This is a genomic window from Nocardia sp. NPDC003963 (assembly GCF_053605105.1).
This window is the reverse complement of sequence record NZ_JBSGIP010000001.1, coordinates 1-230686: the sequence shown is the minus strand read 5'-3', so window position 1 is coordinate 230686 and position 230686 is coordinate 1. Positions and strand designations below refer to the sequence as shown.

Annotated in this window: 213 protein-coding genes and 2 pseudogenes (1 of these 215 cut by a window edge); 117 read left to right on the top strand and 98 right to left on the bottom strand. The window is 67.9% G+C overall.

Going from position 1 to position 230686, the window contains the following annotated elements:
- The 5 genes in view from ACWEWT_RS01075 to dapA are tightly spaced (at most 31 nt apart) and all read right to left on the bottom strand, a layout consistent with a single transcriptional unit that may run on beyond the window.
- Positions 1-223, bottom strand: the 5' portion of a protein-coding gene (locus ACWEWT_RS01075) for an aldehyde dehydrogenase family protein (RefSeq protein WP_452554884.1). 1253 nt of this gene lie to the left of the window's left edge; the window shows 223 of its 1476 coding nt (coding positions 1-223); it begins with the start codon at positions 221-223; its stop codon lies off the left edge, out of view.
- Between the two features lie 14 nt (positions 224-237).
- On the bottom strand, positions 238-1434 hold the full coding sequence (locus tag ACWEWT_RS01070; RefSeq protein ID WP_452554883.1) for an acyl-CoA dehydrogenase family protein: 1197 nt from the start codon (positions 1432-1434) through the stop codon (positions 238-240).
- A gap of 31 nt (positions 1435-1465) precedes the next feature.
- Positions 1466-2083 (bottom strand): flavin reductase family protein, encoded by a 618-nt coding sequence (locus tag ACWEWT_RS01065; protein ID WP_452554881.1) that lies wholly within the window; start codon positions 2081-2083, stop codon positions 1466-1468.
- Positions 2080-2814 (bottom strand): RraA family protein, encoded by a 735-nt coding sequence (locus tag ACWEWT_RS01060; RefSeq protein ID WP_452554879.1) that lies wholly within the window; start codon positions 2812-2814, stop codon positions 2080-2082. The genes ACWEWT_RS01065 and ACWEWT_RS01060 overlap by 4 nt, the downstream gene beginning before the upstream one ends.
- Positions 2811-3719 carry a 4-hydroxy-tetrahydrodipicolinate synthase gene (gene dapA, locus ACWEWT_RS01055; protein WP_452554877.1) on the bottom strand — a complete coding sequence of 303 codons (909 nt, stop codon included), beginning with the start codon at positions 3717-3719 and terminating at the stop codon, positions 2811-2813. The genes ACWEWT_RS01060 and dapA overlap by 4 nt, the downstream gene beginning before the upstream one ends.
- A gap of 101 nt (positions 3720-3820) precedes the next feature.
- Here dapA and ACWEWT_RS01050 point away from each other — a divergent pair, with 101 nt between their 5' ends.
- Complete coding sequence (locus tag ACWEWT_RS01050; protein ID WP_452554875.1) at positions 3821-4723, top strand: LysR family transcriptional regulator; 903 nt, start codon at positions 3821-3823, stop codon at positions 4721-4723.
- A 103-nt stretch (positions 4724-4826) separates the two neighbouring features.
- Here ACWEWT_RS01050 and ACWEWT_RS01045 read toward each other — a convergent pair whose 3' ends face one another.
- The 3 genes from ACWEWT_RS01045 to ACWEWT_RS01035 are packed head-to-tail and all read right to left on the bottom strand — an operon-like array spanning position 4827 to position 7514.
- Positions 4827-6191 (bottom strand): MFS transporter, encoded by a 1365-nt coding sequence (locus ACWEWT_RS01045; protein WP_452554873.1) that lies wholly within the window; start codon positions 6189-6191, stop codon positions 4827-4829.
- Positions 6178-7080, bottom strand: a complete 903-nt coding sequence (locus ACWEWT_RS01040; protein WP_452554872.1) for an amidohydrolase family protein — start codon at positions 7078-7080, stop codon at positions 6178-6180. The genes ACWEWT_RS01045 and ACWEWT_RS01040 overlap by 14 nt, the downstream gene beginning before the upstream one ends.
- 38 nt (positions 7081-7118) lie before the next feature.
- On the bottom strand, positions 7119-7514 hold the full coding sequence (locus tag ACWEWT_RS01035; RefSeq protein ID WP_452554870.1) for a RidA family protein: 396 nt from the start codon (positions 7512-7514) through the stop codon (positions 7119-7121).
- 328 nt (positions 7515-7842) lie between these two features.
- Between ACWEWT_RS01035 and dinB the strand changes: the two genes are divergently transcribed.
- Both dinB and ACWEWT_RS01025 read left to right on the top strand, forming a co-directional pair.
- Positions 7843-9126 (top strand): DNA polymerase IV, encoded by a 1284-nt coding sequence (gene dinB / locus ACWEWT_RS01030; RefSeq protein WP_452554868.1) that lies wholly within the window; start codon positions 7843-7845, stop codon positions 9124-9126.
- Positions 9127-9253: 127 nt separating this feature from the next.
- On the top strand, positions 9254-11368 hold the full coding sequence (locus ACWEWT_RS01025) for a neutral/alkaline ceramidase (RefSeq protein WP_452554866.1): 2115 nt from the start codon (positions 9254-9256) through the stop codon (positions 11366-11368).
- Positions 11369-11380: 12 nt separating this feature from the next.
- Here ACWEWT_RS01025 and ACWEWT_RS01020 read toward each other — a convergent pair whose 3' ends face one another.
- Positions 11381-12175 (bottom strand): SDR family NAD(P)-dependent oxidoreductase, encoded by a 795-nt coding sequence (locus ACWEWT_RS01020; RefSeq protein WP_452554864.1) that lies wholly within the window; start codon positions 12173-12175, stop codon positions 11381-11383.
- A gap of 326 nt (positions 12176-12501) precedes the next feature.
- Between ACWEWT_RS01020 and ACWEWT_RS01015 the strand changes: the two genes are divergently transcribed.
- The 7 genes from ACWEWT_RS01015 to ACWEWT_RS00985 all read left to right on the top strand — a co-directional run bounded on the left by ACWEWT_RS01015 (position 12502) and on the right by ACWEWT_RS00985 (position 20717).
- The gene (locus tag ACWEWT_RS01015) at positions 12502-13368 is read left to right on the top strand and encodes a universal stress protein (protein ID WP_452554862.1); all 867 of its coding nucleotides are present in this window, start codon (positions 12502-12504) and stop codon (positions 13366-13368) included.
- 299 nt (positions 13369-13667) lie between these two features.
- Complete coding sequence (locus ACWEWT_RS01010; RefSeq protein WP_452557619.1) at positions 13668-15401, top strand: GAF domain-containing protein; 1734 nt, start codon at positions 13668-13670, stop codon at positions 15399-15401.
- Positions 15402-15549: 148 nt separating this feature from the next.
- Positions 15550-16533: an alpha/beta hydrolase gene (locus ACWEWT_RS01005; RefSeq protein WP_452554860.1), complete on the top strand. Its 984-nt coding sequence runs from the start codon at positions 15550-15552 to the stop codon at positions 16531-16533.
- Between the two features lies 1 nt (position 16534).
- A complete protein-coding gene (locus tag ACWEWT_RS01000; protein ID WP_452554858.1) occupies positions 16535-17428 on the top strand; it encodes an SDR family NAD(P)-dependent oxidoreductase in 894 nt (297 codons plus the stop codon).
- 1 nt (position 17429) lies between these two features.
- Positions 17430-18353: a ferritin-like domain-containing protein gene (locus ACWEWT_RS00995; protein WP_452554856.1), complete on the top strand. Its 924-nt coding sequence runs from the start codon at positions 17430-17432 to the stop codon at positions 18351-18353.
- 11 nt (positions 18354-18364) lie between these two features.
- The gene (locus ACWEWT_RS00990) at positions 18365-19876 is read left to right on the top strand and encodes a flavin-containing monooxygenase (protein WP_452554854.1); all 1512 of its coding nucleotides are present in this window, start codon (positions 18365-18367) and stop codon (positions 19874-19876) included.
- Positions 19877-19943: 67 nt separating this feature from the next.
- Positions 19944-20717 carry a MerR family transcriptional regulator gene (locus ACWEWT_RS00985; RefSeq protein ID WP_452554852.1) on the top strand — a complete coding sequence of 258 codons (774 nt, stop codon included), beginning with the start codon at positions 19944-19946 and terminating at the stop codon, positions 20715-20717.
- A gap of 38 nt (positions 20718-20755) precedes the next feature.
- On the opposite strand, the gene ACWEWT_RS00980 is transcribed toward ACWEWT_RS00985, so the two are convergent.
- Genes ACWEWT_RS00980 through ACWEWT_RS00970 form a run of 3 tightly spaced genes read right to left on the bottom strand, consistent with a single transcriptional unit; the run spans position 20756 to position 22577 of the window.
- Entirely contained in the window at positions 20756-21775 is a 1020-nt protein-coding gene (locus ACWEWT_RS00980) for a zinc-binding dehydrogenase (protein WP_452554851.1), read from the bottom strand.
- Between the two features lie 47 nt (positions 21776-21822).
- Positions 21823-22200 carry a hypothetical protein gene (locus ACWEWT_RS00975; RefSeq protein WP_452554849.1) on the bottom strand — a complete coding sequence of 126 codons (378 nt, stop codon included), beginning with the start codon at positions 22198-22200 and terminating at the stop codon, positions 21823-21825.
- Positions 22197-22577 (bottom strand): nuclear transport factor 2 family protein, encoded by a 381-nt coding sequence (locus ACWEWT_RS00970; RefSeq protein ID WP_452554847.1) that lies wholly within the window; start codon positions 22575-22577, stop codon positions 22197-22199. The genes ACWEWT_RS00975 and ACWEWT_RS00970 overlap by 4 nt, the downstream gene beginning before the upstream one ends.
- A gap of 93 nt (positions 22578-22670) precedes the next feature.
- Here ACWEWT_RS00970 and ACWEWT_RS00965 point away from each other — a divergent pair, with 93 nt between their 5' ends.
- The 14 genes from ACWEWT_RS00965 to ACWEWT_RS00900 all read left to right on the top strand — a co-directional run bounded on the left by ACWEWT_RS00965 (position 22671) and on the right by ACWEWT_RS00900 (position 35947).
- Positions 22671-23813 carry an acyl-CoA dehydrogenase family protein gene (locus ACWEWT_RS00965; RefSeq protein ID WP_452554845.1) on the top strand — a complete coding sequence of 381 codons (1143 nt, stop codon included), beginning with the start codon at positions 22671-22673 and terminating at the stop codon, positions 23811-23813.
- 100 nt (positions 23814-23913) lie between these two features.
- On the top strand, positions 23914-24702 hold the full coding sequence (locus tag ACWEWT_RS00960) for an enoyl-CoA hydratase/isomerase family protein (RefSeq protein WP_452554843.1): 789 nt from the start codon (positions 23914-23916) through the stop codon (positions 24700-24702).
- Between the two features lie 36 nt (positions 24703-24738).
- Entirely contained in the window at positions 24739-25113 is a 375-nt protein-coding gene (locus ACWEWT_RS00955) for a Zn-ribbon domain-containing OB-fold protein (protein WP_452554841.1), read from the top strand.
- Positions 25110-26261, top strand: a complete 1152-nt coding sequence (locus tag ACWEWT_RS00950; protein ID WP_452554840.1) for a thiolase family protein — start codon at positions 25110-25112, stop codon at positions 26259-26261. Before ACWEWT_RS00955 ends, ACWEWT_RS00950 begins: the two co-directional genes overlap by 4 nt.
- A 14-nt stretch (positions 26262-26275) precedes the next feature.
- On the top strand, positions 26276-27484 hold the full coding sequence (locus tag ACWEWT_RS00945) for an acyl-CoA dehydrogenase family protein (protein WP_452554838.1): 1209 nt from the start codon (positions 26276-26278) through the stop codon (positions 27482-27484).
- A complete protein-coding gene (locus tag ACWEWT_RS00940) occupies positions 27481-28431 on the top strand; it encodes a phosphotransferase family protein (RefSeq protein WP_452554836.1) in 951 nt (316 codons plus the stop codon). Before ACWEWT_RS00945 ends, ACWEWT_RS00940 begins: the two co-directional genes overlap by 4 nt.
- A 30-nt stretch (positions 28432-28461) precedes the next feature.
- Positions 28462-29664, top strand: coding sequence for an acyl-CoA dehydrogenase family protein (locus ACWEWT_RS00935; RefSeq protein WP_452554834.1), 1203 nt, complete (start codon positions 28462-28464; stop codon positions 29662-29664).
- Positions 29661-30416: an SDR family NAD(P)-dependent oxidoreductase gene (locus ACWEWT_RS00930; RefSeq protein ID WP_452554832.1), complete on the top strand. Its 756-nt coding sequence runs from the start codon at positions 29661-29663 to the stop codon at positions 30414-30416. The genes ACWEWT_RS00935 and ACWEWT_RS00930 overlap by 4 nt, the downstream gene beginning before the upstream one ends.
- A 10-nt stretch (positions 30417-30426) precedes the next feature.
- Positions 30427-31209, top strand: coding sequence for an SDR family NAD(P)-dependent oxidoreductase (locus ACWEWT_RS00925; RefSeq protein WP_452557617.1), 783 nt, complete (start codon positions 30427-30429; stop codon positions 31207-31209).
- Positions 31209-32246, top strand: a complete 1038-nt coding sequence (locus tag ACWEWT_RS00920; RefSeq protein WP_452554831.1) for an NAD(P)-dependent alcohol dehydrogenase — start codon at positions 31209-31211, stop codon at positions 32244-32246. The genes ACWEWT_RS00925 and ACWEWT_RS00920 overlap by 1 nt, the downstream gene beginning before the upstream one ends.
- A 70-nt stretch (positions 32247-32316) precedes the next feature.
- Complete coding sequence (locus ACWEWT_RS00915; protein ID WP_452554829.1) at positions 32317-33831, top strand: class I adenylate-forming enzyme family protein; 1515 nt, start codon at positions 32317-32319, stop codon at positions 33829-33831.
- Positions 33832-33874: 43 nt separating this feature from the next.
- A complete protein-coding gene (locus tag ACWEWT_RS00910; RefSeq protein WP_452554827.1) occupies positions 33875-34498 on the top strand; it encodes a TetR/AcrR family transcriptional regulator in 624 nt (207 codons plus the stop codon).
- A gap of 70 nt (positions 34499-34568) precedes the next feature.
- Complete coding sequence (locus ACWEWT_RS00905) at positions 34569-34901, top strand: EthD domain-containing protein (protein WP_452554825.1); 333 nt, start codon at positions 34569-34571, stop codon at positions 34899-34901.
- Entirely contained in the window at positions 34898-35947 is a 1050-nt protein-coding gene (locus ACWEWT_RS00900) for an MBL fold metallo-hydrolase (protein WP_452554823.1), read from the top strand. Before ACWEWT_RS00905 ends, ACWEWT_RS00900 begins: the two co-directional genes overlap by 4 nt.
- A 143-nt stretch (positions 35948-36090) precedes the next feature.
- Here ACWEWT_RS00900 and ACWEWT_RS00895 read toward each other — a convergent pair whose 3' ends face one another.
- From ACWEWT_RS00895 to ACWEWT_RS00870, 6 genes are all read right to left on the bottom strand, one after another.
- A complete protein-coding gene (locus ACWEWT_RS00895; protein WP_452554821.1) occupies positions 36091-36372 on the bottom strand; it encodes a hypothetical protein in 282 nt (93 codons plus the stop codon).
- A 411-nt stretch (positions 36373-36783) separates the two neighbouring features.
- The gene (locus ACWEWT_RS00890; RefSeq protein WP_452554819.1) at positions 36784-37548 is read right to left on the bottom strand and encodes an SDR family NAD(P)-dependent oxidoreductase; all 765 of its coding nucleotides are present in this window, start codon (positions 37546-37548) and stop codon (positions 36784-36786) included.
- 41 nt (positions 37549-37589) lie between these two features.
- A complete protein-coding gene (locus ACWEWT_RS00885; protein ID WP_452554817.1) occupies positions 37590-39287 on the bottom strand; it encodes an ABC transporter permease in 1698 nt (565 codons plus the stop codon).
- Positions 39287-40450 (bottom strand): ABC transporter ATP-binding protein, encoded by a 1164-nt coding sequence (locus tag ACWEWT_RS00880; protein ID WP_452554815.1) that lies wholly within the window; start codon positions 40448-40450, stop codon positions 39287-39289. The genes ACWEWT_RS00885 and ACWEWT_RS00880 overlap by 1 nt, the downstream gene beginning before the upstream one ends.
- Before the next feature lies 1 nt (position 40451).
- The gene (locus ACWEWT_RS00875) at positions 40452-41234 is read right to left on the bottom strand and encodes an SDR family NAD(P)-dependent oxidoreductase (RefSeq protein WP_452554813.1); all 783 of its coding nucleotides are present in this window, start codon (positions 41232-41234) and stop codon (positions 40452-40454) included.
- A gap of 37 nt (positions 41235-41271) precedes the next feature.
- Complete coding sequence (locus ACWEWT_RS00870; RefSeq protein ID WP_452554811.1) at positions 41272-42309, bottom strand: ABC transporter substrate-binding protein; 1038 nt, start codon at positions 42307-42309, stop codon at positions 41272-41274.
- 121 nt (positions 42310-42430) lie between these two features.
- On the opposite strand from ACWEWT_RS00870, the gene ACWEWT_RS00865 reads away from it, so the two are divergent.
- The 4 genes from ACWEWT_RS00865 to ACWEWT_RS00850 all read left to right on the top strand — a co-directional run bounded on the left by ACWEWT_RS00865 (position 42431) and on the right by ACWEWT_RS00850 (position 47736).
- Positions 42431-44377, top strand: coding sequence for an oxidoreductase (locus ACWEWT_RS00865; protein ID WP_452554809.1), 1947 nt, complete (start codon positions 42431-42433; stop codon positions 44375-44377).
- Positions 44378-44485: 108 nt separating this feature from the next.
- Positions 44486-45523, top strand: a complete 1038-nt coding sequence (locus tag ACWEWT_RS00860) for an ABC transporter substrate-binding protein (protein ID WP_452554807.1) — start codon at positions 44486-44488, stop codon at positions 45521-45523.
- A complete protein-coding gene (locus ACWEWT_RS00855; RefSeq protein WP_452554805.1) occupies positions 45520-46350 on the top strand; it encodes an SDR family NAD(P)-dependent oxidoreductase in 831 nt (276 codons plus the stop codon). The genes ACWEWT_RS00860 and ACWEWT_RS00855 overlap by 4 nt, the downstream gene beginning before the upstream one ends.
- Positions 46351-46407: 57 nt before the next feature.
- Positions 46408-47736, top strand: coding sequence for an FAD-dependent oxidoreductase (locus ACWEWT_RS00850; protein WP_452554803.1), 1329 nt, complete (start codon positions 46408-46410; stop codon positions 47734-47736).
- A gap of 103 nt (positions 47737-47839) precedes the next feature.
- Here ACWEWT_RS00850 and ACWEWT_RS00845 read toward each other — a convergent pair whose 3' ends face one another.
- Entirely contained in the window at positions 47840-48487 is a 648-nt protein-coding gene (locus ACWEWT_RS00845) for a nitroreductase family protein (protein WP_452554801.1), read from the bottom strand.
- A 149-nt stretch (positions 48488-48636) separates the two neighbouring features.
- Here ACWEWT_RS00845 and ACWEWT_RS00840 point away from each other — a divergent pair, with 149 nt between their 5' ends.
- Together ACWEWT_RS00840 and ACWEWT_RS00835 are read left to right on the top strand one after the other, a co-directional pair.
- Complete coding sequence (locus tag ACWEWT_RS00840) at positions 48637-49101, top strand: MarR family winged helix-turn-helix transcriptional regulator (RefSeq protein ID WP_452554799.1); 465 nt, start codon at positions 48637-48639, stop codon at positions 49099-49101.
- Positions 49102-49264: 163 nt separating this feature from the next.
- Positions 49265-49714 carry a hypothetical protein gene (locus ACWEWT_RS00835; RefSeq protein WP_452554798.1) on the top strand — a complete coding sequence of 150 codons (450 nt, stop codon included), beginning with the start codon at positions 49265-49267 and terminating at the stop codon, positions 49712-49714.
- Between the two features lie 195 nt (positions 49715-49909).
- On the opposite strand, the gene ACWEWT_RS00830 is transcribed toward ACWEWT_RS00835, so the two are convergent.
- Positions 49910-50956: a YdcF family protein gene (locus tag ACWEWT_RS00830; RefSeq protein ID WP_452554796.1), complete on the bottom strand. Its 1047-nt coding sequence runs from the start codon at positions 50954-50956 to the stop codon at positions 49910-49912.
- Positions 50957-51164: 208 nt separating this feature from the next.
- Between ACWEWT_RS00830 and ACWEWT_RS00825 the strand changes: the two genes are divergently transcribed.
- Entirely contained in the window at positions 51165-52589 is a 1425-nt protein-coding gene (locus ACWEWT_RS00825) for a hypothetical protein (protein WP_452554794.1), read from the top strand.
- Between the two features lie 18 nt (positions 52590-52607).
- On the opposite strand, the gene ACWEWT_RS00820 is transcribed toward ACWEWT_RS00825, so the two are convergent.
- The 4 genes from ACWEWT_RS00820 to ACWEWT_RS00805 all read right to left on the bottom strand — a co-directional run bounded on the left by ACWEWT_RS00820 (position 52608) and on the right by ACWEWT_RS00805 (position 57315).
- Positions 52608-53861 (bottom strand): arginine deiminase, encoded by a 1254-nt coding sequence (locus tag ACWEWT_RS00820; RefSeq protein WP_452554792.1) that lies wholly within the window; start codon positions 53859-53861, stop codon positions 52608-52610.
- Between the two features lie 48 nt (positions 53862-53909).
- Positions 53910-55349, bottom strand: a complete 1440-nt coding sequence (locus ACWEWT_RS00815) for a basic amino acid/polyamine antiporter (protein ID WP_452554791.1) — start codon at positions 55347-55349, stop codon at positions 53910-53912.
- Between the two features lie 174 nt (positions 55350-55523).
- On the bottom strand, positions 55524-56729 hold the full coding sequence (locus tag ACWEWT_RS00810; protein ID WP_452554789.1) for an MFS transporter: 1206 nt from the start codon (positions 56727-56729) through the stop codon (positions 55524-55526).
- Positions 56730-56832: 103 nt separating this feature from the next.
- The gene (locus tag ACWEWT_RS00805; RefSeq protein WP_452554787.1) at positions 56833-57315 is read right to left on the bottom strand and encodes a MarR family transcriptional regulator; all 483 of its coding nucleotides are present in this window, start codon (positions 57313-57315) and stop codon (positions 56833-56835) included.
- Positions 57316-57442: 127 nt separating this feature from the next.
- On the opposite strand from ACWEWT_RS00805, the gene ACWEWT_RS00800 reads away from it, so the two are divergent.
- The 3 genes from ACWEWT_RS00800 to ACWEWT_RS00790 all read left to right on the top strand — a co-directional run bounded on the left by ACWEWT_RS00800 (position 57443) and on the right by ACWEWT_RS00790 (position 59697).
- Complete coding sequence (locus tag ACWEWT_RS00800) at positions 57443-57961, top strand: anthrone oxygenase family protein (protein ID WP_452554785.1); 519 nt, start codon at positions 57443-57445, stop codon at positions 57959-57961.
- Positions 57962-58005: 44 nt separating this feature from the next.
- Complete coding sequence (locus ACWEWT_RS00795; RefSeq protein WP_452554783.1) at positions 58006-58701, top strand: NAD(P)-dependent oxidoreductase; 696 nt, start codon at positions 58006-58008, stop codon at positions 58699-58701.
- Positions 58702-58866: 165 nt separating this feature from the next.
- A complete protein-coding gene (locus tag ACWEWT_RS00790; RefSeq protein WP_452554781.1) occupies positions 58867-59697 on the top strand; it encodes an alpha/beta hydrolase in 831 nt (276 codons plus the stop codon).
- A 45-nt stretch (positions 59698-59742) separates the two neighbouring features.
- Here ACWEWT_RS00790 and ACWEWT_RS00785 read toward each other — a convergent pair whose 3' ends face one another.
- The 9 genes from ACWEWT_RS00785 to ACWEWT_RS00745 all read right to left on the bottom strand — a co-directional run bounded on the left by ACWEWT_RS00785 (position 59743) and on the right by ACWEWT_RS00745 (position 68273).
- On the bottom strand, positions 59743-60795 hold the full coding sequence (locus ACWEWT_RS00785) for an AraC family ligand binding domain-containing protein (protein WP_452554779.1): 1053 nt from the start codon (positions 60793-60795) through the stop codon (positions 59743-59745).
- 126 nt (positions 60796-60921) lie between these two features.
- Positions 60922-61773 carry a crotonase/enoyl-CoA hydratase family protein gene (locus ACWEWT_RS00780; protein WP_452554777.1) on the bottom strand — a complete coding sequence of 284 codons (852 nt, stop codon included), beginning with the start codon at positions 61771-61773 and terminating at the stop codon, positions 60922-60924.
- Between the two features lie 109 nt (positions 61774-61882).
- Complete coding sequence (locus ACWEWT_RS00775; protein ID WP_452554775.1) at positions 61883-62602, bottom strand: alpha/beta fold hydrolase; 720 nt, start codon at positions 62600-62602, stop codon at positions 61883-61885.
- 196 nt (positions 62603-62798) lie between these two features.
- On the bottom strand, positions 62799-63533 hold the full coding sequence (locus ACWEWT_RS00770) for a hypothetical protein (protein WP_452554773.1): 735 nt from the start codon (positions 63531-63533) through the stop codon (positions 62799-62801).
- Between the two features lie 74 nt (positions 63534-63607).
- Positions 63608-64861 carry an ABC transporter substrate-binding protein gene (locus ACWEWT_RS00765; protein ID WP_452554771.1) on the bottom strand — a complete coding sequence of 418 codons (1254 nt, stop codon included), beginning with the start codon at positions 64859-64861 and terminating at the stop codon, positions 63608-63610.
- Positions 64851-65918 (bottom strand): branched-chain amino acid ABC transporter permease, encoded by a 1068-nt coding sequence (locus tag ACWEWT_RS00760; protein WP_452554770.1) that lies wholly within the window; start codon positions 65916-65918, stop codon positions 64851-64853. The genes ACWEWT_RS00765 and ACWEWT_RS00760 overlap by 11 nt, the downstream gene beginning before the upstream one ends.
- A complete protein-coding gene (locus tag ACWEWT_RS00755) occupies positions 65915-66796 on the bottom strand; it encodes a branched-chain amino acid ABC transporter permease (RefSeq protein ID WP_452554768.1) in 882 nt (293 codons plus the stop codon). The genes ACWEWT_RS00760 and ACWEWT_RS00755 overlap by 4 nt, the downstream gene beginning before the upstream one ends.
- Positions 66793-67518, bottom strand: a complete 726-nt coding sequence (locus ACWEWT_RS00750) for an ABC transporter ATP-binding protein (RefSeq protein WP_452554766.1) — start codon at positions 67516-67518, stop codon at positions 66793-66795. The genes ACWEWT_RS00755 and ACWEWT_RS00750 overlap by 4 nt, the downstream gene beginning before the upstream one ends.
- On the bottom strand, positions 67515-68273 hold the full coding sequence (locus ACWEWT_RS00745; RefSeq protein WP_452554765.1) for an ABC transporter ATP-binding protein: 759 nt from the start codon (positions 68271-68273) through the stop codon (positions 67515-67517). The genes ACWEWT_RS00750 and ACWEWT_RS00745 overlap by 4 nt, the downstream gene beginning before the upstream one ends.
- Before the next feature lie 230 nt (positions 68274-68503).
- On the opposite strand from ACWEWT_RS00745, the gene ACWEWT_RS00740 reads away from it, so the two are divergent.
- Entirely contained in the window at positions 68504-69826 is a 1323-nt protein-coding gene (locus ACWEWT_RS00740) for a PucR family transcriptional regulator (protein WP_452554763.1), read from the top strand.
- 291 nt (positions 69827-70117) lie between these two features.
- Positions 70118-71374: a cytochrome P450 gene (locus ACWEWT_RS00735; RefSeq protein ID WP_452554762.1), complete on the top strand. Its 1257-nt coding sequence runs from the start codon at positions 70118-70120 to the stop codon at positions 71372-71374.
- A gap of 16 nt (positions 71375-71390) precedes the next feature.
- Here the strand turns inward: ACWEWT_RS00735 and ACWEWT_RS00730 are convergent, their stop codons facing one another.
- Both ACWEWT_RS00730 and ACWEWT_RS00725 read right to left on the bottom strand, forming a co-directional pair.
- On the bottom strand, positions 71391-72998 hold the full coding sequence (locus tag ACWEWT_RS00730; RefSeq protein ID WP_452554760.1) for an alkaline phosphatase D family protein: 1608 nt from the start codon (positions 72996-72998) through the stop codon (positions 71391-71393).
- A gap of 255 nt (positions 72999-73253) precedes the next feature.
- Positions 73254-73430, bottom strand: coding sequence for a hypothetical protein (locus tag ACWEWT_RS00725; RefSeq protein WP_452554758.1), 177 nt, complete (start codon positions 73428-73430; stop codon positions 73254-73256).
- Positions 73431-73846: 416 nt separating this feature from the next.
- Between ACWEWT_RS00725 and ACWEWT_RS00720 the strand changes: the two genes are divergently transcribed.
- The 3 genes from ACWEWT_RS00720 (at position 73847) to erm (ending at position 78336) form a co-directional block, all read left to right on the top strand.
- Positions 73847-75517, top strand: a complete 1671-nt coding sequence (locus ACWEWT_RS00720) for a hypothetical protein (RefSeq protein ID WP_452554756.1) — start codon at positions 73847-73849, stop codon at positions 75515-75517.
- A 121-nt stretch (positions 75518-75638) separates the two neighbouring features.
- Positions 75639-77129 carry an MFS transporter gene (locus tag ACWEWT_RS00715; RefSeq protein ID WP_452554755.1) on the top strand — a complete coding sequence of 497 codons (1491 nt, stop codon included), beginning with the start codon at positions 75639-75641 and terminating at the stop codon, positions 77127-77129.
- Positions 77130-77499: 370 nt separating this feature from the next.
- Entirely contained in the window at positions 77500-78336 is an 837-nt protein-coding gene (gene erm / locus ACWEWT_RS00710) for a 23S ribosomal RNA methyltransferase Erm (RefSeq protein ID WP_452554753.1), read from the top strand.
- Positions 78337-78403: 67 nt separating this feature from the next.
- Here the strand turns inward: erm and thpD are convergent, their stop codons facing one another.
- The 12 genes from thpD to ACWEWT_RS00650 all read right to left on the bottom strand — a co-directional run bounded on the left by thpD (position 78404) and on the right by ACWEWT_RS00650 (position 90186).
- Positions 78404-79273, bottom strand: a complete 870-nt coding sequence (gene thpD / locus ACWEWT_RS00705) for an ectoine hydroxylase (protein ID WP_452554751.1) — start codon at positions 79271-79273, stop codon at positions 78404-78406.
- 18 nt (positions 79274-79291) lie between these two features.
- Positions 79292-79687, bottom strand: coding sequence for an ectoine synthase (locus ACWEWT_RS00700; protein WP_452554749.1), 396 nt, complete (start codon positions 79685-79687; stop codon positions 79292-79294).
- 13 nt (positions 79688-79700) lie between these two features.
- Entirely contained in the window at positions 79701-80960 is a 1260-nt protein-coding gene (gene ectB / locus ACWEWT_RS00695; protein ID WP_452554747.1) for a diaminobutyrate--2-oxoglutarate transaminase, read from the bottom strand.
- A complete protein-coding gene (gene ectA, locus ACWEWT_RS00690) occupies positions 80957-81472 on the bottom strand; it encodes a diaminobutyrate acetyltransferase (protein ID WP_452554745.1) in 516 nt (171 codons plus the stop codon). The genes ectB and ectA overlap by 4 nt, the downstream gene beginning before the upstream one ends.
- A gap of 206 nt (positions 81473-81678) precedes the next feature.
- Entirely contained in the window at positions 81679-82740 is a 1062-nt protein-coding gene (locus ACWEWT_RS00685; protein ID WP_452554743.1) for a HAMP domain-containing sensor histidine kinase, read from the bottom strand.
- Positions 82741-82743: 3 nt separating this feature from the next.
- On the bottom strand, positions 82744-83454 hold the full coding sequence (locus ACWEWT_RS00680; RefSeq protein ID WP_452554741.1) for a response regulator transcription factor: 711 nt from the start codon (positions 83452-83454) through the stop codon (positions 82744-82746).
- A gap of 161 nt (positions 83455-83615) precedes the next feature.
- Positions 83616-83921 (bottom strand): hypothetical protein, encoded by a 306-nt coding sequence (locus tag ACWEWT_RS00675; RefSeq protein WP_452554739.1) that lies wholly within the window; start codon positions 83919-83921, stop codon positions 83616-83618.
- A gap of 213 nt (positions 83922-84134) precedes the next feature.
- Positions 84135-85244 (bottom strand): PP2C family protein-serine/threonine phosphatase, encoded by a 1110-nt coding sequence (locus tag ACWEWT_RS00670; protein WP_452554737.1) that lies wholly within the window; start codon positions 85242-85244, stop codon positions 84135-84137.
- 142 nt (positions 85245-85386) lie between these two features.
- Positions 85387-86760 carry an FAD-dependent oxidoreductase gene (locus ACWEWT_RS00665; protein ID WP_452554735.1) on the bottom strand — a complete coding sequence of 458 codons (1374 nt, stop codon included), beginning with the start codon at positions 86758-86760 and terminating at the stop codon, positions 85387-85389.
- A 163-nt stretch (positions 86761-86923) separates the two neighbouring features.
- Entirely contained in the window at positions 86924-88465 is a 1542-nt protein-coding gene (locus ACWEWT_RS00660; protein ID WP_452554733.1) for a flavin-containing monooxygenase, read from the bottom strand.
- A 431-nt stretch (positions 88466-88896) separates the two neighbouring features.
- Positions 88897-89097 (bottom strand): hypothetical protein, encoded by a 201-nt coding sequence (locus ACWEWT_RS00655; protein WP_452554731.1) that lies wholly within the window; start codon positions 89095-89097, stop codon positions 88897-88899.
- 9 nt (positions 89098-89106) lie between these two features.
- Positions 89107-90186: an NAD-dependent epimerase/dehydratase family protein gene (locus tag ACWEWT_RS00650; protein ID WP_452554729.1), complete on the bottom strand. Its 1080-nt coding sequence runs from the start codon at positions 90184-90186 to the stop codon at positions 89107-89109.
- 122 nt (positions 90187-90308) lie between these two features.
- Here ACWEWT_RS00650 and ACWEWT_RS00645 point away from each other — a divergent pair, with 122 nt between their 5' ends.
- The 3 genes from ACWEWT_RS00645 to ACWEWT_RS00635 all read left to right on the top strand — a co-directional run bounded on the left by ACWEWT_RS00645 (position 90309) and on the right by ACWEWT_RS00635 (position 92230).
- Positions 90309-90941 (top strand): TetR/AcrR family transcriptional regulator, encoded by a 633-nt coding sequence (locus tag ACWEWT_RS00645; RefSeq protein WP_452554727.1) that lies wholly within the window; start codon positions 90309-90311, stop codon positions 90939-90941.
- A gap of 241 nt (positions 90942-91182) precedes the next feature.
- The gene (locus ACWEWT_RS00640) at positions 91183-91491 is read left to right on the top strand and encodes a hypothetical protein (protein WP_452554725.1); all 309 of its coding nucleotides are present in this window, start codon (positions 91183-91185) and stop codon (positions 91489-91491) included.
- Positions 91492-91813: 322 nt separating this feature from the next.
- The gene (locus ACWEWT_RS00635) at positions 91814-92230 is read left to right on the top strand and encodes a DUF779 domain-containing protein (protein ID WP_452554723.1); all 417 of its coding nucleotides are present in this window, start codon (positions 91814-91816) and stop codon (positions 92228-92230) included.
- Positions 92231-92244: 14 nt separating this feature from the next.
- On the opposite strand, the gene ACWEWT_RS00630 is transcribed toward ACWEWT_RS00635, so the two are convergent.
- Complete coding sequence (locus tag ACWEWT_RS00630; RefSeq protein ID WP_452557615.1) at positions 92245-93798, bottom strand: succinic semialdehyde dehydrogenase; 1554 nt, start codon at positions 93796-93798, stop codon at positions 92245-92247.
- Between the two features lie 166 nt (positions 93799-93964).
- On the opposite strand from ACWEWT_RS00630, the gene ACWEWT_RS00625 reads away from it, so the two are divergent.
- Genes ACWEWT_RS00625 through ACWEWT_RS00610 form a run of 4 tightly spaced genes read left to right on the top strand, consistent with a single transcriptional unit; the run spans position 93965 to position 97784 of the window.
- Positions 93965-96361 carry a nitrate- and nitrite sensing domain-containing protein gene (locus ACWEWT_RS00625; RefSeq protein WP_452554721.1) on the top strand — a complete coding sequence of 799 codons (2397 nt, stop codon included), beginning with the start codon at positions 93965-93967 and terminating at the stop codon, positions 96359-96361.
- Complete coding sequence (locus tag ACWEWT_RS00620; RefSeq protein WP_058855702.1) at positions 96362-96775, top strand: roadblock/LC7 domain-containing protein; 414 nt, start codon at positions 96362-96364, stop codon at positions 96773-96775.
- Positions 96776-96814: 39 nt separating this feature from the next.
- Entirely contained in the window at positions 96815-97189 is a 375-nt protein-coding gene (locus ACWEWT_RS00615; protein WP_452554718.1) for a DUF742 domain-containing protein, read from the top strand.
- Between the two features lie 10 nt (positions 97190-97199).
- Positions 97200-97784, top strand: a complete 585-nt coding sequence (locus ACWEWT_RS00610) for a GTP-binding protein (RefSeq protein WP_036512093.1) — start codon at positions 97200-97202, stop codon at positions 97782-97784.
- Positions 97785-97826: 42 nt separating this feature from the next.
- Here ACWEWT_RS00610 and ACWEWT_RS00605 read toward each other — a convergent pair whose 3' ends face one another.
- Positions 97827-98234 carry an NUDIX hydrolase gene (locus tag ACWEWT_RS00605; protein ID WP_452554716.1) on the bottom strand — a complete coding sequence of 136 codons (408 nt, stop codon included), beginning with the start codon at positions 98232-98234 and terminating at the stop codon, positions 97827-97829.
- A gap of 138 nt (positions 98235-98372) precedes the next feature.
- Between ACWEWT_RS00605 and ACWEWT_RS00600 the strand changes: the two genes are divergently transcribed.
- The 19 genes from ACWEWT_RS00600 (at position 98373) to ACWEWT_RS00510 (ending at position 120222) form a co-directional block, all read left to right on the top strand.
- Positions 98373-98783 (top strand): Rv3143 family two-component system response regulator, encoded by a 411-nt coding sequence (locus tag ACWEWT_RS00600; RefSeq protein ID WP_452554714.1) that lies wholly within the window; start codon positions 98373-98375, stop codon positions 98781-98783.
- Positions 98784-99065: 282 nt separating this feature from the next.
- The gene (locus tag ACWEWT_RS00595; RefSeq protein WP_452554712.1) at positions 99066-99446 is read left to right on the top strand and encodes an NADH-quinone oxidoreductase subunit A; all 381 of its coding nucleotides are present in this window, start codon (positions 99066-99068) and stop codon (positions 99444-99446) included.
- 65 nt (positions 99447-99511) lie between these two features.
- Entirely contained in the window at positions 99512-100066 is a 555-nt protein-coding gene (locus tag ACWEWT_RS00590) for a NuoB/complex I 20 kDa subunit family protein (protein ID WP_058855699.1), read from the top strand.
- Positions 100063-100788, top strand: a complete 726-nt coding sequence (locus ACWEWT_RS00585; RefSeq protein ID WP_452554710.1) for an NADH-quinone oxidoreductase subunit C — start codon at positions 100063-100065, stop codon at positions 100786-100788. Before ACWEWT_RS00590 ends, ACWEWT_RS00585 begins: the two co-directional genes overlap by 4 nt.
- Entirely contained in the window at positions 100788-102173 is a 1386-nt protein-coding gene (locus tag ACWEWT_RS00580; RefSeq protein WP_452554708.1) for an NADH-quinone oxidoreductase subunit D, read from the top strand. Before ACWEWT_RS00585 ends, ACWEWT_RS00580 begins: the two co-directional genes overlap by 1 nt.
- Before the next feature lie 63 nt (positions 102174-102236).
- Positions 102237-102956, top strand: coding sequence for an NADH-quinone oxidoreductase subunit NuoE (gene nuoE / locus ACWEWT_RS00575; RefSeq protein ID WP_452554706.1), 720 nt, complete (start codon positions 102237-102239; stop codon positions 102954-102956).
- Positions 102953-104281: an NADH-quinone oxidoreductase subunit NuoF gene (gene nuoF / locus ACWEWT_RS00570; RefSeq protein WP_452554704.1), complete on the top strand. Its 1329-nt coding sequence runs from the start codon at positions 102953-102955 to the stop codon at positions 104279-104281. The genes nuoE and nuoF overlap by 4 nt, the downstream gene beginning before the upstream one ends.
- On the top strand, positions 104278-106728 hold the full coding sequence (locus ACWEWT_RS00565; RefSeq protein WP_452554702.1) for an NADH-quinone oxidoreductase subunit G: 2451 nt from the start codon (positions 104278-104280) through the stop codon (positions 106726-106728). The genes nuoF and ACWEWT_RS00565 overlap by 4 nt, the downstream gene beginning before the upstream one ends.
- Positions 106721-108538, top strand: a complete 1818-nt coding sequence (gene nuoH / locus ACWEWT_RS00560) for an NADH-quinone oxidoreductase subunit NuoH (protein WP_452554700.1) — start codon at positions 106721-106723, stop codon at positions 108536-108538. The genes ACWEWT_RS00565 and nuoH overlap by 8 nt, the downstream gene beginning before the upstream one ends.
- Positions 108535-109383, top strand: a complete 849-nt coding sequence (locus ACWEWT_RS00555; protein WP_452554698.1) for an NADH-quinone oxidoreductase subunit J — start codon at positions 108535-108537, stop codon at positions 109381-109383. The genes nuoH and ACWEWT_RS00555 overlap by 4 nt, the downstream gene beginning before the upstream one ends.
- Entirely contained in the window at positions 109380-109679 is a 300-nt protein-coding gene (gene nuoK, locus ACWEWT_RS00550; protein ID WP_030519458.1) for an NADH-quinone oxidoreductase subunit NuoK, read from the top strand. The genes ACWEWT_RS00555 and nuoK overlap by 4 nt, the downstream gene beginning before the upstream one ends.
- 77 nt (positions 109680-109756) lie before the next feature.
- Complete coding sequence (gene nuoL, locus ACWEWT_RS00545) at positions 109757-111643, top strand: NADH-quinone oxidoreductase subunit L (protein ID WP_452554696.1); 1887 nt, start codon at positions 109757-109759, stop codon at positions 111641-111643.
- On the top strand, positions 111640-113262 hold the full coding sequence (locus tag ACWEWT_RS00540) for an NADH-quinone oxidoreductase subunit M (protein ID WP_452554694.1): 1623 nt from the start codon (positions 111640-111642) through the stop codon (positions 113260-113262). The genes nuoL and ACWEWT_RS00540 overlap by 4 nt, the downstream gene beginning before the upstream one ends.
- A complete protein-coding gene (gene nuoN, locus ACWEWT_RS00535) occupies positions 113252-114874 on the top strand; it encodes an NADH-quinone oxidoreductase subunit NuoN (RefSeq protein ID WP_452554692.1) in 1623 nt (540 codons plus the stop codon). The genes ACWEWT_RS00540 and nuoN overlap by 11 nt, the downstream gene beginning before the upstream one ends.
- Positions 114875-115402: 528 nt before the next feature.
- The gene (locus ACWEWT_RS00530) at positions 115403-115960 is read left to right on the top strand and encodes a MarR family winged helix-turn-helix transcriptional regulator (RefSeq protein ID WP_452554690.1); all 558 of its coding nucleotides are present in this window, start codon (positions 115403-115405) and stop codon (positions 115958-115960) included.
- A complete protein-coding gene (locus ACWEWT_RS00525; RefSeq protein ID WP_452554689.1) occupies positions 115953-117605 on the top strand; it encodes an MDR family MFS transporter in 1653 nt (550 codons plus the stop codon). Before ACWEWT_RS00530 ends, ACWEWT_RS00525 begins: the two co-directional genes overlap by 8 nt.
- A 143-nt stretch (positions 117606-117748) precedes the next feature.
- A complete protein-coding gene (locus tag ACWEWT_RS00520; RefSeq protein WP_452554687.1) occupies positions 117749-118273 on the top strand; it encodes a hypothetical protein in 525 nt (174 codons plus the stop codon).
- A 214-nt stretch (positions 118274-118487) separates the two neighbouring features.
- Positions 118488-119042: a copper chaperone PCu(A)C gene (locus ACWEWT_RS00515; RefSeq protein ID WP_452554685.1), complete on the top strand. Its 555-nt coding sequence runs from the start codon at positions 118488-118490 to the stop codon at positions 119040-119042.
- On the top strand, positions 119035-120222 hold the full coding sequence (locus ACWEWT_RS00510; RefSeq protein ID WP_452554683.1) for a Dyp-type peroxidase: 1188 nt from the start codon (positions 119035-119037) through the stop codon (positions 120220-120222). The genes ACWEWT_RS00515 and ACWEWT_RS00510 overlap by 8 nt, the downstream gene beginning before the upstream one ends.
- Before the next feature lie 49 nt (positions 120223-120271).
- Here the strand turns inward: ACWEWT_RS00510 and ACWEWT_RS00505 are convergent, their stop codons facing one another.
- Positions 120272-120577 carry a hypothetical protein gene (locus tag ACWEWT_RS00505; protein WP_452557613.1) on the bottom strand — a complete coding sequence of 102 codons (306 nt, stop codon included), beginning with the start codon at positions 120575-120577 and terminating at the stop codon, positions 120272-120274.
- A 251-nt stretch (positions 120578-120828) separates the two neighbouring features.
- On the opposite strand from ACWEWT_RS00505, the gene ACWEWT_RS00500 reads away from it, so the two are divergent.
- Positions 120829-121836, top strand: a complete 1008-nt coding sequence (locus ACWEWT_RS00500) for an SMP-30/gluconolactonase/LRE family protein (RefSeq protein ID WP_452554681.1) — start codon at positions 120829-120831, stop codon at positions 121834-121836.
- A 93-nt stretch (positions 121837-121929) separates the two neighbouring features.
- On the opposite strand, the gene ACWEWT_RS00495 is transcribed toward ACWEWT_RS00500, so the two are convergent.
- Positions 121930-122907, bottom strand: coding sequence for a YdcF family protein (locus ACWEWT_RS00495; RefSeq protein ID WP_452554679.1), 978 nt, complete (start codon positions 122905-122907; stop codon positions 121930-121932).
- Positions 122908-123160: 253 nt separating this feature from the next.
- On the opposite strand from ACWEWT_RS00495, the gene ACWEWT_RS00490 reads away from it, so the two are divergent.
- From ACWEWT_RS00490 to ACWEWT_RS00470, 5 genes are all read left to right on the top strand, one after another.
- Positions 123161-123775: a TetR/AcrR family transcriptional regulator gene (locus tag ACWEWT_RS00490; RefSeq protein WP_452554678.1), complete on the top strand. Its 615-nt coding sequence runs from the start codon at positions 123161-123163 to the stop codon at positions 123773-123775.
- Between the two features lie 62 nt (positions 123776-123837).
- On the top strand, positions 123838-124008 hold the full coding sequence (locus ACWEWT_RS00485; RefSeq protein WP_452554676.1) for a hypothetical protein: 171 nt from the start codon (positions 123838-123840) through the stop codon (positions 124006-124008).
- Complete coding sequence (locus ACWEWT_RS00480; RefSeq protein WP_452554674.1) at positions 124005-125153, top strand: nucleotide disphospho-sugar-binding domain-containing protein; 1149 nt, start codon at positions 124005-124007, stop codon at positions 125151-125153. The genes ACWEWT_RS00485 and ACWEWT_RS00480 overlap by 4 nt, the downstream gene beginning before the upstream one ends.
- A 380-nt stretch (positions 125154-125533) precedes the next feature.
- On the top strand, positions 125534-126292 hold the full coding sequence (locus tag ACWEWT_RS00475; protein ID WP_452554672.1) for an alpha/beta fold hydrolase: 759 nt from the start codon (positions 125534-125536) through the stop codon (positions 126290-126292).
- Positions 126293-126542: 250 nt separating this feature from the next.
- Positions 126543-127586, top strand: a complete 1044-nt coding sequence (locus ACWEWT_RS00470; RefSeq protein WP_452554670.1) for an alpha/beta hydrolase — start codon at positions 126543-126545, stop codon at positions 127584-127586.
- A gap of 186 nt (positions 127587-127772) precedes the next feature.
- On the opposite strand, the gene ACWEWT_RS00465 is transcribed toward ACWEWT_RS00470, so the two are convergent.
- Both ACWEWT_RS00465 and ACWEWT_RS00460 read right to left on the bottom strand, forming a co-directional pair.
- Positions 127773-128702 carry a hypothetical protein gene (locus ACWEWT_RS00465; RefSeq protein WP_452554668.1) on the bottom strand — a complete coding sequence of 310 codons (930 nt, stop codon included), beginning with the start codon at positions 128700-128702 and terminating at the stop codon, positions 127773-127775.
- On the bottom strand, positions 128703-129092 hold the full coding sequence (locus ACWEWT_RS00460; protein ID WP_452554666.1) for a hypothetical protein: 390 nt from the start codon (positions 129090-129092) through the stop codon (positions 128703-128705).
- A 162-nt stretch (positions 129093-129254) separates the two neighbouring features.
- Here ACWEWT_RS00460 and ACWEWT_RS00455 point away from each other — a divergent pair, with 162 nt between their 5' ends.
- From ACWEWT_RS00455 to ACWEWT_RS00435, 5 genes are all read left to right on the top strand, one after another.
- The gene (locus ACWEWT_RS00455; protein WP_452554664.1) at positions 129255-133871 is read left to right on the top strand and encodes a tetratricopeptide repeat protein; all 4617 of its coding nucleotides are present in this window, start codon (positions 129255-129257) and stop codon (positions 133869-133871) included.
- 193 nt (positions 133872-134064) lie between these two features.
- Positions 134065-135114: an ABC transporter substrate-binding protein gene (locus tag ACWEWT_RS00450; RefSeq protein WP_452554662.1), complete on the top strand. Its 1050-nt coding sequence runs from the start codon at positions 134065-134067 to the stop codon at positions 135112-135114.
- Positions 135115-135170: 56 nt separating this feature from the next.
- A complete protein-coding gene (locus ACWEWT_RS00445) occupies positions 135171-136178 on the top strand; it encodes a FecCD family ABC transporter permease (protein WP_452557611.1) in 1008 nt (335 codons plus the stop codon).
- Positions 136175-136960, top strand: coding sequence for an ABC transporter ATP-binding protein (locus tag ACWEWT_RS00440; RefSeq protein ID WP_452554660.1), 786 nt, complete (start codon positions 136175-136177; stop codon positions 136958-136960). Before ACWEWT_RS00445 ends, ACWEWT_RS00440 begins: the two co-directional genes overlap by 4 nt.
- Complete coding sequence (locus tag ACWEWT_RS00435) at positions 136941-138275, top strand: MFS transporter (protein ID WP_452554658.1); 1335 nt, start codon at positions 136941-136943, stop codon at positions 138273-138275. The genes ACWEWT_RS00440 and ACWEWT_RS00435 overlap by 20 nt, the downstream gene beginning before the upstream one ends.
- 170 nt (positions 138276-138445) lie before the next feature.
- On the opposite strand, the gene ACWEWT_RS00430 is transcribed toward ACWEWT_RS00435, so the two are convergent.
- The 3 genes and pseudogenes from ACWEWT_RS00430 to ACWEWT_RS00420 form a co-directional block, all read right to left on the bottom strand.
- Positions 138446-138850: a hypothetical protein gene (locus ACWEWT_RS00430; protein WP_452554656.1), complete on the bottom strand. Its 405-nt coding sequence runs from the start codon at positions 138848-138850 to the stop codon at positions 138446-138448.
- Between the two features lie 441 nt (positions 138851-139291).
- Positions 139292-139417: pseudogene (locus ACWEWT_RS00425) on the bottom strand (nuclear transport factor 2 family protein); the annotation flags it as partial.
- A gap of 48 nt (positions 139418-139465) precedes the next feature.
- Entirely contained in the window at positions 139466-140788 is a 1323-nt protein-coding gene (locus ACWEWT_RS00420; protein WP_452554654.1) for an oxygenase MpaB family protein, read from the bottom strand.
- An 88-nt stretch (positions 140789-140876) separates the two neighbouring features.
- Between ACWEWT_RS00420 and ACWEWT_RS00415 the strand changes: the two genes are divergently transcribed.
- The gene (locus tag ACWEWT_RS00415) at positions 140877-141455 is read left to right on the top strand and encodes a TetR/AcrR family transcriptional regulator (protein ID WP_452554652.1); all 579 of its coding nucleotides are present in this window, start codon (positions 140877-140879) and stop codon (positions 141453-141455) included.
- Positions 141456-141522: 67 nt separating this feature from the next.
- Here the strand turns inward: ACWEWT_RS00415 and ACWEWT_RS00410 are convergent, their stop codons facing one another.
- The gene (locus tag ACWEWT_RS00410; RefSeq protein WP_452554650.1) at positions 141523-141819 is read right to left on the bottom strand and encodes a tyrosine-protein phosphatase; all 297 of its coding nucleotides are present in this window, start codon (positions 141817-141819) and stop codon (positions 141523-141525) included.
- A 90-nt stretch (positions 141820-141909) separates the two neighbouring features.
- Positions 141910-142971, bottom strand: a complete 1062-nt coding sequence (locus ACWEWT_RS00405) for a YeiH family protein (protein ID WP_452554648.1) — start codon at positions 142969-142971, stop codon at positions 141910-141912.
- Positions 142972-143073: 102 nt separating this feature from the next.
- On the opposite strand from ACWEWT_RS00405, the gene ACWEWT_RS00400 reads away from it, so the two are divergent.
- Together ACWEWT_RS00400 and ACWEWT_RS00395 are read left to right on the top strand one after the other, a co-directional pair.
- On the top strand, positions 143074-143994 hold the full coding sequence (locus ACWEWT_RS00400; RefSeq protein WP_452554646.1) for a LysR family transcriptional regulator: 921 nt from the start codon (positions 143074-143076) through the stop codon (positions 143992-143994).
- Positions 143995-144293: 299 nt separating this feature from the next.
- Positions 144294-144566: an amphi-Trp domain-containing protein gene (locus ACWEWT_RS00395; protein ID WP_452557609.1), complete on the top strand. Its 273-nt coding sequence runs from the start codon at positions 144294-144296 to the stop codon at positions 144564-144566.
- Positions 144567-144664: 98 nt separating this feature from the next.
- Here ACWEWT_RS00395 and ACWEWT_RS00390 read toward each other — a convergent pair whose 3' ends face one another.
- From ACWEWT_RS00390 to ACWEWT_RS00380, 3 genes are read right to left on the bottom strand one after another with little or no spacing between them, the layout of a single operon-like run.
- A complete protein-coding gene (locus ACWEWT_RS00390; RefSeq protein ID WP_452554644.1) occupies positions 144665-145459 on the bottom strand; it encodes an ABC transporter ATP-binding protein in 795 nt (264 codons plus the stop codon).
- On the bottom strand, positions 145456-146538 hold the full coding sequence (locus tag ACWEWT_RS00385) for a FecCD family ABC transporter permease (protein WP_452554643.1): 1083 nt from the start codon (positions 146536-146538) through the stop codon (positions 145456-145458). Before ACWEWT_RS00385 ends, ACWEWT_RS00390 begins: the two co-directional genes overlap by 4 nt.
- Positions 146535-147608, bottom strand: a complete 1074-nt coding sequence (locus ACWEWT_RS00380; RefSeq protein ID WP_452554641.1) for a FecCD family ABC transporter permease — start codon at positions 147606-147608, stop codon at positions 146535-146537. The genes ACWEWT_RS00385 and ACWEWT_RS00380 overlap by 4 nt, the downstream gene beginning before the upstream one ends.
- 122 nt (positions 147609-147730) lie before the next feature.
- Here ACWEWT_RS00380 and ACWEWT_RS00375 point away from each other — a divergent pair, with 122 nt between their 5' ends.
- Entirely contained in the window at positions 147731-148753 is a 1023-nt protein-coding gene (locus ACWEWT_RS00375) for an ABC transporter substrate-binding protein (RefSeq protein ID WP_452554639.1), read from the top strand.
- Positions 148754-148817: 64 nt separating this feature from the next.
- Positions 148818-149651: a siderophore-interacting protein gene (locus ACWEWT_RS00370; RefSeq protein WP_452554637.1), complete on the top strand. Its 834-nt coding sequence runs from the start codon at positions 148818-148820 to the stop codon at positions 149649-149651.
- A gap of 6 nt (positions 149652-149657) precedes the next feature.
- On the opposite strand, the gene ACWEWT_RS00365 is transcribed toward ACWEWT_RS00370, so the two are convergent.
- Positions 149658-150488: an alpha/beta fold hydrolase gene (locus ACWEWT_RS00365; RefSeq protein WP_452554635.1), complete on the bottom strand. Its 831-nt coding sequence runs from the start codon at positions 150486-150488 to the stop codon at positions 149658-149660.
- Between the two features lie 78 nt (positions 150489-150566).
- Here ACWEWT_RS00365 and ACWEWT_RS00360 point away from each other — a divergent pair, with 78 nt between their 5' ends.
- The gene (locus tag ACWEWT_RS00360) at positions 150567-151391 is read left to right on the top strand and encodes a helix-turn-helix domain-containing protein (RefSeq protein ID WP_452554633.1); all 825 of its coding nucleotides are present in this window, start codon (positions 150567-150569) and stop codon (positions 151389-151391) included.
- A gap of 17 nt (positions 151392-151408) precedes the next feature.
- Here ACWEWT_RS00360 and ACWEWT_RS00355 read toward each other — a convergent pair whose 3' ends face one another.
- Positions 151409-152737 (bottom strand): MFS transporter, encoded by a 1329-nt coding sequence (locus ACWEWT_RS00355; protein WP_452554631.1) that lies wholly within the window; start codon positions 152735-152737, stop codon positions 151409-151411.
- A 154-nt stretch (positions 152738-152891) separates the two neighbouring features.
- Here ACWEWT_RS00355 and ACWEWT_RS00350 point away from each other — a divergent pair, with 154 nt between their 5' ends.
- From ACWEWT_RS00350 to ACWEWT_RS00290, 13 genes are all read left to right on the top strand, one after another.
- The gene (locus ACWEWT_RS00350; RefSeq protein ID WP_452554629.1) at positions 152892-154838 is read left to right on the top strand and encodes a helix-turn-helix domain-containing protein; all 1947 of its coding nucleotides are present in this window, start codon (positions 152892-152894) and stop codon (positions 154836-154838) included.
- A 134-nt stretch (positions 154839-154972) separates the two neighbouring features.
- A complete protein-coding gene (locus ACWEWT_RS00345) occupies positions 154973-156247 on the top strand; it encodes a hydroxymethylglutaryl-CoA reductase, degradative (protein WP_452554627.1) in 1275 nt (424 codons plus the stop codon).
- Positions 156244-157248, top strand: a complete 1005-nt coding sequence (locus tag ACWEWT_RS00340) for a hydroxymethylglutaryl-CoA lyase (protein WP_452554625.1) — start codon at positions 156244-156246, stop codon at positions 157246-157248. The genes ACWEWT_RS00345 and ACWEWT_RS00340 overlap by 4 nt, the downstream gene beginning before the upstream one ends.
- An 86-nt stretch (positions 157249-157334) precedes the next feature.
- Positions 157335-159389 carry a hydantoinase/oxoprolinase family protein gene (locus tag ACWEWT_RS00335; RefSeq protein WP_452554623.1) on the top strand — a complete coding sequence of 685 codons (2055 nt, stop codon included), beginning with the start codon at positions 157335-157337 and terminating at the stop codon, positions 159387-159389.
- A 26-nt stretch (positions 159390-159415) separates the two neighbouring features.
- Complete coding sequence (locus ACWEWT_RS00330; RefSeq protein ID WP_452554621.1) at positions 159416-161584, top strand: hydantoinase B/oxoprolinase family protein; 2169 nt, start codon at positions 159416-159418, stop codon at positions 161582-161584.
- A complete protein-coding gene (locus ACWEWT_RS00325) occupies positions 161581-162816 on the top strand; it encodes a CaiB/BaiF CoA transferase family protein (RefSeq protein WP_452554619.1) in 1236 nt (411 codons plus the stop codon). Before ACWEWT_RS00330 ends, ACWEWT_RS00325 begins: the two co-directional genes overlap by 4 nt.
- Positions 162816-163592 (top strand): enoyl-CoA hydratase/isomerase family protein, encoded by a 777-nt coding sequence (locus tag ACWEWT_RS00320; RefSeq protein WP_452554617.1) that lies wholly within the window; start codon positions 162816-162818, stop codon positions 163590-163592. The genes ACWEWT_RS00325 and ACWEWT_RS00320 overlap by 1 nt, the downstream gene beginning before the upstream one ends.
- 598 nt (positions 163593-164190) lie before the next feature.
- Complete coding sequence (locus ACWEWT_RS00315) at positions 164191-164796, top strand: TetR/AcrR family transcriptional regulator (RefSeq protein WP_452554615.1); 606 nt, start codon at positions 164191-164193, stop codon at positions 164794-164796.
- Positions 164797-164872: 76 nt separating this feature from the next.
- Positions 164873-165766 (top strand): alpha/beta hydrolase, encoded by an 894-nt coding sequence (locus tag ACWEWT_RS00310; RefSeq protein ID WP_452554613.1) that lies wholly within the window; start codon positions 164873-164875, stop codon positions 165764-165766.
- A 102-nt stretch (positions 165767-165868) separates the two neighbouring features.
- Entirely contained in the window at positions 165869-168688 is a 2820-nt protein-coding gene (locus ACWEWT_RS00305) for an AAA family ATPase (protein WP_452554611.1), read from the top strand.
- A 140-nt stretch (positions 168689-168828) separates the two neighbouring features.
- Positions 168829-169029, top strand: coding sequence for a hypothetical protein (locus ACWEWT_RS00300; protein ID WP_452554609.1), 201 nt, complete (start codon positions 168829-168831; stop codon positions 169027-169029).
- A gap of 75 nt (positions 169030-169104) precedes the next feature.
- Complete coding sequence (locus tag ACWEWT_RS00295; RefSeq protein ID WP_452554607.1) at positions 169105-170340, top strand: FxsB family cyclophane-forming radical SAM/SPASM peptide maturase; 1236 nt, start codon at positions 169105-169107, stop codon at positions 170338-170340.
- Positions 170337-171617 carry an MFS transporter gene (locus ACWEWT_RS00290; protein WP_452554605.1) on the top strand — a complete coding sequence of 427 codons (1281 nt, stop codon included), beginning with the start codon at positions 170337-170339 and terminating at the stop codon, positions 171615-171617. The genes ACWEWT_RS00295 and ACWEWT_RS00290 overlap by 4 nt, the downstream gene beginning before the upstream one ends.
- A gap of 145 nt (positions 171618-171762) precedes the next feature.
- On the opposite strand, the gene ACWEWT_RS00285 is transcribed toward ACWEWT_RS00290, so the two are convergent.
- Entirely contained in the window at positions 171763-172161 is a 399-nt protein-coding gene (locus ACWEWT_RS00285) for a PPOX class F420-dependent oxidoreductase (RefSeq protein WP_452554604.1), read from the bottom strand.
- A 343-nt stretch (positions 172162-172504) separates the two neighbouring features.
- Between ACWEWT_RS00285 and ACWEWT_RS00280 the strand changes: the two genes are divergently transcribed.
- Entirely contained in the window at positions 172505-172954 is a 450-nt protein-coding gene (locus tag ACWEWT_RS00280) for a DUF4158 domain-containing protein (protein ID WP_452554602.1), read from the top strand.
- 73 nt (positions 172955-173027) lie between these two features.
- Here ACWEWT_RS00280 and ACWEWT_RS00275 read toward each other — a convergent pair whose 3' ends face one another.
- The 3 genes from ACWEWT_RS00275 to ACWEWT_RS00265 all read right to left on the bottom strand — a co-directional run bounded on the left by ACWEWT_RS00275 (position 173028) and on the right by ACWEWT_RS00265 (position 177152).
- Positions 173028-173567: a pyridoxamine 5'-phosphate oxidase family protein gene (locus tag ACWEWT_RS00275; RefSeq protein WP_452554600.1), complete on the bottom strand. Its 540-nt coding sequence runs from the start codon at positions 173565-173567 to the stop codon at positions 173028-173030.
- A gap of 298 nt (positions 173568-173865) precedes the next feature.
- Positions 173866-174753 carry a formylglycine-generating enzyme family protein gene (locus ACWEWT_RS00270; protein WP_452557607.1) on the bottom strand — a complete coding sequence of 296 codons (888 nt, stop codon included), beginning with the start codon at positions 174751-174753 and terminating at the stop codon, positions 173866-173868.
- 47 nt (positions 174754-174800) lie between these two features.
- Positions 174801-177152, bottom strand: a complete 2352-nt coding sequence (locus ACWEWT_RS00265) for an arylsulfatase (protein WP_452554598.1) — start codon at positions 177150-177152, stop codon at positions 174801-174803.
- A 633-nt stretch (positions 177153-177785) separates the two neighbouring features.
- Between ACWEWT_RS00265 and ACWEWT_RS00260 the strand changes: the two genes are divergently transcribed.
- Complete coding sequence (locus ACWEWT_RS00260) at positions 177786-178856, top strand: immunity 49 family protein (RefSeq protein ID WP_452554596.1); 1071 nt, start codon at positions 177786-177788, stop codon at positions 178854-178856.
- A gap of 1 nt (position 178857) precedes the next feature.
- Here the strand turns inward: ACWEWT_RS00260 and ACWEWT_RS00255 are convergent, their stop codons facing one another.
- From ACWEWT_RS00255 to ACWEWT_RS00240, 4 genes are all read right to left on the bottom strand, one after another.
- Positions 178858-179235: a hypothetical protein gene (locus ACWEWT_RS00255; RefSeq protein WP_452554594.1), complete on the bottom strand. Its 378-nt coding sequence runs from the start codon at positions 179233-179235 to the stop codon at positions 178858-178860.
- Positions 179236-179417: 182 nt separating this feature from the next.
- Entirely contained in the window at positions 179418-180182 is a 765-nt protein-coding gene (locus ACWEWT_RS00250) for an ABC transporter permease (protein ID WP_452554592.1), read from the bottom strand.
- Positions 180183-180323: 141 nt separating this feature from the next.
- Entirely contained in the window at positions 180324-180482 is a 159-nt protein-coding gene (locus tag ACWEWT_RS00245) for a hypothetical protein (protein WP_452554590.1), read from the bottom strand.
- A 28-nt stretch (positions 180483-180510) separates the two neighbouring features.
- Positions 180511-181185 (bottom strand): response regulator transcription factor, encoded by a 675-nt coding sequence (locus ACWEWT_RS00240; RefSeq protein WP_452554588.1) that lies wholly within the window; start codon positions 181183-181185, stop codon positions 180511-180513.
- 246 nt (positions 181186-181431) lie between these two features.
- Between ACWEWT_RS00240 and ACWEWT_RS00235 the strand changes: the two genes are divergently transcribed.
- From ACWEWT_RS00235 to ACWEWT_RS00225, 3 genes are all read left to right on the top strand, one after another.
- The gene (locus tag ACWEWT_RS00235; protein ID WP_452554586.1) at positions 181432-181722 is read left to right on the top strand and encodes a hypothetical protein; all 291 of its coding nucleotides are present in this window, start codon (positions 181432-181434) and stop codon (positions 181720-181722) included.
- Between the two features lie 66 nt (positions 181723-181788).
- Entirely contained in the window at positions 181789-182103 is a 315-nt protein-coding gene (locus tag ACWEWT_RS00230; RefSeq protein WP_452554584.1) for a hypothetical protein, read from the top strand.
- A gap of 19 nt (positions 182104-182122) precedes the next feature.
- A complete protein-coding gene (locus ACWEWT_RS00225) occupies positions 182123-182590 on the top strand; it encodes a hypothetical protein (RefSeq protein ID WP_452554583.1) in 468 nt (155 codons plus the stop codon).
- On the opposite strand, the gene ACWEWT_RS00220 is transcribed toward ACWEWT_RS00225, so the two are convergent.
- Positions 182568-183368 carry a hypothetical protein gene (locus ACWEWT_RS00220; protein WP_452554581.1) on the bottom strand — a complete coding sequence of 267 codons (801 nt, stop codon included), beginning with the start codon at positions 183366-183368 and terminating at the stop codon, positions 182568-182570. The genes ACWEWT_RS00225 and ACWEWT_RS00220 overlap by 23 nt on opposite strands.
- Before the next feature lie 423 nt (positions 183369-183791).
- Between ACWEWT_RS00220 and ACWEWT_RS00215 the strand changes: the two genes are divergently transcribed.
- Together ACWEWT_RS00215 and ACWEWT_RS00210 are read left to right on the top strand one after the other, a co-directional pair.
- Positions 183792-184391, top strand: coding sequence for a hypothetical protein (locus tag ACWEWT_RS00215; protein WP_452554579.1), 600 nt, complete (start codon positions 183792-183794; stop codon positions 184389-184391).
- Between the two features lie 353 nt (positions 184392-184744).
- Entirely contained in the window at positions 184745-186535 is a 1791-nt protein-coding gene (locus ACWEWT_RS00210) for a thiamine pyrophosphate-requiring protein (protein WP_452554577.1), read from the top strand.
- Positions 186536-186896: 361 nt separating this feature from the next.
- On the opposite strand, the gene ACWEWT_RS00205 is transcribed toward ACWEWT_RS00210, so the two are convergent.
- The 8 genes from ACWEWT_RS00205 to ACWEWT_RS00170 all read right to left on the bottom strand — a co-directional run bounded on the left by ACWEWT_RS00205 (position 186897) and on the right by ACWEWT_RS00170 (position 192576).
- Positions 186897-187286, bottom strand: a complete 390-nt coding sequence (locus ACWEWT_RS00205; protein WP_452554575.1) for a hypothetical protein — start codon at positions 187284-187286, stop codon at positions 186897-186899.
- Positions 187287-187573: 287 nt separating this feature from the next.
- Positions 187574-188245, bottom strand: a complete 672-nt coding sequence (locus tag ACWEWT_RS00200; RefSeq protein WP_452554573.1) for a DsbA family protein — start codon at positions 188243-188245, stop codon at positions 187574-187576.
- Between the two features lie 273 nt (positions 188246-188518).
- On the bottom strand, positions 188519-188869 hold the full coding sequence (locus ACWEWT_RS00195; RefSeq protein ID WP_452554571.1) for a DUF3703 domain-containing protein: 351 nt from the start codon (positions 188867-188869) through the stop codon (positions 188519-188521).
- Positions 188870-189040: 171 nt separating this feature from the next.
- Positions 189041-189769: a cation transporter gene (locus ACWEWT_RS00190; RefSeq protein ID WP_452557605.1), complete on the bottom strand. Its 729-nt coding sequence runs from the start codon at positions 189767-189769 to the stop codon at positions 189041-189043.
- Positions 189766-190095 carry an ArsR/SmtB family transcription factor gene (locus tag ACWEWT_RS00185; RefSeq protein ID WP_452554569.1) on the bottom strand — a complete coding sequence of 110 codons (330 nt, stop codon included), beginning with the start codon at positions 190093-190095 and terminating at the stop codon, positions 189766-189768. The genes ACWEWT_RS00190 and ACWEWT_RS00185 overlap by 4 nt, the downstream gene beginning before the upstream one ends.
- Positions 190096-190214: 119 nt before the next feature.
- On the bottom strand, positions 190215-191486 hold the full coding sequence (locus ACWEWT_RS00180) for an RNA polymerase sigma factor (RefSeq protein ID WP_452554567.1): 1272 nt from the start codon (positions 191484-191486) through the stop codon (positions 190215-190217).
- A complete protein-coding gene (locus ACWEWT_RS00175) occupies positions 191483-191854 on the bottom strand; it encodes a YciI family protein (RefSeq protein WP_452554565.1) in 372 nt (123 codons plus the stop codon). The genes ACWEWT_RS00180 and ACWEWT_RS00175 overlap by 4 nt, the downstream gene beginning before the upstream one ends.
- Positions 191855-191913: 59 nt before the next feature.
- Positions 191914-192576: a DUF998 domain-containing protein gene (locus ACWEWT_RS00170; protein ID WP_452554563.1), complete on the bottom strand. Its 663-nt coding sequence runs from the start codon at positions 192574-192576 to the stop codon at positions 191914-191916.
- Positions 192577-192736: 160 nt separating this feature from the next.
- Between ACWEWT_RS00170 and ACWEWT_RS00165 the strand changes: the two genes are divergently transcribed.
- Positions 192737-193165, top strand: coding sequence for a hypothetical protein (locus tag ACWEWT_RS00165; RefSeq protein WP_452554561.1), 429 nt, complete (start codon positions 192737-192739; stop codon positions 193163-193165).
- A gap of 399 nt (positions 193166-193564) precedes the next feature.
- Here the strand turns inward: ACWEWT_RS00165 and ACWEWT_RS00160 are convergent, their stop codons facing one another.
- The 3 genes from ACWEWT_RS00160 to ACWEWT_RS00150 form a co-directional block, all read right to left on the bottom strand.
- Positions 193565-194041, bottom strand: a complete 477-nt coding sequence (locus ACWEWT_RS00160) for an RNase H family protein (protein ID WP_452554559.1) — start codon at positions 194039-194041, stop codon at positions 193565-193567.
- 61 nt (positions 194042-194102) lie between these two features.
- Complete coding sequence (locus tag ACWEWT_RS00155) at positions 194103-195818, bottom strand: ABC transporter ATP-binding protein (RefSeq protein WP_452554557.1); 1716 nt, start codon at positions 195816-195818, stop codon at positions 194103-194105.
- On the bottom strand, positions 195815-197650 hold the full coding sequence (locus ACWEWT_RS00150; protein ID WP_452554555.1) for an ABC transporter ATP-binding protein: 1836 nt from the start codon (positions 197648-197650) through the stop codon (positions 195815-195817). Before ACWEWT_RS00150 ends, ACWEWT_RS00155 begins: the two co-directional genes overlap by 4 nt.
- A gap of 170 nt (positions 197651-197820) precedes the next feature.
- On the opposite strand from ACWEWT_RS00150, the gene ACWEWT_RS00145 reads away from it, so the two are divergent.
- Positions 197821-198732 (top strand): helix-turn-helix domain-containing protein, encoded by a 912-nt coding sequence (locus ACWEWT_RS00145; RefSeq protein WP_452554553.1) that lies wholly within the window; start codon positions 197821-197823, stop codon positions 198730-198732.
- On the opposite strand, the gene ACWEWT_RS00140 is transcribed toward ACWEWT_RS00145, so the two are convergent.
- The gene (locus ACWEWT_RS00140) at positions 198659-199990 is read right to left on the bottom strand and encodes an alpha/beta hydrolase (protein ID WP_452554551.1); all 1332 of its coding nucleotides are present in this window, start codon (positions 199988-199990) and stop codon (positions 198659-198661) included. The two genes, ACWEWT_RS00145 and ACWEWT_RS00140, sit on opposite strands and share 74 nt — an antisense overlap.
- Before the next feature lie 346 nt (positions 199991-200336).
- On the opposite strand from ACWEWT_RS00140, the gene ACWEWT_RS00135 reads away from it, so the two are divergent.
- A complete protein-coding gene (locus tag ACWEWT_RS00135; protein ID WP_452554549.1) occupies positions 200337-201026 on the top strand; it encodes a rhomboid-like protein in 690 nt (229 codons plus the stop codon).
- A 28-nt stretch (positions 201027-201054) separates the two neighbouring features.
- Here the strand turns inward: ACWEWT_RS00135 and lysX are convergent, their stop codons facing one another.
- Entirely contained in the window at positions 201055-204351 is a 3297-nt protein-coding gene (gene lysX, locus ACWEWT_RS00130; protein ID WP_452554547.1) for a bifunctional lysylphosphatidylglycerol synthetase/lysine--tRNA ligase LysX, read from the bottom strand.
- Between the two features lie 386 nt (positions 204352-204737).
- Positions 204738-205031 (bottom strand): hypothetical protein, encoded by a 294-nt coding sequence (locus tag ACWEWT_RS00125; protein ID WP_452554545.1) that lies wholly within the window; start codon positions 205029-205031, stop codon positions 204738-204740.
- Between the two features lie 575 nt (positions 205032-205606).
- Here ACWEWT_RS00125 and ACWEWT_RS00120 point away from each other — a divergent pair.
- Positions 205607-206800 (top strand): thiolase family protein, encoded by a 1194-nt coding sequence (locus ACWEWT_RS00120; protein ID WP_452554543.1) that lies wholly within the window; start codon positions 205607-205609, stop codon positions 206798-206800.
- A 28-nt stretch (positions 206801-206828) separates the two neighbouring features.
- The gene (locus ACWEWT_RS00115; protein ID WP_452554541.1) at positions 206829-207590 is read left to right on the top strand and encodes a 3-hydroxyacyl-CoA dehydrogenase; all 762 of its coding nucleotides are present in this window, start codon (positions 206829-206831) and stop codon (positions 207588-207590) included.
- A 304-nt stretch (positions 207591-207894) separates the two neighbouring features.
- Here the strand turns inward: ACWEWT_RS00115 and ACWEWT_RS00110 are convergent, their stop codons facing one another.
- From ACWEWT_RS00110 to ACWEWT_RS00085, 6 genes are all read right to left on the bottom strand, one after another.
- Entirely contained in the window at positions 207895-208527 is a 633-nt protein-coding gene (locus ACWEWT_RS00110; RefSeq protein ID WP_452554539.1) for a TetR/AcrR family transcriptional regulator, read from the bottom strand.
- A gap of 70 nt (positions 208528-208597) precedes the next feature.
- Positions 208598-209446, bottom strand: a complete 849-nt coding sequence (locus ACWEWT_RS00105; protein WP_452554537.1) for an enoyl-CoA hydratase-related protein — start codon at positions 209444-209446, stop codon at positions 208598-208600.
- A 5-nt stretch (positions 209447-209451) separates the two neighbouring features.
- On the bottom strand, positions 209452-210969 hold the full coding sequence (locus ACWEWT_RS00100; protein WP_452554536.1) for a class I adenylate-forming enzyme family protein: 1518 nt from the start codon (positions 210967-210969) through the stop codon (positions 209452-209454).
- 42 nt (positions 210970-211011) lie between these two features.
- Entirely contained in the window at positions 211012-211878 is an 867-nt protein-coding gene (locus ACWEWT_RS00095; RefSeq protein ID WP_452554534.1) for an SDR family NAD(P)-dependent oxidoreductase, read from the bottom strand.
- A 202-nt stretch (positions 211879-212080) separates the two neighbouring features.
- Positions 212081-212872 carry an enoyl-CoA hydratase-related protein gene (locus ACWEWT_RS00090; protein WP_452554532.1) on the bottom strand — a complete coding sequence of 264 codons (792 nt, stop codon included), beginning with the start codon at positions 212870-212872 and terminating at the stop codon, positions 212081-212083.
- Between the two features lie 34 nt (positions 212873-212906).
- Positions 212907-213857, bottom strand: coding sequence for a PDR/VanB family oxidoreductase (locus tag ACWEWT_RS00085; RefSeq protein ID WP_452554530.1), 951 nt, complete (start codon positions 213855-213857; stop codon positions 212907-212909).
- 153 nt (positions 213858-214010) lie between these two features.
- On the opposite strand from ACWEWT_RS00085, the gene ACWEWT_RS00080 reads away from it, so the two are divergent.
- Genes ACWEWT_RS00080 through ACWEWT_RS00070 form a run of 3 tightly spaced genes read left to right on the top strand, consistent with a single transcriptional unit; the run spans position 214011 to position 216411 of the window.
- A complete protein-coding gene (locus ACWEWT_RS00080) occupies positions 214011-214796 on the top strand; it encodes an SDR family NAD(P)-dependent oxidoreductase (RefSeq protein WP_452554528.1) in 786 nt (261 codons plus the stop codon).
- A gap of 21 nt (positions 214797-214817) precedes the next feature.
- The gene (locus ACWEWT_RS00075; protein WP_452554526.1) at positions 214818-215729 is read left to right on the top strand and encodes an alpha/beta fold hydrolase; all 912 of its coding nucleotides are present in this window, start codon (positions 214818-214820) and stop codon (positions 215727-215729) included.
- 31 nt (positions 215730-215760) lie between these two features.
- Positions 215761-216411 carry a TetR family transcriptional regulator gene (locus tag ACWEWT_RS00070; protein WP_452554524.1) on the top strand — a complete coding sequence of 217 codons (651 nt, stop codon included), beginning with the start codon at positions 215761-215763 and terminating at the stop codon, positions 216409-216411.
- A gap of 88 nt (positions 216412-216499) precedes the next feature.
- Here ACWEWT_RS00070 and ACWEWT_RS00065 read toward each other — a convergent pair whose 3' ends face one another.
- The 3 genes from ACWEWT_RS00065 to ACWEWT_RS00055 form a co-directional block, all read right to left on the bottom strand.
- Complete coding sequence (locus tag ACWEWT_RS00065) at positions 216500-217993, bottom strand: aldehyde dehydrogenase (RefSeq protein WP_452554522.1); 1494 nt, start codon at positions 217991-217993, stop codon at positions 216500-216502.
- Positions 217994-218007: 14 nt separating this feature from the next.
- Positions 218008-218832, bottom strand: coding sequence for a mycofactocin-coupled SDR family oxidoreductase (locus tag ACWEWT_RS00060; protein ID WP_452554520.1), 825 nt, complete (start codon positions 218830-218832; stop codon positions 218008-218010).
- 183 nt (positions 218833-219015) lie between these two features.
- Positions 219016-219951: a GNAT family N-acetyltransferase gene (locus tag ACWEWT_RS00055; protein ID WP_452554518.1), complete on the bottom strand. Its 936-nt coding sequence runs from the start codon at positions 219949-219951 to the stop codon at positions 219016-219018.
- Positions 219952-220104: 153 nt separating this feature from the next.
- Between ACWEWT_RS00055 and ACWEWT_RS00050 the strand changes: the two genes are divergently transcribed.
- The 3 genes from ACWEWT_RS00050 (at position 220105) to ACWEWT_RS00040 (ending at position 224308) form a co-directional block, all read left to right on the top strand.
- A complete protein-coding gene (locus ACWEWT_RS00050) occupies positions 220105-221274 on the top strand; it encodes an aromatic ring-hydroxylating oxygenase subunit alpha (RefSeq protein WP_452554516.1) in 1170 nt (389 codons plus the stop codon).
- A gap of 27 nt (positions 221275-221301) precedes the next feature.
- Entirely contained in the window at positions 221302-222453 is a 1152-nt protein-coding gene (locus ACWEWT_RS00045; RefSeq protein ID WP_452554514.1) for an acyl-CoA dehydrogenase family protein, read from the top strand.
- Between the two features lie 403 nt (positions 222454-222856).
- Entirely contained in the window at positions 222857-224308 is a 1452-nt protein-coding gene (locus ACWEWT_RS00040; protein ID WP_452554512.1) for an amidase, read from the top strand.
- A 138-nt stretch (positions 224309-224446) separates the two neighbouring features.
- On the opposite strand, the pseudogene ACWEWT_RS00035 reads toward ACWEWT_RS00040, so the two are convergent.
- Positions 224447-224826 (bottom strand): annotated as a pseudogene (locus ACWEWT_RS00035) (L-serine ammonia-lyase, iron-sulfur-dependent, subunit alpha); the annotation flags it as partial.
- Between the two features lie 93 nt (positions 224827-224919).
- On the opposite strand from ACWEWT_RS00035, the gene ACWEWT_RS00030 reads away from it, so the two are divergent.
- The 3 genes from ACWEWT_RS00030 to ACWEWT_RS00020 all read left to right on the top strand — a co-directional run bounded on the left by ACWEWT_RS00030 (position 224920) and on the right by ACWEWT_RS00020 (position 227555).
- Positions 224920-226104, top strand: a complete 1185-nt coding sequence (locus ACWEWT_RS00030) for an NAD(P)/FAD-dependent oxidoreductase (RefSeq protein WP_452554510.1) — start codon at positions 224920-224922, stop codon at positions 226102-226104.
- Positions 226105-226178: 74 nt separating this feature from the next.
- Positions 226179-226562: a DoxX family protein gene (locus ACWEWT_RS00025; RefSeq protein WP_452554508.1), complete on the top strand. Its 384-nt coding sequence runs from the start codon at positions 226179-226181 to the stop codon at positions 226560-226562.
- Between the two features lie 96 nt (positions 226563-226658).
- A complete protein-coding gene (locus tag ACWEWT_RS00020; protein WP_452554507.1) occupies positions 226659-227555 on the top strand; it encodes an RNA polymerase sigma-70 factor in 897 nt (298 codons plus the stop codon).
- A 218-nt stretch (positions 227556-227773) separates the two neighbouring features.
- Here the strand turns inward: ACWEWT_RS00020 and ACWEWT_RS00015 are convergent, their stop codons facing one another.
- Positions 227774-228055, bottom strand: a complete 282-nt coding sequence (locus ACWEWT_RS00015) for a hypothetical protein (RefSeq protein WP_452554505.1) — start codon at positions 228053-228055, stop codon at positions 227774-227776.
- A 297-nt stretch (positions 228056-228352) separates the two neighbouring features.
- Positions 228353-228829 carry a DinB family protein gene (locus ACWEWT_RS00010; protein ID WP_452554503.1) on the bottom strand — a complete coding sequence of 159 codons (477 nt, stop codon included), beginning with the start codon at positions 228827-228829 and terminating at the stop codon, positions 228353-228355.
- 1329 nt (positions 228830-230158) lie between these two features.
- Here ACWEWT_RS00010 and ACWEWT_RS00005 point away from each other — a divergent pair.
- Entirely contained in the window at positions 230159-230584 is a 426-nt protein-coding gene (locus ACWEWT_RS00005) for a DUF6879 family protein (protein ID WP_452554501.1), read from the top strand.
- Positions 230585-230686: the final 102 nt, after the last annotated feature.

Sequence of the window (230686 nt, the reverse complement as noted above, 5' to 3'; positions counted from 1 at the left end):
GTACGGCCCCACGTTCGTGGGCGGGGGTGTGCGCCCAGTCGCGGGCCGCGGTGCGGGCCGCCACTACTGCGGCGTCGAGATCGGTGACCGTTGCGGTGGGGCCCTGGGCGACGATGTCATCCGGGTCGGTGGGGCTGGTGCTCACGCACAGTTCTCCACTGCCGGTGTGCCATCGGCCCGCGATGTGGTTGCGCAGCTCGACCGGTGGTGATGTAGCGGTCATGAATCGGCCCGGCTTCACCGGAATGCGGGTCGGCCGGTGAGTGCGCGGCCGATGGACAGTGCGTGCATTTCGCTGGTGCCTTCGTAGGTGAGCACCGATTCGAGGTTGTTGGCATGGCGCAGCGGTGAGTATTCGAGGGTGATGCCGCTGGCGCCCAGTATGGTGCGGCATTCGCGGGCGATCGCGAGTGCTTCGCGCACATTGTTCAGCTTGCCGAGGCTGACTTGTTCGGGGGCGACTCCGCTCCTGTCCTTGAGGCGGCCCAGGTGCAGGGCCAAGAGGTAGCCTTTGCCGAGTTCGAGGGTCATATCGGCCAGTTTTTGCTGGGTGAGCTGGAAGGACGACAGCGGACGGCCGAATACTTCCCGGGTGGCGGCGTAGTCGAGGGTGGCCTCGAGGCTGTCGCGGGCGGCACCCAGGGCGCCGAAGACGATACCGAACCGGGCTTCGTTCAGGCAGGTCAGCGGCCCGCGCAGGCCCCGTGCCAGCGGGAGTTCAGCGGCGGCGGGCAGGCGGACGTTGTCGAGTACGAGTTCGGAGGTTACCGACGCGCGCAGGGACAGTTTGCGTTCGATTTTGTTGGCGGTGAATCCCGTTGTGTCGGTGGGGACGACGAATCCGCGTATTCCCTCGTCGGTCTGCGCCCAGATGGTGGCGACATCGGCCAGATTGCCGTTGGTGATCCACATCTTGGTGCCGTCGAGGACCCAGTCGGATCCGTCGCGGCGGGCGCGTGTGCGCATCCCGGCCGGATCGGAGCCGAAATCGGGTTCGGTCAGGCCGAAGCAGCCGATCGAGTCGCCGGCGGCCATCCGTGGCAGCCATTCGAGTTTCTGTTCCTCGGAACCGAATCGATGGATCGAGAACATCGCCAGCGATCCCTGCACGGAAACGAAGCTGCGTAGTCCGCTGTCCCCGGCTTCGAGTTCGAGGCAGGCGAGCCCATAACCGACTGCGTTGGTCCCGGCGCAGCCGTAGCCCTCCAGATGCATACCGAACAACCCCAGGGCACCGACCTCGCGGGCGAGCTCACGAGGAAGTGTCGCCGACTCGAACCAGGCCGGCAGTTCCGGACGCAGCCGGGTGTCGACGAATTTCCGCACGGTGGCGGCGATATCCCGTTCGTCGTCGTCGAGCAGTCCGTCGGTGTGGAACAGTTCCAGCGGCCGTTGGCGGCCGCCCTTCGCAGGGGCTGGTGCGGTGGTCGTCATGGTTTCCTCGATATGGTCGATGGGCGGATTGCTACAGAACCGACTTCGGGGTCTGCCCGATCGCTGTCATCCGCGAAATCGTGCCCAGGGCGGCGTAGTTGGGCCCGCCGATGCGGGCAATGGGGCGAAGCGCGGACGTATCGATCTTGCCGTCGAGATACAGGCCGTCGCGGATATGGAAGGCGACGATCTCACCGACCACGAATTCCGCTCCCGTATCGCCGTATTCGGTGATGCTGCGCAGCCGGCATTCCAGTGCGATGGGTGCATCCCGCAACCGCGGCACGCCGACGTGGTCGGAATCGATCGTGGGCAAGCCCAGGATATCGATCTCACTCACCTCGGCCGGGTATTCGACGGCACTGTGGTGTACGGCTTCGATTGCGTCCTCGTCGGGAATGTGCACGACGTATTCGCCGACGTCGAGAATATTGCGGCCGGTGTCCTTACGGTTACCCGCCTTCCGGCCGATGTTGATCCCGATCATCGGTGGCTTGTTCGATACGAATGTGAAACAGCTGAACGGTGCGAGGTTGCCGATACCGTCGGCCGACTCGGTCAGCACCCAGGCGATGGGTCTCGGCACCACCACGCCGGTCATGAGCTTGTAGGTCTGTTCCGGGCTCAGCGCATCGGGAGCGATCTTCACGGCTGCCTTTCGGAAAGTGCTTTGCGGTATTCCTCGCGGGTTGCGGCAGAGGGCGGGTACACGCCGGCCAGCGGCGCCCCGGCACGTACTTTCGCGGCGAGGAACTCCTCGAGTTGTTCCTGCTCGACCGAGTCGGCGGCCACCTCGCCGGCGAGATGGCGCGGGACCACGATCACGCCGTCGCTGTCGCCGACGAGCACATCACCGGGATAGACCGCGGCGCCGCCGCACCCGACCGGGATGTTCTGGTCGATGACACGCAGGTACGCACGGCTGACGTTGGCAGTTGCACCGGCCGAATAGCACGGCAGACCGGCGGCGAGCACACCACTGATATCGCGCAGACAGCCGTCGGTGACCAGGCCGGCGGCGCCCCGGGCCCGCAATCGCTCGACGAGGATGTCACCGCCGGTGGCGGTGCGCGTCTCACCGCGGCCATCGATCACCAGGACGGCGCCGGCCGGCGTGGACTCGATCACGTCGAACAGCGACAGGCCCGCGACCGGGGCCGAGCCGGGCCACAGCCCGTCGAGGTCTTCGCGAGACGGGATCGTCCGCATCGTCCACGCGGCTCCCACGATCCGCTGCCCCGCGGCGAGCGGCGCCACCCCGGCGACGAACTGATCGCGCAGACCTCGTTTGAGAAGCTGACTGGCAACGGTGGCGGTGCTGACAACGCGGTATTTCTCGACGAGGCCGGGATCCAGTGGTTCCCACGTCGGCCCGCTCACTGCGTACCGCCCAGCAGTCCCCACCCGACGGCGGCGGCGCGCACCCGGGTCTGCCCTTGCTCCGACAGCGGCGCGAGCGGCGACCGCAGCGTCGGCGCGCACATGGCCATTTGCCCCATCAGCCATTTCACGGCGGTCGGGTTGGTCTCGGTCAGCACCACGTCGTTGAGATCGAGCAGCCGGTAGTGCAGGTCCCGGGTCGCGTCCCAATCCCCGGCGCGGAACAGTTCGTACATCCGGGCGATCTCGCGCGGGACGAGGTTGGCGGTGACGCTGATGAAACCGGCGCCGCCGATGGCCAGGATCGGGAAGCACAGCGCTTCGAGGCCGGAGAAGAGCCGGAACTCCGGGCCACATTCGTGCAGGACGAAGTTGGCGTGCGCGAAATCCGCGCTGGCCTCTTTCATTCCGATGATGTTCGGCACGTCGCGGTAGAGCCGCCCGACTGTCTCGGGGGCGATCTCGACACCGGTTCGCGACGGGATGTTGTAGATCAGGATCGGAATATCCACCGCGGCCGCCAGCTCGGAATACCAGGCATACAAACCTTCCTGGGTCGGGCGAGCGTAATAGGGCACGATGACGAGCGCGGCGTCGGCGCCGACCTCGGCGGCCTTGCGGGTGATCGCGATCGTTTCGGGCAACTGGTGGGTACCGGTGCCCGGTACGAACGGCAATCGGCCGTCGACCGCGGCCGCGGCCTCTTCGATCATGGTGAGACGCTCGGGCAGGGTCAGCGAACCCGGCTCGCCGGTGGTGCCGGTTACCGAGATCCCGTGGGTTCCGGCGTCGATCTGCTGATCGATCAGCTTGCGCAGGACGGGAAGGTCCAGGGACCCGTCGGGGGCGAACGGGGTGACGAGCGGGGTGATCGAACCGCCCAGCTCCTGTGGTGTGTCGGCCATATGTAGAACTCCCTCGGTTTCCGGACGTGTTACCTCACGACGCTATGAGCGGGTTTCGAGCGGCTCAAGACAAAGCCGACCAGTATTGATAAATTTCAGGCATGAATTTGGACACTGCTCTGCTCCGCTCGTTCACCGTGCTCGCCGAGGAATTGCATTTCGCGCGCGCGGCCGAGCGACTCTTCATAGAGCAGCCCGCCCTCAGTCAGCGGATCAAGCGCTTGGAGCAGCGGATCGGCGTGGAACTGCTGACCCGCGACACCCGCAACGTCCGGCTGACTCCGGCCGGCGCGACCTTCTTGAAGGACGCGGCGGAGATTCTCGACCGAATCGACAACGCCGTCGCACGCGCCCGCGAAGCGCAGAAGGGCTCCCGGGGTCTGGTGCGTATCGCCTACACGCTCAGCGTGGGGTACGAGACGCTGCCGTTGATGTTGTCCGCCGCACACGAGCATGTTCCGGACATCGAGTTGGAGGCCTTGGAAATGTGGGAACGCGATGTTCTCGACGCAGTCCGGCGCCGGACCATGGATATCGGCGCCGTGCGCTGCGACCCGCCCGAGGACGGGCTCGTCTCCATTCTCATCCGGCGGGAACCGCTGATCCTCGCGGTGCCGACCGGGCACCATCTCGCCGGAAGGGAAGGCGTCAGTGTCACCGAACTCGCCGGCGAACGCTTCGTCATCACCCCCGCCACCCTCGCGCCCGGTTACCAGGGACTCATCGACAACATCTTCAGCGCCGCCGGGTTCACCCCGAAAACGGTCGCCAACCCGGTGCCCGGCAGCCGGGTGATGGCGGTACTCAGCCGCAACGAAGCCGTATCGATCCTGCCGGCGTCCGCCGAGCAGATCCACCCCAGCGGCGTCGCGGCCTTCATCCCTATCACCGACGGCTTCGCGCGGTTGCCGGTGCGGCTGGTGTATCGCGAGGACGCCGGCCCGGCAGTCGCCGCCTTAGCCGATACCGCGCAGCAGTACGGGCGCGAAAACGGCTGGTTGTGACGCGGAGCCGGTCCGAGGCGCAGATCGCCTCGGACCGGACGGTGCGCGAACGCTTTCCTGCACGAGACTCGCCGAACGCGGTCTCGCACATCCCGTCAGGAGTTCACGAATCCCGGGACAGCGCACCCCGCGTTTCGTCGGCGCGCACGATCAGCACGAGAAACCCGATCGCGATGATCAGACTGAGGACGATCAGCACCGGTACCAGACTGCCCGCCCCGGCACTGAGCGCCGTCACCACTGTCGGCATCATTCCGCTGAGCCCGTAACCGACGTTCCAGGCGAAGGCCGTCGCGGTGGATCGGAGTTCGGTGGGAAAGCGTTCGTTGAGGAAGATGATCAACGGAGCGCTGATCGCTCCGGACGCCATGACCATGGTGGCACTACAGATCAGCAGAACCGCGAGGTTGTCCGGGATGACGTACCACATGAACGCATACAGGCCCGGAATCAGGACCAGGCACGCGACCCCGGCACCGAGAAACAAGCGCTTACGCCCGATGTGCTGGCTCAGATGACCACAGACGACCGCGACGATCGCCGATCCCACCACATTGATGATGAGGAAACTACTCGTCTCCGACTGCGACAGATGAAATGCGTTCTTGTAGACCGTCGGCAGAATTCCGGTGGTCAGATAATACGGGGCGGACGCCGCGAACACGATTGCCGCGCTGGTGAACACCAGTGTCCGCCACCGCGGAGCGAACAGTTCCCGGCCCGGACGCTTCGCCGTAGCGGCGACCTGTTCGGAGGTCCGCTCGCGCGCGAGCTGGGCTTGCCGCCGCAACCACAGCGGCGATTCCTCGGTTCGCCGCAGCACCAGGTAGTTCACGAACGCCCCCAGCAGCGCCACCACGAACAGGATCCGCCACCCCCAGTCGGCGAAGGCCGCACTGCCCAGCCCTGCGGTCAACACCAGGACCAGCACATTGATAACCACGACCGCCAGACTCGCACCGCCGCCCTTGATCAAGCCCGCGGTCATACCCCGGAACCGCTCCGGAACACTTTCGGTCGCGATGGTGTGGGTGGACGCGGCGATACCCCCGACGAAGATGCCCTGCACGATCCGCAGCACGATGAACAGGATCGGCGCGGCAAGACCGATGGTCGCCACCCCGGGCAGCACCCCCATGGCCGCTGTCGCCGCACCGGCGCCCAGCACACCGATCATCATCGACAACCGGCGCCCGGCACGATCGGACAGCGACCCGAGCAGCAACGCGCCCAGCGGCCGGACCAGCAGACTCACCGCGAACGCGGCATAGGTGGCGGTGAACCCGAGCATCTCGTTCTCCGCCGGGAAGAACGCACGCGACACATGACCGGCGACATGCAGGATAACCAGCAGGTCGAACATATCGATCGTCCAGCCCAGTACGGCCACCCCGATAACCTTGGCATCGGCGCGGCTGAGACGTTCCCGGGAACTGTTCGGGTCACGCACGATGTCACCGGCGACCATCGTCGCTCCGCTCCGCGACCGGGGCGAACCCGAACAGCTCCTGAGGGTTGTCGACCAGAATCCGCTCGCGCGTCCGCTCATCCGGGGCGTAGCGGGCGAGCAGGTCGAGCAGGTCGCCGTCGTTCGGGATCGGCCCGGCGTGCAGCGGGTGCGGCCAATCGGTGGCCCACAGGACACGATCCGGCGCATGCCTGATGTACTCGGCAGCGTAGGCGCGCGCGTCGTCCCAGGGGTAGCCGGCCGCCGAACGCCGGTCCCCGTTGGACAGCATGATCCACCAATTGCCGCGCTCGAGCAGCGTGAGCACATGCCGGAAGTGCGGGTCGTCGGTCCCGTGCTCGTACTGCAGTGGACCCATGTGATCGATGACAACAGGCGCCTCGATCCCGTCGAGCAGCGGGGTCACCGTCCGCGGATCGAGCCCGTTCATATGCAGCTTGAGATGCCACCCCAGCGGCACCACGCGCTCCGCGGTCCGGATGACGTCCTCGGGACCGGGCATCCGGTTCTTCAGCTTGGGATGAAAATTGAACCGGGCACCGCGGACACCCGCATCGTGCATCGCGGCCATTTGGCTATCACTGACCGAATCATCGACGACACCGCACCCCCGATACCCGGGACCCGCGATACCCAATGCCTCGATCAAGGCATCGTGATCCGTCCCGTAGGCGGTGGACTGCACGATCACTCCGCGTTCGATACCGAGCTTCTTGTGCATATCCAGCATCGCCTCGACCGTGGCCCGGTGAACGACATAGGCCGCATCCGGTTTGGTCGGAAAGCGTTGCGGATCCCCGAATATATGGACCTGACTGTCGCAGGCGCCCGGCGGCAGCGGATGCCGCGGAGCACGGGTATCAGGATCGAACAGTGCGTATTCGTGCACGAGAAACTCCTTCGAGAGACACCGACGCGGAACCGCGATCAGGCGTTGGACAGCACACCCACGACCTCGCACTGCACGAGGATGTGAGGCTGGGTGGTCCCGATCGTCACTTGCCGCGCGGGTCTGCTCTCCGGGTCGGGGAAGACGGCACCCCACACCCGGTTCAGTTCCTCCCGAACCGCCGGCGACGCGATACGAACCGATATCTTCACGATGTCCTCGGCGCTACCGCCCGCACCGGACAGGATCCCCAGAACCCGCTCGAACATCCGCTCGCACTGAGTTGCGGCATCCGGCGAGAACTGGTCCGGATCACTTCCCCGACCCCCACCGTGTACCGCACCTGTGAAAAGCAAGTTGTCGATCACACAGGCCGCGGGAACCGGATTCTCATGAGCGAACCCCTCGATATGAATACTGCGTCGCCGCGACATCGCGCCTCCTCGGCCACCTCGTTGTGCTGTGACCACCGACACTACGAACGGCACAAAACCCTGCTCAAGTCATCCTTACCGCTGTTTGATCAACCAAATGCATCAATTGCCGAACGCCGATACGCCCGGCTGTCGACCATTTCCACAACACTGACCGGACCGAGCGCAGCAGCATATCCGCACCCCGGCCGGCTCGGACCCGAGCTATCGATCGGCGACCGCTTTCGGGCCGCGTCACCAGCTGGTTCCGTCCGCCGCTGTCGACCTGTCGCCACATCGGCCGCCCGGCCCGATACCCGGCGGCCAACCAACCTGCTAATGTGAACATATGTTCGAATACGGTCACGAAGAGCCAGTTCATGGCGATATAGAGGGCCGGACGCGACACTCCGCGAGCAGGCAGCGGCGACCGCGGATCGCCGCCCGCGCGCAGGCTTCGATCCTGCACGCCGACCTCGATTCGTTCTACGCGTCGGTCGAACAACGCGACCAGCCGCGATTGCGCGGCAAACCGGTCCTGGTGGGGGGCGGCGTGGTGCTGGCCGCGAGTTACGAGGCCAAGGCACGGAGGGTGCGCACACCGATGAATATCGGGCAGGCGCTGCGCCTGTGCCCGGACGCGATCGTCGTACCGCCGCGGATGCGGGCCTACGCCGAGGCGAGCCGGGCGGTATTCGAGATATTCGCCGATACCACCCCGGTCGTGGAGGGAATCTCCATCGATGAGGCGTTTCTCGATGTCGCCGGCCTGCACCGGATCGTCGGAGAACCGCGATTCGTCGCGACCGAATTGCGGGCCCGGGTGCGTCGTGAGGTCGGATTGCCCATCTCGGTCGGTATCGCGGCCACCAAGTTCCTCGCGAAAGTGGCCAGCGCGGTGTCCAAGCCGGACGGGCTACTACTCGTGGAACCCGAGCACGAGCTGGAATTCCTGCGTCCGCTGCCCGTGCACCGGCTGTGGGGTGTGGGCCCGGTGACCGCGAGCGCGCTGCACGCGCACGGTATCGAGTGGATCGGTCAGCTCGCCGACCACAGCGAGGCCGGTTTGCGCTCGATCGTCGGTCCGGCGGCGGCCCGGCATCTGCACGCGCTGGCGTGGGCACGGGATCCGCGCCGGGTCGAGACGGGACGGCGGCGCCGGTCGATCGGCGCCCAGCGCGCGCTCGGGCGGCGCCCGCATCCGCCGGCGGAGATCGAAGCGTATCTGCACGGCCTGACCGACCGCCTCGCCCGGCGGCTGCGCGCCGCGGACCGGATCTGCCGCACGGTGGTGCTGCGCATGCGATTCGACGATTTCGCCCGGGCCACCCGGTCGCACACCCTGGCCGAGGCCACCGATCACACCGAGACGATCCTGCGCGCGGCGCGCGGCCTGCTCGCCGCGGCGAAACCACTGATCGCCGAACGCGGCCTCACGTTGATCGGGTTATCGCTCACCAACCTCGACAACGCCGGTACCCAGCAGCTCGCGCTGCCCTTCGACCACGAACCCCCACCTGAGCTGGACACGGCACTCGACGATCTGCGCAGCCGGTTCGGTTCGGCCGCGGTGACCCGGGCCGCGCTCCTCGGCCGGGGTGAGGGGTTGTCGGTACCGCTGTTGCCCGACTGAATCACCGTCCACGCGCCCGCCCGTGCGGAGGACGCCGTAGAGCTCGGCGGATCCGACACGTCGCCGGGAAATCTGGACGTATGTTCAACTCTATGGTTCGCTGCCACTCGAACAGGAAGGACTCTCGATGGCAGCAACCCCTGATCCCCGGATATCCGCGACCGGCCGCCGAGCCGTCCCGCGGACAGCGCTGCCACGCCGAACAGTGCTGGCGGGCGCGGCAACCGGGACCCTGGTCCTCGGCGCCGCGACCGCGACGGTGCCCGGACTCGGCGAATCGCTCGGCGCCCGAGCCCGGGCGGTACCGGATTCCGGCGTGTACCGGATCGGCCTCGGCATCTCCGATATCACCGGGCCCGCAGCGGAATGCGGGATGATGGGCTACTCCCAGCAGGACCAGACCACCGCCGGAATCCATCTGCGGCCCCGGGCGCGAGCCTTCGTTTTCGCCGCGGGCGACCACCGGATCGTCTTCGCCGTCGCGGAGAACGCCATGATCTTCCAATCAGTGCACCACGGGGTACTCACCGAACTGGCCCGACGCTTCGGAGACCTCTACACCGAGAACAATGTGCTGCTCACCTCCACGCATTCGCATGCGGGATGCGGCGGAGCCGCCCACGATTACGCCTACAACCTGTCGATCCTGGGTTTCCAGCAGCAGGTCTACGACGCCGAGGTCAACGGCCTGGTCGAGGCAATCAGCGCCGCGCACGCCGATCTCGGGCCGGGGACCCTCACCCTGGGCCGCTCCGAACTCCACGATGCGAGCGTCAATCGGTCCCGGGTCGCCTTCGACCGCAATCCCGCCGAAGACCGGGCCCACTTTCCCGGAGCCGTCGATCCGGCGGTGACCGTCCTCGGGATCACCAAGGGCGGCAGGCAGGTCGGCGCGATCACCTGGTTCGCCACCCACAACACCTCGATGACGAACAAGAACAGGTTGATCAGCGCGGACAACAAGGGGTACGCGTCGTTCACCCACGAACACACCGACCACGGCGTCCGATATCTGGACGGCACACCCGGATTCGTCGCGGCCTTCGCCCAGACCAATGCCGGGGATATGTCGCCGAACCTGAATCTGGCGCCGGGATCGGGACCGACGGAGGACGAGTTCGACAACACCCGGATCATCGGCGAACGGCAGTACGACGCCTCCCGCGCGGCGCTGGCGGACGCCCGGCAGCTCAGCGGCCCCATCGGCTCGGTGTTCTGCTATATCGATCTCTCCGATATCGCCGTCGATACCCGTTTCACGCCGGATGGAGTACCGGGCCGTACCGCACCACCCGCCGCGGGCGTGTCGTTGTTCGCCGGCAGTGTCGAAGACGGGCCGGGCCTACCGGGCGGTCCGATCCGGGAAGGGGTGCGCAACCCGTTCCTCGAATCCCTCGGCGATCCGCATCCGGCGGTGCCGGCCTGGCTCGCCGACGCCCAGGCTCCCAAGGCTGTCGCGGTGCCGTTCACGCTGCTGCCTCCGGCGCCCTGGGTACCCAGTGTGGTTCCGGTGCAGATCGTGCGGATCGGCGATCTGTACCTGGCGGCTGCCGGTGGCGAATTCACCATCGTGGCCGGTCTGCGTATCCGCCGGGCGGTGGCCGAGGCGCTGGGTGTGGCGCTGGACCGGGTACTGATGCAGGGCTACGCCAACGCCTACCACGAATACGTCACCACCCCCGAGGAATACGACGCGCAGCAGTACGAGGGCGCGTCGACCCTGTACGGCCGCAACACCCTGCCCGCGTATCAGCAGGAGTTCACCCGGCTGGCCGCCGCTCTCGCCGCCGGCGCGGCTGTCGACCGCGGCCCGGCGCCGCGCGACCTGTCCCGGCTACAGCCGAATTTCGTCCTCCCCCCGGGCCCCGATACCGCACCACCCGGGCAGGATTTCGGTGCGACGCTCACCCAGCCCGCCGCCGCGTACCCTCGCGGTGCCCGGGCAACGGTCGAATTCGTCTCGGCCCACCCCAAACACGATCCGCGCCGCAACGGCACCTTCCTGGAGGTCCAGCGATTCGTCGACGGCACCTGGGTCCGGGTCGCCAACGAGGGTGAATGGAATATCCGGTTCCACTGGAGCAAACGCCCACCCGCGACCTCGGTGGCCGGCTTCACCTGGGATATCCCCGCCGATGCCGGTACCGGACGGCACCGGTTCGTCCATTACGCGGACCGGCTGGCACCGGACGGGACGCTGCATCCGATCGTCGGCACCAGCAACGAATTCGATATCAGCTGAGTCGCCGGCGGTTCACGGCAGGATCGAATCGATGTAGCCGCCGTCGACGCGGACCGCGCCACCGGTGGTCGCCGACGCGTGCTCCGAACTCAGGTAGACGACCATGTTCCCGATCTCGGCGGGCTCGATCAGCCGCTGCAGCAGCGAATGCGGCCGGTGTTCCAGCATGAACCGGTGCTGGGCCTCGTCCCACGGCAGGTCGGCGCCCACCAGATCGTGGACGAACTCCTCGACACCGGGCGTATGGGTCGGACCGGCCAGCACGGAATTGACGGTGACCCCGGTCCCGGCCGCGGCTTTCGCGTACCCGCGGGTCACCGCGAGCAGCGCCGTTTTCGACATGCCGTAGTGCACCATCTCGAGCGGTGTGACGACCGCCGAATCGCTGGCGATATTCATGACCCGCCCGAAACCGCGTTCCATCATCCCCGGGAGATACACCCGGATGAGCCGCACCGCGGAAAGGACATTCACCTCGAAGTACCGACGCCATTCGTCGTCGTCGATCTCGAAGACCGGTTTCGCTTCGAAGATGCCGAGGTTGTTCACCAGGATATCCAGTTCCGGGACCTTCTCCCCCAGCATCGCGGCCCCGGGCGCCGACGCCAGATCGGCGGCCACCGCGCGCACCGACGCACCCGGTACCTCGGCGATGATCGACTCCCGCGCCTGTTCGGTGCGTTCGGCGCTCCGGCCGTTCACCACTACCATGGCGCCGGCCCGGGCCAGCGCGGCCGCGATGGCCAGCCCGATGCCCTGACTCGAACCCGATACCAGCGCGGTGCATCCGGAGAGGTCGATACGCATGGACCCATCGTGCCGCAATGAGGGTCCGGGACCGGCGATGCCACGCGGGCCCGGGGCATCTCGTACCGCCCCGGAGCATTCGATACCGCGGGGCCCGGCCGCAAGGTCGTCGGGGTCGTGCGATCGGCGGGCAGTCGCCGGTTCCCGCGTATCGGTCCGCCGCGTTCCCGGACCGGAGAGACTTTGGTCCCTCCGAACGAGGACCATCGGCCGCATCCGGGGTGCCGGGCCACTGGCTAGCCTCGGACAACCACCGGTCCGCGGCGGACCCGAGACGTACGGGTCCGCCGCCGGCGCGCCGGGACCGCCGACCGAAAGGCCTCTCCGTGACCGAGCACTCCGGCCCACCGGTGGTCGTCGGAATCGACGGATCGCCCGCCGCGACGGAGGCGCTGCGCTGGGCGGTCCGGACCGCGGCACGCTACCGGGCGCCGCTTCATCTGGTGTACGCGGTCGGCGCGCCTGTCGATTTCGGGCCGGCGCTCGGTGTCGTCGCATTCGACAACAGCGCGCTGCGCGCCGACGGTGACGCCGTCCTGGCCACCGCCGCGGCCACCGCCCGGGAACAGGCCCGGGGCCTGGAGATCACCTGTACGGTCGCCGATCCCGCTCCCGCGACGGTGTTGATCGGCCGTTCGAAGGACGCGCGGATGGTGGTGGCGGGCACGCGCGGTCTCGGGGCGATCGGGCGGGGCCTGCTCGGTTCGGTCTCCGCCGCGCTGGCCCGGCACGCGCACTGCCCGGTCACCGTCGTACCCGACCCCGGGCCGGTCGCGCCCGACCTCACCGGACGACCGATCGTCGTCGGGGTGGACGGATCCGCCTGCAGCGCCGAGGCTGTCGAAATCGCCTTCGAAGAGGCGTATCGGCTCGGCGTGGGCCTGATCGCGGTCACCACCTGGTCGGAGTTCTTCCACGACCGGCCCCGCGCCGAGATGCAGCGACAGGCACGAGAACTGCAGGTGCGGAGCCTGGCGGCCCGCGCCGACTGGTACCCGGATGTACCCGTCACCCATATCGTCGCCGCGGACCGGCCGGCCCGCCGGATTCTCGAGGAGGCCGACCGCGCCCAGCTCGTGATCGTCGGCAGCCACGGCCGGGGCGGTTTCGCGGGTATGACCCTGGGGTCGGTCGGGCAGGCCGTACTGCACGGCGCCCGGGTTCCGGTGATGCTCACCCGTCCCCGCACCTGAACGCCGGCGCTCCCGCGCCTCGGGAAGCCCTCTGCCACAAACCCGCCGTACCCGTGCCGCGCGACGACGCGATTCTCGCGTCCGAACGGGCGTCGCCGGGTTCGGCACCGCCTGTTCCCGGCCGAGCCGATCATGCCGGACCCAGCGAGGACCGGGCGTTGCAGCGCCTCGCGGGCCCTGGTCCACCGTGGATACCGGAAGCAGTCCTGACCAGTGATGCGGTGATTCGCACGGTGATTCCGGGACCGGGACGGCTGATGGCACAATATGGTCATTCGGTCACCAGCGGGGGTGGGGTCATGGGTCATCAGCGGACGGCGGCGGGTAGGACGGAGCGCATCCCGGTGGCCGAGACTCTGTCCCAGTTGCGATTACACGAACTACTCCTCGAGGTACAGGACCGGATCGCCCAGATCATCGACGTTCGGGATCGGATGGACCGGCTCATCGAGGCCATGCTGGTGATCACCGCCGAATTGGACCTGGACGAAACGCTGCGGACCATCGTCCGATCGGCGATCGAACTGGTCGACGCGCGATACGGAGCGCTCGGTGTCCGCGAAACCGAGCCGACCGGTAACGAACTCGCGGAATTCGTCCACGAGGGCATCGACGCCGATACGCGGACTCGGATCGGGCATCTGCCCCGCGGTCACGGCATGCTGGGCCTGCTCTTCCGGCAACCCGAACCCATCCGTCTCACCGATCTGTCCGAGCACCCGTCCTCGGTCGGTTTCCCACGACAGCATCCGCCGATGCGCAGTTTCCTGGGTGTCCCGGTGAAGGTGCGCGACGAGGTGTTCGGCAACCTCTATCTCACCGAGAAATCCGGTGGTTCCCCGTTCACCGAGGACGACGAGGTCGTGGTGCAGGCCCTGGCCGCGGCCGCCGGTATCGCCATCGAGAACGCGCGCCTCTACGAACAGTCGCGGGTACGCCAGCGCTGGCTGGAGGCCACCAAGGATGTGGCCACCGAACTGCTCGAACGCAGTGAGCCGCACGATGTCCTGAACCTCGTCGTCGCTCGCGCGCTGGAACTGACGGAGGCGGCGTTCACCTTCATCGCGCTGCCGACCGATCCCGGGACCCCGGGCGAGCAGGTCGGTGATCTCGTGGTCGTAGCCGCCGCCGGCATCGGGGCCGCCGAACTGACGGGCGAGCCGATCCCCCTGCACGGTTCGGATTCGGGCCGGGCTTTCCGGGAAGGCCGCCCCGTGGCCGCGGAACGGCCGGATCACCCGTCGCCGCCGGATGCGTTCGGTGATCCGGGCCCGACCCTGGTGCTGCCGTTGCGGGCGGGTGGCACCCCGATCGGGGTACTCACCGTGGTCCGGCCGCCCGCGACGCGGCAGCTGGACCATTACGCGCGCACCATGATGCTCGTCATCGCCGATCAGGCCGCGCTGGCACTGCAACTCGCGGCGAATCAGCGCCGGATGCGCGAAATGGATGTACTGGCCGACCGCGACCGGATCGCGCGCGATCTGCACGACCATGTGATCCAGCGGCTGTTCGCGGTGGGGCTGTCCATGCAGAGCACCCGGCAATTGGCCGGTACGGCGGAGGTCCGCGACAGGCTCGACGCCACGATCGACGATATCCAGCACATCGTGCGCGATATCCGCCATTCGATCTTCGACCTGCACGGCTCCGGCGGCGATCTGCGCCGGCATCTGCACCGGTTGTTCGACGAGATGACCGTCGATACGCAGCTGCGCACGAGTCTGCGGATGTCCGGACCGGTGGCCGTACTGGACGCACCGCTGTCCGACGATGTGGAGGCCGTGCTGCGCGAAGCGGTCAGCAATGCCGTCCGGCACGCACACGCGTCGACGCTCTCGGTCGAACTCCGGGTAGACGACGACATCACGCTGGAGGTCGTCGACGACGGAACGGGTATTCCCGCTACGAACCGCAGGAACAGCGGACTGGCCAATATGGCCGCCCGGGCGCAGGCGGCCGGCGGCCGCTGCGAAGTCCTCACGCCACCGGACGGCGGCACCACGATCCGGTGGCGAGTGCCGCTGCCCTGAGCCGGCGGAATCCGGCGACCGCATCCGGTTCCCACCTGCGGCGATATCGCCGCGCGCGTGACCGGAACGACCGTGCTCACCTCACGCCTTCCCGGCGGCGTTTAATTCGCCATTGACAAATGGCACATTGGTGAATGATTCTGGGCGTATGACTGGGTCGACGAGGACCTCACCACCCGGCGTGCCGGGCTCGCCCTCACTGCGTTCGCGCCTGACGGCAACCGCCGCCGAATACGGCCTGCGACCGCTCAACTGCGCCGTGCCGCTGAACCCGCCGGGAATCCTGTTCGCCCGCACCCTGATCGCCACGATCATGGCCGCCGGCGGACCGCCCGTCGCGGGCACCGAGGTCGAACAGGTCCGCGCCGCGGGCGTTCGTGGCGAATGGGTCCGGGCTCCCGGCGTACCGTTCGGCGCACAGGCGATCTACTACGTTCACGGCAGCGGGTATGTGCTGTGCTCCGCACGCACCCATCGCGGGCTGGCCTCGCGCCTGTCGCGGCGGACCGGGCTGCCGGTCTTCGTGGTGGACTACCGGCTCGCACCCGAGCACCGGTTCCCGGCCGCCGCCGACGATATCGCCGCCGGGTACCGCTGGCTGCTCGACCAGGGCGTCGCCGCGCACGATACGGTGATCGCGGCGGATTCCGCAGGCGGACATCTGACGCTGGATCTGCTGCTGGAGAATGCGCGCCGCGGTGCCGCGCAACCGGCCGCGGTCGCCCTGTTCTCCCCACTGATCGATCTGACCTTCACGCTCGCCGCCGAACAGGAACGCCGGCGGCGCGACCCGGTGATCTCGGCCCGGGCGGCCCGCCGACTCCCCCGCACCTACACCCGCGGTCATCCCGACGACGCACCCCGGCTGCGGCTCGGTGTCGCGGCGGGTACGGCGTTACCACCGATCCTCGTACAGGCCGGCGGCGCGGAAATGCTCAGCGCCGACGCCCGTCACCTGCACGAGATGGTCCGCGCCGCCGGGGGCGACTGCACGCTCGAGATTTGGCCGGGACAGGTGCACGTCTTCCAGGCGCTGCCGCGGCTGAGCCCCGAAGCCGACAGCGCGCTGGACCGGAGCGCGCACTTCCTGCGCACGGCCCTGTCCGCACGCGCCCCACAGAAAGTGAGCTGACATGTTCGGACTCGACTCGTTGCTGCCGCTGCGCTCGACTCCACGCAGCCGCGGCGCGCGGGCGGTGGTCACCGGCGCGGGCAGCGGTATCGGCCGCGCGTTCGCCCGGGAGATCGCGGCCCGCGGTGGCCGGGTGGTCTGCGCCGATATCGACGAAGCCCGCGCGGCGGAGACCGTGGCCGCGATCGAACGCGACCATCCCGGTGTCGCGTTCGCGTTCCGCTGCGATGTGGCGCGCCGCGAGGATATGGAGATCCTCGCCCGGTTCGCCGATTCGGTACTCGACGGCCCGGTGAGCCTGGTGATCAACAACGCCGGTGTGGGAATCGGCGGAAAGACCGTGGGCGATATCGGATTCGCCGACTGGGAGTGGGCGCTCGGTATCAACCTGTGGGGCGTGGTGCACGGATGTGAGATCTTCGCACCGCGACTGCGGGCCGCCGGACGTGGCGGCATCATCAATGTGGCCTCGGCGGCGGGTTTCGCGGCCGCACCCTCGATGGCGGTCTACAACACCTCCAAGGCCGGTGTGCTCGCGCTCTCGGAGACGATGGCCGCGGAGTTCAGCGGTACCGATATCGCGGTCACCGTGCTGTGCCCGACCTTCGTCCGGACGAACGTGGCCCGAGACGGGCGGATCACCGCGGGCTCACGTGACCTCGCCGCCGCCCTCATGCGCTGGACCGGGTTCTCCCCGGAACGCGTCGCCCGCCACACGCTCGACGCACACGACCGGGGCCGCCTGCATGTCCTCCCGCAGCCGGACGCGCAGCTGATCTGGCTGCTCAAACGCGCTTTTCCAGGGCCGTACACCACCGCGGCGGGCCTACTCGAACGACTGCTGCCGCACGACGAATCCGCCGCACCGACCACCCCGCAGAGAACAGGAGTCTGAGATGGCGACCATGGACTTCGAGGATATGCTCGACAAGATCAAGGACCGCCAGTGGGCGCTGGCCGATATCGACTGGGACGCACCGGGTGCGGAAACCCTCACCCCCGAACAGCTCGCGCGCCTCAAACCGTTCATGTCGGACCTGATGTGGATCGAGAACGTCGGCGCGCGCGGCTTCGCCGCGATGGCGAAGAAGGCCCCGGACGAAACACTGCGCGAGATCTACCGGTACTTCCACGCCGAGGAGCAGAAGCACGCCAATGCCGAACTGGCACTGATGCGGCGCTGGGGCATGCTCGACGGCGACGAGATCCCGCAGCCGAATATCAATGTCAAACTGGTGATCGACTTCCTGGACAAGTACGCCGACGATATGTCGCTGTCGTTCCTCGGGACCGTGATCCCGATGTTGGAGGTCGCCCTGGACGGGGCCCTGGTCAAGTTCATCATGGACGAGATCGAGGACCCGGTCTGCCAGGAGGCGTTCCGCCGTATCAACGCCGACGAATCCCGCCATCTGGCCGTGGATTTCGCGGTGATGGATGTACTCGGCCATGCGGAGATGCGCAAACTGCTCATCGAATTGGTCGGCGGCTGGGTGAAACCGACGTTCCTCATCGGCGTGCTCAGTTATATGCCGCTGCTGAACAAGATGCGCGACAACATCGTCGCGATGGGTGTGGACGAGAAGAAGCTGTACTCGGCGCTCGAGCGCTACCGCAGAGTCGGCGAGCGCAGCGAATTCGCCCGGCGGCTGCCGATGTACCAGATCGTCAAGATGCACGGCAACTGGGTCGTGGATCGCGGCCACCCCTACCATCTGCTCGCGGACACGCTGGTGAAGATCACCGGGCAGATCCCGCGGCGGCTGTTGCGCAAGGACCCGTCGTGGTCGAAGGAAATCACCTATACCCCCGCCGCGTGACGAGGAAGCCCATGACCACCACCAGCAGCACAGCCCCGCTCGATGTCGCCGTGATCGGTGCGGGATTCGCCGGAATCGGCGCCGCCATCCGGCTGCGGGACCGGGGTATCACGAATTTCGCGGTATTCGAACGCGGTGACGCCGTCGGCGGAACCTGGCGCGACAACACCTATCCCGGCGCCGCCTGCGATATCCCCTCCCGCCTCTACTCGTACAGTTTCGCGCCGAACCCGGACTGGTCGCACACCTATTCCGGCAGTGGCGAGATCCTCGGGTACATCGAATCGATGGTCGCGCGATCCGGGATCGGCCGGCATATCCGGTTCCGGCACACCGTCACCGGGATGGTGTTCGACGAGGACACCGGTACCTGGGAGATCTCCGTCGCGGGCGCCGAGCCGGTTCGCGCCCGGGCGGTGGTACTGGCTTCCGGACCGCTCACCGAACCCGGATACCCGGATATTCCGGGCCTCGACACCTTCACCGGCCACAAGATCCACAGCGCCCGCTGGGACCACGACTACGATTTCACCGGGAAACGGGTCGCGGTGATCGGCACCGGGGCCAGCGCGGTGCAGATCATCCCCGAACTCGTGGCACGAGCCGGTGCGGTGAAAGTCTTCCAGCGCACTCCCGGCTGGGTGCTGCCCCGGGTGAACCGGCGGACCGGCGCGCTGGCCAGGGAGCTCTACCGGTATGTGCCCGGCGCGGAGACACTCGCGCGGCAGGCGTGGTTCTACGGTCACGAATCGGTGGCGCTCGGCGTCGTCTGGAACACCCCGCTGACCCGGGTGGTCGAACTGGTCGGCCGGGCACAGTTGCGCCGCCAGGTCGCCGATCCGTGGCTGCGCCGCCAGCTCACCCCTGATTTCCGGGCGGGCTGTAAACGGCTGCTGATGACCGACGACTACTACCCGGCGCTCCAGCGCGACAACTGCAAGCTGATCACCTGGCCGATCGCCCGGATCGCACCCGACGGGATCCGCACCGCCGAGGGTGTCGAGCATCGCGCCCACTGCATCGTGTTCGCCACCGGATTCGAGGTGTCCAAGACCGGGACGCCGATCCCGATCACCGGCCGCGACGGGCGGGTCCTCGCCGACGAATGGCGGCGCGGCGCATTCGCCTACCGCAGTGTCACCGTCTCCGGCTTTCCGAATCTGTTCCTCACCTTCGGGCCCAATTCCGGACCCGGGCACAATTCGGCACTGGTGTACATGGAATCGCAGATCGACTACCTGGTCCGGGCGATCGGCATCATCCTGGACCGGGATCTGCGCATACTCGATGTGCGCCGGGAGCGCCAGGACCGCTACAACGCGGCCATCCAGCGCCGGCTCGGCGCGACCACCTGGAATTCCGGTTGCCGCAGCTGGTACCTGACCGAGGACGGGTTCAACGCGACCATGTACCCGGGATTCGCCACTCAGTACCGCAATCAGTTGCGCGACGTGGATCTCGACGACTACACGGTGGTGGCCGCGGATCGGCGGATCGCGCCGACGGTCGCATCGGTCTCGTAGCCGGCGGCTAGACTCGGATTCTCGAGCCGGGACCACCGGCGCAGGCGGGCGAGGGAGGTGCGGACTCATGGCGCGATACCGGATCGACGATCTCGCCCGCGCCGCGGGCACCACCTCCCGTAACGTCCGCGCCTATCAGGAACGTGGCCTGCTGCCGCCCCCGGTCGACCGGGACGGCCGGGCCAGTATCTACGACGACTCCCATCTGGAACGGCTGCGGCTGATCGACGCCCTGCTGCAACGCGGTTTCACCACCGCGCATATCGCCGATTTCATCACCAGCTGGGAGACCGGCAAGGATCTCACCGAGGTCCTGGGCCTACAGCACGCCGTCACCGCGAACTGGTCGGAGGAGGAGACCTTCGAGGTGCCCCGCGAACTGCTCGCCACCATCCTCGGTGAGCAGACCGAGGAACTCGTGGCGCAGCTGAGCCGGATGGGACTGGTCCGGGTGGACGGTGAGACGGTGGTGATCACCGATACCCAGTTGCTCACCTCGTTCACCGAACTCCACGAATACGGGGTGGAACTGGGGACGCTCATCTCGGTGTACGCCGAAGTGGCGACGCGGATCGACGATATCAGCGCGCTGCTGATCAACGCGGCGAAGAAACATATCGTCGACGAGCACGGACCGGGCTGGCTCCCCGGTTCCAACGACGAGATCGCCGCGACGACCCGGATGCTGAACACCATGCGTGGGCTCGGTGTCGCGGCGGTGCACACCAGTCTCGCCCGTTCGCTGGACGCGACGCTGCGCCGCGAACTCGGCGACTACCTCGCCACTGCCGCCGAACGCGAGCGCGCCCAGCGCACGGGTGGTGCCCAGCGCGACAGCTGACCGGCCGGACCGCGCCCGGCCGATAGGACACCGCCTTCTCAGGCCAAGCGGCACAACGTCTTTCCGGTCGTGGCGCCCGAAAGCATGGCGACCAGAGCCGCGGCGGCCTGCTCGATACCGTCGAAAACCGTCTCCCGGTGGACCAGCCGCCCTGCCGCGAGATGACCGGCGACTTCCGCGCGCATCGGCTCCGCGAGATGGTTGAAGGAACCGGCCCGGAATCCCCGCATCCGTAATCCCTTGGCCACCATGGTGAACAGATTCGGCGGTCCGGCCGGGGCGGCGCCGTCGTAACCCGAGACCGCACCGCACAGCGCCACCCGGCCCTGCGGGCGCAGCGCGTCGAGCGCGGCCGTCAGATGATCGCCGCCGACATTGTCGAAATACGCGTCGATCCCGTCGGGTGCCAGGGCGGCCAGCGATTCGGCGAGGGCGGGGCGGTGGTAGTCGAAGGCCGCGATACCCAATTCGTCGCGCAGGTAGGCGACTTTGTCCGGATGGCCCGCCGAACCGAGGACCGTGGCGCCGCGCAACGCCGCGAGTTGCACGGCCAGCGCGCCCACCGCACCGGCGGCCGACGATACCCATACGGTATCCGCGGCGGTGAGCTCGAGGATCTCCACCAGACCCACGTAGGCGGTGAGCCCTGCGCTGCCCAGCGGGCCGAGAAACCACTGCGGCGGCATATCAGCGGCATCGATCCGGGTCGGGGCACCGTAGCCGCCGATTGTCTGCGAACTGTCTCCCACTACCGCGAATTCGCGATAGCCGAGCGTATGCGACACCAGATCGCCGACGGCGTAGTCCGGGTTGCGGGTTTCGGCGACGATACCGAGGGCGAGCCCGCCGAGCGCATCACCCGGCCGCAGCGGTGGCAGGTATCCGTCGGGGGTGGTCTCGGCCAGCCGGATGCGGATCGACGGGTCGATGGACAGCCAGGTGTTGCGTACCAGTGCCTCGCCCGGGCCGGGCACCGGCACGGGTTCGTCGATCAGGGCGAGATCGGTGACGCTCAGTTTCCCGGCCGGTCGTCGGGCCAGACAGAGCCGGCGATTCATCGTGGTCCTCCTCGTAGGGTTCGGCCGGCCGCACGCGACCCGGCCCGTTATGCCGGACGGGCGAAGTCGACCTCCGGGGTCCGCGCGATGAGCAGCCGACGTACCGCACCGGTGGCGTCGAGTTGCGCGGTGGCGTTGAACGAGGCCTCGAACGCACCGTCGCGAGTCGTGCGGCCGAGCACGAGTTCGCAATCGCCGACCACCGCGCCCACATCGATGTGATGGACCAGCGTGCTCTTCTCGCGCTGCGCCAGATAGGCCACCAGACCTGCGCGGTCCCCCACGAATTCGGCGCTCTTACCCGCGCCCTGGGAGAACTGCACCGACATGGTGAAATCGTCGGAGATCATCCCGAGCACCCGGTCGGGATCGTCGGAATCCATATAGCCGAACCAGCGGGCGAGTACCGCCACCTCCGTGGTCATCGCTGTTCTCCTTCGTTCTCCGACCGGGGTACGAGCGCGAAATCGGGGCTGAAGGTGACCTGATACCGGTCGACGAGCCCGGATGCGTCCAGATGCATCGCGGCGACGAAATAGCCGGTGGTCACGGCGTCGTTCTCGGTGACCGCGCCGTGGGCGAACTGGATATCGCCGGCGGCGGCCACCCGGGACAGTACGTGTTTGCGGTTCACCGGCGGCCGGCCGTCGAGGTAGTCGAACATGGCCGTGCGGCCTCGAGCGCGTTTGACACCCGCGGGCAGGATCATCGCGAATTCCACATCATCGGCCAGTAACGCCACCGCGTCCCGCAACCTGCCGCTGTCCACGATCGCGTAGTAATCCTCGATCAGGTAACTCATGAAATGAACTTAGTTCAGCAAACCTCTTCTTGTCGAGACCGGAACCCGCTACGCTCCCCATAACCGAATCGAATTCAAGTCAAGCGGAGAATCATGTCCCCGACCTCAGCATCCGTCGCCGAGGCCCCCTGGCCACGGGCGGAACCGGCGGCACTCACCCCCGGACCGGAGCAGGAACAACTGCGCGAAACACTGCGCGCACTACTCGCGAAGTACAGCGGTATCGAGCAGGTGCGCGCATCGGCGGATTCCGAGACCGGATACTCCGAGCCGCTGTGGCGGCGACTCGTCGACGAGATGGCGGTGACCACCCTCGCGATCCCGGAGGAGTTCGGCGGACTGGGCTACAGCACCACGGAACTGGCGATCGTACTCGAGGAATGCGGCCGGGCGCTGGTCTGCGAGCCCGTCCTGGCTTCGGCGGTACTCGGCGCCCGAGCACTACTGACGGCCCCGGCCGAGACCGCCGATCTCCTGCCCGATGTACTCGCCGGCCGATTACTCATCACAGTGAGCGGGCTCGGCCCCGACACCGACGAACTACATGCCCGGCAGCACGGGGACGACTGGCGGATCGACGGATCCATCACGCACCTACCCGGCGGGGCGACCGCCGATCTCGCAGTGACCTCTGCGGATACATCCGACGGCCGACGGCTCTTCGTACTACGCCTCGGGCCGGAGACCACTCGCCGGCCACGCGAGGTCCTCGACCCCACCCGCCGTCAGGCGGATCTCTCCGTACGGAACTGTCCGGCAGTAGCCCTGACCACCCCGGAATCCACCCGGCCGGAGACCGCCCGATTGCACGACCTGGCCACGCTGGCCCTCGCGTGCGAGAACACCGGCATCGTCGACCACCTTCTCGAACTCACCGTCGGCTACGTCGGTACGCGGTATCAGTTCGGCCGGCCGATCGGATCCTTCCAGGCGATCAAACACCGGCTGGCCGATCTTCTCGTCGCGTCGGAACGCGCCAGATCGGCCTCGCGCTACGCCGCCGCGGTCTACGCCGAGGATCCCGAATCGGCCCGCCTCGCCGTCGCGGTGGCCGGCGCCGTATGCACCGACGCGGTCGTACTGGCCGCATCGGAGGCGGTGCAATTACACGGCGGCGTCGGCTTCACCTGGGAGCATCCGGTGCACTCCTATCTCCGCAGAGCATTCGGAAATGAAGCGACACAGGGTGATTCGCGCGCTAATCGCACACGTATCGCCGATCTGATCGGCATCTGACCGACCGGAAACGATGCGGAAATCCGTATTGACGCGCTCCGCACCGTCGAGTACAACTGAAGTGAATCCAGTTCAATAACGGACATGAAAGAGGCCCGAGATGGTTGACACCGACCACATCGTCCTGGAGAAAGACGGCGAGATCGCGCGAGTCTGGCTCAACCGCCCGCACAAGAAGAACGCGGTCACCGTGGAGCTGCTGCACCGGCTCGACGAGATCATCGTGGAGGTCGACAACGACCCGGACCTGAAGGTTCTGGTGCTGCGGGGCCGGGCCAACACCTTCTGCTCGGGGTTCGACCTGGACGAACTGCGGGAGAACTACGTCGGCAAGACCAACGCGATGGATGTCGCGGTGCTCTCGGCGAAGGTCTGCGACCGCCTCTACTCCATGAACACCCCCTCGGTGGCGGTACTGGAGGGTTATGTCACCGCGGGCGGGTTCGAACTGATGATCTCCTGCGATTTCGCGGTCGCCGCCGACGATGCCAAGATCGGCGATTTCCATATCCGCCGCGCGCTGTTCGGTGGCGCGGGCCCGATCTACCGGCTGCCCCGCATGATCGGTATCCGCAAGACCAAGGAGCTGATGCTCACCGGCAAACTGCTCTCGGGCAAGGAAGCCGAGGACTTCGATCTCATCAACGCCTCCGCGCCCGCCGCCGAACTCGACGCCCTGGTGGCCGATTTCATCGCGCCCATCGTCGATAAGAGTCCGTTCGCCATGAAGCTCACCAAGATGACGATCGACCGCGGTCTGGACGCCGATATCCAGTCGCTGATGGTGATGGAACACCTGGCGGTCGGCAACGCCCTGCAGTCCGAGGACGCGCGTGAGGGCGTCAACGCCTTCCTCGAGAAGCGCGAACCCAAATGGGTCGGTCGCTGAATCGTCCACCGGTAGTGAGCTTTCGGAAGGAACGACATGGGTGAGCAGGTGAATCCGGTGCTGGAAGGCAGCAGATGCCGGGTATGCGGAACGGTCGGATTTCCGGCGAGCGCGATCTGCGCGCGCTGCGCCCGGCCGACGGCCGATCCGCTGACGCTGAGCGATGAGGGGGTGGTCTGGGCGCATACCGTCCAGCGGTTCCCACCGAAATCGCCACCGTATGTCGTTCCCGCCGAGGGTTTCGCCCCGTACGCGGTCGGCTATGTGGAACTCCCCGAGGGGATCAAGATCGAGGCGATCCTCGACTGCGACGATTTCGCCGCCCTGGACCGGGCGCCGGTACGACTGGTCGCGGTCGCACCGGTCCCCCGTTTCGCCGTCATCGCGCCCGAGCGGAGCGCGGCCCGGTGACGGATCAGGTTTCGATCATCGGCAGCGGACTGTCGCGCTTCGGCCGCCGGCCCGGGGTCAACGGCCGGCAGATGGCGGTGGAGGCGATCACGGCGGCAGTCGCCGACGCGGGGCTGACCTGGCCCGATATCCAGGTGGCCTACGGCGGCAGCGACGGTTCCGGGCTGGCCGACACCCTGGTCGCCGACCTCGGTTTCACCGGTATCCCGTTCACCAATGTCAAGAACGGCTGCGCCACCGGCGGCAGCGCCCTGTTCGCCGCGGTCAACGCGGTGCGTTCCGGTGCCGCCGAGATCGCGCTGGCGGTCGGCTTCGACAAACATCCGCGCGGCGCGTTCGATCCGGACCCCGCCGACTGGGGCCTGCCCGCGGGTTACGGTTCGGCCGGACTCATGGTGACCACGCAGTACTTCGGCGCCAAGATCGGCCGCTATATGCGCGAGCACGATATCTCCGCCCGAACGCTGGCCGAGGTCGCGGCGAAGGCCTATCGCAACGGCAGCCGCAATCCCAATGCCTGGCGGCGCGAACCGATTCCGGCGGAACAGATCGCCGCGGCGGAGATGGTGAACGATCCGCTCACCAGGTTCATGTTCTGCTCCCCCGGTGAGGGTGGCGCGGCCGTGGTCGTGGCGAGCGCGGCCGCTGTCCGGCGGCTCGGTGGCCGCCCGGTGCGGCTGCGGGCGATCAGCCATCGCACCCGCCGCTTCGGATCGTTCGAGGTGTTCGGTCCCGCGGTACAGGGCACGGGAGAACCGACCAGTGTCAGCGCCGACGCGGCCGCGGCGGCCTTCGAGCAGGCCGGGATCGGGCCGGGTGATATCGACGTCGCCCAACTCCAGGACACCGAGAGCGGCGCGGAGATCATGCATATGGCCGAATGCGGGTTCTGCGAGCACGGCGCGCAGGAGGAGCTGATCGCCGCGGGCGCCACCGAGATCGACGGCCGGCTGCCGATCAATACCGACGGCGGCTGTATCGCCAACGGCGAACCCATCGGCGCCTCGGGACTGCGGCAGGTCCACGAGATCGTCACCCAGTTGCGCGGCGAGGCGGGCGACCGGCAGGTACCCACCCGTCCGCGTACCGGTTTCACCCACGTCTACGGCGCCCCCGGGATCAGCGCCTGCACAGTTCTTTCGATCTGAGTCCGAGGTAGCACATGAGTACACAGACTCTGCCGGATCTCGCGGAGTTCACCGATTCCGCCCGGGTCTGGTTGCGTGGGGTCGCCGCGCCCCGCACCGCGGCCGCATGGGGTCACGGCGACGATTCGGTCGCCGTATTCGAGAACTGGACCGCCGCGGAAGAACGCCGGCACACCGATATCATCCGCGATTACGAACGCGCCAAGTTCGATGCCGGATGGGGCGCGCTCGACTGGTCCGCCGAATACGGCGGACGGGGGCTGCCGATGTCGTATGTGCTCGCGTTCCGCCGGGCCGAAGCGGAATTCGAGGTACCGCGCCGGACCGAGATGTTCTCGGTGACCCAGCAATTGGTCGCTCCCACTCTCGCGAAGTGGGGTACCGCGGAACAACGGGACCGCTATATCCGGGCCATGTTGCGCACCGATCTGATCGCCTGCCAGCTCTTCTCCGAAACCGAAGCGGGCTCGGACCTGGCCGCGGTACGTACCCGGGCCACCCGCAACCCCGACGGGACCTGGACCCTCGACGGTCACAAGGTGTGGACCTCGGGTGCCCGGGTCGCCGACCTGGGGGTGGCCGTCTGCCGGACCGATCCGACGGCCGCCAAACACGCGGGGCTCACCGTATTCCTGGTCCCGATGGACGCGCCGGGTGTCACCGTCCGGCCGATCCGCCAGATGACCGGCGGTAGTGCGTTCAACGAGGTCTATCTCGATGGTGTCGTACTCGCCGACGAGTTGCGTCTCGGACCGGTCGGTAAGGGCTGGCCGGTGGCACTGACAGTGCTCGCCGCCGAACGCCTCGACGGCGCGACGCTCGGCCTGGCCAATGCCGACCGGGCGGTGGCCCTGGCCCGCAATCTGGGACGCGAACTATCGGAACTGGAACGCGACCGGGTCGCCGACCTGGTCACCCGCAGCTATGTACAGCGGGTCGCGGGAATGCGGGTCGCCGCGGCCGTGGTCGCCGGACGGGATCCCGGACCGGAGGCGTCGGCGGGAAAACTACTGGCCACCGACACCATGGCCCGGACCTCGGAGGTCGTGCGGCTGTTGCTGGGCCGCGATCTGGTCGCCGATTCGGGACGCTGGGGGACCTTCGCCTGGACCGAGCACCTCCTCGGCGCACCCGGCTACCGCATCGCCGGCGGTACCGACGAGATCCAGCACAACATTATCGCCGAGCGGGTGCTCGGCCTGCCCAAGGAGCCGCGCCCATGACCCTGGAACACCGTGTCCGCGAATGGTTGTCCGCCGAGTCGGGAGCCGCGCTCACCGGGTTCGAGCGGCTGCCCGGCGGACATTCGGGACTGACCTATCGCGCGGAGACCACCGGCGGGACCCTTGTGGTGAAAGCGGTGCCCGAGGGACGCGCGGCGATCGGCCGCCACGATATGTTGCGTCAGGCCCGGATCATGCGGGCGCTGGCACCGACCGAGGTCCCGGTACCGCGGATCGTGGTGGAGGACGACAGCGAACCCGCTTGGTTCGCCATGGAATTCGTCTCCGGGGAATCGCTGGAACCGGTCCTGGACGATCCGGCGGTGGCACCGGATACCGCCGCGGCCCGGATGCGCCGCGCCGCGGAGGTGCTGCCCCGGCTGCACGCGGTCGCCCTCGATACCGTCCCCGGTATCGACGGTGCCCTGACCCCGGCCGACGAGCTCGCCCGCTGGGCCCGCACGCTGGGTGCGGTACCACCGGAACTGGTCACCGGAGGAGCTCGGCTACTCGAACTGCTCGGCAACCGGATCCCGGAACCACTGGCCCCCACCCTGGTACACGGCGACTACCGGCTGGGCAATATCATCGCCGCCGGTACCGAACCGGTCGCGTTGATCGATTGGGAGATCTGGAGCGCCGGGGATCCCCGGGTGGAACTCGGCTGGTTCCTCGTCTTCGCCGACGGCACCAACTTTCCCGAGGTCGGCCGTATCGTGCCCGGTCTGCCGAGTGCCGCCGAGCTGGTGGACCGCTATCGCGCCGGTGGGCCCGCGCTACCCGATCTCACCTGGTTCGATGCCCTCGGCCGACTGAAAATGGCCGCCATCATGGGGCATAACCTGCGACGGCACCGGGAGGGCCGCCACCTCGACCCGGACCAGGAAAAGCTGCCCGCCACCATCGACCGTCTCATCGAGACCGGAACCGCGCTGCTCGCCGGTTGAGGTCCCCTCCCCCAGTTCAGGAGCCGCACTGTGGATTTCTCCTACTCCGCTCGCACGCAGGGACTGCTCGACGAACTCGAACAGTTCATGAACGACCACGTCTATCCGGCCGAGCCGATCTACGACGAGCAGATCGCGGCCGCGGACAATCCACACGAACAGCCGCAGATCATGCGGGATCTCCAGGCCCGCGCTCGCGAAGCGGGCCTGTGGAACCTCTTCATGACCCACGACGGATTGGGCGCCGGGCTCACCAATCTGGAATATGCCCCGCTCGCCGAAATGGTCGGCCGGTCGATCATCGGGAACGAGGCGATCAACTGTTCGGCACCGGATACCGGCAATATGGAAATCCTGGCCATGTTCGGTACCGACGAGCAGAAAGCGAAATGGTTACGGCCGCTATTGGATTGTGAGATCCGTTCGGCCTTCGCGATGACCGAACCCGCCGTCGCCAGTTCCGATGCCACCAATATCACCTCGACCATCCGGCGCGACGGCGACGATTACGTTCTCAACGGCCGCAAATGGTATATCTCCGGCATTCTCGACCCGGATTGCGAACTCGTGATCTTCATGGGTAAATCCGATCCGGAAGCACCGGCCTACCGGCAGCAGAGCATGATCCTGGTACCCGCGGACGCACCCGGGATCGAAGTACTCCGCGATCTGCCGATGTTCGGATTCCACGATCGGCTCGGTCACGGCGAGGTTCAATTCACCGATGTCCGGGTGCCGGCGGCGAATATGCTCGGCGCCGAAGGTGACGGATTCGCGATCGCGCAGGGCCGATTGGGCCCGGGCCGGATGCATTACGCGATGCGGGCCATCGGAATGGCCGAACGCGCACTGGAACTGATGTGCCGCCGATCGCTGGAACGGGTCGCGTTCGGCGGACCGCTCGCCGACCGCGGGGTGGTGCGGGAGTGGATCGCGCGCAGCCGCATCGAGATCGACCAGATCCGATTGCTCGTCCTGAAATCGTCCTGGTTGATGGATACCGCGGGGAACGCGGCGGCGCGGTCGGAAGTCGCCGCGATCAAAGTGGCCGCCATGGAGGTCGCGCACGCCGTGGTCGACCGCGCGGTGCAGACCTTCGGCGCGGCGGGGGTCAGCAACGACACCGTGCTGGCCCGGATGCACGCGATCACCCGCGCCCTGCAGATCGCCGACGGCCCCAACGAAGTACATCTACGCACCATCGCGCGTCTGGAAGTGAAGAAATACCGATGAGTACAACGGATCTGACCGGAAAAGTCGCGCTGGTGACCGGCGCGAGCCGCGGTCTCGGCCTGGCGATCGCCCGCGGATTACGCGACGCCGGCGCCACGGTGATCGTGTCCAGCCGCAAACTCGCGGCCTGCGAAGCGGCGATCGCCACCCTCGGCGACGGGCCCGGCCGCGCGTATCCACTGGAACTGCATGTCGGCAGATGGGACAGTATCGAACCCGCGGTCGACCGGATAGTGGCCGAATACGGGCGCCTGGACATCCTGGTCAACAATGCCGGGATCGCCCCTCTCGCCGAGAATCTCGTATCGGTGACCGAGGGTCTGTGGGACAAGACCCTGGAGGTCAATCTCAAGGGGCCGTTCCGGTTGATGGCTGTCGCGGGTGCGCGGATGGCCGCCGCCGGGGGCGGATCGATCGTCAACATCTCCAGTATCGGCGCCGTACGGCCGAGCCCACCGGAAGCGATGTACGCCGCGGCCAAGAACGGACTCAATGCGCTGACCATGGCCTTCGCTCAGGAGTACGGGCCTTCGGTACGGGTGAACTGCGTACTACCGGGAGGCTTCGCCACGGATATGGCCGAACACTGGGACGACGAGTTCGTCGGCAAGATCGTCGACCGGCTCCCCGCGGGCCGGCTGGGCCGGCCGGCGGAGATCGCCGGATTGGTGGTCCATCTGGCGGGCGACACCGCCGGTTATACGACCGGGGCGCTCATCCCGGTCGACGGCGGCCGGACCGCGGTGTACTGAGGTGAGTGCGCTGACGGCCGGATCGGATACCGGAACACTGGAACGCCTGTTCGGGCTGAGCGGGCGGGTCGCGGTGGTCACCGGCGCCTCGTCGGGACTGGGCCTGGGCTTCGCCCGCACACTGGCCGGGGCGGGTGCCACCGTGTACGCGGCCGCCCGCCGGGTCGACCGGTTACAGGAACTGGCCCGTACCGATTCCCGGATCGTGCCGGTGCGCTGCGATGTGACCCGCGACGAGGACCGCACCGCCCTGGTGGACCGCTGCTACGCGGAGTCCGGGCGCCTCGACGTCCTGGTCAACAACGCGGGCCGGCCCGGTCCGCCGAACGCCGAACAGGAAACCGATACGGAGTTCCGCGCGATCCTGGAATTGAACCTGCTCGCCGGATTCCACCTCGCCACCTACGCGGCGACCCGGCTGCCCGCGGGCGCAAGCGCCTCCTACATCAACATCTCCTCGGTGATCGGCCTGGTCTCGACCGCACCGATCGGCGGCGCGAGCTATGCCGCGTCCAAGGCCGGGACCCTGGGTCTGACCCGGGAGCTCGCCGGGCAGTGGGGCCGGCGCGGTATCCGGGTGAACGCCGTGGTCCCGGGCTGGTTCGATACAGAGATGACCGACGGGCTGTTCGGCAACGAGAAATCCGCGGGCTGGGTCCGGCGCAACACCGTGCTCGGCCGGGGCGGCCGCGCCGGGGAGGTCGACGGAGCGGTGCTGTTCCTCGCCTCGGATGCCTCCTCGTATATGACCGGGCAGACCGTGGTGGTCGACGGCGGCTGGACGGCCCGCTGATGCTCGCCGTTCAGCTCACCGCGTGGGGTTCCGAGCCCGAGGTCCGCGAGGTCCCCACTCCGCGCCCGCGCGGCGCGGAGTTGCTGGTACGGGTCGAGGCGGCCGGGCTGTGCCGTTCGGATCTGCACGTGATGGACTCGGCCCCCGGCAGCTTCGACTACCCGCTGCCGCTCACCCTCGGACACGAGGTGGCGGGCACCGTGATCGAGGCGGGACCGTCCGCCGACCGTGGCTGGATCGGGGCCGCTGTGGTGGTCCACGGTATCTGGAGTTGCGGCGCGTGCCGCAACTGTGTGCGGGGCCGGGAGAACTACTGTTTCGGCCTGCGATCCACCGGCCGCGGTGTGCCCATCGGCAACGGACTCGGCCACCCGGGCGGTCTGGCCGAGGCCATGATCGTGCCGGCGGCCCGGTTCCTGGTCCGGGCAGCGGGCGTGGATCCGGTGGTCTGCGCACCGCTGGCGGATGCGGGCCTGACCGCCTACCACGCCGTGCGCGAACATCGCGATCTGATCGATTCCGGCAGCGTATGCCTGGTGGTGGGAATCGGCGGACTCGGTCATCTCGCCGTCCAGATTCTTCGTGAGTTCGGCGCCGGCCGCATCGTCGCTGTGGACAACCGGCCAGAGGCGCGCACGCAGGCACACCGGCTGGGTGTCGACGCGGTGTATCCGGATATCGGTTCCGCGCACGGCGATCTGAGCGCGGGCGTGGATCTGATCCTGGATTTCGCGGGCGCTCCCGATACCGTCGGCCCGGCCGGGTCCGTACTCGCCCCTGGCGGGCGGCTGGTGGTGGTCGGCAGCGCGGGCGGACGGCTCGAGGTCGGCAAGGATGTCGGCCTGGCCATGGGGTGGGGTGTCACGGCACCGTTCTGGGGTCCGCGATCGGATCTGGCGGCGGTGGTCGAGCTGGCTCGCCGCGGCGTCCTGCACGTCACGGCGCAGACCTTCCCGCTCACCGAAGCGGTCGAGGTGTACCGCAGGTTGCGCGCGGGCGGGATCACCGGGCGCGCGGTCCTGGTCCCACCGGCGTGACGAGCGCATTCCGGCCCGCGACGGCGGGACGGCGAGTAAACAGAGAGCACAGCGGCACGAGGAACGGGCGATGAGAATACTGGCGGAGGAGATGCGCGAGCGGGCACGGCGCGCACCGGAGCAGACAGCGGTGATCGACGAGTTCGGGCAGCACACCCTGGGTGAGATCGTGGCGACAGCGACCATGCTGGCCGAGCGGATAGCGGCGATCGATGAGCGCGCGCCCACGGTGCTGATCCAGGCCGACAACACCTGGCGCACTCTCGCCACGGCGCTCGCGGTCGGATTGCGCGGCGGTGTGGTCGCCGTGTTCAGCCCGCACGCCACCGAATCGGAGTTCCGGCTGGCGCTCGCGGATATCGACCCGGATCTGGTGATCGGCGAACCGGAGGCAGTGCGCCGCTGGGAAGTTCCCGCGGATATCTTCTCCCGCCGCGTCACCGCCTTCGGCGATCATCTGCTGCTGGCGCGCGCGGCCCGGTTCGGTCCGGTGCGGCGCTGGCACGGCGGCAGCGCCATCGCCATGACCTCCGGTTCCACCGGCCGGCCCAAATGCGTGGTCCAGTCCGAGGACGCCATCCGTTACGCGTGCCGCAGCACCATCGAAACCGTCGGGCTGCGACCCGGCGATACGGTCGGCGCTTTCGTCCCACTGTCCTCGGTGGCGGCCTTCTGCTTCGGTATGTACCTCCCGGCCTTCCTGGGCGGAACCATGGTCACCCTCGGCCGGTGGTCCCCGGCGGCGGCACTGGACGCGATGGCCGGGCACCGGGTCGCGTGGACGATGCTGGTACCGACCATGGCGCTCCAGCTCTCGGTGGTCGAGGGCAGCGCCGGACGACTGACCGCGTTACGGGCCATGACAGTCGGTGGCGGGCCGATGAACCAACGAGCACTCGCCGAAGCCGAGGCGAAACTGGGCACCACGTTCCTCCGGGTGTTCGGTATGTCGGAATGCCTGGGCCACACCACCCCGCGAATCGACGATCCGCCCGCGATCCGGCTGGGTCGCGACGGGCGGCCGTTCCCGGGAACCGTCGTCCGTGCTGTCGACGACAGTGGGACCCCCCTTCCGGCCGGTGAGATCGGTGACGCGCAGGTCAAGGGCCCCTCGCTGTTCGTCGGGTACGCCCGCGGCGGCGTACCGGTACCGCCTGCGCTCACCGGCGACGGTTTTCTGCCGACCGGCGATCTGGTCGAGGTCGCGTCGGACGGTTCCATCCGGGTGATGGGCCGCCAGAAGCAGATCATCATCCGGGGCGGGCGCAATATCGATATCAACGAGATCGAGGCCGCGATCGCGGCGCTACCGGGTGTGGTGCAGGTATGCGTCGTACCGGTGCCCGACGATCTGCTCGGCGAACGGGCCGCGGCGCTGGTCGTGGCCGATACCGGGGAGCTGACCCTGCCCGCGGTCACCGCGCAGCTCGCCGCCGCGGATTTCCCCAAATTCAAATGGCCCGAATACTTGTTCACCGTCGCCGATCTTCCGCAGAATCGGGTCGGGAAATTGTCCCGGCCGGATGCGATCCGGCTCGCCGCGCAGCTGGCGGCAGCCGACTCGAGTTCATATCAGGTGGGGTAGAGTTGAAGCATCCACACAGTCGAATCCTGGGGGCACTTCACTCATGACCGTTGACACCGGAGCTCGGCGGGAAAGCCCGCGGTCCAAGCGGAGCAGCATCCTGGCCGCGGCTATCGAGCAATTCGGACGAATCGGTTACGAGCATACGAAATGGGCGTCGATCGCCGACGAAGTCGGAATCGGCCAGACCGCGCTCTACCACTATTTCGAATCGAAGGCACACTGCCTGCTGACGATCATGCGCTTGGAATTGGCCGATTCCGTCGACCGTTTCGTCGCGGCGACCGAAGGTGCGGAGAATCCGGAAAAGGCGCTTCGCGCGGCCGTGGCCGGGGCATTGCGCGCCGAACCCACCGACGCGTTGCAACGCCGGATCCTGCAGAACCATATGGATCTGCTCGCCGCACCACGCCAATCCGAGAAAGAGGAAGCCGAACGGCTGCGTTCGCGCGAACTGGTCCAGGAGATCGAACAGAACTGGACCGACCTCATCGCCCGCGGTATCGAGTCCGGTGATTTCGCCGATGCGGATCCACGTATCCAGGGCCGTCTGGTCCTGGCAGTGGTGATCAGCGTCTGGCGCTGGTATCGCCCGGACGGCGCACTCACTCTGACCGAGATCACCGAGACCGTCACCGATACCGCGGTGCGGATGGTGCGCGCGTAACTCCGCCGGCCGGAGGTGCGCACTTTCGTATACCCTAGTTAACCGAACAGAATTCAGTTAGGATACCTGGATGTACAACCTCATCGTGCTGGCGTCGCGCCCCAGCGATTGGACCCATGAGCAGTTCATCGAATGGTGGCGCGGCGAACACGCCGAGGTGACCTACCCGCTACCGGGACTGCTGCGCTGGCAGCACACCGAACTGCTCGATACACCCGACGAACGATCCGCGGGCTGGGACGGCCTCTCGGTGCTGAGCTTCGAATCCAGGGCGGCCCTCGACGCCGCGCTCGCCAGCCCGGAATGGAAAGCAGCAGTCCGCCATGTCGGCGCGATGCGCGGCCGCCGGATGATCTGGTATGGCGAGGAACGCACCATGGTGCCGGCGGCCGGTAGCGAATGACCGCGCACTGGGCCGATCCCGGCTGCTACCCGGTCGCTGAGGGTATCCATCGCATTCCACTGCAATTACCCCAGGACGGTCTACGAGCGGTCAATGTCTACGCCCTCGACACCGACGACGGCCTCGTGCTCGTCGACGGCGGCTGGCATCGCCCGGACACCTATCGCGAACTATCCGATGGACTCGCGCGTATCGGCCGGTCCCCCGGCGAGATCCACGATGTGCTCGTCACTCATATCCACCGCGACCACTACACCTTCGCGGTCGAACTGCGCCGCCGGCACGGCTGCCGGGTACATCTCGGCGCGGCGGAATCCGGCGGCCTACAAGCGATTCGGGACCTGGGCAGCAATGTACCGGAGAGTTCACTGCGGGAACTGCGCCGCGCGGGTGCCGCCGGTATCGCGGCACGCGCCTACGCGGAGAGCGTCGACGAGCCCTTCGACCCGGAAGATTGGGCGACCCCGGATAGTTGGCTGACCCCTGGACCGCTGGCCCTCGGCGGCCGCGAACTGGAAGTCCTCGCCACTCCCGGACATACCAAAGGACATCTGGTGTTCCGCGATCCGGCCGGGAACCTGCTGTTCACCGGAGATCATGTGCTGCCCACGATCACTCCGTCGATCGGGTTCGAACTGGGTACCTGGGAGCTGCCGCTCGGCGATTTCCTGCGGTCACTGGAACTGTTGCGCGACAACGACGACCAGACCATGCTGCCGGCGCACGGCCCCGACGGCGGCAGTGTCGGCCGCCGCGCCCGGGAGTTGCTCGACCATCACCTCCTGCGGTTCGCTCAGATCGGCACCGCGGTAACCGAACTCGCACCGTGCACGGGTCTCGAGGTGGCCCGGGCACTGACCTGGACACGCCGGGATCGCCCGTTCTCGACACTGGATACGTTCAACCAGATGGTCGCGACCTGCGAAACCATGGCGCACCTGGATGTCCTGGTGGCACGGGAGGCAGTCGCCGTCGATGATTCCGACGGGGTCCACATCTTCACCGGAACGGGCTCCCGACGGCGCCCGCATCGCACGTCGCCGTAGTATCCGCACGATTCGCGGCGGATACCACGGCGACTCCGCACACGCTCTCAGCACGCGACCCGACAAATCAACGAGGTCGCGCGAAAGCCATGGGCATCAGGGGATTCGGTCGACTCAGCGGATATGTCACGGAACGGCAGCTGTCACCCGTGGCTGCCGTGGCTGCTACCACTGCTGCCGTGACCACTGCCGTGGTGGCTCCCGCTACTACCGTGACCACTGCCGTGGTGGCTCCCGCTGCTGCCGTGGCCGCTGCCGCTACCGCCCGCGGTGTCGGCTTGGACTGCGGGCTCGAGCACCAGTGGCGCGGCGAACGCGGAAGTCGCCACGAACGTCGCCGGTGTGAGTGCGAGTACGGCCGCGACAACGCCGCGAGCCACCATGCGGCGGCGTTCGGCGGGACTACGGCGATTGGTCGAACTCATGGAAATATCCCTTCTTCGCATTGGGGAGGGTCAATACTCACTGGGTAGCCGGAATTGCTTGTGTCGGCGGAAATGCCGATGGGCAGCGATCGCCCCATTAGCACGCACGGGCGGATCCCCACTCGGGAACGACGTCTCACCCGGGAGAGCACAGGTGTGGCGTCAGAGACAGGCCGCCGCGGACTGTTCGGAATCGACGAATCGGATCCCGGACAGCTCGAAATAGTAGTGGGTCCACCCAACAGCAAGTGGACGACACGCAAGTCAGAAACATCGGATGATCACAGTCGGGATACCGGTCCGGTTTCTCCGGCCCGGCCCGAAGACCGCCCCCACTGCGATCTTCCACGGCGCGCCCGCCGGCCCCGGACATCTGCACCCTCATCCGACGAAGATGTCCGGGGCCCGCGGTCAGGCGCAGGTCCAGCCGCCGTCCACATAGAGTTCGGTACCCGTGACGAAGCTCGAATCGTCACCGGCGAGGAACGCGACCGCGGCCGCCACCTCCGGCGCTCGTCCGAGGCGACCCATCGGGGTACCGGCCAGCATCGCGCGGTGGCGCTCGCTGCCCTCGTACCGCGCGAGCAATTGATCGGTCTCGATGAAACCCGGATGGATCGAGTTCACCCGGACCCCTTTCGTGGCCCAGTGCAGTGCGGCGTTCTTGGTCATCGTGCGGACCGCGCCCTTGGCCGCCGCGTAGGCGAGGCTGTTGCCGAGCCCGCCCACGGTGCCCAGGATCGAGCAGAGGTTGACAACCGATCCACCTCCGCTTTCCTCGATCAGGGCTCCGGCGTGCTTCATACCCAGCCAGGTCCCGGTCTGGCTCACCTCGATCACCCGGTTGTAGCGGTCCAGATCCTCGTCGACCACCGAGGCCAGGCTGCCGATGGCGCCGTTGTTGACCAGCGCGTCCAGCCGTCCGTACCGCCGCCGGATCGCGGCGACAGTCTCGGTCCATTCGTCCTCGCGGGAGATATCGAGGGGGCGGGTCAAGTGCCGATCGGGCCGGTCCAGCCCGGCGACCAGATCGGCGCAGGCGGCTTCGCCGAGATCGGTCACCACCACCGCGGCGTCCTCGGCGGCGAGGCGGCGCACGATCTCGACACCGATCCCACCGGTCGCGCCGGTCACCAGTACGACCTTGTCCCGGAGTCTGGAGGCTCCCGTTGCCATTGCGGCCCTTTCTGTTCCGGTGCCGGCGGAATTGTCCCGACTCATAGTTTGTTCAGCACGTTCCGTCCGCCGACCAGCATCGCGACCGCGACACCGGCGGTGGTGACCGCCGTCATCAGCAGCGCCATGGCGGCCACCAGCGGGTAGGACCCGTTCTGCCACAGGTCGAACAGCAGCGTGCCCATCACCTGCGTGGTCGAGGCCCGCACGAGTAGCGACGCCGCGAATTCGTGGGTCAGCAGGATGAACATCAGGGCGACGGCACTGAGGATGGTCGGCCGCATCAGCGGCAGCATGATCCGCAGATTCGTCACCAGCGGGGACGCGCCGCTGGTCGCCGAAGCCTCACTGTAGGTGTTGCCCAGCGAGAGCATCGCCGTCATCTGCATTCTGGTCGCGTAGGGCAGCATCAGCACGATGTAGACCAGGACGATCACCGTCCTGGTCCCGTAGAGGATCAGCGGCGGCTCGGTATAGGTGAGCAGGAATCCGACACCGAAGATGACGGCGGGAATTCCGAGCGGCAGCGCGGTCATCAGATCGGCGAAGAGGGCCAGCACCTTGAACCGGCGGCCGCGCACCAGCAGTGTGGCCATCAGGTATCCGAGCGGTACACAGATCAGCACCGCGGCCAGCGAGGTGGACACACTGGTCAGCACCGATCCCACGATCGCGTTGTCGGCAGCCAGGGTGCGGAAGTTGTCCAGGGTCAGCAGATCCCAGGACAGCGTGCCCGACCAGTACGGCGTCAGAGAGACGATGACCAGTCCGATCATCGGGATCACCAGGGCGAGCAGGGCGTAGCCGACGATCGTCGCGGTGGCCCAGAGGGAGCGCCCGGCCGGCGGGGCGAATGCCTTGCCGCCGTGGGTGACGAACCGGGACTGGTTGCCCAGCAGGCCTTTCTGGATCAGGACCAGCGCGAGGCCGAAGATCACCAGCGGTGAACCGGCGGCCGCGGCCGCGGCGAAATCCGACGGTGATTCCGAGACCCGGCGATACATCTCCGTGGTCAGCACCTTCACACCGTAGTTCTGCCCCAGCAGCAGCGGTCCGGTGAACTGGCCCAGGCCCAGCAGCAGCGCGATACCGCCGCCGTAGATGAGCGACGGGCGCAACAGCGGCAACACCACCCGGAAGAACACACCGACGGTCGAGGATCCGCTGATCTGAGCGGCTTCGAGATGTTCGGCGCTGATGTTCTGCATACCGGCACTGACGAACAGGTACACGAACGAGGTCAGGCCGAAACCGGTGAGGATGATGATCCACGGCACGGTGTAGACATCGATCGGGCCGGTATCCGAACCGCTCCACCACGGCAGTTTCCGCAGCAGCACATTGAGATATCCCGGTCCCGGTGACAGCAGGAACGCCCAGCCGACGATATTGGCGACCGCGGGCATCACGATCGGCAGGATCGGAATGATCCGCAGGAATCCCAGCCGATCCGGCAACCGGCTCGCGGCGAAGGCGAGCAGGGTGCCGAGCACCAGCGCGATCACCAGCGACCCCAGTGCGAGCGCGACGGTGGTCCGGATGGTCTCGCCGATATCGAAACGTGTGTACTGGGCCCGATACCCGCGCGCCCCGTCCGCGAAAGCCAGTGATTGCAGCCGGATCATGGGCAGCACCACCAGGTAGCCGAGGATCGCCAGCAGGGCCAGGTAGCCCAGACGGGTACGCCATTGCGCGGGGAGGGCGAACGACCGGGGCGCGGTCGTGGTCACGGTGGCCATCAGGCGTGTCCTCCCGCGCTCACCGTCGCCGGCTCCGGCGCCGCGGCCGGTGCCCCACCCGGTGCCGCGAAGACGCGCAGCGCGGCCGGGGAGAAACTGACCACCAGCGGCGCACCGGGACTGCTTCCCCGCAGCGCCGCGCTGTGTTGGGCCGCGGGCGCGCGCAGGATCAGCTGTTCCCCACCGGTTTCGACCGTGACGTCGAAATACCGGCCGCCGTATTCGTAGGTCACGAGTTCGGCGTGCAGGGCGACATTACCCAGCGGGACCTCGTCGGCCGTGGCGTGCAGCAGCACATCGTCGGGCCGTAAGCGCGCCACCGCGGTACTGTGCTCGTCGGCCGAATCGCGGACCACCGCATGGGTCAGATCGATGGAATCCCCGGCCGCCGTGGCCCATCCGTCGTGGCCCCGGCGCAGCGACAACCGGTTGCTCATCCCGATGAAGGCGGCCACATAGTCCGATACCGGATTCTCGAACACCCGCTCGGGTTCGTCGTACTGTTCGATCTTCCCGGCTTTCATGATGGCCAGCCGGTCACCGAGGGCGAAGGCCTCGGCCTGATCGTGGGTCACGAATACCGCGGTGAATCCGAGACGCTGATGCAACTGGTGGATCTGGGACCGCACCTGATCGCGCAGGCGCGCGTCCAGATTGCTGAGCGGTTCGTCGAAGAGCACCAGATCGGGCCGCGCCACCAGCCCGCGGGCGACGGCCACCCGCTGCTGCTGCCCGCCGCTCAACTGCGCGGGATAGCGGTCGAGCAGTGCGCCGCAATCGACCATTTCGGCGGCCGCCTCCACCGCGCCCTCCCCCACGGCCGCTTTCATCTTGCGCACTTTCAGCGGATAACGGATGTTGTCGCGCACGGTCATATGCGGCCACAGCGCATAGGACTGGAACACCATGCCGATATTGCGTTTGTGCGCGGGCACGTTCACCCGGCCGGCGGCATCGAAAACGGGACGGTCCTTGAAGGTGATCGAGCCGCCCTGCGGATCCTCCAGCCCCGCCAGACAACGCAGCGTCGTGGTCTTACCGCAACCACTCGGTCCGAGCAGGACCAGGAATTCGCCTTCTTCTATCGTGAGGTCGAGCTGATCGACGACGATATTGGCGCCGTAGGTCTTGGTGAGGCCGGAAACGGTGAATTTCGACGTCATCTCATACCTTCTGGTTCGATAATTTCGGGGTACGGACACCGGCGGCGGTCCCGCCGTCGACCAGGAGGTCGATTCCGGTGACATAGCTGCTGTCCGGGCTCGCCAGGAACGCGATCACCGCCGCCACCTCCGCGGGCGCGCCGCGGCGCTGCATGGGAATGCTGCGGACGTAGGCGGCGGTATCGTCGGCGTCGAAACCCGGAGCCGAGGTGATCTCGGTGGTGATACTGCCCGGGCAGACCGAATTGACCCGGATACCCTGCTCGGCCAATTCCAGCGCCGCGACTCTGGTCAGTGCCCGCACACCGGATTTCGCCGCACCGTAGGCGCCGAGTTCGGCGGTCGCGAGGACACCCCGCAGCGAGGAGATGGTCACGACGGTGCCCCCGTCGGTCATGGTCGCCGCGGCGGCCCGCAGTCCGAGAAAGGTCCCCACGAGGTGCTGGTCGATCATCCGCCGGAACTGGGCGAGGGTGGTCTGCGCCAGGGTCGCCTTCAACGCGGTCCCGGCACAGTTCACCAGCACGTTCATCCGGTGCCCGGCATCCGCCATCGCGGCGGCCGCGGCCTGCCAGTCGGCTTCTTCGGTGACGTCCAGGTGCCGGTAGTGGGCCCGGGGGCCGAGCGTCAGTGCGCGCTTCCGGCCGGCGATATCGTCCACATCGGTGAGGTAGACCGTCGCGCCCCGGGCGGCGAACAGTTCGGCGGTGGCCCCGCCGATACCTCCGGAGGCCCCGGTGACCAGCACGTGGGTACCGTGCAGGGGCTCGGCCCTGTTGTCCATGCCTGTCCTTTGTCGGTCGGTGTGAATCGGAGCCCGATCAGCTCTGGAAACGCCGCGCCCATTCCTGGGAGTACTGGGCGACCTTGTCCGGCGTGAGATCGGCGGTATCCGGCGCCGCGATCTCCTGCGCCTGCACCACCGCCCCGGGGATATCCGGCAACGCGGCCGCGTATCCGTCGTTCAGGGCGGTCTGCCCTTCCCGGGTGGCCATGAAATCGACCAGGACCTGCGCCGCGTTCGGATGCGGCGCGACGCTCACGGCGTGGCTGTACCAGGGGGTGCCCCAGGGCTGCGGGGGTAGCGCCCAGCCGACCGGCGCACCGGCCGCCACTTCGGTGACCAGCGGTTGTACCGAGGGGGTGGCCACGATCTCACCGGAGGTCAGCGCCTGCGCGATCCCGAGCGCGCTCGGATAGATACGCGGTTTCAATTCGGCGATCCGGTCCCAGTAGTCGTCACCGTAGGTCCGGGCGTAGAAGCGATAGAGATCGACGTAGGAAGCGATACCGGTGGGGTTGACGATGCCGATCTTGCCGCGGAACTTCGGATCGAGGAGGTCCTGCGGGGAACGCAATCCGCCCGGTACGGCGCCGGTGTTCCAGCCGAGCGCGAAAACGGCCGCGCTGCTCAGCGCGAAGCGGTTCTCCAGCACGCTGGTCTCCGGCTGATACTCCGGGGCCTGCAGATGCGGGCCGACCAGATCGGCGGAATAGCTGCCGGATCGGGCCGCGTTGGCGATCCAGGTCGCGTCGGTGAGCATATGGACGTCCGCGGTACCGCGCCCGGTGCGGTTCTCGGTTTCCACCCGCGGGTTGATATCCGCGTCGGTGCCCCGGACGAACTCCAGGTCTATCCGCGGATATTTCTTCTCGAACGCGGTCTCGAGCCGTTCCAGATTGGCGGGCTTCTGGCTCGAATAGAGCAGCACGCTGCCTTCTTTGTCGGCGGCGGCTTCGACGTCGGACCAGGCGCCCGTGACCGGGCCTGTGGTGCCCGGGCTCGCGCCGCACGCCGTCAGAACCGAAGTGACAGCGAGAGCCGCCGCGGCCGCCGTGGCCTTGAACAACAACTTCATGGTGCGAATACCCACATCCCACAGAACTGAACTGATGTCAGTTTGAAACTATGCCAAACCCATTGTGGTGTCAATCACTGTGTGTCAATAATATGAAGTGAATCCAGTTCAAGGAGGAACGGTGACCTCGCCTCGTATCTCGTCCCCACTGCGGATCGGGCCGCTGACCCTGCGCAACCGTCTCGTCGCCACCGCACACGGATCCGGCGTGGTCAGCGCGGGTACGGCCCAACCCGGCGACGACGACTACTGGCGACGCTGCGCGGCGGGCGGTGCCGCCATGGTGATCGCCGGTGGCACCGTGGTGAGCGCGGACTCGGGGAACCGGACCGGCAATATCACCGACGCGTCGGATCCGGCGGGCCTCCCGGGCTTGCGCCGCCGGGCCGGCGCGATCGCCGCGGAGGGCGCGATCCCGGTCTGCCAGCTGGTCCATCTGGGACGTGAAACCCTCGGCGCGGAGATCTGGGAGCATCCGGTAGCGCCGTCCGATATCCGCTCACCCCGCGAACCGGTCCGGGCCCGCGTCCTCTCCGACGCCGATATCGAGGAGATCATCGCCGCCTTCGCGCGCAGTTCCCGATATGCCGCCGATGCGGGATTCGCCGCGGTGGAACTGCACGCCGCCCACGGATACCTGCTGGCCCAGTTCCTGTCCGCCGCCTCGAACACCCGGCCGGATGCCACCACCGCGGCCGGGCGGGCCGCGATCCTGCACCGGCTGCACGACGCGATCTCCGCAACCTGCCCGGATCTCCCACTCGGTGTGCGTCTTTCGATCGACGGCGCAGAGGAAGCCGGTCTCGATACCGACGGTCTGTGTGAACTGCTGCCGCTGCTGGGCATGTTCGACTACATCAATGTGACGGTCGGCGTCCGCACCACCTATGTCCGCGATATGGCCACCGCCGCGCCTCCGCTGCTACCGGAGCTGGCCCGGTTACGTGCCGCCACCGACCGGCCGCTGCTCGTCTCCCAGGCGTTCCGGACACGGACCGATATCGAGGCGGCACTCGACGCGGGTGCCGATCTGGTCGGGATGGCGCGCCCATTCGTCGCCGATCCCGATATCGCGGTGAAGCTGCTGCGGGGTGAGGATTCCCGGATCCGGCCGTGTGTCTCCTGTAACGAGGACTGCCGCTCGTTCACCCCGGTACTGCTCTGCTCGGTGAATCCGGTCCTGGCACCACCGGGTCTGCCCGCTCGTCCGGCGCGACCACTGCGGTTCGGCGCGCCGACCGGCCGGACCGGGCGGGTGGCGATCGTCGGCGCCGGGCCGGCCGGACTGGAGGCCGCGTTCCGGCTGGCCCCGACCCACGATGTCACCCTCTTCGAAGCGAGCCGGTGGATCGGCGGGCAGTTGCGCACCGCCGGACAGGCTCCGAACCGGTCCGGCTGGTCGGCGCTGCTGCGGTACTACCAGGACAATCTCGCCGGGGTATCGCTGGAATCGGGATATCGGGTCCGCCCGGCCGATCTCACCGATTTCGACGAGGTGATCGTGGCGACCGGCGCGACCGAATCCGCGACACCGGGCACCACCACGACCACCGCGGCCCTGATCGATCCCTGGCAGATCTGGCCGGGCGACCGGGTGGTGATCGTGGACGACGGTTTCGGATCGTGGCCGGCCCTCGGCGTCGTGGAGGCGGCGCTGGCGGGTGGCGCGAGCCAGGTCACCGTACTGGTGCCGGGACCGGCGGTCGCGGCCGGGATCCCCGCGGAGAGCCGGGTCCAGTTACGTAAGCGGCTGGCCGGTGGCCCGGTGGACTTCGTCGTCGAGGCCGCGGTCTCGGAGGTGCTGCGCGAAGAGACGGAGACCGTGGTGACGTACCGGAATCTGCTGTCCGGCCGCACCACCCGGCTGGCCTGCGATCGGGTTGTCGTCGCGGGTGAACGCCGGGCCTCGGATGTGGAGCCGTTCCGTCGGGAGCTGGCGCACGCCCGGGTCCAGATCATCGGCGACGCAGTGGTGCCCCGGCGGGTATCGCACGCGGTGGCCGAAGGCTACGCGGCCGCCGGGGTAGTGGTCGGCAGCACCGGCCGTGCCCCCGTACAGACCGGTTGAGCGGTACCGGAATCCCGACGAAACCACCGGGTGGCCCGATCGCCCACCCGGAACACCGAACCACGAGGCCGGTCGATATCGGCATCGGATCCAGATGATGAGGTACCCATGCGAAGAATCCGTCGAGCGCCGAGAACAGCGGCGGCGCTCCTCTCACTCGCCCTGGCCCTGGCGGGCTGCGGCAGCACCGGCCAGGTGTCCCGGCCGGTCGCCGGGACCTGGGACGAGGTCGTGGCCGCGGCGAATACCGAAGGCGCGGTGACGATCTACTCCACCCAGGCGCAACCGGTGCTCGCCGACCTGGAAAAGGCATTCGAATCCGCCTACCCCCAGATCGACCTCACCGTGGTCCGCGGCGTGGATGCCGATCTGCTGTCCCGCGTCGACGCCGAATCGCGCACCGGAAAAGGAGTCGGTGATATCGCGGTGATCACCGATGTCTCCTGGATGCAGCAGGCCGAAGACACAGATCTGGCGGTGGAGGTGATCGGACCGTCGTTCGCCGCACCCGAATACCGGAGGGCGGACAGTGTGATCGGCGGCAAATTCTTCCTCGAGGGGGCAGTGATCCTGGGATTCGGCTGGAATACCGACGCCCTTCCCCGGGGCATCCGGACCGCCGAGGACCTTCTCGACCCGGCGCTGAAGGGCAAGGTCGGCATCGTCACCCCCGCCACCTCGCCGACCTATATCGACTACTACGACCATATCGAGGAGAACTACGGCGGACGCGATTTCCTCCGGCGGCTCGCGCAGAACAGCCCGCGTATCTATCCCAGCACCCAACCGCTGGGGCAGGCACTGGCCGCCGGGGAGATCGTGGCCGCGCTCATGTGTAATCCGATGCTGCCCGAACGGGCCGCCGGGGCGCCGGTCGACTGGACCGAGGGCCCGCATGTATGGGGCGCCCGGTGGTACGGGCTGGCACTCGGTTCGGCTCCGCACCCCAACGCGGCACAGGTACTCGCCGATTTCATGGTGAGCCGGCCGGGCCAGCAGGCGACCTCTCCCGGTTACGGTTCGGCACTGCCCGGGATAGACGGCGCGCTGGCCGTCGCCCAGGACGTTCCGGACCAGAACCTCGAGGTCACCGTCGGCGCGGGCGCCGAACGCTACCGCAACGAGTGGGAGGACATCTTCCAGTGACGGACCACGCAGACCCGGCAGCAGCCGAGAACACGGAGTCGACGGCAGCACAGTTCGGCGGCAAGGTGGCGCTGGTGACCGGCGCGGGCTCCGGAATCGGCGCAGCGACAGCGCGGCTGCTCGCCCGCCGGGGCGCCCGGGCGGTCTATCTGTGCGATATCGACCGGCAGGCCGCGACCCGGGTCGCGGCGGATATCGCCGGCGCCACCGCGGTGGGCCTGGATGTGGCCGACTCCGCTCAGGTGGAGAGCGCGTTCGCCACTGTGCTCGCCGAACACGGCCGGGTGGATGTGGTGGTCCACGCGGCCGGCGTCGACGATCCGCGCAGCAAACAGCGGATCTACGAGGCCGCCGAGCAGAACCGTCCCGCGGATATCCTCACCCATCTCGGTGACGACCAGTGGCGGCGCATCATATCGGTCAATCTGGACGGCACCTTCCATGTCCTGCGCGCGGCGGTCCGCGCGATGCAGGACACCGGTGGCGGCGCGATCGTCACTGTGGGTTCGTCCGCGGCATTCGACACCCTCACCGGATATCCGCACTACGCGGCCTCGAAGGCGGGTGTGCATGCGCTGAGCCAGGCCGTGGCCAAAGAGGTCGCGCACTTCGGGATCAGGGTGAACACCGTGGCTCCGGGCCCGGTGGATACGGGGATGGCGGCGCGGACACCGGCTCATCTGCGCGCGGCCATGGCCGAGGGTGCCCCGCGCGGCTATGCGACCGCTACCGAATTGGCCGACAACATCCTGTATCTCGCCTCACCAGGTGCCGCCAATGTGATCGGCGCCGTTCTGCTGAGCAACGGCGGCAGGTTCACGGTGTGAGCGATTCCGGATCCACCGCGGGTGCGGACCCGCGAATCGAGCGATGAGGAGATAACGATGCGCACCATCGAAACAGATGTCCTGGTGATCGGCGCGGGAATGGCCGGCCTCACCGCCGCGGCGCGCGCCCTCGACCACGGCCGCTCGGTCGTGGTGGTGGAGAAGGCGGATGCCGTGGGCGGGTCGGCCCGCTACGCCGGGTACGCCTGGACCGCGCCCACCCGCGCGGTGATGGACGAGGTGAACCCGGACGGTGACCCGGCGCTGCGCCACGCGCTCGTGGACGGGTTCTCCGATGCGGTGGCATGGATTCGCGCCCTCGGCGTGCATTGCGGCGAGCCGGTGCCCGTGCTGCGTTACGGAATCGGCCACCAGTTCGACACCAACCAGTACATCGACGAATGCCGCCGCCGGATCACCGCCGGTGGCCGGTTGTTCACCGGCACCGAAACTGTCGAACTGCTGACCCGCGGTGCTGCCGTCGCGGGGGCGCGGGTCCGCCGCAAGGACGGTACGGATATCGCGATACACAGTGCGGCAGTCGTTCTCGCCACCGGCGGCTTCCAGGCCGACCCCGATCTGGTCGCCGCGCACATACACCCGCAGGCACCGGATATGCCCTTGCGATCCAATCCGGCGAGCACCGGCGACGGGCTACGCCTCGCCGGGAGCGCCGGGGCGGCGACCGGTACCCCGCACTCCGGTTTCTACGGACACCTGGTTCCCACTGGGGTCCCGTTCCGCGATCCCGCCGATTTCGTCGCGCTGTCGCTCTACTACAGCGAGCACGCTCTGCTGTTCAACCTGGACAACCGGCGTTTCACGGACGAGACCATCGGCGATCACCTCACCGCCATGCGACTGCTCGAACAACCGGAGGCACGCGGGCTGCTCGTCGCGGACGAGCGGGTGTACCGGGAACGGGTCCTCGGCAGCTATGTCGAAGGCGCTGTGGCGGTGGACAAATTCGATCTCACCCGGCGCCGCGCCGGCCGCTGCGGAACCGCGGACACCCTGGACGATTTCGCCTACCTCCCGGCGGAATGGGGTTACGACGGGGTCGCGATCGCCGAACAGATCGCAGCCGTCAATTCCGCCGGTGACGCGATACGCCCCACCCGCACCCACGACGCGCAGCCGCTGGACCGGGGCCCGTACTACATCATCGAAACCTGCCCGGCGCTGACCTTTCCGTTCCACGGAATTCGTATCGACCCCGCCGGCCGGGTGCGCTCCGCCGTGGGTGGTCCGGTCGAGGGCCTGTTCGCGGCGGGATCCGATATCGGCGGTCTCTACGATCATGCCTACGCGGGCGGTATCGCTCCGGCACTGGTCTTCGGTCTGGCGGCGGCCGATACCGCGGCCCAGCGGTCGATCCCGGTCTGAGTACCGGACTTTCCGCGCGATCGTACGACGCCTCGCGGCGGCCGTCACCCCGCCCCGCTGCGAGCGGGGTGACGGCCGACGACCCCCGCACCACAACGCACGCTCACCACCGATTCCAGTGCAGTACTCGATCGCGGTCGATCCGCGGCGCGGGACGGAACTCGGTACCGATGGTGAAGGCGAGCGGGATGAGAGCCGCCAGCATCACCTCGTCGTAGGGCACGCCCAGTACCGCGGCCAGTTCGCGTTCCAGCGGGCCCTGCGCCGTGGTCCAGACGGTCCCGAGTCCGCGGTCGCGGGCCGCGAGCATGAAACTCCACACCGCGGGCAGGATGGAGCCCCAGGTCATGGACTGTTCCAGCACAGTCGCGTGATCGGTGCGGCCTTCGACGGCGGGAATCACGAAAACCGGTACCCGGTGGATGTTGTCGTAGAGGTGCCGGAACCCTGCACCGATGCGCTGGAGCGACCCGGGGTGGGCGTTCATGCGGCGTAGATCCTGCGGGGTGAGCGGACTGCCGCCACCGGCCCCGGCCGCCGCGCGGAAAATTGCGGCGACCTCGGCGCGCTGCGCACTGTCGGTCACGACCAGGAAGTGCCAGCGCTGCCGATTCCGGCCGGTGGGCGCCTGCGTCGCGAGGTCGATGCATTCCTCGATGAGGTGGCGCGGGACGGGCCGGGTGAAATCGAGCCGTTTGCGCACCGCCCGGGTGGTGGACAGGACGTGCTCGGCGGACAGGTTCTGTGACATCGGGCGGTCTCCTACTCCGGGGCGAGCGGGCGGAACCGGACCGGATCCATTCCATCTGCCCACAAATAATCTGTACCAAGATTATTTGCGACCGTACGGAAGGAGGTGATCTGCTGTCAAACAATCTGCACCGAGACGACTGTGCTAGTGTGACGGTCGTGCCCGCCAGGATTCCGGCCCCCGAACGGGCCACGTATTTTCCGCAGCTGGCCGCCGAGCGGCCGGATATCGCACTGTGCCGCGCTTCTACGGCGGTGGCCCGGGCGGCCGAGGCAGCGGCCCACGAGCACGGCCTCGGGGTGGGCGGGCATCTGGTCCTGAAAATGCTCGCTGCCGTCGGTCCGCGGTCACAGCAGGTACTCAGCGACGAATTGCGGATCGACCGCAGTGTCATGGTCGGCATCGCCGATGAACTCGAGCAGTCGGGATACGTCCGGCGGGAACGGGATCCCGCGGATCGGCGTGCCTACGCGGTCACCCTCACCACGGCGGGGCGCCGGGCGCTCACGCGGGCGGAGAAGTACGTTCCGGATTTCCTCGATCGCACCTTCGCCGCCCTCACCACCGCCGAACGCGATCAGCTGACCCTACTGCTGGGCAAACTGCTGACCTGACCGGCCGTCCGCATTTCCGTTCCGGATTCGGCCACCGGACGGCGGATCCGCCGCATCGGCCGGGCCTCCGGCGAGGGTGGTTTCGCGATCCACGCCACCCGTACCCGATGCGCCGGGCGCGGGGTACCGGTCCGGGTCCCGGCCGACCGGTACTGTTCGGAGAATGACCGAATCGAGCGGGCTACCCGGTGACGACCAGCCGATCGATGCGCTGCCCGAGGTCGAACGGGTCCACTCACTGCTGGCCACCTGGCTCGGTAGCGCCGCGTCCCCGCAGGTGCTCGACGGGTTCGCCGCCGCCCACCACGACGATTTCTCGATGGTGACGGTGGCGGGCGCGGTACTGCGGAAAACCGAACTGCTCGCGGGTCTGCACCGAGCCCGCAACAGCCGCCCCGGCCTGACGATCGAGGTCTCCGATATCGAAATGCTCTGCGCCACCGTGGATACCATCGTTATGCGATTCGTCGAGCGGCACCACGTCGACGACGAGACCGACTACCGGCGCACGACCGCGGTCCTGCGCGCCGACCCGGAGCAGAACCGGTACCGCTGGCTGACAGTGCACGAAACCACGGTCACCCCGGCCGAGGTGGCCCGCTCCCTCGGTTGAGCTCCGGCTCGGGTACCTCGGATCGAGCATGCCGCACCAGGAGAAGCGGAGACGCCGACGACGGTATTTCTCCGGCACCCGCAGCGCTGCCGGAACGCAGTTCGGAAAGTTCGCACCGTCGGCACACTGACGGGTCACCGATCGGATCCACCGGCCTGTTCACCCGGCCGACGGCGGGTGTGGGCCGAACACGGCTCAGGTGGACAGGTAGATATCGATCGCCGCGGCGGTGAGCGCGATGACCGTGGCGGTGGCGACCGCCAGATGGGACCGGCGGTAATGCGTGGTGAGGACGGCCGCGAACTCACGGAGAAAAGCGGCGGGGATGAAGTAGCGCGCGGTACGGGCGCCGACGACATGGGCGTCGATACCGAGGCGCCGGGTCAGCGCGGCCGTTCGTAGTACATGGAAGTTACTGGTGACGACGGTGATCCGGGACCGAGCCGGGTCCGGTCCACGGCTGCTCAGCAGGTCCACGGTGTTGCGCAGATTCTCCTCGGTATTGCGTGAGCGCGTTTCGCGCACGATCGCGCTGCCGGAGATACCGGACGCGACCAGGTAGTTCGCCATCGCGTCGGCCTCGCTCACCGCCTCGTCGCTGCCCTTCCCACCCGAGGTGACCACGATCGGCGCCCGGCCGGCGGCGATTTCGGCACGGTAGACCCGCAACGCCCGGTTCAAACGTGCCGCGAGCAGCGGGGTGACCCGGTTGCGGTCGAGGCCGCAACCGAGGATCACCACAGCGTCCGCGCCGGTCTCGTCGGCGAGTTTGCCGTAGACGACGGCGTGCCCGGCGAAGGCGAGCAGATGTGCCAGCAGGTAGATACCGACCGCGGTGGCGGTGGCGGCCACCAGCATCAGCCAGTGCGGGACCGCGGGTCCACGCCGCAGTGCGAGTGCCGCGGCGACCGGCAGTACCAGCAGGCCGATCCCCACCAGCACCGGAGTCATGGTGATCGGGCGTACTCCTTCGCGGCGGGCGACGGCGATCCCGTTGGTGAGCAAGCCGAGCCCGGCGATGATCACACCCGGCAGGAACAACGCGCCGAGCAGTATCGAAGCCGAGTCCAGCGCGGACGGATCGGTGAGCCGCGCGACCGCCGTCCCCGCGCCCGCCACCACCAGTGCGACGGCGGCCAGTAACAAGAACCCGGTGGACAACCGGCGCGGTTCCCGGCTCATCCGGGCGCCACCGAATACCGCTGCCGCCCAACCCGCCGCGAACAATATCGCAGGGTCCACGTCGCTCCTCCTGTGTCGATACCGGTGAATCGGTCGCTACTCCGGACGTATACCCACAAAGTTGCCCACCGTTCGCCCCGGCGCGAGCCGACCGGCCACCCGTATGCTGCCCCAGGTGAGGAGTCGAGGACCGTCCACCGGTTTCGGGGGCCGGATCCGCCCTCGCCGAGCAGCTCCGGGCGATCCGGACGATCGAAGGAAGTGGTCGATGCGGTCTTCGTTCAGCGTGATCCGGCACCGGGCGCTCCCCGCGGTGGTATCCGTTCTGCTGCTGATGGGAGCCACCGGGGGCGCCGCCGCGGATCCGCCGGTGCTCGATCTGGGGCCTGCCGGAACATCCCTGATCCACGGCGATCTCGCCTCCACCGACAGCACCGATCTCCCCGGCCCCGGCCCGGACGGCAGGCTCCACGCGTCCTCGGTCCCGGGTGGGGTGTGCAGTGCGATGTTCGTCGCCTCCGACGGAATGCCGCTGGCGTTGTGCACCGGATACGTGGGCCTCACCCCGCCGGACGTGGCCGTGCCGACGGTGAAACTCTTCGACCCCGTATCCGCCACACCGGTCGCTTCGGTGCAGCTGGCCAAGGGGGGTCTGCTGGGTGGGGTGTACGGGTATCTCGACGGCAGCGACCGCGTGGTCGTCGCCGCGAGTGCGGGGGCGATCGACAAGATCGCGCATCGCCGGGACGCGAACGGCCACTGGGAGTTGTTCGTCGACGAGCGGATCGATATCGGCGCGAGTATCCCCACGGGGGACGCGCTCACCGCGGTGGCACCGGATTTCCAGGGCCGTATCTGGTTCGCCACCACCGGTGGGGTGATCGGTTCCGTCGACTCCGCCGGTCGTATCGCGGCGACCCGGCTGCCCACGGGTGAGCGGCTCACGAACGGGCTGAGCGTGCGCCCTGCCGGCATCTCGGTGCTGACCACCCGCGCCCTCTACGAGATGCGCGCCGTGGATTCCGATGCGCCGGAAGTGGTCTGGCGGCAGCCTTACGACGCGGGGACCGTGCGCAAACCCGGTCAGCTCGGACCCGGTTCGGGAACCACACCCACCTATTTCGGACCCGGTGGTGACGAGTGGGTCGCGATCGTGGACGACACCCCGCGGCCGCAGCTGATCGTCTATCGCGCCGACGACGGGTCGCCGGTGTGCCGGACACCGGCCTTCGAGACCTCCGGTCAGGGCACCGAGAATTCTCCGATGGCCTGGGGGAACTCACTGGTGATCCCCAGTACGTACGGGTTCGGCTATCCCCCGGCCGCGACCTCGGGGCCCAGTGATCCACCGAATGCTGTATTCACCGGCGGGATGACCCGCATCGATGTCTCGGAATCCGGCTGCCACCGGATCTGGGAGCGCGACGACCGGATGGCCTCGCTGCCCCGCCTGTCCCGGGCGGACGGCCTGATCTACGGCCTCTCCTATGGGCCGCTCCCGCCCGGCGGCGGAATTCAGCAGGTGGGGCCGGTCTATTACACAGCGGTCGATTTCGGCACCGGTGAGCTGCGGGCGCATCGGGCAGTGGGCGCCGCACCACTGGACGAACCCCTGCAGCTCACCGGGACGATCGGCTCGGATCGTTCGTACTGGCAGGCCACGGCCGGCCGGATACTGCGGGTCGGGCCGTGAGTCCGGGAGCGGCCGGGTTCAGTCGAGCGGATCACGGACGATGGGGCAGGTCATACAGTGGCCGCCACCACGTCCGCGCCCGAGTTCGGCACCGACGATGGTGATCACCTCCACTCCGGCCCGGCGCAGCGCCGCGTTGGTCTGGGTGTTGCGGTCGTAGGTGAACACCACACCCGGTTCCAGCGCGACGGCGTTGTTCCCGGAGTCCCACTGCTGGCGTTCGGAGGCATAGAAGTCACCGGCGGTCTCGACCACCCGCAGTGCCGGAAAACCCATTGCGCGCGCGACCACATCGACGAAAGCGGTGCCCTTTTCATCGGTGATCTCGACACCCGGCGCCCGGTCCGACGGCCGCAGCGTGAACGGATGGATACCGTCGACGATGCCGGGATGGACGGTGACAAGATCGCGGTCGGCGAAGGTGAAGACCGTGTCCAGATGCATGGCGGCCCGCAGTTTCGGCATACCGGCCACGATCACCTGTTCGGCGGCCCGCGCCTCGAACAGGGCCTGCGCCAGCTGCGTGATCGCCTGCCGGGAGGTGCGCTCGCTCATTCCGACCAGGACCGTGCCGTTGCCGACCGGCATCACATCACCACCCTCGAGAAATGCCTGGCCCCACTCCGATTCGGGATCACCCCACCACACGGTCGAACCGGCATAGTCGGGATGGAACCGGTAGATCGCCTTCATCAGCAGTGTTTCGTCGTGCCGGGCCGGCCAGTACAGCGGATTGAGGGTGAGCCCACCGTAGATCCAGCAGGTGGTGTCGCGGGTGTAGAGGGTGTTCGGCAGCGGTGGCATCAGGTACTCGGGGTTGCCCGGTGCCTCCCGAGCCAGCGCGAGGTAGCCGGTGCGGAGATCCGCGGGCAGATCCACAGTGGACAATCCACCGATCAGGAAGCGGGCGAGGTCGCGCGCAGGCAGCGAATCCAGATAGGCCCGGGTGCTCTCGACCAGGCCGAGACCCACCCGGTTCGCGATGATCTTACGATCGAGCAGCCAGGCGCGGGCCGCCGGATCGGCCACGGTCTCGGCCAGTAGGGCGTGCAGTTCGACCACTTCGACGCCGCGATTGGTCAGTTTGTTCACGAAGTCGAGATGATCGCGCTGCGCGGCCTCCACCCACATGACATCGTCGAAGAGCAGTTCGTCGGAATTGGTCGGGGTCAGCCGCTCATGGGCCAGTCCGGGCGAGCAGACGAGTACCCGGCGCAACCGGCCGACCTCGGAATGGACTCCGTACCGGGCTGATTCGGTGTTCGCGGTCATTGCGCTACCTTCCGTCGACTCGGTTCGAAATGCCGGATCGGGCACCGGTCACAGACTGATCCATCCCGCGGCCAGCGCGACGACCCCGAACACCCCGCCGAGCGCGACCAGCACGAACAGCGTTGCTTCGGCGGGTGTGAAGACCCGGCGGCCCTGGTCCCGGCGCGCACGGACGAACAGGAAGGTCACCGGCGCGTAGAAGATGAGGGATACCAGTAGGAACCGCGGCCCCGCGGCGTAGAGCAGGAACGCGGTATAGAGCGTGGCAAGAACGGCGACGGCCAGATCGCCGCGCCGGGTGACCGCCGATTCATCGGTATACGTTTCGCGGGTGAGGCAGAGCTTCAGCGCGTACCCGGCGGCGAGCAGGAACGGGATGAGAGTCAGCGAGGCGGTGAGATCGAGGGCGAAATCGAAGGCGTCCTCGGAGAACATGGTGATCACCAGGACGGTCTGGGAGAGTGCGGTGCTGAGCAGCAGCGCGTTGACGGGTACATCACGGACGGTGGAGCGAGCCAGGAAGCGGGGCATATCGGCATCCTTCGCCGCGACGAAGAGAACCTCGGCGGCCATGAGCGCCCAGGCCAGATACGCACCCAGCACCGAGATGATCAGCCCGGCGCTGACGAACTTCGCGCCCCAGGGCCCGACGGCCACCTCCAGCACTCCGGCCATCGACGGCTGCCGCAACTGGGCGATCTCGGTCATCGGCATGATGCCGTAGGACACCACCGTCACCGAAGCGAAAATGGCCAGCACGCTGAGGAAACCGAGAAGCGTCGCCCGGCCGACGTCCTCCCGCCGCCGGGCGTGGCGGGAGTACACACTCGCGCCCTCGACACCGAGAAACACGAATACGGTGACCAGCATCGTATCGCTGACCTGGTCGAACAGTGAACCCGTGTAGTCGGCGCCGCGGAAGTTGTCCGCGAAAGTCCCCGGATCCAGCAGGAATACGGCCAGCAGTACGAAAACGATGATGGGCACCAATTTCGCCACGGTGACGATTCGGTTGATCGCCGCGGCCTCCTCGGTTCCCCGGCGGATCAGCAGGAAGAACGACCACAGACCCACCGACGACAACACGACCGCGACCAGAGTGTCCCCGGAGCCGAGCGCGGGAATCCACTGACCGAGCGTGGACATGATGAGCACCCAGTAGGTCACGTTCCCGACGCAGGCGCTGGCCCAGTAGCCGGCCGCGGCGAAGAAACCGACGAATTCGCCGAATCCGGCTTTGGCGTAGGCGTAGACACCGGCGTCCAGATCGGGTTTGCGCACCGCCAGCCGCTGGAAGACCAGCGCGAGCATCAGCATTCCCGTACCGGCGATCCCCCAGGCGATCAGCGCGCCGCCGACACCGGTCTCCTGGGCGAACCGCCGCGGCAGCGAGAAAACCCCCGCGCCGACCATCGACCCCACAACCATGGCGGTGAGCGTGAGTACCGTGACCTTCGCCGTGCGCTCCGGCACCTGCTGCTGGGTCATCACCACGACCTCTCTGCTCGCCCGCTACCGAGTACCACCGCAGATCATTCGTCGACGCTCACCCGATGATGCCTCATCGCGACCGGCCACCGGCTCAACCGGAGTGTTCAGCAAGCGGTGTCGGAACGGCGCGAGCCCTCGGTCCCGGCGGGGCCGAGGGCTCGCGGACCCGGATCAGGCGCGGCGGGCGACCCACACGGTCACAGTGAACAGCAGCACACCGACGGCCGCCAGCCCGGCACCGACCAGCGCCGGCGCCGTATAGCCGTAGCCGGCCGCGATGACCAGACCGCCCAGCCACGCCCCCGCCGCATTGGCGATGTTCAGGGCGGCGTGATTGAGCGCGGCGGCCAGAGTCTGGGCATCGGCCGCCACATCCATGAGCCGGGTCTGCAGACCGGGGGCCAGCGCGGCACCGGTGGCACCGACCAGCAACGCGCCGATACCCGCCGTGATCGGGTTGTGGGCCGCGGCCACGAAGCCGAGCAGTACGACCGTCATCGCGCCCATGGCCACGAAGATCGACCGGTCCACACCGCGGTCGGCGAGTATCCCGCCCCCTATATTGCCCAGGACCATGCCGACACCGAAGAGCATGAGTACCAGCGGGACCAGGCCGGCACCCATTCCGGCGACATCGGTGAGTGTGGTGCTCACATAGGTGTAGACGGCGAACATGCCACCGAAGCCGACGGCGCCCACCGCCAGGGTGAGCAGCACCTGGGGCCGGCGCAGCGCACCGAGTTCGGTGAGCGGATCGGTGGTCACGATCGCGGCGAGTGCCGGGACGAACCGCAGCAGCGCGACAACCGTGACCGCACCGATGACGGCGACCACCACGAAGGCGCTGCGCCAGCCGAGGTGCTGGCCCAGCCAGGTCGCGGCGGGCACCCCGACGACATTGGCGGTACTCAATCCCAGCATCACCGCGGCGACGGCCTTGGCACGTTGCCCGGCCGGGGCCAGGGAGGCCGCCGCCAGCGAGGCGACACCGAAATACGCGCCGTGCGGGAGCCCGGAGACGAAACGCGCCGCGATCATCGTCGCGAAGTTCGGCGCGAACGCGGACGCGAGATTGCCGATCGCGAACGCCACCATCAGGAAAACCAGCAGCCGCTTCCGATCGACCTTGGCGCAGGCGGCGGCGATCACCGGCGCGCCCACCACCACCCCGAGCGCGTACGCGGATACCGCGTGCCCGGCGGACGGTTCGCTCACCGAGAAGGCGCGCGCGATATCGGGCAGCAGCCCCATGGTGACGAATTCGGTGGTGCCGATTCCGAAACCGCCGAGCGCGAGGGCCAGCATCGCCGGCACATGCCAGCCGGTGCGGGCCGGGGCGACGGCAGCCGGACTCGCCGTGGTAGCGGTAGAAGTCACGCTCTGGTGTAACAGGCGGCCGCCGGGGAGGTTTCCACACACAGCTGTGAGTTGAGGCACCCGCGGCGGCGCGGCGGTGACCGGTATGTCCGGTGGTAGCCGCCTATTCCGAGGTGAGGCGCTCGGTGGCCGCTTGCCCGGCCGTACCGGTGCGGCGGAGGAAATCGGCGATCACGCCGAGTTCGGCGTCGGTGTAGCGGCCGCAGAGCTCGTCCATGAGCGCGTTCATCCCGGCGTACTGCCGGAAGATCTCGGCATTGCGACCGGGAACGATCCGGACGTTCACCGCACGCCGGTCGCCCGGGGCACGTTCCCGGACGACCCAGCCGCCACGTTCCAGCCGATCGAGTATTCCGGTGATGGTCGCGGGGTGCAGGCCGGCCAGGCGGGCCAGCCCACTGGGGCTGAGCGGCCCCTGCCTGCCGAGGATATCCAGGCAGTCGAGGTCGACGTCCTTGAGTTCCACCCGCGTCCCCACCCGGTGGTTCAGCAGGGCGAGCGCCACACGCACCTCGCGCAGCGAACCCTTCACGCCGGCGATCAGTTGTCTGCGCTGCCGGGTGACTCCCGGATCCGCCTCGGTCATATACCCCTCACATGATCTGGAACTCCGATGGTACGGGTCCCGTACACAGCGGAGCCCCGGAACCTCTTGCGTTTATCATTCTTTTCAGATTATATGGAACTCATATTATATGAATTCAGGAGAACCGATGACCCCGCACCTGGAAGCACCACCGGACTCGACCACCCCAGCCGACACCGGACGCACGAATGCCCTGCGATTCGCCACTCGCCTGTTCGCCGGCTTGTTCGCCGGTTTCCTACTCGGGGTGCTGATACTGGAGTCCTCGCTCCGCTCGGCCGATGCCGCCACCTACCTCCAGGTCAGATCGGTGGAGCTCGATCGTTTGGACCTCCTCGCGACCCTCACCCTCATCCCGGCACTGTGCCTCGGTGCCGCCCTCGCCGTATCGGCATACCGCTCCGGCCGGGCCTGGGTACCGACCTCGTTCGCCGTGGCGCTGCTGGCGGTGGTCGCGTTGATCAGCATCACGGTCAACCTGCCCATCAACGCCCAGCAGACGGAGTGGGCCGGCCACGGGATACCGGCCGACTGGTCCGCTGTCCGCGACCGCTGGCAGGCCGCCCACACGGTCCGCACCGTAGCCGCGGTGATCGCGTTCGGCGTTCTGCTGCGCACCCCGCGCCCGCACACCCGCTCCCACTGAACCAGCCGGCCGGTCACGCCGGTCGCACCCCGGAAGGAAGAAATATGCGAATCGTCATCTTCGGCGCCAACGGACCCACCGGACGGCTGCTCACCGCACAGGGCCTGGACGCGGGGCACGATATCGTCGCCTTCACCCGCCGCCCCGGCGAATTCCCCATCGAACACGATCGCCTCACCACAGTGGGCGGCGACGTATACGACCCGGCAGCCGTGGCGCGAGCGGTCGCCGGGGCCGATACAGTCCTCTCGGCGCTGGGCGTCCCGTTCGGCCGGAAACCGATCACCACCTACTCGGCCGGGGTCGGCAATATCCTCACCGCGATGCGCCGGCACGAGGTACGCCGGATCGCGGTGGTCTCCTCCAGCGCCGTCGAACCCCATCGGTACGCGGACGCCGGATTCGTGTTCGACCGCGTGCTGCAACCGTTCATCACCGGCATCCTGGGCAAAACCCTCTACGACGATATGCGTGCGATGGAAGCCCTGCTCACCGCCTCCGACCTCGACTGGACGATCGTGCGGCCCAGCGGCCTGTTCGATCTGCCGTACATCACCGAGTACACGGTCACCGAACAACGGGCCGCGGGCCGGTTCACCTCCCGCGCGGACCTCGCCGCCTGCTTGTTACGGCTCGCCGAGGGCGACCAGTACCTCCGGACCGTGATCGGCGTCGTCACCACCACCGACAACCCCGGCATGCTCGAGCTGATCCGGGCCGAGGCATTCGGGAAGAATTGATCGCAACCGGCACGGTCGGCGAAGTCCGGGCCGACGCGACGCCCGGCAGGTCCGGCGTTACCATCGCCGGAGCCGGCCGGCGCGCGGTGCGGGACGGCCGAGCGCAGTACGCAGGCCCCGGTACGGACCCGTCCGATGGGGCACGAACCCGATCGAGGACGGTGGATGGGCGACCCGCAGATCCGTGACAGGTACCTTTCCGGCGTCCGGGGCCGGGTACCGATCCGCGAATATCTGCCCGGCACACCGGATCCGGCGGCCCCGCCGCTGCTGTGGCTGCACGGTGGCGCATTCGTCTCGGGTGGGCTCGATCAACTCGAATCGCACGCGGTGGCACTGCGGGTCGCCGCGACCGGGCGCCGGGTCCGCACTGTCGACTATGCGCTGATCCCCCGGTTCCGGGCCTGGGGGCCACCGAAATACCGGCCGTCGGACAACCGCTATCCGGCGCCGCTGGACGATGTCCTCACCGCGATATCCGATCTGCTGGCCGAAGAACCGCGCATCGTGCTCGGAGGCGCCAGCGCGGGCGCCTGCCTCGCCGCCTCGGCGGCCCTGCGGCTGCGCGATTCGAGCGGTCCGGGACCGGCCGGGCTGGTGCTCGCCTATGCCACTCTCCACGCCGAACTCCCCCGGCTGCCACAGCCGGTGCGCGACCGGCTGCGGGGGCCGCGCCGACTCGCCACCTTCACCCCGCAGGTCATCCGCCGGATGAATCTCAACTATGTGGGTTCGGCGGAACTGCTGCGCGACCCGGACGTCTTCCCCGGTGGCGGCAAGCTGACCGGTATACCACCGGTACTACTGCTCGATGCCGCATACGACTCGTTGAGCGCGTCGAGCACCGCTTTCGCCGGGGAACTCGCGGACGCCGGGATCGAGACCGAACATCTGATCGTCCCCGGCACCCGGCACGGGTTCCTCAACCGGCCCCGGTCGGCCGGGTTCCGGGACGGCACCGCCGCTCTGCTGCGCTGGCTCGACCAGCTCACCTAGCGTTCCGGCCGGCCCCTTCATCGGACCGGCCGGAACACGGAGTGCTCAGCGAGCGGCGGCCGCCGTCTGGCCCTCGGCCGGATGGACACCGTACTGATCGGTTTCCATCAGATGCGCGATATCGCGACCGGCCGGGGTCATGACGAGCGTCGACCTGGTCTCCACCAGGAAAGCCCGGTATCCGGGCTGCACATCCTCCTCCGGCCCCTGATGCAGCAGACCCTTGGGCGTCCAGGTGACGGTGCCGGGAGTATCGACCGACCCCCACGGCGACGGACCCATGGCGTAGCAGATGACCTCGTCGAAATCGGCATTGTGGTGTACCGGCGGGCGGGTGCTCTGTCGACTGCCGGTGCCGAAGACGAAATCGTGGCCCGAGGTACTGCTCATCAGCCGGGCCGGCGCGAGTCCGCCCTCGGCCACGCCGAGACCCTGCACATGTTCGAGATTGAAACGGAGTACGAGCGGGGCGCCGAGTACATCCAGGCAGGGGATCGGATCGATATCGTAGAAGTACGAGGTGAAGGTATCGCCGGTCCGGACGACCACCTCGTATTCGTCCTCCACCGGCAGTCCGGGGCGACCGTGCGGTACGGGACGGTCCAGATGCAGGTCGGGATTGAAGGTTCCGGGCGCACCCTCGGGATCGAGGTGGAGTTCACTGGCGGTGACCACGATGAATTCGTTGATCTCCTCGGTGATCTCCCCCCACCGATAGGTGACCGCCCGCGGGATCAGCACGATATCCCCGGCGCGCACCTCGAGGGTGCCCACCTCGGTATCGAGTTCACCGCGGCCGGAGACGATGTAGTGCAGTTCGTCGGCCCAGACGTTGACGTAGCCGAAGGACATGGCAGCCGAACGACGGCTCAGTTCGAAACTGATGCCGTCGCCCTCGAGGATCGGGACGGGTAGCGCTTTCGGTTCGGCGAACACCCCCGCGGGTAGGTCCCAGGTGTGGAAGCGACGCGGCAGGTATTCGCCACGGGCGCGCAGGAAACGGGGCCGGTACTGGGCGCGCACGATCGTCGTGTTGGGGCCGGCGAAACCGTTGCGGGAGAAAAGCTCGATATTGGGCGCCAGGACTTCGTCTGGCATGCAGCACCTCCGAAACTCGTTGTGCCACAGATCCTAGACCCGCGCCGAGACGCGCGCGCACTTTTGCGAACTCACCTTTGCCCAGTTATCTGTCACCGAAAGTACACTCCCAGCAGGGATTCCGGATCACCCGCGGAACGGCGGCACCGGCAGATCCGCGCCGAAGATCTCCGGCAGATCGCGCGCCACACTGTCGGGGTAGCGGGCGGGTCGCTTCTCCAGAAACGACGACACACCTTCCCTGGCATCGGCACTGGCACCCCGGCTGTGGATACCGCGCGATTCCACCCGGTGCGCGACCATCGGATGATCGGCACCCAGTCCGCGCCACAGCATCTGCCGCGACAACGCCACCGAGACCGGCGCGGAATGCTCGGTGATCCGGCGCGCCAGCGCGTACGTTTCGTCCAGCAGGGTCACGGCCGGGTGCAGCCCGTAGAACAGTCCGGCCGCGTACGCTTCGGCCGCGTCGACGAGCCGTCCCGAATACACCCAGTCCAGCGCCTTCTGCATCGAGACCAGTCGCGGCAGGAACCAGCTCGAGCAGGATTCCGGGACGATACCGCGGCGGTTGAAGACGAAGCCGATCCGCGCGTCCTCGACCGCCAGCCGGAAATCGGCGGCCAGTGTCATGGTGATACCCACGCCGACCGCGGGCCCGTTGATCGCGGCGATAACGGGTTTGCGGGATTCGAACATCCGCAGCACGACTTCCCCACCGCCGTCCCGGAACTCCTCGCTCGCCGCCTCCTCGGGAGCGACGAAAGTATCCGCACCGGCGGACAGATCCGCACCGGCGCAGAAGGCGCGACCGGCACCGGTGATCACCACGGCACGGACCGCGTCGTCACGGTCGCAGATATCGAACGCCTCGATCAGCTCGTAACCCATCGCGGTGGTGAAGGCGTTGAGCTTGTCCGGGCGGTCCAGCGTGATGGTGGCGACGGAGTCGGAGACGTCGAGACGAATATCGGCCATACGGGACAGCATGCCATCCGTGTCCCGGATACGGACGAACTCGTGGGTACGCCCTCCGGACGCTCGATCCGCCCGGTCGAGCACCGGGCGGTGCGGCACACCCCGGGCTTCAGGCGGCCGCTACCCGGGCGAGCGCGGCGGCCGTCGCCTCCGGTTCGGTGATCATGAGATCGTGGCCGGTGTCGATATCCCACAGTCGGCCCTGCGCGCGGGCCCGGGCGATCAGGTCCGGGTCGCGGGTCGCCAGCGTTGCGGTACAGACGATGTGGAATTGCGTTATGGCCCAGAGCTTTTCCTCGTCACGCAGGTCGAGGGCATCCTCGAAGCACCGCCACGGATGTTCGCTCAACCGCGAGGCCATCCAGGCGATATCGGCCGGGTCGGTGATGCCGTAGAGCATCCCGGAATTCTCGTCGGGCGCCAGGACGAGTTCCACACCGTCGACGACCCGGCCCAGCGGCCGGACCGCCTCGATGATCGGACCGGCCACATCGCGCAGCGACTGCCCGTTGGCCGGGGTCGCGGCATCCAGATAGACGAGTTTGCCCACCCGGCCGTGCGCACGGTCGGCGGCACCGGTCACGACCATCCCGCCGTAACTGTGCCCGACCAGGATCACTTCGGTCAGATCCTCGTGGTGCAGGAGCGCGGCGATATCCTCGATATGGGTATCGAGCCCGATACCGGGACCGACCAGATGCGCGCGATCGGCCAGGCCCGACAGCGTCGGCGCGTACACCTCGTGCCCGGCGGATCGCAGCAACCGCGCGACCCGCTGATAGCACCAACCACCGTGCCCGCCACCGTGTACCAGCACATATGTCGCCATATCACGCTCCAAAACATCATTTTCGAATTCGGAGAATATCAATTCCATCAGGTCGGCCGGGACGGAACCGCACGAACCGGCGCGCTCCCCGGACGGGCGGGCCGGTCCGCCGTCCGGACCCGAGTGCCGGAGCATTCCGGGACAGCGACCGGCCCGTTCCGGATTCCGGAACGGGCCGGGAAATGCGGCAGCGGACCTACGGCGTGGTCGGTCTGCAGGCCGGGTGCTCCGGCGGGCACGGCGACAGAATGGTCGAGAAGTACTGGAAGGCGGCGAAGACGGCGACCGGGCCACCGATCAGGAAGGCGCCGATGATGCCACCCGCGGCACCCAGCGTCGCGGCGCCCGCCACACAACCGCCGATCGTCGCGCCGACGAACGGCACCAGCAGCAACGCGATCGGGCTGGATACCAGCGCACCGGTCGCGGCGCCCAGCACACAGCCGATACTGCCACCGAGTACGGCGCCGATCGCGCCCGCGATGGCAGCGCTCATGGTCGCGCGCTGGGTGAACACGCCCAGTGCCTGCATATCCCGCGGCGTGAACTGTTCGGCGATCTCCTTCCCCGCCTGTTCCGGGGTGACGACCGGCGCGTGCACCGGCGCCACCGGCACCCCACCGGACCGCTGCGGGGTCAGCACCGCGGTACCGCCCTCGATACGCGCCGCAATGGGGAACGCGAGATCGTCCGTGCGATAGGTCAGCGGCACCGTGGTCAGCGGGGTGTCGTCGACGGCTTTCAGGATGAGCTGGTCACCCGCCACCTGCCAGCTGCCGTTCGTCTCGACCACCGCGGTATCACCTTCCCGGGTGATCTCGTAGGTGAGTTCCCGGGGTGCGGGCGCGGGTTGCGCATCGGCCGGGCCGGCCGCCGCGCCGAGGGACGCCACCGCTATCGCGGCCGTCGCTACGCTGATTCGGATTTTCATGATGTGTCCTCATCACTCGATTCGAGGTGGGCCGCCGACGCCGGATCGCGCGGCGGACATCTGGGAGGTGTCGTTCACCGGCCGGCGGTGTCGACGAGATCACCGGCGAGCACCCAGCGGTCCCCTTCGAACCGCTGGATCCGCATGGCCTCCACGGGGAATCCGTCACCGGGCCCGGTGCTCAGGGTGATACCGGGCAGCAGCAGATCGATCGCGATATCGTCGAGCGAACGCATGGCGTCGCGCAGTCCCTCGCGGGTCTTACAGGACGCGGCGTCGAACGTCTTGTGGAAACTCTGCGCCATCGCCCAGCCCACCAGCGTGTATCCGTCGGTAGGGTCGGCACCGGGCGCGTACCGGGCCACTTTGTCCCGGTACAGCTTCATTCCGGAATCCGCGGCCCACTGCGGATCGGCCGGATCCTTCACGAACACCGAGCTGACGACGTTCTGGACATTGGGCAGGCCGACCGGGGTGAGCACGCTCATGGTGCTGGAGACCTGGGTGAGGATGTGCAGCGGATTCCATTCGGGGTTGCGCGCGTCGGCCGCGAGGGTCTGCGCGGCGAACTTCGGCGTGGCGAAGTTCAGCAGCACATCGGCTTTCGAACCGGCCAGGTTGCGCAGCTGCGGTTCCACGGTGGGATCGGTGACCTCGTAGCTCTGTTCGGCGACCACCCGTACGCCACTGCCGGCTGTTGCCTCGACGAAACTGGCGAGCAGATCCTTGCCGAAATCGTCGTTCTGGTAGAGCACGGCGACGGTCGCGTCCGGCTCCTGCTCCTGCACATACCGGGCGAAGACCCGGCCCTCGGCCCGGTAGCTGGGCTGCCATCCGATGGTCCACGGATGCGCGTCACCCACACCCCATTGCGTGGCACCACCGGCGACGAAGATCTGCGGGACCTCGCGCTGGTTCAGGTAATCCCAGACGGCGGCCGAGGTCGGGGTCCCGAGCGTCGACAGCACCGCGAAGACCTGGTCCTGTTCCACCAGGCGCCGGGTCTCCTCCACTGTCTTCGGTGGTTGGTAACCGTCGTCGCGCAGCAGGTACTCGACCTCGCGCCCGTCGATCCCGCCCTGTTCGGCGTTGACGTAATCGAAGTACGCCCGCATCCCCTTCGGGAGCTCGGCGTAGGCCGACGCCGGCCCGGACAGCGGGAACACTCCGCCGAGTCTCATACCCGTATCGGTGAGCCCCGTGGTCTGCTGCCCCTGGCAATCGCCGGAGGCGACGGCAGCGCCGTGCTCCGTGCGGTTCCCGCAGCCGACGACCGCGAACAGTACCGCGGCCGCGGCGGCCACCGCCCGTATCGCTCTAGTGCGCATGGGTTCTTCCTTTCCTCACTCGGTATCCGAGCCAGTGCGCCGCCCGGCCGACGAGTCCGGCCGCTCCATTCGGCGCGAGGTACATGACCGCGATGATCAGTAGTCCGAAGATCACTCCGGGCGCGGCCTGGTTGACGTCCTGGGCGAAACTCGGGACGTACATGACGAACAGACCCCCCAGCAGCGGCCCCCACTGCCCACCGAGACCGCCGACGACCAGGCCCGCGAGCAGCGTGATGGACAGGGTGAGGGTGAACGAATCCGGTGAGACGTACCCGATCACCCAGATGTGGACGCAGCCCGCGGCCCCGGCGAACATGGCGCCCCAGGCGAAGGCCAGGGTTTTGTAGAACGCGGGCCGTACGCCGGTCACCTCGGCCGCGATCTCGTTGTCCCGCACCGCGTGCAATGCCCGGCCGACCCGGGACCGGAGCAGACCCGCGACCAGCAGGAAGCTCACCGCGGCGACGGCCAGCGCCAGGAAGTACAGCCATTGGTCCTCGGCCAGGCCGGTCCAGGCCGGCGGCCGCGGTTTGTCCAGGGTCAGGCCCATGGACCCCCCGGTCACCGATTCGAATCGTTTGAGCAGGGGTACCAGGAAGATGGCGATCGCCAGCGTGACCAGGGCCAGATACAGGCCCCGCAACCGCAGCGCCGGGATCCCGAGCAAGATACCGAGCACGAAGGACACCGCCGCCGCGACCGGAAGGGTCAGCGGGTAGGGCAGATCCCAGCGATCCATCATGATCGCCGCGGTGTAGGCACCGACCGCGAAGAACGCGCCGTGCCCCAGCGATATCTGGCCGGTATGCCCCACCAGCAGGTTCAGGCCGAGCAACGCGACCGCGTAGACCATGGCGAGCGACAGCTGGAAAGTATGGAAGGGGGCCAGTTCGAAGGGGGCCCAGCACGCGAGGACCAGCAGAACCGCCGCGGCGATCCATGATGCCCCGATCCGCCGCGGCCGGATCCGGCGGGCGCGCGCGGCGGCCCCGTCCGGTGGTGGGAGTGTGTGGTCCGGGGCCACGGTCGAGTTCCGGATTCGCATATCGCTCATACCCTTTCCACCGCCGCGGTGCCGAACAGGCCCTGGGGTCGCAGCAGCAGTACGCCGAGGATGATCACCAGCGGTACGCCGATCTTCAGTTCGGTACCGACCACGTCGAGGTAGGCGCCGGCCAGCGTTTCCGCGACGCCGACGATCAATCCCCCGGCCACGGCGCCACCGGGGCTGTCGAACCCGCCGAGCGTGGCCGCCGCGAAGGCATAGATGAGAACCCCGCCCATCATGTTGGGTTCCAGGAACAGCAGCGGCGCCGACAGGACGCCCGATACCGCGCCGACCGCGGCGGCCAGCCCCCAGCCGAGGGCCAGAATCGTGCCCACGCCGATCCCCACCAGCCGCGCCGATTGCGGATTCGCGGCGACCGCCCGCATGGCCAGGCCGATCCGGGTGTAGCGGAACAGCAGGTACAGCAGGGCCATCACGACCGCGACGACGCCGAGGATCCCGAGGCTGCCGAATCCGGCGGTCACACCGCCCATGCGCAGCGAACCGTCCGGGAAGGGATCGGGAAACGACTTCAGTTGATACGACCAGATCCAACCCGCGGCGGCGTTCACGAAGAAGAAGAGGCCGACGGTGACGATCACGAGGGTGAGTTCCGGGGCTCCCTCGACCGGCCGGACGACGATCCGTTCGATGAGCATCCCGCCCGCGAAGGATATTGCCACGGTGACCGGTAGCGCCGCCCAGAACGGCATACCGCCGGCCATCAGCTGCCAGGCCAGGAACGCCGAGAACATGGCCAGTTCTCCCTGTGCGAAGTTCACGATTCCGGTGAACCGGTAGATGAGAACGAGGGCCATCGCCATTCCCGCGTAGAGGGCGCCGGCACTGAGGCCCTCGATGATCTGCTGCGCGAATCCGGTCACGGTCGCACCCGGTATCCGAGGTAGGACCGGGCGACCTCGTCGTTGGCCGCGATCTCGGCGGCGTTGCCGGACAGGACGATACGGCCGCTTTCCAGTACGCAGGCGCGCTGCGCGGCGCGCAGCGCCAGCTGAGCATTCTGTTCGACGACGATCACGGTGGTACGTTCCGCTGTATTGACGGACTCGACGATGCGGAAGAGCTCCCGGGTCACCAGTGGCGCGAGTCCCAGCGACGGTTCGTCGAGTAGCAGCAGGCGCGGCCGGGACATGAGGGCGCGGCCGATCGCGAGCATCTGCTGCTGTCCACCGGACAGCCGGCCCGCCGGCTCGCGCAGTTTCTCGCGCAGGATCGGGAAGTAGTCGAAGACCCGGCGCAGATCGGCCTCGATGCCGCCGCGCCGGGAGTAGCCGCCCAGGCGCAGGTTCTCCTCGACGGTCAGCGGAGCGAAGGTGCCGCGTCCCTCGGGGACGTGCGCCACCCCCATCCGGGCCAGTTTCTCCGGCGCCCGGCCCGCCACCTCGGTGCCGGCGAAGACCACCGACCCGCGGACCGGGATCATCCCGCTCAGCGCCCGGAGCAGAGTCGTCTTACCGGCGCCGTTCGGGCCGAGGACGGCGCATACCTCTCCTTCGCCCACCGAGAAGCCGATACCGTGCAGCACCCGCGCAGCGCCGTACCCGGCGGTGAGATCGGTGATCGTGAGAAGCGGTCCGGGGTTCATACGGCGGCTCCCAGATATGCCTCGATCACCACGGGATCGCGCTGGACGATCTCGGGGGCCGCGTCGGCGATCACCCGCCCGAATTCCAGGCAGACGACGCGGTCACAGATTCCCATCACGAAACCCATATGGTGTTCGACCACCAGCACGGTGAGGTCGAAGTCGGCGCGCAGACTCGCGAGCAGCTCGGCGAACTCCCCGACTTCACCGTGGCTGAGCCCGTTGACCGGTTCGTCCAGCAGCAGCAGGCGCGGTCCGGCGGCCAGCGCCCGGGCGAGTTCTATCCGTTTGAGCGTGCCGAAGGGCAGACCCGCCGCGGGGTGTCCGGCGACCTCCCGCAAGTCCAGGCGTTCGAGTAGATCGTCGGCCCGGTCCCGCAGCCTGCGCTCCTCGGATCGGACGGACGGCAGGTACAGGCCCGCGCCGAGGAATCCGGCACGAGCCCGGTGATGAGCCCCCACGAGTACGTTGTCCCGCACGGACATACGGGTGAAGAGCCCGAGATTCTGGAAGGTTCGGGCGATACCGAGCCCGGCCATGAGATCGGGACGTACGGTCAGCAGATCGGTCCCCAGATAGTTCAGAGCCCCCGAGGTCGGGACGCATCGTCTGGTGAGGCAGTTGAAGAGGGTGGTCTTGCCGGCCCCGTTGGGGCCGATCAACCCCACCATCTCCCCGGTGTCCACGCTGAATCCGACATCGTCGAGGGCGGTGATGCCACCGAATCGGATGGTCAGACCGGATATGTCGAGCACAGTTCCTCCGGGTGGGTCGGTCGTCGGCGAATCCCTGTGCGACAGAGCACAGTCCGCTGCTCCGGCTATGGGTCAGGCCAGCGTAAGAGTGACCCGAATGAAACACATCAGCCTCTGCGTCCCAATTATCGGGGACGCAACTGTCCGCGAAGGACAAGCGAGCAGCGGGTAATTTGATACAAATAGCCGTGCGTGTTGACTTTCACGGGCTCGGCGTGGACCATCCGACTATGTCAGCCGGATCACAGACGGTGGAAGATCCACTCCCCGAACGGGTACGCGCCGAACGCGCCCGGATCGTCGGCAGCATCTACCACCGCGCGGAGGAGGTCGCCGAATCGGGCAGCTCCGCCATACTCGCGCAGATCCCCGGCTACGCCGGCCGCGACGGCGAGTTCCGCGCCGACGTCCACGAACAGGTCGCCCGATTGTGCCGCACCGGGCTCGGCGCACTCCTGGGCAAACGCCGGGTCACCGCGGCGGATCTCACCGCCACCCGGCGCGCGGCGGTGCGCCGGGCCCAGGCGGGACTACCGCTGACCGATTACATCACCGCGTTCCGACTCGGCCAGCAGTCGTTCTGGAAATCGCTGGTCTCCCATGCCGGTGACTCCCCGGCGGCCCGGGAGGCGACACTGTCGATGGTGCTGCCGCTGACCCGGTACTGCGATCTGGTGAGCACCCAGGCCACCCACGCCTATCTGGAGTATCAACAGCACCAGTCGGCCGAGGCCGGACGCGATGGCCGCGACCTGCTGGAATATCTGCTCGCCGGGACCGTGCCCGACCGCGGACCGCTGTTGGCGACGGCGGCCGCGCACGGTATCGGACCGGCCGGCACCGAACGCCTCGTCGTCGTCACCGGGACAGTGCGCGGCACTCGGGACCCTCACGCCGGCCGGCCCTCCGAAACCGAGGCACCACATCTGGTCTCGGCCGCGCTGGCGCGGACCGCGGTCAACGGATATCGCACGCTGGCGGTCGTGCGCGACCCCGGCGCCCCCGACCCCGAAATCGTCGCCGTCGCCGGGCTCGGCCGCACCGGAACCATCGAGGAACTGTGCGCCCGGCTCCGGCGCACCCACGATTCCCTCGCCGGCGAGGGGATCCCGACCGCCCTCGGTATCAGCACCGTCACCACCGGGATCGGATATCTGCCCCGCGCGTGGCAGGAGGCCCGGACCGCGCTCGAGCTGCTCCCCGGCGACGGCGGCGTACTGGCGCTGCCGGAGCTCAGCCCCTTCCGGTATCTGGTGCTGAGCTCCGGGGAGACTGCGCGCAATCTCGTCGACCCGCGGATCGCCCGGACGCTCACCGACGATCAGGCCAAAGGCGCCGTTCTGGCGAATACGATCCGCGCCTTCGTCGCCGCCGATATGAACCTGCGCGAGGCCGCCGACGCCCTGCGTATCCATCACAACACCGCCAAGTACCGGCTGCGGCGGATCCAGCAGCTCACCGGCCGCAATATCCGCAGTGTCACCGACCTGGTGGAACTGCTGGTCGCCATCGAACTCCGGGCCACCACCCGGCGGGCCGGCCGCGAACTCTGAGACCCGAACCGTCCACGCGGCACCGCGCGTACGGCCGGCACCGCTCGATTCCGGCCCGATGACGGGGTCGGCGACCACCGCCGAGACCGGTCTCCGGGCAGCCCGCACAGCGGCCGGCAGCCGGTCCGGACACGCCCGGCGGTTCGTCCACATCGCACGCGAGCGCCTGGGTATCATCTCTGGCCAGAAGCGAAAGGTGCGCTGGCCGAGCCCTTTCGAGCAGGGAACTCATTATCGTCGGCCGATAGCCGTGCCCATGGAGCGGGCACACGAGCTCAGGGGGTACTCCGAGTGACAGGGCCGACCCGGCTGCAGCAGGTGAACAGACACGGCCGGCACGCCGCCGCCGATTCCAGTGGGTCCCGGATCCCGATCTACACGGCGGAATTCGCCGCCGATCCGCACGGTTTCTATCAGCGGATGCGCGCCCGGTACGGCGCGCTGGCGCCGGTGGACCTGGCGCCGGGTGTGCCGGCGACCCTGGTTCTCGGCTACCGCACCGCCGCGCGCATTCTCGCCGATCCCACCCATTTCCCGGCCGACCCGCGCGCCTGGCAACAGAAGGCACCCGCCGGCCTGCCCATCGTCGCGATGATGCGGTACCGGCCGAACGCGTTGCGGACCACCGACTCCGAACACGAGCGCTACCGTGCCGTCACGGCAACGGCGCTGGCGGGAGTCGATCCGAACTCGTTGCGCTCGGTGATCGCGCGAGCCGCGGTCGGCCTGATCAACGAATTCTGCGCCGACGGTGACGCCGACCTGATCGACCGATACGCCACGCCGCTGGTGTTCCGGGTACTCGGCGAACTGGCCGGCTGCCCACTGCCTCTCGCCGACCGCCTGGTCCCGGCGCTCACCGCCATGTTCGATATGCGCAACGACGAGGACGCCGTCACCGCCGCCGAAACCACGCTGGCCGAACTCGTCGCGACGAAACGCGCCGAACCCGGGGACGACCTCACCTCCCGGCTCATCGGGCACCCGGCGCAATTGTCCGACGAAGAACTCGTCGATCAGCTACTCGCCGTCTACCAGGCCGGAATCGAACCGGCCCGCGATCTCGTCGCCAATACCCTGCTGCTGATACTCACCGACCCGCGGTTCACGGTCAACCAGGTGGGTTTCGCACCGCCGACGCGGGCCGCGTTGGAGGAGGTGCTGGCCACCGATCCACCCCTGGCACATCACAGCATCGTCTATCCCCCGCTCCCGGTGCTCATCGAGGATGTGTGGCTGCCGGCCGATCAACCGGTACTCGTCAGTCCCGCGGCCTGTCACGACGACCCCGAGCGAACCGTGGGCCATCACCCGCCCCACGATACGAACCTGGCCTGGGGTGCGGGACTGCACGCTTGCCCGGCGCAGGCCCGTTCGATCACCTACCTACTCGTCGAAGAGGCCGTGGACCAGCTGCTGGACGCGCTACCGGACCTGCACCCGGAGTTCGGTCCCGACGAACCGGTCTGGCGGCCGAACCCCTTCCGGCGCGCCCTCACCGCACTCCGGGTCACCTTCCCCCCGATCCGGGGCATTCCGGTCTTCTGAGCCGACGCGCCCTGGTTCACCGGGCGTCCCGCTGGTCCGCGCCACTCGACGGGCCGTCCGGAGCCTGCCGAACCGTACGGACCGATACCGGTCGGCGCCGATGGTCCCAGGCCGGACGCACTCCCGGTACCGCATCCTCGACCACGTACGACGCGCGCGTCGATATCGGTGCGCCCGGGCGGCTCACATAGGGCAGCACCCGGAAATCGGTGCGCCACAGCTGTTCGTCCACCTCGACCCGGGCGTATCCGCGTTGCGCGTTGAAGAACTTCAGATCGGGATCGGCCGCGAGCAGTTCGACTCCGCGCCCCCCGATATCGATCCCGTCGCCACCGCTGGTGATCGAGGTACCGGTGAATTCCGCCGCCACCACCGGTGTCCGCGGATCGGCCGGATCGGCCCGCAGATCGGCGGCGTAGTTCTCGTGCCGGTCGCCGGTGATCACCACCAGATTGCGCACCGACCGTGCGGCCGCGGCCAGTACCGCGGCGCGCTCGGCGGGATAGCCGTCCCAGGTGTCCTCGGAGAGCAGGACTCCCGGTGCCGCGGCATGATGGGTGCGGCCGAGCACCACCTGATTACCGAGGATCTGCCAGCGAGCCGGCGATTTCGTGAAACCGCCGACCAGCCACTCCCGTTGAGACGCACCGAGAATCGAGTCGCCGCGCCGGAACTGGCGAGTATCGAGCATGGTGATCTCGGCCAACTCACCGAATCGGTAGCGACGGTGCAACCGGATCCGCGGCCCGGACGGCAACTGGGCCAGGCGCAGCGGCTGATGCTCGTACATCGCCTGGAACGCCGCCGCCCGGCGGGCCCGGAAAATCGGTGCCACGAGATCGCGATCCACGGATGCGCCCGGGGTGTCGCCGGCCCAGTCGTCGGCGAGTTCGTGATCATCCATGGTGATCAGCCACGGAAAGGCGGCATGTGCGCGCCGTAGCGCCGGATCGGATTTGTACCACGCGTAGTGCATTCGATAGCCGTCGAGGTCCCGGGGTTCGTGCCGTGATCCCGGTTCGACGGTGGTGCCGCTGCGGCCGCGGGCGATCGGATACTCGTAGAGGTAATCACCCAGATGCACGACGAGGTCGAGGTCCTCGCGGGCCATATGGTCGTACGCCGTGTAATGACCGTCGTTCCATGCCTGGCAGGACGCGAAAGCGAAGCGCAATCGACGGGGCCGGTGTCCGGGCGCCGGTGCGGTACAGGTCCGGCCGACCGGGGAGAACGCCGATCCGGCCCGGAAACGGTAGTAATACCAGCGCGCGGGTTCCAGACCACCGACTTCCGGATGTACCGAATGCCCCAGCGCGCGATCAGCGAGCACCGAACCGCGGCGCACCACCCGGCGGAACTGCTCATCGTGCGCGACCTCGTAGTCGACGGTCACCGGTTCGCGATTCATCCCGCCCGATCCGTCCGGGGCGCCGGGATCGGGCGCCAACCTCGTCCAGAGGACCACCCCGTCCGGTGTGGGGTCGCCCGAAGCCACACCCAGGGTGAACGGGTCACCGAGTCGCCGCGGCGCCCGGAACCGCGCGCTACCCGCCGCGGTGGTCCCGGCGAACAGCACGGCCGCCGCGGCGCCACCGGCCAGGAAACGCCTGCGCGTGATGTCCATGTTCCATGGATCCCGCACTCGGCTGACCACCCCGTGGCCCCCGGATGACGCCCCGATGACCATCGGACGAGCGTTGCCGGAGCCGCTCGGACAGGGACCGGGCGGCCACCGGAGCGAAGCGACTCGTACGTCGTGTAAGGTGACCGTATTCGCCGGTTCGCGGCATCCTCCACGCAGCTCCGAAACCTCAGAGTTATGTGTAACCGTCGGTTACACATAACTTGCCCGCTCATCCGGCCCGGGCGCAGGCCCGGCTCAGCCCTCGGAGTCCACTCGAACCAGGGCATCCAGCGGCATCGAGAACGGATACCCGCCGTCTGCGGAATCGACGGCTTCGATCACCGCGCGCCCTTCATCGGGTTCGACCTCACGCACAACGAACCGCGACCCACCGGACGCACCGATTCGCACCGTATCGCCGACTTCGATCATCCCCGGATGATAATCGAACGTGCGTGCGAAACCGCTGACCACCGCGCCGCGGCCCGGCCGTGTCGCGCCCACGACCGATCGTCACGAGCGCACGCACCCCGGCGGATATGATGCCGGCCTCCGGATCATCGCCGGGACTACGACCCGGCGGACCGGATTCACGGAGACCTACGTCCTCGATACCCACGCATACCGGACCGAGTAGCGGCATCCGCCCGCCGTCCCCGACCCGGAACGCGATATCGCGACAGCAGAACGCGTTGCCACCCACGGAATCGGCCCACGCACGGCGGATCCGGCTAGTACGGTATAGCCACCGCATTGCTGCGGGGTCAACGGGAGCGGTGGGAAAGGCGGGGCAGGATATGTTCGATCCGGTATCTTCGTCGACCGGAGTTGTTCCGTCGCAGGCTGATATGCCCGCTTCGGCACCGCGTGCCGGACAACTACCGAGGTACCTCCGCCGGCTGCGCCTCGATGCCACGCCGTTGCTGACGAACGGTCCACTCGGCGAGTCGCCCGTCGGCGGCGCTCCGGCGGCGTCGAATGCCGACGCTCCGACGCTGGCGGCCCGCTACCGCAGCGCCGAGCCGATCGACTGGGAAGGGACGCCGGTCCACCCGCTCTACAGCGAACAGTTGCCCACCGCGGCAGCGGCACTCACGATCACGCTGCTGTCGGCCACCCCACCGGCCGGACTGACCGGCGTCGGCATCGGCCTGTCGATGGTCGACGGGTACATCGGTATCGACCAGCGGCGATTGGCCGGTGTCGATATCTGGCGCGACGCCCTGGAGCGCGGAATCACCTTCGATCTGTCCGCGACCGCCCCCGGTGCGCTCTTCGCGCTGACTCCGGTCTGGGCAGACGCCGCGGGTGAACCGCGATCATGGTCCGGGAACTACGGAATCGTCGTCGAACGCACCGATAACGACCGCACCGTGCTGTGGTGCAGTATGGGCGAGGGGCCGCCCCATTTCGCTGATCTGGTGGTGGAAGTCCGCAGCACCGCACTGGATCCGCATCCGCGTCTGTTCACTCCGGGAGCCGTTGTCGTGCCGTCGGTCTCGGTGCCCACCGGCCCATCGGAGGCCGGGCACGCGGCGATTCCGCGTCCGGCCGTCGCGGGCACATCCGCCGCACCGACCGCCGGCCCGCGACGGCACGGGGCGTGGCCCGGCGGGGTCCCCGAAGCTCCGGTGGAAGACGCCGTCGAACCGGAGGGTTATCCGTGCAGTCTCGCGGACCTGGTCCTGCGCACTCGACACGCCGAGGAACCCGATCTCCTCGTCGAATCCCCGGACAGCCCGGACGAATTCCTCGACTACTCGTCCCTCTTCGACGACCCGGTAGCCGATGATCTACCCGAGCTCGAGGACTCCGATCCGGCGACCCTGCTCACCGGTCCGGATCAGTGGTACACCCGGACACTGGAAGAGGTCGCGGACCGAGACCTCGCCGGGGTCCACGGCTGGGCCGCGGCCCCGGACCAGACCGGCCTCGTCCCGGTGATCAGCGGCGAAGACCTGCCGGATTACGGCCCGGAGCCGCCCCGGATATCGCTCACCGGCGACAGCCGGACTGTATTCCCACTGCCCGCCGCCTATTTCGCCGCTCCGCGCGCCGCACGCTACGAACTGCCGGACGAATCCACCACCGCGAGCCTGTCGGTGGCCGATACCGTCGCCGACGGTTCGCTCGCACCGCAACCCACCGTCGGGAGTGAGCCCACCCCGGAGAGCCCGGATCGGCTGCACAGTCGCGGTGCCGCCTGTCACGCGGGCGGCGACGACGAGCAGGCTGCGCGGTTGTGGGCCGAAGCCGCCCACGCCGGACATCTCGGCGCCACCTATGACCTGGGCGAACTCTATTACCGGCACGACGAGCTGGAGGCCGCCGAACGGTGGTGGCGGGTGGCGGCCGGGCGCCGGCAGATCCAGGCCATGGCCGGCCTCGCCGATCTGCTGGAACACCGTGGCGCGATACCCGAGGCGCGGATGTGGCGCACCCAGGCCGTCGCCGAAGAGGTGATCGCCAACGCCGCCCAGACCACGGACTCGTACGCACTACCGACCGCGGAGCTGTGACCAGCGGCTACACAACGTTTTTTCGAACAGCGATCATTTTCGGCGACCTCGGTGGTCAAAGGTGGTGAATCTTCCGGCAGGTCACCCCTTGACCTGAACCATTGTCGAGGTTGTTGAGTTCATGACTATGGAAACCCCCCGGCGAACCGTCGCCGAACCCGCGGACCGTCTCGATCTCAGCGACCGTACGGTCCGGACCTTCGCGCATCTACTGGTGAACGTCCTCCTGGTGTCTTTCGTCAACTACACGGTCTGGTTCGGCATCACATTCTTCGTATACCTGGAGACCCGTTCGGTATTCGCCACCGGAATGATCGCCGGGATCTTCCTGGTCGCCATGGCCGGTACCGGAGTGTGGTTCGGCAGTATCGTCGACCACCACCGCAAGAAGAGCGTGATGCAGGTATCCGCCCTGGTCTCGCTGGGGATCTACACGCTCGCGCTGGCCTGCTACGCGATCACCCCGGCGGAGGTATGGCGAGACCCGGCGAGTGTACGGCTGTGGATGTTCGTAGTCCTCGTGATGACCGGCGTGATCGCCGGAAGTCTGCGCACGATCGCGCTACCCACCATGGTGACCGCCATGTTCGACGAACGGGTCCGCGACCGGGCCAACGGACTGGTCGGAACGACGACCGGTGTCTCCCATCTGATCACCTCGGTGGCCAGCGCCCTGCTGGTGGGGTGGAACGGCATGCTGGGTGTGCTGATCCTGGCCGTTGTCGTACCGGCCGTCGCGGTGGCGCACCTGCGCGGATTGACACTGCCGGAGTCGCTGGCCCAGGCCGCGGCCGCGGGTGAACCCCAGCGCGTCGACCTGCGCGGAACCGTCCGCGTCGTCCGTTCGATACCCGGGATGGTCCCGCTCATCGTCTTCTCCGCGCTGAACAATCTGTTGTTCGGCGGGCTCATGGCACTGATGGATCCCTACGCGTTGTCGATGATGTCGGTACAGATCTGGGGCGTCGTCTGGGGCGTGCTCAGCGGCGTGATGATCATCGGCGGCCTCCTGGTGGCACGCACCGGAACCTCCTCGAACCCGGTGCGCTTGATCCTGCTGATCAATCTCGCGCTGTGGGCGGTGATGCTGGTGTTCCCGATCCAGGACTCCGCGCTGCTGCTGATCGGTGGAATGGCCGTCTTCATGATGCTCATGCCCTTCGCGGAGGCGGCCGAGCAGACGGTACTGCAGAAGGTCGTGCCCTATCAGCGACAGGGCCGGGTCTTCGGATTCGCCCAGAGCGTCGAACAGGCGGCATCGCCGCTGACCGCCTTCCTGCTCAGCCCGCTGACCCAGTTCTTCTTCATCCCGTTCATGACCGACGGGTCCGGCGCGCGCTGGATCGGTGGCTGGTTCGGCACCGGCGAAGCCCGCGGTATGGCGCTGGTATTCGTACTGCTCGGCATTCTGGGTCTGCTGTTCACCGGTTTCGCACTGGGGAGCAGTTACTACCGGCGCTTGAGCCGGAGTTATCGCGAAGGCGGCGCGACGGCCGGGCAAACCGCGGGCAGTGCGCGACCCGTCGGGGAGATCGGGTCCGGGAAAGATTCGGACCCGGCGGCGGCCACCGCGGATCCGAGCACCGAACTGTGCCCCCAGGCGGCGGGATAGGTCCCGGGACGTGGCGAACTCCGTACCGGGCCCGGCGATCGCACCGGCCCGGACACGAAAATCGGTGGACCGGCCGAGACGGCCCGCCTAGAGTGTGCCGATATGGGAACTCTGTGCAACGGGGTGTGCGCGATCGGCGCGTACTACCTCCGGCCGCGCACGGCAGCTCGGACTCTGCCGGTGCACCCCGCACTCCGCTGATCCGGCCGAACCGTCCCCTTCGCGGGACCGTTCGGCCGTGAATCGGCGTCGGCTCCATCGAGCCGGCGCCGTCGCGACCACGCGACGCGTTCGCGCGCCGCCTGCTGCCCCGGCACGGGTCCGGGCGAATCAGCCTCTTTCGATTCGGCCCACTCCTCGGAGGACCCCCATGTCCCGCACTGCCCCGGGTCCGCGTGCCCGCGTATCCGCGACCCGCAAGCGGCTGTCCCAGAATTTCCTCACCGACCCCCGGATCGCCCGCCGTATCGTGCGGGCCTCCGGTATCGGCCGCGACGATCTCGTCCTGGAGATAGGGCCCGGTGACGGTATGCTCACCCGCCATCTCCTGCCCGCGGCCGCGCGCGTGGTCGCCTACGAGAAGGATCCGCACTACGCCCGCCGACTCGCTGTGCGCTATTCCGGCGATCGGCGTATCCAGGTGCGGAACCAGGATTTCCGTACGGTCACCGCACCGCGGGAACCGTTCGCCGTCGTGGCCAACATCCCGTTCGCGGTCAGTACCGATATTCTGCGCTGGTGCCTGGCCGCGCCGCGACTCACCTCGGCCACCCTGCTCACCCAGTACGAGTTCGCGCGTAAACACAGCGGCGACTACGGGCGGTGGACCAAACTCACTGTTACGCACTGGCCGGAATCGGTATTCGCGCTCGGCGCGCGGATCGACCGCCGGGAATTCTTTCCGGTCCCCCGGGTCGACGGCGCGATCCTGCAGATAATCCGGCGTCCCGCTCCGCTGCTGCCGGCCGGCGAACGCGCCCGGTACCGACACACGGTGGAACTGGGTTTCTCCGGACTCGGCGGTTCACTCGCCGCCTCGCTGCGCCGCGCGCACTCCGCACGCCGGGTGAACTCGGCCTGCGCGGCCGCCGGGATAGCGAACGATGTTCCCGTGGGCCTGGTACCGCCGGACGCGTGGCTCGTCCTCTATCGACAGCTGCACGAAACGGATCCGGCCGGCCCCGGAGCCGGTACGCCGGGTCGCTGACCCGGGCACGACGACGGGGACGAACCCGCGCTGGATTCGTCCCCGTCGCCCTGGGCGAATGCCCCGTCTACACCGGCGTGAACTCGCGATCGGCGATATAGACCGGTCGCCGGCCCGGCGCGGCGAAAGGTTCCTCCAGAGTGTTCTCCACACTGTTGAACACCAGGAAGATATTCGACCGCGGGAACGGCGTGATGTTGTTGCCCGACGCGTGCATGATGTTGGAGTCGAACAGCAGCGCCGAACCGGCCGCACCGGTGAACTGGGTTATCCCGTACTTATGAGCCAGATCGGTGATATCGGCCCGGCTCGGCACCCCGACTTCCTGCTCGCGCAACGACTCCCGATAGTTGTCCGCCGGCGTCGCGCCCTGACACGGCACGTACGTCCAGTGCGACCCCGGCATCACCATCAGGCTGCCGTTGTACGGGTAGTTGTCGGTCAACGCGATGGACAGGCTCACCGCCCGAGGCGAAGGCATACCGTCTTCGGCGTGCCACGTCTCGAAATCGGAGTGCCAGTAGAAACCGGTGCCGAATCCGGGCAGGTAATTGACCCGGCTCTGGTGGATGTACACATCCGAGCCCAGTACCTGCCGGGCCAGGTCCACGACCCGGGCGTCCCGCACCAGCTCCGCCACCGCCGGACTCAGTTTGTGCACTTCGAACACCGAGCGCACTCGCTGCGACGATTTCTCCACGATGAGCCGGTTGTCACCCCGCAAATCCGGATCGCTTGCCAGCCGGTCGATCTCGGCGGCGTACTCGGCCACTTCCTCCGGGGCCAGCAAGCGATCCATTATTGCGAAACCGTCGGTATCGAACGCAGCCAGCTCCGCGTTGCCGATCCGGCCCCATACGGTCGCGTCGTGCCGCTCCTGCAGCAGCCGGCGATCCGCGGTTCTGGTCGGATAGCGATCGATCCGATTGTCTACCAACGTCGTTCGTCCTTCCTCTCAGTCGGCCGGAACGGCGATCAACGGATAAACGCCGTTCTCGTCGTGCACCTCCTGCCCCGTGACAGGAGGATTGAACACGCACAGCATCCGCATCCGTGTCCGTGTCCGCACCTCGTGCTTCTCGTGCCCGTTCAGCAGATACATGGTGCCGGGGGCCAATTCGTAGGTGCGGTCGTTCGTCAGGTCGGTGAGGGTGCCTTCACCCTCGACCAGCCAGACCGCTTCCACATGGTTCTGATAGTGGAAGACGTGGGTGGTACCGGCCTTGATGGTGGTCTCGTGGAACGAGAACCCCACACCATCACCGCCCAGCACGATCCGTTTGCTACGCCAATCCTCGGCACCCACGTCCCTGTCGGTGCCGGTGATTTCTTCGGTGGTGCGCACGATCATCTGATGTTCCCTTTCAGCTGCAAACGGTTTCGACGGCGTCGCTCAGAATGTGCAGACCCTGATCGAGTTCGTCATCGGCGATGGTCAGCGGCGGCAGCAGTTTGACGACCTCGTCGGACGCGCCCGAAGTCTCGGTCAGCAGCCCACGGTCGAACGCGACCTGGCACACCTTCCCGGCCTGCGAGGCGTCGTCGAAGACCAACCCGTGCACAAGGCCGCGGCCCCGAGTGGACACGCCCGGAACGGCCACGGCGATCTCGTCGAGTGCCGTGGCCACCCGCTTCCCCTTGGTGAGGGTGGACTTCTCCAGTACATCATCGGACCAATAGTGCTCGAGCGCCACCTGCGCGGTCACAAAAGACGGATTGTTACCGCGGAAAGTGCCGTTGTGCTCACCGGGTGACCACACGTCGTGCTCGGGCTTGAACAGCACCAGCGCCATCGGCAGGCCGTAACCGCCGATCGACTTGGACAGGGTCACGATATCGGGGGTGATACCGGCCGATTCGAAGGAGAAGAACGGGCCGGTACGGCCACAACCCATCTGGACATCGTCGACGATGAGCAGAATGCCGCGGGCCGCGCACAGCGAGGCCAGATGCCGCAACCATTCGTCACGGGCCAGGTTCACCCCGCCCTCGCCCTGCACGGTTTCCACGATGACGGCGGCCGGGCGGTCCAGGCCGGACGACGAATCGTCGAGCACCCGCTCCATCCACAGGAAGTCGGTGGTGGTGCCGTCGAAGTAGCCGTCGTAGGGCATCGGGGTGGCATGGTTGAGCGGGACACCGGCGCCCGCGCGCTTCATGGCGTTACCCGTCACCGATAGTGCGCCCAGCGTCATCCCGTGGAATGCGTTGGTGAAGCTCAGGATGGTCTGGCGACCGGTCACTTTACGCGCCAGTTTGAGCGCGGCCTCGACCGCGTTGGCACCGGTCGGACCGGGGAACTGCACCTTGTAATTCAAACCGCGGGGAGCCAGCAGGGTATCGCGGACGGTTTCCAGCAGCTTGCGCTTCGCCACCGTCGACATATCCAGGCCGTGCGTGATTCCGTCGCCCGCGATGTAGTCGATCAATGCGGATTTCAGGATCGGGTTGTTGTGGCCGTAGTTCAGCGCGCCCGCCCCCGCGAAGAAATCGAGAAAATCCCGACCGGACTCATCACGCAACCATGCACCCTGCGCGGTCTCGAAGACCGTCGGCCAGGAACGGCAGTAGCCGCGGACATTCGATTCGATTTCGTCGAAGATCGTCGGTTCGGCGGCAATCATGAGTGATCCCTTTCGGTTTTACGGGCGATCGGGGAAATATGGTAAAGGTCCTCGGCTGCGTGACTGTCCGGGAAAACATCCGGTTCGAACAGTTCGCTGCGCACCATTTCGGCGCCACGGCGGCGAGCCAGTGAGGCGAACATGGCGATCGAGGCAGGATTGTCGGGGGAAACGGTGGTTTCCAGCGCCTCGACGGCGCCGCCGGCCGGATGGCCGGGCGCGGTGACGGTGGAAACCAGCCAGTCCAGCATGGCGACCCCCAGGCCGCGGCCACGCTGGTCGGCGTCCACGGCGACCTGCCATACGAACAGGGTGCCGGGCGCTTCGGGTCTCGAATAGCCGGTCACGAATCCGACGACTCGGCCTTCGCTCTCGACGACCACCGATGTGGCGGCGAAATCGCGGCACCACAGCAGGTAGGCATAGCTCGAATTGACATCCAGAACCTGCGACTCGTCGGCGATCTGCCACAGTCGCGAGGCGTCGGTGATCCGCGGTGCCCGAAAGAGCACGCCGGTACTGGCGGGCTCCGCATCGGTAGCGGCGGACGAAGTGGTCGAGCCGGTGCCGGCGGCACCGGCGGTCTGCGTTGACTCAGTGTGTAAAGGCATACATCTCCGATGTGTGCTTGCAGTACTTTTCCAGGCTCGCGAATCGACATTGAGCTGGCCTGGTCGAGTTCTTTACGATCGTGTTACAGGCTTGTTAAGTGACCCTCCTATTGAATAACCGGAAGCCGGATGATGAAACGTGCTCCCCCACCGGGACGCTCGTCACATTCCACCCGGCCGTGGTGAGTGGCTACTGTTTCGGCGACCAGCGCCAAGCCGATACCCGTTCCGCCGGCGGCGGCGCGACGGCCGGTACGCGACGTGGCGAAACGCTCGAAAATACGCTCGCGATCCGCCGGCGCGACACCGGGCCCCGCGTCGTCCACCTCCACGACGGCGTCGCCGCCGTCACGGCGCACCGTCACCGCGACCGCGCCCCCGCCGTGCCGGTCGGCGTTCTTCAACAGGTTCACCACCGCACGTTCGAGTTCGAGCTTGCGGCCCCGCACGGTGGCGTCCTCCCGGACCTCCAGCAGTTCCGCCGGACGGCGGCTGTCGTGCAGCGTGTGCGCGACCAGGTCACCCACCGACACCGGGTCGGCGTCACCATGGTGCATACCGGCCTCCACTCTGGCCAGGGCCAGTAGATCGTCGAGCAGCCGCCGTAGGTGGTCGACCTCCGCACTCACGAGATCCAGTGCGCGGCGCGAACGCGACGGCATGTCCTCGCGGTACCGATTCAGTACATCCACCGCTGTGGTCAGCGTGGTGAGGGGGGTGCGCAATTCGTGACTGACATCACCGAAGAGCCGGTGTTCCCGGTCGATCCGCCGCTGGAGCGATTCGACCATTCGATTGAACGAATCCACCGTGCTGGCGAGATCCTGGTCGTTGCTGTGCGGCAGGCGTGTGTCCAGCTCACCGGCGGCGATCAGCGCCGCTGCCGCAGCGACATCGTGGAGCGGTTTGAGCATCCTACGACTCACCCATACACCGACGGCGGCACCGACCAGAGCCGCGACCATCGCGCATCCCAGCAACAGCACGGGCCGGTGCTGGATCCGATCGCTGAAGGTGCGGCTCTCATCGCTGATGACGGCGAACACCCCGAGGACCAGGGCCAGCGCCATCAGACCGGAGGACACCGCGAATGCGGTAGTCACCCGGCTGCGCAGGCTCCAGCCACCCGAATCGAGGCCGATCCGGGTGGCGCTCGTCGCGCTGCCCATGACTTAGCGCTGCACGTCCAGCCGGTAACCGAGGCCACGGACGGTGACCACGATCCGCGGGTCGGACGGATCCCGCTCGATTTTGGTGCGCAACCTGCGCATATGGACATCGACGATACGTTCGTCGCCGAAGAATCCGCGGTCCCAGACCCGCTCGAGCAGGACGTCCCGGCTGAGGACGCGACCGGGCACCTCGGCGAGTTCGCACAGCAGCCGGAACTCGGTGATGGTGAGGTTGATCGCCTCGTCGCCGCGGCGCACCGCGCCGCCATCGGGTGACAGGATCAGTGGCGAATCGGGATCGGCGTCGAGCACCACCTCGATGGGCATATCCCGCTCCACCGAGAGCCGGGCCCGCCGGCGCAGCGCCCGCATCCGGGCGGTGATCTCCTTGATCTCGAAGGGTTTGGTGACGAAATCGTCGGCGCCGGCCTCGAGGGCGGCCACCACATCGTGGGTATCGTCACGGGCGCTCACCACGATGATCGGGACGTCGTGATCGCGACGGATCTCGCGGATACAGGTGAACCCGTCCATACCGCCGAGCATGAGGTCGACGATCATCACATCGGGCACGCCGATCGTGCGGAGATGAGTGAGCGCGGCCTCGGCTTCCTCGGCCTCCGCGACGTCGTAGCCCTCGTCCTCCATGGCCAGGCGCAAAGCGCCCCGGACCCGGTCGTCGTCTTCCACGATCATCAGGTTCGCGCTCAATATTCAATCCCTTGCAGACGCACGTGGCGTGCCGCGGTGCGGGTTTTCGCATCCCCGTACCGACGCGACAGCCCGCTACTCAGTTTACTCGAGCAACCTTTCGGTTATACGAGTAGCCGGAAGGCCTGCCGGATAAACCCCCAGAGTGAAATGCCTCACATTCAGATTGCGTCCGCGGGCTCCAAGCGGAAGAAGTTGCTGGGCATTCCGTCGGAGCGCATCTCCTGGTATCGGAAGAGCAATTTCCGCGCGTCGAAGGTGGCGAACCAGTCGGCCCAGCTGACCGGCTGCAGGACGGCGCCACCGTAGTGCGGGAAGTCCAGACGTAGGACGCCCACTTCCCCGTCGTACTGACTGCCGGGTGTCGTCGCCGGATTGGCACCACGCCGCTGGGCCCACTGGCGGATGACCTCGTGGTTCGTGGTGACCATGCTTGTTCCGGGAGCGGCGGACAGGCCACCCTTCATGACGAACCTCCTTGCGGTAGGTGCGTGCGTGCTCGCCCCGGTACGACCTTCGGTATCCGCACCGGCTTTTCCGTCTTGTACCCGCCTTCGCACTTTTGCAAACACAGCGGATACCGAGAATTCGCCGAGTTCGCTACCGGAGCCGACGCAGCCCGTGTGACGGGACGGGACGATCAGCCTGTTGCCCAGAAGTTGCCGAGACGGTTCAGCGGGTCATCCGCCGCCGGAAATCGGTGTCAGCGCGACCGTGATGTTATCGCTGCCACCACAGACGACGGCGTAGTCCACGAGCGCCCGCGCCCCTTCCGTGATCGGCACACCGAGCGCACGCCGAGCCAGATCGGGCGCACCGGGCAGATAGTTCCACAGCCCATCGGTGCACAGCAGCAGCACGCCGGGAGTATCCGTGTAGTAGGTACGGATACTGTCCGCGGACCAGGGCTGCTGACCGGCGTCGGCGCCCAGCCAGCGCATCAGGGTGTGCGCCCGGGGGTCGGCCATCGCCGCCTTCTCGTCCATGGCCCCGGCCTCGACCAGGGTCTGCGCCCAGGAGTCGTCCACGGTGAGCTTCTGCGCGCCGGCGAGCAGTCCCGGATGACCGGGCCGGGCCGGCTGTTCGGGGGGCCGTTCACCGGTCGCCAGCCAGTAGGCGCGACTATCGCCGATATTCGACACGGTGATCGAGATCCGGCCGCCGGGTTCGGTCTGCACGATGGCCGAGACGTAGGTGCACGACGGCGCGTCCCCGTCCGGCCCGACCAGATTACGGACCGCCTCCGACGCCGCGGCCATACCCGCGGCCGTGGCTTCCTCGGCGGTGCGATCTCCGGCCAGCGCCGACAGACACGCGTCCACCCCGGTCCGTACCGCGGTCCCCGAGGCGGCCTGCGGATCCGGCGAGGAAGAGACTCCGTCACAGACCACCAGCACAATGGTCTCGGGCTGCCCGCTGTCGTCCGGCACGACCGCGGCCGCCACGGCGTCCTCGTTGCGCGCGTGCAGGATTCCGCGATCGGTCACCAGGCCCACGACACCCAGATCGGCCTCGAACCGATCCTGGACACGATGCGGGTGTTCGCAGGTGGGGCATCGGGGGCCCCGGCTCTGCGTTCCGCAGTTCACACAGACCACTTCGGCGAACTCGTCGTCCGGCAGCGCGACACGATGGATACCGGACGCCAGCAGTTGCCGGGGGACGGTGGCCTCCGCGGCCGCGGCGCGGCGACGGGTATCGAGCGTTTCCCGGACGCGCGGCACCGGTTCGGTCACCGCGTCGAGAAGTTCCGCCGGGTCGGCGCCTCCGGCGTTCGCGTCAGGGTTCATCCGGCCGCCATATTCATGAGTAGTTTCCGGTGCTCGCGAATCCGGATATTCCGGATATCTCGGGTCCGCACACCGCCCCCCTTCGTTCGACCCGTTCCGTGCTGACGATGGACGATAGTACGCGGTACACCGACGGGCGAGTTCACCCGCGCTCCCCCACCGCGCGCACCGCTTTGCGCGCCGCCACCAGCACCGGATCCCATACCGGCGAGAAAGGTGGCGCGTAGCCCAGATCGAGTGTCGTCATCTGCACCACCGTCATTCGCGCGGTCAGGGCCACCGCCGCGATATCGACCCGTTTACCGGCACCCTCGCGGCCGACGATCTGCACGCCCAGCAATCGGCCGGTCAGGCGTTCGGCCAGCATCTTCACCGTCATCGGTGGTGCGTCCGGGAGGTATCCGGCGCGGCTGGTGGATTCGATGGTGGCCGTGACGTACTGCAGGCCCGCGGCACGGGCATCCTTCTCCCGCAACCCTGTTCGCGCCACCTCGAGGTCGCAGACCTTGCTGACCGCGGTACCGACCGCGCCCGGGAACGTCGCGTACCCACCGCCGATATTGGCGCCGATGATCTGACCGTGTTTGTTCGCGTGGGTACCGAGCGCGATATGCCTGCGCATCCCGGACACCAGGTCCAGCACTTCCACACAATCCCCGCCCGCCCAGATGTTCTCGTGCCCGGTCACCCGCATGGCCGAATCCGTGAGCAATCCGCCGTGGTCCCCGAGCGGCAACCCGGCGGCGGCGGCGAGCGCCGTCTCCGGGACCACGCCCGTCCCCAGGACCACCACATCCGCGGGATACTCGCGTCCGGCGGCCACCACGGCGCGGGCGCGGCCGTCGTCCCCGGTACGGATCTCGGCGACCGCGCTGTCGCCGATCACGGTGACACCCATACCGCACAGGGCGTCGCGCACCAGCGCACCCATATCCGGATCCAGTGTCGACATCGGCTGCGCGCCGCTGTGCACGATGGTGACTTCGTATCCGCGGCGGATCAATGCCTCGGCCATTTCCACGCCGATATACCCGGCCCCGACGACCACCGCCCGCCGGCCGGTACCGGCCGCGAGCGCGGCGATGAGCGCCTCGCCGTCGTCCAGGGTCTGCACGCCGTGCACTCCGGGCGCGTCGATACCGGGCACCGCCGGCCGGATGGGCCGGGCCCCGGTCGCGAGGACGAGGTCGTCGTAACCGGTCCAGGTTTCCATGCCCGTGGCCAGGTCCCGGCTGCGCAGCCGGCCTGCGGCCACATCGAGTTCGACCACCTCGTTGCGTAGGCGCACATCGATTCCGCGGGCCCGGTGTTCCGCGGGGGTGCGCGCGATCAGGTGATCGCGCTCCCGCACGTGCCCGCCCACCCAGTACGGGATTCCGCAGGCGGAGTAGGAGGTGAAATGTCCGCGTTCGAACACCACGATCTCCAGCTCCGACGCCTCCCGGAAACGCCGCGCCTGCGCGGCCGCGGACATTCCGGTCGCGTCACCGCCGACGATCACCAACCGCTCGGTCATGAGATCAAACTACCCAGCCGGGGCAGCGGAGCAGCCGTGCCGGCACCCCCGCCGGTTCTGCCCGCCGTCGGAACACCCGGGGACCGGCGAGGCCGCCACCGAGCCGGACCGGTTGTCCGGTGTCACGACCGAGCCCCGGCCACCGGCGATCGGCCGCTGTGGATCAGGCGGATCGGGCACCGATCAGCGGAAGCCGGCCCACCGCCCCACGGGCGCGGCGCCCGGGACCGGGGATCTCGGCGCCGGAGTGGTCGGTGAAGGTCAGGATGCCGTCCTCGATCGGGCTCTTGCGCAGGTAGGCGCGGTCGCGGAAATAGCTGTTGACCACCTTCCACGGGCCGCCGGTGCCCTGCCGCGGCATCACTGCGTCCCCGCGCTGGATATAACCGGAACTCAGCGCGCCGCCCATCACCGAAGCCTCGGAACGATCGGAGTCCGCGGCGCGGACCACGAATCGCGTATACCCCTTGTCGCGCATCCGGTTGAGCACCCGGGTGAAGTATTCGGCGGCCAGATCGGCTTTGAGGGTCCAGGACGCATTGGTGTACCCGAGCACCATCAGCGCGTTGGGGATCCCGTCGAGCAACGAACCCTTGTACATGACCAGGTCCCGGGTGACGACCGGTTCGCCGTCGACCTCCAGGGCGACACCGCCCAGGATCTGGATGGTCAGTCCGGTGGCAGTGACGACGATATCGGCCTCTATCTCCGCACCCGAGGACACCCGGATCCCCTTCTCGGTGAAGGTTTCCACAGTATCGGTGACCACCGAGGCGTCGCCGCGGCGTAGCGCCTTGAACAGATCTCCGTCGGGGACAACGCACAGACGCTGGTCCCACGGCGCGTAGTCGGGGGTGAAATGACGCATGTCCACCCCGGGACCGACCGCCATTCGCACCCATTTCAGGAACATCTGCCGGGCCAGCTTCGGCCGTCGGCGCGACAATTGGTAGCTGGCCTGCTGCACCGCGATATTGCGGGCCCGCCCGATCTGGTAGGTGAGCCCGGCGGGCGAGCCGACCTTCGTCATACCCAGCGCTACCGGGTCCTCGCCGGGGATCGAGGCGATATAGGTGGGTGAACGCTGCAGCATGGTGACGTGCGCGGCCTCGCCGACCATCGACGGCACCAGGGTGATCGCGGTGGCGCCGCTGCCGATCACGACGACCTTCTTGTCGCGGTAGTCCAGATCCCCGGGCCAGTGCTGCGGATGCACGATCCGGCCGGTGAAGGAGTCCTCACCGGGGAACGAAGGCCGGTGGCCGTTGTCGTAGTCGTAGTAGCCGGTGGCGCCGACCAGGAAGGTGCTGGTCCAGACCTCCTCGGCACCGGTCGCCTCGTCGACCACCCGCACGGTCCAGCGATTGTCCGAACCGGCCCAGCTCGCCGAGACGACTCTGCGGCCGAACCGGATATTCGGAGTCACACCGTATTCGTCGGCGGTTTCGCCGATATAGCGGCGGATACCGGCACCGTCGGCGAGCATCCGGGTACCGCGCCACGGCCGGAAACCGTAGCCGAAGGAGTACATATCGGAGTCGGAACGGATACCCGGGTAGCGGAACAGATCCCAGGTGCCACCGACCGCGCTGCGGCGCTCCAGGATCACGTAGCTGCGCCCGGTGTTCTCTTTCTCCAGGTGGCAGGCCACATCGATACCGGACAGACCGGCTCCGATGATCAGTACGTCGACATGCCGCGTCATTGCGTTCCTCGTCTGCTCGTGCCGGGGTCGTCGCCGATCACGGCAGACACACCCTTTAGGTGTTACCGAGAGTACTCAATACTTCGCCCGACCACCTCTCGTGACATTCCGAACCATCACCTCCGGCCGCGCGGCTCCGACCGTACCCGCACGACGAGCGGGCCGACCCGGCACGAACACACAACGCCGACCCGCTTCGTCACCCACTCCGCCGGACACCGGGAAGTCGACCCATCCGGTAGAGCCGCGGCCGGAGTGCAGCACCCCGCACACGCCGGCGCGTTACCCACCCGGCTGTGATTCGAAACATATTCACCCGCCAGTCAGAATCACTGTCCGTCCACTTCAGCACCCGAACAGCCCGATACGACCGGCCACTCGGCGGTCGATACGGCACCGCACCGGGTTTGCGCCACGCCCCCGCCCGGATCTCAACAACAGACGACCGCGGCGGCCGCCACGCCACCGAGGGAGACGACCGCGGCCGACAGGGCCACCGGAACACCCCGCCACCCGGCCCCGCCCACCGCCCGGTCACACACCGGGCGCGGTTCTCCGTCGCGCGACCGGCGGCCGTCCCAGAGCCGCCGTCCCAGCGCGCCGAGGGTGATCAGCACTGTCGCGATCAGCATCCCGAGCCCTCACATTCCGGCCACGGGGACGGAGCGACCGTCCGCAACGGAAGAGGGCCGCCGAGACGGGCGCACGATCCGCTGCCGGATCAGGCTCTCCGCCGTATCACGGACGGTCTCGTCCACCGGCCGCATGGTCCAGCCCAGCTCGTCCCGGGCCCGGGCGGCACTCATCCGCTCGACTTTTCCCAGCGTGGGCACGGTGAGCCGTAATCCGCGGTCGAATACCGCCGCCAGGCGCACCAGCCGGTCGGGCAGGCCACGAGTGGCGATACGGAAGCCGCGCGGCCCGTACTCCGCGGCCAGCAAGCGCGCCATATCCCGCATCCATACGTGTTCACCGGCGCAGATATAGCGCCTCCCGGCCGCCTGCGCCGTCTCCAGCGCCAGCCGGTGCGCCACCGCGAGATCCCGGACGTCCACGACCGACCACCCGACCCTCGGCAGGCCCGGTACGGCACCGGCCAGCAGCCGCCGCACCGGCTCGTGCGAGGTACTCGTCCCCGGCGACAGCAGCGGCCCGAGGACCATACCCGGGTTCACCACGACCAGTTCGAGATCCCTTGCCGCGGGGAGGGATTCGGCGAACTCCCAGGCAGCACGCTCGGCGAGCGTCTTACTCCGCTGATAGGCGGGACTGCGTTCGACGACGGTCCAATCCGCCTCGGTCCGCATCGCATCGTCGTGGTGCCCGTGGGCGATCGCGGCGATGGAAGAGGTCAGGACCACCCGTCGTACCGCGGGCGCGGCCGCGGCGGCCCGCAATACCCGCAGCGTGCCGTCCACCGCGGTCCGGATCAGTTCACCGTCGTCAGCGGGCGGAGCCGAGGGGAACGGCGAGGCCACATGCAGCACGTACGTGCAGCCCGCGACGGCTTCGGCCCAGCCGTCGTCGTGGTTCAGATCCGCCGCGGCGAATTCGAGTACGCCGCCCACCCGAGCGGCGTACTCGGCCAGATGCGCGCGTTTGCCGGTATCGGCGAGGTCGCGCACGGTGCCACGGACCGCGTAGCCGTGATCGAGTAGTTCGACGATGACGTGTCCGGCGACGAAACCCGTCGCGCCGGTGACGAGTACCTGTGTGCTCATTTCCACCTGCCCCGATATCGGTCGGCGTCCATCTGAACGCCGCTCAGATAATCTAAGCACCGCATAGATGCGCTGTCCAGACCCGGCCCGGACATCGAACTCGATTCGCTTACCCTCAGAAGGTGACCCGGACCTCCTACCACCACGGCGCCCTCCGCGATGCCCTGCTGGCCGCCTGTCTGCGGCTCATCGAAACCGAGGGCATCGCGGCGGTGAGCCTGCGGCGGGTCGCCCGGGAAGCCGGGGTGAGCTCCGGCGCCCCCTATCACCACTTCGCCGATCGCGCGGCGCTGTTGGCGGACCTCGCCACCCGGGGCTTCCGGCTGCTCACCGAACAACTGACCGCCGCGCGTGCGACAGCGGATTCCCCCATCGCCGCACTCGTCGCGCTGGAACACTGCTACGTCCGTTTCGCCGGCGAGCAGCCCGGCTACTTCCGGCTGATGTTCCGTCCGGAGTTGTCGCAACCGGAGAAACATCCCGAGACCCGCGCCGCCGGTGAGGCCGCCTTCGGCGTACTGGCCGATGCGGTCGCGGCCTGCGTGGCCGCCGGCGAGCTGGCGCCCGAGCGCGCCGAGCCGACCACCGTCACCCTCTGGGCGCTCGCACACGGCCTGGCCTCGCTGTGGCTGGACGGTCAGCTCGAGAAGCGCAGCATCCTGTTCGGCACGACGGCGACAGATCTGGTCGATTCGGTCCTCGACGGCATCACCGGTTTCGTCGGCACCGAGACCGGACGAATACCGCCCCGGTAGCCACCGCTCGTCGAGGCGACGGACCCGGACAGCCGGCCGGTTGCCGGTGCCGCGATCCGCCGGACCACTCCACCAGAGCCACAACCGGAATCTGTGGGTGAATTCACGCCCCCATACACCGGTGCGCCGAACGGATGCCCGGTCCGGTACCGGCCCATGCGACGGGGTATGCCCGGAATAGAGTGGACCGGACCCGGGTCCGCGTGCTGCCGCCCGAGCCGACCAGGAGGATTTGTTGTCGATGAACGCCACGAAAGCCCGCGCGGGCCTGATGATCGCGGCCGCCGTGTTCGCACTGACCGGCTGTACCGAGATCGAGCGGGCGATGAACAAGGGCGGCGATACGCCGTGCCGCGAATACGTGCAGCAGGACCAGAAGACCCAGCGCGTCACCATCACCAAGTTCCTGGAGGAGCAGCAGGGCGGGGAGCCGACCGGTACGAACGTGGATCTGTCCATCGCGGCGGTGAACGCGTTGTGCAGCGTTCAGGCCAATGCCGACACTCCGATCGAACGAGCCGACGTCGCCGGTATCTTCATCCGGAAATAGGCTCTCGCGCAGCAGCTTCGGAAATCGACGGCGGGGCGGGCGGGTAATCCGGCCGCACCACCGCCGCAGACCGGACGTCGCACTGCCCTATACCACAGTCGTTTTCGGCGAACCATGGACACCCTCTCGCTCCGGCGCTCGCGATACGCAAGAATGTGTTCGCAAAAGTGCCGGCCGTAGTGCGCCGGTATCTCGGACAGCGGCCGACCGGATCACCGGGCCCTGTTCGATTCGGGGCCGGAGACGATGTGCAAGGGAGCGATATGTTTCATCGGATCTATTCGGTAGCGCCGTCGCGGCGCCGTGGCACACGGAGCTGTTGATGGCATATCGCAGCGACCGGGTCGCGGTAACCGATCGGGCCCGTAACGCGTTACGCGAGCTGATCGAACAGCACGGACCGATCCTGCTGTACCTTCCGCACAGCGATACCGCCGACCCGCAGCCGGACTGGCTGCCGATACGCGATTTCCGTGCCGCCGAGGGCGATATGCTCTTCGGCCGCCTGGCCTGGCATACCGAACTGTGGATGAGCGCGCAGGCGTACACGCGATTCGAACGCGAACACCTCACCGTGGACGTCCCCGCCGACGGTGGGCCCGTACCGGGTAGTGACTCCGACGGCGGTACGGACCCCGCGGAATCCGCGATCTTCCTGCTCCGCGCCCGTCGGCTCAGTGCCGCGGAAGCCGCCGCCCTCGACGCGCGCAAACGCGGTGGCCGCGGCGCCACGAACTGAGCCGGCCGCCCGCCTCAACGGCCGGGCAGCAACCGCAGCGAACGGGCGACGGTCATCAGCACCCGCTGCCACAGATCTCGCGGAATCAGTGGCGGCGGGTCCAGATTCAGTACACGAGTCGACACCACCGTCTGCGGTTCGGTGAATTTCAGCAACCCTTCGGGTCCGTGCCGACGGCCCACACCGGAGATCCCGGTCCCGCCCATGGGCGCCCCGGTCGTCCCCCAGGCCGGCGCGTACCCCTCGTTCACACACACTGTGCCCGTGTTCAGCTGACGCGCGATCCGCTCACCCTCGGTACGACTGCCCGCCCACACACTCGCGTGCAACCCGTATTCGGTGTCCACGGCCGCCGCGACCGCTTCGGCGACGGTATCCACCGGGTAGACCGAGACCAACGGGCCGAAAGTTTCCGCACGTGCGCAGACCATCTCGTCGGTGACACCGGTGAGCACGGTCGGCTCGAAGAACAGCGGGCCGATATCGGACCGCGGCTTCCCACCGGTGCGCACCTCGGCTCCCCCGGCGACGGCATCGGCGAGATGTTCGGTGACAGTGCGCAGCTGCGCCGCGGAGATGAGCGAACCGATATCCATCGAGTTGTCGTATGCGGCACCGAGTCTCGCGGCCTCGACGGCGGCGGTGAACTTCTCGATGAACTCGCCGGCCACCGCTCGATGGACGTAGATCCGTTCGATGGAGATACACAACTGACCGGCGTTGGAGAAGCAGGCGCGCACCGCCGCCCGGGCCGCCCGGCCGATATCGGCGTCCGCGGTGACGATCATCGGATTCTTTCCGCCCAGTTCGGCGGAGAACCCGATGAGCCGCGCTCCGCATCGCTGGGCCAGACTGCGCCCGGTATCCGACGAACCGGTGAACATCAGATAGTCACAGGAATCCACCATCGCCGTACCGACCACCGGACCCGGGCCGGTCACGACCGCGAGCAGATCCTTGGGCAGGCCCGCCCGGTAGAGCAGTTCGGCGCCCGCGAGGGCCGAGAACGGTGTACGACTGTCCGGTTTGAGGATCACGGCGTTACCCGCCAGCAGTGCGGGGATCGCATCGCCCAGCGACAGCACCAGCGGATAGTTCCAGGGCGAGATCACCGCCACGACCCCCTTGGGCCGCGCCCCGACGAACGCGCGGTTGAGTATCGGGAAGGCGCCGGGCACGGATCGCTCGTCCAGCAGTGCGGGGGCCACCCGCGCGAAATAACGCGCGGCGAACATCAACCCCATGACCTCCTCCTGCGCCGCCCAGCGCGCTTTACCGGTCTCGGCCTGAATCACATCCATCGACGCCGCGCGATGCGCCACGACCAGCGACCGGTAGCGGTGCAGCACCCGGGCGCGCTCGCGCACCGGACGTGCCGCCCAATGGGCCTGTGCCGTACGCGCGCGGGCGACAGCAGCGGCGACGTCCTCGGCCGTACCGACGGGCACCGAACCCAGCGGTCGTCCGGTGAAAACCTCCTCGATGACGCGCGCCGGACGCGCAGCGGGATCGTCGATCGCGACCAGGGAGCGCAACCGGTCGAAGACTTCGGTATCGGGAACGGGCATCATGCCTCCTACCAGTCGATATCCGCGAGGTGAGGACGAATCTACCCAGCCGAGACCGGCCCGCGGGGTAGCCGCCACGCCGCATATGCCGGATTCGGTGTCAAAGTGAGTCCTGTTCAATGGGATTCGATGTGCAGGAAACCCGGTGAACGGCTACTTTGTGGCGATGTTCAGAGCGAGGCTCGGTGTCCGCGCCCGGATCCTGGCCATCGCACTCATCCCGAGTCTGACCCTGTTGGTGGCCGGTGTGGGTGCGACGGGCTACCTGATCGACCAGGGACAGCACAACCGCCAGGTGACCGAAGCATTACGCGACGTATCGGGCCCCACTCGCACTGTGTACGAGGTGGTGCAGAACGAACGCAGGCTCACCCTGGCGCATCTGGCCGGTGATCCCACCGCGGCCGCGGCGCTCGCCGCGGTACGGCCCAACACCGAACAGGCACTCCGTGACCTGGTCTCGGGAGCGGAGCGGATCCGGGAACTACAGCCCGCGGAGATCACCGACGATGTCGGCTCCTTCACCACGCTCACCCAGCAGCTCGGTAATATCCGCAGCGCCGTCGACGCACGCGCGGTGCCGACCGGTGACGCCTACACCTTCTACGTCCGCGTCCTCGACGCCTTCAGTACCGGCGCCCAGCTCTCGCACACCTTCGAACAGAATCCGGAAGCGGTCAGCCAGCTGAGCCTGGTCTCCCGCATCATGCACGCGCTGGAGGCCGCCTCACGCAGCCACGCCCTGGCCGGCGCGGCCCTGCGCACCGGTAATCCGGTGGCGCTGCCCGAGGAATACATCCAGCAGACGGGCTTCTACCACACCGAAACCGCCCTCCTGGCCACCCAGCTGGAACCGGAGATCGGCGAGCGGCTGCGTGCCCTCGTCGAGAGCGCGGAGTGGCGGCTGCTGGACCGCACCGAGAACACTCTCATCGCGCGCAGCGTCCCGGGTGCCACTTCCGACGCCGGCGCCGCCGGGCTCTCCCCCGGCCAGCTGACGGCCTGGCAGGCAGCGGCCGATCACGTCAACCAGGAGATGCTGAACCTCTGGGACGACCAGAACCAGCTCATGCAGGAGCTATCGCTCGACGCGGCGGCCCGTACCACCAATCAGTCGCTGCTGATCGGTCTCGCGGTACTGGTGGTCTCCGCGGCGGTGTTCGGGGTTTCGCTGGTGCTGGCGAACCGGTTCATCCACCGCCTTGTCCGGTTGCGTGACCATACGCTGGCCCTGGCCGACGAACGACTTCCCGATATGCTCGAACGCCTGCGTGCCGGCGAGGACATCGACGAAACCGCCGCTGCCGCCACACTCGATTTCGGCCGCGACGAACTCGGCGCGGTGGCCACCGCCTTCGAACACGCCCACGCGGTCGCCGTCAACGCCGCGATCACCGAGGCGCGCACTCAGGAGGGCGTCAAGGCGATCTTCCTGAACATCGCCCACCGCAGCCAGATCGTGGTCCACAAACAGCTCGAGATCCTCGACGACGCCGAACGGCGCGAAGAGGACCCGGCCATGCTGGACATCCTGTTCAAACTCGACCATCTCGCCACCCGCGAACGCCGCAACGCCGAGAACCTCACCATCCTCGGCGGCGGGAAACCCGGCCGGCAGTGGCGGGCCCCGGTACCGCTGGTCGACCTCGTACGAAGCGCCGTCGGCGAAACACAGGACTACACCCGGGTGCGGCTGGCCCGGCTCCCCGAACTCCGGATCGCCGGGAACGCGGTCGGCGACCTCATCCACCTGCTCGCCGAATTGGTCGACAACGCGACCTCCTTCTCCCCGCCGCAGTCCCGCGTCCAGGTCACCGGTTCGATCATCGGCAAGGGGGTGGCCGTCGAGATCACCGATCAGGGCATGGGCATCCCGGAGGACAACCGCGACCGGCTCAACGAGCTCCTGGAGAACCCGCCGAATTTCGAGGTCGCCTCGCTGCAGAAGGATTCGCGGCTGGGTATCTTCGTCGTCGCGCAACTGGCGGCCCGCCACGGTGTCTCGGTACGCCTGTGGGAATCGGAGTACGGCGGCGTCCGGGCCGTGGTCATCGTACCGGGCACCCTGCTGACCGATCCCGCCGAGGAGACGACACCGCTGGCCGGGCTGCCCCGACCGGCGCCGTCCGGTAGCGACAGCGGGCCGGAGAACCATACCGAACCGCTCCCCGAGACCTCCGCCATCGCGACCCTGCTCGCGGACCGGCCCCGGGAATCCACGGCCACCGGAGCACCGGCGGACACCGCATCGGCCGGGGTGCCCGACACCGTACCGGTCACCCGTCCGGAAGCCGCGGAGACTACCGCCGAACCGACCCTGCTGCCCGACGGTCGTCCGGCTTTACCCCGCCGTAGCAGGCAGGCTAAAGTCGCACCGCGACCAGAAGTTTCGGACGCCGCCGGAGCCTCGACGATGCGGCCCCGCTCGGCCGAACAGGCCCGAGATCTGATGGCGTCGATCGAGAACGGCACCCGGCAGGGCCGCAAGCCATTGCCCGCCGCCGAATCCGACGCCGGGAACCCGGAGTCGGTCGGCGCATCCCCGGATGAACAGGAAGGCTAAGTGTCCACTTCCACACAAGGTGACCTGAACTGGCTGCTCGACGATCTCGTCGAGCGTCTCGCCGGCGTCCGCCTCGCGGTTGTACTGTCCACCGACGGAATGCTGCTGGGCCACTCTTCGAAAATGGACCGCACCGAGGCCGAGCATTTCGCCGCGATGTCGTCCACCCTGCACGGGCTGGCCCGCAGTGCGGGTGCCCGGTTCGAAGGTGGCGCGGTACGGCAGGCGGTGATCGAACTCGACCGTGCCGTCCTGTTCGTCACCTCGGCCGGTGACAATGCCTGCATCGCCGTCCAAGCCGCCGCGGACGCCAATCTCGGAATGGTGGCCTACGAGATGAATCTCACCGTTCAGCGGGTCGGCAGCCATCTGTCGACCGGCTCCCGCGGTGGGGCCGGGGCCGAACCCCAGTAAGCGCGGGAACAGCAACGACGCTATGACGGGTATGCGGGCATGACCGGGCAGCGGGAACCCTGGTTCGACGACGACGCCGGACCTCTGGTGCGGCCGTACGCCATCACCAAGGGTCGTACTGTCGGCGCGGGACACGACCTGGATATGCTCACGGTCGTGGTCAGAGCTCGAGGTGCCCCGACATTGCGCCGGATCGAACCCGAGTACACCGAAATCGTGCACCTGTGCACGGAAGCACAAACCGTGGCGGAGGTGGCAGCCGTCTTGAAACTGCCGCTGGCGGTGACCAAGATTCTCGTCGGAGATCTGATCGGTGACGGCCAACTGATCTTCCGGGCTCCCGTGCACATGGAGTCCGGTCCCGGCGACTTCAACATATTGCGAGCGGTACTGGATGGAATCCGAAAAATTTGACCCTGCCCGGATGGACCCCGGGGCTCCGGCTCTTGCTGCGTCGGTGAAGGTCCTCATCGCCGGTGGTTTCGGCGTCGGCAAGACCACCATGGTGGCCTCGATCAGCGAGATCCCGCCGTTACGTACCGAGGAGATGATCACCGAACTCAGTACCGGGATCGATGATCTGTCCGGTGTCGAATCCAAGACCACCACCACGGTGGCACTGGACTTCGGCCGGATCACCATCGACAAGGATCTGGTGCTGTACCTGTTCGGTACTCCCGGCCAGGATCGCTTCTGGTTCCTGTGGGACGAGCTCGCCCGGGGCGCGCTCGGTGCGGTGGTGCTGGCCGATACCCGGCGGCTGGGCAATTCCTTCGCCGCCATCGACTATTTCGAGCGGCGCGGCCTGCCGTTCCTGATCGCGGTGAACTGTTTCGACGGCGCGCCGCGGTACACGATCGACGAGGTCCGCGACGCGCTCGATCTGGATCCGTCCATCCCGGTGATGCTGTGCGACGCACGCGACCGGGTCTCGGCGAAGAATGTGCTGCTCAGTCTGATCGAGCATCTCATCGAACGGGCCACTCGCCCGAACCTCACGACCAAGTAGCCCGGTACGGCGGAGCCCTCGCCCGGCTCCGCCCGCCGGCGGTCAGTGGGCCAGCTGCCCCGCCGTGTGGAGCTCGTCGAAGAGCAGTTGATCCACCGGCGGCACCCGGGGCCGGTCGCGGTAGCCGAACCAGTCGAGTTCGGCGATCTCGCTGCTCGCAACCAGCGTTCCGTGATAATCCGCGCGGTAACAGCTCATCCGGACACGTACCGCGCCGTCGATCGCTTCGTATATCCCGACCGGTACCACGGTGTCGGCGACCAGTGCGACCGTCAGCTCCTCGGTGATCTCGCGCAGCAGCGTCTGCTCGTCGGATTCGCCGGCTTCACGTTTCCCGCCCGGAATGTAGAACACATCCTTGCCGCGCGGGCGCGCGCACAGAATCCGCCCGTCCTCGATGAGGACCCAGGCGACCGTATCGATGAGTTCCCCGAGCAGCTCTTCTGTCACACGGGCAGCCTAGAGGTACCGCTGCGCGCGACTTTCCGCCGCATCCCGGCACACCGGCGGTCTCGTCGCCGGCCCGCTCACGGGGCGATCTCGGCCAAGCTGCCACGGACCACGTGGTCGTGGACGTACCATGCGGACGTGGCCGATGCGAATCCCCCCGCCGCGCTGCGGGTCCTGGTCTACAGCAACGACGCCGACACCCGGAGCCAGGTGATGCTGGCACTCGGGCGTCGTCCGCATCCCGATCTACCACCGCTGGAATACCTCGAGGTGGCCACGGCCCCGGTGGTATCGGAGCGTATGGACGCCGGCGCCGCCGAACTGGCGATACTGGACGGTGAATCCGCTCCGGTGGGCGGAATGGGCCTGGCCAAACAGCTCAAGGACGAGATCCGCGACTGCCCGCCGCTCATCGTGCTCACCGGCCGCGCCGACGATGCCTGGCTGGCGAACTGGTCCCGGGCCGAAGCAGTCGCCGCGCACCCGATCGACCCGCTGCGGCTCACCGAGATCGTGGTCGATCTGCTCCGCCGGCGCTCCGCGGCCTGACGGTCGATTACGTTCTTTCGCTCATAAATCTCAGTCGCGAATTCGATCAAACCGGTCGATGAATCCGCGTTCGTACTGCCGCGACGGTTGTAGGCTGTGCTGTAGCTCACATGAGCGCGGGAGATGACATATGACCCGCGTCGACTGATCGGTCCCCCAGCCCACTCTCGAAATCGGGGACGATCCGGCGGCGCGGGCCCACCCATCGACCGCCCGACCCCGTTCGCGGAACCCGGTGGCACCACCGCGGGGTTCCAGTTCGCAAGGAGGGGAAGCGCAGTCGTGAACACCGAACTGCCGATACTGGTCCTCGGCGCGGTCGCCGCCGCCTTCGCGGTGATCTCGATCCTGATCGCGGGACTGATCGGCCCCAAACGCTACAACCGCGCCAAACTACAGGCCTACGAATGCGGTATCGAACCGACACCGCATGCGACCGCGGGTGGCGCGGAAAGTATCACCGGACAACGCTTTCCGGTGAAGTACTACCTGACCGCGATGCTGTTCATCATCTTCGATATCGAGATCGTGTTCCTCTACCCGTGGGCGGTCCATATCGATGCGCTCGGGGTGTTCGGCCTGGCCGCGATGGCGTTGTTCATCGTCAATGTCTCGGTCGCCTACGCCTACGAATGGCGGCGCGGCGGCCTCAGCTGGGACTGAGCCGCGAACCTCCGATCAGCCGCACCGCGCCCCGGCGCGGACAGATACCCAGGGAGTAGTCGGACATGGGTTTGGAAGAGAAACTGCCCAGTGGTTTCGTGCTCAGCACGGTCGAAGCCATGGCGGGGTACATGCGTAAGGGGTCGGTCTGGCCGGCCACCTTCGGCCTGGCCTGCTGCGCTATCGAGATGATGGCCACCGGCGGTGGCAGATTCGATTCGGCACGATTCGGGATGGAGGTCTTCCGCGCTTCGCCGCGGCAGGCGGATCTGATGATCGTGGCCGGCCGGGTCAGCCAGAAGATGGCGCCGGTCCTCCGTCAGGTCTACGACCAGATGACCGAACCGAAATGGGTACTGGCGATGGGGGTGTGCGCCTCCTCCGGCGGGATGTTCAACAACTACGCCATCGTGCAGGGCGTGGATCACGTGGTTCCCGTCGATATCTACCTACCGGGTTGCCCGCCCCGCCCGGAGATGCTGCTCAACGCCATCCTGGCACTGCACGAGAAGATCCAGGCGACCCCGATGGGCGTGAACCGCACCGAGGCGATCCGCGCCGCGGAGCAGGCGGCCCTGGCCGCCACACCGACCATTCGGATGGAAGGTCTGCTGCGATGAGCACCGACCGCCCCGAATCCACCGACAGCCGCGCCGTCGAACCCGAACAGCCGATCGATCCCACCGACGAGGTCATCGGAGTGCGCCGGGGTATGTTCGGGATCTCCGGCAGCGGTGACACCTCCGGATACGGCCGCCTGGTGCACCGGGTCGCGCTACCCGGCGGCAGCGCCCCGCCCTACGGGAGCTATTTCGATACAGTGGTCGACCTGCTGCGCGCGGCGCTGGCCGCGGACGCCGGGTTCGACGCCGCCGTCCGGAAGGTCGTGGTGGATCGCGACGAACTCACCCTGCACATCGACCGCGACCATCTCGTGGCGGTGGCGCGGGCGCTACGCGACGATCCGGCGCTGCGCTTCGAACTGTGCCTGGGGGTCAGCGGGGTGCACTACCCGGACGAATCCGGTCGTGAACTGCGCGCGGTGTACCACCTGAACTCGATCACCCACGGCCGGCGGATACGTCTCGAGGTCTCCGCCCCGGATTCCGATCCGCATATCCCGTCGCTGTACCGCGTGTACCCGACCTGCGACTGGCACGAACGCGAGACCTACGACTTCTTCGGTATCCGATTCGACGGGCATCCGTCCCTGACCCGCATCACCATGCCCGACGACTGGCGCGGCCATCCGCAGCGCAAGGACTACCCGCTGGGCGGGATACCGGTCGAGTACAAGGGCGCGCGGATACCGCCGCCCGATGAGCGGAGGGCGTACAGCTGATGAGCGAAACCGATTACCGGCCCGGAGTCTCCGGCGGGCCGGACAACGACGATTCCCGGACCGACCGGCCCGCGGCGGACCCGACCGGCGAGAACACCACCGAGCAGGTGCTGACGGTCGCCGGACAGGACTGGGACGAGGTCGCCGACGCCCTGCGCGGTGCGGGTGAGGAACGCATCGTCGTCAATATGGGCCCGCAGCATCCGTCCACCCACGGTGTGCTGCGGCTGATCCTGGAGATCGAGGGCGAAACGGTGGTCGAAGCCCGCTGCGGTATCGGCTACCTGCACACCGGTATCGAGAAGAATCTCGAATTCCGGGCCTGGGCCCAGGGCGTCACCTTCGTCACCCGGATGGACTACCTGTCCCCGTTCTTCAACGAGACCGCGTTCTGCCTCGGAGTCGAGCGGCTGCTCGGCATCACCGACGATATTCCCGAGCGCGCCACCGTGATCCGAGTGCTGCTCATGGAGCTCAACCGGATCTCCTCCCATCTGGTGGCGCTGGCGACCGGAGGGATGGAACTGGGTGCGCTCACCCCGATGCTGTTCGGCTTCCGGGAACGTGAACTGATCCTCGATGTCTTCGAGAACATCACCGGCCTGCGGATGAACCACGCGTACATCCGGCCCGGCGGTATCGCCCAGGACCTACCCGGCGACGCGGTGGCCAAGGTGCGCGATCTGCTGGCGCTGATGCCGAAACGCCTGCGCGATATGGAGCATCTGCTCACCCACAACCCGATCTTCAAGGCGCGCACCCAGGATATCGGCTACCTCGATCTGACCGGCTGTATCGCCCTCGGCGTCACCGGACCGGTGCTGCGATCCACCGGGCTGCCGCACGATCTGCGCAAGGCGATGCCCTACTGCGGTTACGACACTTACGAATTCACCGTTCCCACGACCGATACCTGCGATTGCTACGGCCGCTACCTCATCCGGATCGAGGAGATGAAACAGTCCCTCGCGATCGTGGAACAGTGCCTGGACCGGCTGCGGCCGGGCCCGGTCATGGTGGGAGACAAGAAGATCGCCTGGCCCGCCGATCTGGAACTGGGCCCCGACGGCCTGGGTAATTCCCCGCAGCACATCGGCAAGATCATGGGGACCTCGATGGAGGGGCTCATCCACCACTTCAAACTCGTCACCGAGGGCATCCGGGTACCCCCGGGACAGGTGTACACGGCGGTGGAATCCCCCCGCGGGGAACTCGGGGTGCATATGGTCAGCGACGGCGGCACCCGGCCCTACCGCGTGCACTACCGCGATCCCTCCTTCACCAATCTGCAGGCCGTGGCCGCGATGTGCGAAGGCGGCATGGTCGCCGATGTGATCGCGGCCGTCGCCAGTATCGATCCCGTGATGGGCGGGGTGGACCGCTGATGCGATACCGCCACCCGCCCTGCGGCCTCCGCGGACCACATGTACCGAATCCGAGGAGGATTCATGAGTGAGATCCTGTTGCGGTTGACCAGCCGTCCGCAGCCCTACTCCGCTGATGTGCGCGCCCGGCTGGAACCGGATGCGAAGGAGATCATCACGCGGTACCCGCAGCCGCGTTCGGCGCTGCTCCCACTGCTGCACCTCGTCCAGTCGGAGGAGGGTTTCGTCAGCAGCACCGGGATCGAGTTCTGCGCGGACCTGCTCGGACTCACCGGCGCCGAGGTGACCGCGGTCGCCACCTTCTACTCCATGTACCGGCGCACCCCCACCGGGGATTACCACGTCGGAGTGTGCACCAACACCCTCTGCGCGGTCCTCGGGGGCGATGCCATCCTGGCCGCACTGCGTGCGCATCTGGGGATCACGCACGGTGAGACCACCGCGGACGGCGCCGTCACGCTCGAACACATCGAATGCAACGCGGCCTGCGACTACGCGCCGGTGATCATGGTGAACTGGGAGTTCTTCGACAACCAGACCCCGGAATCGGCCCGCGCACTCGTGGACGCGCTCCGCGACGGACGAACGGTCACCCCGACCCGGGGAGCACCCCTGTGCACCTTCCGGGAAACCGCGCGGGTACTGGCCGGTTTCCCGGACACCCGGCCCGGGGTCCTCGACGGCGACCCGGGCGCTCCGACTCTCACCGGCCTCGACACCGCGCGGGAACAGGGTATGCGCGCCCCCGAGATACCGGATGACCTCGAGGGCGGTACCCGATGACCCTGACTCCGGTCCTCAGCAAATACTGGAACCTCCCGAATTCCTGGACCCTGGACACCTACCGGGCCCACCAGGGCTACGAGGCACTGTCACTCGCGCTCGCCATGACCCCCGACCAGGTGATCACCACCGTCAAGGACGCCGGGTTGCGCGGCCGCGGCGGCGCGGGTTTCCCGACCGGGATGAAATGGGGTTTCATCCCGCAGGACCCCGAACCCGACGGCTCGATGAAACCGCACTATCTGGTGGTCAACGCCGACGAGTCCGAACCCGGTACCTGCAAGGACATTCCGCTCATGCTGGCGGCCCCGCATTCGCTGATCGAGGGGGTGATCATCGCCGCCTACGCCATCCGCGCCGAGCACGCCTTCATCTATCTGCGTGGTGAAGTGGTCCCGGTGCTGCGCCGGCTGCAGGCCGCGGTCGCGGATGCCTACGCGGCCGGACTGCTGGGCCGGAACATCCTCGGCTCGGGCTACGATCTCGAGCTCACCGTGCACGCCGGCGCCGGCGCCTATATCTGCGGTGAGGAGACCGCACTGCTGGATTCGCTCGAGGGCCGGCGCGGACAGCCACGGTTACGTCCGCCGTTTCCCGCGGTCGCGGGCCTCTACGCCAGCCCCACCGTGGTGAACAATGTCGAATCCATCGCGAGTGTGCCGCCCATCATCCGCAACGGCCCGGCCTGGTTCCGTTCCATGGGCAGCGAGAAATCCCCCGGCTTCACGCTGTATTCGCTCTCCGGGCATATCGCTCGGCCGGGCCAGTACGAGGCACCGCTCGGTGTCACCCTGCGCGAACTGCTCGGTTACGCGGGCGGCGTGCGCGCGGGCCGGACGCTGAAGTTCTGGACCCCCGGCGGGTCCTCCACCCCGCTGTTCACCGCCGAACATCTCGATGTCCCACTGGACTACGAGAACGTGATGGCACAGGGGTCGATGCTGGGTACCAAGGCCCTGCAGATCTTCGACGATACGACCTGTGTGGTGCGTGCCGTCCTGCGCTGGACCGAGTTCTACGCCCACGAATCCTGCGGTAAGTGCACACCCTGCCGGGAGGGCACCTACTGGCTGGTGCAGCTGCTCACCCGCCTCGAATCGGGTCTGGGCACGCCCGCCGATCTCGACAAACTCCTGGATATCGCCGACAACATCAACGGCAAGTCCTTCTGCGCGCTGGGCGACGGCGCGGCCAGCCCCATCGTGTCCTCGCTGAAGTACTTCCGCGACGAATACCTCACGCATATGACGCTGGGCGGCTGCCCGTTCGATCCGGCCCGCGCGACCGCCTGGGCCGGATCCGCGCCCGGAGAGGGGATCCGATGACCGCCACCGTCCGTTCCGATTCCGCCGATCTGCAACCGGCCGACCTGGTCACCGTGACGATCGACGGCACCACGGTCAGCGTTCCCGCCGGAACACTGCTCATCCGCGCCGCCGAATTGATCGGTATCCAGATCCCGCGGTTCTGTGATCATCCACTGCTCGCTCCGGTCGGCGCCTGCCGGCAGTGCCTGGTGGAGGTCGAGGGACAACGCAAACCCGTGGCCTCCTGCACCATAACGGTCACCGAGGGTATGGTCGCGCACACCCAGCTCGATTCCGCCGTCGCCGAGAAGGCGCAGCAGGGCGTGATGGAGCTGCTGCTGATCAATCATCCGCTGGACTGTCCGGTCTGCGATAAGGGCGGGGAGTGCCCGCTACAGAACCAGGCCATGTCCACCGGGCGCGCGGAGACCCGTTTCGACGGGGTGAAACGCAAATACCCGAAACCGATTCCGCTGTCGACCGCGGTCCTGCTGGATCGCGAGCGGTGCGTACTGTGCGCCCGCTGCACCCGCTTCTCCCAGGAGATCGCCGGCGACCCGTTCATCGAACTGCTCGACCGCGGGGCGCTGCAGCAGGTCGGTACCGCCGAGCACGAACCCCTGGATTCGTACTTCTCCGGCAACACCGTGCAGATCTGCCCGGTCGGCGCGCTCACCGGCACCAGCTACCGGTTCCGGGCCCGCCCGTTCGATCTGGTGTCCAGCCCGAACGTCTGTGAGCACTGCGCGTCGGGATGCGCCCAGCGCACCGACCACCGCCGCGGCAAGGTGCTGCGCCGCCTCGCCGGCGACGATCCGGAGGTCAACGAGGAATGGAACTGCGACAAGGGCCGCTGGGCGTTCGCCTATGCCGGCGAACGGGACCGGATCACCGGCCCGCTGCTGCGCGGCGCGGACGGGACACTGGCACCGTGTTCGTGGTCGGAGGCGCTCGCGGCCGCCGCCCGCGGGCTGCGTGCCGGAGTCGGTAACGCGGCGGTGCTCACCGGCGGCCGGGTCACCGAGGAGGAGGCGTACGCGTACGCCAAATTCGCGCGAACGGTATTGGGCACCAACGATATCGATTTCCGGGCCCGGGCTCATTCGGCCGAGGAGGCGGAATTCCTGGGGGCCTGGGTAGCCGGGCACACCGGCTCCGTCACCTATGACAGTCTGGCCGCGGCACCGGTCGTGTTGCTGGCGGGATTCGAACCGGAAGAGGAATCGCCGATCGTCTATCTGCGGCTGCGCAAGGCAGCACGGACCCGAAGCGTACCGATCTTCTCGCTCGCCGCCTACGCATCACGCGGCCTGCAACGGATGTCGGGCAGTCTCCTCGCGACGGTCCCCGGCGCCGAGGCCCGGACCCTCGCCGAACTGGCCTCCTCCGGCGCCGGCCCGGCCCGGCTGCTGCGCGAACCCGGCGCGGTGATCCTGGTCGGCGAACGGCTGGCGGCCGCGCCCGGCGCGCTGTCGGCGGCGATCCGCCTGGCGGCCGATACCGGCGCCGCACTCGCCTGGGTCCCCCGGCGGGCCGGGGAACGCGGCGCGGTGGAGGCCGGCGCCCTGCCGGCACTGCTACCGGGCGGCCGCCCGGTGACCGACCCCGAGGCGCGCCGGCAGGTCGGCGATATCTGGGGTGTCACCGATCTTCCCGATACACCCGGTCGCGATATCGGTTCGACCCTCGACGGCACCGCCACCGTGAGCACCCTGGTGATCGGCGGTATCGAACTCGCCGATCTCCCCGACCCCGCCGCCGCCCGGGCCACACTGCGGGCCGCCGATTTCGTCATCTCCCTGGAACAGCGGCACAGCGAGGTCACCGACCACGCGGATGTCGTGTTCCCGGTGGCCACGGCGATGGAGAAATCCGGCACCTTCCGCACCTGGGAGGGCCGCCCACGACCGTTCGCGGCAGCTCTCACCGACAGCACGGTGCGCCGGACCGCCGCGCCGATGTCCGATCTACGGGTACTGCACAGTCTCGCGGCGGAACTCGGCGTATCGCTCGGGCTACCCGATACCGCGGCCGCACGCGCCGAACTCGACCGGCTCGGCGGCTGGACCGGCGCCACCGTCACGTCGCCCGCGTATCCGGCGGGTCCGCCCGCCCGCACCGAACCGGGCACCGCGGTGCTGGCGAGCTGGCGCCTGCTGCTGGACCTGGGCCGGATGCAGGACGGTGAACCGAATCTGGCCGGTATCGCGCGACCGCCCGTGGTCAGATTGTCGGCGGCCACCGCCGCGGAGGCCGGTGCCGCCGACGGTGATCCGGTCGTCGTCGCCACCGCGCACGGCGCGGTGACGCTCCCACTGGCCGTCACCGAGATGCCGGACCGCGTGGTGTGGGTGCCGATGAACTCACCCGGCTGCTCGATCCACACCGATCTCGGCGCCCGACCGGGCGATGTCGTACACCTACGGCACGCCGACCAGCGGACGGAGGCATCCGACCATGACTGATCTGTCCCTCTTCGGTCACGACCCGCTGTGGCTGGTCGCCGCCAAAGCCGTCGCCATATTCGTATTCCTGCTGCTGACCGTGCTGTTCGGGGTGTTGATCGAACGTAAGGTCGTGGCCTGGATGCAGATGCGGGTCGGGCCCGACCGGGTCGGGCCCAAGGGCCTGCTGCAGAGCGCCGCCGACGGCGTGAAGATGGCGTTCAAGGAAGATATCGTCCCCGCGATCGTCGATAAGCCGATCTTCGTGCTCGCACCGATCATCTCGGTGGTCTCGGCCGTGCTGGCCTTCGCCGTGATCCCGTTCGGGCCGGAGGTCTCCGTCTTCGGCCAGCGGACCGCGCTGCAACTCACCGATCTGCATGTGGGCGTTCTGTACATCCTGGCCGTCACCTCCATCGGTGTGTACGGAATCGTTCTGGCCGGTTGGGCGTCGGGTTCGACCTATCCACTGCTGGGCGGTCTGCGCTCCACCGCACAGGTGATCTCCTACGAGATCTCCATGGCCCTCTGTTTCGCGGCGGTGTTCCTGCTCGGCGGCACCATGGCGACCTCCGGCATCATCGCCGCCCAGCAGCCCACCTGGTACGTCTTCCTGCTGCTGCCCTCGTTCCTCATCTACTGCATCTCGATGGTCGGTGAGACCAACCGGGCGCCGTTCGATCTGCCCGAAGCCGAGGGCGAACTCGTCGGCGGGTTCCACACCGAGTATTCCTCGCTGAAATTCGCCATGTTCATGCTCGCCGAATACGTGAACATGGCGACCGTCTCCGCGCTGGCGACCACGATGTTCCTGGGCGGCTGGCGCGCCCCGTTCCCGATCAACCTCTGGGAGGGCGCGAATTCGGGATGGTGGCCGCTCCTGTGGTTCACCGCCAAGGTGTGGATGTTCCTGTTCGTGTTCATCTGGTTGCGCGGGACCCTGCCCCGACTGCGTTACGACCAGTTCATGAACCTGGGCTGGAAGCTGCTGATCCCGACCTCCCTCGCGTGGGTGATGGTGGTGGCCACCGCCCGGGTTCTCGATCTGGAGGGCTACCCGGTACGGACGCCGATTCTCGTGATCGGTGGTCTGTTGCTCACCGGACTGCTGGTCGGACTGTTCCTGCGGGCCGGTAACGCCCCGGCCGTCGCGCCGGAGTTCGGCCCCGAGGACGATCTACCGACCGGGAACGCCCCACCCGGCGCATCCGGGGGCACCCAGGTCTTCCTGGGATTCCCGACCCCGCCACTACCGGAACAGACCTCGACCATCACCTCCTCCCCCGGCCTGCTCGAACCACTGGCGGGTTTCGCGGTGACCGCGCTCACCATGTTCAAGAAACCCAATACCGAGTTCTATCCCGAGGAGAAGGTGCCCACCGCACCCCGGTACCACGGCCGCCATCAGCTCAATCGGCACCCCGACGGGCTGGAGAAGTGCATCGGCTGTGAACTGTGTGCCTGGGCCTGCCCCGCCGACGCGATCTTCGTCGAAGGAGCCGACAACACCGACGAGGAGCGCTTCTCCCCCGGCGAACGGTACGGGCGCGTGTACCAGATCAACTATCTGCGCTGTATCGGCTGCGGGCTGTGCATCGAAGCCTGCCCGACCCGGGCGCTGACGATGACCAACGAGTACGAGCTCACCGACGACAATCGCGCCGATCTCATCTACGAGAAGGACCGGCTGCTCGCACCGCTCGCCCCGGAGATGGAGGCCCCGCCCCACGCCATGCAGCCGGGCACCACCGAGGCCGACTACTACCTCGGGCGGGTGGATGCCGCACCGGCCCGACCCACCGCCGAGACCGCGCAGGGAGGTTCCCGATGATCGGCCTCGAATCGTCCGTCCTCGCCGCCCCGCCGCTGACGGACGCCGGCACCGGCGAAACGGTGCAGTTCTGGATACTCGCTCCGCTGGCGGTGATCGGCGCGCTCGGTATGGTGTTCGCGGCCAAGGCCGTTCATTCGGCGATCTGCCTGGCCGCCACGATGATCACGCTCGCGGTGTTCTACATCGCCCAGGACGCGCTGTTCCTCGGGGTGGTGCAGATCGTGGTGTACACCGGCGCGGTCATGATGCTGTTCCTGTTCGTACTCATGCTGGTCGGCGTCGATTCGGCGGAATCCCTGCGGGAGACGCTGCGCGGGCAGCGGATCGCCGCGGCGGTGGTCGGTATCGGCTTCGGAGTGTTGCTGTGCTCGGGTATCGCGCACGGTATCCGCAATTCCGGAATCGAGTTCCCGGCCACCGGTTTCCCGGGTCGTGATGTGATCGGATCGCTGGCCGAGCTGATCTTCGTCCGGTACGTGTGGGCGTTCGAGCTCACCGGCGCGCTGCTGATCGCCGCCACCATCGGCGCCATGCTGCTGGCGCATCGCGAGCAGTTCGGCCCGAAGCTCGGCCAGCGGGAACTGTCGCGCCGGCGCTTCCGGGACGCCGGGCACCGGCCGACCCCGCTGCCCACCCCGGGGGTCTACGCCCGGCACAACGCCGTGGACATACCGGCCCGGCTCCCGGACGGATCCTTCGAGGAACTCTCGGTCTCGACCATTCTGCGCCACCGCCGTACCCAGGCGCTCACCGATGCGGCCGTGCTCTCGGTCGGTTCCCCGGCAGACCCCGGACCCGGTACCGGCACCGCGAATCCCGCCGACGAGGAAGGTATCCGGTGAATCCCGAGAACTATCTCTTCCTGTCCGCGCTACTGTTCACGATCGGCGCCGCGGGAGTCCTGCTACGACGTAACGCGATCATCGTCTTCATGTGCATCGAGCTCATGCTCAACGCGGTGAATCTCGCGTTTGTGACCTTCGCCAGGATGCACGCGAATCTGGACGGCCAGGTTTTCGCCTTCTTCACCATGGTGGTCGCGGCGGCCGAGGTCGTGGTCGGTCTGGCCATCATCGTCACCATCTTCCGCGCCCGCCGCTCGACCTCGGTCGACGACGCCAACCTGCTGAAGTTCTGACGTGCTCGGGTCGAACGCGAAGGCGGTAGCGCAGCGTGACCACGCAGCGCTTCCGGGCATGTCGAAAGGACACTGACGTGGATACCGCAACGCTGTGGCTGCTGCCCGCCCTGCCCCTGGCCGGCGCCGCCGTACTGCTGCTCACCGGGCGTCGCTCCGACGCATGGGGTCATCTGCTCGCCACCGTCACCGCGCTGGCCTCGTTCGTCGTGGCGGTGATCGCGTTCTTCGGGATGCTCGGCCGTTCGGGCGTCGATCGCGCGGTGAGCCTGGATCTGTTCAGCTGGGTTCCGGTGGCCGGGCTCCAGGTCGATTTCGGGCTGGCCCTGGATCAGTTGTCGATCTGCTTCGCGCTGCTCATCACCGGCGTCGGATCGCTCATCCACATCTACTCCGTCGGCTATATGCGCGACGATCCCGGCCGCCGCCGGTTCTTCGCCTACCTGAACCTGTTCCTGGCCGCCATGCTGCTGCTGGTGCTGGCGAACAACTACCTGGTGTTGTATCTGGGCTGGGAAGGGGTCGGGCTGGCCTCGTATCTGCTGATCGGTTTCTGGTACCACAAACCCACGGCGGCCACGGCGGCGAAGAAGGCGTTCGTGGTCAACCGGGTCGGCGATATGGGCCTGGCGATCGCCATGATGATCATGTTCACCACCTTCGGATCCCTCGATTTCACCGCGGTTTTCGCCGCGGCACCGGGTGCGAGCGATGCCACCCTCACGGCGGTGGGCCTGTTCCTGCTGCTGGCGGCGTGCGGTAAATCCGCTCAGGTCCCGCTGCAATCGTGGCTCGGTGACGCCATGGAAGGTCCCACCCCGGTTTCGGCACTCATCCACGCGGCCACCATGGTCACCGCCGGTGTGTACCTGATCGCCCGCTCCGGCCCGATCTACGATCTCACGCCCACGGCTCGGGTCGCGGTGGTGGTGGTCGGCGCGGTCACCCTGCTCTTCGGTGCGATCATCGGCTGCGCCAAGGACGACATCAAGAAGGCGCTCGCGGCCTCCACCATGAGCCAGATCGGCTATATGGTCCTGGCCGTCGGCCTCGGGCCCGCCGGTTATGCCGTGGCCATCATGCATCTGCTGACCCACGGCTTCTTCAAGGCGGGACTGTTCCTCGGCGCGGGTTCGGTCATGCACGCCATGGACGACGAAACCGATATGCGGCGCTACGGTGGATTGCGCACCCTGTTACCGATCACCTATGTGACCTTCGGACTCGGCTATCTCGCGATCATCGGGGTCCCACCGTTCGCCGGGTTCTTCTCCAAGGACCGCATCATCGAAGCCGCGTTCGCCGCCGAGGGTGCCGCCGGTCCGATCCTGGGCACCGTCACGCTGCTGGGCGCCGGTCTCACCGCGTTCTATATGACCCGGGTGATGCTGCTGACCTTCTTCGGCGAACGGCGCTGGAAACCCGATACCCACCCGCACGAATCCCCGGCCGTGATGACCGGCCCGATGATCCTGCTGGCACTCGGTTCGGTCGGCGCCGGAGCGGTTTTCGTCTGGGGTTCGTCACTGCAGAACTGGCTGGCGCCGGTCGTCGGCGAACATCACGGCGAACCGATCCTGCCGGTCCCGGTGATCACCGGGCTGGCGCTGGCGGTGGTCGCGGTGGGTGTCGCGGTCGCCTACCGGCAGTACGGGCGCAGCGCGGTACCCGACAGCGCACCGCAGGAGGTGACCGCGCTGACGGTGGCCGCCCGGCGCGATCTCTACGGTGACGCCGTCAACGAGGCCGCCTTCATGCGGCCCGGACGCCATCTGACCCGGGCTCTGGTCTTCCTCGACAACCGCGGGATCGACGGTCTCGTCAACGGCACCGCCGCGGTCATCGGCGGTGTGTCCGCACGCGCCCGCCGGATCCAGACCGGTTTCGTCCGTTCCTATGCCCTGTCCATGTTCACCGGCGCGGCCCTGGTGGCCGCAGCCCTGCTGGCCGTGAGGATCTGGTGAGCGCCGTGCCCTGGTTGTCCGTGCTCTGGCTGTTGCCCGTGGTGGGCGCGGCGGTCGTACTCCTATTGCCGGCCGCGCAGCGGCTACTGGCCCGCTGGGTCGGTCTGATGGTCGCCGTCGCGACCTTCGGAGTGGCGCTCGGCGTGGCCGCGGCGTTCCAGCCCGGCGGCGAACAGTTCCAGTTCGTCGAATCCCATACCTGGATCCCGGCGTTCGGGGCCGGTTACACCCTCGGGGTGGACGGGATCGCCCTGGTCCTGGTGCTGCTCACCGCCGGTCTGGTGCCGCTGCTCATCGTCGCCGGCTGGCACGACGATCGTGAGGTGGGGACCGGAAAGCGGGTGGCGCACACCTATATCGCGCTGACCCTGCTGGTCGAGGCCATGGTGCTGGTGTCCTTCCTGTCGCTGGACATCCTGCTGTTCTATGTGTTCTTCGAGGCCATGCTCATCCCGATGTACTTCCTCATCGGCGGTTTCGGTCCCCGCACCGACGATGCGCAGGTCCGGCAGCAGCGTTCCCGCGCCGCGGTGAAGTTCCTGCTGTACAACCTCTTCGGCGGATTGATCATGCTCGCCGCGGTGATCGGACTCTACGTACTCACCGTCCAGCAGGACCTCGGTGTCGACGGCGCCGGCACCTTCGACCTGCGCACCGTGGTGGCGGCAGCCAATTCCGGACAGCTCGGCGCCGGACCCGCGGTGCTCAACGCCCTGTTCCTCGGGTTCATGTTCGCGTTCGCGGTGAAGGCGCCGCTGTGGCCGCTGCACACCTGGCTACCGGACGCCGCGGTATCGGCGACCCCGGCGAGTGCGGTGCTGATGATGGCGGTGGTGGACAAGGTCGGCACCTTCGGCATGTTGCGCTACTGCCTGCTGCTGTTCCCGTCGGCGGTCGACACCTACGCACCGCTGGTGATCACCCTGGCCGTGATCGGCATCATCTACGGCGCACTGCTCGCCATCGGCCAGACCGACGTGATGCGGCTCATCGCCTATACCTCGATCTCGCATTTCGGGTTCATCGTGCTCGGTATCTTCGCCATGACCAGTCAGGGCCAGACGGGCGCGACGCTGTACATGGTCAACCACGGCCTGTCCACGGCGGCACTGTTCCTGGTGGCCGGATTCCTGGTCTCCCGGCGCGGCAGCCGGCTCATCGCCGACTACGGTGGAGTCCAGAAGGTGGCGCCGGTCCTGGCCGGGTCCTTCTTCATCGCGGGCCTGGCCACCCTGTCACTGCCCGGGCTGGCGCCGTTCGTCAGCGAATTCCTTGTGCTGATCGGCACTTTCAGCAGGTATCAGGTGGCCGCGGTGATCGCCGCCGGTGCGCTGGTACTCGCCGCCATCTATGTGCTCTGGCTGTACCAGCGGATGATGACAGGGCCGGTCGCCGAGGGCAGCGAACGTATCCGTGATCTGGTGCCCCGCGAACTCGTGGTCGTGGTGCCGCTTCTCGGCGCCCTGATCTTCTTCGGGGTGTATCCGAAGCCGGTGCTCGACTTCATCGATCCCGCGGTGACCCAGACCCTCACCACCGTCGGCAGTGTCGATCCATCACCGCCGGTCCCGGCTCGGCCGGAGGCGGCGAATTCCGGAGGTGTGCATCATGAGCGCTGACTTGCCCACCGGCGTGGTACTGGCAGCGTCGGTACCCGCGCCGAGTATCGAATACCACGTGCTGGCACCGATTCTCATCGTGTTCGGGGCAGCAGTGGCCGGGGTCCTGGTGGACGCGTTCTTCCCGCGCCGGTGGCGGTATCGAGCACAGCTGATCCTCACGCTGGGCGCTCTGGTGGCCGCTCTGGTGGCCGTACTGCTGCTCACGGGAACGGCCACCACCGCGGCGGTCGGCGCGGTCGCCGTGGACGGGGTCACCCTTTTCCTGCAGGGCACACTGCTGATCGTCGGGATCCTCTCGGTACTGTTCGTCGCCGAGCGCGGTCCACTCCCCCGCCCACGGTCGGGGCCGGGGACCTGGAGCCGCGCCGCCGCGACCGCCGACTACGGTATGGACGCCTTCACACCGCAGGCCTCCGCCGTCCCGGGCAGCGGCGCCGAGCGCTCCGCGGCCACCGCGGGTATCACGCCCACCGAGGTGTTCCCGCTACTGCTGCTGGCGCTGGGCGGACTGCTGCTCTTCCCCGCCGCCAACGATCTGCTCACCATGTTCGTCGCGCTGGAAGTTCTCTCGCTGCCGCTGTACCTGCTGTGCGGCCTCGCCCGCCGGCGCCGGCTGCTCTCCCAGGAAGCGGCCCTGAAGTACTTCCTGCTCGGCGCGTTCTCCTCGGCCTTCTTCCTGTACGGGGTCGCGTTGCTGTACGGCCAGACCGGCACCGTCCGCCTCGCCGGTATCGCCGACGCGCTCGCCGCCGACACCGGCGCACCCACCCTGGCACTGCTGGGCGTGGCCATGCTGGCCGTGGGGCTGCTGTTCAAGGTCGGCGCGGTACCGTTCCAGGCCTGGGTACCCGATGTGTACCAGGGCGCCCCCACGCCGATCACCGCGTTCATGGCGGCCGCGACCAAGATCGCCGCCATCGGCGCGCTGCTGCGGGTACTGGCGGTGGGAGTACCGGGAATCGCCGACGACTGGCGTCCGGTACTCGCGGCCGTCGCCGTCGCCACCATGGTGGTCGGGGCGATTCTCGCGATCACGCAGACCGATATGAAGCGAATGCTCGCGTATTCGTCCATCGCCCATACCGGATTCCTGCTCACCGCTCTGGTCGCCGCCGACGATCGCGGAATCGCCGCGACCCTGTTCTACCTGTTCGTCTACGGGCTCGGCACACTCGGCGCCTTCGCGATCGTGAGCACGGTCCGCGAAACGGACGGTACCGAGGCGACCGCTCTGTCGCGCTGGGCCGGGCTGGGCCGCCGGTCCCCGTGGCTCGCCACCATGTTCGCACTGCTGCTGCTGTCGTTCGCCGGTATCCCCATCACCGCCGGTTTCGTCGCCAAATTCGCGGTCTTCCAGGCGGCTGCCGGTAGCGATGCCGGACTGCTGGTGATCGTCGGTGTGCTGGCCAGCGCGGTCGCCGCGTTCTTCTACATCCGGGTGATCGTGCTGATGTTCTTCACCGACCCGCCGGCCGATCCGCCCGAGGTGGTCCGCCCACCCGCCGCGACCGCGATCGCCGGGGTGGCGGCACTGGCGACCCTGGCCCTCGGCATCGCCCCGCAACCGCTCCTGGAGCTGGCCGATCGCGCCGGCGAATTCGTGCGCTGACCCGGCGGCGCGCTCGCCCGGTTCGCCGAGCGGGCATGCCGAAACGACTACGACGGGTACCGTGCCGGTCGCATACCGGTCTGTGGTCCGGGTCTCGGTGACCGAGGATCCGGCGACCACGGACCGATCCTGGACGAACCGGCATCGATGCACAGCCGGGCGGGCGCCGGCTCCGCCCAGGCATGAGCAGGTAAACCGGACGTGCGGTCCCGGCCTGCGCCGGACCGCTCCGGCTCCGAGCGAGTTGCCATCGGCGATGGTGGACGAAGCGGCGCAACGGAATCGAGCAGCCCCGGCACGCTGATGGACGGGTCCCGGCCGCGGATTGCGGCGGAGAGCCGCGCGTTCGGCGAAGCCGTTCGGGCCCGTGCGGTCACGCTCCGGACCGCCCGGAGAACAGATCCGGCAGACCTGGAGTGTCTTCCCAGCTCAGCTGTGGGAATACCCACACTTCACTTTTGTTGATTAGCGAAAGCAACAAATTTATAGTTGATTACTGCAAGCAACTGAACGAGGTCTGGAGCACGTATGGGAGTTCCCCCCGACACAGCACAGGGCATTCTCGACGAACTGTTTCTCATCAGTCGAGCGCTCCGCCGATCCCTCGCTCAACCCGAAGAGGGCAGCCTGCTGCCGGGCGGAATCAGTGTCCTGGTCAATCTGGAATCGGCCGGTCCGTGCCGGCAGGTCGATCTCGCCACTCAAATAGGTATCAGCGCCTCGGCCATGAGTCGCCACATCACCGAACTGGTCGCCGACGGCTATGTCCTGCGCAATACCGACCCCAGCGACGGCCGCGCCATCCGCGTCGAGGTATCCCCCGCCGGTCACGAACTGCTCGGCCGGATCCGGGAATCGCGGATCCGGGGCCTGCAGGAGGTACTGGCCGACTGGAACGTGTCCGACGCCCGGCACGCCCACCAGATCCTGAACGCCCTCCGGTGTCGTCTCATCGCCCGGGACGGTCGCAGTGCCGCGACCGAGAACCACAAGCATCCGCACAGCTCATCGTCCGCGGACACGCAGCGCAGCGCCACAGAAGGACCCGAGCAGCAACCGAAAGAGAGTCAGGAAACAGATGTCTAGTTCAGTCGAGGCGGTGACACGGCGAGACCCCTACGCGATGAGTCACCGCGAGGTCCTCGAATCGCTCACCGGATTGCTGGCCGCGCTGTTCACCGCGCTGCTCAGCACCACGATCGTGGCCACCGCGCTGCCCACGATCATCGGCGATCTGCAGGCATCGCAGACCGCCTACGCCTGGGTGATCACGACCGCGCTGCTGGCCAATGCGGCCTCCACCCCGATCTGGGGCAAACTCGCCGATCTGTTCAACAAGAAGCTGCTGGTCCAGACCTCCATCGTCATCTTCGTGGCGGGTTCGGTCATGGCGGGTTTCGCACACAATGTGACCCTGCTGCTGTCTGCCCGCGTCGTCCAGGGCATCGGTATGGGTGGGCTGACCGCACTCGTCGTCGCCATCATCGGCAGTATCGTCGCGCCGCGTGAGCGCGGCCGGTACTCCGGCTATATGGGCGCGGTGATGGCGGTCTCCATGTCGGGCGGACCCATTCTCGGCGGTGTGATCGTCGACAGTCCGCTCGGCTGGCGCTGGTGCTTCTTCGTCTGTGTCCCGCTCGCGCTGATCGCGCTGTTCCTGTTGCAGCGCACCCTGCGCCTGCCCACCGACCGCAAGGACGATGTATCCATCGACTGGTTCGGCGCCCTGACGATGACCGCGGGTGTGTCCATCCTGCTGATCTGGGTCTCCTTCGCCGGTAAGGCGGGGTACTACGCATGGTTCTCCCGCGAATCGCTGCTCTACGTGCTGGCGGGTCTCGCACTGCTCGCGGTGACCGTCTGGGTGGAATCGCGCGCGAAGTCGCCGATCGTGCCGCTGCGAATCGTCACCGAACGCACCACCGGACTCGCGATCATCGCCTCCGTCGCGGTCGGTATCGGGATGTTCGGCGCGACCACATTCCTCGGCCAGTACTTCCAGACCGCACGCGGTTACTCGCCGACCGTCGCCGGGATCCTGACGATCCCGATGGTCGCCGGAATGCTCGTCGCCTCGGTGGGTTCCGGGCAGCTGATCACCCGATTCGGCACCTGGAAGCCGTTCGTCGTCGGCGGCGCGGGTCTGCTGGTGGCCGGCTTCGGCCTGCTCAGCACGATCGACCACGCGACGAACCTGTGGCTGGTCGGGGCGTATATCGCGGTGGTCGGCCTGGGCGTGGGCATGATGATGCAGAACCTGGTGCTGGCCGTCCAGAACACCGTGAGCGTGCACGATATCGGCGCGGCATCCAGCAATGTCGCCTTCTTCCGCACCTTCGGTGGCGCCATCGGGGTCTCGGTCCTGGGCTCGGTCCTGGCGACCCGGGTGGGCGAACTGTCCGCCCAGGGTTTCGCCCGGCTCGGGATCCAGGCATCCGGGAGCGGCGGTAGCAACCTGGATCTGGACAGCCTGCCCGCACCGATCGCCACGATCGTGCGCGCGTCCTACGGCGACGCGACCGGCCGGATCTTCCTGATCGCCGCGGCCGCCGCGGTGGTCGCGCTCCTGGCGACCACGCTGCTGCCCAACCGGCCGCTGCGTCGGACCATCGATATCGAGCCTGAGCTCGACCCGATGCGCACCGAACACGGCGACCGGGCCGGACAGCCCGAAGCAGCGGACTCCGGTGAATACACCCCCGATCGCCGGGAACCCGTACTGCAGAACTGATCGCACGGCGCAGACCCCGAGTACCTCCGAAGGTACTCGGGGTCTTCCGTATCCGCCGGGCGCCCGGTATCGGCACTGCCACTAAGGATTTCCGGCGGCGGACCATCTGGCCGAATGACTACGACCAGACGTAGTATCAACGTGTGGCCATCCCTGGACCGACTTCCACACGCATACGCGGCGTGTTCGTCGGCTCGGCGGTGGGGGCGGTGAGTATCGCCGCCCACGCATTCGGTGGCGGGACATTCGCCGCCGGCTCTGCCGCGATCGCGCTGCTGCTCGCGGGTTGTGCGATCGCCGGTGCCCTGGCGACCGTCGCTCGCCCGGGCGGGCCGATAGCCCTGATGGCATCGCTGGCCCTCGGCCAGGCGTTCGGGCACACCGCACTCGCCGCTGCCCCGGGTCACGAACACGGCGGATCGTCGACCGCCCCGATGCTGTCGGCACATCTCGTCGCGATCCCGGTGGGCGCACTGCTGATCCGTATCGCCGAACGTGCGATCCGATACGCGGTATCGCGGCTGACGATCGCGCTGCGACAACCGATCTGCCACGAGCTCCCCACTCCCCGGCCGGTGGTCGCCCCGGAAGCAGAACGCGGGCCACACCGCCTCCTGCTCCTGGCTTCGGGCCCCGGCACCCGCGGTCCACCGCTCCGGCACATCTAGTTCCTCTCGCCGCAACGCGCGCCGGCCCGCATATCGCCGGTGCTGCGCGTTCCGGATCTGATCGCCCGTCGCCGGCACCGAGCACCGGCAGCCCGCACTGCTGCGGTCCACCCACGGGATCGCCGTGGGAATCGCGAACAGCGGAAATTCGCCCCCCCGGCACCGGATCTCGGCCGCGACGGCACACCACATCCTTTCGGATCGGAGCATATCTGTGTCACTTCATACTTCGGCGTCCCGTACCGGCGCCGGCACCGGAATCAGGCGCGTGATCGCCCTCGCGGCCGCCGCCCCGTTACTCGCCGTAGCCTGTTCCGGCCAGGACGGTTCACCCGCCACCGCGGCCGATTCGGTGACGATCACCGACCAGTGGGCGAAGGCCGCCGCGGGCGGGATGTCGGCCGCATTCGGCGAACTGCGCAACACCGGCGACCGCGAGGTCACGGTCGTTTCGGCGAGCAGCCCGGTCTCCGCCACCGTCGAATTGCACGAAGTCGCCACCGACGGCGGTGGCGCGAGCTTCATGCGGCCCAAGGCGGGTGGCTTCGTCATTCCCGCCGGCGGCGAATTGAGTCTGACTCCGGGCGGGGAGCACATCATGTTCATCGATCTGCGTGGTGCCCTGCGGACGGGGACCGATGCTCCCGTCACCTTGACCTTCGCGGACGGCTCCACCACCACTTTCACTGCGCAGGTACGCGATTTCGCCGGTAACCAGGAGGACTACCGGCCCGACGGCGGGGCGCAACAGCCCGCACCCGGTGCCTGAGCACAGCCGGTCCCGCTTCGACCGGCGGCGCTTCCTGGGTGGTGGCGCCGCCGGTGCGGTGGGGATAGGAGTCGGCGCGTCCGCATTCGCGGTGCTGGGTGGCAACGATTCCGGTGAACCGGTGACCGAACCGTTCCACGGCCGCCACCAGCCCGGAATCGCGACATCGCCGCAGGCCCGCGCGACGTTCGTGGCCCTGGACCTGCGCCCCGGTACGACCCGGGCCGATATCGTCGGCGCCCTCCGGATCTGGACCGGCGACGCCGCCCGCCTGACCCAGGGGCTCCCCGCGCTCGCCGATACCGAACCGGATCTGGCCCGCCGGCCCGCCCGGCTCACGATCACCCTCGGTCTGGGCGCCGGAGTTTTCGCACGCTGCGAACTCGACGACGCGCGGCCGGCCTGGCTGGCACCGTTGCCACCGTTCGCGATCGACCGGCTCGATCCCGGCTTCTGCGGCGGCGATCTGCTGTTACAAGTGTGCGCCGAGGAATCCACGACGGTCTCGCACGCGGTGCGGGTGCTGTGCCGGAGCGTGCGCTCCCTGATGTCGGTGCGCTGGGTTCAGACCGGATTCCGGGACGCGCACCCGGGAACCACACCCAGGAACCTGATGGGCCAACTCGACGGCACCGTCGATATCGCCACCACCGATTTCGACAGGCTGGTCTGGGATGACGGATCGGCGCAACCCTGGCTGGCCGGTGGTACGTCCATGGTGCTGCGCCGGATCGCGATGACCCTGGACACCTGGGACGAAATCGATCCGGCGGCCCGGGAACTCACCGTGGGCCGCACCCTGGCCACCGGTGCGCCACTGACCGGCACCCGGGAGTTCGACGAACCGGATTTCGCCGCGGTGGACACCGCCGGGATCCCGGTGATCCCGCCGTCGTCGCATATCGCTCGGGCCCATCACCGGCACGACGATGAACGATTCCACCGGCGGGGCTACAACTACGACGACTCCCCGTCCCCGGGCACGATCTCGAACTCCGGCCTGCTCTTCACCGCCTACCAGCGCGATGTGCGGACCCAGTTCCTTCCGGTTCAGCGGCGGCTGGCCGAGTTCGACGCGCTGAATGTCTGGACGACGCCGGTGGGCTCCGCGGTTTTCGCGATCCCGCCGGGAGTCCAGGGGCCCGGCGGGTATATCGGTGAGACTCTGTTCGGATCCTGACCGCGTGGCCGATGCCGATGCCGGTGCCGGGCACCGGCATCGGCCCGGCTCAGGTCCAGAGTACGGCGATCAGCACGTTAACGATGGCCAGCCCACCCGCGGCATCCGGCATCCACGCGGGATCCTTCCCGCGTTTGGCATCGGCCCGGCTCATCTCCGCGAAGGCGGCGACCAACACCGAGATGACCAGTTTCACGCCGATCTTCACCATGTTCAGGTCTTTGTCCAGGGAAGTGAGCGATTCGGCCAGGCCCACCAGGACCACACCGGTGATGATCTGCGCGCGGGCACCCCAGACCATGACCGCGTTGACGGTGGGCCGCCCGGCGGCATATCCGCCGACCACCGCCGCCATACCGAGCAGATGAGTGACGACCACGACGTTGTAGACGAATTCTGACACGTTCACAGTGCAAGATCCTGCCATTCGCGGTGTACGTGGCGCAGTCGGGCGCTGGACCGACTCGCTCGAGCTGCCGGTGTCGTCGCCGGCGGTCTACGGAACGTAGCTCGCCGCCGCCGCCACGGCCTCGAAGCGGTTGCGGTGGCGGCACTGTCGCTGTCCTCATCGAGTGGATACGGGCCCGAGCGGCGATAGTGAATACCGTGAACGCGCAACGCATGGAACCGGTCCGCTGGGCCGCGCCGACCGCCCCACCCCGGGCCCGGCAGAAGAGCAGCAATCCCCCGTTGCCGCCGGTGCGCCGGATCGAGTTGGCCGGTTACGGCCCCGAAGACGTGGTATTCGCGGGCCCAGGCACGGTGTACACGGGCACCGCCGAGGGGGATATCGTGCGGGTCGATCTGGACAGTGGGCATACCCGCACCGTGGTCACCACCGGCGGGCGACCGCTGGGACTGCACGCCGATCCGGACGGCTCCCTGCTGATCTGCGACGCCCACCGTGGGCTGTTGCGCTGGGACGGGACCTCTCCGACGGTCGAGGTCCTGGTCGACACCGTGGACGGGCGGGCGCTGAACTTCGCCAGCAATGTGGTGCGCGATCCACGCGACGGGACAATATATTTCACCGAATCCTCCCGCCGCTGGAGCCTGGAACAGTGGCGCGGCGACCTGTTCGAACATTCCGGGACGGGCAGCCTGTTCGCCCTGACGGCCGACGGCAGGGTGACCACTCTGCTGACCGACCTGCAGTTCGCGAACGGCGTGACCATGGCTCCCGACGGCCGTTCGCTGATCATCGCCGAGACCGCCGCCTATCGCCTGAACCGTTACCGGCTGCGGGGACCACGCGCCGGAACGCGGGAAGTACTGGCGGACAACCTGCCCGGGTTTCCCGACAACCTCGGCCCGGGAACCGATGGGCTGATCTGGGTGGGCATGGTATCCCCACGCAACCGGATGCTCGATGCGCTGCTGGCCCGACCGGGCCGGTTGCGCTCCCTGTTGTGGCGAGTACCCGAGCGGATCCAGCCCGCTCCCGAACACACGGTTTGGGTTCTCGGCGTGGACGCCGACGGAACGATCGTGCACGATCTGCAGCGGCCGGCCGGGGACTACTCGATGGTCACCGCCGTGGCGGAGCAAGGGGGAACACTGGTGCTGGGCAGTCTGCAGGAATCGGCTGTCGCGGTGACCCGGGTGAATGCCTGACCGCCGGATCCCGGGCGGAACCGGTCGCACCACCTGCACTGGACCGGAGGCTGCCGGCGATCCGCGCGACCCGGACAGGCCGCGGATCGGCGGTCAGTAGCGGCGTTCGGCGGGGCGGAAGGTTTCGCTGAGCCTGTTGTAGGCGCCGCGAACGTCTGCCGGGATGTCCTGACGGAGGATATGGCCGTCGGCGGGATACTCGTCGAGGCGTTTGATCTCGCCCATGGTGACCGCGACGATCGATTTCGGATGTGGTGCCGTATCCGCATCCGGCCGGTTGCCGTACTTCATATAGTTCTCCAGCGAGACATCGGCGGGCGACATGGCCACGTGCTGGACGGACACACGTCTGCCGTTCACTTCGGCAACACCTTGTTTCATGAGGGTCGCCTCTATCCGTCGGGTGTGGAACGGAGTGCCGACTCCGACCAGCGAGGAGATATCGCGGCCGAGCTCGGCGAGCATCTGGACCGAGAACGCGGCGTTCTGCCCGGTGTTGGCCGCCTTTGTCTCCTCGATGATCTGCCGCTGGTCGAGATTCATCTTCTCCGCGGCCAGCCGGAATTTGGCGGCTTCCCCGTTACTTCCGGAGAACACCACCGGCACATCACCGAATCCGCGGTCGCGGACCATATTCGCGATCACCGCGGCGCCGCCGATATCTTTGCTGCCGAAGAAGATGATTCCCCCGTAGCTCCGTGTCGGGTCGATCTCCCATTTGGGATCGTGGCGTAGGTAATCCCACAGTTTGCCCAGATCCGCCATCGCCCGGTCGGTGTCCACTCCGCGATCGCGGAGTTCACGGAACCATTGGGTGTAGGCATCTTCCCGGCGACCTCCGAAGACCTGGTTGTCTCTGATCAGAGCTCGCCCGGACGCACCGACCGGTATCGCACCGTCGTGTTCCGCACGGACGAACATGCCGGCCGACGCCCGAGTACCGCTGATCAGTCTCCGCTCTTTGCCGACCGCGTCCGAGATACCGGTGGTCAACGCACGTACTACCCGCCCGGCCGCATCTCGGGCGATCTCCACCGGGGTGTTCGCGCCCGGCAGATCTGGGCCGCTCATCCGTCCTCTCGAAACTCGTGCACCGAAGCAATACGCAGGATCGGGGGTCCTGTCGGCTTGCCGAGGCTAGTACCGCTCCTCGTTCCCGGCATCTCGTGGTGTTCCCGGCTCTGAACACCTTCCGTATCCGCTTCATCCCGAGCACCCGTCCCGGTTCTCGCGCATTTCGGATGGGCAGGCACACGCGCGGACAGGTACTCGATACCCATCGGTATCGTAGGGGGATGACTCTGGTGAACCGGTGGAGAACACCGTGACGGGCCCGACCCCGCGCGTGCGCCGCGAAGAAGTGCGCCGGCGGCTGCTCGAAGCGGCGGCGGAGGTATTCGGCAGCCGGGGCTACGAGGCCGCCCGGCTGGACGATATCGCCTACACCGCCGGGTTCACCAAGGGCGCGGTGTATTCCAACTTCGCCGGTAAACCCGCCCTGCTCGCCGAGTTGATCGAACAGTACGTCCGCGGCCGGTTCGCCGCGCGGGCGGTGGAGATACGCGCGGAGAACCGCCCGGAGCGGGCGCTGGAGGATATCGCGGCTGCTTTCGCCCGCGAGATCCTGGAAGAGCGCAGCTGGAGCCGGCTGCTGGTCGAGATCGCGCAGCAGGCCGGCCGCGATCCCGAAGTCGCCGCGATGTACGCAGAGGTCCGCCGCGCGCTGCGCGAGACGCTGGCGACGGCACTCACCACCGGATGCGACGAACTGGGTATCGAACTCACCGTGCCCGCCGATCAGCTGGCGCTCACCCTCCAAGCGCTCCTTCTCGGCCTCGGCCTCGAACACGGTACGGACCCGGAGCGGGTCGACGCGGCGGCTGTGACGGCCGTTTTCACCGATACGCTGCGCAGCCTCGCGGGCGGGCCGGTCGGCTGAGTCCGGCGGCCGCCGATCCGCTCGGCCGCTGGCTCGCGCCCGGCGGTGCGCATGCCGCGCTGGTGCGCCCGGATGCGACCGTCCTGGCCGCGGGCGATACGGTCCGCCAGGTGCTGTCGATCCTGCTCGAATCGGTGCCCACCGTCATCCCAGCCGAGCTGCCCACGGTGGACCGTGACACCGAAATCGACAGCAGCGCAATCGAATCGACCCGCGACTCGGAGGACTCGTGAAACTCCTGTTCAGTGCCACCCCCGCTTTCGGCCATATCCTGCCCCTGGTACCGCTCATGCAGGCGGCGGTGGCGGCCGGTCATACCGTCGGTCTGCTGTCCAGTGCCGGATTCCGCACCACCGTCGGCGCGGAACTGCCCTCGGCAGTCGACTATCTCGAGGCGGGGGCGATGCCCGATGTGTTCTCCGCGGAAGCGGCCCGCCGCACCGGTACCGATATGTATCGGCCGACGCCCGCGATGATCGGTGAGATCTTCGGGGGTGCCCGCGTCGACCTCGGCCTCGCGGAAAGCCTCGACCGGGCCGCCGCGTGGGGGGCGGAGCTGGTGATCGCGGAACCGTTCGACGCGATCGGCCCGATCGTCGCCGCCCGGCTCGGCATCGGCCTGCACCGAGCCGGGATCGGTCCCGCGCTACCCGCGGTGATCACGGCGGAAATCGATCACGCGGCCGCCGTCCGGTACGAGCGGGCGAATCTGCGGCGCGTGTCGGCGTCGACCTATATCGACCCGTGCCCACCGCAACTACAGGACCCGGACTGGTCCCCCGAGACCCGGGTGCTTCCGGTCCGGTCACAGGCGCACCGCCGCCCGCAGGACGCCCCGCTCGACCTGTCCGGCCGCGGCGGTCGCGGGGCGCCCACAGTGCTGGTCACCCTGGGCACGATCTTCTCCGACCCGGACGTGCTCAGCGCGGTCGTGGCGGCGGTCGCGGATACCGGCGCCGAGGTGATCGCCACCCTCGGCTCGTCCCTGCGGCATCCCGAGTCGAACGGGTCCGTACCGGCGCACAGCGACCGCGCCGATCGGGCGACGGTGCGGTATGTGCCCTTCGTACCGCTGGACCAGTTGCTGGAGCAGGCCGATCTGGTGGTCGGCGCGGGCGGTGTCGGTACCGTTCTCGGCGCCCTGGCACACGGTCTGCCGATGGTCCTCTGGCCCCAGGGCGCCGACCAGCCCATCAACGCGGCGCGTGCCGCCACCGCGGGAGCGTCGATCACGGTCGAGTCGGCAGCCGAGATCGCCGCCGCGGTGGCGAAGGTGCAGGAGGACGATTCGTACCGTCGCCGGGCCCGGGAGGTCGCGGCCGAGATCGCCGCCCGCCCGCACCCGGCCACGGTGATCGAGGAGCTCACGAAACCATAGGGGACGGACGGTGATGCGCCGCCGGCTGCCGCGGATATCGATCGACAGCCGGCGTCTGCGATATCGCCGAGTCTCGGACCACCGGACCGCACGAGCGTATCGGGATCCGCCGGATCGCGGAGGTGAGGTCCTCGATCGACACGGTGTTCAGCGGTGTTCATATGCCCGTGGCGGTAGATACTTCATCACGGGCCGGACGCACCGCCGACAGCGGCGGTGCTCGTCATCGATCCGGCCCGCGACCACGGAACCGCAGGCCCGATCCCACCGGCATCGACGGAGAGCGCGCGACGGCCGCCGCCCTGCCGGCGCGAATACCGATGAGTTCGTCTCGCCGGGCCCGTCGGATATCGGGAACGCTTCGACAGGAAGGGACTCGAGTGTCCGGCTACGTCATCGTCAACAACGCCCGCACCTGGTACGACGTCGCGGGTGCGGGTGAACCCCTGCTGCTTCTGCACGGCGGCTTCTCCGATTCCGGCGACTTCGACGAAAATCTCCGGACCCTCGCCGGACAGTTCCGGGTTTTCGTATTCGACCGGCGTGCGCACGGACGCACCCCGGACGTCGACGGCACCGTCGATATCACGGTCCTGGCCGACGATGTCATCGCGTTCCTCGAACACGTTGCCGGTGCGCCCGCGCATCTCGCCGGTTACAGTTCCGGCGGATTCGTCGCGCTCGCCGTGGCACTGCGGCGGCCGGATCTGGTGCGACGGCTCGTCCTGGTGAACGCCGCGTGCGACGAAGACGGATGGACCGTATTGCCGGAACCCGACGCCGAATTCCCCGCCGAGGTGGTCGACCGGTACGCCGAACTCTCCCCGGACGGTCGCGACCATTTCCGGACCGTGGTACGGAAATTCGCCTCCGTGGAGCGTACGAGCCTGGACGCCACCGGGGTCGGCTGCCCGACCCTGATCCTCGGCGCGGACGACGATATCGTGCCCCTGTCGCACACGGTCGAGATGTACCGGGCCGTACCGAACGCCGCGCTGGCGATTCTGCCCGGAACCCATCTGCTGCTCTGGGAGCGGCCGCGGCAGTGCGCAGCCCTCGTCGCCGAGTTCCTGACCGCGGACCCGGTGCGTCTCATGCCGATCCGCCACGGGGGCGGCACCCCCGAATTCGGCTCGTAGCAGCGCCGGCGGCGGAGTGCAGCCGACATCAGAGCGAGCACGGACCCGGCCGGACAGCGTTGCCCGGCGTTCGGCGTCACCCGTGCGGGCGGTCGCCACCGCTCCGACCGTGTACATCGGGTCGGGGCACACCCGTAGTGGATATTCGAGCCGGGGCGGGAGGACAACCAGCCGACCCACCAGGATCTCCGGGTGCGAATCCGGATCCACCCGGATGCAGCGGACGGCCGGTACCCCATAGCGTCGGTTCATGTTCTATCCGAAGCGCGGCGGCCGGTTCACGATGATGGTGGCGGTGCTGTTGTCGACAGCGATAACGGTAGCCGGGTGCGCCTCCGGATCCGGAAGTGAGACCTCCTCCCGCACAACCGGTCCCGGCGATATCGCGGTGGTCGAGGAACAGGGGGCCGGCTCTCGCATCGTCGACTTCACCGTTCGTTCACCGGCACTCGGCGGCGCCGCCTCGGTCCGGCTGATCACCCCGGACGGTTGGGAGGGGCGACAGTCCGGACGCACCTGGCCGGTCTTGTATCTGCTGCCCGGTGGCGACGGCGACCATCTGAGTTGGACCACCGACAGCGATGTAGCGGTGCTACCGCAATTGCGCGATGTACTCGTCGTGGTCCCGGGGATGCCGATGTTCGGGTTCTACAGCGACTGGCACAACCGCGGATACGACGGCGCGCCCGCGGTCCGCAGTTTTCACCTCGACGAGCTGATTCCACTGCTCGAACGCGACTACGGCGCGGGATCCGAACGAGTGATCGCCGGAGTTTCGCAGGGTGGATACGGGGCACTGAGCTACGCGGCACTACGGCCGGGGATGTTCCGGGCAGCGGCGAGTTACAGCGGATGGTTGTCCCCACTGCGGCGCGCCGAGGTCGTACGGGCGGCGGCGCGATTCGTCGGCGCCGACGACGTCGCGCTGTGGGGCGATCAGGTCGGCGACCGTGCGGTGTGGGAGGCAGGCGACCCCTACCATCTGGCCGGCGAACTGACGGAGCTACCGGTGTACCTGTCCAGTGGTGACGGCACCCTCGGGGAACTCGATCCGCCCGATACCGTCCAGGAGTCACTGTTTCCCGAGATCGACCGGCTGGCCGGCGAATTCGCGCCGGGAACTGTCGACCTGACGGAGGCGGTGATGCACGAGAGCAGCCGCGCGGTCGCCGATCGGCTGCGCGAGCTCGGCGCCGAGCCGATCACCCATTTCACGCCCGGTACACACAGCCCGCCGTACTGGGCCCGGGAACTGCACCGTTCGCTGCCGATGCTGCTGGCGGCGTTGCGATAGGAAAACTGAGCGGTGGCGAAAGATGTTGCGGCCGAACGATGCACAGGACAGCACACCACACACCTACCCGGTTCGCCCCGCCGCTCCGGCGGTCACCCGGCGGTCGAGGCCAATGGCCCTGCCCGAACCTCGGCCGCCCACCTCGGCCGCTGGTCCGGGCGCCGCAGCACCGGGCGGGGCCGGGTATCAGGTATCCGGTGCGGGGCGGCTGCGGAGCCGGTGGGTGAGGGTGTGGCCGAGCTGGGCCGTGAGCGGGCCGGTGTGGTCGATGCCGAGCTGGGCGGCGAGGGCCGTGGCGTGTAGGCGGGTGGCGGTTTCGAGGAGGGTGGCGTAGGTATCGGTGGTGGTGCGGATCCGGTGATGTGCCGTGACGGCGAGGACGACGGCGAGCGGTGCGGCGGGCCACCACAGGATGCCGACCGGCAGGTAGAGCACCGCCCAGGCGGCGAGGACCGTCGCTCGTGACAGGGCGAGGCGCGCCGCGGTGAGTTCGTCGCGGGTGGTGTCGGGAAGGGTGAGCCACAGGGCGGGCCACACAGTGGCCAGGTCGAGATGGTGGTCGTGGTCCAGGCGCAGGGCGGCGGCATGGATGCGGTCGCCGCTCCACGTGGGACGGTCGGGGCGTTCGACGGCGATCCGGTTCCGGATGCGGGCGGCGCGTTGCCGGCGGGCCGGGTCGGGGCGGTCGGCCGGGTCGGGCGCCAGAGCTCTCCGGTATTCGGCCCGGTGGACGGCGTCGGCGGCGTCCCAGCGGCGGCGGCGGGCGAGAACACACCAGCGGGCCGGTCGGCGTAGCGGTAGCGGCCAGCTCTGCCATCTCGTGGCCAGGCAGAGGTATTCGACGACGGCGCCGAGGAATTGGGCGATCAGGCCGACGACCGCGGCGCCGGCGAGTACCGCGATCAACAGCAGGATCTGCCCACCCACAGTGGTGACGGCCGGATCTCGGGCGTAGGCGGTGATCCGGTCGCCGAGATAGCGGATATCGAAGACATGGGTGTGGCCGAGAATACGAGCGGCGGCGAGCACGGCCAGATAGAGGGCGCCGGGTAGCGCCAACAGCGAAAACCATTGCTCGGCGAGCTTTTTGGTTATCTCGCTCCACAGGCCGCTCATTCAGGCCAGCCGTTCGCGGCGCAACGGCTCTCCGCTGACGGCACACCGTGGCGGATCGAGCGCGGCGCCGGTGTCGCCGCGGCCGTTACAGACCCGAAGGGGGCAGCGGTAGACGATCTCGAAACTCTGTACGCCGACAGCTGCCGGGCCCCGGGTGTGTCCGAAGATCCCCGGCGCGTCACCGGCTACCCGCAGCGCGGTGTGGACCGCGTTCAGCGCCGGCCCGATATCCTCGGACCTGCCCGCCTGCAGCGCCACCAGCAGGCGCTGCAGCGGTGTGGAGGTATCCGTGCCGGCATCGTCGAGTGTGTCGCGTATCTCGGCGAGGTGTTCGCAGAGATACGCCGACGCCGCTGCGGCACGGGCAGGGTCGGGTGGCAGCGCAGGCAAATCGGACCCCCGGAACATCGGCGAATGTGGTGGCACCGCTGTCCGAAGTGCCCGGCCCGGGACTTGGCGGTGCGCTCGCAGGATCCTATCCTCGATAGCCGGTGAGCGAAACGGTCGCGGCGCCAGGCACAGTGACCGTCGAGAATTCGAGGCAACGCACGTATGCGGACCGCAGTGCTGGACGGACCCGGCTCCGACGACGAGCGCCGGGCAATCCTGCGGGCCGCGGTGGCCCGCAGGCTGGCACGTGCCGACGACGAGGCGGCGCCCGGGCTGGTGCTGGAACCCGAGGCTGCCGCGGAGGCCGGCCGGTTGGCCGTGGATCTGCGGCCCGGCGACGGTGATCCGGATGCCCGGTTGCTGCTGGCGCGGTTCCACGGATACCGCTTCCTGGCACTGCGACCCGGCGGGGGCGCGCGGGAGTGGCCGGCCGCGATCGAACTGCTCGTCTCGGTCTTCGACGCACCGGCGCCTTCCGCCGAGCTGCCCGAACAACGCGTCGCCGTCGCCGACGAGGTGTTCGCGGTGGCCGGCAGCATCACAGTCCTCTACGACCTGCCCGCCTTCGATGCCGAATCCCTCACCGCCGCAATCGTCCTCTGGCGGCGGATACTCGCGGCCACGCCCGCCGATCATCTCGACCGAGCGCTCCGGCTGGGCACCTTCGGGCTCGTCCTCGGGGCCCGATACGAGCGCACAGGTGCGCCGGCCGACCTCGACGAGGCCGTGGATATGTGCCGCCGAGCAGTGCAGCTCACGGCCTCCGGCCACGCGGATCGGGCGGTATGGCTGAAGGACTCCCCGGCCGAATACGCCGAACGGGCGATCTGGCGCAACGCCCTGGGGAATCTCCTCCGGATCCGATCCCAGCGGACGGCTGCGCGGGCCGATCTCGACGAGGCCGTGGATATGTGCCGCCGGGCCGTTCAGGACACGGTGCACGACGACCCGAGCCGGGGCGCCTGCCTGACCACTCTCGGGGCGGTACTGCAGGCCCGGTTCGCCCGCACGGATACACCGCTGGACCTGTACGAAGCGATCGAGGTGGGACGCCGTGCTGTGCGAACCACACCGGTCGAAGATCCGGAATACGCGGTGTCCCTCAACAATCTCGGGCATGCCCTCCGGATCCGATTCGAGCGGACGGGTGCGCCCGCGGACCTCGACGAGGCGGTGGAAATCGGCCGCCGAGCCGTGCACGCGGCCCCGGCCGGCCATCACTACCGCGTGATGTGCCTGACGAATCTCGGAATCGCGCTCCGGATCCGGTTCGCGCGGAACGGGTCCGTGCCGGACTTCGACGAAGCGATGGAGGCGGACCGTCACGTAGTCGAGGCCCTCCCCGCCGACCACCCCGGCCGGGCGATGCTCCTGCACAATCTCGCAGCCGCCTGCTACGAGCGGTTCACGCGAACCGGTGCGCCGGCGGCTCTCGACGAAGCGGTGGCGACGAGCCGCGCGGCGGTTCGTGCCGCCCCGCACGGCCATCCTGATCAAGCGATGTACCTGGACTCCCTCGGGAACAACCTCCGAACCAGATTCGAGAGCACCGGTACCCCGGCCGATCTGGACGAGGCACTGGCGAGCGGCCGCCGAGCGTTACTGGTCGCTCCCCCGGCCGCGCTCGTGCGGGTGACGATCATGAACAACCTGGGGGTCACACTGCAGCACCTGTTCCGGCGGACCGGCACGCTGACCTACCTCGACGAAGCCGTGGAAATCGGCCGCGCCGCACTACAGGCCACCGCGGCCGACGACCCGGCCCGGGCGATGCGCCTGAACAATCTCGGGAGTGCGCTCATGCTCCGGTTCGACCGGACAGGGCGTCCGGCCGACCTCGACGAGGCGGTGGATCTGGGACGCAGGGCCATGCAGCTTTCTCCCGCCGCCGACGCCGAACAGCCGATATTCCTGACCGGTCTCGGGCTGGCGCTCCGCGCCCGTTTCAAATGGACGGGTGCGCCGACGGACGTGTACGAGGCAGTCGAGGTCGGCCGCCGCGCACTACAGGCCACCCCGGCCCATCATCCCGCCCGACTGGGGCGCCTGGTCGCGCTCGGGACATCCCTGCAGAACGTGGCCCGGCAGACGGGTACGAAGACCTACTTCGACGAGGCGGTGGAGGTGTGCCGGCAAGCGGTGCAGGCCGCCCCGACCGGTCACTCAGAGCGCGCACTGTGCCTGAACACGCTCGGGAATGCGCTGTTGCTCCGGTTCGACCGAACAGGTGCGCCCGCGGATCTGGACGAGGCGGTGGAGGTGTGCCGTGCGGCGGTACAGGCCACTCCGGCGGACAGTCCGAGCCGGAGCCTGCGGTCGAACAATCTCGCGAGCGCTCTGCTGGGTCGGTTCGAGTGGACCGGCGCACGGGCGGACGTGGACGAGGCGGTCACCCTGCGTCGACTGGTGCTGCGGACAACCCCCGCCGACGATCCCAAGCTGGCCATGTGCCTGAACAATCTCGGCGGAGCCCTGTGGTACCGGTTCACCCGGACGGGCGCACCGGACGACGCGGACGAGGCCGTAGCCGTATGCAGGCAGGCGGTGCAGGCGACTCCGGCGGGCAACAGCGGATCGGCCGATCGCCTGTCCAATCTCGGCGCGATGCTGGGCAGCCGATTCCAACGGACGGGCGCGATAACGGACCTGGACGAGGCCGTGGGCGTATGCCGGGAAGCGCTCCGGGTCACCGCACCCGACGCGTCCGACCGTGCCGCGCGACTGGCCGCGCTCGGGACAACCCTCATCACCCGGTTCGAGCGGACGGGCGTGACAGCGTATGCGGACGAGGGCGTCGCACTGTGCCGCGCAGCGGTACAGGCCAGACCTCTCGATCACCCTGGACGTGCGCGGGTGCTGACCCAGCTCGGTCGTGCCCTCGTGGTGCGGGCGGCCGGCGACGGCGCGGCAGAACGTGTACAGCAGGTCGTCGCACCGATGGAGGATCTGGACGAGGCCGCCGTAGCCTGGTGCGAGGCGGCATACTCGCCGGTAGCGCAGCCGTCGATCCGGATCGAGTCGGCGCGGGCAGCTGCCGCGCTGCTCTGGTCGGGTGGGCAGATCCGGGTGATGATGCTGGCCCTCAGCGTGGTCGGCTTGTCGCGGAGCCCGACCGGTTTACGCGACCGGCGCCGGCGTGCGGTGGAGTTGATGCACGCCGCCGTCCGGCTGTTGCCCGAGGTGGCGCCGCGTCGGCTGCAACGAACGGATCAGCAGTACGCCCTGGGCGGCTACGCCGAGCTGGCCGCCGACGCGGCCGCTTTCACACTCCGGGATACCTCGACACCCGCTGCCGAGCGGGCCGCGCTGGCTGTGCAGATGCTGGAGGCCGGCCGCGGGGTGCTCCTGGGACAGGCCTTGCAGATCCGTGGCGATACGAGCGAGCTGGCGAGCCGTCATCCCGAATTGGCCGTCGAGTTCGACCGGTTGCGCGGACTTCTCGACCACTCCCCCGTATCCCCCGCGGGCACCGACGCGGAGCCCGCGACAGATATGCGGCAGCGCCTGGCGCGGGACTTCGACGAGGTGCTGGCCCGCATCCGCGCCCAGCCGGGATTCGAGATGTTCGCGCTCCCACCGGCAATCGGACAGCTGCTCGAACAGGCCGCCGAAGGACCGATCGTGATGTTCAACATCAGTGAATTCGGCAGCGATGCCCTGCTCCTCACCGTCTCCGGCGTCGAGGTGCTGCGGATGCCCGGGCTGGCTCGCGATAATGTCGTCGAACGGGTCGCCACCTTCCGCGAAGCCTTGGCCGGTGCCGACCGCGGGGCGACCGCCGCGGATCGGCGAGCCGCGCAAGGACGCCTGAACGGGGTCCTGGAATGGCTGTGGGACAACGCCGCCGGTCCCGTTCTCGACGCACTCGGTCTGCGGCGTCCGATGCCCGCGGGTCGCCCGGGTCCACGGGTGTGGTGGGTACCGGGCGGGCTGCTGGGCCAGCTGCCGATTCATGCCGCCGGCTATCACACCGGCCCACCACGCAGGCGCGGCGCTGTCCGGACGGTGCTGGATCGAGTGGTCTCGTCCTACACCCCGACCGTCGCCGCCCTACGACACGCGCGGCGACGCATCACCGGCCCCGATCCCGATACGGGTCGACCGGCCCTGATCGTGGCGATGCCCACCACCCCCGGCGTTGCCGGCCGATTGCACTATGTACCGGACGAGGCCGGAATCCTCACCACGCGGCTGCCCGGTGCGATCACACTGACCGAACCCGAACCGGCGCCCGACCTCACCACCACGCCGACGGTGAACCCGACGGCTGCGGCGCCGAACGGGCACGAGGTCGACTTGCCCACCCGGGACAGGGTCCTGCAGTTACTGCGCGAATGCTCGATCGTCCATTTCGCCTGCCACGGTGTCAGCGATACCGCCGACCCCTCGCGCAGCCGGTTGCTCCTGCACGACCACACCTCGGCCCCGTTCACGGTCGCCACCCTGGCCCCGCTCGACCTGGGCCACGCCCGCCTGGCCTACCTCTCCGCGTGCGAAACCGCCACCGCCGGTGCCGAACTCATCGATGAGGCGATCCACCTCGCCTCGGCCTTCCAGCTCGCCGGATACCCACAGGTGATCGGTACTCTCTGGACCGTCGACGACGAGACAGCCACCCATATCGCCGACAGTTTCTACGCCGCCCTCACCACCGCCGGCGACGCGGCACCCGATACGAACCGGGCGGCCCACGCTCTGCACGATGCCGTCCGCGCCGTGCGCGACACCTTCCGCGCCACTCCGTCCCTCTGGGCCGCCCATCTCCACACCGGGGCCTGAGCACCGTCACGCCGTCGCTGTTCGTCGCCGGCGCAACCGACCGACTCCGACCAGCGGCGATACCGCATCATTTAGGTTAGGTTTACTTGTGCTAGCGTTCACCTGCTTCCCTCGGCACAGGTTGTGGTCGTACGCCTCACCGTGAGCACTCGGGGCGCCAACCGACCTCGACAAGCAGAAAGCCGAGACGAACGTGAAGATTTCCGTGGGCCGGATCGGTCTCGTGGCCGTCACCGCCGTGCTGGCGAGCGCACTCGTCGCCTGTGGGCAATCCGAGCAGGTCGACGACGTCGACGCAGTATCCGCCGGAGAAGGTGGCACCACCTACCCCCTCGTCCTCGACAACTGCGGTGAGACGGTCACCGTCGACGCCGCGCCGCAGCGAGTGGTCTCGCTGGATCAGGGTTCGACCGAGATCCTGCTGTCGCTCGGTCTCGGCGACCGCCTGGTGGGAACCGCGTCCTGGACGGATCCCGTCCGCGAGAATCTGGCGGCAGCCAACGAATCGGTTCCCCGACTGGCGGAGAACGCGCCGACCTACGAGGTCGTCCTCGGTGCCGATCCCGATTTCGTGACCGCGTCGTTCGGCCGGCATTTCGAGCAGGGCGGGGTCGCGGAGCGAGCCCGGTTCGCGGAGACCGGGATCGGGTCGTATCTGTCGCCGACCGACTGCGACAACGGAGTGAGCGTCAACGGGGGTGGGAAGCGCACCACACCGCTGACGATGGACGCGCTGTATCAGGAGATCGGTGAGCTCGCCGCCGTCTTCGATGTGAACGAGCGGGGCGCGCAACTCGTCGACGAGCTGCGGGGCCGCGAGACCGCGGCCCTCGCCGGTATCGAGAAGTCGAATGTGTCGATGGCGTTCTGGTTCGCCGATACCAAGAGCCCCTACGTGGCCGGCGGCCTGGGATCGGCCGACTTGCTCGCCACCTCGGTCGGTGCCACCAATGTCTTCGCCGATCTGACCGACGACTGGCCCGCCGTCGGCTGGGAGACCGTCGTGGAACGCAACCCCGATGTCCTCGTCCTCGGTGACCTCCTGCGCGCCCGTTTCCCCGGCGACCTGCTGGCCGACAAGATCGCCTTCCTCGAATCCGATCCGGTGACGCGCACTCTCGACGCCGTACGCGGCAAGCGCTACATCGCGCTGCACGGTGCGGAGATGAACCCCTCCATCCGCGCCGTCGACGGACTCGAGAAGATCGCCGCCGGCCTTCGCGACGTCCGGGATCCCAACTGACCGCCACCCGCGACCGCGCCGCCGCCCTCGTCCCCGGACCGATTCGGGGGCGATGGATCGTCGGGTCGCTGATCGCGGTCGGCGGGATCGTCGCGCTCACGCTGTCGGTACTCGTCGCCGTCACTCTGGGGCCGGCCGATATCTCGCTGGTCAATGTTCGTGACGTCCTGCTCAATCATCTCGGTCTCGCCGATATCCCGGTGCGGGCGGCGAAGAACGCGATCGTCTGGGAGGAGCGGCTTCCGCGTGCGCTGGTGGCCGCCGCCTGCGGCGCCGGACTCGGGATCTGCGGCGTGATCATGCAGTCGTTGCTCCGCAACCCGCTCGCGGACCCGTTCGTCCTGGGCATCTCGTCCGGCGCGTCGACCGGTGCCGTGATCGTGGGTGTACTCGGTGTCGGCGGTGCCGCGATCGGTCTGTCCGGCGGTGCGTTCATCGGGGCGCTGGTCGCATTCGGGCTGGTGCTGCTGCTCGCCCGCCTGTCCGGCGGCAGCAACGACCGCGTCATTCTCGCGGGTGTCGCCAGTACCCAGCTGTTCTCGGCGCTGACCTCGTTCGTCATCTTCGCGTTCGCGGACTCCGACGAGACCCGCGGTGTGATGTTCTGGCTGCTCGGATCGCTCGAGGGCGTCCGCTGGGACGATGTGCGGCTGTGCGCGGTGGTGGTGCTCCTCGGGACGGCGGTATGCCTGTATTTCGCGCATGTCCTGGACGCATTCTCCTTCGGTGACGCGGTCGCGGCATCGCTCGGCATCTCCGTCGGGAAGTTCCGGCTCGTGCTCCTGGTGGTCACGGCGGTCATCACCGCGACCCTGGTCAGCGTCGCCGGGGCGATCGGATTCGTCGGGCTCGTGCTCCCGCACGCGGCGCGGTTCCTGCTGGGGCCGCGACACAGCCGGCTGGTCCCCGCGACGGCATTGCTGGGGGCGGTCTTCATGGTGTGGGTGGATGCCGTCTCCCGCGTCGCCTTCGCACCCACCCCGCTGCCGGTGGGTGTGGGCACGGCGCTGGTCGGGGTGCCCGCGTTCATCGTGATCCTGTCGCGCCGGAGGAGAGCACAGTGACCCTGCACGCGGATACCGTCACCTGGAACCGCGGCGGTGCGCTGGTTGTCGACGGCGTCACCGTGACACCGGCACCCGGCGAGACGGTGGGCCTGCTCGGTCCGAACGGTTCCGGGAAATCGTCGCTGCTCCATCTCCTCAACGGTGTGGTGCGTCCGACCGCGGGTGTCGTAACCCTCGACGGCGACGATCTGTCCACCATGCGGCGCAAGGAAATCGCCCGCGCGGTGGCTGTGGTGAGCCAGCACGCCGATACCGACCTCGACATCACGGTCGGCGATGTCGTACGCCTCGGGCGCATTCCGCATCGCACGACGTTCGGCGGCGATCCACTCGCCGACGAGGCCGCGGTAACGGCCGCGCTCGAGCACACCGGCCTCGCGTCGAAAGCGAACCGGCTCTGGCACCGGCTCTCCGGCGGGGAGAAACAACGTGTCCAGATCGCCCGCGCCCTGGCGCAGGAGCCGCGCGAACTCCTGCTGGACGAGCCGACCAATCATCTGGACATCCATCACCAACTGGAGTTGCTGGCACTGGTCAGCCGGCTGCCCGTCACCAGTGTGATCGCCCTGCACGATCTCAATCTCGCCGCCATGTTCTGCGATATGGTCATCGTCCTGCGGGAAGGCCGGGTCGTGGCCGGCGGGAAACCCGCCGAGGTCCTGACCTCCGAACTGATCGCCCGGGTGTACAACGTCCGGGCCGAGGTGCTCGTCGACGAGTCGAAGGGGCGACTGTCGATCCTGTTCGAACCGGGTCCCGTTGCCGTCGCCGCGCGCTGACGACCGGCCGGCCTCGCCGACGCCGGACGCGGCGGCAGGAGCCCGCCGGTCACTCGGCCGCCGGTGGTCGCTGCTCACCGGTCTCACGGCCGCGACCCCGATCGTCCGGCTGCTGGTCCTCACCCAACTCGCGTTCAACGTCGGCTTCTTCATGGTGTTGCCGTACCTGTCGGTGCATCTGACGGAGGATCTCGGTCTGCGGGTGGCGTTCGTCGGGATGGTGCTCGGGCTCCGCACGTTCTCCCAGCAGGGCCTGTTCTTCATCGGGGGCTCGCTCGCGGACCGGTGGGGGGTGAAGCCGGTGGTCGTCGCCGGATGTGTGTGCCGGATCCTCGGCTTCGCCGGATTGGCCTTCGCCGCGTCGGTGCCCGGAATCGTGGTGGCCACCGTCCTGACCGGGTTCGCCGGCGCGCTGTTCTCCCCGGCCGTCGAATCCGCCCTCGCTACCGCCGCGGGCAGCACCGAGGACGGCGCGCAGTCCCGAAAGGATGTTTTCGCGCTCTTCGCCGTCTGCGGTCAGATCGGCACGTTCACCGGCCCACTGCTCGGATCCTTGCTGCTGGCGGCCGATTTCTCCCTCGCCTGCCTGGTCGCGGCGGGCATCTTCGTCGTCATCCTGCTGGTCCATCTGCGTCTGCTCCCCGCACAGCCCGGCGCCCACGCCGCCGACGGCTGGCTCGACGGCTGGCGGGAAGTGGTGGCGAACAGGACCTTCCTCCTCTTCGCCGTGGCCATGAGTTCCCAGCTGGTGGGGTACAACCAGCTGTACCTGCTGCTACCGCTCGAGCTCGACCGCGCCTGGGGATCGCAGGCCCCGCTGGGCTGGTACTTCGCCCTGGCGGCGTTATTCGTCGTCATCGCCCAACTGCCCCTCACCCGGCGGGTGCGTACGGCCGCGGCCCTGCCCGCGGGCCTGATCGTGACGGCCACCGCCTTCGTCGTGATGGCGCTGCTCGCGCCATTGCGACTCCATGGCGTGCCCGCACTGGTCCCGCCCGCCGCATTCGCCCTCCTGCTGGCACTCGGCCAGATGATCACCATGCCCGTCGCCCGGGATCTGGTGCCGCGCATCGCCGCCGAACGCCGTCTCGGTTCGTACTACGGTCTCCTCGCCTCCATCGGCGGGCTCGGGGTACTGGCCGGCTCGGCGGTCACCGGGGCCTTGATAGACGTGCTGCCGGCCACCACCGGCTGGGGACTCGCCGCGCCGTGGTGCGCCGTCGCCCTCGCCCTGCTCGCGAGTGCCCTCGTTCTGACACTGCTACTACGCGCGCAGGGTCCGGTGCGGGCAGTCCCGTCGCGCGGTGCCGGATAGTGCGTGAGCGTACGGAATCCGCGCTCGCCACGAGCGCAGTCCACCGGGCACAGCCGCGGCGGCCGATCCGGAGACGGTCCGACGCGGCGGGACCTCTCGGCCCGCGCGAGTGTCCGGATGATCGGATCCGGGCCGGTTCGGCCGCCGGAGCGGCACGAAGGCGGAGCCGCTCACAGGCAACCGGTGACCACGCGGTACGGATCGCCGCCGACCACGTTGTCGGGCTTCTTGTCCCCGTCCCCGATCATCGGCCACACCGTCATCATCTCGCCGGCCGTATCGGCGGACATGATCGTGACCGGCCGCTCGAGTTCGTCGATCACCCACACCCCGGTTCGTTCACCGTCGGTATGCGTGACACGTAGCGCGACCCAGTAATTGCCCGTTTCGGCGTGATAGGCCGCCGACTCGCGGACGACGAGCGGGACCGGTTCCCCACCGTCGGCGATCGCGGTAACCGTCTCGGTGGGGACCGCGAGGCATTCGGCCGCGTCGGTACCGCAGGCGGGCAGCGCCGGGACGGCCATCGTGGCCGCGACGAGCGCGGGCAGGGTGACTCGCGTGGTGGCGGGCATGCCCTCAGCGTGCACCGTCGCGGCTCCGCACCGAGGCAGACGCGCCGAGCCGGGCCGAGGTCCGGTGCCGCGGGCCCGGCCCGGGCCGAGGTCGCGCGACCGCAGGTTTTCGGAAGCGGACCGGCACGTCCCCGACCAGTATTTCCTCGATTCCGACAACGAGGAGACTCATGCGCATCCCTACTCCGGGCCACCTCTTGCTGGTGGGATCCGCGGTACTGAATCTTTCGTATCCCGAGCCCGGATTCGGAACGCTGTCCGGCTACCGGACCGGCGCATCACCGGTCCGGTTCAGTCCAGGCGAGCCTCGTGCGCGTCCCGGTCGAACACCGGCAACGGACTCCCGGTGCGAATGGTCCGCGCCGAGGCCGGGTCGGCGAGGTGGAGCCGGCCGCGACGGCCACGAGATCGAACTCCTGGATACCGGTGCGGAGAGCGGGTTCACAGCGGTTCGACGAAGTCGAAGAAACCGGGCGTCACGTCCTCGCGCAGGCGCGTGAGCTTGCGATAGCTGATGAGCCACCGGTCCGCCACCAGTCGGTATTCCTCGTGACAGTGACCGTAACCGCCGAAGCACGAACGGCACACGGGTGCATCGGAGACCGGGCCGTCGAATCAGCTCGCGACCGGTGTGTAGGTCCGTACATCGCTGACGAACTCGGGATTCCCGTAATCCGCCAATCGACGTTCGACCGATCCGGTGAGATAACGGTCGACGGCCGGCCGCAACCACCAGACGCGATGGGCGCGCGCGACGATCAGCAGCCGTCCGACGATGAACGGCGCCGTCGCCGCGATCCGCGCGATATCGGCCGCGCCGAGATGCACACCCATTCGCCGGGCGGTACGCCGGTCACCGCGGCAGAATGCCGCGATGAAACCCGCCTTGCTGTAACTACGTTCGACCGCGTCGGCGATCCTGTCGAACAGGGTGCGGTGCGTCCGGAGGTAGGCCGCCATCGTCGACCGGATCAGTTCGCCGCAGGTGGCATCGTCGAAACCGTCGCGCAGCAGGGCCGCGCGGGCATGGAAGGCGTGGATGATCGCCGCGGGCGAGGTCGGTAGCAACTCCTCGGGCAGCCCGAGCAGAAAGCACCGGTAGCGACCGAATTCCACTACGGCGCGCTCACTTTCGGTGAACTCCGCACGTCCCTGACGCCGGACGCGGACAGCCAGCAGATAGAGGTTGATCATTCCGGCCGGCATCTGATCCACCTGCGGCACCGGCACCCCGTACACCTCCGGATCCCAGCGGTCCGACCGGGTGAGCGCGTTGTATCGGACCATCGAATGCATCAACCGCACCATGGCCGCGGCTTCGAACCCGGGGCCGTGGCGTTCCAGCGCCCCGGGCAGTGTGGTCACCGCGAAGAAGTTGGCCGTCTCGTTGACGCGACGGGCCGCGCGCCGCCCCGACAGTGCACCGGTCAGTGCCATCGGCAGCGCCGCATAGGTGTTGGTGAACGTGGCGATGAACGCACCCCGGGTCACGAAGGGTGCCAGCAGCGCGGCATCGACCCGGGCCTGCGCGGCTCCTTCGCGTACCAGGTCCATATCCAGCCATTCGGGGGTCGCTTCCATCGAAGCGACGAACGCCACGAGTTCCGCCGGTGCTCCGGTCACCGACTCGACCCCCGCGCGGCAGGCCTGCCGGACCATGCTGACCAGTTCGGTCACGCTGTATTCGGTACTCAGCGCGGCGAGCGGGTCGGCGACCGTATCGCCCAGCAGCGTCGCTGTCGCGATCAACTCGGTGATCCGCGCGTCGGCCAGGATCACTTCGCGGCGCGCGACCCATCCCGGCAGCGACGAGGACTCGTCCGGCCCGGTGGCGAGCCGGTACGGCTGTTTGTCGAAATCGAAATCACCGTAGAGACCGGGCTGCAACTCACGCTGACTGCGCACCCGCCGCGCCAGCTCCGGGTAGTACGTCGGCATCGCTCCTCCATCAACTAACAGATAGTGAGTTAATACTCACGGAGTGTTAGTTATGCTGTCAAGCATGGGTCCGCAGTACCGACGACGCATGACCGCCGAGGCGAGACGCGAGCAGATACTCGACGTCGCGCATACGATCGTCACCGCCGAAGGCTTCCACGCGGCGACCCCGAATCGCATCGCGGACGCGGCCGGGGTCAATCGCTCACTGCTCTACCAGCAGTTCGGCGACCTACCCGGCCTGTTCGTCGCGCTGATCGACCGGGAGACCGAGCGCGCGGCCTTCCAGTTCGCCGACGCGGTATCCGCGGGCGAGGACAGCGATACCGGTGACAGCCCGGCACTGCGCGCGTTCGACAGCCTCCTGCGGGCCGTCGACGCCCATCCCGCGACCTGGCGGCTGTTCCTCTTCCCACCCCAGGGCGCGCCACCGGAACTCTACGAACGCCTGGCCCAGTCCCAGGACGTGGTCCGCGAGTACTTCGTCGGCCGGCTGCTGACCATCGCCCCGGAGCTGGAGGACCCGGACTACACCGCCCGGGTCCTGCACGCGGCCGGCCGGGAACTGCTGCAACTACGCCTCACCGATCCCGCGTCGGCATCACACGAACGCCTGCGCGCGCTGGTGCGCCGGCTCAGTTCCGAACTGCTGCAGCGAATTCGCTGAGCCCGCCCGGCCGGGAACGAGGGAGCCCGGGAGCCGCTACCGGTGGTCGGCCCGAACCTGTCCGAGCTCAGCCCGCCAGTTTTGTCCGCAGCGCGTCGAGAGTGGCGTCGTCGACACCCGGCCCGGCGCGGAGAAAATTGTCCATCGAGTCGAACGACTGCCGCGCCTGATCGAACGCGGCGTCCAGGAAGCCGCGTGGTACACCGAGGACCGGTTCCCACAGCGCCGGATCCTCGACCAGCGCGCCCCGCCATGGCCGAGGGCAGCGGTGCCACGCACACCGTAGGAACACCCCGTATGCCCCGATTCCGGTTTTCCCGATCAGCGGGAGCGAACCGGTAACGACCCGGCCGGACGACAGCACGCCGGCTCCGGCACTCGAAAGTTCCCGGGACTCGGCTGTGAGTCGCCCGCTGCGCCGGGCCGACTTCTCCACCTCGCCGGGAGACGGTTCTCAGGTCACCAGGAGGGTGCCCACCAGCGCGACCGACGCCACCCACACCGTGGACAGCGTCGCCAGCACGATCGGACGCGGCCCCACCGAGCGCAGCAGCGATACCCGTACGCCGGTCCCCAACGCGAACATCGCCGCGGCGAGCAGGGCGGTCTGCACGAGCTGGGCCGTATCGATCAGGGCCCGGGGCAGCAGCCCCGAAGAGCGCAGTGCGACGCAGCCGAGGAAACCGATCACGAACAGCGGTACCAGCGGCGGTCGCGCCGTATCGGCCCCCTCGCTCATCCGGCGCCGGCGCGCACCCAGACAGGCCAGCACCGGCGCCAACATCAGTACGCGGGCCAGCTTGACCAGCGTGGCGACGGCGAGCGCGCCGCCACCGATCATGCCGCCGGCGGCGACCGCCTGTGCCACCTCGTGAATCGAGCCGCCGGCCCATATTCCCGCCTGCCGCTCGGACAGACCCAGCGCATTCGCCAGCAGCGGCACAGCAGGGATCATCAGTGTCCCGAAGACGACCACCAGCGCGACCGCGGTGAGCAGTTCCTCCTCCTCGGCATCGACCACGCCGCCGGTGGCCGCGACCGCCGCGGCGCCGCAGATCGAGAATCCGCAGGCGATCAGCACCCGCTGCGTCCACGACAGCCCCAGCAGTTTGCCCGCGTAGAAGGTGCCCGCGATACCGAGGACGACGATCGCCACGACGACGGCGATCACACCCCAGCCGAGGCCGATGACATCACTGAACAGCAGTCGCAGTCCGAGCAACGCCACTCCCACGCGGAGCAGCCGCTTGGCCGAGAAGTCCAGCCCCGGCCGGATCCAGCCGGGCACGGCGCCGAGGTTCGCGGGCACGGCGCCGAGCGCGATGGCGATCAGAAGCGGGCTCACCGCCGGCACGAGGTGCCCGATTCCCATGGACGCTGCCGCGCCGGCCCCGCACAATGCGATACCGGCCGCCGTACCCGGGCCCCGGAAGCGGGCACGAGCACCCGTCCGATCGCGGGATTCCGGATCCACCGCCCGTTGCGGATCGACGGCCGGGTGAACAGAACTGGACATACCGAGAACTCTGCTGTGCCCGCCCCACCCGCGGTAGTCGTCAATCCGCTATCACTACATATCATTCTGATATGCCTTTACCTCTGGACATATAATCCGAGCATGCTCAGCGGATGGCCCGACCTGGGTGTTCTGGAATTACTCGTCGGAGTCGACGATCACGGAAGTCTGGGTGCGGCAAGCAGAGTCGCCGGTATCGCCCAACCGAACGCCAGCCGCGCGATCAAACGGCTCGAGGCCCAGGTGGGCACCCCGCTGCTGCAACGCAAACCCACCGGCTCCATCCTGACCCCGGAGGGCACGGTGCTGGCCCACTGGTCCAGGAAGGTTCTCGACGACGCCCGGCAACTGCTCGATATCGCCGCCGGTATGCGCGAGAAACGCGCCGCCGAGCTCACCGTGAGCGCGAGTATGACCGTCGCCGAACATCTGATGCCCGCGTGGCTGGGCCAGTTCCGGCGGACGGCTCCCGGCGTCACGATTCATCTCCAGGTACGGAATTCCGTGCAGGTGTGCGATGACGTCACCGCGGGGAATTGCGATGTGGGGTTCGTCGAGTCCCCGACTGTGCCCCCGGCACTACACAGCGTCGCGGTCGCCCGCGACCGGCTCGTGGTCGTGGTCGATCCGCGCCATCCGTGGACGCGCCGCAGACGCCCGTTGTCGGTCGCCGAGCTCGCCCGGACGCCGCTCGTGGTCCGCGAGCCCGGTTCGGGCACGCGGACCACATTGGACCTGGCCCTCCACGAATACGACCGAGCGGCACCGCTGCTCGAACTCGGCAGCGGTGCCGCCATCAGGACGAGTGTGCTGGGCGGAGTCGGGCCGGCGGTCCTGAGTACCCTCGCGGTCTCGGCCCAGGTGGAATCGGGCGAGCTGAAGGTCGTCGAAGTGGAGGGCCTCGAACTCGACCGCACCCTGCGCGCCGTCTGGCGCCCGCCACGTCAGCTGGAGGGGCCCGCCGGCGATCTGGTCGGACTCGTACGGCGAGGTCCGGCCTCAGGCCCGCACCGGTCACGATGATCGGTACAACGATGGTGAACACGAGGAGCGGGGATATCCGTAACCGGCGATCCGGTCCCGGCACCGCTGCGATCGGATCGGTCGTGCCGGTCCGGGCGACGCCCTCCGGCACACGATCGCGGTATCGACAACGCGATGCGATCTCACCCGCGACGGATGAGATCGCCGCACCGCGGAGATTCTAGAATCTGGATACACGAGCCGGACGGGTGCTCGGCGAAAGCCCGGAGCCGACTCCCCCGCGAGCGCGCTGCCCTTCGAATCAGGAGTCGTCGTGCCCGAGCTGGAGATGAAAGACGATCCGACTCTCCCGGCACGAGGTATCGGAGTGGCTCATCGCCCTCGGCCACGCCCTCGCGAACGGTTCGGAGACCGAACTCGGCTCGGACGGTGATTCGCTCTCGATAACCGTCGCCGACCGGGTTCGATGGGAGTTCGAGATAGAGGTCGACGGCGACGAGATCGAACTGGAAATAGAGATCAGCTGGCATCCGCCCACCGAACCCGATGAACTGGGTGCGACTCGTGAGCTGGCGTTCTCCTCGGCAGGCCGGTCGTCCGGCCGACGGTGACCTGACCACGACCGGCCGGACCGCAGCCTCATCGGGCGAAACCCTGACCGATGGACAGGGCTTGGCGGATCACACGAATGGGCGGACCTGTACAGCGGTCACAGCGATCCCAAGGGGATGACATGTGGCCGTCCTTCGGACGGTTCGGTCACCACATGCGCGGCGAGTCCGAAGACATCACGCAGTACATCCGGGCGCACCACCTGATCGGGTGCGCCCTGGATCACGATGGCACCGTTCTTCATCGCGACGAGATGGTCGCTGTATCGCGCGGCCAACGAGATATCGTGCAGCACCATCACGATGGTCCGGTGATGCTCCCGGTTCAGCCGGACGATCAGTTCCAGCAGTTCCACTTGATGGGCCAGGTCCAGATAGGTGGTCGGCTCGTCCAGCAGCATGATGTCGGTCTCCTGGGCGAGCGTCATGGAGATCCAGGCTCGTTGGCGTTGACCGCCGGAGAGCTCTTCGAGTCGGGCGCCGGCCAGATCCAGGATGCCGGTGCTGCTCAGCGAATGCCGCAGCGAAGCCTCGTCGAGGACGGAGAACTGCTCGTACCAGCGTTGTCTGGGGTGGCGCCCGCGGGAGACCAGATCGGCGACCGTGAGACCGGGCGGCGCGGCGGGTGATTGGGGCAGGATACTGATGCGCTGGGCGACCTTCCGGGTGGGCTGGGCGCCGATGGGTACGCCATCGAGCAGGACTCGGCCGGACTTCGGCGCGAGCAATCGGCCGAGGCCGCGCAGCAGCGTCGATTTCCCGCATCCGTTCGGGCCGATGATCGAGGTCACCGATCCGGTGGGGATATCGAGGGTCATATCGGTGACGACATCGGCGGCGCCGTAGCCGAGGGTGAGGTTCTCCGCGCGCAGCACGGACGCCGGACGACTCACGTAAGCCTCCTCTGGTTCCGCAGAACGAGAAATATCAGATACGGTCCGCCCAGGACGGCGGTCGCCACACCGACCGGCAGCGATACCGGCAGCACATTCGTGGCGACGGTATCGGCGACCAGAACGAATACCGCGCCCACCAGCCCCGAGACGAAGATCGGTGGCACCGCTGATCCGGTGAGCAGCCGGGCGATCTGCGGACTCGCCAGGGCGACGAATACGAGCGGACCCGCGACGACGACTCCGGTGGAGGCCAGCAGCGTCGCCGCGGCCAGCGCGTACAGCCGGAGGCGGCCGATCCGCACACCGAGGCCGGTCGCCACATCGTCGTCCATGGTGAACAGCACCAGCCGCTGTCCGAGCAGCAGCGCCGCCACCATCAGGGCCAGGGCGAGCAGACCCATCGGTTCGACCAGTTTCCACTCTTTGCCGTTGAGCGAACCCGACATCCAGGTCAGTGCCTGGGCGGCATTGGTGACATCACCGAGGGTCAACATCCAGGTCGTCAGGCTGACCGCGAGTCCGTTGATACCCAGGCCGACGAGCACCAGGCGGTAACTGTCGAGAGTCCCGGATACGGCCAGCAGATACACCAGGATCCCGGCACACACCCCACCGGCGAATGCGGCGACCGGCAGACCGACCTCGCCCGCGAATCCACTCAGACCGGCCGCGCCACCGCCAGCAAGTACGAGCACCGAGACGGCGCCGAGTGAGGCTCCCGCTGTCACGCCCAGGATGTCGGGGCTGGCAAGCGGATTGCGGGCGACAGTCTGGGTGAACGCGCCCGCCATTGCCAGACAGGCACCCGCGACCACGGCGCCGGCGGTGCGCGGCGCCCGGAATTCCGTCACCGCGAGATGCACCCGGGCATTCGAATCGTCACCGAACAGCGCCCGCACGACAGCGTCCAGTGGTAGCGCGGAGCCGCCGTTCGCCAGGTGGACCGCGGCGGCCACCAGGGTCAGCAGGAGCAGTACCAGGCCGACCGACAGCGCGCGCGGCGCGACGCGCACGGAGACCGGCCCGCACCGCACCACCCGAGTGGGGGCGAGCAGATTCTGGTCCGGGCCGCTCATACGGTCACCAGCCGGCGGCGGCGGGCGAGGAGTACGAAGAACGGCGCTCCGATGACCGCGAGCACCACCCCGACCGACAACTCGCCCGGCCGGGCGACGACCCGCCCCACGGTATCGGCGAGGAGCACCAGGGCGATACCGAACGCGGCGGCGGCCGGTACCGAGCGACGGTAGTCGGCACCGACCAGTGCCCGGGCGATATGGGGAACCAGCAAGCCGGCGAACGCGATCGGCCCGGCCATGGTGACAGCCGATCCGGCGAGCAGGGTGATGGCGGCGATACCGGCACATCGCGCGACCGGTATCGAGGTTCCCAGCGATCGCGCCGTGTCCTCGCCCAGCGCCAGCGTATTGAGTGCGCCGATATTGAGCAGGGCGAGCAGCAGGCCGGCGGCGACGAAAGGCCAGATCGCACCCACCGTGTAGGGTCGCGCCGCCAGGGAACCGACCTGCCAGAACCGCAGCGTGTCCAGGGAGGCGCTGTCGAGCAGCACCAGTCCGGTGACCAGGCCGCCGCAGAGCGCGGTGACCGCCGCGCCGGACAACACCAAGGTGACGGGGGTGGCTCCGTTGCGGGCGGCGGTCCCGACCGCGAACACCAGCACGCTGGCCGCCAGTGCCCCGGCGAAAGCCAGACCGGCCTGGGTATGCACCGACAAGCCGCCGAAGAGGAATGTCGCGGTGACGATCGCGAGAGCGGCACCCTGGTTGATGCCGAGCAGACCCGGTTCGGCGACCGCGTTGCGGGTGTGGCCCTGGGTGAGGATTCCGGCCACACCCAGGCACGCTCCGGCGGCGATACCGACGAGGGTGCGGGGCCAACGGAGTTCGCGGATCGTCACATCCATATCGGTCCCGGCGGGCGTGGCGATCGCATGCCACACCTCGGCCAGGGTCGAGGGACTGCTGCCGACGCAGATGCTGAGCAGGACCGCCGCGAGCACCGCGGCGACCGGCACGCCGGCCATGACCAGTGGTGAGCGTCCCGTGCGGGTCGCGGCACTTTTCCGGGGCTCGGCCGGAGCGTCGATCGCGGCTGCCGGCGGATCGGGGTCGCTATCGCTGATCACCGATTCGCTCGTGCTGGTGTCGCCATCTCGGTTCTCCTTGCTAAGGTCAGCCCCATGTTGGGCAGCCTATCCTTATTGTCCGGATGGTTCACGGCGGCCCGGCCCCGAGGAAAGGCCATTTCATGAGCGGAACATCCACCCGATCGATCGCGCGCCGATCACTGATTCCGCTCATGGCATGCGGGCTGGCGTTCGCCACCGCCTGTGGCGGTTCCGGCGAGGCGAGCCCGGACGTCGCCGGGGGCGGCAACGGCTCCCCGATCACGATCGAGCACGCCATGGGCGTCACCACCCTCGAGGCCGCACCGGAAAGCGTTGTCGCACTGGATCCCAGCTTCACCGACGCCGCCCTGCTGCTCGATACCCGCCTCGCCGGCTATATCCAGTACCGCGCGGACCCCGACCACCCGTTCCCGGAGTATCTCGGTGATATCGACGCCGCGGTCGCCGATTCCGTGAACGTCGGCACAACGGCCGAGCCCGATCTGGAGAAGATCCTGGAACTCGAGCCCGACCTCATCATCTCCGCCAAGGTGCGGCACGAACCGCTCTACGATCAGCTGTCCAAGATCGCGCCGACCGTATTCTCGGAGACCACCGGACCGACCTGGAAACAGAACATCGTGCTGCTCGGCGAAGCATTGGGCAAGAAGAGCCGGGCCCAAGAGGTGGTCACGTCCTACGAGGAACGGGCGGCCGCGGTGGGTGAGCAGATCCGGGCCGCACATCCCGGACTGACGTACTCGCTGGTCCGTTTCGCCGGCGAGGACACCGCCCGGCTGTACTCCAGCAACTCCTTCATCGGCGACATCATGACGGATATGGGCATCCCACGTCCCGCCGGCGCACCCGATAACAACGACGGCATCTTCACCCCGCTGTCGGTGGAACAGATCCTGCGAGCCGACGCGGGCCTGGTCATGGTCTCCGCCTACACCCCGCCGGGGGCCGAAGGCGACTCCAGCCGCGATCAGCAGAAATCCTTCGAAGCCAACCCGCTGTGGAAACGCCTGTCCGGTGAGGTGATCCAGGTCGACGACGAGCCCTTCGTCCTGTCGGTGAGCATTCAGGGCGCGCATGCCTCGATCACCACCCTGGCCGAGCATTTCGGCGTCGATCCGAGGACGGACCTGATTCCGGCGTGAACCGGCACGCCGGCCTGCCTCGCGGCCGAGGGTGTATTGGTTAGGTTTTGCTACCCTAATTTTTATGGCGACGCGCACCAAACACCGCAAGCCGCGGGAGCGACGGATCTGCACCGCGGAAACTCTCGCCACCGAGCGGATCGGTACCGGCTTCATCCGGGTGACGATCGGCGGACCCGATCTCCACGATTTCGCCCCGATGGGCTACGACCAGTGGTTCCGTCTCTTCCTGCCGAGGCCGCAGCAGCCCGGTCTGCGCCTGCCGACCGCGGCCGAGGAAAACCGCTGGTACACCCAGTATCTGGAAATGAGCAGCGAGACCCGGCCGTTCATCCGCAACTACACCGTCCGCGCTTTCCGGCCGGCGGGTACCGGAAGATTCGGCGCGCACGCCGAGATCGATATCGATTTCGTCGCGCACGCGGATACCGGCCCCGCCGCCAGCTGGGCGGACCGCGCACGGCCCGGCACACCGATCGGGTTGCTCGACGAAGGAACCATGTACGAGGCCCCGCCGCATACGAATTGGTCTCTGCTGGCCGGGGACGAGAGCGCACTGCCCGCGATCGCGGGTGTCCTCCGCTCCGCACCGCGAGATCTGCGTGGCGCGGCGTATATCGAAGTGCCGCGCCGCGAGGACATCCAGGAGCTGGGCGAACCCGCCGGAGTTCGGGTGCACTGGTTACCCCGCGAATCCCCCACCCGCCGGATCGGCACCCTGGCCACCGAAGCCGTTCGTGAAGCTCGGCTCCCCGGCGAGAACGTCTACGCCTTCGTCGCGGGCGAGCAGCAGCTCGCCGCCGGACTACGCCGGCATCTGGTGCGCGACCGGGGAATCGACAAGTCCGATATCACGTTCACCGGCTACTGGCGGATGGGCCGGGCCGCGTCGAACTGAGCAGTGTCACGATCGTTCGTGACGCGCGTAGCCGAGAATCGCACGGGCGAGTGCGTCGCGGTCCTCGAGCATCGCGATATGCCCGACTCCGCGAAGGTACTCGAGTTCGGCGCCCGGCACCGTCTCGTACCGGTGCAGCGAGGCCGGGTCCCAGCGCGGGTCGGCATCCCCGAAGATCGCGAGAAGGGGCTTACCGGCCTCGGCGAGGCGCTCGGGCACGGTGCGCGCGGCGATGTAGTCGCCGTTGGCGGCGAGAATCGCGCGGAAGGTTCGATACGACGTCCGCCGCAGATCGGCCACGACCCCGTCGGGCACGGTGATCGGGGCCGCCGCCATCGCCGCCAGGCCGCGACGGGTCATCGCGTCGGTACGGATCGCCCACACGAGCGGACCGAAGGGCGGCGCGGTGAGTACCCGGAGGATCGCCGGCTCGGGGAGAAGCGCCGCGTGGCTCGGCCCCGTACTGACCAGGACCAGCTCACCGACCAGGTCCGGACGGCGCTCGACCAGGGCGGTAGCGACGTATCCCCCGCTGGAGTGACCGACCACCTTCGGATTTCGGACGCCGAGCTCGTCCAGCACCGCCGCCGTGCGATCCGCCTGCTGCGCAACCGCGTACGTCGGCGCCGGGGCGGACCGGCCGCAACCGGGCAGGTCGATGGTGACGACTCGGTACTCTGTGGCGAGCGACGGCACCATCGGTGCCCATATCGAGCCGGTCGCGCCCGAGCCGTGGATGAGCAACAGCGGCGGTGCCGCCGGGTTCCCGTCGATGACGACGTGCAACCCGCGGACCGTTGTGTCGTCGTGTGTCCGGCCGGGACTCGATTCGCTCATATCGCCAGCTTCGTCGCGGCCTCGTCCCGCCGTATTGAACGAATGTCACGCTGTGCCGCTCCGGCTAGCCTGGGATCCATGACCACACCGGGAGCATTGGACTGGAGCCGGGTCGACGTCACCGTCCCGGCCCGGCCACCGATTCCGGGCGTCCGGATGGCGGGTTTCCGATACCACGATATGGCGCCCGTGGACATCACGATGATCCCGCATCCGTCGGTCACACTCCTGCTCGACCTCAGCGAGCACGGAGTCGTCTACGACCCGTCCGGGCGCCCGGCCACAGGGAACGTACTCGTCGGCCTCCGCGCCGGCGCCCTACGCATGACCAGTGCGGGGATGGGCGATGTCCTGGAGATCCGCCTATCTCCTGTCGTAGCCGCGGGGATCTTCCGGGACACCGGCATCAGCGGCGGCACACTGATACCGCTGCCGGAACTGTGGGGCGGCGACGCCGCCCTCCTGACCGAGCGACTCCGTTCGACGCCGTCGTGGGACGACCGGTTCACCCGCGCGGCCGCGTTCCTCCGGAGCAGGGCGTCGCAGGGATTCGAGGTGGCACCCGAGATCGCCTACGCCTGGGACCGGACCGTCCATACCAGGGGCCGGCTCCGCATCGAGACCCTGGCCGCCGAGACCGGCTGGACCCGCCAGCGACTCTGGTCTCGTTTCCGGACCCATATCGGAGTTTCACCCAAACACGCGTCCGAACTCGTCCGTTTCGATCATGCCGCCCATCTTCTGGCCGCGGGCCGCGCGCCCGCGGATACCGCGGTCGAGGCCGGCTATGCCGACCAGTCCCATCTGCACCGTCGCACCAGGGCGATCACCGAGATGACCCCCACCGTCGTCGCGCGGGCACCGTGGCTCGCGATCGACGATATCGCCTGGCCCACAGCCTGATCCCGCGACCGCGGGAATCATTGCGGCCGGCGCTGTAGCCCGCGGACCGCGGCCACGGAGATCAGGCCGGTCACCACGATATAGAGGCTGATTCCCGCCGAGCTGCCGAATATATCCAGCAGCTCCAGGTAGATCATCGGCACGAACGCCGAACCCACCACGGTTCCCAGGCCCAGCGCCAGTGACATACCGGTGTACCGGATGCGGGCCGAGAACGCCTCGGCGTAGAGGATGCCCAGCGTGCCGTACGACGCGCAGAATCCGACGGTGGCGAGCAGGTAGCCGATCGTCATCAGCGTGAGCTGCGCGCTGTCGATGAGCCAGAACATCGGGTAGGCCAGCAACGAGGTCAGCACGATCCCGGCGGTGAAGACCGGGGCGCGGCCGTACTTGTCCGACAGCCGGCCGGCCAGGGGAAGACCGGCGATCGCCAGCGCCGAACACAGCACCGAGACCATCAGCATCGACGTCCGCGACATACCGAGATGCGTGGTGCCGTAGGTGATGCTGAAGGTGAACAGGGCGTAGAAGATCGCGCCCACATTGGCGAAGGCCAGCGCGGCCAGCAGCACCGTACGCCAGCGCGTCGCCAACGTCTCCATGATCGGCACGCGTGACCGGGTGCCGCTGTTCTGCAGCCGGGCGAACTCCGGGGTTTCGGAGATACGCAGGCGGATCAACATACCCACCAGCACCAGCGACGCGCTGAGCAGGAATGGCACACGCCAGCCCCATGATTCGAACGCCGCGGCGGGTAACAGGTCCAGCAGCAGGAAGGTCACCGTGGACAGCAGCAGGCCGAGCGCCAGCCCCACCTGCGGCGCCGACGCCATCAGTCCGCGACGCCGGGGCTCGGCGTGCTCCACGACGATCAGGACCGCGCCGCCCCATTCGCCACCGAGGGCGAAACCTTGGACGAATCGCAGCACCATCAACAGCACGGGAGCGGCCACGCCGATCGCCGAATAGGTGGGCAACAGGCCGATCGCGAACGTCGCTCCGCCCATCATGAGCAGCGAGACGACCAGCATGGTCTTACGCCCGAGCCGATCGCCGTAGTGCCCGAAGACCACGGAGCCCAGGGGCCGGCCGAAATAGCCGACCGCGATTCCGCCGAAAGCCAGAATCGTGCCGACGAGCGGATCGTAGGACGGGAAGAACAGGGTGTTGAGCACCAGGGCCGCGGCCGTCGAATACGCGAAGAAGTCGAACCATTCGATCGTGGTTCCGATAATGCTCGACGAGACGACGGTGCGCATCGAGGTGACCGCACCGTCCTGAGCTCGCGGGGATGGTGATTCGGCGCCTGCGCTCGAAGCCGTCGCGCTGGGTGATGGATCCGTCATAACTCTCCTCGACGTGCGCTGCCGGAAGATCGACACGACAGCCTGAACTGCATCGACGGAACGGTATCGCGAACGATGTGACTCAGGACATGGGGCAACGGCCCATGGGAAGACGGTATTGATGTGACAGTTCCACATGGGGGAAGCTGTGGTCATGCCCGACAGCACCACACCGATCACCGGTATCGCCCGGCTGCTCACCGATATGGTCGGCGGTGAGCTCCCCATCGACGCCATCGCGGTGGGGATCGAACAGCTCGAGGCCGCCGACGGGGACCGGTCGGAGCTGCGCAAGGTACTCGGTCGCCTGCACAGCGAACTGTCGCGGCTGCGGCGGCGCGAGCACGAGCTGACCGTGCTGTTCTCGAGCGCACGTGAGCTCGCGCAATCGCGCGAGCTGGACACCTTGCTGGCCCGGCTGGTGACCCGCGCGCACGAGATGATGGGCACGGATGTCACCTATCTGTCCGAATTCGATCCGAATACGCGGGAACTCCGCGTCCGTAAGACCGTCGGAGCGGTCACCCCACAGTTCCGGAATCTGCGGGTGCCGCCCGGAAAAGGCCTGGCCTCGGGGATCGCCGCGGCCCGGACCGCGCAGTGGACGCAGCGCTACAGCGATTACGCCGGTGATCCGCACGACCGCGATATCGACGACGCGGTGGCGGCCGAGGGGATCGTCTCCATTCTCGGCGTGCCGATGCTGGCCGAAGGCACGGTGCTGGGTGTCATCTTCGGCGCCACCCGGCACGAGCATGTGTTCACGGCCGAGGAGACCGCGATGCTGTCGGCACTGGCCGACCACGCCTCGGTGGTGATCCAGACCGCCGGAATCCTGGAGCGGCTGCGCGATTCCGAGGAACACTCGCGGGAGGCGTTCGCGCGGTTGAGCGAACACGTCCGGGAACGGGACCGGGCGAATATCGTGCACCAGCAGCTGATCCAGACCGTACTGACCGGCGAGGGTTTTCCCATGGTGGCCACCACGGTGGCGCAGGCGCTGGGGCGCACGGTGACCATCGTCGATGCCGACGGGAACATCACGGCACGGTCCGGGACCGTGGGCGACCCGGGCGCGGCAGCGACGCAGTCGGCGGCGGTCCGGCGGGCGCTGGAGCGCAGCCGGGCCACCGGGCACTGCTGTGTCGTCGACGGCGAACAGTCCCCGGTGGCGGCCGTCGCGGCCATCACGGCCGGCCCCGACTACTACGGGGCGCTGCTGCTCAGCCATGGTGAGCTCGCGCTGGGCCCGGTCGACGAACGGACCGTCGAGCGGGCGGCTCAGGTGTGCTCGCTGCTGACGTTGCAGCACAACGCCGCCGACGACGCCGACCGGCGCACCCGCACGGAACTGGTGGCCGATGTGCTCGACGCCGCTCCCGAACGGCGGCGCGATCTCGACCGGCGGTTACGCGGCCACGGTATCGCTCTCGCGGATCTGAACACCGTCGTGACGCTGGTGCTGGAACCGGATCTGCGCGGTACCGCCGTACGTCATATCGCGGGCAGATATCCGGACGGCACCCTCGTCGCCGAGATGGCGGGGGTGATCGCCGTGGTGACCGGTTCCCGCGATCCGGTGGCCGCGGCCGCGCGGATCCGCGAATCGGTGGCCACTACGGTGCGGACGCCGATTCTCGCGATCGCCCCACCGGTATCGCCGACCGCGGACGACCTTCCCGCGGCTTTCACCACATCCCTGCGTACGGCCCGGCTGCTCGCCACCCTGCAGATCGACGACACCACGGTGGATACCTCGGAGTACGAGATCTTCTCGATCCTGTTCGCGCACGATCCGCGGGGTCTGCACCGGTTCGTCACCGCGACGATCGGGCCGGTGGTGGACTACGACGCCGCGCACGGCACCGATCTGACCGCGACCCTGCGGGCCTTCGTCCGCAGCAATGCCAGCCCGACCCAGACCGCACGAGTCCTGAACTACCACCCCAACACCATCCTGCAGCGCCTCGACCGCATCAAGACATTGCTCGGCGAGGACTGGCGCAGCGACCAGCACCTGTACCGCATTTCCACGGCGGTGCGGCTGGAGGAACTGCGCCGGGCCGGAGCGGGTGACCGCGCCGCCCAGGATGGGCTGTGAACCCATGAATCGATCGATTGTGTGGGTGTTCAACACATAGTCCTATCCGCGGGCGCACCCTAGCGTCGGTTGGTGACACGTCACTCGAGGAGCTGCTCCGGCGGCAACCTCACCGAACTCGTTGTGGAGGACACGTGAGCACCAACAGCCGGATCTCGGGGTTCAAGGACGCGAGCGTCACCGAGCGACGTCACCTCGTCGCCGAACGCACCGGGGTGTCCGTCGACGATCTGTCGGTTTTCGACCCCGCGGCCGGACTCGGTGTCGAGGCGGCCGGTCACCTGGTGGAGAACGTGATCGGCACGCTCGGTGTCCCGGTGGGTATCGCCACCAATTTCACCGTGAACGGGACCGACCGGCTGGTGCCGATGGCCACCGAAGAGCCGTCGGTGATCGCGGCGGCGAGCAATGCCGCGCGGATGGCCCGGGCGCACGGCGGGTTCCACACCTCCCACACCGGTCCGGTGATGCAGGCCCAGATCCAGCTCGTCGAGGTGACCGATCCCGAGGGCGCCCGGCTGCGAATCCTCGAAGCCGCCGACGAGATCATCGCCGCCGCCGACGCGCTCGACCCGATGCTCGTGGAATTCGGCGGTGGAGTCCGCGCGCTGGAGGCCCGCATTCTGCCGACCCGCACCGGTACGCACGTGATCACCCATCTGGTGGTCGATGTCCGGGACGCGATGGGCGCCAACGCGGTCAATACGATGGCCGAGGCCGTCGCCCCGCGCCTGGCCGAGATCGCCGGCGGGCGCCCGCTGCTGCGCATCCTGACGAACAAGGCGGATCGGCGGCTGGTGCGCGCCCGTGCCGTCTTCGACCGGGATCTACTGGGCGGCGCGGAGATCGTCGACAACATCGTGCACGCCTCCGCGTTCGCCGAAGCCGACCCGTACCGGGCCGCCACCCACAACAAAGGGATCATGAACGGCATCACCGCGGCGGTACTCGCCACGGGTAACGACACCCGGGCGGTGGAGGCCGGCTGCCATTCGCATGCGGTCGGGCCGGACGGCCGGTACACGGCGCTCTCGCATTTCGAACGCACCGCCGACGGGCATCTGGCGGGCACCTTGGAGACTCCGATGGCGGTGGGCCTCGTCGGCGGCGCCACCAAGGCGCATCCGGTCGCCCGCGCGGCGGTGCGGATTCTGGGCGTCGACACCGCCATCGAACTGGCCGAGATCATCGTGGCCGTCGGCCTGGCACAGAACCTCGGTGCCTGCCGGGCACTGGCGGCCGAGGGGATCCAACGCGGTCATATGAGTCTGCACGCCCGGACGGTCGCAGTCACCGCCGGGGCGGACTCGGCCGAACTCGATTCGGTGGTCGAACGACTCATCGCCGACCGCGCCATCCGGGTGGACCACGCGCAGCGGGTGCTCGCCGAACTCCGGGCAGCACGGTGACCGCCGCGCCGGCCCGTGCGCTGCCCGATCCGCATCCGCGCCCCGGACTTCCGGCCCGGGTCCGGGTGTACGAAGTCGGCCCACGCGATGGGCTACAGGCGGAGGCGGCGCGGATTCCGGTCGAGGTGAAGGCGGAGTTCTGCCGACGGTTGATCGGGGCCGGGGTCCACGCACTCGAGGTCACCAGCTTCGTCTCGCCGAAATGGGTACCGCAGCTCGCCGATGCGGCCGAACTGATGGAGGTGCTGGCCACGGCGGGCACCCTCGACGGTCGTGGCATCCGGTCGGTGGTGCTGACCCCGAACCTGCGTGGCTTCGAACGTGCCGTCGGCGCCGGAGCGAAGGAGGTCGCGGTATTCGTCTCGGCCACCGAAACTTTCGCGCAGCGCAATCTCAACACGACAGTGGAGGGAGCCGTCGCCGCCGCTGCCCCGGTGGTCGCCGCCGCGACGACGGCCGGGATGCCGGTACGCGCGTATATCTCGATGTGTTTCGGCGACCCGTGGGCGGGGCGGGTCGCGGTCTCGGAGGTCGCGACGGTCGCCCGGCGACTGCTGGATATCGGCTGCGAGACGCTCTCGCTGGGCGACACGATCGGCGTCGCGACTCCGGGACACGTGATCGGCCTGCTCGACGCCGTACTCGACACCGGCGTGAGCGCCGACCGGCTGGCGATGCACTTCCACGACACCTACGGACAGGCGCTGGCCAATGTGTACGCCGCCCTGCGCTACGGGATCACGGAATTCGACAGCTCGGCGGGCGGACTCGGGCGCTGCCCGTACGCCGCGGGAGCCACCGGCAATCTGGCGACCGAGGATCTGCTGTGGATGCTCCGGGGTCTGGGCATCGATACCGGTATCGATCTCGAGGCGCTCGCCGCCACCTCGCTCTGGATGGCCGGGCATACCGGTCATCCGCCGGCTTCGGCGACCGTCGCGGCACTCGCGGCACAGCAGTCGCCCGGCGACGTGGAGGAAGAGCACACCGAAGCGCGATAGGAGGGTGTTATCGCCCCATAGCCGTCGCGCACAGCCGCCCATAAGTTGAGACCCAGATCACGGCCATCGAAAACAAGGGAGTTCTCATGTCCATTCATATCGGCATCGACGTCGGCGGAACGTTCACCGATGCCGTGGCGATCGCAGATGGCCGCGCGGTGCGTGGAAAAGCGTTTTCGACCAAGGACGTGACCACCGGTATCAATGCGGCCCTCGAGGTGCTGCGGACCAGGCTCGCGCTCGACGCAGCGGAATTCTTCCCGAGTATCAATCGCTTCGTGCTCGGGAACACGATCGTCACCAATGCCGTCGACGAACGTAAATTCGCGCCGATCGGGCTGCTCACGACCGCGGGGTTCCGCGACTGCCTGCGGATCAGCCGCTCGGCCCGCGGTAATGCCCGCGACCCGCACGATCTGCTGCCCCGCGCCGATATCCTGCCGCGCAGCGCCATCCGGGAGATCCCCGAACGGATCGACGCGAACGGCACCGTCCTGGTCCCGATCAAAGAGGACGATATCCGCGCGACCGTCGAGGAGCTGCTCGCCGCCGGCGCCGAAGCGATCGCGGTATGCCTGCTGTGGAGCTTCCGCAACCCCGTGCACGAACAGGCCGTCGCCGATTTCCTCGATAAGCACTATCCGGATCTGCCGTACTCGACCTCGTCGACCCTGACTCCGGTGTACCGCGAGTACGAACGGATGGTGACCACCGCCCTGGATGCCGCGGTCAAACCGATCGTGAGCAGCCACTTCGGTCATCTCGCCGCCGATCTGCGGGACCGCGGCCTGCGCTGCCCGGTGCAGATCATGCAGGTCCACGGTGGATTCCTCTCCGTGGAAGAGACCGCCAAGGCACCGATCGCCATGTTCAACTCGGGTCCGGTCGGCGGTGTCACCGGCGCCCGCCTGGTGGGCAACAGCCTGGGCTGGAACAAGGTGCTGACCGCCGATATGGGCGGCACCAGTCTCGACGCGGCTGCGATCGTGGACGGGGAGTTCCGGGTATCCCCGCGGGCGCTGGTGGGCGAATGGCCGACCAGCCTGACCGCGGTCGATATCGAATCGATCGGTGCCGGTGGCGGTTCGATCGCCTGGGTGGACGAGCGCGGAGTGCTGCGGGTGGGACCACACAGCGCGGGTTCGGTACCCGGGCCGGTGTGCTACGGACGCGGCGGGGACCGGCCCACCGTCACCGACGCGACGCTGACCATGGGCCTGCTCAACCCCGACTACTACCTGGGTGGCACGGTCGAACTCGACCCCGCGGGGGCCGCCGCGGCGATCACGCGCACGGTCGGTGAACCGCTCGGCCTGACCACCGATCGCGCCGCCCAGGGCATCTATCGGCTCACCGTGGCGCAGATGGCCAATGCGCTGCGCAAGATCACCGTGAACCGCGGGCACGACCCGCGCGAATTCGCGCTGGTCGCCTTCGGTGGCGCCTGCGGGCTCTTCGCGGCCGCCATCGCCGAGCACGCCGGCGTGCGGAACGTGGTGATCCCGCGTAATGCCGCTGTGTTCTCCGCCTACGGACTGATGCACGCCGACAGCATCTACTCCATCGTCCAGACCAGCCCGTGGGACTTCGGTTCCCCCGCGGCCGAACTGGAACAGACCTTCGGCCGGTTACAGCAGCGAGCCACCGACTGGTTCGACGCCGAGGCCGTCCCCGCCGACCGGCGCGAACTGATCCGCGAAGCCGATATGAAGTTCGCCGGTCAGATCTTCGAGGTCACCACCCGGCTGCCCGATACCGCGTTCACCGAGGCCGACAAGGACGCACTGCGCCGGCGTTTCATCGAGGACTACGAAGCGGAGTTCGGGCTCGGCACCGCCTGGACCGAGGCCGAGATCCTGCTCATCAACGCCCGGGTCCGGGCGATCGGGATCAGTGAGGTGCAGGAGGTGACCCGGTCGGGTGACGAGGCCGCGACTGTGACGACGACGCGGCGCGAAATCATCGATCCGACCACCGCCGAACGGCTGGAGGTCGATGTGCACCGCAATATCTTCCATGCCGCCGAACCCGTTCCGGGCCCCTGTGTGCTGGAGGAACCCGATACCACCATCTTCGTTCCGCGCGGCGCCACACTCCGGGTCGGTGCCGATCACCTGCTCATCGAGCTCGCCTCGCACTGACCCGACCTGCCGACAGGAGACACACCATGACCGCCACCGACGCCAGCCATGATCCGGTCACCCTCGAGGTCATCCGGATGCGCCTCGACGCCATCGTCGAGGAGATGGGCATCGCGATGATCCGCTCGAGCGGCTCCCCCGTGATCACCGAAGCCGGTGATTTCAACACCGCGCTGTTCACCCCGGACGGACGGATCTACAGCTACTCCGACTACGTCCAGTTCCATATCGGCTCCGGCGGGGTCGCCGTCCGCAATCTGATCGAAACGCTCGCGGGCGAGCAGGTGCGGCCCGGCGACGCCTTCATCTGCAACGACCCGCACACCTCCGGGTCGAGCCATCCGCCGGACACCACCGTCATCTCGCCGGTGTTCTTCGCCGGTGAACTCATCGCCTGGGCCCAATCCCAGGCCCATCTCGTCGATGTCGGCGGGATGACACCGGGCGGGTTCGCCCCGGCCGCCCTGGACTGCTACAGCGAGGCTGTGCGTATCCCACCGGGGGTCAAGGTCTTCGAGCAGGGCAAACCGGTGGAATCGACCAAACGGCTGCTGCTGAACAATGTGCGGCAGCCGGTGCTGTACTGGAACGATGTGCGCAGCCTCGTCGCCAGCAACAACACCGGCGCGGCCCGCCTGCTGGAAGCGGTCGAGGAGTTCGGTCTCGACAATTTCCGCAGCTACTCCGAACTCAGTTTCCGCCTCGCCGAACAGGTGGTCCGGGACCGGGTGCGGCTGCTGCCCGACGGGATCCGGGATGCCGAGGAATGGACCGAACACAACGGTCACGAGAACGGCCTCTATCGCGTGCACTGCACGCTCACCAAGGCCGGCGACGACATCACCTTCGATTTCTCCGAGTCCAGCGACCAGACCGCCGGATTCGTGAACTGTTCCTACGGTGCCCTGCTCGGCAGCGTCGCCAGCGCGCTGGTCCCCATCCTGGCCTGGGATGTTCCGTTCAACGAGGGTGTGGTCACCGCCTTCGGGGTCCGCACCCGCCGCGGCAGTATCGTCGATCCGGTACCACCGGCCCCGATCAGCAACGGACATCTCACCACCGGCGCACGCGTCAGCCGGGTGGTCACCAAACTGCTCAACGAACTGTGCCGCACCAGTGACGACGAGCAGCTCCGCACCCGCACCCAGGGTCTGTGGGCGGATTCGTGGACCGGCGGGATCTCGGCCGGGGTCACCGACAAGGGTGATTACACCGTGCTGTTCAACATGGACGGTGGCGCGGTCGGCGCCGGCGCCCAGCCCGATAACGACGGTCTGGACTGCGCCGGAATGATGACCCAGGTCAACAACATGCTGCCGGATGTGGAGATGAACGAAATGCTCTATCCGGTGTTGTACCTGTGGAAACGGCTGTCGCTGTCCAGCGCCGGTCACGGGCGCACCCGGGGCGGTCTCGGCGTGGAGTTCGCCTGGACACTGCACGGGGCGCAATCGGTCGTCCAGACCGTTTTCGCACCCACCGCCCAGGTGCCCGCGGAGGGATTCGGCGGTGGGCTGCCCGGCGGCGGCAGCGGCCACGAGATCTGGCGCGACAGCAATATCGGCACCCTGCTCGGCGAGGGGATCCCGCCGAGCGAACAGCAGCTCGAAGCCGGCCACCGCCAGCTGCTCGATATCAACCACACCGGCCTGACCGTCGATGCCGGCGATGTGTTCGTCCAGTGGTGTGCCGGCGGTGGTGGTTACGGTGATCCGCTGCTGCGGTCCGCCGACACTGTCGCCCGGGATGTCCGCGACGCCTACATCACCGCCGAAGCCGCCACCGCGGTCTACGGGGTGGCGCTCACCGCGGACGGCGCGGTCGATACCGCCGCCACCGGCGAGCTGCGCGCGCGCCGGCGCGCGGCCCGGTTGCAGGCCGAGCCGACCCGGCAGGCCGGCTCCGATTCCGCGGTGTTCCTGTCGCCGGCGCGCGGAAACGACGGCAACTGGCGGTGCCCGGCCTGCGCGGGCGATCTCGGCGACGGGTCCGGATGGGCCGAGCGCTGCCGCACGGTCACCGATATCGCCTCCGATACCCTGGCCCGGCTGGGCGTCCGGATCCGCCCGCGCACCGAGGACGGCAGCGTGTATCTGGACCAGTACTACTGCCCGCACTGCGGAACGCAGCTCGATGCCCGGGTCCGCGTCGACGGTGTCGCGACCACGGTGAGCACGAAGGAGAACGCGAAATGACCACCTTGCACGAGTTGACGGGCGCCGGGGCCGGCGCGCTGCGGGGCGTCGTCGTCCTCGATATCTCCCGGGTGGTCGCCGGACCCTACTGTTCGCAGATCCTCGCCGATCTCGGAGCGACCGTGATCAAGGTGGAGAACCCCCGCGACCCCGACTACACCAGGGATTTCCCGCCGTATCTGGAGCACGGGGACAACAAATTCAGCGCCTTCTACGGTCAATACAATCGCGGCAAACTGGGGATCACCATCGACCTCGCCACCGACGACGGCAAACGGGTGCTCCGCGATCTCGTCGCCGAAGCCGATATCCTGGTGGAGAACTTCCGTCCCGGAACCATGGACAAGCTCGGCGTGGGATACGAAACCTTGCGCGCGGTCAATCCCCGGCTGGTGTACACCGCGATCTCGGGATACGGGCAGACCGGACCGCTCAGCCGCCGCCCCGCCTACGACAACACCGCACAGGCCTCCGGCGGCCTGTGGTCGATGAACGGCTACCCCGACCAGCCCGCGGTACGGGTCGGCACGATCATCGGCGATCTGTCCGCGACCCTGTTCGGCGTCATCGGCACCCTCGCCGCGCTCCGGCATGCCGAGAGCACCGGCCGCGGGCAACTCGTCGACGTCGCCCAGACCGATTCCGTGGTCGCGATGACCGAATCGGCCGTGATCGACTACACCGTGACCGGGAAGGTCGCGGGCCGGTTGGGCAACCAGCATCCGTTCGTCCGTCCCTACGAACTGTTCCCCTGTAAGGACGGACATGTGTTCTTCGGCGGGTACACCGACAAGTTCTGGCGGATCACCTGCGGGATCTTCAACGACCCCGACGCCGCGACCGACCCCGATCTCGCCACCATGGAGCAGCGCTTCGACAACGATATCTACGAGAAGAAGGTCCGGCCGCTGCTGCACAAATGGTTCGCCGGGTACACCAGGGAGCAGCTCGAGGAGATGGCCGGCGACCGGATACCGATGACCGCGGTCAAGGATATCGGTGAGGTCGTGGAGGCCGAACAGACGAAGGCCCGCGAGATGGTGGTGCACGCCGACTACGGCGACCTCGGCACCCTGGGCATGTTCGGTCAGCCCATCAAGCTCAGCGAAACCCCCGCGGACCCGGGGCGCCGGGCGAACGAGGTCGGCCAGCACACCGATATCGTGCTACGGACGCTCGCCGGGTACTCCGGCGACGAGATCGCCGGGCTCCGCGAAAAAGGTGCCATCTGATGACGGTTCGCTACGAGAAACAGGGAACCACGGCACTCATCACCCTCGACCGGCCCGGCAAGCTCAACGCCCTGACCTTGTCCATGTACGACGAACTCGCGGCGGCCTTCGATACCGCCCGCGACGACGACGCGATCGCCGCCGTCGTACTCACCGGCGCCGGCCGGGCCTTCTGCGTCGGCGCCGATCTCACCGAATCGATTCCCGCCCTGGCCGAGGGACGTTTCGATATCTCCCGCTGGGACGGCGCGCACCAGAAGCACACCCGGCTGTTCAAACCCGTGATCTGCGCGATCAACGGCCTCGCGCTCGGTGGCGGCTTCGAGATCATGCTCTCGACGGATCTGCGGATCGCCGCCGCCGACGCCCGCTTCGGACTGCCCGAACCCCGCGTCGGCGTGGTACCCGCCGGCGGAACACTGGCCCGGCTCACCCGGCAGATCTCCTACGCCCGCGCGATGGAACTGCTGCTACGCGCCGAACAGATCGATGCCGGTACCGCCCTCGAATTCGGGTTGATCAACCGGGTGGTCCCGCCGGAGCAGGTGGTGGAACTGGCCCTGGAATGGGCCGAGGGGCTGGCCGCACTGTCCGGTAACGCGCTGGCGGTCATCAAACAATCGGTTCAGCAGCTGGCGGATATGCCCCTCGATGCCGCGTTCCACGCCGAAGCCCTGTACGGCCAGAAGGCGTTCGCCGCGCCCGACGGCCACGAAGGCCTGCGGGCGTTCGCGGCCCGGGAAACCCCCGCGTTCCCGAGTCGCGGTCACCGCTGACTGTGCGGACCACGGGCACGAGCGGTGCATCGATATCGGCGCACCGCATCGGCACCAGCTCGCTCGGCCGCTCGGCCATCGCCACGATGGTCGAGTGGTCGAAACAGTTCGGCCGCGAAAGTCCCTCGAGACCATAGTCGCAGGGGCAGAGTCGAATTCCGAAGACCAGCCGGACGCGGCGCGACCGCTCCGGTGCCCACGGTCCCGTCCGGATCACCGAACCCGGCTCCCCGGCGCTGTCTCAGCAGCCAGGACGTGGGAAGGGCGGCCGGATCTCCCCTCATTCGAAATCCGGCCGTCCTGTTCCTCCCCGGCTCGATATCCGCCGGTCACCGTCGCTCCGGCACCCGGGCTGTTCGTTGCGACAACCGCGGCGCCGCGCGGCTATCGGCGGACCCCGCCGTCAGGCACTCCGCAACTCCCGGCGCAGCAGCTTGCCGCTCGCGTTCTCGGGCAGGTCGTCCGACTCGTAGTGCGGTGCGTCGCGTACCCCGGCCACCACCGGCTCGTACAGGGAATCCAGGCAGACCAACGCGCGGGCGCCGCCGTTCGCGGCTGTTGCCGCGGTATCGCTGATCGGGCTCGGTACGGTGAGCGCATGCCGGATATCTCCGCCGGGTCCCGCACCGGCCGTCCGCGCGACAGCCGAGTGGACACCGCGCTGCTCGAAGCCGCCGCGCACCTGATCGCCGAACGGGGATACGGCGCACTGACCTTTCAGGCCGTCGCCGACGCGGCGGGGACGAGCCGGCCCGCGCTGTACCGGCGGTACAGCTGCCGTGCCGACCTCGTCGTCGCGGTACTGATCGATCGGTACGGATTACAGCCCGGCGCCGAGGATCTGGGCGGGATCGAGGCGGAGTTGCTCGCGATCCAGCAACATCAGTGTGAACTGTTCAACGACCCGGTGCTGCGCCGGGCAGTGCCCGGTCTGCTGGAGGAGCTCGGCCGTACCCCGGAGATCGCGCACCGGTTCGAAGAGCAGTTCCTGCGACCGCGCCGGCGCTCGACAGCGACGATCCTGGAACGCGCGGCGGCCCGTGGCGAGATCGCTTCCGGAGTCGACCCCGAATGGGTGTGTGACCTCATCACCGGACCGATGCTCATGCGCGCGCTGGTACCCGGCCTCGGACCGATCGACGAAGAGTTCGTGCGATACACGGTGCAGTCCGCGCTCGACGCCGTGAGTCGTCCCCGGCACTGAGAACTCGATGCTTGACCTTATATTGCCCGCTCGTCAATTATCATTACAACGCGAAATGTAATGAAAGGCGTGGTCCATGCGGGACGATGTGGAATTCCTCAGTGGTGGAGTCGCCCTGCGCGGCTGGCTGTATCGACCGGAAGGCCGCACCGGCTCCGTGCCGCTGGTGGTGATGACCCACGGGTTCGCCGGCGTGAAGGAGTGGGTCGCACCGTTCGCCGAGGTCTTCCGCGCGGCCGGACTCGCCTGCCTGGTCTACGACCATCCCGGATTCGGCACCTCCGACGGCGAACCGCGCTTCGAGGTCGACCCCGCCGCACAGATCGAGGGTTATCGCGACGCGGTCACCTACGCGCAGACACTCGACGGAATCGACGGCGATCGGATCGGTATCTGGGGCACCAGTTACGCCGGTGCCCACGTCCTGGTCGTCGCGGCCACCGACCGCCGCGTCCGGGCCGTGGTCTCCCAGGTCCCGCTGACCGACGGCTGGGCGACCTTCGGGCGCCTCGTACCGTCGATCATGCTGCCGGCCGTGCACCAGGCCATCGCCGCGGATCGGCTGGCCCGCGCCGCGGGCGAACCGCACCAGACGATCAAGGCGGCCTCCGACGACCCCACCGAACTGGTCGCCATGCCGGGTACCGAGGTCTACGAATGGCTGATGGCCAACGGCCCGCAGATACCGACCTGGCGCAACGAGGTCACTCTGTCCAGCGTGGACAAGTTCCAGAGTTACGCACCGGAAGCTTTCCTGCGCCGCGTCTCCCCCACCCCGCTCCTGATGGTCATCGCTGCGGGAGACACCCTCACACCCAGCGATATCGCCCTGCGGAGCTATGCCGACGCGCTGGAGCCCAAACAGCTCGAGCTGGTACCCGGCGGTCATTTCGCCGTCTACGGTGACCGATTCGACCAGGCATCGTCGGCCGCCCGCGACTTCTTACTGACGAAACTCGCCGGACAGTGACGGACCGGCACCCACGGCGGTCGAATCGAGGCAGCCGCTCGCGTCGACCGATCACCGTGGAGGAGCCGGCGACCTCTCGCAAGGGAAGGACCCGCTGGCCGCGTGCTGCACGGTCGAGATGAGGTAATCGAACGGATCATCACGCTCGTCGAAGCCGGCCGGACCGGCCGGGGCGGCGCCCTGCTGATCACCGGCGACTCCGGCCAGGGCAAGACCGCACTGCTGGACAGCGCGGCGAACCTGGTGGATCAGAGCTGGATCGTGCTGCGCTGCTGCGGAACCGAGCCGGAAGCCACCTTGCGCTACGCGGGTCTGCACCAGTTGCTGGCGCCGATACCGGACGCCGGTAGGAAAGTACCCGAACCGGTCCGCGAGAACCCCGCTCCGGCCACCGGCGCCGAATCGGTACACCCGGACGACCACAGCCACCGGGTAGGTCTCGAGCTGCTCGCACTCTGCGCGGAGCTCGCTGCCGAACGCCCGATGCTGTGTCTGATCGACGACGCCCAGTGGTGGGATCAGCCCTCGATCGATGCGCTGTCGTTCGCGCTGCGCCGGCTCACCACACATCGGGTAGCCGTCCTGATGACAGCGTGCGGACGCCACCGCGTCTACGGCATGCCCGAGCTGGAGTTGCGGCCGCTGGACCGGGACGACTCGAGAGCGCTGCTGACCGAGCGGTTCCCGCATCTACCGGCCGACACCCGCGAACGAGTCCTCGACACCGCGGCCGGGAATCCGCTGGCACTACTCGAACTGCCCAGCGCGAACAGTGATCTCCCGACGCTGGGGCCGTTGACGCTCACCGACCGTCTCCAACGCGCGTACGAACGCGATATCGTCGCGCTGCCCGAGGACACTCGGCTAGCACTACTGGTGGCGGCGGCCGATTGCAGCGGAAACCTGATCGTCGTCCTGCGCGTCCTCGCCGAATTCGGGTCGGCCGCGGCGGCGCTGGATCCCGCCGAACGCATCGGTGTGGTGGGTATCTCGGGGTATTCGATCGCTTTCCGGCATCCACTCGAACGAGCGGCCGCCTACCGAACAGCCCCCTACAGCAAGCGGCTGTTCGTCCACGCCACGATAGCGGCGAATATCGAGGATCCGGAGCTACGGGCCTGGCACCTGGCAGCCGCCGCTACCGCGCCCGACGAAACCGCGGCAGCCGCCCTGGAAACGATAGCGAGGTGCCCCCAGCACACTGCCGACTTCCGGCGCACTGCCGTCGCGGCCGAGCGCGCGGGCCGCCTGTCCCCCGACCCGGCGGAGCGGCACCGCCGGCTCCTGGTCGCCCTGGAGGCGAATATCGAGGCCGGACAGGCGCATCGTGCGCTCGCTCTGGCCGATGAAATCGCCTCGTATGCGGCCGCCCCCACGGATCTCGCCCGACTGTCCGCGGCGCGCGGCCGCCTCCTGTCGACACAGGGTGATCCGCGGGGCGCCTATGACGCGTTCACCGCCGCGGCAGCGCATCTGACTCCGGTGGCACCGAACACGGCGGCACGGATGCACGCCTACGCAGCGGCCGCGGTGTGGCCGGACCCGGACCCGTCCCGGACGCTCAGCGCCCGAGCCGCGGTCGCCACTGCGGACGTCGGCGCCGAACGTGACGGATATCTGGCGGTGCTGGACGGGCAGATCGCGGTCGAGGAGAATTCCGCGGACCGTGCTCGGACAGTTCGCGCAGTGCGCAGCGCCCTCCGCGTCGGCCGAGATCGGTTCCAGCAGGACCACACGATCCGGTTCCTACTCGCCGTACAGGCGCTCACCGCCGGTGACATCGATTACGCCCGTGGCGATCTCATGGACCTGGACACCCTGTGCCGCGAACACGGGATGGTGGGACGTCTCCCCGAGATCGGCTGCGCCCTGGGCACTGCCGAAATACTGCTCGGCCACTTCCGGCGCGCCGAGTCCGTACTCGCGGACAGTGTGCGGACCGCCCGCGAGATCGATCAACCCGACCGCGCCGCCCGCGCCCGCGCCGCCCAGGCAGTCCTCGCCGCGGTGCGCGGGGAACGGGAGCGCTGCCGGAAGCTGGCCGAGGAGAATCTGCCCGGCGCGGCTTCCCGCTTCGATACGACCCGCTCGGTGCACGCCCAGTGGGCACTGGGCCTCCTCGACCTGGGTTTCGGACACCACGAAGCCGCGACGGCCCACTTCGCGGCGGCGGCCGTGCATCGAGACCGTGCTATCGGCTGCTGGATTCCCCTGATCAGCGATCATATCGAAGCGGCCGCCCGGTGCGATCCGGCGCTGGCCGAAGAACCGATGTCACTGTTGGAGCAGTGGTATTCCGCGAACCCCGCGGCCTGGATCGAAGGGCAACTGCTGCGTTGCCGCGGGCTACTCGACCAGGACGAGGCGTCTTTCGTCCGTGCGCTGACCCTGCAGGCCGGCGCACACCGCTGGTTCGACCACGCCCGCACCGGACTGCTCTACGGCGAATGGCTGCGCCGGGAACGCTCCACGCTGAAAGCACGCACGATATTGCAAGCGGCGAAGCATACTTTCGAACGTCTGGGGGCCGTACCGTGGGCCGAGAGAACACGCGCGGAACTACGCGCCGCGGGTGAAGGAACGGATTCGGCGCCGGCCGCCGGCACCGCACAGCTGACTCCGCAAGAGCTGGAAGTCGTGCGCCTGGCGGCGGCCGGGGCGACCAATCGGGAAATCGGTGCCCGGTTGCGGATCAGCCCCAAAACGGTTTCGTACCATCTGTACCGCGCTTTCCCCAAGCTGGGCGTGAGCAACAGACGGGCATTGTCCCGGGCCGCGCTCGACCTCGACGATCCGTCGGATGTCCGGGGGCCCGCCGGTCGACTGTCCGATGCGCCCGGCCCGACGACCGGGCGAAAGACGGATACCGCTGTCCCGGACACGGCCGTAGCGTTACCGACGGAGGCCACCACAGACGGGTGATCACCGAAGAAAAATCCCGTCGCCCGGGGCCCCATCCGATTCACGGGCAATGCCGATCGACAACCGTGTCGTCGCGCCCGGGTCGCACGTTGTGTGGCCCGGCAGCGGCCTGCCCGGCCGTACCAACAGAAAGGTGCATCATGCGCATCCACACCTTACCTGGAGGCAGCACAGCCGGAGCCGGCCTCGCCGAGCTCGCCGCGCGCCGGGCCGAATCAGCCTCCGTACCGGCCACTCTGCGGGCGCATCTGGTCGCCTCGGAGGGGCGCAAACGAGGCAACTTCAATTCCTTCATCGAGAACAAGGGCAACTTCAATTCCTTCATTCAGCCGGGCGTCTGACCCTGCTCGCAACCTGTCCCGGCGCTTGTCCGGCGCGCCGGGGCACCGGGATCCGGGAACGGTAGTGACCTCCCTATGACATCGAGTTCGGAATCCACACAACAGTCGGCAGCGGAGGAATGGCCGTCGGGCGAGCGGAACGCGCGAGAACTGCGCGAGGCCCACCGGCAGGCTCTTCCGTTCACTCAGTTCGTCGTGAAGATCCACAGCCGCTGCAACCTGGCCTGCGACTACTGCTACGTCTACGAAATGTCGGACCAGAGCTGGCAGAACCAGCCCAAGACCATGGCGGAACCGATCTTCGACTACGCCTGCCGGATGATCCGTGACCATGCCGCGCGATTCGCGCTCCCCACAGTGGGTCTCGTATTCCACGGCGGGGAGCCGCTGTTGGTCGGACACGCGGCGCTGGAACACTTCGCGCGTCGCGCCCGCGAGATCCTCGAACCGACCACCCGGGTCCGGCTCGGCATGCAGACCAACGGTGTCCTGATCGATACCGAATTCCTCGATATCTGCGCCCGCCACAATGTGGAGATCGGCGTGAGCGTCGACGGCGACGAGCGCGGACACGACCGGCACCGGAAATACCGGCGGGGTGCCGGAAGCTACGTCGATGTCAGCGCGGGACTGCGGCTACTGACCAGCCCGGCCTATCGGCACCTGTACTCGGGGCTGCTCTGCACCATCGATATCGACAACGATCCACTCGACACCTACGAGGCGCTGCTCGGTTTCGGCCCCCCGGCTCTCGACCTGCTGCTACCGCACGGCAACTGGACCACCCCGCCACCGGCGCGGACTGCCGACCGGACCGTCACACCGTACGCCGATTGGCTCATCACGATCTTCGACCGCTGGTACGGCGCTCCCGTCGCGGAGACCCGCATCCGGCTCTTCGACGAGATCATCGAACTACTGCTGGGCGGAACCGGAGCGTCGGAATCGGTGGGACTGGCGCCGATCCAGCTCGCGGTGGTCGAAACCGACGGCAGCCTGGAACAAGTCGATGCGCTGAAGTCGGCGTTCGCGGGCGCTGCCCGGATCGAAGGCGGAACCGGCGGCAACGCCCTCGACCGGGCGACCGGTGAACCCGCCGTGATCGCCCGGCAGATCGGCGTCGAGGCGCTCGGTGCGAGCTGCCGCAGCTGCCCGGTCCATCGGGTATGCGGCGCAGGACATTACGCGCACCGCTACCGGGCCGGAAGCGGGTTCCGGAACCCCTCGGTGTACTGCGCCGATCTCGAGAAACTGATCCGGCATATCGAATCCCGGGTACGGGCCGATCTACAAGCCGCGACGGGCCGATGAGTGGTTCCGGCATCCTCGGGAACCGGAACTTCCTACTGCTGTGGTCCGGTAACGCGATATCGCTGATCGGGTTCCACGGAGTCCGTATCGCCTACCCGTTGCTCGCGTTGACGCTCACCGGTTCGGCGGCGCTCGCCGGGTGGGTCGGATTCGCTGTCTCGCTACCGGCCCTGATCTTCCAGATCCCGGCCGGTATCGCCGCCGACCGATGGGATCGACGGACGATCATGATCGTCTGCCAGCTGGCCGGACTCGGCGCGGCCGGTGCGGCCTGTCTGATCCTCGCACTCGACCCGCCACAGCCGGGTCCGCTGCTCATGATCGCCGCCTTCGTCGAGGGCACCGCGTTCGTATTCTTCGGAATCAGCGAACTGGCCGTGATCCGGGATGTCGTGGACACCGCGCAACGGCCGGCGGCCTTCTCGCTGTTCGAGGCCGAACAACCGATCGCGCTGATCATCGGCCGCGCCGCCGGCGCGACGGTCTACGGCATCGCCCGGTGGATACCGTTCGTCGCCGACGCGGTCACCTATCTGATCTGCCTGTGCACCCTGTTGTCGATCCGGATCGACCCGGCACGCCGGACCACCGGCACATCGACGGAAGCCACGCCCCCGACCCTGCGGTCCGGGGTGAAACTGGTTGTCGCTGAACCGTTTCTACGTAGCTCGACGGTGATCAGCGGACTGTCGAATATGGTCATCCAGGTCGTCATTCTGCTGATCATCGTGGATATCGAACGATCCGACCGGCCGATCTGGACGGTCGGCGTCGTCCTGGGTGCCGCCGGCGTGGGCGGAATCATCGGATCCGCTGTCGCGGCAACGCTTGCCACCCGGTTCGGCGCACAGCAGCTGTATCGCGCGGCCCTGTGGTGCTGGACCGCGCTGCTTGTTCCCATCGCCCTGTTCTCCCAGCCCTTGGTGGTCGGCACGGCTTGGTTCGGTGTCGGCGCGGTCGGCGCCGTGGTGAACGTCGCGCTGACCCTGTTCCGGGTGGAACGAATTCCCGAGGAGGTGCTGGGCCGTGCGGTCGGCACGGTCTCGATGGTGACCGACGGCGCGGTAGCCCTCGGCGCGATCACCGCCGGCTACCTGCTCAGCGCGCTGGGCACGACGACCACCGGATGGGTACTGGTCGCCACCATGTCCGGTCTCGCAGTGGTCGGCTGTTGGACAGGCCGGTCTCCTGACGCGCCGCCGGTACCCGTCGTCGGGACCGATCAGCCGACGCTCGGCGACCGGGCCCCGGCCGCGAACCCGCTCCCGCCGAGGTGACCGCCGGCCGAGGTTCGGGTGTACCCCACGCACCGAATCGGTCACCCCCGCGCCTGCCCGAGCCGAGATCCGCCCGACGCCCAACTGATCCGGACAACTTTCCGGCAGTGATCGTCGTGGTCCGGCGATGATCACCCGCTCCGCATCACTCGACTCCGCGACTGGTGAAGTCGAAGGATCCGCCGTCGATACCCCAGGAGATGATCCGGTCGGGACGAATCCGGACGACCGCGCGTTCCTGCGGCTGGAACGGCGGCTCCTCGTCATCGAGCGCTTCGGCCGTACCGCGCACCTCGATACCGCGAATCACGTACGGCTCCAGGGAAACCTGCTGGTCGATGACGAACGCCACCCGGCTGCCCGCCTCCACGTTGCGATACTTCCGGCTGGTACGCATCCGCATACCACCGATATCGATCGTGCCGTCGGCGTTCACCCGATAGCTGGTCGGGTTGTTCTGCACGATGCCGTCGGGCGACACCGTGGCCAGCCGGCCGATCCCGGCCTCCGCGAGGAACCGCTGTTCGTTGCTGGTGAAGGACATATCGTTTACTCCTCGGTGATTTTCGATATCAGGTATGGCCCGGCCGTCGGCCGGAAGTCGTCGGTGAGGGAACGCGACCGCGCACCGTCGCCGCGCTGAGTCTGTGTTCCTACTTGTGCGCTGATCACCTGCTTCGTGCCCGAATATCTAGCGTCGCTAGAAACTGGAGCAACGGTAACATCCCCTCGCGACCTTGTCTAGCAACGCTAGAATTCGGATCGCCACCGCGCGACCGGGCGCGAATCAGGGGTTGAGGGCTCGTCCAGGAGAAGAGTCACGCTGAGCGGACGGGCTGAATGTGTTGTCGAGCTGGCGATTCCGAGTCGGCGTGATCGATGCGGGTGTGCCCGGGTATCGGCGTTTCGGTGTGTCGTCCCGGGTGGAGTCGGAGCGGTTCTGCTATCTGGATGATGAGGATCGGCGGTTGGTCGCGGCGCGGCGCCGGGATGACAACCGGCTCGGGTTCGCGGTGCAGGCGGTGACGGTCCGCTACCTGGTAGTGCTCCTGTCCGATCCGATCGATATGCCGACGGGGCTGGTGGCATATCTCGCCGAGCAGTTGGAGATCGGGGACCCGTCGTGCCTGGGTGAGTTCATGGTGCGGCGTTCGACACGGTCCGAGCATCGGGCCGAGATCGCAGCCGAATACGGGCTGGTGCCGTTCCCGGAGTCCGCGGCAGAGTTGGCGGCGCGGATCGCCGATCAGGCGTGGATCACCGGGATGGCCCGAAAGCGATCTTCGAGGGCGCGGTGGCGTGGTGCCGGGCCCGGCGGGTGCGGCTGCCAGGTGTGACGACGCTGGAGAAACCGGTCGCCGCGGGTCGGGAGGCGGCCGAACAGCGGTTGTGGACCCCGTCGAACGATCTTCAGACTGACGGTTGTCGGTCGAGCAGCCCGACGGGGTCGGTGCTGTAGGCGACCATCCAGGTGGGGTCGATGCGGTACCAGACGTTCTCGTCCCAGAACGGGTCCTCGCTGTCGCCGTCGTAGTGGTCGACGAGGTAGTCACGGATTCTCGGCCAGGTCGGGTCGCTGCTCGTCCCCTCGGGGTTCAGCGGGATGGCGTGTCCGTGCGTGAAGATGCCGAGCTGCTCGCCGCGCATGAAGGTCGCGCTGATGCCGGGCCGCGCCGCGAGATGACGGGCTTTAGCGGCCTGACGGTGGGTGCCGACGATCCAGCGGCCGTGCAGGAGATGCCCGTCGGCGCCGCTGATGCGAGGCTCACCGCGCCGGGTGACCGTGGCGATCGCCAGGGTGCACATGCCTTGGCAGACTCGGACGAGCTGCTCAGCGTCCAAGGTGCTTTCACCTGGCCGGATGATCGACTTGAGATGGCTGCTGGAGTCTGCCAAAGATGTGTCGAGCAGGACTTGGAGGCCGTGGAGTTCGTCGGGAGTTTCGAACATCCGATCAGGGTAATCAGTACCACCGACAGTGCCGCCTCAGCGCGCAGGCGCCGACCGGGCGTTGGCAAGTCGGTAGCGGGTGCCAGCCGTCGCGAGGATGTTCCCGGCGAAGGTGAGGCGGTCGATGAGACGGGGTACCCGAGTGACGCTACTTCTCGTCTGCATCGAACACCCTCGGAGCACCCCTGTGACGCTCGAATTCACCTGGAATCGACGCCAGAATCCACGTACCTGCCCAGCCGACACCGCGCAGCAGATCACCGGCAACCGAACGCCGCCGGATTCCCGAACCGCGGTATCAGGCGACACAGCGGAAGCCGAGGTGGCAGGTGGCCGTGTCCACCGTCTGGCCCTGCCGGGCAGCGGGCCGGTAGCGTAGACAATAGTTGGCGGCGCACAGATACGAGCCGCCTTTGACCACCAGGCTCGGAAACTGCTGCGCTGTATCAGATTCCGGCTCCTCGATGAGCGCGCCCGGGGAGCAGCAGGTCGCGGCCGGGCGGTGTGAACGGAAAGTGTCGGCGGTCCACTCCCACACATTGCCGGTCGTATCGAACAGACCGTAGCCGTTGGGTGAGTAGGTGCCCACCGCCGTGGTGCCGGGGGTACCCACCTGCCCCCGGCCGGGGTGGAATTGCCAGGGGAAGGCACCGACCCACACATTGGCCATGCGCCGGCCGGTGGGCTCGAACTCGTCACCCCAGGTGTAGGTGGCCGAGTCCAGACCACCGCGCGCCGCGTACTCCCATTCGGCCTCCGTCGGTAGCCGCTTACCGGCCCACACCGCGTATGCCGCGGCGTCGTCGTAGGCGATCTGCGTGACCGGGTGACGGTCGCGCCCGTCCAGGGTGCTGCCGGGCCCGCGGGGGTGGCGCCAGCACGCCCCCGGGACATATCGCCACCACCGGCGCCAATCGTCGAGCGGCACCGGTCCCCGGGTGGGCCGGAACACCAGCCCACCGGGGGTCAGGCGCTGCGGATCCGCGTCCGGATAATCCGCGGCCGCCGGAGTCCGTTCGGCGACGGTGACATATCCGGTCTGCTTCACGAAGCGACGGAACGCGGCGTTGGTCACCGGATGCGCGTCGATCCAGAAGGAATCCACACGGACCCGGCGCACCGGCTGTTCCTCGGGAAAGAAATCGTTCGATCCCATCGTGAAATCCCCGCCGGGAATCCGAACCATCCCACGGCGCGGCGCGACCTCTGTTCCGGTGGCCACAGGCGGCCGCCTCAATCGCGCGAGAATGCCGCGGCCGCAGCCATTTCCAGGTCCTGGTACGGCTTTCCCGTCACATCCTCGATGACCTGGTGCACAGTTCCACCGATGAACGGGAACGGCGACCGGTACCGACCGGTCACCGATTGCCCGCTGTCCCGGCCCACGCGAACTCCCTCTCCCACACCGGAGAACACGGTGGGCTGGATCCGCATATCGTCGAGGGAACCCACCGGGCTCTCGTCGATATAGAGCGTGGCCGCACCGGTCGGCGTGAAATTATCGGGCCGGTTTCCACGCCGTTCGTATCGGATCCCGAAGATATGGTCACCGAGTGGTACCGGGCAATCGGAGACAATCGTCTGTTGCTCCTCTCCGAGGAAGTTGTAGACGTACTGCAGGCGACCGTCCTGGACGAACAAGGTATGCCCACCGAGCCGCCCGCCGTGCGCGAACAGCACCCCTTGCACGTCGTCGGTCGTGACGGTCGTCTCCGCGAGCAGCGCGAACGACCGGCCGCGGATCTCGAGAGCCGCGCCCGGCCCGACCTCCGCGAGGCCGGGGTAATAGACAGCTCGGTCCCGGCTCTTGGCGAACGACGGCCGGTCACGCATCATCGCGGCGACGATGTCGAGATCGTTGAGTGGCATTCCGCCGTACTTCCGCGCCTCCGCGAACCACAGCGCCTTCATCTCCTCCAGCTTCTCCGGCTGGGCCTCGGCCAGATCGTGGATCTGGCTGCGGTCCTCCTCGATATGGAACAACTCCCAGCGGTCGGTATCGAAATGTCCCCAACCGGAGGGGCAGGCCGCGTGTACCGCGTCGGCGAACCACCCGCGGTGCCAGATGCCGCGCGTACCGAGCATCGAATAGAACTGGGTGTGCTTGCCGGCATCGGCGTCCGCGTTATCGAGCACCTCCCGGAAACCGACCCCTTCCAGCGGCCGCTGCTCCACATGCTTCACCGTATCCGGAGGCGTGATGCCCAGTAGCTCGTAGACGGTGGGGGTGATATCGCAGACATTGATGTACTGGTGACGCAATTCGCCGCGGGCCGCTATCCCGGCCGGCCACGACACGAGGCAGGAGTCGGCGATACCGCCCTCGTGCGAGGCGTACCGTTTGTACAGCTTGTACGGAGTATTGAAGGCCATGGCCCACCCGATGCTGTAATGGTTGTAGGTGGTCGGCGAACCCAGCTCGTCGAGCGCGGCGAGACTGTCCTCGATCGTATCGATATAGCCGTTGAAGAATTTCATCTCGTTGACCGACCCGTTCGGGCCGCCCTCGCCGCTGGCGCCGTTGTCCGAGAGCGCGACGATGATCGTATTGTCCAACTGACCGCTCTCCTCCAGATAATCGAGGAGCCGTCCGATCTGTGCATCGGTGTAGGACAGGTATCCCGCGAACACTTCCGCCTGCCGGGCGAACAGCCGCTTCTCCTCCGCCGACAGCGAATCCCATTCCCGCACCGTGTCCTGTGCGGGCCACGGTTTGCCGTCGGCACTCGTCGCGGTCGAATACGGGTTCATGGGCGACAGCTCGGTGTTCTCCGGGACCAGGTTCATACGTTTCTGGTTCTCCAGCACGATTTCGCGATACTTTTCGTAGCCCATATCGAATCGTCCGCTGTATCTGTCGGCCCATTCCCGGGCCACATGATGCGGCGCGTGACCGGCGCCCGGGCACAGATAGGTGAACCACGGTTTAGCGGGCGCGATCACCTTCGATTCACGAATGAATTCGATCGCTCGGTCGGCCAGATCCCTGGACAGGTGATAGCCGTCCTCCGGGGCGTAGGGCGGCGCGACCGGGTGATTGTCGTAGACCAGATTCGGATACCACTGATCGGCTTCACCACCCAGGAAACCGTAGAACCGCTCGAACCCGCGCCCCAGCGGCCAATGCCGCTTCGCCGCCGCGAGGTTTCCCTCCTCGAGCGGGGTCATATGCCATTTCCCGACCGCATAGGTGTTCCACCCGCGCTCGGCGAGCACCTCCGAGCACAACGCGGTGTCGTCCGGTATCCGGCCGCACATACTCGGGAACCCGTCGGTGAATTCCTCGATGGTCGCCATCCCGACCGAGGTGGCGTTCCGCCCGGTCAGCAACGAGGCGCGGCTGGGTGAACACAGCGCGGTGGTGTGGAACTGCGTGAACTGGACGCCGCGGTCGGCGATACGTTTCATAGTCGGCATCTCGACCAGGCCGCCGTAGCAGTCCCAGGTGCCGATTCCGATATCGTCCCACACGAGATACAGCACGTTCGGCGCGTCCGGTGGCGCCTCGGGCTCGACGAAGGGCGCCCAATCGGCGACCGAATCACGAATATCGAGCGAGATACGCCCGTCGAACCTGCTGGTCATGATCAACCTCCGAAACGGAGTGCTGTCGGTTCGCCGTCTATGACAGGCCGGGCCCACTTCTTCACCGCGCGCCCCGCGCATAAGGCGATCGCGGGGCCTCGACACCTGCACGGGCACTCCCAGCTCCGGCGACACCACTGAGAGTCAGGCTTGCTCGAGGCGCGTCACCGCGCCTCCTCCCGAATTCGATATCCGGGTATTCGCTGATCAACACCTTCCCTACCATGAAAGCGCACCGACCGGGCACGATTCAAGTGCCGGATCTGCCCCAGAGGTATCCGGACCGTCCTCGCCGCGTCGATCAGCAGCAGCAGTCGGAGCCGAGGGCGGTTTACAGAGCGGTGAGGGCAGCCCGGCCGGCCGGGAGTCGAGCACGCTCGTACCATCGTGTTCGGGCTCGACGCGCGGCCTCGCTGCGTGGGGTGCAGTACTGGAAGACCATCGAGGGTCATCACCCATCTGGTCGATCACCCCACCACGTACGCGCGGGGAGACAACCGCCGGCACGCAACGCAGTAGCAAGTACCCCGGCGCCGGTCTTCGGGACCGTGCTCACACCGTGCCCGGCTCTCCGATCATCGGCCGATTCCACCGGAGCGCCGCAGTGTCGGACCGGCGTGCGAACCTGGTCCGGTGACATCCGAGATCCATACCACGGCGTACGAACATATCCAGCGGCACGACCTTCACCCGGCCCCCGATGTGTCGGACGACATCACCACGCTCTTGCACGAACGAGCCACTGCCGCGCAGGGGGCGGTCCGCGCCGGCGTGGCCGAATACGCCGACCCGAAAGGAGTTTCGACCGTCGAAGATCTCCCGGACGATCCGCTCACCGGTCTCCGGCGAGCTGCGACCGGGTTCCTCTCGCTGGCAGGGTATTTCAGCCTCGCGGATTTCGGCGACGATTCGGCGGGTATTCGCGAGCACACCGAGGACGCCGCCAACGCACTCGTCGCGCGACTGCAGTCGTCCCGTCAGGCCGACAACCGGTTCGTATTCGCGACAATCGAAGGCACCGCGCACCCCGTTCCCGCCACCGGTGGCATACAGCCGCCTCCGCCTGCGCCCGATTTTCTCGAATCCCTGTGGCTCGCCACCGTCACCCGCCACCCCAGGCTGTTGAACTTCCTGCTCGGGATCGAGCAGGATCACGCCTACCCGCTCTCGGTGGCCGATGACGACTACACGAGCCTGTGGGGGCTGGCATGGCAACAGCTCCACCACCACGACCCGGCCGGCCACGACACACTGCGCGCAGCGCGGACCGCCGCCGATGCCAGTGGCGAGGACTACGCCGTCCTCATCGCGTCACCGGCGATCGAAGCGCTGCGGCACGCTACCCCCGGTACGGCAGCAGAATTCAATCGGGCGCTCGCCGTAGCCCTCGATCGCCACCGCACTTACCGGGGAGCGGAATCGCGCCGGCTCGATATGACGGGATTCATCGCCTGGCCCCTGCTCGCGCTCGCCTGCTACGCCGTCGATCAAGGTATCGAACTCACCGTCACATCGGACTATCTGCCGCCCGCCCTCGTCGATCGCGCATGGACACTCCCCTTCGCCGAGGACCATGTGATCGTTCCCAAGACATCACACGACGAAGACGGTCTGCCCCTGTATCCGATGCGCCTCGGTATCGCCGGAAACTGGGAGCTGCTGCCGGATCGGCCCGGGCCCGGTCGGGTCGATCCGGCCGGGTGATCTACTCGGCGGGCAGGTAGCAGCGGTCATTGGGCAGTGCCTCCACCGTTGCCGCGGGTACGTTCACCTTGGCGCACGCCAGGGTCGGGTACGAACTCGGAGTATCGGAGCCGGCCGGAAAGTCCGCGCAGTAGGTGACGGCGAGATGGTCGCCGGTGGACACATCGCGACGCAGCGTGAAGTCGGCCGGCGCGAGTTCCCGCGCGGACAACGAATTCTGTTGCGGATCGCCGTCGATCAGCAGTGTGCACTGCACAGTACCGCCGGCGAGATCGGTGCTGATCCGGCTCAACGACGCGGTCACGGTCGGACCCGAGACTGTGAGGGTCGCGGCGCTCGGTGGAATGACGGCGGCACCGGCCGAGCCGGAAACTACCATGGCGGCTACCGTGGACAAGACCACGACAACAAGACTTCGGAACACGCTGCCGGCAATCATGCGCACAATCTATAACTCGGAGATGTTCGGCCGCAGCATAATCCACCCAGATCCCCGCTGCGACACGCCGTATGCCCCGCAGGACGACCGCGAAGAGCACCGGCGGTACGCCCGGGCGGCCTTCAGCGCGATTCGGTCGCACCTCGGGCCCGGCGCACCCGGCCACGCGCTACGAGTTCCATCGTGGCGGCCACCGCGCACGATTGCGCGAGTAGCAGGCCGAGCAGCACCACGACCTGAACCGCCGCGGCCTGAACCGCGGAACCACTGGCAACGAGGACACCGACAAAGGCTCCCGGAAGGGTGACCAGTCCGGCGGTGCGCGCCTGATCGACGCCGGGCAGCAGCGCGTCGGCGGCAGCGGATCGGATGATCTCGAGGCGTGCGTCGCGCGGAGTGAATCCCAAACCGAGAGCCGCTTCGACCTCGCCCGCACGGTCGATCAGGCCGTCCAGCGAGCGACGCGCGGCCAGCGAAGTGGCGGTCATGGTCCCGCCGAGGACGATGCCACCGATCGGCACAATCGCCACTCCCGCGAGCGGAACGACGCCGCTGACGATCATCGCGGGAAGGACGGCGGCGACCCCTGACCCCACAGCCACCGACAACCACGCTCCCGACCACCCGGCCCGAGCCCGGCCGGCGGCCGTGAAGACCGCGGCCACATACATGACCAGCAGCACCCCGATCCAGCTCCACACGTGCAGAAACGCTGCCGCCAGAACCAGCGCGACGGCCGACAACTGAAGCACCGCACGCAGCGCCGCCGCCGGCACGATCACCGCTGACCCCAGCCGCGCCCACCGGTACACCGCCGCCGCGGCGGCGACCAGCACTACACACAGCAAGGCGAACCCGACCCCCGGGGTGGCTACGGCATTCACCACGCCACCCGCCCGCCACGCTCGATACAGAATGTTTCGGACACGGACTCACCGCGCAATCCAGGATCAACAATTCGACGACCGTCGACCGCCCGCACGACAGGGTACCCGCCCGATCCCGGGCACAGGACCGGCACGAGTCGATCACCCGACCTTCGTCGGCGACGAGGGGCGGGCATCCTCGATCCCGGAAACGCAGCTCGGTGGACCCTGTTCGGCCTCGAATTCGTCGGATGCCTCGTAGTCGCGACGACAGCCGGCCGGATCATCGGCTACGCGCTCGGCTTCCGATGGCTCGACCACCTCGGTGCCGTGTTCCCGGCCGTGCTGATCACGTCTCGTCCCGTAGCCGATAGCCCACCCCGCGAACGGTCTCGATACTGTCGGTGCCGAACGGAGCGTCGATTTTTCGTCGCAGATAGCCGACGTAGACCTCGACGACGTTGTCGTCGCCCTCGTAGTTGCTGTCCCATACCGACCGGAGTATCTCGGCTTTGGTCATCACATCACCTTTGTGACGCATGAGGTACTCGAGCAGACCGTATTCGCGTGGGGTCAACTCCAGTTGCCGCCCCGCCCGCATGACGTAACGCCGCGCCGGATCCAGCGACAGGCTGCCGGCGACGAGCACCACCGGACGCGCCGGCGCGCCGCGCCGGACCAGGGCGCGCAGGCGGGCGACGAGTACCACGAAAGAGAACGGTTTCGTCAGATAGTCGTCGGCGCCCAGGTCGAAAGCGTCGGCCTGATCGTATTCACCGTCTTTGGCCGAGAGCATCAACACCGGCGTCCAGACCTGCGCGGCCCGCAGTTCGCGCACGATCTGATAGCCGTGTTTACCCGGCAACATGATGTCGAGCACCAGGACGTCGTAGTCCCCGGTGAGCGCCGAGTGGTAGCCGTCGGTGCCGTCGTGGACTACCTCGACCACGAATCCTTCGGTGGTGAGCCCACGTCTGAGTGTCTCGGCCAGATGCACTTCGTCGTCGACCACCAGAACCCGCACCCGCTCGCCTTTCTCTCGGCTGACCCAGTCAGCCCTGTTATTACCTGCACAGACGCTGGGAACGGGTATTGCTCTCAGCGTTCTCACAGCGCGGCCGAGCAACACCCGCCGACGTGCCGCCTCGGTGGCGATTCCATCTCCTTCTCGACCACGGGCGAACCCGGTCACCGGCTCGCCCGGAAGCACGCCCCGCTGATCACCGACCTTCCGACTCCGGATACCGCGCACCACGGTGCGCGATCAGCTGTGGACGAGATCGAGGAGACGATCGAACTCGTCGGCATCCTCGTAGGCATAGGTGCGCCTTTTATCGTGGCGCTCGTTGATTCGCGATCACCGCTGCGCGAGACCCCGGTACCCGGAGTCGATGGACGGATACCGTTCCCACCGATGATGCGGTCGCTGTGGCTGTTCCCGGAACGTACGTCGCCAGGCCGTCATTTCGCGGTATTTCCGAAACTCACCTACAGACGGCTCCTCGCGCAGCTCACCCCTGCGATGGACCCCACTGCAAGTCTGGGGTCAGCCGGCTCGTGAGAAGGGTTGGAGAAAGCGAGCGAATTCATGGCCGAAAGCTGGCCGACGGTGGTTGCTGTATACGAGTTGGTCGCGACCGAGTACGAACGTGTCGCCGAGTTCCGGCTCGCTGCCTCGGGAGCGGTGGAATTGATCCTGGGCGAGCCGGATGGCTGTCCCCTGGCGCGGCAGTGGTTCGAGCAAGGTATACGTATTCCCGGCCGAGTGGAACCGGCCATCGCGGCGGATGGGTCTGCCTTCCTCGAAGCAGCGCTGCGACCACGCCGCATGAGCTACTGCCGGGTGGTGGACGAAAGCCCGGGCACTGCACACACCCCGAGCATCGATCCCACGGCGGGCATGCGGCACTACGGCGAGCACCAGCCGATCGACCATGAGTAGCCAGCAACCCTGGCAGACCATGGACGCTGCCACACTTCGCCTGCTACGCGCGATCTCGGACGCAGCACGGCATCAAACGGGACGGCGGCGCGACGCCATCAGCGAGATCTGGGATGGGGTGCGCATCCTCGAAGACAGAGACGTACTCAGATCCCGGCTCACGCCGAAAGGGAACGATTTCGTCTTTCGATCCACTGCGCGACCGGGCGCACGCGGCGCGATCCCGCCCAGTGGACGCTTTCCGCCATATACACCGAGCCGAGCCGAGCTGCATGTACGCTCGCGGCAACTCACCATCGACCACGAGTTCTCGAGAGGGCTGCCCGAAACCGGCAATGGTGTCTATGTCACACGCGATGCCGGCGGCGCCTTCTACATCTACAAGCCGGCCGCCGAGGAAGTCTTCGTGGAAGACAACTGGCTCCCTTATATCCCGGCCAGCTGGCCATCGGAGAAGTGGCAGGTTATCGCGTCTTCGAACTTCTGAAGGCGCCTCGTATGCCACCGACCGCACTCGTCGCCGACGGACCGCGTGGTCCAGGGATGGCGCAGCTGTTCGTCCCGATGAAACGTAGCAAGGACCGATCCTTGTACCCCGAGGAGCAACAAGCGCAAGTCGCGATGGGCCACTTCCTGGCCGGCGAAACCGACGGCGGCGGCAGCACAACCCGGCCGAAACACGACGGCAACCCCGAACACGATCCGTCCAGGATCAGCGTCGCCGCGTTGCGGCCTGCTGTGTTCGCCTGACCGAATTCCGTTTCCGATGCGGCGAGTTCGACGTTGATCGACCGTAACCGGTCCTGCCGGACGGTATCCAGGCCGGCTCCGGCTCGGACGAATCGGAGGTGGTACAGCTCGAGCAGTCGCAGTTGCTCCTCGTCCAGACCGAGTTCATCGCGCCGCCCGTACAGCGAGTCGAGCAGACCGAAGAGCTTCGGATCGAGATGGATGGCGTCCCGGTGCGCGGCGAGCCGCGGCGAGATCTCGGCCTCGATCGCGTCGGACTGCGCACTGGAATCCGCGCCGGCGATATTGCCGAACACATTCGACACCCGCGTCAGCAGCGCACCCGAACGCTCCAACGCCACGACGACATTGTCGAAGGTGGGCACCTCGACCTCGGAGGTAATCGCATCGATCTCGGCCAACTGCTCGGCCATCCCCCGCTCGAACGCGGGCAGATAGTGCTCGGCACCGATCTTTGCGAAATCCGGAAGTTCGTACGGAAGCGGGCTCCGGGCGAAGAACGGGTTGCTCGTCATGGTGGAAACCTATTCCGCCGCGCCGGAGCTGTCACCTGACCGAGTGACGGTGACCGGGATGGCCTGCGAGCCCACCGACCAGGGTCGGCACACCACGAGCGCCGCAATCGCGAGGCTCCCCGTGGAGAACCCCGACAGCCGCAGGCTCGCGAGGGCCGATTGATCACCCACGGCACCGAAGGCCGCAACGCCCCAGGTGTCCGCCGTAGCCATCAGGGCCGGCGCTCGGCCATCGGCCGGAACTTCGGCGGATCGGCGAAATATCCCCTCGACCAGGGCGCGTGCCGAATCCGGATCAGCGCGACTTCCCTCGCTCGGCAGGTAGTCGCGTATGCTCGCCCGGACGGGCCATGAAATCACCTTGAGAGTCCAGGGTCGGCCCGAATCGACGCCGCACCGCGTCCCGACCCGTTCAGGTGTCCCATGTCTTCCTCTGCACACGCTCGTCCGTTTCCGCATACCGCCGGGTGCCCCGCCCGCCGATCGCCCGAGGACCGGCTGACCTTCCGGGTCCAGCGCCGCGGTGACGTCATCCTGCTCGGTGTCCGCGGTGAAGCGGACGCGTTCACCCTGCCACTGTGGCGGCAGCGTGTCGGCGATGCCGCCGATGCCGCGGCCGACGCGAATGCGGCGTTGATCATCGACGCCGCCCGGCTCGATTTCCTCTCGCTACGTACCTTGGCGGCGCTGGCCGAGGACAGCGCCGGGCATCGGCGCAACGGTGTCCGGATCTGCCTGGTCATCGAGAATGCTCGCCTGGCCCGGCTCGCCGACACCGATCCGCGGACCGCCGGTCTGCCCATCCGCTCCACCGTGGTCGGCGCGCTCACCACGCTCCAGCTGGCCGAGCGGACTGCGAATACGAGGCCGAGCCTGCCCGATTCCCGGACGCCGTGGATCACCCGGGAAGAGCCCGCGCGTACCGCGGAGCGGGCGGCGCATTATCGGGCCGGACAGGTCATCGCCGGCCACGGCGATTTCGCCGACGCAGTAGCCGCCGCCACAATGCCGCGACAGCACTGAGAGCGGCGCCCGGCCGGCAGCGCGGCATCTCTGCGAACAAGGAGAACCAGCCCGGTAAGGCCGCTGTGCACCATCCCGTACATCGGCCCGGCCGCCCCCGCTGTACTCGATTTCCGCCCATCGGCACCGACCGTTCCGCCGGCGGACCAGGGCCGGACCACTGGCGACGGACCGGGCGCGCTCGCCACCCGTCGTATACAACGCTCGAATTGCCTGCGTTGCCGGTCGAGGACCGGTGCGGTGGCGGTGAAGTCGCGCCTGCCCACGATATCGGCGCTGTTCACCCGATTGGTCGTCCCCGGGGCGGGTAGCACGCCCGCCGAAGACACCCACACGACGACAGGAGAGGAACAATGACTGACCAGGTCGGCGACTACATCCTGCAGAGATTGCGCGAATGGGGCGTCCAGCACGTCTTCGGGTATCCGGGCGACGGGATCAACGGCTTGATCGCCGCCTTCGGCCGAGCCGGCAACGATCCCGCCTTCGTCCAGGCCCGGCACGAGGAGATGGCCGCATTCCAAGCGGTCGGCTACGCCAAGTTCAGCGGCGAGGTGGCAGTCTGCACCGCCACGTCCGGACCCGGCGCGGTCCACCTGCTCAACGGTCTCTACGACGCCAAACTCGACCACGTCCCCGTGGTGGCCATCGTGGGGCAGACGGCACGCAGCGCGATGGGCGGCAGCTACCAGCAGGAGATCGACCTGCAGAGCCTCTACAAAGATGTGGCCTCGGACTACCTGGTCGAGGTCAATGTCGCCGATCAGCTGCCCAATGCCCTCGATCGCGCCTTCCGCACCGCCCGCACCCGGCGCGCACCCACGGCCGTGATCATCCCGGCCGACCTGCAGGAGGAGGAATACCGCCCGCCCGAACACGCCTTCAAAGAGGTTCCCTCCAGCCCACCCGGCCGGCTGCACAGCACGGTCGTCGCCGACCGCGCGGATATCCGGCGGGCGGCCGAGATCATCGAGGCGGGCTCGCGGGTGGCGATCCTGGTCGGGCAGGGCGCACGCGCTGCGGCCGATCAGGTCGCCGAACTCGCCGAACTCACCGGCGCCGGTGTGGCCAAGGCGCTGCTCGGCAAGGATGTCCTGCCCGACGACATGAGCTATGTCACCGGCTCCATCGGCCTGCTCGGCACCCGCCCGAGCTACGAACTGATGCGCGATTGCGACACGTTGCTGATCATCGGCTCGAATTTCCCCTACTCCCAGTTCCTCCCGGAGTTCGGGCAGGCCCGCGCGATCCAGATCGATATCGACGGCACCATGATCGGCATGCGCTACCCGACCGAGATCAACCTGGTCGGCGACGCGGCCGGCACGCTCACCGAACTACTCCCCCTGCTCACCCGGAAAACCGACCGGAAGTGGCGCGAGACCGTCGAAGGCAACGTCGCCCGCTGGTGGGACACCGTCGAACGGCAGTCCTTGCTGGAGGCTGAGCCGGTCAACCCGATGCGGATCGTCTGGGAACTGTCCCAGCTGGCTCCCGAGAACACGATCTTCACCGCCGACTCCGGATCGTCGACCAACTGGTACGCCCGCTGCCTACGCATGCGCGCGGGGATGCGCGGTTCGCTCTCCGGCACCCTCGCCACCATGGGCCCCGGCGTCCCGTATGCGATCGGCGCCAAATTCGCCCACCCGGACCGGCCGGTGATCGCGCTGGTCGGCGACGGCGCCATGCAGATGAACGGGACCGCCGAACTGCTGACCATCCACCGCTATTACCAGCAATGGAGCGACCCCCGGCTGGTGATCTGTGTATTCCACAACAACGACCTCAACCAGGTGACCTGGGAGCTCCGTTCGATGGGCGGGTCTCCCAAATTCGAGGAGTCGCAATCGCTTCCCGATGTCTCCTACGCCGACCTCGCCCGCGCATCCGGTCTGGACGCGATCACGGTCGACGATCCCGCCGAGCTCGCTCCGGCCTGGCGCCGAGCGCTCGCCGCGGACCGGCCGACCGTCCTCGATGTCCGCTGCGACCCCGAGGTCCCGCCCATCCCTCCCCATGCCACCTGGGAACAGATGAAATCCACCGCCGAGGCGATACTGCGCGGCGATCCGGACGGCTGGCACCTGATGGCACAGGGGCTGAAAACCAAATCCCAAGAGCTGGTATCCGGGCGGCACTGACCACGGATACGCGGTATGCCGGCCGGGCCGGTCGATCCGGCTCGGCACCGGCATCCGACCGGGTGGGACGCGTGCCGTAGCCCGAGACGGGTAGCGCCGGGTCACTGGTGTGTGAAGGCGAGCCCGCCCGCGACGGCGAGCATGGTGGCACCGGTGCAGTCCCACCGCGGTGGCGCGGACCAGGAGCAGGAAAGCCGACAGCCGGCCGACCACAGCCACCAGCGCGTCCCCGGTCCCCTGCTGCACCGCTCGAGACGACCGGATGCATCCTGTCCGGCCCGGCACTCGAAGGGGACCACGGGACCGGCCTCGTCCGCTTCCGGCCCGACCAGGCGCAGTCCGGGAGAGACGGTTGGCGTCCTCAGTACGCGTAATACGCCCGCGCGGAGGGCGTCCAGAGGGGGCCGGCGATCGCGGCGGCGAGGATCAGTGCCGCAACACCTACGCCGACCGATCCCGGGTCCGAATCCAGCATCACTGCGACGGCGTTCGCGCAGATGAGCGCGGCCACACCGGATGCCGCGTTGCGACCCTCGGGTTTTCCGGACCAGACCAGGGTCGCGATCACTGCGCAGACGATCGACAGTGCGATGGCGACGAAGCCGAAGACCTGGGCCAACCCGCGGGGTACCTCATCGTCTTCGGCGTATCCGAACAGGAGAAGGACCGCGCAGATCGCGCAGCCGACCGCCGCGACGAACATGATCACAGCCGCCCCACGCACGGTGCTGGGTGGACGTGGTGGAGTCATGCGAGCTCCCGGAGGCCGATACTCGAACGGGTGCGGTGATGCTAACAGTCCGCGGCATCGGGTGCCCCCTTTCCGCCGAACCGAGATGACGGGCGTGCTGGGCGGTGCGCTGTGAGTCGTACAGCCCGGCGATCACCGAAGAGGCTGCGGCCGAATGCCACTCGATCACACTCCGATACCGCGATCAGCGGGAGTCCGATCCGCGAGGTGCCCGTCGAACCCGTTTATCGACACCCTTTCGCAGGCCGGGCCGACAGATGTGGCGCTCCGGATCTGCCGGTGCCGGGTCAGCCGAGCGCAGTATCGAGGGCGCCGGCGAGGTCGTCGTAGCTGTCGGCGTCGATCATTTCGTCGTTGACGAAGAAGGTGGGAGTGCCCCGGACACCGAGGGCGATGCCGTCGTCGAAGTCGGCGTGCACGCGGTCGAGGGTGGCGGCGCTGTCGTAGGCGGTGTCATAGGCGGCGAGGTCGAGGCCGAGGTCTGCGGCGAAGTCGCGGAAAACACTGTCGAGGGGGATGCGTTGTTCGCCCCACCCGGTCTGGGTTTCGTACATGCGCTGATACATCTGCTCGAAGCGGCCCTGCTGGGCCGCGGCTTCCACGGCTCGCGCCGCACGTTCGGCATTGAAATGGGACGGGATGGGGAAGTAGCGCACGACGAACGTGACCCGGTCGCGGTATTCCTCGCGCAGTTTCTCGACGAGGGGGTAGGCGGCGCGGCAGGCTTCGCATTCGAAGTCGAGGAATTCGACGAAGGTGACCCGGCTCCCGGGGGCGGTGGAGAGTCGGTGGCTGTCGGGCTGTACAGCCGAGACCGGTGCGGCACCGGCTTCCCGGCCGGTTTCGTCGTCGCGGTTGCGGGCTGCGGTGATCGCCGCGGCGGTCACCAGTACCGCGAGCACAGCAGCCAGGGTGATCAGGGTTCGCAGTCTGCGCGATGATCGCGCCGGGCCGGTCATCGAAGCACGAACCCGGCGAAAAGGGATAAATCGGATAGCACGCCGCATACGGTACCGACCCTGCCCCGATTGTCCGATTTCGGGTGAACGAAGATCCAGGTGCGCGCAACCGGGTCGGGTAGAAGCCTGCTTTTATCGTGGCCTCTCCGGTTGTACGAGGATGACCGGACCAGCGGGGGCGGGTACACGCCCGGGGCACCGCCCGTAGTGGATCGGACCGGCCGCGGCGGAGTCGCGTTCCGGGTTCCGGCGCGCAAACCCGGACAGTGGCGGTCAGGTTACAGTCGGCGCCAGTAGTGCCGCCAGATCGGCGGGCACCGGCATCGGCCGGCGCAGGCCGACGCGAGCGCGGCCGGTGTTGCCCGCGGGATAGCGACCGGCCAGCGAGCCGGGAGCGGCGACGACGATCCGCACGACCTGGCCGAGCGCTTCACGACGATCGCGACACCGCACCGCGAGGGCGAGCATGGCGACATGGTTGCGGGTGTGCAACCACGGATCCGGTTGGGACAGGATGTGCGCACGTTCGAGATGCCTCCAGCGCCGGCCGATATCGGCACTGGTGGCGGCAGCGCGCATTTCCTCGTAGTAGCGGGTGCGGGCGCCTTCGGGAAGCCGGGGCATCGAGGATTCCTCTCGCGAGTGTGATGACGAACGGACCGGACACGGCCGAGAGTCGGCCGAGGAAGAGCACCCCCGATCGCAGCGCCCGCCACGACGGCGCCGATACCGAGCGCGGCGGCCGACCGGGTTGCGGTGAGCAGGCGTTCGCGGCGCAGCCGGGTGAACATCGTTTCAGCCCTGACAGCAGTCGCACTCGTGCCCGCCGCGACCGGCCGCACCGCGACCGGTCGGCGCAACGGCCGGTGCGGGGCAGCAGGTATCGCCCTTCCAGGCATTGCGGCCTTCCTTCACCGCGATCGCGGCGATGGCCAGGGCGGCGATCGGATCGGCCCACGACCACCCGAACAGACTGTTGAGCAGCAGCCCCACCAGCAGGACCGCCGAAAGATAGGTACACAGCAGGGTCTGCTTCGAATCGGCCACCGCCGAGGCGGATCCGAGTTCGCGACCGGCGCGGCGTTGCGCGACCGAGAGCACCGGCATGATCACCAGGCTCGCCACCGCCAGCGCGATCCCGACCGTGGAATGCCGCGCTTCGCCGAACCCGGACAGGGCCCGGATCGCATCGACGGTGACGTAGAGGGCGAGCGCGAAGAAGGAGAACGCGATGACCCGCAGGGCGACCCGCTCCCGGGCTTCGGGATCGCGGCCGGCGAACTGCCACGCGACCGCGGCGGCGGAGGACACCTCGATCACCGAGTCCAGGCCGAACCCGATCAACGCGGTCGAGGACACCCGGGCGCCTTCGGACAGCGCGATGATCGCCTCGAGCACGTTGTAGGTGATGGTCGCGGCGACGAACCAGCGGATACGCCGCGCCAGCACGGCTTTCCGATCCGGATCCGCCCGGGAGGCGGTCACCGCGGACGGCAGCGAGGGCAGGCCGAGCGAGGCCATCAGCAGCAGCCTTCGGCCTCGGCGTCCGGGCAGCACGCCGGATCCACCGCCAGCACCAGCCCGAGCAGATCATCCAGTGCCGCGGCGATCCGGGTGTCGGCGAGTTCGTAGCGGCTGCGCCGCCCTTCGGGCACGGCGACCACCAGGCCGCAGCCGCGCAGGCAGGCCAGATGATTGGACAGGATCTGCCGGGTCACCCCGATCTGCTCGGCCAATTCCGAGGGATATCCGGGCACCTGCCGCAGGCTCAACAGGATCCGGGTACGCGTCGGATCGGACAGCGCGTGGCCGAAACGGGCCAGGGCATCGGTGTGCACGGCGGTCTCCATACCCATGACTGTACATAAAATTATGTATTCAGAAAATAGTGAACTTTCGGCCGGTCATTGCCGGAACCGGCATTCTTCGATCCCGGGCCCGATCGGTCGACGCATCGCTGCGTGGATGATCATGTCGGCGTAACGGGTTCGGTGCGGGGCGGCTGTGGGCGATCGAGTCGGTCGGCCTTGTCGCGCAGGTAACGCTGTTCGACCGCATTGCCGGTCAGCGCGGCAGCTCGACGGAAGAGTTCGGCGGCAGCGGAACGGTCGCCGGTTTGCTCCAGCAGATGGGCGCGGACGGCATGTTCGCGTTGCCGGGTGAGGGGGTTGCGGTCGAGGTGGTGATGCCGGTCGAGATCGTCGAGCAGGGCCAGACCCCGAGCCGGGCCGTGGGCGTGGGCGACGGCCACGACGCGGGCGAGTTGGACGGGCGGTGTGGGAGTGAGGCGCTCGAGCCACAGGTAGAGCACGGCGATCTGGGACCAGTCGGTCCGGCCCGGCCCGGCAGCGGCGTGTACCGCGGCGATCGCGGCTTGGAGCTGGTACGGGCCGGCCGGGCCGCGGTTCCAGACACCGTCGATGAGTGCGGTTCCCTCATGGATCATTTCGCGATTCCATCGAGCGGGGTCCTGATGGGCGAGAGGTATCAGTTCGCCTGCCTCGGTGCGGGCCGGGCGGCGTGATTCGGTGAGCAGCATCAGCGCGAGCAGACCGGTCACCTCGGCCTCGCCGGGCACGGTGGTGTGCAGCATTCTGGTCAGCCGAATGGCCTCGCCGGTGAGATCGACGCGGGTGAGTTCGGTTCCGGCGGTTGCGGTGTAGCCCTCGTTGAAGACGAGGTACAGCACCTCCAGGACCGCGGCTGTCCGGCTGTCACGGTCGGTGCCGGTGGGGAGGGTGAAGCGGGCACCGGCCTTCGCGAGTTGCTGTTTGGCACGGCTGATCCGGGTGCCCATGGTGGCCTCGGTCGTACCGTAGGCGTGCGCGATCTCGGCAGTGGTCAGACCACCGACCGCACGCAGGGTGAGCGCTACCCGGGAGGTGTGGCCGAGCGCGGGGTGGCAGCAGAGCAACAGCAGGGTGAGACTGTCGTCCATCCCGCCGACCCGCCTCGCCCGCGCGGGTTCGGTCATGGCCAGCTCGGCGGCACCGGTCTCCAGCTCACGGCGCCGGCGGGCCTGATCGGAACGCAGCAGGTCGACCATTCGCCGGTAGGCGACGCGGATGAGCCAACTGCGCGGGTTGTCCGGGACGCCCTCGACCGGCCACGTGCCCGCGGCGGCCAGCAACGCCTCCTGCACGGCGTCCTCCGCGGTGTCGAAGCGGCCGAAGCGGCGGACCAGCGCACCGAGGACCTGCGGCGCCTCGGCGCGCAGCAGGTCCTCGATCTCGCGGGTCACGCGGTGAAGTCCGCGCCCATGATCGGGCGGATCTCGATCGGTTCGCCGAGCGCTTCGACGATGCGGGCGGTGATCTGCACGGCCCGTTCGTGTCCGGCGACGTCGATCACGGCGAAGCTGGCCAGGACCTCCTTCAACTCCGCGAACGGCCCGTCGGTCGCGACCACGCCGTCGGCGGACTTGCGAACAGTGGTGCTGACGGCCGGGTGGCCGAGCCCCTCGGTGCTGACGAGCTCGCCGGAGGCGATCAGATCCTTTTCCAGCTGCTGATAGGTGGCGAAGGCGGCCATCGCCTCCGCCGAGGGGGTGTCGGCAGTCGCGGCGTCCCACGCGGTGGCCGGGGTGTAGCCGAGAAGCAGATACTTCACAGGGTCCTCCTATGTGGTGGGATCGTCGTCACGGTAACCGGTGCGCAAGCGTCCTCCGCTCAGGAGACGTAGCGTCGCCGGGACAGTGCCACCACGGTGGTCCAGGTGAAAGCGACCGCGCCGTTGATCGCGATCTGGACGCTCATGTACTCCGGTGACATGGGCACCAGCAGGACCAGTCCGGCCAGGGCGCTCGCCACGGCGGGCGGCACCTGACGCCGGCGAGCGCACCGCACACTCAGCGTCAGTGCCGCGATCGCGAGTGCGGTGAAGGCCCCCGCGGCGGCTGCCGAATGCGCGATGCTGTGCCAGGACATCTGCGCGACCGGCTCGTCGGGGGTACCGGCCGGGAACCCGTTCTCCGGGTCCATGGTGAACATCCCCGCCGCGACGAGCCCGATTCCGAAGATGCCCACCAGGATCGGCAGCACTCGTCGCCCGGTTCCTTCGGTGAGCGTGCGGCGCAGGCCGATGGCCAGGGCCAGCGCGCCCGTTCCCGCGGTGCTGAAGGTGAGGATCTGGATCCAGCCGAGATCGCCGGTCGCGAGCTGGCTGATCGGATGCCGGGTGATGTCGAAACCCTCGCGGGTGAACATCTGAGTGATCGACGAGGCGAAGAACAGCGGACCGGCGGCAGCACCGGCGAGCAACAAGCCCTCGGATATCCGGCTCCGGGTACGGACAGTGGCGGAGGCGGTCGGGGTGGTGGCTGGGGAGGTCATCGGTATTTCCTTCCTCGGTAGTGAGTTGTCGCTGCTACCTCGGAGCCACCGCGCAGATCCCGACACGGGACGAAGTGAGACGGATCACAGTCGATCGATGTCGAAGCCCGTATGACAGCACCGAGGTAGCAGCGAGCAACCCCTACACAGGAGGACGAAAATGATCGAGACCCGGCCACAGCCCACCCCCGAACTGCGGGCACTGGACCGCCTCGTCGGCACGTGGAAGGTCAGCGGTGGTGCGGAGGGAACCGTGCGCTACGAATGGATGCCGGGCCGGTTCTTCCTGCTCCAGCATGTGGAGCTCACCCAGTACGGCGAACCCGTCACCGGCATGGAAGTGATCGGCAACCTGCACCCGTTCGGCGAACCGACCGGACCCGACGTGGCCTCGCGGTACTACGACTCGGCCGGCAACACCTTCGACTACGTCTACGAACTGGCCGGAGACACACTCACCATCTGGGCCGGCGCCAAAGACGGCCCCGCCTACTACCGGGGCACCTTCGACACCGACGGCACGACCGTCACCGGCGAATGGGTCTACCCCGGCGGGGGCGGATACACCTCGGCCATGACCCGGATCTGAACCGGCGGTTCGCGTCGATCGCCGCCCGTCACAGTCGGTCCCGGCCTGTGACGGGTGGCCGATGGCCACCGGCCGGCGCAGACGGGACCGCGCGACCGGATGATCCGCGCGCGATGCCGACGGGATCGCCGGCAGAGACCCGGTCACCGCGATGATCAGTGCCGGTGGTCCACTGTTGTCGTGCGCATATTCACGGGACTGTCGGCCTTTCCGCTGACCCCCACCACGGATTCGCGGATCGACGAAGAGAGCTTCGCCGGGCTGGGCCTGGGCGATCAGCGGAAGAACAGCCCGTATATCCAATCGGCCGCAGTAAGCCACGAATCGGAACGGCGCGACCGACCCGAACCCGATTCTTCCCCTTCGAATTCGGCATCCGTCGCTCTTCGGGCTCCTGGCTCACTCGGCGGCAACCCGGTCTGATCCATCGCCGCCCCCCCTCCCCGCACCCCGCACCGCGAGCCGCTCCACACGCTCGAACTCGACCGCACCACCTGAACCGCGCCCTCGCACCCATTCGACCCGGTGTTCCCGAAGCAGATCATCCAGCCGCCGCCACAGATCGATATCCGCGACCACTTGTCCGCCACCGGTCGACGAACTGCCCACGCGCGACGGCAGCCGATCGCGCGCCCCCGCGATCACGTACTCACTGTCCGACCACAACCGGACGACAGCCGGACGCATCAACGACTCCAACCCGCGGACCACCGCCGTCAACTGCATGCGGTCGCCGGTCGTGGACGGATCGCCTCCGAAGACCTCACGTTCGCCTTGTCCCGAGCGCAGCAATACGCCCCATCCGCCCGGTCCTCGGTCGCCCCAGCACGCACCGCGAGTGAAGATATCGACGACTTCCTCCCCGTCATTCGTCATGTCGCAACGTTACTCTCGTTCACACCTCGGAGAGCCACGTTGAGGTATCAGCTGCCGTCTGTCATTCGCCTCCTGCCGGCGACAAGGACAGCTTCCAGAAGTCGGCATACCGGCCGGCACGGCTCAGCAGGTCGTCGTGGCTGCCCTGCTCGGCGATCCGGCCGCGGTCGAGGAAGACGATATGGTCGGCCGATCGGACGGTCCGCAGGCGGTGCGCCACGATCACTACGGTGCGGCCGGTCATGAGGCGTTCGATGCCCGCGTGAACAGCGGCCTCGTTCACCGGGTCGAGTGCCGAGGTCACCTCGTCCAGCAGCACGATGCGCGCGTTCTTCAGCAGGGCTCGGGCGATTGCGACACGCTGGCGTTCGCCCCCGGAGAGCAGTGCGCCGCCCTCGCCGACCTGCGCCGCCCAGCCGCCGGGGAGACGCTCGATCACCTCGTCCAACCGGGCCGCGGCCGCCGCCGCCCGAACCTCGGCGTCGCTCGCGCCGGACCGGCCCAGGCGGACGTTCTCCTCGATGGTGCCGTCGAAGAGGTAGACGTCCTGGAAGACGATGGCGATCTGCCCGCTCAACACCTCGGTGCCGATCTCGCGCACGTCCACCCCGCCTACGCGCACGGCACCCGCGTCCACATCGTAGAAACGCGCGAGCAGTTGTAGCAGTGTGCTCTTGCCCGCGCCGGACGGCCCGACCAGGGCGACCCGCTGTCCCGCTGGTACGGAGAACGAGACATCATCGATCACGGTCCGGCCGTCGTGCCCGAATGTGACGCGGTCGAACGCGAGGTCGTGGTGCCGCGGCCGGATCGGCTCGTGCGGTTCCGGGAGCGGCTCGGTGCGCAGGAGGGCGTCCAGTCGCACCAGTACCGAACGCGCGCCGCGTAGTTTGCCGCCGATATCGGCCAGCGACAGCAGCGGATCCGCGCAGCGCGCCGCGAGCACCAGGATCGCCAGCACCTCTGCCGCGCCGATGTTTCCGCCGAGTGCCAGGTAGGTGGCCAGAACCAGTAGCCCGGTGAACATCGCCTGCACCGTGAGTGCCGAGGCCACCACCCCGGGCAGTGTGGCGAGGGTCGAACGCCGGGACGCGCGCTCGAGCTCCCGGAGCGAATCGTCGAGCAATCGGAAGCGTTCCGTGGTCCGGCCGCCGGCGCGCAGCACCGGCTGCGCCCGGAGGAACTCGATGACCCGATCGGTGGCCTCCCGGGCGCGTCCGGAGCGCTCCGTATCGCCGGCGGACGCCGACCGTCCCATCCAGATCTGGACCACCGCGACGACCGGGACCGCGAGCATCGCGGCAGAACCCAGCTGTCGATCGAACGCGAATACAACGGCCACGATTGTCAGCGGAGTCACCGCGGCGGCGACGAACGGTGCCAGCAGATGCGCGATCACGCTCATCGCTTCCAGGACGCCGCGACTGGCGAGCACCGAGGTCTCCCCGATGCGGTTCGTGCTGTGCCAGCCCAGGGGCAAGCGGGCCAGATGATCCCCGAGGCGGTGGTACATGCCCCGGAGCAGCGTGGACCCGACCCGGAAACCGGACAGGTCGGTGAGATAGCGCAGCACCGCGAAGGCCGCGACCGCGGCCCCGAACGCGATCAGCCAGGGCCGGGCATCCGCGGGCGTGCTGCCGAACAGCGCGCGCAGGACGGGGACCAGCAAGGCATAGGACAATCCCTCGGCGGCCGCGGTCGCCGTCATCAGCGCCACCGTGCGGCGCACGGGTCGTGCGTACTCGGGCCCGAGCACCCGCAACAACATTCGGATCATCGGTACTCTTCTCCTCGCACTGCGCCGGAACCGATTTCGGCGGCATCGGTGATCGCCGCCCGGTGGACTCGCCAGAACTCGGCGAACTTTCCGTCCCGCGCGAGTAGTTCGGTGGGGTGGCCGCGTTCGGCGATCGATCCGTTCTCCAGCGTCACGACGATATCGGCGTCGGCGACGGTCTCCAGGCGGTGGGCGATGACCAGGATCGTGCGATCGCCTTTCCGGCTCGTCAAGGCGCGGCGCACGGCCTGTTCGGTCCGCGCGTCGGCGAACGCGGTCGCCTCGTCGAGCACCAGAACGGGCGTATCGGCCAGCAACGCGCGGGCGATCGAGATCCGTTGCGCCTCACCACCGGACAATCCGACGCCGGCGCCGATGACGGTGTCGTAGCCGTTCGGCAGCTGCAGGATCCGGCCGTGGATATCGGCCAGCTCGGCCGCGCGCACCACCTCTTCGAGGCCGGCGTCGGGCACCGCCAGCGCGATATTGTCCGCGATCGACGCGCGCACCAGCCGCACATCCTGGAACACGAACGACACCATCCGGAAGAGCTGCCCGTCGGCGAGGTCGCGCAGGTCGACGCCGCCGATCCGCACCGAACCGTGTGTGGGGTCGAAGAACCGGGGCAACAGCTGCACCAGGGTGGATTTCCCGCCGCCCGAGGGCCCGACGAGCGCGGTGACCGTCCCCGGTTCCAGGACCAGGTCGACCCCGCGCAGTACTTCGCGGTCGGCGGTGTAGCCGAAGCGGACGTCGCGCAGTTCCACCCGGTGCCCCCGCGGCGTCAGCGGGCGCGCGGGTTGCGGCAGCGGCTCCACCGCCAGCACATCCCGGATCCGGCCGACCGCGCGGCGGGCGGCTTGCAGATCGTCGAAACCGTGCCCCAGCGCCGCCACCGGGGCTGTCAGTCCCAGCCCCAGCAGCAGGAACGGCAACAGATCCGCCGGTGCCAGTGAACCGTCTTCGATCAGGACGGCCCCACCGATCAGCACGACCAGCAGCACGAACGGCGGCGACAGCACCAGCTGCATTCCCGCGGCGATCGGGGCCAGACCGCGCACCCACCGCAAGAAGGTGCCGACGAAGTCGTCCACCGCCGTGCGGAACGCGCGGTGGGCGCGCCCGGATCCGCCGAACGCCTTGACGACCGCGATGCCCTGCACGAACTCCACGACCGAACTCGCGACCCGACTCATCCCCGCATCGAAATCCTCCTGCTCACGCAGCCGGGACGGGGTCATCATCAACGGCACCAGCCCGACGGCCAGCACTACCGGGATCAGCGTGATCGACGTCAGCCGCCAGTCGATGGTGAACAGATAGACCAGCGAAACCAGCGGCACCACGAACGCCGACACCAGCTCGCCGGGAGCGTGCGCGATGAACGGGTGCACCGCGCTCACATCGTCACCCACCAACTGGGCCAGCTCACCGGTCCGGCGGCGGGCGAACCAGCCCATCGGCACCCGACCCAGCCGGGCCGCCAGCTGCCGCCGCAACGATAGTTGTACCCGGCTGTCGAGCAGATGTCCGATACCCGACGATGCCGCCGTACACAGCAATCGGATGAACAGACCGGCCGCACCCGCGACCACGACGGTCCAGGCACGCCCGTGGTCGACGGGACCGGCCGACAACAGAATCCGGCCCAGTTCGACGACAGCCAGCAGCGGAGCCAGGCCGGCGACACCCCCGACCACCTGAAGGGCCACCACGGCGGTGAATCCGCCCAGATACGGGCGCAGCAGCCGGGTGGCACCGGGTCCCGTAGCGGAATGGATATCCGCGGGCGGCGGGGACGGCTTCGCCGTGTCGGCACCAGCGGTGGTCATCGGCGCCCGTCTTCGTCTTCGCCGCGGCCGGGGAGGACAGCATCCCGGTGCGTATCGGTCGAGAGGGTGGCCGGTAGCCGCGCCCCCAGGGGAACTCTGCCTCGCATAACTGGTCTCCAGGAAATCGTCGACCGCCGTAGGTCCGGCGGCGTAGCGATACTCTGACAACTGTGAGCACCGACGCGCTTTCGGAAACCTGCGGTCCGGTCCGGGCGCCGGTCGCCTGGGTGCGCCCCGGGCACGTCGGCTATATCGGGCCGGATCTCGGTGTCGACCCGCATTCGCCCGCGGTCGCGATGCTCAGCGTCGGCCTGGACGCGCCGCTCGTCCTGCATACGGCACACGGGCCGGTACGCACCGGCAGTTCCTTCGCTCCCGCCCGCACGACGCAGCGCATCATCGCGACCGAGGGATGGATCCTGGCACTGTTCGTCGACCCCGCGGGTGCGACCGCGACCGCGATCTCCGACGAAATGATCTATGCCGCTGCCCCTTTCGGACTCGCTCACCGACGCGAGCGTGAACTCGTCGACCTGTGCCGCGCGCCGGTCGTGGATCCGGACCGCATCTACGCGCGAGCTCTCGCCGGCCCCACACCGGTCACCGATCCACGCATCGAGCGGATCGCGGCCGCCATCCGCAGCGATCCGGCCCGCACTTTCCGCGCCGACCGCATCGCCGCGAACCTGGGCTTGTCCACCACCCATTTCCTGCGCCTGTTCACCCAGCAGTGCGGCACCACATTCCGTGGGTATCAGCGGTGGAACCGCACGATCCACACCGTCCGCGGCGCCGTGGCAGGCCACGATCTCACCCGATCCGCCCTCGACGCCGGGTTCGCGACCCCTTCCCACTTCAGTGAGACCTTCCGCGACATGATCGGCCTGCCGGCCAGCCGGATGCTGCGCGCCGGTATCCGCTTCGATCTCGGAGGTTCAGCGGACGCCGGTGGCGACTTCATCGATACCGCCTCGGCGGCACATGGTGTCTCTGCGGCCCCACGTACCGTCACGACACGTCGAGCCCGAGTCGGTGGCCGAGCCACGGCAACTCTTTCTCCAGTCCCACAGACCACACCGTGAAGTTGTGCCTGCCCGGCACCTCGGTGAGATGGACATCCATTCCCGCGGCCCGCGCCGCGGCGGCGAGTCGCTCGACCGCCTCACGGTTCTCCGTGTCCTGGAGACCTACCACGAACGCGCCGGCCGAGTCGGGGTATCTGTTCCGGGCCAGCAGTTCGGTGGGGTCGTTACGGGCGAATGCCTGCGCGTCGCCGCCGAAGATCTCCCGGATCGTGGTGTCCCGATCGCCGAGGAACGGCTCGGCCTGCCCGGACATGTCCAGAAATGTGGGGTAAGTGCCGGGACGGGTAGTCGCCAGCTGTACGGCGCAGGTCCCCCCGGCCGACAGACCACCGACCGCCCACGCCCGTGGATCCGGGTCCACCTGCAGATGGGTACGCACCCACTGCGGTACATCGACGCTCAGGTATGTCGCGGCGTTTCCGAGCCGCGAATCGACGCAGAGCGGATTGCGGAACTGACCGCCGGTGCCGTCGGCGAGGACGACGATCGGGGAAAGCCCCCGGTGCCCGGCCGCGTAGGCGTCCATGGTCCTGGTCAACCGGCCACCGACCAGCCAGTCCTGAGTACCGCCGGGTTCACCCGCCAGGAGAACGAGTACCGGCAGGTCGGGCCGCGGAGTGGCGAAGTAGGCGGGCGGTAGATAGATCCGCGCCGCACGGGCGGAAAACCCGGACGCCGCCCCCGGGATCGCGGTCTCCGTCACCGCACCGGACGCCGGCAGATCGGTGGGGGGTGTCCAGCTCGCGAGCGGAGGCCCCGCGCCGGCGCCCGGCGGGCGGGCCAGCGAGTCGTCGAACGGGACGGTGCGATAGTCGCTGATACCGAGGACGGTGCGCATGGTCGGATACGCCTCGTAGACCGCGTTGATTCCGCCGGCGGCGCAGAGCACCACCACCGCTGCCACACCGAGGAGCCCGGCGGCGACCAAGGGCCGTGACCGATCCCGGCGGCGAACGACAAACCGGCCGACGATCAGTGCTACGGCGAGAACCGCTACACCCGACCAGACATAGACGACCCCGGGTAGACGGTCCGGGAACGGCTGCCACACTTTCTCGACCAGTACCGCGGCGAGCACCACGGATACGACGGCCGCCACCGCCACCGTCGCGAGCCCGACGAGCAGCCAGGAACGCCGTAGCCGGGTAGCCAGCGTGGCCAGACCCACTGCCGTGACGGCGACGAACACGAAAACCGCGCCCGTCTCGGTCACCCGTAGGTCGAGCACCGCTCCGAGGAGCTCGCTCCACGACATAAGGTCCAGTATGCGAGCACCGCGCCACGAGGTGAACCGGCCGGCGCAGACACCGACAGGACCGCGACCCGACCCGGTCGGTATCGCGAGGTGGTCCGGCCGGACAGCCTGATGAACGGAACCGGTACAGCCGCGATCCGGGCGTCGGAACTCTGGTCCTCGGCCGCGCGGAATCCGATCGTTTGCCTGCGGTGACGCGCGAAGGCGAGGGGTAGTCTCGTACGCGAAGGCTGCACCGCAGCGGTCGTATCGCCACCCGGCAGGAGTGGGAAGCGGATCTCCCGGTTCCGGCCGGGCCGGATCGTGCGCGGCCTTCCGGCGAAGGACTCCACTGGGAGGGCCGCCCATGAGCGACACTGCTGATAAAGGCCACACGCTGTACCGTGGCAGGGTTTTCCTGTGGCACTACGTGCGCAGCGCCCCGTGGACATTCTCCTGGTTGACATTCCTGTTGGCGACGACGGTCGTCCAGCATCTGGTATCCCCCGACGAGTTGCAGCGTCTACTGGGTGAACGGTCGACCAATCTCCACCATCTCGAATCCGACCCGGTGCATGTCCTCGTGGTCAGTCTGCTGTGGATCGACGGCGCGGCCTGGCTGCCCTACCTGCTGTTCTTCTGTGTCTTCCATGCCCCGGCCGAACGGTGGCTCGGCTCGCTGCGCTGGGCTGTCGTCGGTCTCTCCGCCCATATCGGGGCCACCTATCTCAGCGAGGGCATACTCGCCCTGGCCATTCGCCACGGTTACGCCGATCCCGGAATGATCGACGTACGCGATATCGGTGTGAGCTATTTCCTCGCCGGCGTCGTCGGGGTCCTCACCTATCACGTGGCCCGACCGTGGCGGTGGCCGTACCTCGGCGCGATCCTCGGCTGGTTCGCCGTTCCGCTGTTGCTCGATCCCACATTCACCGCGCTCGGGCATTTCTCGGCGCTGTTGCTCGGGCTGGCCGCCTATCCGCTCACGCGTGGCCGGACCGCGCCGGAGTGGAACCCGGCCACGGCGTGGCAGCGGCGACGAGTCAGTTCCCACTGACTTCGGAGCCGGGGCCGGACGGCCGCGGCTATCCGCGCGGTTTCGCCAGCGGGAACGCGAGTGATTCCCGGATGCTGCCGCCGGTGATGAGCATGACGACACGGTCGACACCGAGGCCGAGGCCGCCCGTCGGTGGCATGGCATGCTCGAGCGCCTGGAGGAAGTCCTCGTCCACCTCCATGGCCTCCTCGTCACCGGCGGCATTCAGCAGCGACTGCGCGGTGAGGCGGCGCCGCTGGTCTATCGGATCGGTCAGTTCGCTGTAGGCCGTACCGAGTTCCACGCCCCACGCGACCAGATCCCATTTCGCCGCGACACCGGGGATGGTCGGATGCGGCCGGGTCAGCGGTGACATCGAGGTCGGGAAATTCGTATAGAACGTGGGGAACTCGGTACGGCCCTCGACCAGGTGTTCGTACATCTTCTGCGCCAGCGCGCCCGCGTCCCGATTCGGCTGATACGGGATCCCCCGCTCGTCGCACAACTGCTGTAGCACCAGGGCCGGAGTCTGCGGAGTGAGATGGTATCCGATCGCCTCGCCGACCGCGTCGTGCATCGTCCGCACCGGCCACGGCCCGGAGATATCGACCTCGACCAGCGTGCCGTCCGGTCCCGGGCGTTGGACGATCTGCCTGCCGTGCGCGGCGACCGCGGCCGTCTGGATGAGGCTGCGGCACAGTTCCATCATCTTCTCGTAATCGCTGTAGGCCTCGTACGCCTCCAGGATCGTGAACTCGGGATTGTGCGCGAAGTCGGCCCCCTCGTTCCGGAACACCCGGCCGAGTTCGAAAACCCTGGGGATACCGGCGACGCACAGGCGCTTGAGATACAGCTCCGGAGCGATCCGCAGGTACAGATCGAGGTCGTAGGCGTTGATATGAGTGCGAAACGGTGCCGCGTTCGCGCCGCCGTGCACTTGCTGGAGGATCGGGGTCTCGACTTCGAGGTAGCCGCGGGCGCCGAGCGTATCGCGCATCGACCGGATGATGGCACTGCGCCGCTCCAGTACCCCGCGGGCAGGTAGGTCGATCGCCAAGTCGACATAGCGCTGCCGGACCCGGGCTTCGGGATCCACCAGCCCGCGCCATTTGTCGGGTAGCGGGTGCAGACATTTCCCGTCCAGCCGCCAATCATCGGCGAGGACGGAAATCGTTCCGTTCCGGCTGGCCCCGACCGTGCCGCGGACACCGGCCAGATCGCCGAGATCGAAGTCGGCGAACTCGCGCACCCGGCAGCGGCTCACCCGCTCGGCGTCGACGAGCACCTGGATATCACCGGACCAGTCGCGCAGCACCACGAACACCACGCCGCCGAAATCGCGCAGCCGCAGAATCCGGCCCGCGATGTTCACCGTGGTGCCCGGTGCCGCATGCGCCGCCTCGCCGATCGTATGGGTCGGCGCCACAGCGACCGGATACGGGTCGATACCGGCGGCACCGAGCGCAGCGAGTCGGTCCAGCCGGACCCGGACTTGTTCGGGCCTGCGGCGGCGGTGCGCGGCCGGAGCGTGCTCGGCGATCAGGGGCGGGCTGCCGTCGGCGTGCAGTACACCGGACTCGAGTACCGCGGCGGGTACCGCGGTCCGGATTCCGGTGTGTTCGCGCGCGGTGTCACCGCGATCGTCGCGCCACGGCATCGTGACGAAGCCCTCCGCCATCGCGGCGGCCCAGCCGACCCGCGGCAGCGAGCGCTTGTCCTGGAAGCAGACGAACCGGGGTACCCATTGCGGCTGATATTTCGCGTTGGCGCGATACAGGGTCTCCAACTGCCACCACCGGGACGAGAACACCAGCACCGATCGCCACAGCCGCAGGATCGGTCCGGCGCCGATGCGCGCGCCCTCCTCGAAAGCCGATCGCATCACCGCGAAATTCAACGACAGCCGCCGCAGACCGAACCCGTCGGCGACCGCCGCGAGTTCGGTCACCATCAGCTCCACGCAGCCGTTCGGCGCGTGCGCGGCGCGTCTCATCAGATCCAGTGACGCGCCCGTGGCACCCCATGGCACGAAGGACAGCAAGCCGACGCGCTCCCCGGCGGCGGTCAGCGCCTCGACGAGTACACAATCGCCGTCGAGACGATCCCCGAGCCGGCCGAGCGCCATCGAGAAACCGCGTTCGGTCTCGGTATCGCGCCACAGATCGGCCAGCCGCACGATTTCGCCCATTTCGCCGGGTGGGATATCACGATGCCGGCGGGCCCGGACCCGGAGGCCGTGGCTGCGGGCCCGGGTGGCGGCCTGCCGCACGGCACGCATCTCCTGACCGCCGAGCGTGCGCAACGCCCGGGTCGACACGACGGCCTCGTCACCCAGATGAAGTACCGCCGCCCCGGCCGCCGCGTGTGCGCGGGCACCCGCTTCGCTCGCGCCCATCACCGCGGGTTCCCAGCCGTATCGCGCACACAATTCGCGCCATTCGGCGATCACCTGTGGCCAGTGCACGGCCGAGCCGAGCGGGTCACCACCCGCCAGGCAGACGCCGGCTTCGACCCGGTAGGTGATGGCCGCGGTGGCGTCGGGTGCGAAAACCACCGACTTGTCACGGCGGGTGGCGAAGTAGTCCAGCGAATCAGGGTTGGCGGAGGTGGCGAGCAGGCCGCGCAGGGCGGATTCGTCGAGGCCGGCCATCGCGTTGTCGGCACGCTGGGACCGGAAGAGCACGAAGACCGCTGCCAGCACGGCGACCACGCCGAAGAGTCCGAGCAGCGTGTTGAGCCCGGGTCCGGGACGGCCGTCGAATACCTCGGATTCGCGGCTGATCGCCGCGGCGAGCGCGGTCACCCGCGCGAACGACCAGAGGAACCGTTGCCCGGGGGCGAGGGTCCCGGGAAAGAATTCGACCAGCCCCCAGCCGAGCATCGTCCCGACCGACAGCAGGCCGACGAGCACGAGCAGAGCGCGTCGGCCCGCACCGCGCCGGACCCGGGTGCCGAATTCCCGGTGGGCGGCGATCAGGATCGCGAGCGCCACGAGGTGCACACCGAGAGCCACCGCGGCGTGCGCACTGTGGTGCGCGATCACCTCGATCAGGTTGAGCACGGTGAACGCGGCCAGGTACACCGTCAGCAGCCACCAGGCGACTCGTTTACGCCGTGCCAGGGCGGCGGCCAGCAGGCCGAGTACCAGCGCCCAGGTGACGCTCGTATCCGGTGCCCCGAAGTAGTAGTGGTCTATGTACGCGCGGGGGACGTGCAACACCTTCCGCAGCGTCGACGACAGGCTCCAGACGGCGACGGCGGCCGCGAACACACCGACCGTGACCGCGGCGAAGTGCGGCACTTCGCCACGGCGATCCACCCAGCCCCGGCGGAGACGCAAAAGCATGGCTAACGCTTTCCCGGCCATGGCTTCCCTCTCTCGCGATCGGCCTCCGACAGCACTTCCGAGCCACTGTTCTCATCGCGATCCCCACCGCCGATCAGCCGCACCATGAGCAAGAGCGGGCGGAGACCGAATCGTGTGCCGCGGCCGCCGGCGACGGCCGGCGCGTCGCGCGAACACCGGCCCCGGGAGCCGGGCGGGCACATCACATACCGATTGCCGTTACTTCGCACATCCGACGCGCTTCGACGACTCACTGTCGCGAGGTAGCGAGACCGACCCGCCGCGCTGTGCCCGGCAATAACGTCCGGACCTCGACTCTGCGCCGACGGCCACACCGGCCGGCCACCCGCTCTCGATTCCGGCGGCCACAGCAATAAGTTGAAGCTTCAACTCGATGACCGCAGGATGGCCAACGTCAGCACCAACCCGGTAGCGATTCCCACGACCGCCGTGATCACCCATACCGCCGAATGAGAGATATCGGCGACGCCCGCGCCGAGCAACACACAGGCCAGCAACGCCAGCGCTATGGAGCCGATATCCGTACCGGCGAACCGGCGACGACCGCCGGCCGGCCCGGCCGAGGCCCGGCGCCGATTCACCCGCATGCCGATCGAAGCAGCCCGGGCACGACCGCGCCCGGAACGGCTCGGAACCGCGTTATCCTTACGTCGGGCCACGGCCGACCTCCGGATCATGTCGTATCCACCGAACAACTGCCGGCCCGCTCTGCGGGCGAGATGCGATCTGCCATTTCGGATGGTAACCCCACCCGAGCGCGGCGCGCTGTCACTGTTCGATAACCATCCGACCAGGTGCGGACGGGTGGAGCAGGTGGTGTCGCACGACCCGTCCCGGGAACACGCACACGGCATGTTTCCGTGACCTCGACTCGGGACCGGCGCCCGGGAGTATCGCCCAGCGCAATCCTCCGCCGTATCCACACCTCGCGCCACCGCGAGGACAGCGGACGCCGCGACCGGCGACAGCCGACTGCCTGCCCACACCGACCCGGCCGGCACCGGACCCCACTTGTCGAACCGCGCGGCCGGGCTCACGCAGCATGTGTACGCCGAGCACCCCGGCAGGCGACCCACCCTGTCGCCGGCTCGGCCCGCGATTGACCAGAAAACCTAATGATGATAGATATCTAGAGGTTCGCCCGGCCGCCGGACCAGGGATATCCCGCCCAGTCCGGCAGGTTCGCCGGGCGCGCGGGCCGACTCCCGGGCCGCAGTCGACGAAAGGAATCGATATGCCGAACGCGGTCATCGTGGACGCCGTCCGTCTCGCCTCCGGTAAGGGGAAGGCGGGCGGAGCATTGTCCGCGACGCATCCGGTGGAATTGCTGGCGCATGTACTGCGCCGCCTGATCGACCGCACCGGAATCGATCCCGCCCAGGTCGACGACGTGATCGGTGGATGCGTACAGCAGGTCGGCGAGCAGGCACTCAATATCTCGCGCACGGCACTGCTCTCGGCCGGCTTTCCCGACTCGGTACCGGCCACGACCATCGACCGCCAATGCGGTTCCAGCCAGCAGGCCGCGCATTTCGCCGCCCAGGGCGTGCTCGCCGGGGCCTACGATATCGCCATCGCCTGCGGTGTCGAGTCGATGAGCCGGATTCCGATGGGCACCTCCCCGATCGGCCGGGACGCCGCCGGGCCCGGTATCGCCGCCCGCTACCCGGACGGTCTGGTGCACCAGGGCATCTCCGCCGAACTCATCGCGGCGAAATGGAAACTGGACCGGGAAACCCTCGACCGGTATTCCGCGCAATCCCACCAGCGCGCCGCGCACGCGAGCGCCGAGGGATGGTTCGACCGGGAGATCGTACCGATCGACGTGGTGAACACCGCCGGCGCCACCGTCTCGCACACCGTGGACGAGACCGTCCGCGCCGCGACCAGCACCGCGGGCCTCGCCGGTCTCGCCCCTTCGTTCCGCACCGACGAATTCGCGGCGCGCTTCCCGGAGGCGCGGTGGCAGATCACTCCCGGCAACTCCTCACCGCTCACCGACGGCGCGTCCGCTGTGCTGATCATGAGCGAAGAGGCAGCATCCCGGCTGGGGCTGCGCCCGCGAGCGCGTTTCCATTCCTTCGCGGTGGCCGGCGACGATCCGGTGTTCATGCTCACCGCGCCCATCCCCGCCACCCGGAAGGCGCTGGCCAAGGGCGGGCTCGGAATCGACGATATCGACGCCTACGAAGTGAACGAAGCGTTCGCGCCGGTGCCGCTGGCCTGGGCACACGAATTGGGCGCGGACCCGGCCCGGCTCAACCCGGTCGGTGGTGCCATCGCACTCGGGCATGCGCTCGGCTCGTCCGGGACGCGCCTGCTCACGACTCTGCTGAATCACCTGGAGCGGACGGGCGGCCGCTACGGCCTGCAAACGATGTGCGAAGGGGCCGGGATGGCCAATGCCACTGTGATCGAACGACTCTGAACTCGACTCCATCCGGATAGGAAGAACCATGCGTATCGAAGATACTGTCGCCGTCGTCACCGGCGGCGCCTCGGGACTCGGTCTGGCGACGACGAAGGCGCTGCTCACCGAAGGTGCTCGGATCGTCGTAGTCGATCTGCCCGCCTCCGCCGGCGCGAGTGTCGCCGCGGAACTCGGCGACCGGGTCCGTTTCGCCCCCGCCGATGTCACCGACGAAGCGGCGATCGCCGCGGCGCTCGATACCGCGGAGACCCTGGGACCGTTGCGGATCGCGGTGAACTGCGCCGGGATCGGCAATGCGATCAAGACCGTGAGCAAGCGCGGCGCGTTCCCGCTGGCCGAATTCACCAAGGTGATCAATGTGAACCTGGTGGGCAGCTTCAATGTGCTGCGGCTGGCCGCCGAACGTATCGCGAGGAACGAACCGGTCGGGGAGGAACGCGGTGTCATCGTCAATACCGCGTCGGTCGCCGCGTTCGAGGGGCAGATCGGACAGGCCGCCTACTCCGCCTCCAAGGGCGGCGTCGTCGGGATGACCCTGCCCATCGCCCGTGATCTGGCCTCGCTGCTGATCCGGGTCAACACCATCGCACCCGGGCTCTTCCGGACGCCGCTGCTCGGTTCGCTGCCCGAGGAAGCTCAGCAGTCTCTCGGGACGCAGGTTCCGCACCCGTCCCGGCTGGGCGATCCCGCCGAATACGGCGCGCTGGTCGCGCATATCGTGACGAACCCGATGATCAACGGTGAGACCATCCGCCTCGACGGGGCGATTCGGATGGCACCACGCTGATCGAGTCGGGCAAGTACCTGGGCGGTCTCCGAACGCGGGGGCCGCCCGGTTCGCTCGCATGATGACCGGGGAGTGGCTTGCCGCGGTCCGGTGACCGGCTACGGATATCCGCACGTTCCCGCGACCCCGACCGAATCCAGATCGGTTTCGAGACGATATGCGTCACTGATCGTATCGCCGACGAGCCCACCGAGGAGGGCCGACTCTGTCGGCAAGAGCCGGTCGAGCTGTGCTCGGATCCATTGCCGCCGTTCGGGACGACGCGAAGTCCGGCGCGGGAACGGCAGGAACCGGCCGCCGGGCGTCAGATACCCGCGCGGGCCGCGGCGTCGGGCGTGACGATTCCCGGCAACAAGAATTTCGTCAGCATTCGCCGGTGGTCGGGGTCGGAATCGGAACCGAAATCCATCCGGCCCACCAGGATCAGTTCCACCAGCGCGATCCACTGGCAGATCTCGGTATCGGTCCGGTCCTCGCGCACCTCACCGCGGGCGCGCGCCTCCTGGAGTACCGGCGCCCACATCTCTTCGGTGAGCCGGGCGGCGAGACCGGAACTGCCGACCAGTGCGGTGGCCAGATCCATATGCTCGGGGCTCACGATCAACCGCACCACCGGATCCTTGCGGCCGATGTTCACCAGATAGATCAGGCCGTCGACGACCTGTTCGGCGAAGGTTTCGCGTTTGCGCAGGAAAGTCCGGGCGCGGGTGAACATGGCCCGCGCCCGGACTTCGATCAACGCGGTGATCAGGCTGTCGCGGTCGCCGAAGTAGCGGTAGACGGTGGGCCGGGAGACATTGGCTTCCTTGGCGATATCGTCCATGGTCGTCTTGGCGACGCCCCAGCGCTCGAAAACCACCTCGGCGGCCGTGAGGATCTGGCGGCGCGCTTCCTCGGGGTCCTCGCTGAGGACGCTTCCGGTCCGCCGTCGAGCCATGTCCGCACCCCTCCTGTCCTGCACCCGGCAGGATGCCGAGACCGGTGAATGTTAGCAATCGGGATTTCGGTTACACGTCACCGAACAGATCGGGTAGACCCGCGGAGACCAGGTCGGGGAATCGAGGGGCACGTTTGTCCAGGAACGATTCGACGCCCTCCCGGACATCGCCGGACACTCCCCGCAGATAGATACCGAGCGAATCCGCGCGGTGGGCCACCTCGGGATCGCTCGCGCCCAGCATCCGCCACATCAGCCTGCGGGTCAGTGCGACGGAGACCGGCGAGGTCCCGTCGACGAGCTCACGGGCGAGTTCGAGCGCACGCTCGAGCACTCGGTCGACCGGCACGATCTCGCGCACCAGACCACGGCCCCGGGCTTCGTCCGCGCCGACCATGCGCCCGCTCAGGGTCCACTCCAGCGCGGTGGAGATACCGACGATCCGCGGGAGAAACCACGAGGAGCAAGCCTCGGGCACAAGGCCCCGCCGGGTGAAGACGAAGCCGAATTTCGCGGTTTCCGAGGCGATCCGGATATCGGCCGGCAGTGTCATGGTGACACCGACGCCGGCCGCCGGGCCGTTGATCGCCGCGATGATCGGTTTGGTGGACCGGTAGAAACGCAGTGCCACGAGCCCGCCCTGATCCGCCGGCGCGTCTCCGGTGGCGGGGTCCGCACCGAGCGCAAAGGTGTCACTGCCTGCGGCCAGATCCGCACCGGCACAGAACGCCCGGCCGGAACCGGTGAGCACCACCGCACGCACCGAATCGTCGGCGTCGATCTCGTCCATGGCGGTGAGCAACCGCTCGCACATCCGGTCGGTGAAGGCGTTGAGCCGATCCGGCCGGTGCAACCGCAGGATCGCGATCTCACCGTCCCGCTCGAGCATTACCGGGGAACTGTCCGGGGAATCGGTCATCGGGTTCAGCGCACCTTCTCGAATCGGTCCGCCACGTCACGGTATTCGTCGCGTACCGCGGTTTTGGACAGTTTGCCGTTGGGCAGCCGGGGCAGCGGTTCGGACCGGATCACCACATACCGGGGCACCTTGTAGTCGGCCATCAGCCGTTCGCAGTGCGCCACCACCGCCGCGGCGTCGATATCGGCGCCGGCGGTGACGATGGCGGCCGGTGTCTCGCCGAAGCGCTCGTCGGGCGCGGCGATCACCGCGACCTCCGCCACGCCGGCGAGTTCGCCGATCACCCGTTCGATCTCGACCGGCGAGATATTGATACCGCCGGTGATGATCAGATCCTTCATCCGATCGACGAACTTGATCCGGCCGTTCTCGTCGCGGGTGCCCAGATCGCCGCTGTGCAGCCAGCCGTCCCGCAATGCCTGCGCGGTGGACTGCGGATCGTTCCAATAGCCGGGGGTGACACCGGGTCCGCGGAGCACGATCTCACCCTCCTCGGCGGGGTCGGCTTCGGTACCGTCCGGGCGGATCACCTTCAACTCGCTGAAGATCGAGCCGGCACCACAGGTATCGGGATGGGTGAACGTCTCGGCGCGTTTGGTCGCGGTGGCGACGCCGCCCGCTTCGGTCATACCGTAGATCTGGCGCAGCTCGACCCCCTTGTCCGCCCAGGTCTTCAGCAGTGCCGGCGCGACGGCCGCGCCGCCGACGATGGCGGTGCGCAACGACGAGACATCGGTTTCGGCGAAGGCGGGAGTGCGCGCGATCGCCTCGAAGACCAATGGCACGCCGAACAGGGTGTTCACCCGGTGCTCGCCGATCAGCGCGACCGCCCGCTCGGGCCGCAATTCCTTCTCGACCACCAGCGTGTTACCCAGCACCACGGCCATGACCAGCCCCCACACCACGCCCGGCGTGAACACCAGCGGAAGCAGCAGCAGGGATGTCGATCCGGGGCGCAGGCCCTCCTCGGTGAGCGTGGCCTCGAAGACGATATCCAGCAGTGTCCGGTTGGTACAGATGACGCCCTTCGACAGACCGGTCGAACCGCTGGTGAACAACAGCGCGACCGGATCGTCCCGGTCGACGTCGATGCGGAAATCGTCGCGTTCCCCGGCCCGCAGGGCGGTGAACTCGTCGAAGAACCGCGCCGCGAAATCACGGCCCAGCTCCCGGGTCTGCGCGATCGGCTCGGCGAATTCGGCCGGCGCGACAGCCAGTACGGCACCGGAATCGTCGAGCACTTTGCGCAATTCGGCCGGTTTGAGCCGGGGGTTCAACGGCACCAGCACCGCGCCCGCCTTGAGCACCCCGAGCGCCAGTACCGGCCAGATCAGCGAGTTCGGGCCGAGTACGCCCACCCGCTCACCTGGGGAGATCCCGATATCGGCCAGCCGGCGGGCCACTCGACTCGACCAGTCCTGCAACTCCCGGTAGGTCAGTGCCTCGTCTTCGACGATCAGCGCCCGCTGGTCTCCTTTGGTCTCGGCCCACCAGCGCAGGGCCGATCCGATTGTCGCAGCCATCGTTGTCCTTCTTCTGTGAACGGCGTCGGGATGGTCCGCGGCTCAGGAAACCTCGGTGAAACCGCGGTCCTCGTCGAACCACATCGCGACCCGGGACAGGGTGCCGCCGTCCGTGGTGGGCAGGGTGACCCCGGAGATGTAGGCGGAATCGTCGGATACCAGGAACAGGGCGGCGCGGGCGTTGTCCAGCAGCGAGGGCGGGCGGTTCAGCTTCAGCGGAATCGGGGAAACCGCCGGTTCCCACGGTCCGGCGACCTCCTCGTAGGACTTGCCGACCACCGGGGTGCCGGCCGGGGCCAGGAAGTTCGGCGACATCCCGTGCGTGGGGGCGATGGCATTGACCCGAATACCGCGTTTGCCGAGGTCGAGGCTCAAACCGCGCACCAGGCCGTTGACACCGGCTTTGGTCGCCGAGTACATCGCGATGCTGTGATAGGCGGCGATCGAGGCGGCCGAGGAGGTCGCGAGGATGACCCCGCCGCCGTTGGCCTCGAGCGCCGGCACCGCCGCCTGTGCCGCGTACACAACGCCGCTGAGGTTGACGCCGAGGACATGGTGCCAGTCCGCTTCGGTGAGATCTTCGAAGGCGACCTGCTCGCCACCGGCCACCGACGGGACGCCGCCGCGGGAGACGACGCCCGCGTTGGCGAACATGATGTCGAGTTTTCCGAACTCGGCGACGGTCCGGGTCACCGCCTCGGTGATCTCGGCCTTCTTGCTGACATCGGCGACCAGGGCGATGGCTTCGCCGCCCTGTTCCCGCACCAGTTCGACGGTCCCCTTCGCGCGTTCCGGGTCGATATCGACCACCCCGATGCGCGCGCCCTCGGACGCGAACAGCTGGGCGGACTGCCGGCCGAGGCCGGAGCCGCCGCCCGTGATGATCGCGACCTTGTCCTGGAGTTTCATCTGCGAGCTCCTTTGCCCACGAAGTGACGGCCGGATCTCCGGCGTCGGTGATTCTGGATGATTCGAGTCGAGTGCACCGGTAGGGAGTCACGGTGCGAGCCGAGGCGTCCGGGGGACCGGTCGCCGTGTGACTCACGCTACAGAGCGAGCTGTGATACGTCAATCACGATTTGTAATTTGATAAGCATGCCCATCCGGGCACTCAGTTACCTGTCCACCGTGGCTCCCGTTTCGCCGCGAACGCACGCGGCCCTTCCTGGGCATCCGCACTGGACATGACCACTTTCGCGGCCGCGCGGTTCACCTCCCATTCCGCCGCCGACCAACCGGTGTCCGAGGCGGCACTCTCGTACAGCACCCTCTTGCTCTGCTGGACCGATAGCGGCGCGTTCGCGGCGATCACGCCCGCCAGCTCGAGGGCGACCGCCGGGGCGGTACCGGCCGGCGCGATCCTGTTGACCAGGCCCAGTTCGTATGCCCGAGCCGCCGAGATCGGCTCCCCGGTGAACGCGATCTCGGCGGCGACCTTGGCGGGCACCTGGCGGTGGATCCGGAGCAGGCCGCCCGCGGCGGCGAGCAGTCCCCGCCGGACCTCGGGCAATCCCAGCGTGGCGCTCTCGTCGATCACGGCGAGATCCGCGGCGAGCACGATCTCGGTACCGCCGCCGAGCGCGAACCCGTTGACCGCGGCGATCACCGGTTTATCGATCCGATGCCGCACGATTCCGGCGAAGTCCCATTCCCGATGATCCGGGTCGTAGATGCTCCGACCGGCGGCGATCTCCTTGAGATCCGCCCCCGCGCAGAATCCCCGTCCGGCGCCGGTGATCACCACGACCCGGACCTGCGGGTCGGTGGCGGCCCGCTCCAGCGCGGCTCCGGCCGCCGCCGACAGCGCCGCGTTCACGGCATTGAGGGCATCGGGGCGGTTCAGAGTGACAAGGGCGGTATGGTCGCGCACTTCGTACAGCGCCGAGGGCTGGGGTAAGGACACGGTTCCTCCTGAACGGACAACGCGGGGGCGTGGGTCAGAGATCGAGCACGAGACGAGGCGTCCGACTGCGGGAAACGCAGATCATCATGGCGTCGTTCGCCGCCTGCTCATCCTCGGTGAGTACGGAATCACGGTGTTCCGGGCGGCCGGCCAGGACGGCGACCTCACAGGTTCCGCAGGTGCCCTCCCGGCAGGAGAAGTCGACCTCGGCACCGCTGCGCTGCAGGGCGTCGAGCACCGACTCCGATTCCGCGACGGCCACCACCGTGCCGCTGCGTGCCAGTTCGACCTCGAAGGCGCCGGTGGCCGCCCCGGCGACTTCTTTGGGAGCGAACCGTTCGATATGCAGGGCGAGGTGATCGCGTTCCCGGCAACCGGCTTCGATCGCCTGGAGCAGCGGCTCCGGACCACAGCAGTACACCGCGGTACCCGGCTCGGCGCCGTCCAGCGCGGTCGCCAGATCGAGCAGGCCGTATTCGTCCTGCGGATTCACCCGGACCTGTTCGGGATACGCGCTCGCCAGATCGGCGGCGAAGGCCATACTCCCCCGCGACCGACCGCCGTACAGTAATCGCCACGACCGTCCTCGTCCGGCAAGCGAACGCAGCATCGGCAGCAACGGAGTGATGCCGATCCCGCCGGCGACGAACAGGTACGACGGGGCCTCCACCAGTGTGAAGTTGTTGCGAGGTCCACCGACTTCGAGCAGATCGCCGACTTCCAGCTTGTCGTGGACGTAGACCGATCCGCCTCGCCCGTCGGATTCCCGGAGCACCGCGACACACAGCGACGACCGGTCCCCGGGATCGCCACACAGCGAATACTGCCGGGTGATGTCACCCAGGACGAGATCGATATGAGCGCCGGGCTCCCACTCCGGCACCGTGGTGCCGTCCGGTTCGGCGAGCGTCACGGTGACGACACCGTCCGCGGCCGATTCCTTACCGACCACACACATCCGGCGGGTCGCCCGACTATCGCTCATCACCGCTCCCGTCCACTGATTTCCGCTTCATTAAATCTTATGGCTTTAGATTATCCGATAGCAAGGGCCATGTGATCGGATTGCCCACCGGAGCCCTTGCGATAGTAAAACTAATGTTGTTAGCTAAACAACGAGACGAAAGGAGCCGCGTGGATGGATACGACCGCGCCGCCGAGCGGATCGGTACTGGACCTCTTCTCCCTGACCGGACGCGTAGCCGTGGTCACCGGGGCGGGCAGCGGGCTCGGTGCCGGATTCGCCCACGCGCTGGCCGAGGCGGGCGCCGATATCGTGGTCGCGGGACGGCGGCGTGACAACCTCGAGCAGGTGGCCGCCGGCGTCACCGCCCGGGGGCGCCGCTGCCTGGTGGTACCGACCGATATCACCGACCCCGGCCAGTGCGAGGCATTGGCGCACGCCGCCGTCGCGGAGTTCGGCCGGCTCGATGCGCTGGTCAACAATGCGGGTGTCACGCATACCGCACCGGCCACCCGGGAGAATCCCGGCGACTACCGGAATGTGCTCGAGGTCAACCTGTTCGGCGCGTATTGGATGGCGCGGGCATGTGCGCGGGTGATGGCGCCGGGATCGAGCATCGTCAATATCGCGAGCATGCTCGGGTTGATCAAATCGGTCCTGCCGCAGGCCGCCTACGCGTCCAGCAAGGCGGGACTCATCGGGCTCACGCGCGATCTCTCGAACCAGTGGGCCGGGCGAAAAGGGATCCGGGTCAATGCGATAGCGCCGGGATTCGTCGATACCGACATGATCGGCGAGATGTCCCGCGACACCCTCGACGCATTCCTCCGGGACTGCCCACTCGGCCGCACCGCCACCCAGCGCGAGATCGATACCGCGGTGGTATTTCTCGTCGGCCCGGCTTCCGGCTACATCACCGGATCCACCCTTGCCGTCGACGGCGGCACCTCCGGTCACTGAGCAGCAGAGGAGCTCTCGCATATGACCTCGACCAGCACTGTTGTCCGCCTGCGGGGCGCGGGCGTCGGACTCGTCGCCGAACGCTTCGATCCCGCGGCGGACGCGGGCCGCGGCACCGTGCTGCTCCTGCACGGCGGCGGGCAGACCCGGCATTCCTGGCGGCGCACCGGCCTCCATCTCGCTAACGACGGCTGGTGCGCGCTGACCCTGGACGCCCGCGGCCACGGTGACAGCGACTGGGCCGCGGACGGCGACTATTCCCTGGCCGCCCATGCCCGGGACCTGGTCTCCGTGGTCGCGGATCTCGGGCAGTCGCCCGTCGTGGTCGGCGCCTCGATGGGCGGGATGGCCGGACTCCTCGCCCAGGGCGCGCATCCGGACCTGGCCCGCGCGCTCGTGCTGGTCGACATCACCCCGGTTGCCGAAACGAACGGCGTGGACCGGGTCACCACCTTCATGCGTAACGGCCTGTCCGGTTTCGATTCGCTCGACGCGGCCGCCGCGGCCGTCGCCGCGTACAACCCGCACCGGCCACGCCCGCCACGTCCGGACGGACTGCGCAAGAATCTGCGGCTGCGGGACGGCCGCTGGTACTGGCACTGGGACCCGCGGGTGATCAGCCATCGCGACAACGGTCCCGACCGGGCCGAGCTCCGGGAACAGCGGGCGCGTGCGGCGGCGCGGCGGATCACGGTGCCCACCCTGCTGATCCAGGGACGGCAGTCGGATGTGGTGGGGCCCGAGGGTGTCCGGGATCTGCTGGAGTCGATTCCGCACGCCCGCCATATCGGCGTCGACGGGGCCGGACATATGGTCGGCGGTGACGACAACGATGTGCTGACCGAGGGACTGCTCGCCTTCCTCGACGAGTCGGTGGCACCTCCCCGGCTCCGACCGTCCGCACGATACGATCAACCTCACGACGCTAGGTAAATCGCCTGGCGACCCGAGCGGAAAGCCACCTATGCCTCGCCCGTCGCAACCGCTGATCAGCCGCTCCTCGGTGGTGGCGGCCTCCATCGAGATCATCGACACCGAGGGCCTGGACGCGTTCAGTCTGCCACGGCTGGCCAAACACCTGGGTGTACGCGCCCCCTCGCTGTACCACCATTTCGCGGACAAATCGGAGATCCTGGCCGCCGTCGCCCGCCAGATCGCCGGGGCGGGCAGTATTCCGCGCCGCAAGCCCGGGCCGGATTGGCCGGAGTTCTTCGTCGCGCTGGCGATGAATCTGCGCCGCTCGATTCTGCGTCATCGCAATGCCGCGCCGATCCTGCTGCAGTACCTGCCCCGGGACCTGCTCATCAGCACCTACGAGGAAACGGCGCGTTTCCTCGCGGATTCGGGGGTACCGGCCCATCTGCACGTCCAGATCCTCGACGGGATGGAGCGGATCACCGTGGGTGCCGCACTCACCGAGGCGATGCGCGGGCCCAGTACCCGGACCACGATCTTCCCGAATGTCGACGCGGCATCCCAGCCGGTGCTGGCCGACGCGCTGGCGGAGAACACCAAGACCTCGAAGCAGTTGTTCGAGGAAATGGTGCGCAGCTTCCTGCACGGCGTGATGCGCGACGCGGAGATCGCGGTGCCGGCCAACGCCGCGTCCGCCTGATCCCGAAACGAACTCGGCCGGTACGAGAGAGGATTCCTCGTACCGGCCGATCCGGCGCAGTGTCGGCTCCCGCGCGGGTACGCGGTCGCTATTGCGCGGGCGCCGGCATATGAACCGTTTTCGTCTCGAAGAACTCCGCCAGCCCCTCGACGCCGCCTTCCCGGCCCATACCGGACTGCTTGTAGCCACCGAACGGCAGGGTGAAATCGATGACCGATCCGTTGACACTCACGGTCCCGGTCCGAATCCGCTGGGCCAGTGCGTAACCGCGTTCCAGATCCTCGGTGTACACCGCACCGGACAGGCCGTAGATCGAATCGTTGGCGAGCGCCACCGCATCGTCCTCGTCCTCATAGGTGATGAGCGAGATGACCGGTCCGAACACTTCTTCCTGAGCGATCCGCATATCGTTGCGCACCCCGTCGATCAGTGTGGGGGCGACGAAGTAGCCCTGATCCAGCCCCTCCGGACGCCCGCCGCCGGTGAGAACGGTGGCGCCGTCCCGTACCGCGGCATCGATGTAGTCCTGCACGCGTTCCCGGTGACGCGCTCCGGCGAGCGGGCCGAGGAAATTCTCCGGTGCCCACGGATTGCCCATCGGCAGTGCGGAATAGGCCGCCGACAGCGCCGCGGCGACCTCGTCGTGGCGCTTTCGCGATACCAGTACGCGGGTCAGCGCGATACACGCCTGCCCCGACTGCATACAGCCACCCATCGGCAGCGACTGCAGGACGTGGTCCAGATCCGCGTCGTCCAGGATGACGGCCGCGGATTTACCACCCAGTTCCAGCGAGACCCGGGCGATCCGCTCCCCGGCCAGTGCGGCGATCCGCCGCCCGGCCACGGTCGAGCCGGTGAAGGTGATGTGGTCGACGCCGGGGTTGGTGACCAGGGTCTCCGACACCTCGCGGTCGGCGATGAGTACGCTCACCACCCCTTCCGGAATCCGGCCCTCGGCCACGAGTTCGGCGATCACATCGGCGAACACCGCCGGAGACAGCGGTGCGTCCGGGGCACCCTTGAGGATCACCGAGCACCCCGCCGCGAGCGCGGGCGCGACCTTGAACGCGATCGTCCCGATGGGACCGTTCCACGGGATGATCGCCGCGACGACACCCGTGGGTTCGGACAGGATGCGCGAGATCCCACCGTCGGCGCGCGGCCGGTCCTCGCGTACCGCGAAGGTACGGGCTTCTTCTGCGACGGCGCGGAACAGCGCCGCGGTCATCTGCTGGGTACCGGCACTGACCGTCACCGGTATCCCCACCTCGAGAACGCCGATGGTGGTGAGTTCGTCCTGCCGCTGTGCGAGCCGGTTCGCGATCTCGTCGATCACCTCGGCTCGTTCGGCCATGGACTTTCCGGCCCAGACCCCGGAGTCGAACGATCGCCGGGCCGCGTCCACCGCGTCCCGGACATCGCGCTCGGTGGCGCTGCGGATACGGGCGGCGGTCTGCTCACTCCACGGATCGACCAGTTCGATCCATTCGTCGCCGGCGGAATCGGTCCAGCGGCCGCCAATGAAGACCTGCTCGCGGTCGGCTACCGGCGGTGCGGAAAGAGTGGTGTCGGTGGTTGTCACGGCAAAGGCCTTTCTCAGCGGTTGTTGTAGCCGGCGTCGACGGGCAGGGTGACGCCGGTGATGTAGCGGGCTTCGTCGGAGGCGAGAAAGACCAGCGCATTGGAGATATCGATCGCCTCGACCAGCTCGACCGGCATCGGGTTCTTGTACGCATCGTCGTTGGCCACATCGGGGTTCGCGTTGACGAACGCGCCGTACTCGGCATTGGCGACCATCGGCGTATTCACCCCGGTCGGATGGATGGTGTTGACGCGGATGAAGTGTTTCGCGAGTTGTTTCGAATACAGCCGCATGAGCCCGACGACCCCATGTTTGGCGGCCGAGTAACCGGCCTGCCCCGGGAATGTGCTCAAGCCGATACTGCGCAGCCCGGCGGCGGAGCTGGTGATCGCGATGGAACCGCCTTCGCCACGCTCGATCATGGCCGGCACGGTGACTTCCAAGGTATGCCAGACGCCGGTGAGCATGGTGTCGACGGCGTCGTGCCAGGCCTGCGGCTCACTCCCCTTGTCCAGGACCGGCATGATGCCGGCATTGGCGACCACGGTGTCGACATGGCCGAACTGCGCGAGACCGGCATCGTAGGCACGCTGGATATCCGCTCGATCCCGGACGTCGCCGATATTGGTGACGATCCGGCCACCCGCCTTCTCGACGAGGCGCACGGTTTCGGCGAGATCCTCTTCGGTGGCCATCGGGTAGAACACCGAGGGGATCTGCGCGCAGATATCCATCCCGATGATCGCGGCCCCTTCTTCGGCCAGCCGGACGGCGTGCGATCGCCCTTGGCCGCGCGCCACACCGGTGATGAACGCGACCTTGCCGTCGAGACGATTCATGAATTTCTCTTTCTCGCTGAGTTTTCGAAGTGCTCGGTGCCGGGGGCGGAATTTCCCCGGCCGAACCGGCCGCTCGCTGCAGTCGCGGACGGGGCGCCGATGCCGAGAGGCTGTGAGTGGCGTCACAACAAAGTACTGCGGGAGATCGCTTCGGTCAACACCGAACAGAAAACGTTTTTTATCTCATGTACCAGAGATGCCGAACAGCGTATGCGTTTCCTCCTGCTCGAAGGACAGCAGCCGCAACATCCGGACAGCGCGCTCCCGCGCGGGGTCCACCCGGATAAGCGCCACCTGCGCCCCGGCGGCGCGCATCTCACCAAGGGCACGCACCAGTAGCGCCGAGCCGAGTCCACGCCCACGTGCCCGCGGCGCAACGGCGGCGACCCGGATCCGGATACCACGGAATTCGGCGTAGGGCACCGTCCGCTCGTCGAACCGGACCAGCCCGGCCGGACCGTCCGCGTCCCGTACGGCGATGACCCGACCCGCCCCGGATACCGATGCCGCGCCGGGCGAATCCGGCAGTACCGACGCCGCGAACTCCGCGGCGTCGGCCCACCCCTCGGCAGAGTGCGATTCCGGTATGCCGAGCCCGGCGTCGACCTCGTCGAGCGGCACGGCCCAGGGCCCGGACAGATGCCGCACCAGCGTCCACTGCCGGTCGACCGCGGCGATACCGAATCGCGCGGCGAGCCGTTCGGTGGCGGGATGGGTGCCGTAGGCCCAGGCGCGCAATATCCGCGCACCCGTCCCGCACCAGCCGCCCGCAGCGGCGGTGTCCAGACCCAGCTCTTCGACGAGCAGGGTGGCGATACCGCGCGACCGGTAGTCCGGATGCACCACGAATCGCACAGTGCCCCGCCCGTCCGGATCCACCCGCAGGTTCAGATAGGCCACGGTCACCCACGGGGCGTCGGCGTGCACACTCGAGTCGCGCCGGGCCCGAACGGGCAGGTGAGCGATGTGGACGCCCTCGCGCGCACGTTCGGCCGGGACGCTCGCGCCGACGGTGGAGAAACCCGCCTCGGCATCGCATTCGGCCGCGGTGCCGACCAGCGCGGTTACCTGCGCGAGTTCCTCGGCGTCCAGTTCGGGGCGCCACCGGTAAGAGATCATCCGTACTCCTCGACGAGCGGAATATGCCAATAAATCTAACGGTAGTCGGTTTCCGGGGCAATGCCCGAGCTTTACAGCTAAAACTAACTAGTTTAGATTTAAGCAAGGATCGGCGGCGGTCACGCCGTCGCGCACCAGATTGGAGGTAACCCGATGACCGAGGTCGGAGCACCCCGCGAGGAGCGCATTCGCCGCACCCTCGACCACCTGCGTAACGACACCACCGACGAGTTCGAACACACCACCTGGTTCGAACCGGAGGAGTTCACCGATACCGCGGTCGCCAAGCGCGAACGCGATCTGGTCTTCGGCCGGGTGCCCAGCATCGTCGCGCACGGTTCCGAAATTCCGCGCGCCGGCGATTTCTTCACCCTGCAACTGCCCCGGAACAACGTGATCGTGGTCCGGCAGCGCGACGGCAGCGTCAAAACCCTGGTCAACCTGTGCCGCCACCGCGGAGCGATGGTCGAGAAGGAGGAGAAGGGCCGGTGCCGGTTGTTCTCCTGCCCCTACCACCGCTGGTCCTACGACACCGACGGCAGTCTGCGCACCATCACCCGCGACAACACCTTCGGTGAGGCCGAACGGGCGGAGATGGGCCTCGTCGCACTACCCACCGAGGAACGCCACGGCTTCGTCTGGGTGATCGACGACGCCGACGCCGAGATCGACGTCGCCGCCTGGCTCGGGCCCGCGATGGACGCGGTCCTGGCGTCCTACAACCTCGAATCGCTGGTCACAGTGCAAGGAGAGGGTTTCGACGAGCCGGTGAACTGGAAGATCATGCAGGACGCGTTCCTGGACGGGTATCACATCCAGTACGCGCACCCCAATACCGCCGCCAAGCATATCCACACCAATGTGCTGGCCTTCGACGATTTCGGCCGGCACTGCCGCTTCATCGCCCCGCGCAAATCGATCGATCGCTGGATCGAGGAGGATCCCGGCGACCGCAGCCTCGCGAACCACGTCACCGAGACCCACTTCCTGCTGCCCAACAGCACCCTGTTGCGCCAGCCCGACCACTTCCAGCTGCTCACCTTCCGACCCCACCCGACCGACCCGCAGCGCAGCCGGATGGAGATGCGGCTGATCGTGCCCAAGGTGGAGGACACCGAGATGACCGAGGAGCGCTGGACCCGGCTGTGGGACAAGAACTGGGAGATCCTGCTGGCCGTCCTGCACGCCGAGGATTTTCCGCTGCTGCGCGATTCCCAGGTGAGTATGGCCAGCGCGAACGCCGGACGAATGATATTGGGCCGCAACGAAGTCGCCAATCAGGTGTTCCGCCGCGGCGTACAGCAACTGCTCACCCAGCCCTGAGACCTCGAGAACCAAGGAGACCCGACCGTGGAGAGCGATCTCTTCGACGACGACCACGAGCTCTTCCGCGCCGCCGTACGCGGATTCGTCGACAAATACGTCGTGCCGAATATGGAGAAGTGGGACGCGCAGCGTCTCATCGACCGCGATACCTGGCTCGCCGCCGGCCGCCAGGGCATCCTCGGCCTGTCCGTACCGGAGGAATTCGGCGGCCCCGCCGAAACCGACTACCGCTACCGCGTGATCATCCAGGAGGAGATCGCCCGCGCCGGCGCCTCGGCGCTACAGTCCGGTTTCTCCACCAACGACGATATCGTCCTCAACTATCTGCTCCGCCACGCCACCGACGAACAGCGCCGCCGCTGGCTCCCGGGTTTCGTCAGCGGGCAGACCATCGGCGCCATCGCGATGAGCGAGCCCGGCGCGGGCAGCGATCTGCGCGCCGCCACCACCACCGCGGTCCCCGACGGCGACGAATGGATCATCAACGGCGCCAAAACCTTTATCACCAGCGGTATCCTCGCCGATCTGGTGATCGTATTCGCCAAAACCGACCCCGATGCCGGGTCCAAGGGGTTCAGCCTGTTCGTGGTCGAGGACGGTACCGCCGGTTTCACCCGCGGCCGCAAACTCGACAAGGTCGGCCTGCACGCCCAGGACACCGCGGAACTGTTCTTCGACAAGGTCGGGGTACCGGCCGCGAACCTGCTCGGCGAGCGGGGCGCCGGATTCGCCTACCTCATGCAGTCGCTGCCCCTGGAACGCCTCGGTATAGCTATCGCGGGCCAGGTTTCGGCCGAAGCGGTATTCGGCTGGACCATGGACTACGTGCAGGAGCGCCGGGCGTTCGGCAAACGGATCGGCGAATTCCAGGGCATGGGGTTCGATCTCGCGGAACTGCGCACCGCCGTGGAGGTCTCCCGCGCCTACCTCGACCGCTGCGTCCGGGAACACAACCGCGGCACGCTCACCGCGGTCGACGCGGCGAAGGCCAAGCTCTGGGCGACGGAACTGCAGAGCCGGGTCATCGACGCGGGCGTCCAGTATCACGGCGGCTACGGCTACATGATGGAGTACCCGGTCGCGCGGGCGTATCTCGATCACCGGATCCAGCGGATCTACGGCGGTACGAACGAGATCATGAAGGAGATCATCCACCGCGACCTGATGAAGGGCTGACCGATCCGCGGCCTTCACCCACACCGACGGCCGTGCCGTACCGATGTGCCCGCTGTCCGGCCGCCGGTACGGCCGCCCGCGTCTCGGCCCACGACGCTGTCCGATGAAGGTGTCCTGACTACTGGTCCAGCGCCGCTCCACCGCGTGCCGTCTCGGCCGGACAGCCTGTCGCCGGGGCAGGTACACAGCTGAGTGGTGAGACATACGTCCCGTTGCACGGCGCGGCGTCCATATGCCCTGCGCTCAGCGAACCTGCCAGCTGTCGATGCTGTGACCTGCGCCGGGACTTCCTCGAGGGCAGAACGAGCCGGGTGACTTCACCGGCGTGGGTGGTCCGTTCGACTTTCTGTTGTGTGACGTGGCATTTTATGCCCTCTCCGGCGGACCAATAGCGTCGGATTCCATGAATTGGAGTTTTCATTCGGCGGAAGAACTCACGGCCGCCCTGCATTCCGGTGACGTCACCTCGGTGGAACTGACCGACGAGGCGATCGCTCGCATCGAGCGCGACGACGAGGCGATCAACGCGATCTGTGTACCGGATTTCGACCGTGCGCGGACCGCCGCACGCGCTGCCGACCAGGCGCGCGCCCGCGGCGAGAATCGGCCGCTGCTCGGCATTCCGGTGACGGTGAAGGAGTCCTACGACATCGCCGGGCTACCCACGACCTGGGGCATACCGCAGCACGCGAACTACGTACCGGCCGAAGACGCGGTCCAGGTATCGCGGTTGAAGGCCGCCGGCGCGGTGATCCTCGGGAAGACCAACGTGCCGGAGATCCTGCGAGATATCCAGAGCTTCAACGAGATCTACGGCACCACCAACAATCCGTGGGATCACAGCCGCACATCTGGTGGATCCTCCGGCGGTTCGGCGGCGGCCCTGGCGACCGGATTCGGCGCGCTGTCCATCGGCTCCGACCTCGCCGGTTCGCTGCGCACCCCCGCGCATTTCTGCGGAATCTACGCGCACAAGCCGACCCTGGGGCTGGCGGCGACCCGGGGTATGGTCGCGCCGCCCGGCCCGGCCCGGCCGGTCGACCTCGACCTCGCCGTCGTCGGCCCGATGGCGCGCACCGCCCGCGACCTCACGCTGCTGCTCGACGTGATGGCCGGACCGGACCCGCTGACCCACGGCCTCGCCTACGACATCGCGCTGCCGCCCGCGCGCCACGAGCAGCTGTCGGACTTCCGGGTCCTGGTCATCGAGGACCATCCGCTCATTCCGACCGGATCGGCGGTGCGGGCCGGCGTGAACCGGGTCGTCGAGGCACTCGTCGACGAGGGCGTCCGCGTCGAACGCCACAGCCCACTGCTGCCCGATCTGACCGAAGCGGCGACGCTCTACATGCTGCTGATGCTGTCGAACGCCGCCGCGGGTCTTCCCGTCGACGTGTACGAACAGCTGCGGACCCGAGCCGCCGCCCTGAGCACGGACGACCGGAGTCTCGATGCGGCGCGGCTGCGCGGCATGGTGCTCAGCCACCGCGGCTGGGTCGAGGCGAACAGCCGTCGCGAACTCCACCGCCACAGCTGGCGGCAGCTCTTCGCCGAGTTCGATGTCGTGGTCTGCCCCATCACGCCCACTCCCGCCTTCCCACACAACCACGACGGAGGTCTGGAGGACCGGCACATCGATATCGACGGCGTCGAGTATCCGTACTTCGACCAGCTCGTCTGGGCCGGTGTGGCCACCATGCCCGGCCTGCCCGCCACCGCCGTCCCGGCGGGCCGCTCGCCCGAGGGGCTCCCGGTAGGAGTGCAGCTCATCGGTCCGATGTTCGAGGACCGCACCCCGCTGCGGCTGGCCGAACTGCTCGAACAGAAGATCGGCGGCTTCCGGGCACCGGAATAGAGCGTATTACCCGAAGGTGCGATGGGACGAGGCGCGGAGGTTCCCTTCCTCCGGTGGTCGAAAGGGCTTCGCGGCCCGGCAGAGTCGTCGGACAACCGCGTCGTGCGCCGGACCGTTTCGGGCACATCGACCAGCGGCTCAGCACATGACGACGTTGAGCGCGAGACCGCCGGTCGAGGTTTCCTTGTACTTGTCGGACATATCGAGTCCGGTCTGGCGCATGGTCTCGATGACCGTATCGAGGGAGACGACATGCTTTCCGTCGCCGTTGAGCGCCATCCTGGCCGCGCTCAGGGCGGTCACCGCGGCGATCCCGTTCCGTTCGATACACGGGATCTGCACGAGGCCCCCGACCGGATCACAGGTCGAGCCGAGATGGTGCTCCATCGCGATCTCGGCGGCGTACTCGACCTGGGCGGGCGTGCCGCCCAGGACAGCGCACAGACCCCCGCCGCCATGGCGCACGCCGAGCCGACCTCGCCCTGGCAACCGGCCTCGGCGCCGGAGATCGAGGCCGGTCGCCTTGATATGAAGTGATCCGCCTCACATGTTGTCAGAATCTCCGGTCGCGCGGTGTCTTGTGCCCGAACCCCTCGAACGAAGGAGACAGCATGACCGGGCACATCGATGTGGTCGTGATCGGCGGCGGATACGCCGGTGTCATGGCGGCCAATCGCCTGACACAGCGCGACGACGTGGCAGTGACGCTGATCAACCCGCGCGCGGGTTTCGTCGAGCGGGTCCGCCTGCACCAGGTCGTGGGCGGGTCGCACCAGGCGGTCGTCGACTACCGGAAGATCCTGGGCGAGCGCGTCCGGCTGGTGGTGGACACCGCGGAACGGATCGACGCGGCGGGGCAGAGAGTGACGTTGGCGGGCGGGGGCACGGTCGGCTACGACTATCTGATCTACGCGGTGGGCAGTGGCAGCGCCCACGCGACGGTGTCCGGGGCGACCGAGTTCGCCTACCCGGTCGGCGGCCTGGAGGAGGCGCAGCGGCTGCGGCCGGTCCTCGAGGCCGCACCCGCCACGGCCGCGGTGACAGTCGTCGGAGCCGGTTCGACCGGTATCGAGGTCGCCGCCGAGCTGGCCGAGCAGGGCCGCGTCGTGACGCTGGTGTGCGGCGGGATACTCGGCCCGTATCTGCACCCACGCGTTCGGCGCTCGGTGGCCGGGCGGCTGACCGATCTCGGCGTGACCGTGCTCGAAGGCGGCGAGGCCAGGGTGACGGCGGTGACCCGCGCTACCGTCGAACTCAGCGGCGGGAGCACACTGCCGAGCGCGGTGACCATCTGGACGGCGGGGTTCAGTGTGCCGGACCTGGCCACCCGGAGCGGGTTGAGCACCGACGCCGTGGGTCGCCTCCGCACCGACGAGACGTTGACCAGCGTGGACGATATGCGCATCGTCGCGGCCGGGGATTCGGCGGCACCGTCGGACCTGCCGCTGCGGATGAGCTGCCAGACCGCGCGTCCACTGGGTGCGCACGCCGCCGACACGGTGCTGGCCCGGATCGCGGGTGCCCGGCCCGCGGACATCAACATAGGGTTCTTCGGCCAGTGCATCGCCCTGGGCCGCCGCGCCGCGGCTCTGCAATTCGCCGCCGAGGACGACACCGCGAACAGGTTCTCCCTCGGCGGTCGCCTCGCTGCCGGTATCAAGGAACGCGCCTGCCGTAGCACGGTCAAGGAATTGATCGATGAGGCCGCCGAGCCCGGCTCGTTCACCTGGGGGTTCAAGGACGACAAGCGTCGGCAGCTGCTGCGGGCACAGCGCAGCGCGGCCGTCCACCACTGAACCCACAGTTCAGCCGAGCATTCGCGGTCGGTGGGTTCGGCACCGAACCCACCGACCTGAGCAAGGAGAAACCCATGAACCTCACCCTGTGGATTGCGACCGGACTGCTGGCCGCGGTCGCCCTGGGCGGCGGCATCAGCAAAACGTTCGTCCCCAAGGAGAAATTGGCCGCGCACGACGGCGGAAAATGGACCCGAGACGCCGGCGTCGGTTTCGTCAGAACACTCGGAGTCCTGGAGCTCCTGGCCGCGATAGGCCTGATCCTGCCCGCGGTACTCGATATCGCACCGGTCATGGTGCCGGTCACCGCCGTCTGCTGGGCTGTGCTCATGGTCGGCGCCATGATCACCCACGGTCGCCTCGGTCAATACAAACTCGTGGCCCTGAACTCGGTCTATCTCGTGCTGGCGGTATTCATCGCCTGGGGCCGCTTCGTCATCGAACCTTTCACCGGCTGACCGAAGACATTACCGACGAACGAGACACATTCCTGTGCCTACACAATTGACCAACATCGACAACCGGCGCATGCCGCGAAAGGGTGGAGCCGAGCAATGAGCGACCACGCGACCAACCCGGCAACGGAAGCTTTTCTCGCCCACCGCAACCTGCTCTTCACCGTCGCCTACGAGATGCTCGGATCGGCGGCCGATGCCGAAGACGTCCTCCAGGAAACCTGGCTGCGCTGGGTGAAGGTCGAGCTGGGACAAGTGAGCGAACCGCGTGCCTACCTGGTCCGGATCACTACCCGGCAAGCGCTCAACCGGCTGCGCACCATGAAGCGTCGCAGGGAGTCCTACGTCGGACCCTGGCTCCCCGAACCGCTGCTCACCGCCCCGGATACGACCCAGGACGTCGAGCTCGCCGAGAGCATGTCGATGGCGCTCATGCTCGTCCTCGAAACACTGTCGCCGACCGAGCGCGCCATCTTCGTACTGCGCGAGGCATTCGGAATCGACTACGACGAGATCGCGGCCGCCGTCGGTAAGACTCCCGCAGCCGTCCACCAGATCGCCCACCGAGCCCGCCGCCACGTCGAGGCCCGCCGCCCACGCCGAGCGGTCACCCCGAACCAGACCCGCGCAGTGCTGGAGGCGTTCCAGCGCGCGCTGGAAACCCAGGACCTGCAGAGCCTGCTCGACGTGCTCGCCCCCGATGTCGTCGTCCTCAGCGACGGCGGGGGCATCAAGCAGGCCGCGCTGCGGCCGATCATCGGCGCCGACAAGGTGATCCGCTTCTTCGTCGGTGGTCTCGCGAAAACCGATGCCGCCCTCACCGTCGGCCCGACAGTCGTCAACGGGAACCCGGCACTGGCCTTCCACCTGGACGGCGAGCTCGACGGCGTCATGGCGGCCAGTATCGAGGACGGCCGCATCACGGGCCTCTACTTCGTTCGCAACCCGGAGAAACTGACCCACGTCGAATCCGAGACCCCGCTCACCCTGCGATGAATGACCACGGCCGCGTACCGTCTCGGGCTGCGCGGTCGCGCCTATGCGCCGGATCCCCCGTCGATCCGAATCACTGTGCCGCGCTCGCGAAGGAGGTCGCTGTAATAGCGGCGTCGTTCCGCAAGAAGCGCGGTGACATCGTCGTCGGTCACCGCGGGAGGTCCCAGCGCTCGGGGTCCGCTGTCCACCAGGGGGACCGAGAGGATCGTTCTCGAGCACTATTCCGGATCCCCGAGCCGCTTGGCATCCTCGGGATGGGCTCGGGCCCACGAGCGCTTGGCTCTGACCATGGAGCGCACCCACTCGTCATCGCCGCGTAGCTCTTCGAGGATGTTCAGGGGCACTGTCTTGTTATGGGCAACCCGGACTCGCATCTCGGGGAACCGCGCGATCACCTCTCGCCACGTCTGCTCGGACGCCTCTTCATGAGCCGCTCGATTGTACTCGGCAGGGTCTTCGCTGCAGCGAAGCCGAACGAACTCCTCGGCCGACTCGATCATGACGGTATCTTCGCACGACAGTCGACCGCACCGACCAGATCGCCCGGCGCGCTGATCGGTGACCGCGCCGCCCGCGCCGACGCGAGGGTGACCTGCCGGACCGGAGCAGATCCGAGCGCACCGGCGACCTGACCGCCTGGCTGCTTCCATGGATAGAGACAACGGTGTTTCTCGATTCCGCCGGCAGTGGGTGCCGGTTTCAAGATCGAGCGACCGTGAATTCCGGCGGCACGGTGGCGGCCAGGTCTCCGGTCCGGCAGGGCGAGACCTTTCGGTCCGGGCAGTCAGGATTTCTTGTCAGCCCAGTCCCGAATCGCCTTCCGCGGCGAGGATCTGCTCGACCAGGATGTCGGCATGCCCTGCGTGGCGGGCGAGTTCTTCGATCATGTGTGCGCAGATCCAGGAGAAGCTGACCGTGCCGCGACGATAATGCACGAAGACCTCGTCATCGGTCACGGTCCGCGCGATCGCCCGGGACCGTGCCGCAGCGGCCTCGTACTCGGCGATGACTTGGGCCAGTGTTTGTCCCTGTGGGACAGTCCAGCCATTGTCGTCACCGCGTGCGTAGCCGTCGCACTGGGATTCGTCGAGTCTGCCGATGGTGCGCTGGAACCATACGCGCTCGGCAGCGGCGCAATGCTTGATCAGCCCGATCGGAGTCGTCAGTGACGGGACCATCCGTCGGCGACTCTGTTCGTCGGTGAGAGGTTCTACTGCGCGGATCAGTGCTTGCCGGTTGGAGTCGAGGACCTTCTCCCAGTCTCTGCGCGCCACACGGTCAGGATAAATGGCCGAGCCACATGGTGACCGGATGCCCACGTCGGAGCGGTCGGAATTCGCGGACAACAACCGTGTTCGATTTCAGGGTGCCGCCGAAATTCGTGACAATCCCCATCGGGATCGATGGACCCGGCCAACCGCCGAGGAGTGATCACAGAGGCTGCCGATCAGGAGATGCCCAGCAGCCCAGCATGGCCGACTGCGGGCGTGTTCGGTGAGCCGGATCGGTTCGTGGGCGGCGCATTCGACGGCGAAATCGGATCGGCGGCAGTGGTTTCCGCTGCGGAGTGTGATGTACCGAGGTGCAGGACTGGCCGATTCGATCTCCCGATGTAGCTGCGCGGCCGATTTCACCGCGGCGATCACCGGTCGACCAGCAAGGCACCCGACCACGGACACCGGTCCTCCACCGAGCGTGGACCGTCCGGTCCGTCCACTATGCGCAACCCGCAGATGTGTTCGGCGATACGGCCCCGCGTCAACGGGATCAGCACTGACTCTCGGCGCGTATGAAAGCCGGGACAGAACACCGCCGTGAGCTCGAAACTGCAGAAACGGGGAGGCCCGAGCATGCAACGGCGGGGTATTCGCGGTCGGCCACCGCACACGCACAAGTCTTCGTCCAGGACGCGGATGCCGGTCCACGGGCACGGTGTGGGGAGGTTGCGCCGATGCTCGGCAAGTACACCGTGGCGGACGGGTGCGGAGTGTAGGCAGTGTTGCCGTCGGCACATTTCACCAGCCGGTCCCCGCGGGGTCCACAGTTGCAGCGTCGCGGCCATCGCCTGATTCCCGGTACGGCGCGGCAATGGTGGTTTCTCGCTGTGCGTCGTCGATGTCTCCCTGGTGTAATCCCGTTGAGGAGCGACCGGCGCCGGGGCCGTTCATCGGCCGATCGTGTGCGACATCCGACTCCGCTGATTTCTGTTTCACCCGGCGCCGGTGCTGAATCGAAGCTATGACCCTGCAACCTCCGGAGACCAGGAAGTTGCGAATAGTTGCGATAATTCTGTGCTGCGCAATCACGCTTGTTGCGCGCTCTGGCGCAGCTTGACACCTCCACAACCTCTGGAGAAGATGGTCAGCCGTATCAGGCGCAATAGGATGGCAGGGGACCCGCAATGCGGATTACCTTCGTAGCCAAAGATCCCACTTCGAATCCGACGGGATCACCGACCCTCTACCGAACCGACCGCGGTTCCTGGGTCGTGCAAGGTTGGGTGGTCGACGATCCCGAAGTGATTGCCCGAATGGGTATCCCTGCGGGTGAGTCGTGTGTCGAGATCCCGGACAGGTTGGTTCCATTCTTCGGGCAGGGAGACAGTGACATCGATCAGTGACGGCGAGTTCGAACGGCTACTGACCGCGTTCGATACATCGTCGGTCCACCTCGAAACGCGAGACGCCTACGGAACAGCAGTCGAATTGCCGCATATGGCGCAGTGGGCCGCCGGCGAGCCGGATGACCTGGAATGGCTACAGGACTGGTGTTCGACAGTGCGTGCGCATGTATCGGCAGGCCGGACCGTGCGGCGGGCACGGATCGTGTCGGAGCCGTTGAGCGACTATCAGCGATGGTCACGCAGCATTGCACACCCGATGGTCGACGCTGGTGAGGATATCCGCTGGGTGCCGCGACGGACTGCGTCGTCGACACTGCTACCGGGAAACGACTTCTACCTGTTCGATGACAGGCTGGTCGTTTTCCTACACTACGCGGGTAACGGTCTCGGTCCCCTCCCCCGGTAACCGGCTCGACCGGGGGAATACCGATCGAAAACCGCAATGCTGTGACAACCGTTGCGGCGCATTTCCACCGGGAACCACCCGTCGCCGCACAACCCCCTGGTG

What these genes read in the sequence shown, in the direction of transcription:
- ACWEWT_RS00060 (WP_452554520.1), bottom strand. Translation starts at nt 218,832, where the DNA reads ATGAATCGTCTCGACGGCAAGGTCGCGTTCATCACCGGTGTGGCGCGC.
- ACWEWT_RS00495 (WP_452554679.1), bottom strand. Translation starts at nt 122,907, where the DNA reads ATGAGCGGCCCAGATCTGCCGGGCGCGAACACCCCGGTGGAGATCGCC.
- ACWEWT_RS00155 (WP_452554557.1), bottom strand. Translation starts at nt 195,818, where the DNA reads ATGATCCGAATGTTGTTGCGGGTGCTCGGGCCCGAGTACGCACGACCC.
- ACWEWT_RS00375 (WP_452554639.1), top strand. Translation starts at nt 147,731, where the DNA reads ATGAGCGGAACATCCACCCGATCGATCGCGCGCCGATCACTGATTCCG.
- ACWEWT_RS00725 (WP_452554758.1), bottom strand. Translation starts at nt 73,430, where the DNA reads ATGATCGAAGTCGGCGATACGGTGCGAATCGGTGCGTCCGGTGGGTCG.
- nuoH (WP_452554700.1), top strand. Translation starts at nt 106,721, where the DNA reads ATGACTGATCTGTCCCTCTTCGGTCACGACCCGCTGTGGCTGGTCGCC.
- nuoE (WP_452554706.1), top strand. Translation starts at nt 102,237, where the DNA reads ATGAGTGAGATCCTGTTGCGGTTGACCAGCCGTCCGCAGCCCTACTCC.
- ACWEWT_RS00945 (WP_452554838.1), top strand. Translation starts at nt 26,276, where the DNA reads ATGAGTACACAGACTCTGCCGGATCTCGCGGAGTTCACCGATTCCGCC.
- ACWEWT_RS01050 (WP_452554875.1), top strand. Translation starts at nt 3,821, where the DNA reads ATGAATTTGGACACTGCTCTGCTCCGCTCGTTCACCGTGCTCGCCGAG.
- ACWEWT_RS00185 (WP_452554569.1), bottom strand. Translation starts at nt 190,095, where the DNA reads ATGGAGACCGCCGTGCACACCGATGCCCTGGCCCGTTTCGGCCACGCG.
- ACWEWT_RS00135 (WP_452554549.1), top strand. Translation starts at nt 200,337, where the DNA reads ATGAGCGACACTGCTGATAAAGGCCACACGCTGTACCGTGGCAGGGTT.
- ACWEWT_RS00110 (WP_452554539.1), bottom strand. Translation starts at nt 208,527, where the DNA reads ATGGCTCGACGGCGGACCGGAAGCGTCCTCAGCGAGGACCCCGAGGAA.
- ACWEWT_RS00325 (WP_452554619.1), top strand. Translation starts at nt 161,581, where the DNA reads ATGACCACCTTGCACGAGTTGACGGGCGCCGGGGCCGGCGCGCTGCGG.
- ACWEWT_RS00300 (WP_452554609.1), top strand. Translation starts at nt 168,829, where the DNA reads ATGCGCATCCACACCTTACCTGGAGGCAGCACAGCCGGAGCCGGCCTC.
- ACWEWT_RS00905 (WP_452554825.1), top strand. Translation starts at nt 34,569, where the DNA reads ATGTACAACCTCATCGTGCTGGCGTCGCGCCCCAGCGATTGGACCCAT.
- ACWEWT_RS00195 (WP_452554571.1), bottom strand. Translation starts at nt 188,869, where the DNA reads ATGCCCCGGCTTCCCGAAGGCGCCCGCACCCGCTACTACGAGGAAATG.
- ACWEWT_RS00750 (WP_452554766.1), bottom strand. Translation starts at nt 67,518, where the DNA reads ATGAACCCCGGACCGCTTCTCACGATCACCGATCTCACCGCCGGGTAC.
- ACWEWT_RS00165 (WP_452554561.1), top strand. Translation starts at nt 192,737, where the DNA reads ATGATCGAGACCCGGCCACAGCCCACCCCCGAACTGCGGGCACTGGAC.
- ACWEWT_RS00525 (WP_452554689.1), top strand. Translation starts at nt 115,953, where the DNA reads ATGTCTAGTTCAGTCGAGGCGGTGACACGGCGAGACCCCTACGCGATG.
- ACWEWT_RS00675 (WP_452554739.1), bottom strand. Translation starts at nt 83,921, where the DNA reads ATGAAGGGTGGCCTGTCCGCCGCTCCCGGAACAAGCATGGTCACCACG.
- ACWEWT_RS00770 (WP_452554773.1), bottom strand. Translation starts at nt 63,533, where the DNA reads ATGAAAATCCGAATCAGCGTAGCGACGGCCGCGATAGCGGTGGCGTCC.
- ACWEWT_RS00355 (WP_452554631.1), bottom strand. Translation starts at nt 152,737, where the DNA reads ATGACGGATCCATCACCCAGCGCGACGGCTTCGAGCGCAGGCGCCGAA.
- ACWEWT_RS00940 (WP_452554836.1), top strand. Translation starts at nt 27,481, where the DNA reads ATGACCCTGGAACACCGTGTCCGCGAATGGTTGTCCGCCGAGTCGGGA.
- ACWEWT_RS01020 (WP_452554864.1), bottom strand. Translation starts at nt 12,175, where the DNA reads ATGCGTATCGACCTCTCCGGATGCACCGCGCTGGTATCGGGTTCGAGT.
- ACWEWT_RS00635 (WP_452554723.1), top strand. Translation starts at nt 91,814, where the DNA reads ATGGCATATCGCAGCGACCGGGTCGCGGTAACCGATCGGGCCCGTAAC.
- ACWEWT_RS01005 (WP_452554860.1), top strand. Translation starts at nt 15,550, where the DNA reads ATGACTGGGTCGACGAGGACCTCACCACCCGGCGTGCCGGGCTCGCCC.
- ACWEWT_RS00055 (WP_452554518.1), bottom strand. Translation starts at nt 219,951, where the DNA reads ATGATCTCTTACCGGTGGCGCCCCGAACTGGACGCCGAGGAACTCGCG.
- ACWEWT_RS00990 (WP_452554854.1), top strand. Translation starts at nt 18,365, where the DNA reads ATGACCACCACCAGCAGCACAGCCCCGCTCGATGTCGCCGTGATCGGT.
- ACWEWT_RS00720 (WP_452554756.1), top strand. Translation starts at nt 73,847, where the DNA reads ATGCCCGCTTCGGCACCGCGTGCCGGACAACTACCGAGGTACCTCCGC.
- ACWEWT_RS00400 (WP_452554646.1), top strand. Translation starts at nt 143,074, where the DNA reads ATGCTCAGCGGATGGCCCGACCTGGGTGTTCTGGAATTACTCGTCGGA.
- ACWEWT_RS00565 (WP_452554702.1), top strand. Translation starts at nt 104,278, where the DNA reads ATGACCGCCACCGTCCGTTCCGATTCCGCCGATCTGCAACCGGCCGAC.
- dapA (WP_452554877.1), bottom strand. Translation starts at nt 3,719, where the DNA reads ATGGCCGACACACCACAGGAGCTGGGCGGTTCGATCACCCCGCTCGTC.
- ACWEWT_RS00835 (WP_452554798.1), top strand. Translation starts at nt 49,265, where the DNA reads ATGACCGAATCGAGCGGGCTACCCGGTGACGACCAGCCGATCGATGCG.
- ACWEWT_RS00150 (WP_452554555.1), bottom strand. Translation starts at nt 197,650, where the DNA reads ATGACCACCGCTGGTGCCGACACGGCGAAGCCGTCCCCGCCGCCCGCG.
- ACWEWT_RS00730 (WP_452554760.1), bottom strand. Translation starts at nt 72,998, where the DNA reads ATGGACATCACGCGCAGGCGTTTCCTGGCCGGTGGCGCCGCGGCGGCC.
- ACWEWT_RS00360 (WP_452554633.1), top strand. Translation starts at nt 150,567, where the DNA reads ATGACCACACCGGGAGCATTGGACTGGAGCCGGGTCGACGTCACCGTC.
- ACWEWT_RS00430 (WP_452554656.1), bottom strand. Translation starts at nt 138,850, where the DNA reads ATGCCCGCCACCACGCGAGTCACCCTGCCCGCGCTCGTCGCGGCCACG.
- ACWEWT_RS00415 (WP_452554652.1), top strand. Translation starts at nt 140,877, where the DNA reads ATGACCGCCGAGGCGAGACGCGAGCAGATACTCGACGTCGCGCATACG.
- ACWEWT_RS00095 (WP_452554534.1), bottom strand. Translation starts at nt 211,878, where the DNA reads ATGAAACTCCAGGACAAGGTCGCGATCATCACGGGCGGCGGCTCCGGC.
- ACWEWT_RS00900 (WP_452554823.1), top strand. Translation starts at nt 34,898, where the DNA reads ATGACCGCGCACTGGGCCGATCCCGGCTGCTACCCGGTCGCTGAGGGT.
- ACWEWT_RS00470 (WP_452554670.1), top strand. Translation starts at nt 126,543, where the DNA reads ATGTTCTATCCGAAGCGCGGCGGCCGGTTCACGATGATGGTGGCGGTG.
- ACWEWT_RS00015 (WP_452554505.1), bottom strand. Translation starts at nt 228,055, where the DNA reads ATGATCGAGTCGGCCGAGGAGTTCGTTCGGCTTCGCTGCAGCGAAGAC.
- ACWEWT_RS00700 (WP_452554749.1), bottom strand. Translation starts at nt 79,687, where the DNA reads ATGATCGTGCGCACCACCGAAGAAATCACCGGCACCGACAGGGACGTG.
- ACWEWT_RS00800 (WP_452554785.1), top strand. Translation starts at nt 57,443, where the DNA reads ATGACCCCGCACCTGGAAGCACCACCGGACTCGACCACCCCAGCCGAC.
- ACWEWT_RS00465 (WP_452554668.1), bottom strand. Translation starts at nt 128,702, where the DNA reads ATGAGCGGCCTGTGGAGCGAGATAACCAAAAAGCTCGCCGAGCAATGG.
- ACWEWT_RS00225 (WP_452554583.1), top strand. Translation starts at nt 182,123, where the DNA reads ATGGACGCTGCCACACTTCGCCTGCTACGCGCGATCTCGGACGCAGCA.
- ACWEWT_RS00275 (WP_452554600.1), bottom strand. Translation starts at nt 173,567, where the DNA reads ATGTTCGAAACTCCCGACGAACTCCACGGCCTCCAAGTCCTGCTCGAC.
- ACWEWT_RS00295 (WP_452554607.1), top strand. Translation starts at nt 169,105, where the DNA reads ATGACATCGAGTTCGGAATCCACACAACAGTCGGCAGCGGAGGAATGG.
- ACWEWT_RS00930 (WP_452554832.1), top strand. Translation starts at nt 29,661, where the DNA reads ATGAGTACAACGGATCTGACCGGAAAAGTCGCGCTGGTGACCGGCGCG.
- ectB (WP_452554747.1), bottom strand. Translation starts at nt 80,960, where the DNA reads ATGATTGCCGCCGAACCGACGATCTTCGACGAAATCGAATCGAATGTC.
- ACWEWT_RS00370 (WP_452554637.1), top strand. Translation starts at nt 148,818, where the DNA reads ATGGCGACGCGCACCAAACACCGCAAGCCGCGGGAGCGACGGATCTGC.
- ACWEWT_RS00320 (WP_452554617.1), top strand. Translation starts at nt 162,816, where the DNA reads ATGACGGTTCGCTACGAGAAACAGGGAACCACGGCACTCATCACCCTC.
- ACWEWT_RS00825 (WP_452554794.1), top strand. Translation starts at nt 51,165, where the DNA reads ATGCGGTCTTCGTTCAGCGTGATCCGGCACCGGGCGCTCCCCGCGGTG.
- ACWEWT_RS00715 (WP_452554755.1), top strand. Translation starts at nt 75,639, where the DNA reads ATGACTATGGAAACCCCCCGGCGAACCGTCGCCGAACCCGCGGACCGT.
- ACWEWT_RS00650 (WP_452554729.1), bottom strand. Translation starts at nt 90,186, where the DNA reads ATGAGCACACAGGTACTCGTCACCGGCGCGACGGGTTTCGTCGCCGGA.
- ACWEWT_RS00910 (WP_452554827.1), top strand. Translation starts at nt 33,875, where the DNA reads ATGACCGTTGACACCGGAGCTCGGCGGGAAAGCCCGCGGTCCAAGCGG.
- ACWEWT_RS00455 (WP_452554664.1), top strand. Translation starts at nt 129,255, where the DNA reads ATGCGGACCGCAGTGCTGGACGGACCCGGCTCCGACGACGAGCGCCGG.
- ACWEWT_RS00590 (WP_058855699.1), top strand. Translation starts at nt 99,512, where the DNA reads ATGGGTTTGGAAGAGAAACTGCCCAGTGGTTTCGTGCTCAGCACGGTC.
- ACWEWT_RS00795 (WP_452554783.1), top strand. Translation starts at nt 58,006, where the DNA reads ATGCGAATCGTCATCTTCGGCGCCAACGGACCCACCGGACGGCTGCTC.
- ACWEWT_RS00215 (WP_452554579.1), top strand. Translation starts at nt 183,792, where the DNA reads ATGTCTTCCTCTGCACACGCTCGTCCGTTTCCGCATACCGCCGGGTGC.
- ACWEWT_RS00625 (WP_452554721.1), top strand. Translation starts at nt 93,965, where the DNA reads ATGTTCAGAGCGAGGCTCGGTGTCCGCGCCCGGATCCTGGCCATCGCA.
- ACWEWT_RS00050 (WP_452554516.1), top strand. Translation starts at nt 220,105, where the DNA reads ATGACCGAGGTCGGAGCACCCCGCGAGGAGCGCATTCGCCGCACCCTC.
- ACWEWT_RS00970 (WP_452554847.1), bottom strand. Translation starts at nt 22,577, where the DNA reads ATGAGTTACCTGATCGAGGATTACTACGCGATCGTGGACAGCGGCAGG.
- ACWEWT_RS01045 (WP_452554873.1), bottom strand. Translation starts at nt 6,191, where the DNA reads ATGGTCGCCGGTGACATCGTGCGTGACCCGAACAGTTCCCGGGAACGT.
- ACWEWT_RS00170 (WP_452554563.1), bottom strand. Translation starts at nt 192,576, where the DNA reads ATGACCTCCCCAGCCACCACCCCGACCGCCTCCGCCACTGTCCGTACC.
- ACWEWT_RS00995 (WP_452554856.1), top strand. Translation starts at nt 17,430, where the DNA reads ATGGCGACCATGGACTTCGAGGATATGCTCGACAAGATCAAGGACCGC.
- ACWEWT_RS00815 (WP_452554791.1), bottom strand. Translation starts at nt 55,349, where the DNA reads ATGACCCAGCAGCAGGTGCCGGAGCGCACGGCGAAGGTCACGGTACTC.
- nuoN (WP_452554692.1), top strand. Translation starts at nt 113,252, where the DNA reads ATGAGCGCTGACTTGCCCACCGGCGTGGTACTGGCAGCGTCGGTACCC.
- ACWEWT_RS00585 (WP_452554710.1), top strand. Translation starts at nt 100,063, where the DNA reads ATGAGCACCGACCGCCCCGAATCCACCGACAGCCGCGCCGTCGAACCC.
- erm (WP_452554753.1), top strand. Translation starts at nt 77,500, where the DNA reads ATGTCCCGCACTGCCCCGGGTCCGCGTGCCCGCGTATCCGCGACCCGC.
- ACWEWT_RS00885 (WP_452554817.1), bottom strand. Translation starts at nt 39,287, where the DNA reads ATGGCCACCGTGACCACGACCGCGCCCCGGTCGTTCGCCCTCCCCGCG.
- ACWEWT_RS00980 (WP_452554851.1), bottom strand. Translation starts at nt 21,775, where the DNA reads ATGAATCGCCGGCTCTGTCTGGCCCGACGACCGGCCGGGAAACTGAGC.
- ACWEWT_RS00665 (WP_452554735.1), bottom strand. Translation starts at nt 86,760, where the DNA reads ATGACCGAGCGGTTGGTGATCGTCGGCGGTGACGCGACCGGAATGTCC.
- ACWEWT_RS00920 (WP_452554831.1), top strand. Translation starts at nt 31,209, where the DNA reads ATGCTCGCCGTTCAGCTCACCGCGTGGGGTTCCGAGCCCGAGGTCCGC.
- ACWEWT_RS00210 (WP_452554577.1), top strand. Translation starts at nt 184,745, where the DNA reads ATGACTGACCAGGTCGGCGACTACATCCTGCAGAGATTGCGCGAATGG.
- ACWEWT_RS00895 (WP_452554821.1), bottom strand. Translation starts at nt 36,372, where the DNA reads ATGAGTTCGACCAATCGCCGTAGTCCCGCCGAACGCCGCCGCATGGTG.
- ACWEWT_RS00955 (WP_452554841.1), top strand. Translation starts at nt 24,739, where the DNA reads ATGGGTGAGCAGGTGAATCCGGTGCTGGAAGGCAGCAGATGCCGGGTA.
- ACWEWT_RS00685 (WP_452554743.1), bottom strand. Translation starts at nt 82,740, where the DNA reads ATGGGCAGCGCGACGAGCGCCACCCGGATCGGCCTCGATTCGGGTGGC.
- ACWEWT_RS00740 (WP_452554763.1), top strand. Translation starts at nt 68,504, where the DNA reads ATGTCAGCCGGATCACAGACGGTGGAAGATCCACTCCCCGAACGGGTA.
- ACWEWT_RS00965 (WP_452554845.1), top strand. Translation starts at nt 22,671, where the DNA reads ATGTCCCCGACCTCAGCATCCGTCGCCGAGGCCCCCTGGCCACGGGCG.
- ACWEWT_RS00860 (WP_452554807.1), top strand. Translation starts at nt 44,486, where the DNA reads ATGCGAAGAATCCGTCGAGCGCCGAGAACAGCGGCGGCGCTCCTCTCA.
- ACWEWT_RS00335 (WP_452554623.1), top strand. Translation starts at nt 157,335, where the DNA reads ATGTCCATTCATATCGGCATCGACGTCGGCGGAACGTTCACCGATGCC.
- ACWEWT_RS01035 (WP_452554870.1), bottom strand. Translation starts at nt 7,514, where the DNA reads ATGTCGCGGCGACGCAGTATTCATATCGAGGGGTTCGCTCATGAGAAT.
- ACWEWT_RS00330 (WP_452554621.1), top strand. Translation starts at nt 159,416, where the DNA reads ATGACCGCCACCGACGCCAGCCATGATCCGGTCACCCTCGAGGTCATC.
- ACWEWT_RS00870 (WP_452554811.1), bottom strand. Translation starts at nt 42,309, where the DNA reads ATGAAGTTGTTGTTCAAGGCCACGGCGGCCGCGGCGGCTCTCGCTGTC.
- ACWEWT_RS00105 (WP_452554537.1), bottom strand. Translation starts at nt 209,446, where the DNA reads ATGACCGATTCCCCGGACAGTTCCCCGGTAATGCTCGAGCGGGACGGT.
- ACWEWT_RS00405 (WP_452554648.1), bottom strand. Translation starts at nt 142,971, where the DNA reads ATGTCCAGTTCTGTTCACCCGGCCGTCGATCCGCAACGGGCGGTGGAT.
- ACWEWT_RS00875 (WP_452554813.1), bottom strand. Translation starts at nt 41,234, where the DNA reads ATGGACAACAGGGCCGAGCCCCTGCACGGTACCCACGTGCTGGTCACC.
- ACWEWT_RS00205 (WP_452554575.1), bottom strand. Translation starts at nt 187,286, where the DNA reads ATGACTCCACCACGTCCACCCAGCACCGTGCGTGGGGCGGCTGTGATC.
- ACWEWT_RS00160 (WP_452554559.1), bottom strand. Translation starts at nt 194,041, where the DNA reads ATGACGAATGACGGGGAGGAAGTCGTCGATATCTTCACTCGCGGTGCG.
- ACWEWT_RS00080 (WP_452554528.1), top strand. Translation starts at nt 214,011, where the DNA reads ATGGATACGACCGCGCCGCCGAGCGGATCGGTACTGGACCTCTTCTCC.
- ACWEWT_RS00200 (WP_452554573.1), bottom strand. Translation starts at nt 188,245, where the DNA reads ATGACCGGCCCGGCGCGATCATCGCGCAGACTGCGAACCCTGATCACC.
- lysX (WP_452554547.1), bottom strand. Translation starts at nt 204,351, where the DNA reads ATGCTTTTGCGTCTCCGCCGGGGCTGGGTGGATCGCCGTGGCGAAGTG.
- ACWEWT_RS00580 (WP_452554708.1), top strand. Translation starts at nt 100,788, where the DNA reads ATGAGCGAAACCGATTACCGGCCCGGAGTCTCCGGCGGGCCGGACAAC.
- ACWEWT_RS00985 (WP_452554852.1), top strand. Translation starts at nt 19,944, where the DNA reads ATGGCGCGATACCGGATCGACGATCTCGCCCGCGCCGCGGGCACCACC.
- ACWEWT_RS00505 (WP_452557613.1), bottom strand. Translation starts at nt 120,577, where the DNA reads ATGGCGGCGGTGGTCGGCGGATATGCCGCCGGGCGGCCCACCGTCAAC.
- ACWEWT_RS01070 (WP_452554883.1), bottom strand. Translation starts at nt 1,434, where the DNA reads ATGACGACCACCGCACCAGCCCCTGCGAAGGGCGGCCGCCAACGGCCG.
- ACWEWT_RS00660 (WP_452554733.1), bottom strand. Translation starts at nt 88,465, where the DNA reads ATGACGCGGCATGTCGACGTACTGATCATCGGAGCCGGTCTGTCCGGT.
- ACWEWT_RS00310 (WP_452554613.1), top strand. Translation starts at nt 164,873, where the DNA reads ATGCGGGACGATGTGGAATTCCTCAGTGGTGGAGTCGCCCTGCGCGGC.
- ACWEWT_RS00630 (WP_452557615.1), bottom strand. Translation starts at nt 93,798, where the DNA reads ATGCCCGTTCCCGATACCGAAGTCTTCGACCGGTTGCGCTCCCTGGTC.
- ACWEWT_RS00610 (WP_036512093.1), top strand. Translation starts at nt 97,200, where the DNA reads ATGGACCCCGGGGCTCCGGCTCTTGCTGCGTCGGTGAAGGTCCTCATC.
- ACWEWT_RS00265 (WP_452554598.1), bottom strand. Translation starts at nt 177,152, where the DNA reads ATGACCAGCAGGTTCGACGGGCGTATCTCGCTCGATATTCGTGATTCG.
- ACWEWT_RS00120 (WP_452554543.1), top strand. Translation starts at nt 205,607, where the DNA reads ATGCCGAACGCGGTCATCGTGGACGCCGTCCGTCTCGCCTCCGGTAAG.
- ACWEWT_RS00975 (WP_452554849.1), bottom strand. Translation starts at nt 22,200, where the DNA reads ATGACCACGGAGGTGGCGGTACTCGCCCGCTGGTTCGGCTATATGGAT.
- ACWEWT_RS00285 (WP_452554604.1), bottom strand. Translation starts at nt 172,161, where the DNA reads ATGTCCTTCACCAGCAACGAACAGCGGTTCCTCGCGGAGGCCGGGATC.
- ACWEWT_RS00255 (WP_452554594.1), bottom strand. Translation starts at nt 179,235, where the DNA reads ATGGTAGTTTCCGGCTCGGCCGGTGCCGCCGTCATTCCACCGAGCGCC.
- ACWEWT_RS00040 (WP_452554512.1), top strand. Translation starts at nt 222,857, where the DNA reads ATGAATTGGAGTTTTCATTCGGCGGAAGAACTCACGGCCGCCCTGCAT.
- ACWEWT_RS00890 (WP_452554819.1), bottom strand. Translation starts at nt 37,548, where the DNA reads ATGGCAACGGGAGCCTCCAGACTCCGGGACAAGGTCGTACTGGTGACC.
- ACWEWT_RS00670 (WP_452554737.1), bottom strand. Translation starts at nt 85,244, where the DNA reads ATGAACCCTGACGCGAACGCCGGAGGCGCCGACCCGGCGGAACTTCTC.
- nuoF (WP_452554704.1), top strand. Translation starts at nt 102,953, where the DNA reads ATGACCCTGACTCCGGTCCTCAGCAAATACTGGAACCTCCCGAATTCC.
- ACWEWT_RS00385 (WP_452554643.1), bottom strand. Translation starts at nt 146,538, where the DNA reads ATGAGCGGCCCGGACCAGAATCTGCTCGCCCCCACTCGGGTGGTGCGG.
- ACWEWT_RS00775 (WP_452554775.1), bottom strand. Translation starts at nt 62,602, where the DNA reads ATGGCGACATATGTGCTGGTACACGGTGGCGGGCACGGTGGTTGGTGC.
- ACWEWT_RS00915 (WP_452554829.1), top strand. Translation starts at nt 32,317, where the DNA reads ATGAGAATACTGGCGGAGGAGATGCGCGAGCGGGCACGGCGCGCACCG.
- ACWEWT_RS00530 (WP_452554690.1), top strand. Translation starts at nt 115,403, where the DNA reads ATGGGAGTTCCCCCCGACACAGCACAGGGCATTCTCGACGAACTGTTT.
- ACWEWT_RS01010 (WP_452557619.1), top strand. Translation starts at nt 13,668, where the DNA reads ATGGGTCATCAGCGGACGGCGGCGGGTAGGACGGAGCGCATCCCGGTG.
- ACWEWT_RS00790 (WP_452554781.1), top strand. Translation starts at nt 58,867, where the DNA reads ATGGGCGACCCGCAGATCCGTGACAGGTACCTTTCCGGCGTCCGGGGC.
- ACWEWT_RS00960 (WP_452554843.1), top strand. Translation starts at nt 23,914, where the DNA reads ATGGTTGACACCGACCACATCGTCCTGGAGAAAGACGGCGAGATCGCG.
- ACWEWT_RS00655 (WP_452554731.1), bottom strand. Translation starts at nt 89,097, where the DNA reads ATGCTGATCGCGACAGTGCTGATCACCCTCGGCGCGCTGGGACGGCGG.
- ACWEWT_RS00020 (WP_452554507.1), top strand. Translation starts at nt 226,659, where the DNA reads ATGAGCGACCACGCGACCAACCCGGCAACGGAAGCTTTTCTCGCCCAC.
- ACWEWT_RS00100 (WP_452554536.1), bottom strand. Translation starts at nt 210,969, where the DNA reads ATGGCTGCGACAATCGGATCGGCCCTGCGCTGGTGGGCCGAGACCAAA.
- ACWEWT_RS00805 (WP_452554787.1), bottom strand. Translation starts at nt 57,315, where the DNA reads ATGACCGAGGCGGATCCGGGAGTCACCCGGCAGCGCAGACAACTGATC.
- ACWEWT_RS00640 (WP_452554725.1), top strand. Translation starts at nt 91,183, where the DNA reads ATGAACGCCACGAAAGCCCGCGCGGGCCTGATGATCGCGGCCGCCGTG.
- ACWEWT_RS00270 (WP_452557607.1), bottom strand. Translation starts at nt 174,753, where the DNA reads ATGGTTCGGATTCCCGGCGGGGATTTCACGATGGGATCGAACGATTTC.
- ACWEWT_RS00070 (WP_452554524.1), top strand. Translation starts at nt 215,761, where the DNA reads ATGCCTCGCCCGTCGCAACCGCTGATCAGCCGCTCCTCGGTGGTGGCG.
- ACWEWT_RS00765 (WP_452554771.1), bottom strand. Translation starts at nt 64,861, where the DNA reads ATGCGCACTAGAGCGATACGGGCGGTGGCCGCCGCGGCCGCGGTACTG.
- ACWEWT_RS00785 (WP_452554779.1), bottom strand. Translation starts at nt 60,795, where the DNA reads ATGCCAGACGAAGTCCTGGCGCCCAATATCGAGCTTTTCTCCCGCAAC.
- ACWEWT_RS00880 (WP_452554815.1), bottom strand. Translation starts at nt 40,450, where the DNA reads ATGACGTCGAAATTCACCGTTTCCGGCCTCACCAAGACCTACGGCGCC.
- ACWEWT_RS00555 (WP_452554698.1), top strand. Translation starts at nt 108,535, where the DNA reads ATGATCGGCCTCGAATCGTCCGTCCTCGCCGCCCCGCCGCTGACGGAC.
- ACWEWT_RS01025 (WP_452554866.1), top strand. Translation starts at nt 9,254, where the DNA reads ATGGCAGCAACCCCTGATCCCCGGATATCCGCGACCGGCCGCCGAGCC.
- ACWEWT_RS00350 (WP_452554629.1), top strand. Translation starts at nt 152,892, where the DNA reads ATGCCCGACAGCACCACACCGATCACCGGTATCGCCCGGCTGCTCACC.
- ACWEWT_RS00845 (WP_452554801.1), bottom strand. Translation starts at nt 48,487, where the DNA reads ATGTCACAGAACCTGTCCGCCGAGCACGTCCTGTCCACCACCCGGGCG.
- ACWEWT_RS00365 (WP_452554635.1), bottom strand. Translation starts at nt 150,488, where the DNA reads ATGAGCGAATCGAGTCCCGGCCGGACACACGACGACACAACGGTCCGC.
- ACWEWT_RS00315 (WP_452554615.1), top strand. Translation starts at nt 164,191, where the DNA reads ATGCCGGATATCTCCGCCGGGTCCCGCACCGGCCGTCCGCGCGACAGC.
- ACWEWT_RS00140 (WP_452554551.1), bottom strand. Translation starts at nt 199,990, where the DNA reads ATGTCGTGGAGCGAGCTCCTCGGAGCGGTGCTCGACCTACGGGTGACC.
- ACWEWT_RS00780 (WP_452554777.1), bottom strand. Translation starts at nt 61,773, where the DNA reads ATGGCCGATATTCGTCTCGACGTCTCCGACTCCGTCGCCACCATCACG.
- ACWEWT_RS00820 (WP_452554792.1), bottom strand. Translation starts at nt 53,861, where the DNA reads ATGACCGCGAACACCGAATCAGCCCGGTACGGAGTCCATTCCGAGGTC.
- ACWEWT_RS00220 (WP_452554581.1), bottom strand. Translation starts at nt 183,368, where the DNA reads ATGACGAGCAACCCGTTCTTCGCCCGGAGCCCGCTTCCGTACGAACTT.
- ACWEWT_RS00025 (WP_452554508.1), top strand. Translation starts at nt 226,179, where the DNA reads ATGAACCTCACCCTGTGGATTGCGACCGGACTGCTGGCCGCGGTCGCC.
- ACWEWT_RS00085 (WP_452554530.1), bottom strand. Translation starts at nt 213,857, where the DNA reads ATGAGCGATAGTCGGGCGACCCGCCGGATGTGTGTGGTCGGTAAGGAA.
- ACWEWT_RS00115 (WP_452554541.1), top strand. Translation starts at nt 206,829, where the DNA reads ATGCGTATCGAAGATACTGTCGCCGTCGTCACCGGCGGCGCCTCGGGA.
- ACWEWT_RS00850 (WP_452554803.1), top strand. Translation starts at nt 46,408, where the DNA reads ATGCGCACCATCGAAACAGATGTCCTGGTGATCGGCGCGGGAATGGCC.
- dinB (WP_452554868.1), top strand. Translation starts at nt 7,843, where the DNA reads ATGTTCGAATACGGTCACGAAGAGCCAGTTCATGGCGATATAGAGGGC.
- ACWEWT_RS00760 (WP_452554770.1), bottom strand. Translation starts at nt 65,918, where the DNA reads ATGAGCGATATGCGAATCCGGAACTCGACCGTGGCCCCGGACCACACA.
- ACWEWT_RS00420 (WP_452554654.1), bottom strand. Translation starts at nt 140,788, where the DNA reads ATGCCGACGTACTACCCGGAGCTGGCGCGGCGGGTGCGCAGTCAGCGT.
- ACWEWT_RS00615 (WP_452554718.1), top strand. Translation starts at nt 96,815, where the DNA reads ATGACCGGGCAGCGGGAACCCTGGTTCGACGACGACGCCGGACCTCTG.
- ACWEWT_RS01000 (WP_452554858.1), top strand. Translation starts at nt 16,535, where the DNA reads ATGTTCGGACTCGACTCGTTGCTGCCGCTGCGCTCGACTCCACGCAGC.
- ACWEWT_RS00290 (WP_452554605.1), top strand. Translation starts at nt 170,337, where the DNA reads ATGAGTGGTTCCGGCATCCTCGGGAACCGGAACTTCCTACTGCTGTGG.
- ACWEWT_RS00030 (WP_452554510.1), top strand. Translation starts at nt 224,920, where the DNA reads ATGACCGGGCACATCGATGTGGTCGTGATCGGCGGCGGATACGCCGGT.
- ACWEWT_RS00075 (WP_452554526.1), top strand. Translation starts at nt 214,818, where the DNA reads ATGACCTCGACCAGCACTGTTGTCCGCCTGCGGGGCGCGGGCGTCGGA.